175 protein-coding genes and 7 pseudogenes are annotated in these 221,711 nt (G+C 60.8%); 96 read left to right on the top strand and 86 right to left on the bottom strand.

The window, feature by feature from the left end; all coding sequences use genetic code 11:
• Positions 1–29 precede the first annotated feature (29 nt).
• The gene (locus tag ACS5PN_RS26470) at positions 30–3,140 is read left to right on the top strand and encodes a S8 family serine peptidase (protein ID WP_439467031.1); all 3,111 of its coding nucleotides are present in this window, start codon (positions 30–32) and stop codon (positions 3,138–3,140) included.
• 63 nt (positions 3,141–3,203) lie between these two features.
• On the opposite strand, the gene ACS5PN_RS26475 is transcribed toward ACS5PN_RS26470, so the two are convergent.
• Positions 3,204–4,232 (bottom strand): CaiB/BaiF CoA transferase family protein, encoded by a 1,029-nt coding sequence (locus ACS5PN_RS26475; RefSeq protein ID WP_439467032.1) that lies wholly within the window; start codon positions 4,230–4,232, stop codon positions 3,204–3,206.
• 14 nt (positions 4,233–4,246) lie between these two features.
• Here ACS5PN_RS26475 and greB point away from each other — a divergent pair, with 14 nt between their 5' ends.
• The gene (gene greB, locus ACS5PN_RS26480) at positions 4,247–4,816 is read left to right on the top strand and encodes a transcription elongation factor GreB (protein ID WP_439467033.1); all 570 of its coding nucleotides are present in this window, start codon (positions 4,247–4,249) and stop codon (positions 4,814–4,816) included.
• 141 nt (positions 4,817–4,957) lie between these two features.
• Here the strand turns inward: greB and ACS5PN_RS26485 are convergent, their stop codons facing one another.
• From ACS5PN_RS26485 to gmk, 3 genes are all read right to left on the bottom strand, one after another.
• On the bottom strand, positions 4,958–7,213 hold the full coding sequence (locus ACS5PN_RS26485) for a RelA/SpoT family protein (RefSeq protein WP_439467034.1): 2,256 nt from the start codon (positions 7,211–7,213) through the stop codon (positions 4,958–4,960).
• A 78-nt stretch (positions 7,214–7,291) separates the two neighbouring features.
• The gene (gene rpoZ / locus ACS5PN_RS26490) at positions 7,292–7,495 is read right to left on the bottom strand and encodes a DNA-directed RNA polymerase subunit omega (protein WP_025563690.1); all 204 of its coding nucleotides are present in this window, start codon (positions 7,493–7,495) and stop codon (positions 7,292–7,294) included.
• 23 nt (positions 7,496–7,518) lie between these two features.
• Complete coding sequence (gmk, locus tag ACS5PN_RS26495; protein WP_439467035.1) at positions 7,519–8,139, bottom strand: guanylate kinase; 621 nt, start codon at positions 8,137–8,139, stop codon at positions 7,519–7,521.
• A 269-nt stretch (positions 8,140–8,408) separates the two neighbouring features.
• On the opposite strand from gmk, the gene ACS5PN_RS26500 reads away from it, so the two are divergent.
• Positions 8,409–9,035, top strand: a complete 627-nt coding sequence (locus ACS5PN_RS26500; RefSeq protein ID WP_439467036.1) for a Sua5/YciO/YrdC/YwlC family protein — start codon at positions 8,409–8,411, stop codon at positions 9,033–9,035.
• A 240-nt stretch (positions 9,036–9,275) separates the two neighbouring features.
• Here ACS5PN_RS26500 and ACS5PN_RS26505 read toward each other — a convergent pair whose 3' ends face one another.
• Positions 9,276–12,029, bottom strand: coding sequence for a hypothetical protein (locus ACS5PN_RS26505; RefSeq protein WP_439467037.1), 2,754 nt, complete (start codon positions 12,027–12,029; stop codon positions 9,276–9,278).
• The gene (locus ACS5PN_RS26510) at positions 12,026–13,609 is read right to left on the bottom strand and encodes a hypothetical protein (RefSeq protein ID WP_439467038.1); all 1,584 of its coding nucleotides are present in this window, start codon (positions 13,607–13,609) and stop codon (positions 12,026–12,028) included. The genes ACS5PN_RS26505 and ACS5PN_RS26510 overlap by 4 nt, the downstream gene beginning before the upstream one ends.
• Before the next feature lie 456 nt (positions 13,610–14,065).
• Here ACS5PN_RS26510 and ACS5PN_RS26515 point away from each other — a divergent pair, with 456 nt between their 5' ends.
• Positions 14,066–14,662, top strand: a complete 597-nt coding sequence (locus ACS5PN_RS26515; RefSeq protein WP_439467039.1) for a hypothetical protein — start codon at positions 14,066–14,068, stop codon at positions 14,660–14,662.
• A gap of 184 nt (positions 14,663–14,846) precedes the next feature.
• Here ACS5PN_RS26515 and ACS5PN_RS26520 read toward each other — a convergent pair whose 3' ends face one another.
• The 3 genes from ACS5PN_RS26520 to ACS5PN_RS26530 form a co-directional block, all read right to left on the bottom strand.
• Positions 14,847–16,082: a type II toxin-antitoxin system HipA family toxin gene (locus tag ACS5PN_RS26520; protein ID WP_439467040.1), complete on the bottom strand. Its 1,236-nt coding sequence runs from the start codon at positions 16,080–16,082 to the stop codon at positions 14,847–14,849.
• Positions 16,082–16,354, bottom strand: coding sequence for a helix-turn-helix domain-containing protein (locus ACS5PN_RS26525; RefSeq protein ID WP_439467041.1), 273 nt, complete (start codon positions 16,352–16,354; stop codon positions 16,082–16,084). Before ACS5PN_RS26525 ends, ACS5PN_RS26520 begins: the two co-directional genes overlap by 1 nt.
• Positions 16,355–16,623: 269 nt before the next feature.
• On the bottom strand, positions 16,624–19,149 hold the full coding sequence (locus tag ACS5PN_RS26530; RefSeq protein ID WP_439467042.1) for a protein kinase domain-containing protein: 2,526 nt from the start codon (positions 19,147–19,149) through the stop codon (positions 16,624–16,626).
• A gap of 536 nt (positions 19,150–19,685) precedes the next feature.
• On the opposite strand from ACS5PN_RS26530, the gene ACS5PN_RS26535 reads away from it, so the two are divergent.
• Complete coding sequence (locus ACS5PN_RS26535; RefSeq protein WP_439467043.1) at positions 19,686–22,871, top strand: hypothetical protein; 3,186 nt, start codon at positions 19,686–19,688, stop codon at positions 22,869–22,871.
• 36 nt (positions 22,872–22,907) lie between these two features.
• On the opposite strand, the gene ACS5PN_RS26540 is transcribed toward ACS5PN_RS26535, so the two are convergent.
• From ACS5PN_RS26540 to ACS5PN_RS26550, 3 genes are all read right to left on the bottom strand, one after another.
• Complete coding sequence (locus ACS5PN_RS26540; protein ID WP_439467044.1) at positions 22,908–26,510, bottom strand: hypothetical protein; 3,603 nt, start codon at positions 26,508–26,510, stop codon at positions 22,908–22,910.
• Positions 26,511–27,038: 528 nt separating this feature from the next.
• Complete coding sequence (locus ACS5PN_RS26545; RefSeq protein WP_439467045.1) at positions 27,039–27,278, bottom strand: hypothetical protein; 240 nt, start codon at positions 27,276–27,278, stop codon at positions 27,039–27,041.
• Positions 27,279–27,307: 29 nt separating this feature from the next.
• On the bottom strand, positions 27,308–27,487 hold the full coding sequence (locus ACS5PN_RS26550) for a hypothetical protein (RefSeq protein WP_439467046.1): 180 nt from the start codon (positions 27,485–27,487) through the stop codon (positions 27,308–27,310).
• 227 nt (positions 27,488–27,714) lie between these two features.
• On the opposite strand from ACS5PN_RS26550, the gene ACS5PN_RS26555 reads away from it, so the two are divergent.
• The gene (locus tag ACS5PN_RS26555; protein WP_439467047.1) at positions 27,715–27,987 is read left to right on the top strand and encodes a hypothetical protein; all 273 of its coding nucleotides are present in this window, start codon (positions 27,715–27,717) and stop codon (positions 27,985–27,987) included.
• A 928-nt stretch (positions 27,988–28,915) separates the two neighbouring features.
• On the opposite strand, the gene ACS5PN_RS26560 is transcribed toward ACS5PN_RS26555, so the two are convergent.
• Positions 28,916–29,206: a hypothetical protein gene (locus ACS5PN_RS26560; RefSeq protein WP_439467048.1), complete on the bottom strand. Its 291-nt coding sequence runs from the start codon at positions 29,204–29,206 to the stop codon at positions 28,916–28,918.
• 626 nt (positions 29,207–29,832) lie between these two features.
• On the opposite strand from ACS5PN_RS26560, the gene ACS5PN_RS26565 reads away from it, so the two are divergent.
• Positions 29,833–30,243, top strand: a complete 411-nt coding sequence (locus tag ACS5PN_RS26565) for a helix-turn-helix domain-containing protein (RefSeq protein ID WP_439467049.1) — start codon at positions 29,833–29,835, stop codon at positions 30,241–30,243.
• Positions 30,244–30,395: 152 nt separating this feature from the next.
• Here ACS5PN_RS26565 and ACS5PN_RS26570 read toward each other — a convergent pair whose 3' ends face one another.
• Complete coding sequence (locus tag ACS5PN_RS26570; RefSeq protein WP_439467050.1) at positions 30,396–31,091, bottom strand: SapC family protein; 696 nt, start codon at positions 31,089–31,091, stop codon at positions 30,396–30,398.
• Positions 31,092–31,199: 108 nt separating this feature from the next.
• The gene (locus ACS5PN_RS26575) at positions 31,200–34,238 is read right to left on the bottom strand and encodes a TonB-dependent receptor (protein ID WP_439467051.1); all 3,039 of its coding nucleotides are present in this window, start codon (positions 34,236–34,238) and stop codon (positions 31,200–31,202) included.
• 275 nt (positions 34,239–34,513) lie between these two features.
• Here ACS5PN_RS26575 and ACS5PN_RS26580 point away from each other — a divergent pair, with 275 nt between their 5' ends.
• The 5 genes from ACS5PN_RS26580 (at position 34,514) to ACS5PN_RS26600 (ending at position 40,153) form a co-directional block, all read left to right on the top strand.
• Complete coding sequence (locus tag ACS5PN_RS26580) at positions 34,514–35,539, top strand: LacI family DNA-binding transcriptional regulator (RefSeq protein WP_439467052.1); 1,026 nt, start codon at positions 34,514–34,516, stop codon at positions 35,537–35,539.
• Positions 35,540–36,008: 469 nt separating this feature from the next.
• Complete coding sequence (locus tag ACS5PN_RS26585) at positions 36,009–36,350, top strand: helix-turn-helix domain-containing protein (protein ID WP_439467053.1); 342 nt, start codon at positions 36,009–36,011, stop codon at positions 36,348–36,350.
• A gap of 2 nt (positions 36,351–36,352) precedes the next feature.
• Entirely contained in the window at positions 36,353–37,693 is a 1,341-nt protein-coding gene (locus ACS5PN_RS26590; RefSeq protein WP_439467054.1) for a HipA domain-containing protein, read from the top strand.
• A gap of 399 nt (positions 37,694–38,092) precedes the next feature.
• Positions 38,093–39,004, top strand: coding sequence for a hypothetical protein (locus ACS5PN_RS26595; RefSeq protein WP_439467055.1), 912 nt, complete (start codon positions 38,093–38,095; stop codon positions 39,002–39,004).
• Positions 39,005–39,658: 654 nt separating this feature from the next.
• A complete protein-coding gene (locus tag ACS5PN_RS26600) occupies positions 39,659–40,153 on the top strand; it encodes a GNAT family N-acetyltransferase (protein WP_439467056.1) in 495 nt (164 codons plus the stop codon).
• 277 nt (positions 40,154–40,430) lie between these two features.
• Here ACS5PN_RS26600 and ACS5PN_RS26605 read toward each other — a convergent pair whose 3' ends face one another.
• Positions 40,431–41,888, bottom strand: coding sequence for a hypothetical protein (locus tag ACS5PN_RS26605; protein ID WP_439467057.1), 1,458 nt, complete (start codon positions 41,886–41,888; stop codon positions 40,431–40,433).
• A 952-nt stretch (positions 41,889–42,840) separates the two neighbouring features.
• Between ACS5PN_RS26605 and ACS5PN_RS26610 the strand changes: the two genes are divergently transcribed.
• From ACS5PN_RS26610 to ACS5PN_RS26625, 4 genes are all read left to right on the top strand, one after another.
• Positions 42,841–43,596, top strand: a complete 756-nt coding sequence (locus ACS5PN_RS26610) for a hydrolase (protein ID WP_439467058.1) — start codon at positions 42,841–42,843, stop codon at positions 43,594–43,596.
• Between the two features lie 170 nt (positions 43,597–43,766).
• Positions 43,767–44,459 carry a hypothetical protein gene (locus ACS5PN_RS26615; RefSeq protein WP_439467059.1) on the top strand — a complete coding sequence of 231 codons (693 nt, stop codon included), beginning with the start codon at positions 43,767–43,769 and terminating at the stop codon, positions 44,457–44,459.
• Between the two features lie 315 nt (positions 44,460–44,774).
• Positions 44,775–46,958, top strand: coding sequence for a type II secretion system secretin GspD (gene gspD / locus ACS5PN_RS26620; protein ID WP_439467060.1), 2,184 nt, complete (start codon positions 44,775–44,777; stop codon positions 46,956–46,958).
• A gap of 27 nt (positions 46,959–46,985) precedes the next feature.
• On the top strand, positions 46,986–47,945 hold the full coding sequence (locus ACS5PN_RS26625) for a quinone oxidoreductase family protein (RefSeq protein WP_439467061.1): 960 nt from the start codon (positions 46,986–46,988) through the stop codon (positions 47,943–47,945).
• A 57-nt stretch (positions 47,946–48,002) separates the two neighbouring features.
• On the opposite strand, the gene ACS5PN_RS26630 is transcribed toward ACS5PN_RS26625, so the two are convergent.
• Complete coding sequence (locus ACS5PN_RS26630; RefSeq protein WP_439467062.1) at positions 48,003–48,335, bottom strand: hypothetical protein; 333 nt, start codon at positions 48,333–48,335, stop codon at positions 48,003–48,005.
• Between the two features lie 276 nt (positions 48,336–48,611).
• On the opposite strand from ACS5PN_RS26630, the gene ACS5PN_RS26635 reads away from it, so the two are divergent.
• The 8 genes from ACS5PN_RS26635 to ACS5PN_RS26670 all read left to right on the top strand — a co-directional run bounded on the left by ACS5PN_RS26635 (position 48,612) and on the right by ACS5PN_RS26670 (position 54,221).
• Positions 48,612–49,007 (top strand): DUF2306 domain-containing protein, encoded by a 396-nt coding sequence (locus tag ACS5PN_RS26635; RefSeq protein ID WP_439467063.1) that lies wholly within the window; start codon positions 48,612–48,614, stop codon positions 49,005–49,007.
• Positions 49,008–49,041: 34 nt separating this feature from the next.
• Positions 49,042–49,443, top strand: a complete 402-nt coding sequence (locus ACS5PN_RS26640) for a VOC family protein (protein WP_439467064.1) — start codon at positions 49,042–49,044, stop codon at positions 49,441–49,443.
• 143 nt (positions 49,444–49,586) lie between these two features.
• Entirely contained in the window at positions 49,587–50,546 is a 960-nt protein-coding gene (locus tag ACS5PN_RS26645) for an NAD-dependent epimerase/dehydratase family protein (protein ID WP_439467065.1), read from the top strand.
• A gap of 44 nt (positions 50,547–50,590) precedes the next feature.
• The gene (locus ACS5PN_RS26650; RefSeq protein WP_439467203.1) at positions 50,591–51,163 is read left to right on the top strand and encodes a LysE family translocator; all 573 of its coding nucleotides are present in this window, start codon (positions 50,591–50,593) and stop codon (positions 51,161–51,163) included.
• Between the two features lie 79 nt (positions 51,164–51,242).
• Positions 51,243–52,259 (top strand): TolB family protein, encoded by a 1,017-nt coding sequence (locus ACS5PN_RS26655; RefSeq protein WP_439467066.1) that lies wholly within the window; start codon positions 51,243–51,245, stop codon positions 52,257–52,259.
• A 34-nt stretch (positions 52,260–52,293) separates the two neighbouring features.
• Complete coding sequence (locus tag ACS5PN_RS26660; protein WP_439467067.1) at positions 52,294–52,869, top strand: flavodoxin family protein; 576 nt, start codon at positions 52,294–52,296, stop codon at positions 52,867–52,869.
• A gap of 58 nt (positions 52,870–52,927) precedes the next feature.
• Positions 52,928–53,425 (top strand): GNAT family N-acetyltransferase, encoded by a 498-nt coding sequence (locus ACS5PN_RS26665; RefSeq protein ID WP_439467068.1) that lies wholly within the window; start codon positions 52,928–52,930, stop codon positions 53,423–53,425.
• Positions 53,426–53,516: 91 nt separating this feature from the next.
• Entirely contained in the window at positions 53,517–54,221 is a 705-nt protein-coding gene (locus ACS5PN_RS26670; protein WP_439467069.1) for a glutathione S-transferase family protein, read from the top strand.
• Positions 54,222–54,278: 57 nt separating this feature from the next.
• Here ACS5PN_RS26670 and ACS5PN_RS26675 read toward each other — a convergent pair whose 3' ends face one another.
• The gene (locus tag ACS5PN_RS26675) at positions 54,279–56,159 is read right to left on the bottom strand and encodes a diguanylate cyclase (RefSeq protein ID WP_439467070.1); all 1,881 of its coding nucleotides are present in this window, start codon (positions 56,157–56,159) and stop codon (positions 54,279–54,281) included.
• A gap of 181 nt (positions 56,160–56,340) precedes the next feature.
• On the opposite strand from ACS5PN_RS26675, the gene ACS5PN_RS26680 reads away from it, so the two are divergent.
• The 6 genes from ACS5PN_RS26680 (at position 56,341) to ACS5PN_RS26705 (ending at position 62,844) form a co-directional block, all read left to right on the top strand.
• On the top strand, positions 56,341–57,237 hold the full coding sequence (locus ACS5PN_RS26680; protein ID WP_439467071.1) for a helix-turn-helix transcriptional regulator: 897 nt from the start codon (positions 56,341–56,343) through the stop codon (positions 57,235–57,237).
• A 66-nt stretch (positions 57,238–57,303) separates the two neighbouring features.
• A complete protein-coding gene (locus ACS5PN_RS26685) occupies positions 57,304–58,041 on the top strand; it encodes a sigma-70 family RNA polymerase sigma factor (RefSeq protein ID WP_439467072.1) in 738 nt (245 codons plus the stop codon).
• On the top strand, positions 58,042–60,645 hold the full coding sequence (locus tag ACS5PN_RS26690; RefSeq protein WP_439467073.1) for a protein kinase domain-containing protein: 2,604 nt from the start codon (positions 58,042–58,044) through the stop codon (positions 60,643–60,645).
• A 61-nt stretch (positions 60,646–60,706) separates the two neighbouring features.
• Positions 60,707–61,651: a glutathione S-transferase family protein gene (locus tag ACS5PN_RS26695; protein WP_439467074.1), complete on the top strand. Its 945-nt coding sequence runs from the start codon at positions 60,707–60,709 to the stop codon at positions 61,649–61,651.
• Positions 61,652–61,774: 123 nt separating this feature from the next.
• A complete protein-coding gene (locus ACS5PN_RS26700; protein ID WP_439467075.1) occupies positions 61,775–62,221 on the top strand; it encodes a DUF2214 family protein in 447 nt (148 codons plus the stop codon).
• Positions 62,218–62,844, top strand: coding sequence for a DUF1989 domain-containing protein (locus tag ACS5PN_RS26705; RefSeq protein ID WP_439467076.1), 627 nt, complete (start codon positions 62,218–62,220; stop codon positions 62,842–62,844). The genes ACS5PN_RS26700 and ACS5PN_RS26705 overlap by 4 nt, the downstream gene beginning before the upstream one ends.
• A gap of 147 nt (positions 62,845–62,991) precedes the next feature.
• On the opposite strand, the gene ACS5PN_RS26710 is transcribed toward ACS5PN_RS26705, so the two are convergent.
• Positions 62,992–64,053, bottom strand: a complete 1,062-nt coding sequence (locus ACS5PN_RS26710; RefSeq protein ID WP_439467077.1) for a hypothetical protein — start codon at positions 64,051–64,053, stop codon at positions 62,992–62,994.
• Between the two features lie 86 nt (positions 64,054–64,139).
• Positions 64,140–65,033, bottom strand: coding sequence for an EamA family transporter RarD (gene rarD, locus ACS5PN_RS26715; RefSeq protein WP_439467078.1), 894 nt, complete (start codon positions 65,031–65,033; stop codon positions 64,140–64,142).
• 804 nt (positions 65,034–65,837) lie between these two features.
• Between rarD and ACS5PN_RS26720 the strand changes: the two genes are divergently transcribed.
• A complete protein-coding gene (locus ACS5PN_RS26720) occupies positions 65,838–68,435 on the top strand; it encodes a serine/threonine-protein kinase (protein ID WP_439467079.1) in 2,598 nt (865 codons plus the stop codon).
• A gap of 576 nt (positions 68,436–69,011) precedes the next feature.
• Here ACS5PN_RS26720 and ACS5PN_RS26725 read toward each other — a convergent pair.
• Positions 69,012–69,656, bottom strand: a pseudogene (locus tag ACS5PN_RS26725) (IS3 family transposase); the annotation flags it as partial.
• A gap of 1 nt (position 69,657) precedes the next feature.
• Between ACS5PN_RS26725 and ACS5PN_RS26730 the strand changes: the two are divergent.
• Together ACS5PN_RS26730 and ACS5PN_RS26735 are read left to right on the top strand one after the other, a co-directional pair.
• A pseudogene (locus ACS5PN_RS26730) lies at positions 69,658–69,777 on the top strand (IS66 family transposase); the annotation flags it as partial.
• 120 nt (positions 69,778–69,897) lie between these two features.
• On the top strand, positions 69,898–70,131 hold the full coding sequence (locus ACS5PN_RS26735) for a hypothetical protein (RefSeq protein WP_439467080.1): 234 nt from the start codon (positions 69,898–69,900) through the stop codon (positions 70,129–70,131).
• An 88-nt stretch (positions 70,132–70,219) separates the two neighbouring features.
• Here the strand turns inward: ACS5PN_RS26735 and ACS5PN_RS26740 are convergent, their stop codons facing one another.
• Positions 70,220–77,176 (bottom strand): hypothetical protein, encoded by a 6,957-nt coding sequence (locus ACS5PN_RS26740; protein WP_439467081.1) that lies wholly within the window; start codon positions 77,174–77,176, stop codon positions 70,220–70,222.
• Between the two features lie 348 nt (positions 77,177–77,524).
• Between ACS5PN_RS26740 and ACS5PN_RS26745 the strand changes: the two genes are divergently transcribed.
• The gene (locus ACS5PN_RS26745; RefSeq protein ID WP_439467082.1) at positions 77,525–77,746 is read left to right on the top strand and encodes a hypothetical protein; all 222 of its coding nucleotides are present in this window, start codon (positions 77,525–77,527) and stop codon (positions 77,744–77,746) included.
• A gap of 13 nt (positions 77,747–77,759) precedes the next feature.
• On the opposite strand, the gene sctR is transcribed toward ACS5PN_RS26745, so the two are convergent.
• Positions 77,760–78,419 (bottom strand): type III secretion system export apparatus subunit SctR, encoded by a 660-nt coding sequence (gene sctR, locus ACS5PN_RS26750; RefSeq protein WP_439467083.1) that lies wholly within the window; start codon positions 78,417–78,419, stop codon positions 77,760–77,762.
• Positions 78,420–78,446: 27 nt separating this feature from the next.
• Positions 78,447–79,523 carry a type III secretion system cytoplasmic ring protein SctQ gene (gene sctQ, locus ACS5PN_RS26755; protein ID WP_439467084.1) on the bottom strand — a complete coding sequence of 359 codons (1,077 nt, stop codon included), beginning with the start codon at positions 79,521–79,523 and terminating at the stop codon, positions 78,447–78,449.
• 239 nt (positions 79,524–79,762) lie between these two features.
• Between sctQ and sctV the strand changes: the two genes are divergently transcribed.
• The 15 genes from sctV (at position 79,763) to ACS5PN_RS26830 (ending at position 94,651) form a co-directional block, all read left to right on the top strand.
• Entirely contained in the window at positions 79,763–81,739 is a 1,977-nt protein-coding gene (gene sctV / locus ACS5PN_RS26760) for a type III secretion system export apparatus subunit SctV (RefSeq protein WP_439467085.1), read from the top strand.
• 62 nt (positions 81,740–81,801) lie between these two features.
• Positions 81,802–82,068, top strand: coding sequence for an EscS/YscS/HrcS family type III secretion system export apparatus protein (locus ACS5PN_RS26765; RefSeq protein WP_439467086.1), 267 nt, complete (start codon positions 81,802–81,804; stop codon positions 82,066–82,068).
• An 11-nt stretch (positions 82,069–82,079) separates the two neighbouring features.
• Complete coding sequence (gene sctC / locus ACS5PN_RS26770; RefSeq protein ID WP_439467087.1) at positions 82,080–83,858, top strand: type III secretion system outer membrane ring subunit SctC; 1,779 nt, start codon at positions 82,080–82,082, stop codon at positions 83,856–83,858.
• A 44-nt stretch (positions 83,859–83,902) separates the two neighbouring features.
• Positions 83,903–84,958 carry an FHA domain-containing protein gene (locus ACS5PN_RS26775; RefSeq protein WP_439467088.1) on the top strand — a complete coding sequence of 352 codons (1,056 nt, stop codon included), beginning with the start codon at positions 83,903–83,905 and terminating at the stop codon, positions 84,956–84,958.
• A gap of 126 nt (positions 84,959–85,084) precedes the next feature.
• Entirely contained in the window at positions 85,085–85,276 is a 192-nt protein-coding gene (locus tag ACS5PN_RS26780; RefSeq protein ID WP_439467089.1) for a hypothetical protein, read from the top strand.
• A gap of 99 nt (positions 85,277–85,375) precedes the next feature.
• Positions 85,376–85,771, top strand: coding sequence for a hypothetical protein (locus ACS5PN_RS26785; protein ID WP_439467090.1), 396 nt, complete (start codon positions 85,376–85,378; stop codon positions 85,769–85,771).
• Between the two features lie 4 nt (positions 85,772–85,775).
• Positions 85,776–86,555, top strand: a complete 780-nt coding sequence (gene sctJ / locus ACS5PN_RS26790; protein ID WP_439467091.1) for a type III secretion system inner membrane ring lipoprotein SctJ — start codon at positions 85,776–85,778, stop codon at positions 86,553–86,555.
• A 44-nt stretch (positions 86,556–86,599) separates the two neighbouring features.
• Positions 86,600–87,235 carry a SctK family type III secretion system sorting platform protein gene (locus tag ACS5PN_RS26795; protein WP_439467092.1) on the top strand — a complete coding sequence of 212 codons (636 nt, stop codon included), beginning with the start codon at positions 86,600–86,602 and terminating at the stop codon, positions 87,233–87,235.
• A complete protein-coding gene (gene sctL / locus ACS5PN_RS26800; protein WP_439467093.1) occupies positions 87,217–87,837 on the top strand; it encodes a type III secretion system stator protein SctL in 621 nt (206 codons plus the stop codon). The genes ACS5PN_RS26795 and sctL overlap by 19 nt, the downstream gene beginning before the upstream one ends.
• A gap of 5 nt (positions 87,838–87,842) precedes the next feature.
• The gene (locus ACS5PN_RS26805) at positions 87,843–89,195 is read left to right on the top strand and encodes a FliI/YscN family ATPase (protein ID WP_439467204.1); all 1,353 of its coding nucleotides are present in this window, start codon (positions 87,843–87,845) and stop codon (positions 89,193–89,195) included.
• Positions 89,188–89,676, top strand: coding sequence for a hypothetical protein (locus tag ACS5PN_RS26810; protein ID WP_439467094.1), 489 nt, complete (start codon positions 89,188–89,190; stop codon positions 89,674–89,676). Before ACS5PN_RS26805 ends, ACS5PN_RS26810 begins: the two co-directional genes overlap by 8 nt.
• Positions 89,669–90,448 (top strand): type III secretion system export apparatus subunit SctT, encoded by a 780-nt coding sequence (gene sctT / locus ACS5PN_RS26815; protein WP_439467095.1) that lies wholly within the window; start codon positions 89,669–89,671, stop codon positions 90,446–90,448. Before ACS5PN_RS26810 ends, sctT begins: the two co-directional genes overlap by 8 nt.
• Before the next feature lie 12 nt (positions 90,449–90,460).
• On the top strand, positions 90,461–91,489 hold the full coding sequence (locus ACS5PN_RS26820; protein WP_439467096.1) for an EscU/YscU/HrcU family type III secretion system export apparatus switch protein: 1,029 nt from the start codon (positions 90,461–90,463) through the stop codon (positions 91,487–91,489).
• A gap of 404 nt (positions 91,490–91,893) precedes the next feature.
• Entirely contained in the window at positions 91,894–93,123 is a 1,230-nt protein-coding gene (locus ACS5PN_RS26825; protein WP_439467097.1) for a diguanylate cyclase, read from the top strand.
• Between the two features lie 136 nt (positions 93,124–93,259).
• On the top strand, positions 93,260–94,651 hold the full coding sequence (locus tag ACS5PN_RS26830) for a hypothetical protein (RefSeq protein WP_439467098.1): 1,392 nt from the start codon (positions 93,260–93,262) through the stop codon (positions 94,649–94,651).
• A gap of 135 nt (positions 94,652–94,786) precedes the next feature.
• Here ACS5PN_RS26830 and ACS5PN_RS26835 read toward each other — a convergent pair whose 3' ends face one another.
• The gene (locus tag ACS5PN_RS26835) at positions 94,787–96,151 is read right to left on the bottom strand and encodes a HipA domain-containing protein (RefSeq protein ID WP_439467099.1); all 1,365 of its coding nucleotides are present in this window, start codon (positions 96,149–96,151) and stop codon (positions 94,787–94,789) included.
• Between the two features lie 519 nt (positions 96,152–96,670).
• Here ACS5PN_RS26835 and ACS5PN_RS26840 point away from each other — a divergent pair.
• Positions 96,671–100,966, top strand: a complete 4,296-nt coding sequence (locus ACS5PN_RS26840) for a LysM peptidoglycan-binding domain-containing protein (protein ID WP_439467100.1) — start codon at positions 96,671–96,673, stop codon at positions 100,964–100,966.
• 84 nt (positions 100,967–101,050) lie between these two features.
• On the opposite strand, the gene ACS5PN_RS26845 is transcribed toward ACS5PN_RS26840, so the two are convergent.
• The 4 genes from ACS5PN_RS26845 to ACS5PN_RS26860 form a co-directional block, all read right to left on the bottom strand.
• Positions 101,051–102,259 (bottom strand): erythromycin esterase family protein, encoded by a 1,209-nt coding sequence (locus ACS5PN_RS26845; protein WP_439467101.1) that lies wholly within the window; start codon positions 102,257–102,259, stop codon positions 101,051–101,053.
• A 105-nt stretch (positions 102,260–102,364) separates the two neighbouring features.
• Positions 102,365–102,757 (bottom strand): VOC family protein, encoded by a 393-nt coding sequence (locus ACS5PN_RS26850; protein ID WP_439467102.1) that lies wholly within the window; start codon positions 102,755–102,757, stop codon positions 102,365–102,367.
• Positions 102,758–102,858: 101 nt separating this feature from the next.
• On the bottom strand, positions 102,859–103,251 hold the full coding sequence (locus ACS5PN_RS26855) for a RidA family protein (protein WP_439467103.1): 393 nt from the start codon (positions 103,249–103,251) through the stop codon (positions 102,859–102,861).
• Positions 103,252–103,313: 62 nt separating this feature from the next.
• Positions 103,314–103,877, bottom strand: a complete 564-nt coding sequence (locus tag ACS5PN_RS26860) for a GNAT family N-acetyltransferase (protein ID WP_439467104.1) — start codon at positions 103,875–103,877, stop codon at positions 103,314–103,316.
• A gap of 415 nt (positions 103,878–104,292) precedes the next feature.
• On the opposite strand from ACS5PN_RS26860, the gene ACS5PN_RS26865 reads away from it, so the two are divergent.
• The 3 genes from ACS5PN_RS26865 to ACS5PN_RS26875 all read left to right on the top strand — a co-directional run bounded on the left by ACS5PN_RS26865 (position 104,293) and on the right by ACS5PN_RS26875 (position 107,683).
• A complete protein-coding gene (locus ACS5PN_RS26865) occupies positions 104,293–105,888 on the top strand; it encodes a right-handed parallel beta-helix repeat-containing protein (RefSeq protein WP_439467105.1) in 1,596 nt (531 codons plus the stop codon).
• 149 nt (positions 105,889–106,037) lie between these two features.
• Positions 106,038–106,682: a hypothetical protein gene (locus tag ACS5PN_RS26870; protein WP_439467106.1), complete on the top strand. Its 645-nt coding sequence runs from the start codon at positions 106,038–106,040 to the stop codon at positions 106,680–106,682.
• Entirely contained in the window at positions 106,679–107,683 is a 1,005-nt protein-coding gene (locus ACS5PN_RS26875; protein WP_439467107.1) for a hypothetical protein, read from the top strand. The genes ACS5PN_RS26870 and ACS5PN_RS26875 overlap by 4 nt, the downstream gene beginning before the upstream one ends.
• 102 nt (positions 107,684–107,785) lie before the next feature.
• Here the strand turns inward: ACS5PN_RS26875 and ACS5PN_RS26880 are convergent, their stop codons facing one another.
• Positions 107,786–108,304 (bottom strand): nuclear transport factor 2 family protein, encoded by a 519-nt coding sequence (locus tag ACS5PN_RS26880; protein ID WP_439467108.1) that lies wholly within the window; start codon positions 108,302–108,304, stop codon positions 107,786–107,788.
• A gap of 155 nt (positions 108,305–108,459) precedes the next feature.
• Here ACS5PN_RS26880 and ACS5PN_RS26885 point away from each other — a divergent pair, with 155 nt between their 5' ends.
• Positions 108,460–108,858 (top strand): winged helix-turn-helix transcriptional regulator, encoded by a 399-nt coding sequence (locus tag ACS5PN_RS26885; RefSeq protein WP_439467109.1) that lies wholly within the window; start codon positions 108,460–108,462, stop codon positions 108,856–108,858.
• A 40-nt stretch (positions 108,859–108,898) separates the two neighbouring features.
• Positions 108,899–109,597, top strand: a complete 699-nt coding sequence (locus ACS5PN_RS26890; RefSeq protein WP_439467110.1) for a class I SAM-dependent methyltransferase — start codon at positions 108,899–108,901, stop codon at positions 109,595–109,597.
• A gap of 132 nt (positions 109,598–109,729) precedes the next feature.
• On the opposite strand, the gene ACS5PN_RS26895 is transcribed toward ACS5PN_RS26890, so the two are convergent.
• The 3 genes from ACS5PN_RS26895 to ACS5PN_RS26905 all read right to left on the bottom strand — a co-directional run bounded on the left by ACS5PN_RS26895 (position 109,730) and on the right by ACS5PN_RS26905 (position 112,579).
• The gene (locus tag ACS5PN_RS26895; RefSeq protein WP_439467111.1) at positions 109,730–110,119 is read right to left on the bottom strand and encodes a hypothetical protein; all 390 of its coding nucleotides are present in this window, start codon (positions 110,117–110,119) and stop codon (positions 109,730–109,732) included.
• Between the two features lie 127 nt (positions 110,120–110,246).
• Positions 110,247–111,917 carry an ATP-binding protein gene (locus ACS5PN_RS26900; protein ID WP_439467112.1) on the bottom strand — a complete coding sequence of 557 codons (1,671 nt, stop codon included), beginning with the start codon at positions 111,915–111,917 and terminating at the stop codon, positions 110,247–110,249.
• A complete protein-coding gene (locus ACS5PN_RS26905; protein ID WP_439467113.1) occupies positions 111,914–112,579 on the bottom strand; it encodes a response regulator transcription factor in 666 nt (221 codons plus the stop codon). Before ACS5PN_RS26905 ends, ACS5PN_RS26900 begins: the two co-directional genes overlap by 4 nt.
• Positions 112,580–112,784: 205 nt before the next feature.
• Between ACS5PN_RS26905 and ACS5PN_RS26910 the strand changes: the two genes are divergently transcribed.
• The 5 genes from ACS5PN_RS26910 (at position 112,785) to ACS5PN_RS26930 (ending at position 121,991) form a co-directional block, all read left to right on the top strand.
• Positions 112,785–116,309: a S8 family serine peptidase gene (locus ACS5PN_RS26910; RefSeq protein ID WP_439467114.1), complete on the top strand. Its 3,525-nt coding sequence runs from the start codon at positions 112,785–112,787 to the stop codon at positions 116,307–116,309.
• 332 nt (positions 116,310–116,641) lie between these two features.
• Positions 116,642–118,489 carry a gamma-glutamyltransferase family protein gene (locus ACS5PN_RS26915; protein WP_439467115.1) on the top strand — a complete coding sequence of 616 codons (1,848 nt, stop codon included), beginning with the start codon at positions 116,642–116,644 and terminating at the stop codon, positions 118,487–118,489.
• Positions 118,490–118,850: 361 nt separating this feature from the next.
• On the top strand, positions 118,851–119,837 hold the full coding sequence (locus tag ACS5PN_RS26920; protein ID WP_439467116.1) for a DUF5694 domain-containing protein: 987 nt from the start codon (positions 118,851–118,853) through the stop codon (positions 119,835–119,837).
• Between the two features lie 293 nt (positions 119,838–120,130).
• Positions 120,131–121,663: a S8 family serine peptidase gene (locus ACS5PN_RS26925; RefSeq protein ID WP_439467117.1), complete on the top strand. Its 1,533-nt coding sequence runs from the start codon at positions 120,131–120,133 to the stop codon at positions 121,661–121,663.
• 34 nt (positions 121,664–121,697) lie between these two features.
• A complete protein-coding gene (locus ACS5PN_RS26930; protein WP_439467118.1) occupies positions 121,698–121,991 on the top strand; it encodes a hypothetical protein in 294 nt (97 codons plus the stop codon).
• A gap of 20 nt (positions 121,992–122,011) precedes the next feature.
• On the opposite strand, the gene ACS5PN_RS26935 is transcribed toward ACS5PN_RS26930, so the two are convergent.
• Positions 122,012–124,168, bottom strand: a complete 2,157-nt coding sequence (locus ACS5PN_RS26935) for a hypothetical protein (protein WP_439467119.1) — start codon at positions 124,166–124,168, stop codon at positions 122,012–122,014.
• Positions 124,169–124,849: 681 nt separating this feature from the next.
• Positions 124,850–125,020 carry a hypothetical protein gene (locus ACS5PN_RS26940; RefSeq protein WP_439467120.1) on the bottom strand — a complete coding sequence of 57 codons (171 nt, stop codon included), beginning with the start codon at positions 125,018–125,020 and terminating at the stop codon, positions 124,850–124,852.
• 149 nt (positions 125,021–125,169) lie between these two features.
• On the opposite strand from ACS5PN_RS26940, the gene ACS5PN_RS26945 reads away from it, so the two are divergent.
• The 3 genes from ACS5PN_RS26945 (at position 125,170) to ACS5PN_RS26955 (ending at position 128,349) form a co-directional block, all read left to right on the top strand.
• Positions 125,170–125,682: a hypothetical protein gene (locus ACS5PN_RS26945; protein WP_439467121.1), complete on the top strand. Its 513-nt coding sequence runs from the start codon at positions 125,170–125,172 to the stop codon at positions 125,680–125,682.
• 333 nt (positions 125,683–126,015) lie between these two features.
• Complete coding sequence (locus tag ACS5PN_RS26950; protein WP_439467122.1) at positions 126,016–126,654, top strand: hypothetical protein; 639 nt, start codon at positions 126,016–126,018, stop codon at positions 126,652–126,654.
• A gap of 888 nt (positions 126,655–127,542) precedes the next feature.
• Entirely contained in the window at positions 127,543–128,349 is an 807-nt protein-coding gene (locus ACS5PN_RS26955; protein ID WP_439467123.1) for a hypothetical protein, read from the top strand.
• Positions 128,350–128,530: 181 nt separating this feature from the next.
• Here ACS5PN_RS26955 and ACS5PN_RS26960 read toward each other — a convergent pair whose 3' ends face one another.
• The 4 genes and pseudogenes from ACS5PN_RS26960 to ACS5PN_RS26975 form a co-directional block, all read right to left on the bottom strand.
• Positions 128,531–129,475: a phospholipase D family protein gene (locus ACS5PN_RS26960; RefSeq protein WP_439467124.1), complete on the bottom strand. Its 945-nt coding sequence runs from the start codon at positions 129,473–129,475 to the stop codon at positions 128,531–128,533.
• A 152-nt stretch (positions 129,476–129,627) separates the two neighbouring features.
• Positions 129,628–130,110, bottom strand: a complete 483-nt coding sequence (locus ACS5PN_RS26965) for a GNAT family N-acetyltransferase (protein WP_439467125.1) — start codon at positions 130,108–130,110, stop codon at positions 129,628–129,630.
• 184 nt (positions 130,111–130,294) lie between these two features.
• Complete coding sequence (locus tag ACS5PN_RS26970; RefSeq protein WP_439467205.1) at positions 130,295–131,038, bottom strand: LysR family substrate-binding domain-containing protein; 744 nt, start codon at positions 131,036–131,038, stop codon at positions 130,295–130,297.
• Positions 131,027–131,212: pseudogene (locus ACS5PN_RS26975) on the bottom strand (LysR family transcriptional regulator); the annotation flags it as partial. The gene ACS5PN_RS26970 and the pseudogene ACS5PN_RS26975, both read right to left, overlap by 12 nt.
• 102 nt (positions 131,213–131,314) lie before the next feature.
• On the opposite strand from ACS5PN_RS26975, the gene ACS5PN_RS26980 reads away from it, so the two are divergent.
• The 3 genes from ACS5PN_RS26980 to ACS5PN_RS26990 all read left to right on the top strand — a co-directional run bounded on the left by ACS5PN_RS26980 (position 131,315) and on the right by ACS5PN_RS26990 (position 135,624).
• Positions 131,315–132,112: a carboxymuconolactone decarboxylase family protein gene (locus ACS5PN_RS26980; protein WP_439467126.1), complete on the top strand. Its 798-nt coding sequence runs from the start codon at positions 131,315–131,317 to the stop codon at positions 132,110–132,112.
• 494 nt (positions 132,113–132,606) lie between these two features.
• A complete protein-coding gene (locus tag ACS5PN_RS26985) occupies positions 132,607–134,046 on the top strand; it encodes a hypothetical protein (protein ID WP_439467127.1) in 1,440 nt (479 codons plus the stop codon).
• A 279-nt stretch (positions 134,047–134,325) separates the two neighbouring features.
• A complete protein-coding gene (locus ACS5PN_RS26990) occupies positions 134,326–135,624 on the top strand; it encodes an alpha/beta hydrolase family protein (RefSeq protein ID WP_439467128.1) in 1,299 nt (432 codons plus the stop codon).
• A gap of 692 nt (positions 135,625–136,316) precedes the next feature.
• Here the strand turns inward: ACS5PN_RS26990 and ACS5PN_RS26995 are convergent.
• The gene (locus ACS5PN_RS26995) at positions 136,317–137,465 is read right to left on the bottom strand and encodes a hypothetical protein (protein WP_439467129.1); all 1,149 of its coding nucleotides are present in this window, start codon (positions 137,463–137,465) and stop codon (positions 136,317–136,319) included.
• A 748-nt stretch (positions 137,466–138,213) separates the two neighbouring features.
• On the opposite strand from ACS5PN_RS26995, the gene ACS5PN_RS27000 reads away from it, so the two are divergent.
• Together ACS5PN_RS27000 and ACS5PN_RS27005 are read left to right on the top strand one after the other, a co-directional pair.
• Positions 138,214–138,363 (top strand): hypothetical protein, encoded by a 150-nt coding sequence (locus ACS5PN_RS27000; RefSeq protein ID WP_439467130.1) that lies wholly within the window; start codon positions 138,214–138,216, stop codon positions 138,361–138,363.
• A 316-nt stretch (positions 138,364–138,679) separates the two neighbouring features.
• Positions 138,680–139,468, top strand: a complete 789-nt coding sequence (locus tag ACS5PN_RS27005) for a DUF3108 domain-containing protein (RefSeq protein WP_439467131.1) — start codon at positions 138,680–138,682, stop codon at positions 139,466–139,468.
• Between the two features lie 814 nt (positions 139,469–140,282).
• Here ACS5PN_RS27005 and ACS5PN_RS27010 read toward each other — a convergent pair.
• Positions 140,283–141,920: a Fic family protein gene (locus ACS5PN_RS27010; protein WP_439467132.1), complete on the bottom strand. Its 1,638-nt coding sequence runs from the start codon at positions 141,918–141,920 to the stop codon at positions 140,283–140,285.
• A gap of 1,572 nt (positions 141,921–143,492) precedes the next feature.
• Here ACS5PN_RS27010 and ACS5PN_RS27015 point away from each other — a divergent pair.
• Complete coding sequence (locus ACS5PN_RS27015; protein ID WP_439467133.1) at positions 143,493–143,909, top strand: single-stranded DNA-binding protein; 417 nt, start codon at positions 143,493–143,495, stop codon at positions 143,907–143,909.
• Between the two features lie 239 nt (positions 143,910–144,148).
• On the opposite strand, the gene ACS5PN_RS27020 is transcribed toward ACS5PN_RS27015, so the two are convergent.
• The gene (locus ACS5PN_RS27020; RefSeq protein WP_439467134.1) at positions 144,149–144,538 is read right to left on the bottom strand and encodes a hypothetical protein; all 390 of its coding nucleotides are present in this window, start codon (positions 144,536–144,538) and stop codon (positions 144,149–144,151) included.
• 543 nt (positions 144,539–145,081) lie between these two features.
• Here ACS5PN_RS27020 and ACS5PN_RS27025 point away from each other — a divergent pair.
• Positions 145,082–145,855 (top strand): hypothetical protein, encoded by a 774-nt coding sequence (locus tag ACS5PN_RS27025; protein ID WP_439467135.1) that lies wholly within the window; start codon positions 145,082–145,084, stop codon positions 145,853–145,855.
• 233 nt (positions 145,856–146,088) lie between these two features.
• Here the strand turns inward: ACS5PN_RS27025 and ACS5PN_RS27030 are convergent, their stop codons facing one another.
• From ACS5PN_RS27030 to ACS5PN_RS27040, 3 genes are read right to left on the bottom strand one after another with little or no spacing between them, the layout of a single operon-like run.
• Positions 146,089–146,520 carry a hypothetical protein gene (locus ACS5PN_RS27030; protein WP_439467136.1) on the bottom strand — a complete coding sequence of 144 codons (432 nt, stop codon included), beginning with the start codon at positions 146,518–146,520 and terminating at the stop codon, positions 146,089–146,091.
• On the bottom strand, positions 146,513–147,262 hold the full coding sequence (stbB, locus tag ACS5PN_RS27035; protein WP_439467137.1) for a StbB family protein: 750 nt from the start codon (positions 147,260–147,262) through the stop codon (positions 146,513–146,515). The genes ACS5PN_RS27030 and stbB overlap by 8 nt, the downstream gene beginning before the upstream one ends.
• A 2-nt stretch (positions 147,263–147,264) precedes the next feature.
• Positions 147,265–147,627 (bottom strand): hypothetical protein, encoded by a 363-nt coding sequence (locus ACS5PN_RS27040; RefSeq protein ID WP_439467138.1) that lies wholly within the window; start codon positions 147,625–147,627, stop codon positions 147,265–147,267.
• A gap of 329 nt (positions 147,628–147,956) precedes the next feature.
• On the opposite strand from ACS5PN_RS27040, the gene ACS5PN_RS27045 reads away from it, so the two are divergent.
• Positions 147,957–148,559: a hypothetical protein gene (locus ACS5PN_RS27045; RefSeq protein WP_439467139.1), complete on the top strand. Its 603-nt coding sequence runs from the start codon at positions 147,957–147,959 to the stop codon at positions 148,557–148,559.
• Positions 148,544–149,506 (top strand): relaxase/mobilization nuclease domain-containing protein, encoded by a 963-nt coding sequence (locus tag ACS5PN_RS27050; RefSeq protein ID WP_439467140.1) that lies wholly within the window; start codon positions 148,544–148,546, stop codon positions 149,504–149,506. Before ACS5PN_RS27045 ends, ACS5PN_RS27050 begins: the two co-directional genes overlap by 16 nt.
• Positions 149,507–149,941: 435 nt before the next feature.
• Here the strand turns inward: ACS5PN_RS27050 and ACS5PN_RS27055 are convergent, their stop codons facing one another.
• Both ACS5PN_RS27055 and ACS5PN_RS27060 read right to left on the bottom strand, forming a co-directional pair.
• A complete protein-coding gene (locus ACS5PN_RS27055) occupies positions 149,942–150,967 on the bottom strand; it encodes a nucleotidyl transferase AbiEii/AbiGii toxin family protein (RefSeq protein WP_439467141.1) in 1,026 nt (341 codons plus the stop codon).
• Complete coding sequence (locus tag ACS5PN_RS27060) at positions 150,960–151,556, bottom strand: DUF6088 family protein (RefSeq protein ID WP_439467142.1); 597 nt, start codon at positions 151,554–151,556, stop codon at positions 150,960–150,962. Before ACS5PN_RS27060 ends, ACS5PN_RS27055 begins: the two co-directional genes overlap by 8 nt.
• Positions 151,557–151,692: 136 nt before the next feature.
• Between ACS5PN_RS27060 and ACS5PN_RS27065 the strand changes: the two genes are divergently transcribed.
• Positions 151,693–152,292 (top strand): hypothetical protein, encoded by a 600-nt coding sequence (locus ACS5PN_RS27065; RefSeq protein ID WP_439467143.1) that lies wholly within the window; start codon positions 151,693–151,695, stop codon positions 152,290–152,292.
• Positions 152,289–153,395: a helix-turn-helix domain-containing protein gene (locus ACS5PN_RS27070; protein ID WP_439467144.1), complete on the top strand. Its 1,107-nt coding sequence runs from the start codon at positions 152,289–152,291 to the stop codon at positions 153,393–153,395. Before ACS5PN_RS27065 ends, ACS5PN_RS27070 begins: the two co-directional genes overlap by 4 nt.
• 410 nt (positions 153,396–153,805) lie before the next feature.
• Here ACS5PN_RS27070 and ACS5PN_RS27075 read toward each other — a convergent pair.
• The 3 genes and pseudogenes from ACS5PN_RS27075 to ACS5PN_RS27085 form a co-directional block, all read right to left on the bottom strand.
• Positions 153,806–154,347 (bottom strand): annotated as a pseudogene (locus ACS5PN_RS27075) (histone).
• A 26-nt stretch (positions 154,348–154,373) separates the two neighbouring features.
• Positions 154,374–154,988 (bottom strand): hypothetical protein, encoded by a 615-nt coding sequence (locus ACS5PN_RS27080; protein ID WP_439467145.1) that lies wholly within the window; start codon positions 154,986–154,988, stop codon positions 154,374–154,376.
• Positions 154,989–155,470: 482 nt separating this feature from the next.
• On the bottom strand, positions 155,471–156,106 hold the full coding sequence (locus tag ACS5PN_RS27085; protein ID WP_439467146.1) for a hypothetical protein: 636 nt from the start codon (positions 156,104–156,106) through the stop codon (positions 155,471–155,473).
• Positions 156,107–156,831: 725 nt separating this feature from the next.
• Here ACS5PN_RS27085 and ACS5PN_RS27090 point away from each other — a divergent pair.
• Together ACS5PN_RS27090 and ACS5PN_RS27095 are read left to right on the top strand one after the other, a co-directional pair.
• Positions 156,832–157,446 carry a hypothetical protein gene (locus ACS5PN_RS27090; protein WP_439467147.1) on the top strand — a complete coding sequence of 205 codons (615 nt, stop codon included), beginning with the start codon at positions 156,832–156,834 and terminating at the stop codon, positions 157,444–157,446.
• 16 nt (positions 157,447–157,462) lie between these two features.
• The gene (locus ACS5PN_RS27095; RefSeq protein WP_439467148.1) at positions 157,463–158,398 is read left to right on the top strand and encodes a hypothetical protein; all 936 of its coding nucleotides are present in this window, start codon (positions 157,463–157,465) and stop codon (positions 158,396–158,398) included.
• Between the two features lie 108 nt (positions 158,399–158,506).
• On the opposite strand, the gene ACS5PN_RS27100 is transcribed toward ACS5PN_RS27095, so the two are convergent.
• Complete coding sequence (locus ACS5PN_RS27100) at positions 158,507–159,316, bottom strand: hypothetical protein (RefSeq protein ID WP_439467149.1); 810 nt, start codon at positions 159,314–159,316, stop codon at positions 158,507–158,509.
• Between the two features lie 145 nt (positions 159,317–159,461).
• Between ACS5PN_RS27100 and ACS5PN_RS27105 the strand changes: the two are divergent.
• Positions 159,462–159,683: pseudogene (locus ACS5PN_RS27105) on the top strand (phage tail protein); the annotation flags it as partial.
• A gap of 93 nt (positions 159,684–159,776) precedes the next feature.
• Here ACS5PN_RS27105 and ACS5PN_RS27110 read toward each other — a convergent pair.
• The 17 genes from ACS5PN_RS27110 to ACS5PN_RS27190 form a co-directional block, all read right to left on the bottom strand.
• Positions 159,777–160,937, bottom strand: a complete 1,161-nt coding sequence (locus tag ACS5PN_RS27110; protein ID WP_439467150.1) for a DUF1173 family protein — start codon at positions 160,935–160,937, stop codon at positions 159,777–159,779.
• A 3-nt stretch (positions 160,938–160,940) separates the two neighbouring features.
• Positions 160,941–162,077, bottom strand: coding sequence for an LPD7 domain-containing protein (locus ACS5PN_RS27115; RefSeq protein WP_439467151.1), 1,137 nt, complete (start codon positions 162,075–162,077; stop codon positions 160,941–160,943).
• Positions 162,078–162,096: 19 nt separating this feature from the next.
• A complete protein-coding gene (locus ACS5PN_RS27120) occupies positions 162,097–162,744 on the bottom strand; it encodes an OmpA family protein (RefSeq protein ID WP_439467152.1) in 648 nt (215 codons plus the stop codon).
• A gap of 12 nt (positions 162,745–162,756) precedes the next feature.
• Positions 162,757–164,775, bottom strand: a complete 2,019-nt coding sequence (locus ACS5PN_RS27125; protein WP_439467153.1) for a type IV secretory system conjugative DNA transfer family protein — start codon at positions 164,773–164,775, stop codon at positions 162,757–162,759.
• The gene (virB11, locus tag ACS5PN_RS27130) at positions 164,772–165,860 is read right to left on the bottom strand and encodes a P-type DNA transfer ATPase VirB11 (protein WP_439467154.1); all 1,089 of its coding nucleotides are present in this window, start codon (positions 165,858–165,860) and stop codon (positions 164,772–164,774) included. Before virB11 ends, ACS5PN_RS27125 begins: the two co-directional genes overlap by 4 nt.
• A 5-nt stretch (positions 165,861–165,865) precedes the next feature.
• Positions 165,866–167,275, bottom strand: a complete 1,410-nt coding sequence (gene virB10, locus ACS5PN_RS27135; RefSeq protein ID WP_439467155.1) for a type IV secretion system protein VirB10 — start codon at positions 167,273–167,275, stop codon at positions 165,866–165,868.
• Positions 167,268–168,167: a TrbG/VirB9 family P-type conjugative transfer protein gene (locus tag ACS5PN_RS27140; protein WP_439467156.1), complete on the bottom strand. Its 900-nt coding sequence runs from the start codon at positions 168,165–168,167 to the stop codon at positions 167,268–167,270. Before ACS5PN_RS27140 ends, virB10 begins: the two co-directional genes overlap by 8 nt.
• On the bottom strand, positions 168,164–168,937 hold the full coding sequence (locus ACS5PN_RS27145; protein WP_439467157.1) for a virB8 family protein: 774 nt from the start codon (positions 168,935–168,937) through the stop codon (positions 168,164–168,166). The genes ACS5PN_RS27140 and ACS5PN_RS27145 overlap by 4 nt, the downstream gene beginning before the upstream one ends.
• A 29-nt stretch (positions 168,938–168,966) precedes the next feature.
• The gene (locus ACS5PN_RS27150; protein WP_439467158.1) at positions 168,967–169,662 is read right to left on the bottom strand and encodes a type IV secretion system protein; all 696 of its coding nucleotides are present in this window, start codon (positions 169,660–169,662) and stop codon (positions 168,967–168,969) included.
• A gap of 18 nt (positions 169,663–169,680) precedes the next feature.
• A complete protein-coding gene (locus ACS5PN_RS27155; protein ID WP_439467159.1) occupies positions 169,681–170,781 on the bottom strand; it encodes a type IV secretion system protein in 1,101 nt (366 codons plus the stop codon).
• Positions 170,782–170,791: 10 nt separating this feature from the next.
• Entirely contained in the window at positions 170,792–171,220 is a 429-nt protein-coding gene (locus tag ACS5PN_RS27160; RefSeq protein WP_439467160.1) for a hypothetical protein, read from the bottom strand.
• Entirely contained in the window at positions 171,217–173,703 is a 2,487-nt protein-coding gene (locus ACS5PN_RS27165; RefSeq protein ID WP_439467161.1) for a VirB4 family type IV secretion/conjugal transfer ATPase, read from the bottom strand. The genes ACS5PN_RS27160 and ACS5PN_RS27165 overlap by 4 nt, the downstream gene beginning before the upstream one ends.
• The gene (locus ACS5PN_RS27170; protein WP_439467162.1) at positions 173,687–174,019 is read right to left on the bottom strand and encodes a VirB3 family type IV secretion system protein; all 333 of its coding nucleotides are present in this window, start codon (positions 174,017–174,019) and stop codon (positions 173,687–173,689) included. The genes ACS5PN_RS27165 and ACS5PN_RS27170 overlap by 17 nt, the downstream gene beginning before the upstream one ends.
• Before the next feature lie 16 nt (positions 174,020–174,035).
• On the bottom strand, positions 174,036–174,326 hold the full coding sequence (locus tag ACS5PN_RS27175; RefSeq protein ID WP_439467163.1) for a TrbC/VirB2 family protein: 291 nt from the start codon (positions 174,324–174,326) through the stop codon (positions 174,036–174,038).
• Positions 174,323–174,838 (bottom strand): lytic transglycosylase domain-containing protein, encoded by a 516-nt coding sequence (locus ACS5PN_RS27180; RefSeq protein WP_439467164.1) that lies wholly within the window; start codon positions 174,836–174,838, stop codon positions 174,323–174,325. Before ACS5PN_RS27180 ends, ACS5PN_RS27175 begins: the two co-directional genes overlap by 4 nt.
• A 9-nt stretch (positions 174,839–174,847) precedes the next feature.
• On the bottom strand, positions 174,848–175,153 hold the full coding sequence (locus tag ACS5PN_RS27185; RefSeq protein WP_439467165.1) for a hypothetical protein: 306 nt from the start codon (positions 175,151–175,153) through the stop codon (positions 174,848–174,850).
• A gap of 472 nt (positions 175,154–175,625) precedes the next feature.
• Positions 175,626–175,967 (bottom strand): helix-turn-helix domain-containing protein, encoded by a 342-nt coding sequence (locus tag ACS5PN_RS27190; protein ID WP_439467166.1) that lies wholly within the window; start codon positions 175,965–175,967, stop codon positions 175,626–175,628.
• Between the two features lie 133 nt (positions 175,968–176,100).
• Between ACS5PN_RS27190 and ACS5PN_RS27195 the strand changes: the two genes are divergently transcribed.
• Both ACS5PN_RS27195 and ACS5PN_RS27200 read left to right on the top strand, forming a co-directional pair.
• A complete protein-coding gene (locus tag ACS5PN_RS27195; RefSeq protein WP_439467167.1) occupies positions 176,101–176,658 on the top strand; it encodes a transposase in 558 nt (185 codons plus the stop codon).
• Between the two features lie 74 nt (positions 176,659–176,732).
• On the top strand, positions 176,733–177,212 hold the full coding sequence (locus ACS5PN_RS27200; protein ID WP_439467168.1) for an RNA polymerase sigma factor: 480 nt from the start codon (positions 176,733–176,735) through the stop codon (positions 177,210–177,212).
• A 66-nt stretch (positions 177,213–177,278) separates the two neighbouring features.
• On the opposite strand, the gene ACS5PN_RS27205 is transcribed toward ACS5PN_RS27200, so the two are convergent.
• Entirely contained in the window at positions 177,279–178,040 is a 762-nt protein-coding gene (locus ACS5PN_RS27205) for a type II restriction endonuclease (RefSeq protein ID WP_439467169.1), read from the bottom strand.
• The gene (locus ACS5PN_RS27210; RefSeq protein WP_439467170.1) at positions 178,037–178,348 is read right to left on the bottom strand and encodes a helix-turn-helix domain-containing protein; all 312 of its coding nucleotides are present in this window, start codon (positions 178,346–178,348) and stop codon (positions 178,037–178,039) included. Before ACS5PN_RS27210 ends, ACS5PN_RS27205 begins: the two co-directional genes overlap by 4 nt.
• Before the next feature lie 51 nt (positions 178,349–178,399).
• Here ACS5PN_RS27210 and ACS5PN_RS27215 point away from each other — a divergent pair, with 51 nt between their 5' ends.
• Both ACS5PN_RS27215 and ACS5PN_RS27220 read left to right on the top strand, forming a co-directional pair.
• Entirely contained in the window at positions 178,400–179,635 is a 1,236-nt protein-coding gene (locus ACS5PN_RS27215) for a DNA cytosine methyltransferase (protein ID WP_439467171.1), read from the top strand.
• Positions 179,636–179,699: 64 nt separating this feature from the next.
• The gene (locus ACS5PN_RS27220) at positions 179,700–180,485 is read left to right on the top strand and encodes a hypothetical protein (protein ID WP_439467172.1); all 786 of its coding nucleotides are present in this window, start codon (positions 179,700–179,702) and stop codon (positions 180,483–180,485) included.
• Between the two features lie 85 nt (positions 180,486–180,570).
• Here ACS5PN_RS27220 and ACS5PN_RS27225 read toward each other — a convergent pair whose 3' ends face one another.
• On the bottom strand, positions 180,571–180,840 hold the full coding sequence (locus ACS5PN_RS27225; RefSeq protein ID WP_439467173.1) for a hypothetical protein: 270 nt from the start codon (positions 180,838–180,840) through the stop codon (positions 180,571–180,573).
• Between the two features lie 167 nt (positions 180,841–181,007).
• The gene (locus ACS5PN_RS27230) at positions 181,008–181,619 is read right to left on the bottom strand and encodes a putative glycolipid-binding domain-containing protein (protein WP_439467174.1); all 612 of its coding nucleotides are present in this window, start codon (positions 181,617–181,619) and stop codon (positions 181,008–181,010) included.
• 454 nt (positions 181,620–182,073) lie between these two features.
• On the opposite strand from ACS5PN_RS27230, the gene ACS5PN_RS27235 reads away from it, so the two are divergent.
• A complete protein-coding gene (locus ACS5PN_RS27235) occupies positions 182,074–182,640 on the top strand; it encodes a putative glycolipid-binding domain-containing protein (protein WP_439467175.1) in 567 nt (188 codons plus the stop codon).
• A 31-nt stretch (positions 182,641–182,671) separates the two neighbouring features.
• Here ACS5PN_RS27235 and ACS5PN_RS27240 read toward each other — a convergent pair whose 3' ends face one another.
• The gene (locus tag ACS5PN_RS27240; RefSeq protein WP_439467176.1) at positions 182,672–183,316 is read right to left on the bottom strand and encodes a TetR family transcriptional regulator; all 645 of its coding nucleotides are present in this window, start codon (positions 183,314–183,316) and stop codon (positions 182,672–182,674) included.
• A 42-nt stretch (positions 183,317–183,358) separates the two neighbouring features.
• Here ACS5PN_RS27240 and ACS5PN_RS27245 point away from each other — a divergent pair, with 42 nt between their 5' ends.
• Positions 183,359–183,922, top strand: coding sequence for a hydrolase (locus ACS5PN_RS27245; RefSeq protein WP_439467177.1), 564 nt, complete (start codon positions 183,359–183,361; stop codon positions 183,920–183,922).
• 91 nt (positions 183,923–184,013) lie between these two features.
• A pseudogene (locus tag ACS5PN_RS27250) lies at positions 184,014–184,166 on the top strand (IS66 family transposase); the annotation flags it as partial.
• A 161-nt stretch (positions 184,167–184,327) separates the two neighbouring features.
• Here ACS5PN_RS27250 and ACS5PN_RS27255 read toward each other — a convergent pair.
• A pseudogene (locus ACS5PN_RS27255) lies at positions 184,328–184,522 on the bottom strand (transposase domain-containing protein); the annotation flags it as partial.
• A gap of 1,296 nt (positions 184,523–185,818) precedes the next feature.
• On the opposite strand from ACS5PN_RS27255, the gene ACS5PN_RS27260 reads away from it, so the two are divergent.
• The gene (locus ACS5PN_RS27260) at positions 185,819–187,198 is read left to right on the top strand and encodes an amidohydrolase family protein (protein WP_439467178.1); all 1,380 of its coding nucleotides are present in this window, start codon (positions 185,819–185,821) and stop codon (positions 187,196–187,198) included.
• A gap of 89 nt (positions 187,199–187,287) precedes the next feature.
• Here the strand turns inward: ACS5PN_RS27260 and ACS5PN_RS27265 are convergent, their stop codons facing one another.
• The 4 genes from ACS5PN_RS27265 to ACS5PN_RS27280 all read right to left on the bottom strand — a co-directional run bounded on the left by ACS5PN_RS27265 (position 187,288) and on the right by ACS5PN_RS27280 (position 192,529).
• The gene (locus ACS5PN_RS27265) at positions 187,288–187,677 is read right to left on the bottom strand and encodes a VOC family protein (RefSeq protein ID WP_439467179.1); all 390 of its coding nucleotides are present in this window, start codon (positions 187,675–187,677) and stop codon (positions 187,288–187,290) included.
• Positions 187,678–188,461: 784 nt separating this feature from the next.
• Positions 188,462–188,824 carry a zinc-binding dehydrogenase gene (locus ACS5PN_RS27270; RefSeq protein ID WP_439467180.1) on the bottom strand — a complete coding sequence of 121 codons (363 nt, stop codon included), beginning with the start codon at positions 188,822–188,824 and terminating at the stop codon, positions 188,462–188,464.
• A gap of 47 nt (positions 188,825–188,871) precedes the next feature.
• Entirely contained in the window at positions 188,872–191,010 is a 2,139-nt protein-coding gene (locus tag ACS5PN_RS27275; RefSeq protein ID WP_439467181.1) for a zinc dependent phospholipase C family protein, read from the bottom strand.
• Positions 191,011–191,236: 226 nt separating this feature from the next.
• A complete protein-coding gene (locus ACS5PN_RS27280; protein ID WP_439467182.1) occupies positions 191,237–192,529 on the bottom strand; it encodes a hypothetical protein in 1,293 nt (430 codons plus the stop codon).
• A gap of 126 nt (positions 192,530–192,655) precedes the next feature.
• On the opposite strand from ACS5PN_RS27280, the gene ACS5PN_RS27285 reads away from it, so the two are divergent.
• The 4 genes from ACS5PN_RS27285 to ACS5PN_RS27300 all read left to right on the top strand — a co-directional run bounded on the left by ACS5PN_RS27285 (position 192,656) and on the right by ACS5PN_RS27300 (position 196,668).
• Positions 192,656–193,420, top strand: coding sequence for a nuclear transport factor 2 family protein (locus tag ACS5PN_RS27285; RefSeq protein WP_439467183.1), 765 nt, complete (start codon positions 192,656–192,658; stop codon positions 193,418–193,420).
• A 54-nt stretch (positions 193,421–193,474) separates the two neighbouring features.
• Positions 193,475–194,458 (top strand): amidohydrolase family protein, encoded by a 984-nt coding sequence (locus ACS5PN_RS27290; RefSeq protein WP_439467184.1) that lies wholly within the window; start codon positions 193,475–193,477, stop codon positions 194,456–194,458.
• Between the two features lie 718 nt (positions 194,459–195,176).
• Positions 195,177–195,710 (top strand): GNAT family N-acetyltransferase, encoded by a 534-nt coding sequence (locus ACS5PN_RS27295; RefSeq protein ID WP_439467185.1) that lies wholly within the window; start codon positions 195,177–195,179, stop codon positions 195,708–195,710.
• Positions 195,711–195,894: 184 nt separating this feature from the next.
• The gene (locus ACS5PN_RS27300; RefSeq protein ID WP_439467186.1) at positions 195,895–196,668 is read left to right on the top strand and encodes an SDR family NAD(P)-dependent oxidoreductase; all 774 of its coding nucleotides are present in this window, start codon (positions 195,895–195,897) and stop codon (positions 196,666–196,668) included.
• Between the two features lie 8 nt (positions 196,669–196,676).
• On the opposite strand, the gene ACS5PN_RS27305 is transcribed toward ACS5PN_RS27300, so the two are convergent.
• Positions 196,677–197,657, bottom strand: a complete 981-nt coding sequence (locus ACS5PN_RS27305; RefSeq protein ID WP_439467187.1) for a helix-turn-helix domain-containing protein — start codon at positions 197,655–197,657, stop codon at positions 196,677–196,679.
• A gap of 738 nt (positions 197,658–198,395) precedes the next feature.
• Between ACS5PN_RS27305 and ACS5PN_RS27310 the strand changes: the two genes are divergently transcribed.
• A complete protein-coding gene (locus ACS5PN_RS27310) occupies positions 198,396–201,092 on the top strand; it encodes a TonB-dependent receptor (protein ID WP_439467188.1) in 2,697 nt (898 codons plus the stop codon).
• A gap of 679 nt (positions 201,093–201,771) precedes the next feature.
• Positions 201,772–202,302 carry a GNAT family N-acetyltransferase gene (locus ACS5PN_RS27315; protein ID WP_439467189.1) on the top strand — a complete coding sequence of 177 codons (531 nt, stop codon included), beginning with the start codon at positions 201,772–201,774 and terminating at the stop codon, positions 202,300–202,302.
• Between the two features lie 95 nt (positions 202,303–202,397).
• Here ACS5PN_RS27315 and ACS5PN_RS27320 read toward each other — a convergent pair whose 3' ends face one another.
• The gene (locus ACS5PN_RS27320) at positions 202,398–204,968 is read right to left on the bottom strand and encodes a protein kinase domain-containing protein (protein WP_439467190.1); all 2,571 of its coding nucleotides are present in this window, start codon (positions 204,966–204,968) and stop codon (positions 202,398–202,400) included.
• A 656-nt stretch (positions 204,969–205,624) separates the two neighbouring features.
• On the opposite strand from ACS5PN_RS27320, the gene ACS5PN_RS27325 reads away from it, so the two are divergent.
• Positions 205,625–206,395, top strand: coding sequence for a DsbC family protein (locus ACS5PN_RS27325; protein ID WP_439467191.1), 771 nt, complete (start codon positions 205,625–205,627; stop codon positions 206,393–206,395).
• Here ACS5PN_RS27325 and ACS5PN_RS27330 read toward each other — a convergent pair.
• From ACS5PN_RS27330 to ACS5PN_RS27350, 5 genes are all read right to left on the bottom strand, one after another.
• Positions 206,381–206,794 carry a response regulator transcription factor gene (locus tag ACS5PN_RS27330; RefSeq protein ID WP_439467192.1) on the bottom strand — a complete coding sequence of 138 codons (414 nt, stop codon included), beginning with the start codon at positions 206,792–206,794 and terminating at the stop codon, positions 206,381–206,383. The two genes, ACS5PN_RS27325 and ACS5PN_RS27330, sit on opposite strands and share 15 nt — an antisense overlap.
• Before the next feature lie 346 nt (positions 206,795–207,140).
• Positions 207,141–208,472, bottom strand: coding sequence for an aspartyl protease family protein (locus ACS5PN_RS27335; protein WP_439467193.1), 1,332 nt, complete (start codon positions 208,470–208,472; stop codon positions 207,141–207,143).
• A gap of 109 nt (positions 208,473–208,581) precedes the next feature.
• A complete protein-coding gene (locus ACS5PN_RS27340) occupies positions 208,582–211,164 on the bottom strand; it encodes a protein kinase domain-containing protein (protein WP_439467194.1) in 2,583 nt (860 codons plus the stop codon).
• A gap of 269 nt (positions 211,165–211,433) precedes the next feature.
• Positions 211,434–211,784: a cupin domain-containing protein gene (locus ACS5PN_RS27345; RefSeq protein WP_439467195.1), complete on the bottom strand. Its 351-nt coding sequence runs from the start codon at positions 211,782–211,784 to the stop codon at positions 211,434–211,436.
• 55 nt (positions 211,785–211,839) lie between these two features.
• Complete coding sequence (locus tag ACS5PN_RS27350) at positions 211,840–212,622, bottom strand: helix-turn-helix transcriptional regulator (protein ID WP_439467196.1); 783 nt, start codon at positions 212,620–212,622, stop codon at positions 211,840–211,842.
• A gap of 660 nt (positions 212,623–213,282) precedes the next feature.
• Here ACS5PN_RS27350 and ACS5PN_RS27355 point away from each other — a divergent pair.
• The 4 genes from ACS5PN_RS27355 to ACS5PN_RS27370 all read left to right on the top strand — a co-directional run bounded on the left by ACS5PN_RS27355 (position 213,283) and on the right by ACS5PN_RS27370 (position 220,428).
• A complete protein-coding gene (locus tag ACS5PN_RS27355; protein ID WP_439467197.1) occupies positions 213,283–213,762 on the top strand; it encodes an RNA polymerase sigma factor in 480 nt (159 codons plus the stop codon).
• A 2-nt stretch (positions 213,763–213,764) separates the two neighbouring features.
• On the top strand, positions 213,765–214,835 hold the full coding sequence (locus ACS5PN_RS27360) for a FecR family protein (RefSeq protein ID WP_439467198.1): 1,071 nt from the start codon (positions 213,765–213,767) through the stop codon (positions 214,833–214,835).
• Positions 214,836–214,915: 80 nt separating this feature from the next.
• The gene (locus tag ACS5PN_RS27365) at positions 214,916–217,936 is read left to right on the top strand and encodes a TonB-dependent receptor domain-containing protein (RefSeq protein WP_439467199.1); all 3,021 of its coding nucleotides are present in this window, start codon (positions 214,916–214,918) and stop codon (positions 217,934–217,936) included.
• Positions 217,937–218,037: 101 nt separating this feature from the next.
• Entirely contained in the window at positions 218,038–220,428 is a 2,391-nt protein-coding gene (locus ACS5PN_RS27370) for an alpha/beta hydrolase family protein (protein WP_439467200.1), read from the top strand.
• A 46-nt stretch (positions 220,429–220,474) separates the two neighbouring features.
• On the opposite strand, the gene ACS5PN_RS27375 is transcribed toward ACS5PN_RS27370, so the two are convergent.
• Positions 220,475–221,542: an ATP-binding cassette domain-containing protein gene (locus ACS5PN_RS27375; RefSeq protein ID WP_439467201.1), complete on the bottom strand. Its 1,068-nt coding sequence runs from the start codon at positions 221,540–221,542 to the stop codon at positions 220,475–220,477.
• Positions 221,543–221,711: the final 169 nt, after the last annotated feature.

A 221,711-nucleotide genomic window follows, 5' to 3' on the forward strand; every position in this document is an offset into this window, starting at 1 on the left:
GGGCATCCCACGGCCAACAGGAGCGAGAAATGTCTACTAGCGTTGTTCGCAAGTCGGCCATCAGCGCCGCCATCGCCATACTGGGTTCAACCATCGGCGCCTCGTCGATGGCCCAGGAAGCCTTTCAACCCGTCGGCAGCGATGCCGCCCTGGACCAGGGCTTCGTCCAGCGGGCCAATGAAACCCAGCTCACCACGGTGATGGTGATGCTGTCCGGCGACTCGGTCGTCAAGATGGAGCACCGGCTCGGCCGGCGCATGGAGCGCGGCGAGCGCGAAGCCGTTGCCAATGCCCGCAGGGCCGATCAGGACACCATGAGGCCGCACATCGAGCGTCTGGGCGGCAAGGTGCTGGCCCGCCTGCAGAACGCGCTCAACGGCATCAAGATCCAGGTGCCCAAGAACCGCATCGCGGCATTGCGCCGGCTGCCCGGCGTCGTCGACGTCAAGGCGGTCGGCACCTACAGCCGCTTGAACGCCAACGAAGTGCAGCTGGGCGGCGGACCGGCCGCCTGGCAGTCGACGCTGGGTGCCTTCCAGGGCCAAGGCGTCAAGATCGCCATCATCGATACCGGCATCGACTACACCCATGCCAACTTCGGTGGCCCGGGCACCGTGGCCGCCTACAACACGGCGCGGGCCAGCAGTGCGCTGGCCCCCGATCCCAGCCTCGTCGGCCCGGGTGCTCCCAAGGTCAAGGGCGGCATCGACCTGGTCGGTGACGCCTATACCGGCGGCAACACGCCGGTGCCCGATCCCAATCCGCTGGATTGCCGCTTCAACGAGGGCGACACCGTCGGCCACGGCAGCCATGTGGCCGGCACGGCGACCGGCCTGGGCGTGCTGACCAATGGGCAGACCTATACCGGCAGCTACAGCGCGTCGGCCTATGCGTCCAACAGCTTCCTCATCGGCCCGGGCATGGCACCCAAGGCTGACCTCTACTTCGCCCGCGTCTTCGGTTGCAACGGCAACACCAATGTCGTGGCCGAGGCCATCGACTGGGCAGTGGCCCAGGGTGTGGACGTCATCAGCATGTCGCTGGGGTCCAACTTCGGCAATGTCGGCAATACGGACGGCGGCAGCATGGCCGAGGCGCAGGCCGTTGCCGATGCGACGGCGGCTGGCATCATCGTCGTCGCGGCCTCCGGCAATGCCGGGCCGACGCCCTACATCACCAGCGCTCCGGGCGTCTTCGACGGTGCGATCTCGGTGGCAGCCACCGACGCGCTGGCCGGCATCCCGACCGCGAAGCTGGCGCTGGCCGGCGGCGCCAACATCACGGTGCAGAACTCCAATGGCGCATCCTTCACCAACGGCAGCAGCTATGCGATCCGCGTGCTGCGCAATCCCGACGGCACCGTTTCCCTGGGCTGCAATCCCAACGAATACGACCCGGCCGTGACCGGTGTCAGCCTGGCCGGCAAGATCGTCGTGACCGCGCGCGGCACTTGCGCCCGCACCTTCCGCGCCGGTGCAGCCCAGCACTTCGGCGCTGCCGCTGCGGCGCTGATCAACAACGCGGCCGGTTTCCCGGCCTATGAGGGACCCATCCCGGGCGGCGCGGCCGACCCGAACTCGGGCAACATCTACGAACCGGTGTCCATTCCGTTCTTCGGGGTGGCGCTGGCCGATGCGAACACCCTCGCCGGACCGACCGGTGGGCCGGCACCCGCCACCGCGGCGGCAACGAACACCGGCATCAATCCAAATGCGGGCTTCGAGAAGATCGCCAGCTTCTCGTCGGCCGGGCCGCGCATCGGCGACAGCTCGCTGCGCCCGGGCGTGACGGCGCCTGGCGTCGCCGTGGTGTCGGTGGCCTCGGGCACGGGCAACAGCTCGCAGGTGCTGTCCGGCACCTCGATGGCCACGCCACTGGTCGCCGGCGTCGCCGCGCTGGCCAAGCAGGCCCACCCAGGCTGGTCGCAGCCCGACCTGCGGGCCGCCATCGTGCAGACGGCGGCGCCCAACATGATGCTGGACATGCTGCAGCGCAATGAAGGCGGCGGCCTGGTCCAAGCCCAGCCGGCCACGGCCACGCAGGCCATCGTGCGCATGCCCAGCGAAAGCGTGGGTTTCGGCTTCGCCGACCTGCTGGCCGACTTCAGCATGACCAAGAACATGACGGTGCACAACGCCGCTACCAAGGCGGTGCAGTTCAACATCACCGCGGTGAAGAACTCCGGTCCGGCGGGCGCGGCCATTACCGTGCCGGCCTCGGTCATCGTCAACGCCAACAGCGACGCCATCGTCCCGGTGCGCCTGGATGTGCCGGCCGCCTCCATGGGCGGCGGCACGGGCTTCCAGGACGTCGGCGGCTATATCCAGCTGACGCCGGCCAACTCGCGCATGAACGCCAACGTCAAGCTGTCGGTGCCCTTCTACATGGTGGGCCACAGCCGCTCCAATGTGGACGTTGGCGTGACGGGCAACACGATGAACTTCACCAATGCGGGTGGTGTGATTTCCTCCACCCCGACCTTCTTCACGTGGGGCCTGTCGCAGCCAGCGCCGCAGGGCATCCAGCAGGTCGATGTGCGGGCCGTCGGTGCGCGGCTGTCGGGTACCAACGTCATCTTCGGCGTCAACACGCACAACCGTACGTCGACGACGCTGGCCTCGCAGGAGTTCGACATCTGCATCGACACCAGCGGCGGCCCCGGCTTCACGCCGAACAAGGTGTTGATCGGCATCAATGGCTCGCTGCTCAGCAGCAGCCTGGCGGTCTCGCAGTACGCGACGGCGATCTTCCCGACCGACGCCAACTGCAACATCAATGGCGGCGGGTCGTTGCTGTTCACGGTGACGCAGCCGACCGATAACTCGACCTTGCAGCTGCCGGTGCCGCGCGCCGGCGCTGCCGGCCTGGGTCTGACGGCCGCTCAGCCGCGCTTCAAGTACGTGGTACGCTACTTCGGCACCGATGGCATGGGTGCGCAGATGCCCGGCATCGGCAGCTTCAATGCCTTCTCGCCGGCCATCAGCTTCGGTGCTGCACCGACGGTGGCAGTCAATGGCACGGGCTCGGCGACCTTCACGGTCAACAGCGCCGAGCTGGCCAACACGCCGGCCCTGGGCGTCATGGTCACCATGCCCGACAACGTGTCCGGCGCTGCCCAGGCGAAGTTGTTGAACTTCTGAGCGAAGCGCCTCGCCATTTCATCCCAGTCGACGCCTCGGAGTTCGCTCCGGGGCGTTTTTCGTTCAGCGACTGAAGCGCGGCGCGGTGGCCGGCTGCCAATGGCCGTCCTCGGACTGCTGGAAGCTGGCCCGGGCTTGCGCGTGCGGGTGCAGCGGCGCCTCGGCCAAGCTCAGCACAGGGGCGAAGCAGACATTCGTGCCTTCCAGCAGGGCTGTCCACTCGTCTCGCGTCTTCTCGCGAAGGCGTGCAGCCACGCGTTCGCGCAGGGCCGGCCACTGGCGGCGGTCGTGCTGGGCTGAGGGAGGGACATCGTCAAAGCCCAATCGCTGCAGCAGCTCGGCGTAGAACTGCGGCTCCAGCGCGCCCAGGGACACGAAGCGGCCGTCGGCGCATTCGAAGCAGTCGTAGAAGGGCGAGCTGTGCAGGAAGAAGTTCTGTGCCGGCTCGTCGCTCCAGCGCCCGGCCGCGCGCAGCGAGTGCATCAGCGTGGACAGCAGGCCCACGCCGTCCACCATGGCCGCGTCGACGACCTGGCCCCGGCCGCTGCGCTGGGCTTCCCACAGCGCGGCCATCAATCCAAAAGCGAGGAACATCGCGCCGCCGCCCATGTCGCCGATCATCGTGACCGGGATGCTGGGGGCCACGCCGGCGCGCGTCGCGGCCGATAGCACGCCGGTCAGCGCGACATAGTTGATGTCATGCCCCGCCGCCTGGGCCAGCGGGCCGGTCTGGCCCCAGCCCGTCACGCGGCCGTACACGAGGCGGGGGTTGCCGGCCTTGAACACATCCGGCCCCAGGCCCAGGCGCTCCATGACGCCGGGCCGAAAGCCTTCGATCAGCGCGTCCGCGCCTTCGATGAGGCGCTTCGCCTCGGCCAGGCCCTCGGGCGTCTTCAGGTCCAGGTAGACGCGCCGTTTGCCGCGGTCCAGGGTCTTGCCCATGTCCAGCACCTGGCCACCCGGGCGTTCGATGACGAGCACATCGGCGCCATGGTCGGCCAGCAGCATGCCGGCCATCGGGCAGGGGCCGATGCCGGCCATTTCGATGACACGCAGGCCCGTCAGGGGGCCGGTGGAGGAGGGCGCTTGCATCGGACAATGCTCGCATGAACAAGGCCTTCACCAAGGAATCCGATTCGGCCGACGATGACGACGGCGACGGCCCTTCGCTGCCCGCTCTGCCGGCCGGTACGCGCAACTACATGACACCGGGCGGCTACGCGCGGCTGCGCGCCGAGTTCATGCAGCTCATCGATGTCGAGCGGCCCAAGATGGTCGAGACCGTGTCCTGGGCCGCCAAGAACGGCGACCGCTCGGAAAACGGCGACTACCTCTACGGCAAGAAGCGGCTGCGCGAGATCGACCGCCGCCTACGCTTCCTGACCAAGCGCCTGGACATCGCCGAGGTCGTCGACCCCAGTGCCCACCATGGCAGCGAGCAAATCTTTTTCGGCGCGACGGTGACCTATGCCACCGCGAAGGGCGACGAGAAGACCATCACCATCAAGGGCATCGACGAGTCCGACAGCCTGGCCGGCGAGGTCAGCTGGATTTCTCCTATCGCCCGCACCCTGCTGAAGGCGCGCGTCGGCGACGAACTCAACCTCGTCACGCCGGTGGGCGTCGAGAAGATCGAAGTCGTCGAGGTCAGCTACCCGGCACCGCTAGCGACCTGACCCTCTCGGGCCGAGCGACGGGCCGCCCCTAGCCGGCCCGGCTGGCGATGTTGCCCGGGTTCAACGCCCGGGCAATCGCCGTCCCCCAGGGGGACCGGCTGGGCTTGCGCGCGTCCAGCGCCGCAAGACCAGACGATGGGCTCAAGGCTTGACGCGCCAGACGCGCTGCACGGGCGCCGTGCGGCGCAGCACGCGCAGCACGTCGGCCAGATGCAGGCGGTCGCGCACGGCGATCAACAGCGTCATCTCGGCAGTCTCGCGCAACTGCGCCTCGTCGCTCATCGAGATGTGGGTGATGTCGGCCTCGGCCTGGGCGACGGCCTGCGCCACCTGGGCCAGCACGCCCTTGCCATTGATCATCAGCAGCGCGATGCCGGCCTCGAAGCTGCGCGTCAGCTCCTCGGCCCATTCGACCTGGATCCAGTGTTCGCTGTCGCGCTGGAACAGGCGCCGGCCGACGGCGCATTCGCAGGTGTGCACGACCAAGCCTTCGCCGCGGCCCAGATAGCCGCGCACCTCGTCGCCGGGGATGGGGCGGCAGCAGCTGGCGAGCTGCACCGAGGCGCCCTCGCTGCCGTCGATGGTCACGCTGCCCTGGCCCGAAGGTTGTTCGGTGAAGCGCCCCAGCGTCAACGCCAGCGCGTCGGGCTTCTGCCCTTGTTCGGCCATCAGCCGCGCCAGCTTCTTGGCGATGATGGTGGCGATCTTGCGACCCGCGCCGATGTCAACCAGCAACTGCTCGGTGCTGGCACTGCCGGCCCAGGTGGCCAGCTCATGCCAGATGGGCGCAGCCGGGTCGTCCACTTCCAGGCTGGGCAGGCCCAGGCCCTCGGTGCGCATGGCCTGGGCCAGCATCTTCTCGCCCAGCTCGCGCGACTCCTCCTGCTCCAGGTCCTTCAGGTAGTGGCGGATCTTGGAGCGGGCACGGCCGGTGCGCACCAAGCTCAGCCAGGCGGGGTTGGGGCTGGCGCCGGGGGCGGTGATGATCTCGACGATGTCGCCGCTGCGCAGTTCGGCCCGCAGCGGCACGGCCTCGCCATTGACCTGGGCAGCGACGCAGTGGTCGCCGACGTCGGAGTGGATGGCGTAGGCGAAGTCCACCGGCGTCGCACCCTTGGGCAGGGCCATGATCTTGGACTTGGGCGTGAAGACGTAGATCGCGTCGGGGAAGAGGTCGATCTTGACGTGCTCGAGGAACTCGTTGGCGTCGCGCGTCTCGTCCTGGATGTCGATCAGGCTCTGCAGCCAGCGCGCATTGGCCTGCTGGGCGATCAGGGCCGAGGCCTGCTTGCCGCGGCTCTTGTAGATCCAGTGCGCGGCCACGCCCTGTTCGGCGATCTGGTGCATGCCCTCGGTGCGCAGCTGGAACTCCAGCGGCGTGGCCAGCGGCCCCATCAGCGTCGTGTGCAGGGACTGGTAGCCGTTGTCCTTGGGTGTGGCGATGTAGTCCTTGAAGCGCCCGGCCTGGGGCTTGTAGAGCTGGTGCAGCACGCCCAGGGCCGTGTAGCACTGCAGCGGCTCCTCGGTCAGGATGCGAAAGCCGAAGATGTCGCTGACCTGGGCGAAGGACAGGCCACCCTTCTCGCGCATCTTCTTGTAGATGGAATAGACCGTCTTCTCGCGCCCCTGCACCTCGACGCGCAGACTGGCCTTGGCGAAGGCGGCGCGGATCTCGGCCTCGATGCGCGACACCAGGTCGCGCCGGTTGCCGCGCGCCTTGCCCACGGCCTTGCTGAGGGCCGCGTAGCGCCAGGGGTGGAAATACTGGAAGGAGAGGTCCTGCAGTTCGCGGAAGGTCTGGTTCAGGCCCAGGCGATGGGCGATGGGCGCGTAGATGTCGAAGGTCTCGCGCGCGATGCGGCGGGCCTTGTGCGGCGCCATGGCGCCCATGGTGCGCATGTTGTGCAGGCGATCGGCCAGCTTGATGAGGATGACGCGCAGGTCGCGCGCCATGGCCAGCAGCATCTTGCGGAAGGACTCGGCCTGCGACTCCTCCTTGGTGGAGAACTGCAGCTTGTCCAGCTTGGTCAGGCCGTCGACCAGATCGGCCGTCGTCGCGTCGAACTTCTCGATCAGCTCGGCCTTGGAGACGCCGCAGTCCTCGACGACGTCGTGCATCAGGGCCGCCATCAGGGCCTGGGCGTCCAGCCGCCATTCGGCGCAGATGCCGGCCACGGCGATGGGGTGGGTGATGTAGGGCTCGCCGGTAGCGCGCTTCTGGCCCAGGTGGGCCTCGTCGGCGAACTTGTAGGCCTCGCGCACCCGCTTGACCTCTGCCTTGCTCAGGTAGCCGAGCTTGGGGGCGAGCGCGTCAAAGGAAGCCGCTTCTGCCTGCGTCGGCGGAGCTTTCTCGCGCAGACCGGGCAGAAACCAGGCGGTAAGGGAACGTTGGGCCATATGGGCCCCGAATTTATACGAAGCCCAAATGACGACGGGCGTCCTGGGACGCCCGTTTCATGTTCAGCGGAGTCTGACTTAGACCGGAACCTTGCGCAGCATCTCGATACCGACTTCGCCGGCAGCGATTTCGCGCAGGGCGGTGACGCCGGGCTTGTTCTTGCTCTCGATGCGGGGGCTGTGGCCCTGGCTCAGCATGCGGGCGCGGTAGGTGGCGGCCAGCACGAGCTGGAAGCGGTTCGGGATCTTGGTCAGGCAGTCTTCGACGGTGATGCGGGCCATGGTGTTCCTTGTGATTTGCGCGATCAGGGCAGATCGAGCGCCTGAAAGACGGCCGAGCGGTTTCGGCGCTGAGCCGCGTATTTTAGCCGTTGTGCGTGGACGATGGTCTTGAGATCGAAAACAGCCGTGTCGAACACCGCGTTCACGACGACGAAATCGAAGTGCTGGGCCTGGGCAACCTCGATGCGCGCGTTGTTCATGCGCGTGGCGATGATCTCGGGCTGGGTGTCGCCACGGCGGTTCAGGCGCAGGCGCAGTTCGTCCCAGCTCGGCGGCAGGATGAAGATCAGCACCGCATACGGGAAGAGCTGCTTGATCTGCAGGGCGCCCTGGTAGTCGATCTCCAGCACGACGTCTTCGCCATGCTGCAGGCGCTGCTCGATGCCGGCGCGTGAGGTGCCGTAGAGGTTGCCGTGCACCTCCGCCCATTCGAAGAAGTCGCCGTGGTCGACCTTGGCGCGGAACTCTTCCGGTGTGATGAACCAGTATTCGCGGCCGTGCTGCTCCTGGCCGCGCGGCGCGCGCGAGGTGTGGGAGACGGAGACGGCCAGTCGGGAGTCCAGCTCCAGCAGGGCCTTCACGAGGCTGGATTTGCCGGCGCCGCTGGGGGCGGCGACGACGAAGAGATTGCCGGGGTATTCCATGGATTTTTGCGATGGGGGTGCGCTGTCGCTGCGGCTAAGTGCCTGTCAATCCAACAGTTTTTCTTGCCGCCCCGCGATTGATCAAGCACGAACTTTAGCTTGCGGCCACAGCCGGCCCCCCTGGTTCCGGTGGCGAGGTCCGGCATTTTTGGCATTCAGACGTGGAATTTGGCTCCCGATCCGGCAGTACCGTGGCGGCTTGTCCGACGTGCCCGGCGGCTGGTCATCCTTATCTTGAGCCCGTCGTTAAGGCATGACGAGGTCGCACGATGCCACGCTATCAGCGCTACGAGGTCCATCCCGACAACCCGCAGACCAGGCTGCTGCAGGCGGCTGACCAGCATTTGCGCTCAGGCGCGATCGTGGCGCTGCCGACGGCGGCCGGCTATCTGCTCGCCTGCCGACTGGATGACAAGGCTGCTGCGGCCCAGCTGATGCGCCGGGCGGACGAGGGCCAGCCCGCCATGCTGGCGTGTCGCGATCTGGCACAGGCCGCCGCCTATCTGCAGATCGACGACCAGGCCTACCGCGCCATCCGTGACGCCGAGCCTGGCACAACCGCCTTCCTGCTGCGTTGCAGCCATCGCGTGCCGCGCCGTCTCGCTTCGGCCGCCGGTGGTGCCGGCCTGCTGTACTTCAGCGCCCATCCGGTCTGCCGGGGTCTGCTTGACGTGCTGGATGAGCCCTTGCTGGTCCTGCCAGCAGCAGGGCAGGGCGTGGACGAGATCGACCTGCTGCCGCCGGACGCCGTGGCTTTGCTCGATGTCGCCCTCGACGCCGGGCCCGTCGTTGACCCGCAGCCCCTGGCCTACGTCGAGCTGTTCAAGCCTGCCCGGCTCCGCCTGGCCCGCTGGGTTCTTGGCGCTTCTCAGGCCGAAGCACAGCTGGCTGCCTGAGCGCAAAACCTATCCGATGCTCTGCACCTGATCGCCGATATGAACGCTAAGTGCCTGTCGGATATAAAGATTTTCTTCGACTTCGCCTGAAAACCCCACAAAAAACCCCACAAATACCGCGTGCAACGAGGCTGCATGCGGCTTGCAGGCGCAGTCGTGCAACTTTAGCGCTGCGAACTGGAGAGCGCGATTGCTCGTTGCTCGAGAGAGTGTGCAACGTAGCCGCGCTGCGCGCCTATCTCAGGTGATCTGAGACAACGCCGCCATGTATGCGTTCAGTGAAGCCGTCTCGTCGGGCATTAGTGGAGAACGGGTAATCAAACCAGCCACTGAGCGAGTCGATGTCTTGGTGAGCCTCAGAGGGCCAGTGGCCACCCAATGCACCAACACAACCTCCATGCCGGACGCGATTTCGGTGTTTGTCACGACGCCAAAGCGCAGGGCCATCTCGCCGTTCAGGCGCACACGTTGCAGCAGCAGGTCGCCGATCTGCGCATCGCCCTGTGATCCCTGGTCAACGATCTCGTTCTCCACAGCCCAGATCAGCGTATTTGCCACTGCCCCAAGAGCTGCCAGCCGCATCTCCATTGCATAGACGTCGGCCAACACCGTCTCCCGGGACATTCCCGGTGTCGCCACACCAAGAGCAAATCGACCCAGATCAAGGGCAACATCCTGGTTCGATCCACCCTGAAAGATCCAAGCATGCTGTGCGATGGCTTGAGCAGCCAGCAGCTCGAACATAGCCCCATCAAGAGTTGAGGTGCCCGACTGGACGGCGAAGCAGGCCCAGCCCAGCAGTGCCGCGCTCATGGTGGGGGACTGAAGCGACTGAACAAGGGCAGGATCGTCCAAACGATTGGCAAGCCAGCCTTTGGGGGCATCGGGCCCGCCATCCACAAAAATCGCCACCCAGGCCCTTTTGGATGCGTCCACGAGCCATTCGTCGCCGATGAAGCCGCGACAGCGCGCCGCAGTCAGCAGCATCGCCGCCAGCCGCAGATCGTCCGCAATCATGTCGGCGGGGCGTGACACGAACAACTTGGCGTTCGTCAGTGCATCGACAAGCGCAATAAGGGCGAGACGCTCCGTCTTCACCGAGGAAGGCGGCTCTGGGGAGGGTGGAGGGGAGGGCGAGGGTCCTGGCTTTACCCACCCAGGCTCTTGCGCGGGCGCCGGCGAGGTCGGGCGCCGCTTCCGAAATCGCGTCGGTGCGTCGACCCCTTCCTGTTCTTCACTCTCGCTAGTTTCCTGTTGAGGGTTGTTATCCGCGGCTGCCTCGTCCGAGATGTCGAACCAGCGTGCCACCAGGGTGGCGATGGACACAGGCTCTCCTTCCATGACCTGCAGCGAGCCTGAAGCTCGACCCTGGGCGGAGCGTGTGTCAAATGTCGTGCAAGTCCCTGGACCAACTTCAGGTAGCACCTCCTGTGCGGGGTACAGGGTTGAAGCGGCAGGACCTCGATCAGGGCGGCCAGCGCTTGGCCGAGAAAACGGGCGCTTTTGCGCCTGTGATGGCATCTTGTTCAATGACTGCGTCAGCAGCTTCACGCCCTCGATCCATGCATCCAGGCCCAGTTCGCCTTCCTTGACAGCGTCCGCGAGAAATTCCACTACCTTGTTCGAAGCAGGCACGGGTAAGAGTCGTGATTCGTCGTCCACCCAGCCGGGCGGAGAGTGCTCACCGTGGACATCAACCAGCACCACGTGTCGCGCACGACGGTCAGGCGCCGTCAAGCTGAGAATGCCCGGGCGCACGGTCACCGCTTGCACGGGCTCATCGTCAAGCAGGCAGGAGACCACTTGGGCAGTGGCCGGCGAAAACGCCACCCTAAGCTGATCATCGTCCGTCAAGCGCGCGGCCAGGATTCGCAGCGAGGCAATAGTGCGAGGTGGCGCCTGAGGTGGTGGAACAAATGCCGGCACAGGCGTTGCGCCTGCAACCGTCGTCAATTCCTGCAGCCATTGGGCCTGGAATTCGACCGTGGTCATTCGCCAAGCGGCCATCAGTTCCGCATTACCTAGATTGCCGTCCAGCGTCAGCGCGGCAACCGAGCAGTTCGCACTCCCGGCCAGCATCAACACCTCATCCCCGCGCTGCACGGCATAGAACTTCGCGTGCACGAAGACCTCCCGCAGCGTAGCCGCAGCATCTAGCTCGCTCTTGCTATTGCGCTTTCCCCGATGCGCCGTCACCTGCAGCAGCTCGGCGTGCGGGTTTGCCTCGTGGGCCGCCAGAGTCAGCGTTGAACCCTTGGGCTGGTACAGCAGCGTGGCACGAGCTGGCGCTATCTTCGCCAGCAGCGCTGCGAGCGCGACGCCCTGTTCGTCATAGTAGGGACAGCAGACGTACAAATGCTCTACAGGGCCATCAGCGCCAGCGGCATTCAGCCAGCCGAGCAGCTTATCCTGCAGCGTCGGCCCGCTGCCCGCGCGACCGATCAATATTGGCCCCTGCAGGTTTCCCAGCGCGTTATCGGCGCCGGCAGCCCAGGCATTGCGTGCCGGGTCGTAGATCTGCGTGAGCATCTCTTTTAGCCCGTCGTTGAGTGGCACGCGTGAGATCACGTCCAGGGCGAACGAGCGGAACTGCGCGAACGGCGCCAAGTCGTCCTTAGAGGCATCGCAGCGCACCCACACCTCGGCGTTCTCACGCCAGCCGGGGAGGCCGAGGTTGCCGCTGCCCACGAACAGCGTCGCATCGCTAGGGCCGGCCAGCAGCACAACCTTGGGGTGAAACCTAAAGCCTGGGGCCATCGCCACAGGAACCACCCGATATCGCAGCCCGAGTCCCGTCAAATGCTGGCGCTGTGAGGCGAAGCTCTCCTGAGCGCACTGGGCGTCGGCGAACACCGTGATGCGCGGCTGCGTGTGACGAGTCAGCGCGCGAAGCGCCAAAGTCTGCAAGAAGGTGAAGTCGACGTTGTGGGTCATGACGATCACATCCGTCACGTCCTGAACCTTGGCAAGGGCGTCGAGCAGGCTGGACCTCATGACGCGAAGTACTCGTCGATACGGAGCGCGATGGCACGGCCTTCTTCCGACAACTGCATGCCAGCACCGCCCGCAACCTGTAAGGCACCCAGGTCCGCCCAGACGGACAGCAGATTGCGCAGGCGATCCCCGCTGAACCCTGGGGAAGCCGCTGCCCCGGTCGGGATAAGCGTGCTGCCGTCTCGCATGAAGCGCAGCGAGTACCGGCCTTGAGGGCTCATCATCTTGCGCAGCGTGGTGTGGATGTGGCTCTCAACGACGATCTCGTCCAGCAGCTGCACCATCACATCCGCAGCCGCCGAGCCGCGGGCGGCAGCTAGGATCTGCATCGCGCGCCTGGCCTCTCGGCTGATGTCGTTCCAGGCACCATCGGCCCTCAAGGACTCGCTGTGAAGTGAATCGGAGAGCAGCATGGCGAGCGCATACAGCGCCTTCTCGCGCGCATCCAGGCCTGCCGCGCCCCTGACAGTCAGCCGCTGGGTCAAGAAGTCGCCGGGCAACTGCTGAGTGAGTTCTGTCATCGTGCATCTCAGCGGCCGCTCTGGCCATGGCAGCCGACAAAGCAGCTGACCCTCTTCGGCATCCCAGACCGCTACCGCCTGCTCGGCAGTTGCGGCTTTGTGCAGGGTTTCGTTGAGGGCGCAAAACAGCAGTTCCAGCGCATGGTGCGTGCGGCGCAGGAACTCATACCGGCCGATGGATAGCGCAGCCAGCGCAGGCGACGCGGCCGGATTGGAAAGTGAGGCGTGTGTTTGAGCCGACACATAGGCGCGTTGGATGAGCGCCGTCGCCGTGGCCGCGCTGCCATCCAAGCAAGAGAAGGCCCAACGCGTGGTTGCCAGGAAGTTCCGGTAGATCCCCTCGCCGCCGAGCGCCCCGTCTGTCGCTGTGGCGCTCGACAGCAGTGCCTGTGTCAGCAACTCACGGCGGCGACCTGGATTGGCCAGCGCATGCGCCGAGAAGTGAACACCGTGCGCGAGAAGGGCTTCGCGTGTCAGCTCTCCGCCGTCGAAGATCAGGCGCTCAAGCTCACTACCCTCCACCAATGCCTGCTGGGCGAGGTGAATCTCGCGGCCCCGCGCGGGCACGATAACCCGTTGCGCATCTTGGGTATGGTCCAGCAGACCAAAGCCGCGGCATGGCTGGAAATACACCCCGAGCATCGTTCCCTTGGATTCGGTCGGCAGTGCCACTCGTCCTTGGGTTTCGAGCGCATCGAGGTCGGTCCTGAACACGTCTGGACCGATGAGCCCGCTACCGAGCGGGGCGACTGGGGAAGGGGGCAGGCCTGGCCGCCCGATGCTGGCGGCGACGACGACGAATTCCAGCCGGTGCATGGCTGCGCTGAGATCTTCAGGGGCCGCCTCCACCAGCGCTGCGCCACCAGGGACCTGCCTGAGGTGTCTCAAGTAGTGCTCGGTAACCAGCCAGGGCAGCAGGCAGAAGTAGATAGCGCGAGGCGAGATGGTCGTGATGCTGCCCATCCATGCGCGTTCGACGCGCTGGTCGAAGTTGCGCACGCCCAGCGCATCCAGGCCCTTTATGGCATCGGTCTCGCCATCGTTCCAAAAGGCGTCCATCCGCCGGCCCTCCCAGTGCACGTCTTTACGCTGCGTCGGCGCAAAGGCCGCAAGGGTACAGCCGGCCGGGAGTTCTGCGCGCCGGTGAGAGCGCTTGTTCGGAACCAGCTTTGCTGCGACTGAATCGACGACAACGTCCAGTCTGGAGCTGGTGGGCGCTCAGGAGCGACGGCGGTCTTGCGAAGGGGCTTGTGCTTTCCTCCAACGACGTGAGCGACCATCCTGGATTAGCGAACTGCCCGCGCCACTCTCAAGCTGAAGCCGAAGCACAGCGCGAAAATCAGAAGGGCGAGCAATCAGGGCTGTTCGCCAGCCGCGCGTCGGTCGCTCAGCAGCGGAAACGGTCACTCGTTTGAAATTTCCCGCCAACGTCCTCGGATTTGAGGATGTCCGTCTGCTCGCTACGTGCCAACGTGCCGGAATTGACTCGTTTCAAGGGTCAAAGAGGAGATCGACGTGTCTCAGTTTCAAGAGTCGGAAGTTCGCATGCTGTTGATGACTTGTCCGGAAAAGAAGACTTCCGAACTGGCGAAAGACACGGCTTTGGTCAAGTCACTTACCAAGGTGTTTAACGCCACGCTGGAAATCGCAAAGGACCAGCCGACGAACGGATCCTCGCTCGCGATGGCCCTTTCAAAAAAGGGACTTGCGATCTCCGGAGTCGCCGCAACGGCGACGGGGTCAGAAGAGTTGAAGGCGGCCAACTTTGTGGCAACGCAGACGCTCAAGACTGTCGGGCTGATGAAACTTGCGAGCATGACGCCCACTAAGGCGTCGATTTACCTCACCATTGCCATGACAGAAAAGGTCGTGTCTGCCGCGGGACTTGCCAGCCTCGACAAATGCAAGATGGCCATTGCTTCGCTGTCTGCCACGACGGGAGCGGGAGCACTGACTTGTTTTGCATCCGGTGCTTTCACAATGGGAATTGGCTGCGTTGCAGGTGCCATCGCGGTCGCCGCTGATGCATTTGATGTCTATGGCCAGTGCTACGGCCAGGGAGATAAGCCTGACGTTGATTCGAGTCTTACTTCCGTGGGCCGGATGCCCTGAAAGTAGGGCGACCACTTTTTAAGGGTCGTGCCATCGTCTGCTCCCAGGCTGAGGCCGCTATCGCCGGCCGAGTGGCAACTCTGCTGCGGAAGCGACCATCGGCCCTTAGCCTGACACGCGGCGTCAGCCTTCAGGTGCAGGCGATCCTGGAGCCGGCGTAAGCGTGGAGTGGGGCGGCTAGGTTCTAGGCCGACGCGTACTGCATGCCGGTTTCCCAGACGGCGGTCATAGTCGTCAACAGGTCGGCTGGGATTCGCGAGTCGCCCTTGGCCACCTTGAGTGTCTGCTGCATCGCCTCCGCGATCCGCTCGATCACGGGTCGAGGCCTCACCATCCCGCAGACCTCGGTGCCGAAGCGCAACAGCTCGTCGGTAGTGGGGTAGGCCTTGGTCTGGTGCCTGCCCGCGAACAGCTTGAGAGCCATCGTGCGATCCGTTTGCTCGGCGTCGCCCACGTAGCGCGTGTACGAGTAGATCGCGGTTGTCACCACGTCGAACAGCGGAGACAGCCGCGGAGGGCCACCTTCGGGCACCAGCACGCCGAAGTTCTTCAGGTGAGCGTCGCCGTTGCGCACCATGACGCTCAAAGCAACTTGCTCGAAGAACCGATGCAGGTTTTCGGCGGGCAGTTGCAGGAACCGCAATAGCTCTGCGATGCGCTGGTAGCTGCTCGTGTATTTACGTTCCGACAGCGCATCGCGTACGCGCAAACCCATGAGCGAGGCGATGTCCTCGAAGCCCAGGCGTATGACGCTTGCGTCCGGACGTGGTTCCAGATCGAAGCGGTCAACCACCAGCATCTGGCCGTCGTGGGAAAGGTCGAAGCTCGGCGTCAGGATGTCCGCGCGTCGAGCGGCCGACAGGCAGAGAAACTCGTTCGCTGCTAAGCCCGCGTACGCCGTCGGTGCCACCTTCACGATGACGGAGGGGATCGGCACCGTTGCGCGGTCGGAAATCATGATTTTCGGCTGCACGCCGGCAATGCCTGCACCTGTACTCAGGTATGTGTTGACCAGCTCTTCAAACAGATCTTGAGAGAACGGCGTGGCCAGCAATGATGCTCGGTCTATGTGCGCTTGCGGCGCGGCCGGCTCCGCTCCTGGCAAGGTATACCCCAAGCGGCCAATCCCGTTTTGACCGATCATCGCCAACAGATGCATGGGCCTCAGCTGATGCTTGGGGAACATGAGAGTCAGCCGCAGGAACAGATCGCCCTCTGGCAGGTTTTGATCCATCACCGGGAAGAGGTCTCCGTCTTGCCAGGTAGGCCGGATCCTCGCGGGCATGAGCAGCGCAACGCTTGGTTGGCCGGGGTCGGTATTCGGGTAACGAAACTCGTAGGTGGAAGTCTTGAGCAATTGGCCGCCGTGCTGGCCGTCGATTGACACATCCAGCGTCGGGATCTTGTCTGGAAGCGCCATTACTCGTCCTCGTCGGCGTCAGGGCTGAAACGAGCCTGTACCTGCTCGAGCGTTGGCATGCCCGTGCTTTCCAATTTGATCTGCAAGTGCAGGACTGACAAGACAGCGAAGAGCGATGACAGGGACGTTTCCCCGCCTGCTTCCAAGCGGTAGATCACGTCGCGCACGCGTCCGGCCTGCTTCGCCAGGTCCGTGATGCTTAGCCCGGCTCTTTTACGTGCATCTTTGAGGGCTGCTCCAAGGTCTGCGGCGAGGCGAATGGTGTCTTTCATAGACGACATAATGGCGCGAAAATGCCAAATTTTCCCAAATTCGTCGTCTATGAGCGACATTTTTGGGCGCCGTGGGCAATCGCGCCAGTTGGAGACGGGGCAGGGGCGTCATGGTAGGTCGCTATGCCGGCCCCGGGCTGCCGAGTGGTCTAAATTGATGTCAGTGCCCTGTTCTTTCCAGTGAACCTGCCCCCTTAGATCTTTTCTTGGATGCCTGGCCTATCGCGCGTAGCGATTGGCAGCAACTCCGAGCAGTCTCACGCGGTTCGCTATCTACGAAGAAGTCCTCGCACATTGCTAAGCGCTTTCTCGACGTCCGACAATTGCAGGTCGTTGGTCTTGAACCCAACGGAAATCATCGCGGGCTCGCGATACACCGCTAGGCTCTCTGAAAGGATGTTTTCCGAACGCACCAAATCTGCGGTTCGCTCACGGCCAGACTCGTCTCTAGCGCGCAAGCCGTATGACAGTCCCAGGGCATGCAGGATCTTCAGATAACTCCAGCGGGTTCTTGCGCTGGCGTGTGCGGCGCCTGACAAGCCCTTGTACAACGCTCTTGCACGCTCTAGAGCTTTGATGGCTGGCTCGTGCTGTCCGCTCTCGCTCAACGCGGTGCCCAGCTCTTGGAGGATGTCCAGCAGCCCGACTGCGGAGCCTACGTCAGTGGAGTCGGTACTGACTCGAGCCTCCCAGTACACCAAAGCCTGATTCATCTTTTGAATGGCTTCGGCGGTGCGTCCCAATCTGTGAAGGGCGCTGGCCTCACCCGCCACCATGTTGTTTGCCAGCCTCGCAAGGTCGGAATTGAGCGGTGTCTCCGGCGTGCGGAGTCGCTCTGCGGTCGCACGACCCTCCCCATATCTCTCGAGAGCAGCCTTTGCATGCTCGGTGTCAGCAAAGTTCTCGAGATCAAACCACGCAGACGCGCCAATTGCCCAAAGTACGGCACAGCCGGCTTCGATACTGCTTGGTGAAGCCGCGAGTGCTTGACGCGCGAACCGTTCAGACTGAGACACGTCCGCGATAAAAGACTCCGCGCGATCAAGCGCAGATTGCACTCTCGCACGTGACGCGTATGCCTTGGCTTGCGGAAGGAGCGCTCGCGAAGGATCAGATGACTCGGCTTGCAGTACGGCCGCTTCGTTAATGGCCGTCGACGCAGATTCAAGCGCTTCTGGGTACTTGCCGAGCAGCATCAGCATCTCTGCTTTACGCCGATGCAGCTCTGCAAGCTCGTTCAGTGCGTCGACGCGCGTGAGTGTCGAGTCGAGCAAACTGTAGGCCAGAGATATGGCGTGCTCGTAGTGATGCAGGGCGTTGGCATATTCCCCGATGTTGGGCATGTTCGAACCACCCAAGATGTCACCCACCCGGCGGTAGCTGCGCGCGCTTTCCAGCCGCATGGTCGGATCTTCGTCAGCCTGTATGCGCAGCTTCTCGAGGTAGGTCAAAGCGTTCTGCACCATCAGACGACGAGCCTGCGTTGTCCCAGGTTCACGCGCCAAGGCGTCACTGACGTCAAACATCAGCGTGTTTGCCAAGCGACGGAGGTCGGCAGCATTCCTGGTTGCGCGGTCGCGTTGGTTGTGGGCTTCCGCGGTCTGCTGGGTCGTTATTACGATGCCAGCAAAAAGGATCAGGTTGACGATGGCAATCGTCGTGACGACTGAGCGATGGCGCAACACCCAGCGAGAGAACCTGTAGCTGATCGCGCCTCGCCGCGCGTGCACCGGAAAGCCCTCCAGGTGCCTAAACAAATCATCGGCGAGCGCGTCTGCGCTTGGGAAGCGGCGAGTTGGCTCTTTGCGCAGCGCCATCAGGACAATGGCATCCAGGTCGCCACGCAGTCGGTATTTGGTGTTGCCGTTGCCAGGCGTGAAGGGCACTGCGCTGGGCGGTCCCGGCTCGATCTCGCATATTGCCTTCGCCAGAGCAAAGCTGTCCGCAACTGCCGTGGCGTAGGGGCTCAAGCCTGTTAGGAGGCGGTAGAGGACGACGCCTAGGGCGTAGACGTCGCTCGCCGGCGTCAAGTCCTCTCCTCTGAGCTGCTCGGGACTGGCGTACTCAGGCGTCAGGATCCGGTGATCGACCACCGTTCTCACGTTGTCCTCACCCGGGATATGCAATCGCTTGGCGATGCCAAAGTCCACGAGCTTCACGACGCCCGTCGCCGTGACCAAAATGTTATGCGGCTTGATGTCGCGGTGGATTACGCCCTGACCGTGGGCGTAATGCACGACTTGGCATACGGAGCGCATCAGAGCAAGCCGCGCGGCCACGCCGAGCTTGTTGCTCTCGCAATAGAGGTCGATCGGAACGCCTTCGACAAATTCCATGACGAAGAACGGATCCCCCAACTCGGTGACGCCGGCGTCGATCAATCGAGTCAGGTTGGGATGCTCAAGCGTTGCGAGGATCCGCCGCTCACGGTCGAACCTATCGATCAATAGAGATCGGTTTGGGCCATCAAGCACCACTTTGATGGCGACCCGCTGCTCGTATTGACCATCGTCGCGAACGCCCTCGTAGACCCCGCCCATCCCGCCGTAGGCGATCAGCCGCGTGACGCGATAGGCTCCGAAACGCTGGCCGATCCGCTCCTCAGTTCGAACGGCGAGGGAGTTCAGAAAGTCATTGACGAGCTGAACGTCTTCAAAGCGCTCTTTGCTTTCGGCAATATCGAGTAGAGCCTTGAGCTCCTGGCGAAGCTCGGCATCTTCGAGCGAGTTCTGATTAACGAATGATTCGCGCTCTCCAAGAGGCAGTGCCATGCCATCGGCCAGCAGTGACTTCAAGCGCTGCCAACGCTTCACTGCGGTTTCCGACGAAGAGGCGAGGGGAGGCATGCGGTGCGAGTTGAATTGAATAGTCTATGACTTGGGCTGCGACCGTCTTACTCGCCGTTTGAAGGGGCAGGTTCCTGCGGTCTTGACGTCTGCCTCTTTTGACCTGCAGCAGGTCAGAGTCAGGTCACGAGCCGCTACTCGAACACGTCCAAGGCTGCGCGCACGTCGTCCTGATCCATTCTGGCGGCTGTCAACCGTGCTGATGGTTTGACGTCGCAAACGCTTGTCAGCGTTGTCTGCAAATCACGCTTTCGCATATCTAACCCCTGGGTTACTACCTAAGGTCGTGAGCAATTCACAAGGATTTACAGGCACTACTCAATGTCCCCATTTGTGAGCCTTCGCGCCCACAAAGCGAATGTCTGAGCGCCCCCTAGTTTGGTGGGCTCATCCGGTTGCCGACAAGGCAAATGGAGCACAAGTCGGCCCGTTTTCAGTAGCCCGAGCATCAAGGCTCGCGATTCTTTTAACTACTGGAGACATTCATGGACATCCGCAAACTTCAACAACGCTCGATTCAGCGCGCTGTGAGCACGCTGTCTGGCGAGCTGACGCTCAAGAACCTGATCATCTCCTTCACCGCTGCGGCCACGTTGCTGACTGGCTGCGGTGGCGGTGGCGGTGGCGGCGGCACCCCGGCGCCGGGCCCTACGACCCCTTCCGGCAATACCACGCCGGCGCCGCCGCCTGTTCCGGCGCCTTCGCCCGCTCCGGCTCCGGCTCCGGCCCCCGCTCCCACCCCCGCGCCGGGCCCCTCGGCCACGATCGACGATCTGAAGAATCAATTGGCTTGGGCAGGCCTCAGCAACACGGCGGAGGTGACCAACCGGGAACTCGGCGCTCAGCAAGCCTTCCTGAAAGAGGTGTTGGCGGCTGGCGTCAGCCTGGACGGCACCAAGGCGGTTGCCGCGTTCAACGCCGCAACTGCCAGCGCACGGGCAACGGCAGCCAAGACGACTGGCAACGTCATCATGTCCGACCTCATCTCACTCTCGGCGATCCGGGACAACGTGGTTCCGGTTCTGGGCAGCAAGATGGCGAACACGCTGGCGGGGCGCGCCCACATCGCCCTGTTCGGCACCACCGGTCCTGACGACAAGGCCGGCCTGCTGCGCGTGTCGGATGAGGCGGGGGGCTCCCGCAAGGTGGCCATCCGCCAAGACCTTGCTCAGCGCTGCAACCTGTCTACGACCAACGCTGCGCTGTGCGACACGGTCTTCAAGAGCCGCGTCGGCGCATCGGTGACGAATACGTTCGCCGTCGCCTGCGCAAATGCTACGGACTCGACCTGCAACATCCTGCGCCAAGCCCCGTCGAGCGACGCGGATCGCAAGACCGTCATGACGGCAGTGCTGCGCAAGGCCACGGATGCGACCAAGGCCTGCGCCGACGGCGACTCCTCGTGCAAGGCGGCGCCCACGAAAACGCAAGCGCAGCTCGACGCGGAAAAGCATGAGAAGGAGGGCGCCGCCCTGGAGAACGACGCGACCAACCTCGCGAAGTTCCTGCAAAAGACGACGGGCCTCAGCGATAGCGACGCTCAGTTCCTGATCGCCGTGGGCTCCGCCTCCCGCAAGATCTACACATCAGCCTATGCGATCGGTGCAGCGTACGACTCGCTCAAATCCGTGGACTGGAAAAGTGCCTTGACGTTCAACGCCATCCTCAACGGCGTGATCTTCGGGGATACGACCGGCAATACGAAGTGGGCTGCGGCGGGCGACGCCCTGACCGCAGTGTCGGGCACTATCACTGCGATTACCGGCATGTACGGTGCCGTGACCGCTGTGCTGAAGCTGGCCGGCATCGGCGGCAGCTCTTCCGCCAAGGCGCAGGCCGAGCAGACCCAGCAGCTGCTGCAGGCGATGGAAAACATGCGTCGCCAGCTCAGCAACCAGCTGGCGTCCATCGACACCAAGCTGGACAACCTGTGGGTGGTGTCGACCGACACACTCAATCTGGTCTACCTGACGTCGACTTCGCTGTCCCAGCAGCAGGCCGCCGCTCAGCAGGGCATCACGCAGATCAACAACGCGCTGGCGTCCTTCTCGTACGCCGCGCAGGGTTATGCGCAGGACAACGCCGCGAGCAGCCTGAACAGCGTCACCGGCGTGCGCCGCGTGCTGACGGACTCCAACACCTGGCTCGACCAGTTGGTGTACACGGGTGCATGGCTCACGGGCACGGCCACGGACTCCACCCACGCCGGTACGGTCGGTAAGGTCAACGACTACTTCGCGGCGTTCAGCAGCCCCGGTACGGCCTTCATCAACCCCCTGGTGTACTTCCCGACCACCCTGGGCCTCACCGCACTGCCCGTAGGCAAACTCGCTGCCCCCAGCGATAGCTCATCTGCCATCCTGGGCTACTTCGTGCCGATGCTGACGACGCCGGCCTATCAGACCTTCGTCTCGGGCCATGCGAACGAGGTGGCACCGACCATCCAGCGCGTCCTGGACGTCAACGTCAAGCCGCTGCAGGACCTTGTTCGCGCCATCCAGGCCGACCGGAACCTGCTGCCCGCCATCGGTCGCGCCTACAGCGCGGCGCTGACGGAGTTCCAGAACAGCCAGGATCTGGCCCTGACCCTGTGGCTCTCGACGGCGGGCGGCCCCAACAGCCGCGACCTGAGCAACGTGAACCCCTGGGGCGGTGCGACCCAGAGCCTCTCGAGCTATGTCCCTCGCAATTTCGCGGCCAACTCGATGCCCAACTGTGCAGGCCTCGCGGCAGGCCAGTCGCTGTCGCTGCCGAACTGGCGCGCTACGCTGGCCGGCGAGCCGGCGGCATTGGTGGCCGATGCGCTGGGCAATGGAACTCTCACGGCCTGCTATCAGCTCAAGGGCACCCTGGCCGGTTCGTGGTCGAACTACCAGTGGGAGAGAGTGAGCGACTCCGCGAAGAACGCGGAGGGTGCTATGGAGGTCGAGGTTGTCTTCAAGCTGGACGGCAAGCCTGTCGTCGCCAAAATGCTGCGCTCCCCGGCAAACGGCTATACGTGTTTTCTTCAGGTTGAAAAAAAGAACGTGGATAACGCCCCCAGCATGTACCCGGCCATCAATGTGCTGCAAGCTGCCTGGGAAGGCACTTTCACGGGGCCTGGCACCTGCTCCGTGGCTCCGCAGTACAAGCTCTCCAACCTGAAGGCTGCCTTCGACACGGACTCGAAGCAGACGGTCACTTGGTCCACGTCTGACGCCGCGGCACGCACGGCGGTCATCGCCGCCAACAACACGACGCTGGCCAAGTTGGCGGGCTCCGCCGAGACCTACCTCGCGCAGCAAGTCGGCGTGACGGGCACTCGCAGCGCAGATGCCGCCCGCAAGCTGTCCACGTTGAAGCTGGCGCTGCGCCTGTACCTCACCACGGGCTACCCAGCCCTGTCCCGCTCGAACGACGCCCTCCTGAGCGCCTTCGAGGGTGTCGGCCAGATCTACGACGGTGACCAGCTCGCCGCCGCCCTGGGCGCCTCCGCCACGAAGGCTCCGACCAGCGCAAGTCCGGTCCGCTTCGCGTACGCGACCGAGGCGGCACGCCGCATGGACGGCGCGGTGTCGATCATCGGCGCCTACCAGCAGCGTCTGTTGAACGGCGCGCTGGTCGATGAGGACGTCGAGCTGGCCGCAGCTCGCAGCCAGCTGGAAATGATCCTGGCCACGCTGACGCCCTGACGCTGGCACCTGTGGGGGCGCAGCCCCCGGGGGTCTTCAGCTCTGAGCCTCGGCCTGTTCAGCAGAGGGAGCTTCGGCTCCCTCTTTTTCTGGGTCCAGGAAGTAGGTCCAACGCTTGCGCTGGCGCTCGACCAATGGGCCCCAGAAGTAGTTGGAGGCCCCTTTGCTCAGCCGGGTCGCCGTCTCGAGATCGGCCTGAACGAGCTTGCTGTACGTCTCTCGCAACTCGGCATCAGGGGCCGCTTTGGCGAGACCCACCCACAGGCTCACACGCTCAAGCCAGTGCCTGCGCGCAAGGACCGTGGGGACCTCAAGCTCAAGCAGCAACTCCTCAGCTCCGTCGACGTAGTGCCGGGCATGGTCGAGCGCCGGCAGGCTCTCCAAGAGCAGCGGTTCGGGCGCATGACGTGCGACCAGCACCCAGGTCCGGACGATGGAAGACATGAGGAGCAGGGCCGATATGCGCTCCCGCTGAAAGGTGTGAAGGTGTCGCGTGTAGACATTTGCCCGGTGCGTTGCATGTTGAACGAAGCCAACCGCGCTGCGGTACAGGGCATCGGGCCGGTAGCCCTTACTCACATCGTCTTTCGGTTCGCCAGTCTTTGGCTTTTGCTCGACTAATAGCCTCGCAATCTTCAAGCAGCTGCGCACGTAGACGCGGTTGGGCTTGGCCGACAAGGCTCGCCAGTTCACGCCGTAACCGCTCTTCCCGGCTACTTCGCTACGCAGCCTATCGGCGAGGAAGAACCGGCAGAAGGTGCGCAAGAAGCCACGTAGCGCAAGCGCTTTCCCGCATTCACGGCTCTCTTCGTCGATCTTGGTCGCGGTGATGTCGGCGAGTCTGAAGAGTAGGTCCGATGCGGCCGTTTTGTTCAGCTCGCCGCGTCTGCTGTTCTTCAGCAGCTCGCGCAGAATGTTGCCAAGCGCGGCTTCCAACCTGGTGATCGAGAAGTCGCCATCGGCGCTTGTATCCATGAACTGCTGAACGGTCTGTTCCAGACTGGCCAGTACCTCGCCGCTGATCCCATAGAGCTTGAGCTGTTCTATGCAATGTGTTTCAGCGTCATCGACACGGCCCATCGAGTCCAGATAGTCGAACCTGAGCTTCGCCCAAACCAGTCCCATTCCGGCAGACCATGAGCTGATGACCTTTCGCTCGTCGACCGAGTCGCCGCTCCATGCTAGAGGGATCAATGCCGATTCGAGTTCAGCTTCGCCTTTGGCGATCTCGTTTATCGCCCATTCAGCAACTGGAAAATCAAAGGCATCCAGCGCGGCCGTGGCCAGAGCCACGAGGATGTCAGGCAGCAATTCGCGCCCTTCATCTTTACCCCTGTCCTTCCAGGCCTTGATGCCCTCCTCGAGCGCCTTCACGAAGTCGTCCGTTTGATCCTCGTGGGGCTGATGCCGCTCAAGCAAACGGACGTCCTTCACAAGGAACAGGGCAATCAGCTGCACCCGAAGATCGGGCCGAGCAAAGGCTCGCGAAAGCCGGTAGGTTCCACCGTCCAAAACCTGTCGCAGCAAAAATGCATAGCTGAAGCGAAGCCTCTTCGTTTTGGATCGTGGGATGCTCAAGTAGGAAACGTATTCCTCGCCATCGCTCGCGCCAATGATGTCAATGTCGCCGGCAGCACGCAGGTGGTAGATCAGCTGGCAGAGCCGCCGCGTTGCTGCCACTCGACCGACTTCGCGGCGCGGCGTGTGCCGCATCTGGCTGGTGGCTTGTCGCAAGGTCTCAATGGCGATCGACGCGTTGATCAAGCGCCAGAGCGCATTGCCCAAAGGGATATCAAACTGACCCAGTTTGATCCCGGCTGTTCTCCGCGACGAGTGTTCTGATCCGGGTACACCAGGGTCGGTCAAAACACAGCGAATGAACTCCTGCCTGTACGTCTCGTCCCTGAAATGGATCTTCACGTGTTCTTGCTTGTCAGGCACATCCAACATCGTGGGATCGGCCTGCCATTCGTAGCGCATTTCTAGTGGTGTCACCGAAGGCAGCGGTTCGTCCTTTGAGCGCGTGATCTCCATCGTGGCCTCGTTCAGCAGGTCATCACAGTGCTGGACGATCGTTCGTCGAGAAAGCTCGTCCGTGAGTTCGTCGCGAATGGTTGGACTGACGAGTGGACCGCCGACTCGTCCTAACAAGTCGATCAGATTACGGGCTGCACGGTGCAACGCGCCGTAGCTTGCGCCGTCAGGGCTGCACGCGACAAATGCGAGCAGAAGTAGCTGAAGCCTCTCCGCCCGCCGTGCCTTTGCTCGTTTTTTTGTCCCGCTGACCAGGTCAGCCCAAGACGGGGTGCCCAACACCTCAGACGTGAGGGGCAAATGGAAGCCATCCGGCCCATCAATGTCTTTTGCAGCGGCGTGGTCTACCCAGCCCTCCAATCGCCCCATCTTTTCATTTGAAAGGACGAGAACTCGAGCACCAATGGCGGTGGCAAGGCGGTTGGTGACAACCGTGTCGGCGTCGACCTGACAAAGTACACGAAGCAGGGAATCCCATCGCCTGCCCCGCATCAGACTGAGTAGGGGCGAGTGCCTGCCGTGGGCTTCGTCAACCCCATCCAAAAGGATGACGGTGCGAAAAATTGTGCAGCCGCGGCGGACTTGCTCCAACGTCTCGTTGAAGACGTGGTCGGTACTGCGCAGTTCGTCGATGTCTATGGGGATCTCAAATGCGCTAGCGATCGCAGCCAGCGCGTCTGCAGGCGTAAGCAGTGGCATATCCACGCCTGTGCTTCGGATCGGTATATGCAGGACTGCAGGTCTCGTACCCCGGTTGTCATCACCAACCTGCAAGATACCGCGACACACCTCGGCAATGAACGCGTCCTGACTTTGAGCCGAGGCTGTACATCGCACGTTTGTGATGGGTGCGGTTCCTACGTCATCGGTGACCAGCAAATGGATCACTTTTTCGACGCGCGGTGACCACTTCTTGTCTCTGTACAAACCCTGCTCATTCACCGCTACAGGCAACACCCGCTCGACCGGTGGGACCACGCCGTAAGTCAGCCACTTGATGAAGCGATCCAACGCGACAAGCGCCCCTGCAGACATGGGCGCGCGACGCTCCATCAGCATCGCAACGGTGAGCGGCTTCAGTCGCCTGCGCAAGGGGGTCTTGTTGAAAGCCCTAAGAATTGCTTTGAAGGGCGCGGCGTCGCCAGCAACGTACTCCCCCGGAGGCGTGACGCTACTGAACCAGAACAGGTCGCTGAGACCTCCCGGACGAAAAAGTTCATCCGGGTCCATGTGGTCCTTCAGCAGACTCATGACAGTGACTTCGTCAGGGCAAGCGCCTTCGCTCAAAGCTCTTCCTGGTGGGTCGACGATGAGGGAGAGGACTGCGAGCCACCGAACCCACGGCCCCACTCCTCGGTCACGGATGAGCCATCCGGGCAGTGCGTCTGATGGTGCACTGGCACGTGACGCGCGACGGCCGGCGTCTTCGGCGGCCTGGTCATATGTCGCTTCGATGCTGGCAATCGGATACCGGTTGTCGTTGGTATCCACCACGCCCTGCGGGATCAGTTCAAGCATCTTCCTCGCGGTAGTCAGCATGAGTCTGACCTTGCCCGCATTGAGGTGTGACTTGTAGTGCTTCGTCTCCTGCGGAAGATCTGCCATCGTCTTCTCCCTGCCTTTTGTTCGTTCCGCTGATTCTGGCGATTGCGGCAGCATCAGTAGATACGGGCTTTTCTGGGCTCGGGTCTACGCTAGGTAGGCTGGCGTGCCCCAGCGCGAAGAATCCCGCGCCATACCGAGCTATAGACCGTCCATCGTGCTTTTCTGCGTCGAGCACCTATCGCCGATAGATGCAATGCGACTTTCTTACGCACTCGGCTCAACGCCGAGCATCGGATCGATGCATTCATGCGTTGTTGCGCAACCGACTTTCATCCAAGCGCTGAGCTTGACTCGGACGCCTTCAATGAGCACCGAGCCAAGGCTACGACCGACGCTGTCTTCGCCACCAAAGGAGACGTGCACGGGGTCCGCCCTGAAGCTTTGCACAAGAGGCCAGGGATGACATGGCCGAATGAGCGCCGACCAAGCCGCGAGAGCGCACTGCTGCTCAGCACCGGACCCGGCGGTTTCCGCAGGCTTCGTGACCGAGACAGCTTTCAAGTCGCCGAGGCTAGAGCCTTTTCGCTTTCACCTTGACGCCTGTCCCGGAAGTTGAAACAAGGGGGAGCGTCCTGCCTCTTGCATCGCCTTCCTGTAGTCGGAAAACGCCTCTGCTAGGCGCTGACCGAATCCCGGTCCGGTGGCGATGGTCATGACAACCTTCCCGTCGACGTCACGCGCGCAGACCTGCCCAGGTGATCGCTCAAAGCAGAGCTGACCCACGCCAGCCACCGGGCCAAAACTTTGATTGAATTCAAACAAGGCCATAGTCTTCTCCTACGCTGCCCTCGGGGCGGTCAGATGAAGCGGACGTGGCGCTTCTCGAAACATTCGAAGATGTCGTGCCAAGCCTCGGCGTCAACTTCAGCGACTTCGACGGCGTGAAGGAACTGAACCTTTCGGAATTCATCGCGCATGGCCTCAGGCCACGGTTGGTTGTGTGTTCGGTCGGTGGCGCGGCGCTCGGCGAGGTGCATAGCGTTCTCCTGGGTGCTCTCTGGATTGGCTGGCGGCTGGTTCATGGCGGTGCCAGTGTCCGAGTCGCCGCCTGGCCTGGATATCGCTCTCAAGGGGGAGGGCGACTGGCCGCATCCCCCAAAAGAGGGAGAGTTCCTCTCTTGAATCCCCACTCAGGGCGATGGTCGACACCGTCTGCGGCCGAGACACTGGCTGCCATCGAAAGCAACACCTCCCTGGAGTAGCCATGCAAGTCGCCACCAATGCCGCCCGCCGCGCTATCCAGTTCCCTGGGCTGTTCGTTGGCTCCACGGATGCGATCTGGCCGATCCAGCGCAACGTGCAGCGCGCTTATGCCAACGAGGTCCGCGACGGCATCCTGCGTTGCACCTACCAGACGAGCGGCACGCAGGGCCACAACCGCCGGGTTCAATTCTTGGCCGGCGTCGAGGTGCGCGAGATCAGCATGGAGGACTGGATCAAGGCCAGCAACACGTTCAAGGCCGTGTGGCTCGGCTGAATCGGCCGAGGATCAATGGCGTGCTGTCTTTCAACGTCTCAGACGGCCGCAATTGGTCTCGTCCCTGTGCTGCCCTCATCCACCAGCCTTCCATTTAACGAAATTCTTAGATTCACCAGTTAGTGTGAGGGATATAGGTAGACGCTAATAAGAAATGGCCGAGCACCATCGAATAGGCGATATAACAGAACACTGATAAATAGATGGCGGAGAATAGGATGGCAATTCCCACGCACAATCGGCCGAAAGTCGTTGCTTTTGTCGACTGATCAAGAAGGGTGTTAATTGCCCGGGGCAAGATCAGCAATTCATAAGTCAGTGCAGCCACTGAAAACGAAAAGGTTATCGCTATATAAGTAATGCCGTTAATGTGTGGGTGCCATGGGCCGAATGGCAAGTACGCAAGAAGTGCGATGGATATCAATGGTGGGAGCACAAGTCTGAACGATTGGATCTTTCGTGGTCTTGTATTCATCATTGGCGTTAGTTAACTGCGGGCCTGCCACGTCATCAGCACCCTGGCGAAGCCTAAGAATGCTTGACGAGCTACTGTTTCACGGGTAAAGGGGGTTTCAACAGAATGCGAGATGCAATCTCAGATTTTTAACTGCGTGAAGCGATCGAACTACTACGGGATTCCGTAGAGGCGTGGCGATGGGTTGCAATGGCGGCTTGGTGATGGCGTCACCAACCTCCAATGCGTTTGCTGTGGAAGCGGTTGCGCCGGGCAGTCATCGACGTTGTTGATGCGCCTTAGCTAATAGATATCGATGTGCAGCATCTTGCAGGGGCTAGTCCCGCAAGCCTGTCTCGCGATACGCGCTAAGCGGCGAGCCTACTTCGTTCGACGCGTCGCTGTGCAGTGGCTGGTTGTATGGGTGCTTTTCAGACTGGCATGCCCGCTTGATAGAGCAAGCCATCTGACCACCTAGGTCAGGAAGCCGTAGGCGAGTAACGACGAGCAGAAAGCGGTAAACAGCGTGGCGATGCCGACGCATGCTCGGTCGAGAATTGTTGTTTTAGTCGATGAATAAAAAATGGTTCTTAGGGCACTGGGCAAGATCAGCGCTTCATAGATGAGCGCGGCAATTGTGGAAACAAAATACAAGAAGGCGATTGTGAGGTAATGAGTTCTCCACGGAACGACACCAAGCCATGCGCTGATTACAAGATATGCAAGGAAAGCAATCGGTACTAGAGGTGGCAGCAGGAGTCGCAAAGGCTGGATTTTGTGTGGTGTGGTATTCATTGACGAATAGCAGATGGTGAGGATGCGCCCGGATCTCATTGCAGCCGCCTGGTAATCTCTGGGAATTGGAGAGTTCTCTGACTCCAAGGCAGACAGCTTCGAGATACAGGCACAAGTCTGAACACTTTTCGTCGTGTGGAGCGTTCGGATTGCTACGTGATTTCGTAGCGGCACGGTCGATTAGGTGAAGTGGCTTAAAGATTAACGGTGTTGCCTACTATGCAGTCATCTGTTCTGTGGTGCTTTTGTCGTTAAATGCCCGTCAAAATATCTCGCTGGAGGGGATGGTGGTGACACTGAGCTTCGTTTTTGATAGCGCAGAGGCTGCTAGCTGGCGGGTAGTCCCAATGTCGACTGCCGCATGCCAGTTTCCCGGAAGAGCTCATCGCCGGTCAGCCGGGGTGCGTGCGCCGCTCGTCGCTCTCTGACAGGTTTTGGTCAGTCACAGAAGCGGATCGCTGACTTGCCGTCTATGGGTGACGTCTCGATGCAAGCGCCCCGATACTTCGGCAAGGAAGCGGGTCTAAACTGGTGGTCGTCGTGTGCCGTATTTCATACATAACTATTGTTATGTATTGGATTTAACACCTGTAGGCGTGAGCGATTTCGAATCTGCCGTCAAGGCGATATGTGCAAAGCTGAATGAGATGCGCGAAGTGCGTGGACTGCGTCAGGTAGACGTAGCGGAGCGCGCTGGCATCACGCGGCCGAGCTTGATTCGCGTCGAGGCTGGACGCTGCAGCGTTGCTGTGTCCGGCTTACGCGAAGGTGGCCGGCTTTGGGCGCTCAGTTCCATGTGCTGCCGGCTAAGCGGCCTACGTCGTAGGCCACAAGGGCTCGCTGGCCGCTTGAAGCGCGATGTTGACGATGTCTTCTCGTTCGATCCTGCGGCTTGCGACCAGACGGCTCCAGCCCGCCTGGTCGAGCTAGCTATCGTCGCCCTGCAGGCGCTTGATGATCTTGCACACCTTGTTGAGAGACTTCCCGGACTGGACGAGGTCATCTAACGCGAAGCCAGCCGGTACGTCGGCACTTTCTGTGGCTAAGCGACCACCGGTGTGGCGGCGGGAAAGGCTGGCTGGTTGCGCGTCAGCAGGGGTGGGTTGGCTGCAGCGCCTTGGCGGGAGTCGCCTCGGAAGTCAGGTTTTGCGCTCCAGCATCAGGCCTCTTGACTTAGGTGACGCTGGATAAGTTTGCTGAGGTTGGACATCGACGCGATTGCCATGTAGATGTAGTACAGAAAGTCGGCCTGATGCAGCAGGCCAACTGTCTGTGCATCAAGTGCGGCAAGCCGCTCCTCGTGGATCATTGAGAGGCCCGAAAGTTTGCCAAATGAGCCGTCGGGCCTCTCCACTTCCAGCGTGAAGGGCTCGAGCAGGCCATGGGTCGTCAAAGCCTGAACAAAGGAGGGCATGCGCTCCAAGCCTTCGTGAAGAGTGCATAAGACCGAGTTGGCATGCTCGACGAATTCCGTACTGCCGCCGTGTGGCATGAAGACAGCCACGCCGTCAGCCTCGCCACCGATACGGGGACTGGCCATGTCCACCATCATGCGCAGTTCGTCGCCGGCGATTCCGATGGAAAACGGCATGCGCTGCATGGAAAGCGGCAAATAGTCGGCAGTCCAACCATCCTCGGTCAGGAATAGGTTTTCGCCTTGTTTCAAGCCGAAGAGCACGATGGGCTGGAAGCTTCCGCATCCGTCAGGCTGGAACACGATGGGGTAGTGGGCCTGCAGCTTCCGAAACTCCTCCGGTATGACCGGAGCCGACATTACGTTGTCGCCCCAGCGCGCACCGCGCTCAGTAACGACACGCAGATCCTTGTGATCGATGTTGTTGAGTAGTTGCAGCATGGGAGTTGCGAGTGACCGGGGCGGCTCGCAAAGGCTGCGCACCCCATACGCTGTCACAGGAGACTTGCCGCCCCGGCGAAAGGGCGAGGGCGGCGAGGCCTTTTTGATTCAGAACCTGTATCGCGCTCCGATGAGATAGCGGCGACCGGTCTGAACAACGGAGATCACCTGTTCCTTCGCGCGACCGTGCTGACGGATGTAGCCGTCGTTGAGGTTGATCAAGTCGGCTTGCAGCGTCAGGCTCTTGCCGATCTTGTAGCCGACTGAAACATCGACCTGTCCGTAGGGCTCGGTGTAGACCGGATTGTTGCCAGCGCCGTCGACCTTGGCTGCCAGGAACTCACCGCGCCAGTTGTATGCCCCTCGAATCGACCAGCTGTCGTCTTCAAAGAAGCCAACGAGGTTGGCCGAGTTGCTCACCCCCACCAGCGCAGATTGCGTAGCCAGGCTGGTGTTGTCGTACTTCAGTCCCGTGCGGACCCAGGTGTAGTTGCCTGCTATGCCAAAGCCACTCTTGCCAAACAAGTGCTGGGCCGTGAACTCCAGCCCCTTGATGTTGTCGCCCTTCTCGTTGGAAGGTGTGGTGACCGCAAAGTTCAGCAACGGATCGCTCGGTAGACCGGTAATGGTCCCCAAGATCTCACCGGCGCCATTGACGCCCGTCACTGTCACACCCGGCTGGCCGTTGAAGTTCGTGAAGATGTAGTTGCGTAGGCACAGGGGCTGTGAGTTGGAGCCGCATACAGCTTGAGCAGCCCTGTAGTACGCCCCGCCGATAGGCGTCGTCACGCCTGGCAAGGTCATGTTGACGGTTGCCGTGCCAATGAAATTGCTGACCTTTTTGTAGAAGGCGTTAGCCGACAAGTAGCTCGACTTTGCGTAGTAGTACTCGGCTGAGAAGTCGAGGTTTTTTGACAGCAAAGGCTTGAGGTTCGGATTGCCCGTTGAGCCGGTGCCTCCCCCTGCTTTGGCATTACTTGAAACGTTCACGCCGCCGACCAGAGCGTCCCAGCCGGGTCGCCCGATGTTTTGACCATAGCTGGCGCGAAGCTTCAAGTTGTCGTTGATGTCGGCATCCCAATCGATGCTAGGCAACACGTACGAGTACTTCCCGCTAGCTTGACCAAAACTTGGACTTCCCGTGCCCAAGAGGATCTCGTTTTGGGTGCCCCAGGAGCTACCCGTTCGCGTGACCACCTGGGACGAGGAATCAATCTTGGTGCTTTCGTAGCGAACCCCAACGGACAAGTCCATGGGCACGCCCGCCTCAAACGACCGATCCCATTGAACGAAGGCGCTACTTGACTTTTCGGTGGTTCGCCAGTCGTTGCCGCGCGTGTAGTCAGGAGCTGCGGAGAGGTACGCTTCCGCTTCTGATTGGGTCATCGGGCTGGGGTGGCCAGGCGCCCCTTTGGCCATGATGACTTGGAGAGCTCGCGCGCGAAGGCTCTCGAAGTCTGGCACGTAGAACGTCTGCGTCAGGCGTGGATCGTCATGTCCAGGGATTCGATTGAAGAAGCGCGGCAGGCTTTCAGCGCTCACCTTCACGCCGGTGAAGTCGCCTGGCGCTCCGACGCCACCCCAATCGTTGTTGGAGTTGTTGTAGGCCGCGGATCGATTCTTGAGCCTGGTAAAGCCCAGCCCGGCAATCAACTTGCTGTCGGCGCTGAGCTTGTACGTTCCTTGAGTCTGGATCTGGTCGATCGTCTGATCGCTCAGATTGCTGTTGAATTGGCTCCCCGACAACTGCTGTTTGTTGGGGTCGTAGACCGTCGTAGGCAGGCTCAGTAGAGGCAGCTTCTGGTCGTAGTACGCGATCGCGGTTCCTTGCCCAAACATGGCGAAGTCCATGATCGAGTAAGTGCCGTATGGACTGTTCGGATTGGTCTTGGCAGTGGAATGATGGGCATCCGCTTCAATCCTGAGGGCGTCACTGATCTTCCACTCGGCGTTGAAGCCGGTAGAGCCGCTCTTGGACTTCTCGCCGTAGATGCCGCTGGAGAAAGCAAGGTCGTGATCATTGTTCGGAAAAAGTGCAGTCTCGATGATGGGCGTTGCCACCGGTCCGTCGGTAAACGTGGCAGGTCCATGCGAGAAATTGAACCAGCTGGAGTACTCGGCGTTCTTCTTGCCGATGGTGTTGCTGGCCAGCGTGTAGTCGAGTGTGAACTTAAGGTCCTTGCTCGGTGCGTACTGCAGCGTGACTTGGCCGTTCAAGCGTTCGCGCTGCAAGGCAGTCAGCGAGTAGCGCATGTCGACTGAGGTCGAGTACAGGCCAGTTGGGCGGTTCGTGATGGGATCCGGCCCTGTAGCCGGCTTCGGTGGAATGGATCCCCAGTCGTTGGAAGAAGCCGGAAAGGTGTACCAGCCGCTGAGGGTGTATGCCTTGTTGGAGCCCGAGTCGCGCTTGGAGTAGCTGCCGCTCACCGCGACGCCAATCTTGCCGTCGGCAAAAGTTTCGCTGTAGAGCCCCGATATTTCAGGAGTAACCTGATTGCCCTTGAAGCTGTTCGGCAGGCGAGCGTTCGAGGCGTCATAGCCCGCCTTCACACTGACGCTGGCGATTCGTTCCTTCAGGTCTAGGGGGCGAGCGGTCTTGACGTTGATCGTCGCGCCAATACCCCCCGTCGGTGAGCTTGCGCGTGAGGTTTTGAACACCTCCAGCGCTGAAATCGAGTCCGACGATAAGTTGGCGAAGTCAAAGGCGCGAGACCCACTCGCGCCACCGAGCTCGTTGTTGATCGTGGCCGTTGGCATCTGCCGGCCGTTCAGCAGCACCATGTTGAAGTCTGGCCCAACGCCACGGACCGTGACCTTGGATCCTTCGCCACTTGGTGCCCGATCAATCGATACGCCAGCGATGCGCTGCATTGATTCAGCGAGGTTGCTGTCGGGGAACTTGCCGATGTCCTCAGCAACGATCCCATCCACCAGGCCACGCCTTTCCCGCTTCAAGTCAACGGAGCTTTCTAGCGAGCGCCGAATGCCAGTGATCACGACGGTGTCGAGCTGATTTTTTTCTGCCTCCGCTTGGGCGTAGACATTGCCCATAGAAAGCATCAAGCCGGTGCAGGCAAGCGCCACTGGACGCAGCTGAAGGTGCCGGGTCATGAGGTGACGTGTACGGAAGTACGGTGCAGATTTCATGGGTCTCCTAGGTGGACTTCAAGCGGTGCGGTCGCGCGATAACAAAGCGCGCGATACGCCTCGGCGCATGGCCAGAGTCTCTAACCCGTTGCCAGTGGAAACGGTTCCGCTATTTTGAGAAGTCGATCTCTGAGAAGCCCTAGGGGTAGCTCTTAGGGCCGTCTACGAATGTGCGTAGTTGCGCAATGGAAGCGTATCCAGCCTGCCGTGCGCTAATTGCAGATCGATCCGTTGCAAGCGGCCAGCCCGCCTACTCCAGCTATGAATCTCGCAGCATGGCGACAATCAAAGACGTAGCGAGAAAGGCGGGCGTTGGATTGGCCACAGCCTCGCGCGTGCTCAGTGGCAAGGGTCCTGTGGCAGTGGCAACAGCAGCCCGAGTGCGACAGGCGGTTGCCGATCTCGACTTTCGGCCGTCGCACGCGGCCCGCTCGCTCGGTAACGGTACCTCCCAGCTCATTGGGGTCTACATCCCCATATTGCGAGGTGCCTATTACTCACCGATATTGAACACCATTGACGCCGTCGTGCGAGGCCAGGGGCTGCATCTTGTAGTGGCGTTTGGTCAGACGCAGGACACGCAGCGAGCTGAGGCTGTGGAGGCCATGAACTTCCTGTTAGATCGTGACTGCGACGGTCTGGTGGTGTTTGGCCATGCAGTTCAAGCTGAGGACATCGTGGCGCTCAAGCAGGCGCAAGATCGCGTGGTGGTTCTGAATCGTCAGCTGGAGGCGCTGCCAGAGCAGTGCTTTGGTCCAGATCACGTGCAGGGCGGCATCCTTGCTGCGCGCGCTTTGCTGGTTCATAGGCATCGCAATATCGCCGTGGTTTCTGGACCAGCGCATGCACTAGACAACGCGGCTCGCTTGTCTGGCTTTATGGGGGAGCTGGCGCGCCAAGGAAGGGACGTTAGCGACGTTCTCGTGCTTCCCGGAGACTTCTCTAACCTCGCGGGTTGGGAGGCCGGTGAGCGACTGTTGTCATCAGGTCGGCAGATTGACGCAGTCTTCTGCGCTAATGATGAAATGGCTATTGGCTTGCTTGCTTGCTTCCAAGAGCGTGGAATTTCGGTGCCCAGTGACATCTCGGTGCTCGGGTACGACGACTCGCCCAACGCTGAGTTCGCCGCACCGCGTCTGACGTCGGTCCATGTGCCGATGCACGATGTGACGTTGGCTGGCGTCAATTGGCTGCTCAATCGCTGCTACGGGCTGGATTTGCCAGTGCGCCGCGACTTCGAGGTTTCGCTGACTTGGCGTACGTCGGTCGCTGCTCCCCCGATTCGAGGAGGCCGACGCTAGGGTCTGCGACCGTTGGCCGCCGAGGCTACATGCGCCGTGGCGTACTGGCTCGTCTCTGAGCGAGGGGTAGCTAAACGACCGATCCCGTTCTGGCCAATTTCCGGCAGGCGCGTGGGCCTTGGTTGGTGCTTGGGGAACGCCAAGTGAGCCGCATCGATGGATCGCCCTTCGGTGGGCTCTCGGCCGTTGCTGGGACTAGTACACCGTCCTGCCGAGTGGGCTTCTGATAGCTGCGCCCAGGTCTTCGGCTGATGTAGTCGGTATACGGCTTCCCCGTTGTTGGCGGGAAAATATGCCTATTGGACTAGGCATTCATTGCTTGTCGCTATGTTTGGCTTCTTGAGTGTCCACTCTGGTAGGCATTTCCTGCCTTGTGCCAGGTTGGAGAGCAAAATTGCCTAGCATGCTAGGCATATGCATTGAAAAGAAGCCTATGATGCTTCACAATGCCTACTCCACTAGGCATATCATGAAGTACCACATTAACTCTGCCTCTGATCTTGGTCATGTACTCAAAGCAGTACGCAGGACAGCCAAGGTGCGCATCGACGACCTTTCGGAGACCGTAGGTGTTAGCAAGCAAACAACCACAAACGTCGAACAGGGCAAGGTGACCGTTCAGCTGGGCACGGTTTTGCGCCTGCTGTCCGAGATGGGTATCACTGTAAGCGTCGACTTTCCAGAAGCCGCGTTGCCTGCGTTGCTGAAGATTCAGCAGCGAGCACAAGGTGCCGCAGAGGCGGCCCGGAGCTCGATGCCCTCAAGGCAAGACACCTCCGGTATGCGGGAAACGGCGGAGGGTGACGGCTGACCATGCGCAGCTTGCAGGTTTACGTTGATCGGACGTGCATCGGAGCCCTCAGCGAAGCCAATGACTTGTGGGTCTTCGACTATGACAAGGCATGGGCTGAGATGGAACGCAGCTTCGATCTCTCGCCGGCGCTGCCTCGCGAGAAGTTGCGGCATGCGGATGGAGGCACCGAGAGACCGGTTCAGTGGTATTTCGACAATCTTTTGCCCGAGGAGCTGCTGCGGCAATCTATCGCAAAGGAAGCCGGCATCAAGGACCATGAGGACGCGTTTGCGCTCTTGGAGTACCTCGGAGCTGAGTCAGCAGGCTCGCTGACATTGCTGCCGCCAGGCGCACCGCTGCCAGATGAGTTCGCGCTGAAAGAACTTTCCGACGCAGAACTCAGCCGCCGAATCCAAGCTCTGCCAAAGCAGACTCTCTCGAAGGGAGCGCCCAAACGCATGTCTCTGGCGGGGGCCCAACACAAGCTGCTGGTCGTCGTGAAAGGCGATTCGCTCTATGAGCCTGTCGGAGCGACGCCATCGACTTATATCCTTAAGCCGGAGCATACGGAGTACGGGACGTACCCCGCCTCTGTGTTCAACGAGTTCCTCACGATGCGGTTGGCCGATGCGGCTCGGCTTGAGACACCCGCAGTGCTGATGAAGCACGTGCCAGAGCCCATATATCTCATCGAACGATTCGACCGGGAGGTGAAGAACGAAGGATCGGGTCGACGGCGTGGTGCCCCGTTGGAGGCGCCAGCTATCAACCGGCTGCACGTCATCGACGGGTGTCAGCTATTGAATAAGGCTCGGACCTTCAAACACTCGGGAGCCACGTTGACCTCCCTTGTGAAGATCATCGAACGAACTACCAACAAGATTCAGACCCGCACACGACTTTTTCGCTGGCTGGTTTTCAACGTGCTGGTGGCCAATGATGACTGCCACCTTAAGAACCTGTCCTTCCACGTAAATCATGAAGGCATCTGGCTCGCTCCGCACTACGACCTTTTGGCTACAGGCGTCTACTACACCAAAGCCTTTGCGGACGAGCACGCGACTTGGGATCGCGTTCGAATGGCGTTCGCACTGCCTGGAGCCAAAACTTTCGGCGAGGTGACTCTTAAGGCGGTCTTGGCAGCAGGGCAGTTCCTGGGACTGCCGGAGCGAGTCGCTCGACGACTTGTGAATGAAGTGACAGGCAATGTCGCGAAGGAGTTCGCTCAGATACTCGCTGAACATGAGCAACAGCAGCCCGTCGACGCAGAGCGTGCGGCCGGGTTTGCCCTTGAGGCTCGACTGCTGCGTGTCGTCGATCGCATCACGCTCCCCGAAATGCTCCAACGCCTAAGCGAGTAAGCGAGAGCGACGCTGACTCGATAAAGGTCGGCGATTTGGCCGGAGGTCCACCCTGAAGCCTTGGATGCCATCGAAGGAAGAGGTCAGGGCAAGGCTTGAGGCAAGAAAGGATGCGAAAGAGTAGCCCCTGGACTCCTTGAGGGGAGTGGGGGACGCACCTTTTGCAACAACTCCAACGAGCGCTCTGCAGATCGTTTCTATGGATGAGCTTCGCACCAAGTGTCGATCGGTTGTGTTGGCGCCAGTCCCGCGATACGGACTTTCGTAGCTCACGCTTCACACAATCGCGTTTAGCCTGCTGGATGCGAGGCATCTCCAAGTCGGTGCTCAGACATCACCGTTGAGTGTGCCTTCGATCTTGCAATTCTTAGACCACGGTAGTTTGCTCACATGATTCGATTGGCCCATCTGAAATCCACCGCGCCGCAGCTTTGTCTTTTGCTTCCTCTTGCCGCGGTGCTTTGCCTAGAGGGTTGCGGCGGTGGAGCAAAGGAGGACGCCGGCTCGGGCGAGAGTGTCGGAGCACTGAGCGAAAACAACTACGGAGACTTTGGAGTTTCTTTTGCGCGGGCTGTCTTGTCAGGGATGGCGTCGCCTGGCGTTGGGGCTCCCGTTGCCTCCCTCGCATCGGCTCTTGAAGCCGCCGGCGGTGAAACGCAGCCAGATGTGCGGATCGCGTCGACGCGAACCACTGTGACGTCCTGTACTTCCGGTGGTTCGGTCACTGTCGCCAACAACGACGCAGATGGCAATGGAACGCTGTCGGCCGGCGACGTCATCACCACGACGTTTGATCACTGCAAGTGGACCAGCGCCCAAGTTGCGATCAACGGTGCGCTCTCGCTGCAGTTCACGTCTGTCGGCAGCAATGGAGCCAGCACTGCTGAAGGAAATTTCACGTCGTTCAATGCGTCAGGTCGCATTCTGAATGGGCCGTTCACGATGACAAGCAGCCAGAGCGGCTCAACTGCGGTCACGATCGATCGATTCAAAGGCGTGACGGTTACCACTGGCAACGATGTGGTGACGATGAATACGACAACTCGGATTGAAACGACGGCCGGAAAAGCCGTTGTTTCTGTAGCCGGAGATCTTGTCATTCGAGGCACAACTTTCACGGTTACCCAGGCTACGCCGTTCACTGGCGGAAGCTCCGTCTCTCCGCCACAAGGCGGGAGCGCGAAGCTCACCGAATCGACCGGCAAGACGTTGGTAATGGAGGCACGAGTTGGATATGCGGCGTTCAGCTACACCCCCAAAGGCGCAACCACGCCGACTGCTTCAAGTAGCGTGCCCTGGTCTCAGATTTAGTGGTCTGTCCACCAGGTTGACGACCCATTAGGCATCTGCGCGTTTTCTTGTCGGCGATTCATGATCGGATGAAGGCTGACTGAGCTGCAATTGAAGTTCTTCTTCCGACCGAAGAAGTGCCGGTCCCACCGTGCACCGATTGGAGAGGGCCGTGCCGGATTCGCTTGAGCGCAAATTCAGCGCGTCAGGGACGGATCAAAAGTTGGCGCCGACGTGACCGTGATCAGGGTTGCGGCCAAGAAGTTCTATCTGTCGCCCGTCGTGGACCTGTTCAATGGCGAAATTGGGCCTACGCTACGTCGCAGAGCCTCTGGTTCAGCATGGCCAGTTCGATGCTGAATCGAGCCTTCACCGGGCTTTGCCCGAGCGACTACCTCGTCCTGCATTCCGACCAGGGCCGGCAACATCGGACGAATCAGTGCAGCCAGCATCTCAGCGTCCAAGCCGCAACTCAGAGAGTGTCGCGTAAGGAAACTGCCTTGGCTGCACCGCGGTTGAGAGCTTCTCTGCACGTTGAAATAAAAATGGGTCCACGTTCAGTAGCCTGGATGTGCTTGAGGCTGCTCTGCGGGGTGCTACAGCCGCGACCGAATACAGTGCGGCCTTGGTGGGATGATCCCCCGTCAGGTACCGAGACCGCCTTGCCGTACAACCATGCAGATTCGCCATGCCACTATTGAGGATTGCGATGTGCTACTCAAGCTCCGTAATCATTACGTCTCGTCCACCGTTGCCGTCTTTGACGAAGAACCATTGACCGAAGAGATGGTGGCTCGCTGGATCGCGTCATTTTCCTTGTCAGGCCCTCATCGCCTTCTTGTGGCAACTGGACAAGGCCGAATTTGCGGTTTCGCCAGTAGTCAGCGCTACCGAGATCATCCAGCATTTCGGCGAACCGTTGAGACCAGCATCTACACCGCGCCCGGAGAGGCAAGGAAGGGCGTTGGTTCCGCGCTGTACACGTCGCTTTTCTCGTCGCTCGCTACCGAAGACCTGCACCGTGCTGTCGTTGGTATTGCACTGCCCAACGAGGCGTCGGTGAATCTGCACAAAAAGTTCGGTTTCACCGAAGTGGGTGTCTTCAACGAGTACGCGTTGAAGCGTGGTCAATACATCAGTTCTGTTTGGCTTCAGCGCCAACTCAAGTAACGCGCGGCCTAGCGAGTCGTTCGCAAGCAGAGTTCCGGCTGCGAGGCCACGTACGAAAATCCTCGTTTTCAACGCGAACTTGAATGCCTGCCTGCGGCCAACAGCCGCCAACCTGCTGCCACCGCCTGAGCAATCGAAATCGCTGTTCTGCTCAATTGTCTAAGCAGGTTGCGCATCATCGCCAAGGCACGCGCACTGGCTGTCCGACTTCTGAAAGTCAAGTCATCTGCCCGGCTTTGGTGTTAACAGGTTTTAATGCAATCGGTATATACATGCACTAGTGAATAGCCAACGTTCCGGGAAACGCGCCAGCCACTGTGTGCATGTCGGTGAAGAAGATCTTGCAATTGAAGTAGCCGGTTTCCTTGCCTGACAAGATACCGAGCGCGACGGCTTTGTTGCCCGCGAGCGCAAACACCGGCGATCCAGAGTCGCCGGGCTTCGCGCAGGCATTGTTATCCAGGAACTTCCGGCCTTTCTGCGCGACCACCAAGTTTCGGTGCCACTTTTCACCTCGAGGTTTGTAGCTGATACCAATCGCTGTCACGTTGTAGCCGCACATCTCTCCACTTTGGGTGCCGCTGTAGCAAACGTTCTGGTCTCCTGGCTTCATTGGGCGATGCAGCATGCCTTGAACTTTGTGCATCGGTACGTTTCCGGGTCCCGCGCTGTGGACGCCATAGATGTAGGACGTTACGTCTTCGCCTCTAGGAGTCACCAAGATCAGTGCTACGTCACCTTGGTAAGTGCCACTGTTCGCCATCTTGACAGAGCCGACATCAGACCTGTATGTCGACCATCCTGGCAGGATCTTGCCCATGTACTGATTGCCAACCGCGGCATTGGAACCTGGAGTCAGGGTGGTTGAATTGGTCGACCAAAAGTAGGTGATTTCATTCGGGAGGGCGCAGTGCCCGGCTGTCAACATGCCCCCGCTCACATGAGTGCCATAGAGGGTGATGTTCACTTTCCATGGGAAGCCGGTTGTACAAAACCAATATGGTCTGTTGAAACCGTTGAGGGCGCGAACCTCAGCGCCGCCAGAGAAAGGCGAGAAGTCGTAGAAGCGTCCGGTCGTCTGTTCGATATCGGTTTCATCGACTTCAATCAAAAGAGAATCACCATCGAACTTCTCGGCCAAGCTCTTCAACAACCGATCGGAGGCGGACCGAACGGTGATAACGAGGCGGTTGCTGGCGGCGTCCTGTCTGATCATCTGAACTTGCTCGGCATCGTCCAGGCTGTCGGCTGCGATGATGCTGTCTTCAATTGCTTGCAGTGAAGCCAACGATCGTCGGGCCGGTGGGGCTTGCAACAGGCCCGGCGATGGCGATGAGGCCAGGCTCGCTGGACCACCCCCGTTGATCGGGCGATTGAGTTCTTTCATTGCTGCTTGAGCAAGTTTCATCCCACTGGAAGTGGCGCCAGAGACGACGACTCTGCCGTTCGGTAGATCAACCCATGGCGGCGCTAGGTCAGCCGGATGGGCGCGTGCAACTTCCTCGGCGGCTACCAGTGCTGCTTGAAGGGATTCCGGCACCGCGGGTGGGTCGGCATCTTGCGCACGAACAATTTCAAAGCCATATCGATACGTAGCTGAAGCAGTAGCAGTCGAGATCAGCACCTGGCCGAGTGCGAGGATCTGAGCGATTCTTAACGCGAGAGAGATGCAGGATCGACGCATGGCGTGGTTCTTGAAAGAGATGGAGAGGGCGTCGATGGAGTCGATCTTCAAGGGGCTGGTATTGCAAAGATCACCACGACAGTTTGGGCGCGAAGTTTTGACGCGCCTTGCGTTGGCCTTCGGTTCAACGTGCCGGCGAGCATGCGGAAATCTGCCCACGGCTCCGGACAGGTCCGATCGAAACGCCCTTGGCGCTTGACCGCCCCCAGTCGTGGCGACTCGCTAGCGACTATTTATGAAGGTGAGGTTAACGATCTGTGCGTCGCGTGGCGACTACGAAAGTCTGCGTTCCGATGGGCCGTCTGCCTATCGCTTCGTCCGACTGCGGGGCCGAATTTTGAGACGTCACCAAGCCATGCTCGCGAGCTGGCGGCCGCGCTGATCAGGGCTTGTCTACGGTAGGTTTTCGTGACCGGTGGCAGTTTGCTGAGCGGCTGAAAATCTTGCAGACCACGTCCAACGTGGTGGTCGACGTCGGTGCGAGCAATGTCGAGGAGCTGCTCGCACCGAAGCGCCCAGCCGCACGCCGATGCCGTCATAAACGAAGACCTTCATGCGGATGGCGCGGCGGTTGACGGGCAGGCAAGCCCATGTGTCTTGGACGCACCGAAGACGTTGACCACGCAGGATTGCGGCTTCGACGCCGGCTCTCATGTCCAGCGGACCGACTGCCAGCATCCTTGTCGTAGGCGACAACTCGTTCAAGACGGCTTTGCCGGACGCCTGCAGAGCTGTAGCGTCTAAATGGGAATAGGCATCGATTCGAGACGTCTGGCCCTGTCGGTCGAATCAGCCTTGCAAGCGCGGCAGGTCTACGAGCTGGCGGATTGCTCATTCATTTCTGACGCATGAATTTCGACTGAGTTCGAGGAATACAAGCCTGGACCCTCCTCAACGCCTCGAGCGATTGAAATGCTACGTGATGTCGTAGCGGCGTAGCACTAGATTTGACGCGATGCGGCTTAAAGAATGCTGGCGTCATCCATCACTTGGTACAGCATCAATGTCCGTTGCCATCAATCGATTTCTATCAGCCACTATCTGTGTGATCGCGGCGATTTCCAGCAGCGGCCAGTCTGTTGCCGCAGATGCCGCTTCAGCCCCACCTGCTGCTGTTCGACGGCAACCTCAGGCGCCGGTTCTGGACCAGTTGACGCCGGAGAACAGCGTCCTCCTGCTGATTGACTTTCAGCCGCAATACGCGTTCTCGACGCGGTCGATCGACATCGACTCCATGCTCAACGCGACGGCCGGGCTGGCCGAGGCGGCCCAGTTGTTCAAGATTCCCACAATCGTGACCACGATCACCGCAGATGCCTTTGCGGGGCCTCTTCTCGATGCGGTCAGAGAGACGACTCCAGGTATTGCGCCCATCGACCGAACGGTCATCAATGCTTGGAACGACCCGCGTGTGGCTAAAGCCGTCCGAGCGACTGGACGCAGCAAGATCGTCATGGCCGGCTTGTGGACAGACAACTGTGTGATGCTGCCCGCCCTGCGGGCACTCTCTGAGGGTTATGAGGTCTATGTCGTGACGGACGCGAGCGGTGACTACGATGCAGCGTCTCACGAGCGAGCTATCCAGCGCTTGGTGCAAGCTGGAGCGGTGCCCATCACGTGGCTTCCGGTTGCATTGGAATGGCAGGCTGACTGGGCGCGGAGTGAGACTGCAGCCGGTTTGAATGCCATCCTGCGCCGACATGCCGCCGCGTTGGCGGCGGGGGGGCAATATCGCCAATCACTCGTCAACCGTCGCTGATGGGCTGTAAACGGTAAAGCGTCCATCTAGGGCGGTAGGGCGTCACAGCCGGGGCACGGGTTGCAGTCCGGCGGCTATTCATTTGCATAGACATGCGTACGCGCGGCTTCGCTGTCAGTTGCGGGTGAATCTCAGGACGCACTGCAGTACCTCAATTCTCGTACCAAGCGATGCCAACGCTGCCGATGGATTCGTACCAAGCCTTCATCATCCAGCGCCGCTCTGATCTGAGGCGAATCGCTGGCCAGACGCGTGGAGAACACGCGCTGGAGGACGTAGAAACTGAAGCTTGGCTGGTCGCCGAGCGCATCGGGGCCAAGCGGGGCTTCGCGATCAACTTCAGCCATCGCGCCGATCAAGAGCAGGTGCTGGGGTGGTTGCACAACCGCTTGGTCAAGTATGCAGACAAGCAGCTGAGATACGCGGTGAAGCTCGACAGGGATTGGGACAAGGAGGATGCCGAGTCCGCGGTTCATTCAATGGCGCGATTGCTCGCCGCGCCTGAGACATTTGACCCCGTCGTACAACTGCTTAAGCTCGAGGAAGGGCCAGATCCTGTCCAGTTGACGCGGCACAGCTATTCGCAAGCGTCTGCCTACCTCATCTTGCTGTGCCGATTCGAATGGGATGCGGAGGAGCTGGCGGCTCATCTGTGCATCGTCGTGCAGACCTTGCTTGTGCGGCTTCGCTGGTTCGGCGCATGGACCCGATTGCAGGCCGGCCTTTTCGATGGCCTACAGGCCATCCCACTTGATTTCGAGCCTACGAAGCCCCGCACACGCGTTGCGCGAACACAAGAACTTTCCTGCGCGGAGTTCCAATATGCCTGGCCGTTCACGATGCAACCGAGTCTCGACCCCTGATTTTCCCAAGCCGCTCGCACTTGAAGAGGGGATTTCTCCACATTCGACCGGCCTACGGCGCCCAGGCTGAAGTGATGCATTCCAGGCGCGTCGATAAGCATCGGATGTCGTCTTCTCGTGGACTGTCAGGGTGCAATCTTTGCTGAGTTGAGTCGATGCCTACCGCAGAGCGGCTGGCTAAGGTGCGGGCACTTGGTCATACGACTCTTCGTAGTTACAACGCGCTCGCTCCTGCCCTATGGTGCCGTCGTTCAGTAGTCCTTCAGCGCATCCTGCGACCAACTTCGAGTGAGAAGCTTTCGACGACCGCGGGAGGTGTCTCGCCTCCAACATATCGGCATTGCGCTTTTATCAGTTCTGATAGCCACCAACAGCCAGTCTGCTCAGCTCAACGGCGGCGCCGCGCAGAACGTTCGCTCCACGAAACCCGCCGTGCGGCCTCGCTCACCGGTGACACTGAACTTCGTTTCCGCCGACGTCGAAGCCGTTACCCGGGCCATTGGCGTCATGATGGATCGGCAGATCATCATCGACCCGCGAGTGAAGGGAACGATCACGGTATACAGCGAGCAACCGGTATCAATCGCCGAGGGCTACCGGATATATCTCGCCGCAATGCGTGGGATCGGCTTCACGGTCGTGGAGTCGGGGGGCTTCCTGAAAGTGTTGCCCGAGCCGGAGGCCAAACTGCAAGCCGACAATGTAGCCATCGAGGGTAGTGGGATCCGCGGCGATCAGATCGTCACGCAAATATTCGTCTTGCAGCACGAGATCGCGAACAACTTGCTGGCGGTTTTGCGTCCGTTGATCACTCCGAATAACTCGATCAACGCCAATCCAGGGAACAACAGCCTGGTCGTCACTGACTACGCAGACAACCTACAACGCATCGCGAAGATCATCTCCGCGATGGACGTTCCAGGGGCTGCCGACATCGAGATCGTGCCCCTCAAGCACTCGGTAGCCGCAGATCTTGCCCCACTGGTGCAGCGACTCGCAGATGGCGGTGCGGCGGCTGGCGGAGGAGCTCCAGGACAAGCGAACAGTGCTGTCAACGTGCTGGTGGATGCGCGCTCCAACGGCCTCATCCTGCGCGCGAGCAACCCGACCCGTTTGGCCGCCGCGAGGGCCATAGTAGACCAGCTCGATCAGCCCACCAGCGGCAATGGGAATGAGGCTCACGTCGTCTTCCTGAAGAATGCTGACGCAGTAAAGCTCGCCGCTGTGTTGCGGGCGGCGTTTGGTGCGTCTTCGTCTGCCACTGGCGCCGGTAGCGCTATTGGTGGGGGGACACCAACCGGGCCGGGGAACAACTTCGGCATTGCCGGCTCGCCAGCGGGTAACGGCGCTGGCACGGGCGCCGGCGCCTCGGGCGTGGGTGCGTCGAGTGCATCAACGGCACCCCTGTCCGCCTCGGCTGGACCGTCCACGGGTGGGTTTGTTCAGGCTGACCCTTCGACGAACTCGTTGATCATCACCGCCGCCGAGCCTTTGTATCGCCAGGTGCGCGCCGCCATTGAGCAACTGGATGTCCGCCGAGCCCAGGTGTACGTTGAGTCGCTGGTCGTGAAGATCGACAACGCCAAGGCTGCCCGGTTCGGCGTGCAGTGGCAGAACCTTTTTGGCGACAAGGGGGACTCCCGAATCACGGGCGTCGGTACGAACTTTGGAACGAGCCTGGCAAACATCATCAATGGCACCGCCGCCGTGGCAGGCGGACGCAGTGGTGTCGCCGCCGCGTTGCAGAACAACCGATCGGCGCCCACGGGCTTGAATGTGGGTGTGCTCAAAAAGGTTGGCGACTTCTACACGCTAGGCGCGGTCGCGAACCTCTTCGAGGGCCAAGGTGGTGCCAATGTCATGTCCACGCCTAATCTTGTAGTGCTGGACAACGAGGAGGCGCGCATCGTTATCGGTCAAAACGTGCCGTTTGTGACGGGTTCCTATGCCGGCGCGGGTGCCAGCACAGGCGGCACGGTCAATCCGTTCCAGACAGTGGATCGCAAGGATGTCGGTTTGACCCTGAAGGTGAAGGTTCAGATCGGTGCGGGCAACACGGTCCGATTGCAGGTGTATCAGGAAAATTCGAATGTTGTGCCTGGCAGTAGTGGCACTGAAGGGCCGACACTGGACAAGAGTGCTATTGAAGCCTCTGTCGCCGTTGATGACGGCGACATCATCGTTCTCGGTGGCTTGCTGAAGGATGAGTACATCGATGGCGACGATGGCGTGCCCGGCCTGTCCAAGATTCCACTGATCGGCCGCTTGTTCTCCAGTGAGAACCGATCCCGAGTGAAGACCAACCTGATGGTCTTTCTGCGTCCGGTCGTGATGCGCACCGCCGATGACGGCAGACGGCTGAGCCTGGATCGGTACGAGTCCATTCGTGCATTGCAGCAGCAAAGCCAGCCGCGCAGCGATCTGTTGCTGCCCGATACGGGAGCGCCGATTGTTCCGGTACCGACTCAACCGGCCGCGAGTGGCGGCACGGCGCACTGAACCCTTTGCGAACGATGACGGAGATCTATGCGAGCGATCGTTGTTGAGCAATTTGGCGGGCCGCAAGTTCTCGCTCTCAAGGATGTGGTCGAGCCTCAGCCCATGGGAGGGGAGGTCGCCATCAAGGTCTCATATGCAGGCGTCGGCTTTGTGGATACCTTGGTGCGCGCGGGCCACTTTGCGTTCGTGAAGTTGCCGACCATTCCGGGCATCGAAGTCGCCGGACACATCCATGCTGTGGGTGAAGGCGTCAAAGGCCTGAGGGTCGGAGACCCAGTGGCTGCCTTGCTCAATGACTTCAGCCGCGGTGGCATGGGTGGGTATGCCGAGATTGCGATCGCCAAGGCCGCGTTGACCTGTCCGGTAACGCACGATGGTGATCTGCTTCGGGCGGCGGCTGTGCTGGTGAACGGTGCCACGGCCCTGATGGCACTGGAATCGCTGCGGCCAGGCGCCTCGGTGGCGGTAAGCGGGGCGACTGGAGGCTTGGGGCGCTGTCTTCTCACCGCGGCAAGATATCTAGGAGCCAAGCACGTGCTCGCCATATCTTCGAAGGAAGATCAGACTGAGCAGCTCCTGCAGGCTGGCGCTACCGAAGTCATTGCTCCGCGGGATCTGGGCGAACGTGCAGCAAACTTCGATGTCGCATGCGACACGGTCGGGGGGGCTACGCGCATCAAGCTTCTTGGCCTGCTGCAAACACAAGGGCAGCTCAAGATCTTGGGCAACGCCAGCGGTGATGATCCATCGCTTTCCGGTGATCGGATCTGGTTGCGAAACATCACCGTCACTGGGCTTTCTACAGGTGGGATATCCCATGTGTTCCCCGAGCGGCTCGCTGTCGCTGGGCGGTTGGCGCTTTCCGTCTTTGACCGTCCTCCTGTCCCACCAACGGTCCTTTCCATTGACCAAGCGGCTGACGCGCATCGTGAGTTAGAAAACGGTCGAGGAGGCAAGTTCGTGCTCTCGCTGCTCAGCCCCCAATGAGCCTAGCAGCTGAAGGCTCGCGAAGGGCTGCTTGAGTCAGCGTGCCGCGTCTTTCGTTTAGCTGTTGGCCAGCGCGGGCAGCAGTTGCCGGGACAGTTGATGCGCAATGTGAATCGCCGCTTTGGTTTGAGCATCTCCTCTCACTGCAGCCGCGTAGGCGTCAGCCGCATGCAGGGCTTTTGAGAGGCGATCGGACGCATCCTGGATCTCCTGCTTCTCCCGATCCATCGCGATCACCATTCTCAGGACTTGCATGTGGCGGTCTGCTTCCGACAGATGCAAGAGCAGCTGGCGTTGCCAGGGCTTGTTCGGCGGTATTGACTTCAGCACCGCCTGAACGAATGCGTCTATATCCAACACCATTTTGGCAATGGCCTCTGTTTGGGTCATGACACGGCGGCTGAAGAAATTCTCATAGCTCTATAGAGAGTCTCATTTTAGCTTTTGCGGACGGGTGGATCAAATGTTCGGTCCTTGCGAGGTCAGTATGGACTTCGCCGCCGAGCACTGCTCATGGATACGCTTGTCGACCTTGCATGGGCCATGCCATGCAGCCCGTGTGCCTTGGCAAGTTCAACGTGCTGATCCAAAAAAGCGTCGCGCTGCGCCTTACATCATGAAAAGCATTCGCAATGTCGCCATCGAGCGCGGCTGAAGGACGTTCCTATGGATTTGACGCCTCTTGTGGCTGTGCACATGAGTTCTGCACTGACCGCGACGCTGATTGGGCCCGTGGCAATCTGGGCGAGGCGGGCACGACAACAAAGACCGCGACTGCACCGCGCCTTCGGTTATGCATGGATTACTTTGATGCTGGTTGCAGCGGTCAGTGCGATCTTCATTCGAGACTATAGCTATCCCAATATTTATGGATTCAATCTCATCCATCTTTTGATACCGGTGACGCTGTTTGGTATCTATGGGGCGCTTTTCTATATTTATCGCGGAAATGTGCGAATGCACAGCCTGATCATGCAATGGCTTTATGCCGGCGCCTGTATCACTGCGGGGCTCTTCACGTTGCTGCCATCGCGCTACTTGGGCAAGCTTTTGTGGGGATGAATACGGCGAGAGAGTTTCGTCAAAGGAGAATCGGATGATGAAGATACTCGGGCTAGACCACCTTGTCTTGCGAGTGCAAGACATCGATGCAATGGTGGGTTTTTATGAGCGAGTTCTTGGCTGCTCAGTCGAGCGCCGAACGGAAGGTCTGGTTCAGTTACGGGCTGGGCGTTCGTTGATCGACCTGGTCCCACTGAAGAAGACGCTCGCCACGGTTGACGCTGGACAGCCTTCCGTTCATCGATCGGAGCTGGACCATTTTTGCGTTCGCGTGGAGCCTTTTGACGAGCGTTTGATCCGGCAGCATCTCGCCGCTTGTGGGGTGGAGGCGGGAGAAACCGTGAGTCGATATGGTGCGGAAGGTGAGGGGCCTTCGATCTATTTCGCTGACTGCGAAGGGAACTTCGTAGAGTTGAAAGGGCCGCCAGTTGAGTGAGCGCCCGTCACGTTAATGGATGATGAAGGCAAAGGGTCGACGCTACGATTTCTCGTAATGGGGGTGGTGCCGACACGCTCAATCTTTGGAGTACCGTTATGGTCGAAATAGATCTAAGTGAATTTCAGGTCCGGAGGGCGGCAATGAACCCACTTCGAATCCTCGTCATCGGCGGGACGCGTTTTTTTGGAATATTGCTGGTCGAGAAATTGGTGGCGGCCGGGCATTCGGTGACTATTGCGACCCGGGGGAATGCCGGCGATCCGTTCGGCGATTCGGTGCGACGACTCCGTGTTGACAGGCGCGATATTCATGCCATGAGGACGACGTTCCAGGTTGAACCCGACTTTGACGTCGTTTTTGACCAAATGTGCTATAGCCCGCTGGATGCCGCGATAGTGTGCGACGTTCTGGGTGGCCGCACCGGTCACTATGTGATGGCGTCAACAATTGAGGTTTACAGTCAGCTGCACGGCAAATTTCTCCGAGCTTTCAGGGAGGATGATATTGACCTTCCGGAGGAACGGGTTGATATCAAGTATCCATGGTATGAGCCAAACTACGCTGAGGTGGCCTACGGAAAAGGCAAAAGGCAGGCCGAAGCCTATTTGATGCAGGACGGGCGACTGCCGTTCTCGTCCGTGCGAATCGGCCATGTGCTGGCCGGCCCCCAAGACTTCACCGGTCGCTTGGAGCACTACGTGAGTCTGGCGAGGCAGCAAAAGACGTTTTGGTACGGCGAGCGACAAGGCGTCAGCTCATTCATCAGCGCTGATGAGATCAGTCGCTTCATGCTTTGGATGGCATCTAGGCCTGCCACGGGACCCGTCAATGCGGCCTCCTCAGGTCCGCTGTCGGCACTCGATATCTACTCGAAGGCTACAGAGGTGTTGAGCTTGCCTCAGAAGATGCGATCAGTGACTACTGAGGTATCGCCCTCGGAGATGAGTCCGTTCGACTACCCGAGCAACTACGCCATGGATACATGGAAGGCAACCGCGCAAGGCTTTAGCTTCACGAACACATCGGACTGGCTGGCTCAAATGATCATTGACCATGACGAGGCACTCAGTCTGGCCGCGGACGCCGCGCTTGCTCGATGATCAGTCTTGAGGTGCTAGGGCCTTTCGTGCTGGCGTCGAGCTTGGTGATCGTCGTGCCAGGTCCGGCGACGCTGCTCGTTGCAACGGAAGGCAGAAGCAGCGTCCCAGCGGCGCTGAAGTCGGTTCTCGGCATCGTCCTTGGAGATGTCGTCCTGATTACGTTGTCCGGTTTGGGCCTTGCCGGCTTGCTGCTCCAGTTTCCCGCCTTGCAGAACGCAATACGAGTGGTTGGAGGGCTCTACCTTGTGTGGCTGTCGGTTGGCTTGCTGCGACATGCGGGAGACCGTTCCGCGACTGCCGGGAAGCAGTCGACGAAAGGTCACATTGCGCGTGGTCTGTTGTTGACGGTGACGAATCCAAAGCCGGTCCTTTTTTTTGGCAGCTTTTTTCCTCTATTCCTGCCCAGGGGTGACGGCGCGATCCTCCTGGGATTTCTGCAGCTTGGCTTGGTGTTCGAGCTTTTGAACATCTGCTACTTCTCCGCTGTTGTCTTCGCGGTCAACAAGGTTGGGGCTGGACGCGAGGTCTCGGCAAATACCCGCCGATACATCAGCACGGCGAGTGGACTGGGCCTTCTGGTGTGTGGGGTCTACGTCTTGTTGACTGTCTGGTCGTAGGCGAATGCGCAAACGATGCATATCGACCCTAGCGCGCCGCGGGGCGCTGGCCTTTCATATTCACTGCATAGGGACGATCATGGGCATGTCCTGCTTTAGCCGCCGTTTCGGGAGGATGTTGGGCTTAGGCGTCGCACCTCTTGCGTTGTGTCTGCCCCTGGCGGCCTTCGGTGCCCCGGTTGACTTGCCATTGGTCGCGCATCTGTTTGCGCCGGGCGTCATTTCGGGGCCGGCCAGCGACGGAGCGCCAACGTTCAGTCCAGATGGCCCCTTGTTGATGTTCGAGCGATCAAACGGGCGTCAGGCGTTCTTGTTGATGGCAGAGCGCCGAGGTGATGGTTGGAGCGTGCCCGAGCTGGCACCGTTTGTTGAGCCCGGCTCGTCAAACATGCACCCCGTGTTCAGCGCTGAGGGGCGCGACCTCGTCTACGTGTCCAAAAGTCTGGCAGCAGAACGCGAACCCGCAGGCACACGCCATCCGGTCCGTCTCGTGCGCGTGACTCGCCAGGGGGCGACCTGGTCTGCACCTCAGGACCTGCCTCCCGAGATCAACATTTCGACGCCTGGCGTGTTTAAGCCCAGCCTCGCTGCCAATGGTGATCTGTACTTCATGTCCGACGGCGGTCCCGGCGCACCTGCTGCGCCTCAGTGGCGGCTGTTTCACGCACGGCGCGATGGTGGCGGCTGGGTGCGGGCAGTTCCTGTCGTGCTGCCCGGCGTCTCCCAGGACGACGTCGATCCTTGCATCGCCCCGGATCAGTCGTACCTCATCTTCAGCAGCAAGGGGCGCGCGCCCCGTGACGACGGGCACGAGTACCTGTTCATTTCCTGGCGGCAAGTACATCGCTGGGGTGAGCCTGTTGCGATTCGTTATGCCGGTGATGACTGGGGTGGTGACGACGGCGAAGCCAATCTTGGACCTGGTGGTCAACTTTTCTTTATGAGTGATCGGGTCGCGCCAGCGCTTCGAAGGGACGGCGACCGCTTGCCTACTGCTGCCTATGCCGATGTGCAGCAGTGGAATAACGGCAACGGCAACGTTTGGACATTGGATCTGGCCGAGGTGCTGCGTCGCACCCGCCCGTTTACCCAGTAGGCAACGTACTTCAACCCAACACACGGAGAGCGTCGTGGCGAAGATTGCTATTGTTTATTTCAGCGGGTACGGCCACACGGCCCATCAAGCAGAGGCTGTCAGGAGGGGCGTTGCAGCTGTTTCCAACGCCGAAGCGGTGATGCTGCGCATCGATCAGGACGGCAATCTGCCCGCCGATCTGGAAGTCCTGCCGGCGTACGACGCCATCATCTATGGCTCACCGACATACATGGGCGGCCCCGCGTGGCAGTTCAAAAAGTTTGCCGACACGTCGTCGGGGCTGTGGATGCGACAGGCGCTCAAGAACAAGGTGGCAGCAGGGTTTACGAATTCGGCGACCGTCAACGGAGACAAGTTCTCCACGATCCAGTACCTGTTCACTCTGTCCCAGCAACACGGTCAGATTTGGGTTGGGACGGGTCTCTTGCCTTCCAACAAGAAGGAGCATGGGCCGGACCATGTGAATTGGAGCGGCGGCTTCGCGGGTGCTCTGGCCATCTCACCGTCGGATGCCAGCGCCAACGAAGCGCCCCGCGCGGGAGATCTCGCAACGGCGGAACTCTTTGGTAGCCGGGTTGCAGGGTTCGCCGTTCAACTGGCCGCAGGGTGAGTCACGCGTCAGCGTCACAGCCCTAGCGTCATGGGAGAGAGAAATGGATTGCAGATTGATGGCCAAACACAAAGAAGGGCTGATTCGGGTTGCGAAACCTGCGGACAGAGGGCAGATCTGTCGTTTGATTCGCAGTTGCCAGCTTTCAACGAAGAACGTGCTTGCGCTTGGATCGATCTACTGGGTTCACGTGCTGGAGGACTCGCCTGAAGTCATCGTGGGCGTGTGCGGTGTCGAGTTCGGTCCGGGATGCGCGCTCTTGCGCAGTGTTGCGACTCTTCCCAATGCAAGGCGATCTGGCGTCGCGTCAGCCTTGGTCAGTCTGGCGTTCGAGTTCTGTCAGCATAACGGGATGCCTGATGTGTACGTCCTGAGCAAGGATACCGGCGCCTATTTTGAGAGTCTTGGCTGGAAACCTGTGCCCGTTCCGGAACTCGCGACGCGGTTGAGAGGCGCGCCGCAGGTGCGGGCTTATGAAGAGATTGGCTGGTACCCCGACGAGAAGGCATTCTTGCGCCGAGACGACGTGGAGAAACACATGCGATCGGCGGCATGATGCTTATCGGCCGCAATCCTGTGATCGTAGTTTCTAAAGAAATTTGTGTGTTTGAGCCGCGAATGCAGCACGGTTCAATGTGAGAGAAAACATGCTGATCTTGTATATCGCCAACAAGAACTACTCTTCATGGTCGCTACGGCCCTGGGTGCTCCTGAAGGAACTGGGCGTCGCCTTTGAAGAGAGGCTCGTTCGCTTTGGTACGAACAAGGGCGTTTTTCAGGAAGACTTCGAGCAGGCGTCGCCGACGGGGTGCGTCCCGTGTCTTGTGGACGGCGAACTCATGGTCTGGGACTCACTGGCCATCGTCGAATACGTCGCTGAGAAGCATCCTGGCGTCTGGCCGGCGGATGACGCCCGGCGTGCGTGGGCCCGCTCGGCATCGGCCGAGATGCATTCCGGGTTCAGGGCACTCAGGAACAAGATGACGATGAACTGCGGCTTGCGCATTCGCGTCGATGCGCCGGCTGCGGATCTGGCGCGCGATCTGAATCGGGTGGACGCGCTCTGGCAGGATGGTCTGGCGCGCTTCGGCGGACCTTTCCTTGCAGGGGACCGATTCACGGCAGTGGATGCGTTCTTTGCGCCGGTCGCGTTCCGGATCCAGACATATGAACCCCAGATGAGTTCCGCAGCGCTTGCGTATGCCCGCTTGCTGCTATCGCTACCTTCGATGCAAGCTTGGTACGAGGCCGGGCTCGCTGAGCGGTTCCGGGACGAGGAGCATGAGCAAGAGGCACGCGAGGCCGGACGCTGGTTGGAGGATTTGCGAGCCCCTGCCCAAGCCGAGGATTGATTGCAGGTTGCCGCTCAGACGGCGGTGGCTCAGACATTCCCCATCAATCCTGCGGCTTCATGCAGGGTCTTCCCAGACTTCCATGCGGTCTCGACCGTTTCGCTTGGCCCGATAGAGCGCTTCATCGGCTTCCTTGAGAAGGTCGTCGATGGACTGGCCCACATTCGCGAAGGCAATTCCCATACTGAACGTCACGGGGCGGTCGATACCCAGCTCCTGGGTATTGATGGCCTGGACTGCAGCCCGCAGGCGCATAAAGATCGTGCTCAGGTCCGTTCGGTGGCATTGAGGCAGAACCATCAAAAACTCCTCGCCTCCATACCGGCCCAGCGAGTCTGAGCTGCGAAGCGCCTTCGCTGCTGCTTCGGCGACTCTGCGAAGCACGGCATCACCGACGTCGTGGCCATAGGTGTCATTGATGCGCTTGAAATGATCGATATCAAGCAGCCCCAGCGTCATGGGTGCGGTGAGGTCGTTCTTGAGCGCATGAGCGCGGCGAGCGCGCTCGAGGATGCTGCGCCGATTGGGGAGACTGGTCAGCTCGTCTCGAAACGCCAGTCTTGAGAGATTGCGCTTTTGCTTGAGCTGCAGACGCACCACCAGCGCTAGCAGCAGGAGAAAAAGCACCGTGAACACCAGCCCACCGATCAGGAGAAGCTGTCTTGACTGTGCCGCGCGCGACTGCGCGCTCAGCAAGGCAAATTCTCGATCCTTCCGATCGGCGTCGAATCGTGCGCGGAGTTCGGCCTCCTGGGTTTCCTTGGCGGCAATGGCCACGTCACGCTCCGCATTGCGCAGCTTCTGCATTTCTTTGTAGGCCTGCGCAAACTCATTGGATTGCTCGAATATGGTGGCCGCGGCGGCATGGAATTCGACGTCCCGTTCACGGATCTTGATCTGGCTCCGGAGTTCGCGCGCCGCGTCGAGGGCTTGCTGCGCTTCGGCCACTTGGCCGAGCATGGACATAGCTTGCGCGCGAAGGACCAGGATGCGAAACCGCTTCTGTGGGCCCCCTTTTGAAGTGATGAAGGGTTCTGCCAGCTCAAGCTCCCGAAGAGAATCCTGGGGCGCCTTTTCGTCCAGCGAGAGCTGGGCGAGGTTGTAGCGGATAGCCGCTGCAGTCAACGGGTTGCCGATCTCGTTGGCAGTCACCAGAGCGCGGTTCAGTTCCTCTCGTGCAGCCTTGAGGTCTCCACTTCGAAGCAGCGCGGTGCCCAAGCGAAAATGCAGGGTGCAGGCATGGGATCGATAGACATGTTCGTCGATGGCAGCCAGCGCCTGACGGAACAGGCCGATCCCCCGAGCGCGTTCGTTGGGACTCGATTGGGGGCGAATGGCGATATTGGCCATGCCATTGAGCGCGTCAGACTTGGCCCAATGGTCCTCGAGTTGGTCGGCGGTCCGATATCCGTCCGAGAACTTGACGGTTGCCGCAGCGATGTTTCCCCGGGAAAACTCGGTCCAAGCTTCGGCCACCGCAACCCGGGAGGCCACCTGCGGGCAGCTCGTGAGGGCGAGCGCTGCCGCTTCGGCGTACAGCTTCCGGGCCTCGACGAAGCGCTGCAAGTCGCTTAGCGTGCCCGCCTTGACGAGGATCAGCTGACATTCATAGTCTGATTCCTTCAGGTCGCGGGACAGGCCGAGCGCCTGATCGATATCGCTGATGGACTGCTCAGACTCGTCGAACTCACTGCGCCCCACAACGATCTTCGTCAAAGAGATCAGCTGAGCTTTCAGCTCCTGCCTCTGCCGAGCGCGAGACAGCTCGATCTGCGCCTGCTCCACCACTGCGCGGGGGGCAAAGTTGGCCTGGCGCCAGAGCGCATCCAGCTCGCTTGCCAGCGCTTGCGCCTGGCCTGAGAAGGCCGCCATGAAGGCTGCGATCGCCGCGATGCGACGCAGGCGACCCTCTGGCGCGTGCGACTTGGGAGAGCACATACCTGACTGTCGCGCCTTTTTGCTAGACGCCAGTTCCGCGCGGCCGGCAATCAGCAGGATCTAAACCCTGGCGCCCATCGATAGAAAGTAACAATGCCATACATATTCCCTGCGATCAGTTGAGCTGTTCTGGGTGCTTGGGCCGCCTTCCTGGGTGAGACGGACTCCATTCGAGGCAGTTATGAGCTTTGGCGAGGTGCAGTACCTCCACACCCCCTTCGAGCGTCGCCGTTCGAGCAGGGCCGACCCGCCCAAGGTGCGCTACGACCCGCGGTTCGGCGATTCGTTGCTGTCTGCGTGCCAGCAGATCGAGTCGGAGCCCACGCGCAGCGGTCAGCTTCAGCTGCTCAAAACGCAGCTGCTCAAGATTGGGTTTGATTGGGCTGCACTGGGTCGTGTGGACGGAGCCTCCGGTCTTGCGCGCGCAAACCTCTTCAGCTTCGAGCTGGCCCATCAGCGCTGGACCTCCCGCTATTTCCGGCGCGGCTACGCGGCCTGTGATGCTCGGCTGATCGCCTTTGCCCACTCTAACCTTCCCTATGTGTGGAATCTCCGGCGCCTGCGGATGGATGGTGCAAAAGCTAACGTTTCTCCGCCGCTTCTGGACGAGTTCGTTTCTGGGCTGGAGGCAGATGGCCTGCGCTCGGGCGTGTTCTTTGGAATTCCTGATGTGGCGAGCAACCTGCGTTGCTTCGTGAGCTTTTCATCGAAGGAGGCGGATTGCGCGTGGATTGACGGGGCCTGCGTGGGGGCAGCATTGACGCTGGGCATGAGCCTGGGAAGCGTCCTGGGGCAGCGCGAGGGCATGGACGCCAGTGACGCGGACGCACCAAGTGGCGTGGACATGTCCGCAACCCAGCGCAACATCATTGGCTGCCTGGTCAATGGCATGTCAGACAAGCAGATTGCCTATACGTTGGGCCTATCGCGCCACAACGTGGACTATCACATGAGGCGGCTGCGCTCGAAATACGGTGCGCGCAACCGAGTCCAGCTGGCCCAGCAGATTGGCAAGGCGATCGCTACCAAGGTTGCGCTGCCAGATCTGCCAAAGATTTTGCCAATGTCCGGGTTCTGAAGGCCGAGGGGCCACTATGACTTTGTGAAGTTGGGCTGTTGTGCAGTAGTCTAGGAGCCACTGGCCGTGCTTTCGGCCTCTGCCGCTGGCGGCTTTTGGTGGCGACACGCATCCGTAGAGAAGCTGCGTCGATCTGCCGATGATGGCGGCGCAGACTGGGGCGTGCAAATGGACTGCGCAATGAATGACGTGGGTGACCCGAGCGTTACACAGCTGCTTCAACGCTGGTCTGAGGGTGACCTGGGCGCTTTTCATCGACTGTTGCCACAGGTCTATCAGGAGTTGCGAAGACTGGCGGGAAGCCATATGCGCAATGAGCGTCAGGACCATACGCTGCAGCGCACGGGACTGGTTCACGAGGTCTTCCTGCGATTGAACAAGGAGCGCGAAGTCACCTGGGAGTCGCGTGCTCAGTTCTTCAAGCTGGCTTCGACGCTGATGCGCAATGTTCTGGTGGATCATGCGCGTGCACGCCTGGCGGAGAAGCGCGGAGGCGGAGTGACCTTGGTACCGCTGGAGGAGGCTGCGGGCGTCAGTGACGACGCGCAGTCCTTGGATCTCTTGTCAGTGGACCAAGCGCTCAAGCGTCTGGCCTTGCTCGATGAGCGTCAGGCGCATGTCGTTGAACTCAGATTTTTCTGCGGCCTGGACATTGAAGAGACGGCGCGTGCGTTGGAGATCTCCTCGGCCACGGTGAAGCGCGAATGGATGACCGCGCGTGCATGGTTGATCCGCGAGGTAGGTGGCAAGTCGTCTGAGAAGTCCCTGGGTGAGAACGGAGCGATCACCAGCGAAGGATCTTGAGTGGATCCGACTCGCTGGCAATCCCTGAAGGCCTTGCTGGCCGAAGGGCTCAGTTTGAGCGAGGAGGCGCGAGAGGAATTCATCCAGCGCCGTTGCGCGCACGACGACGCCATGGCCGTCGAGTTGCGTGCTTTGTTCCGCGCGTCGGCGCAGACCCACAACCCACTGGCGACCGGGCCACCGAAGCGACTGCTGGAAGCTCTGGCGGGTTGGCGTGCTGAGGGTCGGGTAGGGCTGCTACTGGGGCCGTGGAAGCTGGTGCGTCGCCTGGCCACGGGCGGTATGGGCGAGGTGTATGAGGGAGAGCGGGCGGACGGCCGCTTCGAGCAACGCGTCGCCATCAAGCTCATGCTTCCAGGTCAGGAAAGGCCCGTGGAGCTTGAGCGCTTTTATGCAGAGCGCCGATTGCTCGCGACGCTCGACCATCCGAATCTGGCCAAGATCGTTGACGCTGGCCTCGATGTGCTCGGGCTGCCCTATTTCGTCATGGAGTTGGTCGATGGGCAGCCGATCGACGTGTACTGTGACAGCGCGTCACTTGGCTTCAACCAAAGACTGTCGCTGTTCCGTTCGGTCTGCCAGGTCGTGCACTACGTTCATGGACAAGGCATCGTCCATCGCGACTTGAAGCCGGCCAACATCCTCGTCACCAAGGCCGGGCAGGTGAAGCTGGTTGATTTCGGCATTGCCAAGCGCTTCGGAGATGCTGCCGCCGAGAATGCCGCGACCGTCGTGGGCCAAAGGGTCTTGACCGTTGATTACGCAAGTCCCGAGCAGCTGCGAGGGGATCCGGTGACGCCGGCAAGTGATGTCTACTCCCTGGGTGTCGTTCTGCACAGGCTTCTGACGGGAGCGAGTCCCTACGACGAAGCGCTCGCGCAAGGCTTTCATCTCTCCCATGCCATCGCCTGTGTCGAGCCGTCGCCCATCAGCAGTTTGGTACGACGTCGGATGAAGGTGGTGCGCCGGGTCCTTGGAGACTTGGATGCCGTGCTGTTGCTCGCGCTTAGAAAATCGGCTGCCCAGCGCTATGCCAGTGCACAAGCCTTTAGCGATGACTTGTTTCGGTTGCTTGAAGGGTTGCCCGTCCGTGCGCGCAATGGCGCTTTGACGCATCGGCTTTTTAGCTTCGTGGTCAGGCACAAGTTGTGGATCGCGGCGACTGCCGCGGCCAACCTGGCGCTGGCGGGCGGCATTGCGGTCGCTAGCTTTCAGGCAAGAGAGGCCAATCGTCAGCGCGTCCAAGCGGAACTCAACGCCCGAGACGTCCGTGCCTTGTCCAGCGTGTTGATGTTCGATTTGCATGACGCCCTGGTGGACGTGGCCGGAACGACTGAAGCGCGGCGGCTGGTCGTGGAGACGGCGCTGCGCTATCTGGACGTAGCGAGTGCAGCGCCCAATCCCTCAGCCATGGACCAGATTCAGGTCGCAATCGGCTATCGAAAGGTAGGCGATGCGCTTGGACAGGCGTATGCCCCCAATCTCGGCGATCCGGAAGGGGCGCTCAAGTACTACGACCGAGCGACGTCCCTGCTGGATGCGCTGCCCGCAGACCGGGACGGCTTGCGGGAGCGGGCGATGGTTCATCGGCGGCGTGCGGCTTTATTGACGTCTCGTTCGCGCGGCGCCGAAGCCCTGAAAGCTGTGAATCAATCGGTAGACGCTGCGGCGCGGTTGACGGATTTGGAACCAGCCAATGACGACAACGAAGTACGGCTGGGTCGGGCCTACTCTCTGAAAGCGCTGATTGAGGTCATGCTAGGCCACCTGGACGAGTTCGTTATTGATACTCAGAAGGCGAGGTCCTTGTATCAGCAGGTGTTGTCTCGAAATGGCGAGCACTACGACGCCATGACTCGTCTGGCGACCTTGGACTCCCAGGTTGGGGAGTATTTCCTGCTGGATCGAGCGACGCCGGCCGACGCGCAGCAGGCGCTGGCTCTTTATGCCAGGTCGCAGGCCATGCTAAGGCGTGCGGCTCAGCTCTCGAGCACCTCACGGGATATCGATGAACGCATCGCGTCCAACATCAACGATGAGGGGCGGGCCTTGCATCGCATGGGCCGTCACCGTGAGGCTGTCGCGAAACACCGTGAAGCGCTGATTGCTTGGCGGCAGCTCTCCGAACGAGAGGAGGCCAATGTCCGTTATCGCGTGGAGATCATGCATTGCCTGGATCCGCTCGGAGCGGCGCTTCTGGACTTGGGCGATGTGACGGAAGCGTTGCAGATCCTGGAGCAAAGCTCCAGCTTGCATGACAGCCTTCCTGCCGACGTGCGCAAGGATGTGGATGTCCAGAACACCTTTGCTTCGACGCTGTTCCACCTGGGTCAGGCGTATGAGAGCCGGGCCGCGATGGCACCTGCCGCTCAGCGGCAAGGAGACGCAAATCGGGCGGCGAGCCTTTACGAACAGGGTGAGCAGGTCTGGCTCGCGGCGAATGCGGGCGGCCCCTTCAAGGCGGGGCTTCTACAGCTGGCGGTCATTCGTGAAGCACGCCAACGACTTGCCGCCCGTCGGGCGCAGGCGTCGATTGATGTTCCTGCGCAGGTGGGAACTACGAAGATTCGTCGTATGTCTGACGGGGGGCGCTCGCTAGAGTGAGGCGAGGCACCGCTCCGGTCATTTCGGTGCGCTTATGCCGTCATCGCCTGAGGAGCCCCCGTTGCCAGACCTGATCCTTCATCACTACCTGACATCGCCTTTCTCTGAGAAGGTCAGGAGGATCCTGGCGTACAAGCGGCTGCCATACCGCTCCGTTTTCATACCCCCGATCGTCCCCAAGCGCGACTATGTGGCGCTGACTGGGGGCTACCGACGCACGCCTTCGCTGCAAATCGGTGCGGACATCTACTGCGACACCGCATTGATTTGCGATGTGCTCGAGGAACTCCATCCGATGCCTGCTCTGTTGCCTGCTGCGCAGGAGAGCCTGATTCGGACCATTGCGCAGTGGGCGGACAGCAGCCTGTTCTGGGCTTCGATGGCTTATGCTCGATCGCCAGAAGCCTTTGCCGAGATGTTTGATGGCGTGCCCGATTTCGTACGCTATGCGTTCATAGCGGATCGAAAGGCAATGTTCGTCAACATGCCCAAGATTGATGCTGCAGATGGTGAGGCGGCCTACAGCGTCTATCTGACGCGCCTCGCTCAGATGCTGGGCGATCAGGCATTTGTCTGCGGCAGCGAGCCGACCCTGGCGGATTTCGCCTGCTATCACCCGCTCTGGTATACACAGACAAGAACTCCGTCGCGTATCGCCATTTGGGCGGACAAGCCTGCCATCACCAGTTGGATGGCTCGAATGGCTGACTTGGGAAACGGCGATCCCCAGGCGATCACGGCAGATGAGGCCATCCAGATTGCGGCGAAGTCCGATCCGATCGAGGTCCATCCCGGCGATGCGCCGGGTTTAACGGCGCCCCGCTTGGGATCCACAGTGCGAGTAACGCCGGAGTCGTTCGGAACCGAACACTCGTCGGGAGAGCTGGTCGCGCTCCTGGCCAATCGGATCACATTGCGACGCACCGATGCCAGAGCAGGCATGGTTCAGGTGCATTTTCCGCGACTGGGGTATGTCCTTCAACAAGATGAAACGGCTGAGGCTTAACCGGTGCATGCTCTAAAAGGTGTTGTATTCGGGTGGTAGCACCCGAGGTGTGCTGTGCACGTGAGCCGAATCGCGGTCAACTTGCGCCTTCAGCTGAACATCAATCCCAAGTGAGGAGAGGCCATGGATTTCGTTTTGACGGCGGCGCACCACCTGCTCGTATTTTCTCTGGTCGCAATCGTTGTCGCTGAATACGCGCTGTGCAGCTACCCATTGCCACAGCAGCGTCTGCGAGCCGTTGCAGCGCTTGACGCCTTCTATGGCGCCGCTGCCGTGCTTATCGTGGTTGTGGGGGCATTGCGAGTGCTTCACGGCCCGAAGGGCTACCAGTTCTACGTGGCCAACCCCATGTTCTGGGCAAAGATGGGCTGCTTCGCGCTGATTGCCCTTCTGTCGATACTGCCAACCGTCAAATTCATTCGTTGGAAGCGGATGGCCAAAGCAGACAGCGCGTTCATTCCGCCCCGCGCCGAGCTGGAAAAGGTTCGGAAGATTCTGTGCATCGAACTGGTGCTGTTCGTTCCCCTGGTTTTGTTCGCGGCCGCGATGGCGCGCGGATACGGCTATTGATCCTGCAATTGCCGAAGGGAGGCTGTAGGTTGGACCTACGACAGACAGTCCCGGCTGCCGGCGCACTTGCGCTGAGGCTCAAGCATGGCGAGCGTTTGCGAATCATTGATGCGGAGGGCGGGCAGACCGGGGATCTGCTCGTTTATTCGGTCGACGGTGCCGAACGCCTCTCCAACGGCCGCACCTTCGACATTGGCGGCAACATCTTTCTGTCGACGGGAGACGTGCTTTGGTCAGATCGAAGCAATCCGATGTTGACCATCGTCTCCGACGAGGTTGGGCGACACGATTTTCTTTATGCGCCGTGCAGCCTTGAGATGTACCGCATGTCCAAAGGGGGGATGGACTACCACCCCAACTATCACGACAACTTGAGCAATGCGCTGCGCGAGCTGGGCATTGACCCACAGTTCCTCCCCACGGCGTTCAACGTCTTCATGAATGCAGAGGTGAACGAGGTCGGTCGCCTCAAGATCAGCCCATCGAAGTCCCGCGCCGGGGCTTCAATCGTCTTGCGTGCTGAGATGGACCTTGCCGTGGCGATATCGGCGTGTCCCGCAACCAGCTGCAACGGTGGTGGCCCGCCCCGAACGCTTGACGTCGAAGTCTTGAGTCCACTGTGAGCAGCTGCACGCGCGCTGCGTGGCGCGTGGGATGGGCCGCCACCCATTTTCTTCTGGACATGCGCGTCGCAATACCTGCCCACCGCAGTCCGTGCTCTGCCCAGACTTGTCCTGGTCAGAGCCTAGTGCTTGCGCCACGCAGCCGGGCTACTTGTCAGGAATCGCGGTCTTGACGCCTTTTCCTTGTCGCTTCAACGCCTCAGAGTGAACTCTGAGTTCTGCAGCCGCTGCGGCGCGAACCTTGTCAGGCGACCAGTCTTTCCAGTCCGCTGGTCCGAGCCGTTCAGACAGGCGAGTCACAAGCCACCACTGTGCAAAGGGATGAGGAAGGCTGCGGTCTGGGGTAGCCCCAGTGACGAAGTCCTCCAGCAGCTCGCGCTGAGTAGTTTTCGCGAGCGACAGTTCCACGAGCTTCGCGCGGTATTCGAGGTCTTCTGGCGCGAGGTCCGGGAAGTCGATGTAGTCCGCAAAGTGCTGCGCCTCGTGAGCTTGCAAGCTGATCGCGAAGCTTTCCTCTTTTGTGTTCCAACCGGCAGGGACCATGATTCCCTCCTTGGTCGCCCACCCACCGATGTGGGCCCTGTCACAGGTGGCCCATCCGACCCATCCGAAGCTGACAAAGTCTTCCAGCATCGAGATCTTGACGTCGATGCTGCGTTCCGGAAGCTGGACGGCCTCCATGCGCGTGGTCTCACTTTTCCAGAGCAGAAAATCGTGAAGTGGCGGCGTGAATCCACCCAGCACGTGCCACCCGCTGCGTTTGGCCAGATCCTTCGCCGATTCCGTGCGTGCCTCAAGATCTCCTTGGCTGTCCGGCATCAATGCGGCGAGCCTCCGGTCAAGACCGGCTTCGGCAACCGTTGCGGTCTCATGCTTCAGCAGTACCGAAGTCCAGTAGGTGCGGTAGGCCTGCAGCACGGCAGCCAAGGGTTGCGGGAGGGAAGGAATGGACGGGGTCGAGGAGAGCGCCGCTTTCGAGAAGCGATCCAGAACGCAGGACCGGAACTTGGCATCTTTGTCGGAGAGCCCCTCGGCCGGCAACGCCTGCAGCTGGAGCAACGCAGAAGGCAGGTCTGCCTGAGCGGCCGCCGAGATGATGGGCGTCATGGCATCGCCATGGGCCAGGCCAACCAAGGTGAACGTGAGAAAGCTCGCGCTGCACACCCGTCTGAAGAGCTTGCTCCGCTTGAGAGTGGTTTCATTGTTCATCTTGCTGGGGCCTGTAGGCATCATTGGGTCGCATTTGACTCTTCCCTCGGCGGGAAGGGAGGGTGAGCGGCCGATGGACTGAGTGATCATCGCTCCGGCGCGGGATCCATCTGAGGGCGCTGGATCTCACGGCGTGCCTCCCACAGGCCCTCCAAGCTATAGACGGCTAGCGCTCCCCAGATGAAGCAAAACGCCAAGAGGCGATTTGAGTCCATCGGCTCATGGAACACATAGATACCGAGCACGAACTGAATAGACGGGGACAGGTACTGAACGAAGCCCAGCGTAGTCAACGGGATTCGCCGAGCTGCTGCGGCAAAGAGAAGCAGGGTGCCTGCTGTGATCGGCCCTGTTCCTACAAGCCAGGACCAATCGACAATCGTTTGCCCCTTGAACTGACCCGTTGCCGCCCACCACGCCATGCCAGCAATGGCCAGCGGCGTCAGGATGATGGTCTCCAACGCGAGGCCTTCCAATGCGCCTAACGATGCGGTTTTGCGCATCAGGCCATAGAGTCCAAAACTGGTTGCCAGAACAAGGGCGACCCAAGGAGGGCGTCCCGCCGCCCAGGTCAGCCACAGCACACCGACGACAGCGAGCGACACCGCAAGCCATTGAAGGGGGCGAGGGCGCTCCTTCAAGAAGGCAAACCCCAGTGCAACGTTGACCAACGGGTTGATGAAATACCCAAGGCTTCCGTCAAGTACGTGCCCGTTGGCAACGGCCCAGACATAGGTAAGCCAGTTGGTTGCCACCAACAAGGCCGAGACTGCAAAGCGCCGCCAAGTGGCGGCATCAACGGCCGCCAGCCATCTCGTTTGGCCCGTGAGCGCCATCGCCACCGACACGAATATCAAGGACCATAGTGTGCGGTGGGCGATGACCTGCAGGGTCGGAATATCAGGGATTTGGTGAAAATAGAGCGGAAATAGGCCCCACGTCGCATAGGCCGCCACAGCGAAAACGATACCCTTGTTCAAGCTGACCTTTGTTAAATATGGCGGTGGCGACGGCAATAAGCGACGGTGGTTGGAGCGGTGCATTTCATGCGGTCAACTACAAGATCACTCCTCCCAGGAGTGAATATCTCTTATGACGTTTTGCAGCGGCTAACTCACCGTCAGTCCGGCTGCTAGCCAGTTGTACGGCAGTAAGGCAGTCGCGAAGGAGGCGGCGGATTTGCGATGTGAAAACTCAATTCACCACCACTGCGAGCACGCGCAAGCTCATCGACCACTGCGTCACGAGTGAGGGCCTTCTCTTGCAAGGCTGCGCTTGGCGGCATGCGGCAAGTGGCGCCAGCAACGGAATTTTTCGCACCTTCGCCGTATGTGCCATTCGACGATGAACCCTGCGTCGCGCATGCTGAGCAAATAATGCAGGCAAGAAGTGCTTCCAATGGGAATCGTGACATGACGGTACTCCTTGAGAATCCACAAAATATGGCTCAATGAGTCTAGATTGATCAGCAGAAATGACGCCCTACGACTACGCGTAGATTTTCCTATTAGCTGATGCGTTGCCGGCGCAAGGCTTCGTGGAGCTGAAGCGGTGGCAGTCGGGTGAATTGGCGGCTATCAGATTTGCAGTTTCTTGTCGGGATGACCCTTGAATAGCTTTCGCCGGACGCACAGCAAAATGAGCGCATTAGCGAAATGCGACTACGTGAAAACGTAGTTTTTGTGTAGGGGCTACGACTGAAGCACTAGCCAGAATCTGCTGCATCCGTGGCGCAGCCTTGAGGCAGGACGTATGACGCGTGGTTTCGACAGTCGGGCGGCGTTATGAATGACCGACGCGTCGAGCGGTCAGAGGCTGAGCGCTGGCAGCACCTGAAGGCGTTGTTGGAAGAAGGCCTCAGGTTGTCCAGCGCAGATCGAGTGGCCTTCGTGGCACAGGCGACAAAGGACGATGAAGCGCTTGGGCGTGAGCTTGCGTCTTTGCTTGATGCGGCAGCGCCAACCGCTGCCATTGGTGGCGCATCCCTGGTGCATGACTTCCTCGCTGACCTGGCTCAACGCGTGGAGCCCTGGATTGGCAGCCGGGTGGGCGCTTACCGCGTGACACGGCTCATTGCTCATGGCGGCATGGGCGAGGTCTATGAAGGGCATCGTGACGATGGGCAGTACGAGCAGCGTGTCGCGATCAAGGTGGTGCGCGAAGGTCCCGACCGCGCGTTCCTGCTCGAGAGGTTTGACAGCGAGCGACGCATCCTTGCGACGCTGGAGCACCCCAATCTTGCGCGGCTGATCGATGCCGGCGTGAGTGACTGGGGCGATCCCTTCTTCGTGATGGAACTCGTCATCGGTTGGCCGATTGACGTCTACTGCGCGCAAAACGCGGTGTCGATCAGGGAGCGCATCGTCCTGATGCGTGCTGTGTGCCAAGTGGTCCACTACGCCCACAATCAAGGCGTTATTCATCGGGACATCAAGCCGCAGAACATCCTGGTCACCGCGGCGGGAACGGTGAAGTTGGTCGACTTTGGCATTGCCAAACGATTCAGTTCCAACGGCGTGGATCCTCCCACCGTTGTGGAGCGAAGTGCATTAACGCCAGAGTACGCGAGCCCTGAGCAGCTTCACGGAGAGGTGCTCGGGCCCGCAAGCGATATCTATTCGCTGGGCGTCGTTCTGTACCGACTGCTCACCGGCACCAGTCCCTATGCGCCTGCGCTCGCGAACAAGCTCGCCCTCGCGCAAGCCATTTGCCAGGTCGAACCGACTCGCCCCAGTGCCGCGGCGCCTATTTCAGGCAATGGTGCCGGGAGGCGGAGTCTGCGGGGTGACCTGGACGCCGTCGTGATGATGGCGTTGAGGAAGGAGCCTTCGCTGCGATTCTCGACCGCCGAGGAAATGGCGGACGATCTGTTCCGTCACCTCGAAGGCCTGCCAGTTCGGGCCCGAAGGGGAGCCACGAGCTACAAGATTTCGAGATGGATCGTGAGGCATCGAACGGTCGTGCTCGCGATCGGGGTTGCCAACATTGCATTGGTCATTGGCGTGGCGCTGGCCAGCTGGCAGGCCATTGAAGCGAACAACCAACGCGGCCGGGCAGCGAGGAACGCGGCCGATCTGCGGGACCTGGCCAATGTGTTGATGTTCGACGTGCACGATCGGCTGGTCAACGTCGCGGGCACAACCGATGCGAGGAAGCTGATCGTGCAGAACGCTGTTGCCTACCTTGAAAAGGTCAGTGCACAGGCGCAGAGCAATCCACAGCTGCAACTGGACATTGCGGTCGGCTATCGGAAGGTTGGTGACGCTCTGGGACGCGCGTTCTTTCCCAACCTGGGAGACTCTGACGGTGCGCTGGCTCAGTACAAGAACGGGGTCAAGGCGGCCGAAGCCTTGCAGGCGGACCGCAATCTGGGCATCAAGGCGTCGCGCGAGTTGGCGCTGCTGTACGGGCGGATGGCGGGAGTGAAGTTCTCGCGCAGCGAGTTTGAACAGGCTCGAGCCTATTCGCTCAAGGCGATTGACGTCGCCAAGGCCGCAATGGGGGAGGATGCAGAAGGGAAAAAGCTGCTGGCTATCGCGTACGTCCAGTACGCCAAGTCCTTGACCTCGGACGCTGATCTTGCTCCCGTACTTGAGTTGACCAGCAAAGCGCTGGAGTTGTTCGCGGCAGCAGTTGGTGATAAGCCCGATACGGAGCTTGAACTGAGTGTGGCCGCCACGAAGTCTCTCAAGGCATGGGTCTATGAAAGGACAGGACAGCTCTCGGCAGCCCTAGAACTCAATGCTTCTTCCCGCGAGATCCCCGAGCGGGTGCTTTTGCGGGAGCCCGACAACCTGAGGGCCAGGTTGATGCGTGCCGTGGCTGCAAGAGACCAGGCAAGTGTGCTGCTCCGCCTGAAGCGCCCGAGTGAGGCTCTGCCGCTAGCCACACAGTCCGTCGAGACCTGGCGGGTCCAAATGAAGAAAGACACCAGGGATGTGGCCGCGCTTCATCACTTGATCAATGCAGTGTCGGTCCTTGGTGCTTCGCTGCGGCAGTCGGGGCTGCTCGGAGAGGCCATCTCTGCGATGCAGGAGGTGACATCCATATATGAGAGCTTGCCGAAGGATCAGCAGCAACGCCCCTTGCTCTCCGAAGACTACCAGGCGGTCCTGTATGCGCTGGCGGGCTGTTACGAGGAGCGTGGAGCCGAGCAACGTGGCCAGGCGGGCAGGGCTGATCTTTCCAAGGCTCTTGAACTCTTGGAGACGACTTCCCGTCTGCGAGCGAAGTCGGCGACTAAGTGGCAGGAGAAGGACGGCGATTTGGCGACGGAAGAGATCGACACCTCCTTGCAGAGAGTCAGTGCGCGCCTGAGAGGAATGGGCCAGAGTCGGCCTCCGTCGGCGGGGCGCAGCGGGCGTCCGCCCGCTAGCCTGTAAGGATTGCAGATCCTCGTCGCTGTTTCGTGAAGCCTCGTTCAACTTGGCCACATGGTCTTGGCCGTGTCGAACTCGAAGCTGAGGCCCCAGTCGCACGCGAGTTTGCATTCGCCAACGGGATGCTTGGAGAGTAAGCGTCCGGCCAACTCATCTTGAACGGTCCGTCGACGACGGCCAGGATGGTGTCCACCAAACCAGTGAACTGCCCCCCAGAAGTTGGACAGCAAGTGTGCGTGCCTAGTCGATGATGTGCAACCGGGCTTGAACAAAAGTTCGGGAGCGGGTTTGCAGCGGAAGCGGATGCCTATAACCTTTGTCTAATATGGTCGAGCAAGCCAAAGTCCGTCGCGCCCGGAACATGGCCCTAGTCCTAAGCTGGACCATCTTCTTGGCCACACTGTGCGTCGCCCTGTTTTCACGCGCATCGTCGCTTTGCGTCGCGGGGCGTTCCTATTTGGGTTTGTGCCTTACTTACTCAGCATCAACCTCATAGAGCCTTGGCTCGCCAAACAGGGCGATCGTTGAGGAGCAGCTAAGCGCTTGAGGCCGCCGGCCACTCCCGGACGTTGGCGCTGATCACGCGCTGGCAGCAAGCTCTCGGTACTCGACAGGGCTCAGTCCGCGAAGGCTGCACCGTATTCGCTCGTGGTTGTAGTACCGGATGTATCCCCGTAGTCCAGCCTCAAGCTCATCAAGGCTGCTGAACTTGTTGACGTGGAAGTATTCCGACTTCAGCGTCCCGAAGAAGCTCTCGACCACGGCATTGTCCAAGCAGTTCCCCTTGCGCGACATGCTCTGCGTAACGGCATTGGCGCTGAGACGCTGGCGGTACTGGTCCATCTGATACTGCCAGCCCTGATCGGAATGCAGGACCGGATGATCGCCTGGGCGGAGCTTCGCGAAAGCTCGATTCAGCATCGCGCCGACCATGGTGAACAAGGGGCTTCGCGAGGTAGCGTAGGCGACGATTTCGCCGTTGAACAGGTCCACGACGGGTGACAGATAGAGCTTCTTGCCATCGAGCTTGAACTCGGTCACATCGGTCGCCCACTTCTGGTTCGGCCCCGATGCGCTGAAGTTGCGCTCGAGCAGGTTCGGCGCAACCTTTCCCACCTGGCCACGGTATGACCGGTACTTCTTCGGTCGGACGATGGACTTCAGCTGCAGCTCGTCCATGAGCCTCTGCACCGTCTTGTGATTGATGACGGTGCCCAGCCGGCGTGACGACTTCACCGGCTACAAGGCTTACTTCGAGCTGGGCGTGACGGAGGTTGGCTGCATGGCGCACGCACGGCGCAAGTTCCACGAACTCTGGGCCAACCATGGCAGCCAGGTCGGCGAGTAGGCGCTGAAGTTCTTCGGTCAGCTCTACGAGGTGGAGCGCATAGAGCAACTTCTGCCCCACCAGTGGCAGACTTGTAGCTCGCGCCACCAACGCATAGGTACGTCTATATGGTCTTCCTTGCAATCACGCCCGCTGGCCTGGCTGATGTGCTTCGCAGCCAAGGCTGATGAAGCCATCTGGTGCGGCAGCTACGCGATTGCGGAGGCCGAATACGAGGCACTGGACCGCCCGAACGTCAGTCGGTTCATCTACGAGCTCGGAGACCGCGAACAGATTCCCGACGCTATTGGGACCATCGAAGAGCATCACCCCGGTCAAACCGTCTGGGTCGAAGCCGAATCGCAAAGCTAGGCAGAGGCGTTCCCCGGACGCTTACCTTGGAGAAGCTTGTTGGCAGCTGGATGGCCTTTCTGTGAAGAACGTATCGCCCAGTGTTGTCTCAGATTTCCTCCGTCATTCGACGCCCACCGATCTGAAACAACGATCCCAGCGCGGGACGGGACGAATTGTCAGCAGCAGGCAGTAGCTGTTGAGCCGGATTTGGGAGTAGCGGTGCGTCCGGCGTTGGCTCCGGCGAAGGATTCGCGGCGGAGTACAACTCGCTATATAGAGACGGGGCGAGACTCACCAGCAGACCTGTCATGGCCAAGCCCGAGTAAGGGATCTTTGGCTTCGGACTGTCCGGCTTGTTGCGTCCACTCTTCCATTCGCCGTAACCTGCGAGCAACGCTCCGCCGGTCTGGAGGGAGGCGACGATGCCGTCTCCGATGTGATTGCCAAACGCTCCCGTGTACGGAGAATGATCGGCAAAGAATGACCGATAGGTTTTGATGCCACTAACAATGGCCAGGGCTCCTGAACCGAATGCACTCAATAAGTCCTCCATGTCGGAAGTCTTTATGCGCGTGAGAGGTTGGGTGATGCGGTGTTTTTCTAACCGAGCAGCAATGCCAGCCGTAGTCTCCGGCCTCAAGCGCTTGACGAGACTGTTGCTCACCATGCCAAGGACCGTAGAGCTGGTGCTGAATAAGCTTGAGGCGTTGAACGACAGTTCGCGAAATGGCCCGGACCAACCTGATTCGCCAACCTTCGCCCATTGGCTGCTGATCTGCTGAAATCGGGCCGGGAGGCGGTCAATCGTGATGTACCAAGTCAATGCCTTGGTCTTTGCCATCATCTTGGCAGAAGTGCTGCTGGCGTGAAAAAGTCCGATGCCTTGGAGTGCTTCAAGCGCGTCTCTTTCGTCCTTGCCAAGTACACCTGACCTGTTGCGCAGCGTTTCGATGGCTTTGGTACCAGCTAGTTGGTCTATACGCGTCACGCCACGTATCGCTGCGCGCCGGCCCGTGATTCGCTGCTCGAGGACGTTTAGGGCCCGGTCTAGACGCTTGTCTTGCGCATGTACTTGTTTCGCGGTCGCGGTTGGATTCCCAGTCTGCTCGTTGAGCGCTACCCATTTTTCCACGGTGGCCACGCTTGCCTCTACACGGCGCTTGGCCACGTCTTTTCCAAGCCACATGCCCACCCGAAGTGGTACAGCGACAAACGTGGCAATTTCCTTACTGTTGTGTATCAGGGAGTTCAAGCCTCCATTCATATGCAGCAACGGGAGGGAAATGCCAAGTTTCCCGCCAAGCCAAGCGCCGCCCCAGACGAATGCTGTGGCAGCAGCAGTCTTGGCTGTGCCATGCAGAAGAGCGTTTGCAACTGTTAAGGTGGTTCTGCGACGATGCAACCATACTGGTGACTGAACGTTCGGCACGCTGAGGCGTGCACTTACACCGGAGGCCGTGACGTCGAAATAACTGCCCCCGACGATATCTTTTGCTTTTGCCTTGCCAGGCTGGAGGATTGAGCGAATTCGTCTATCACTGTTCCGCACTCGATAGACCCAAGCTCCGTCTAACGCAACCGCTGATTCGCGAGCTTCCTGGTAGGTTGCGAAGCTACGTTGTTTGCGCTCTCTCAGACCAGTTGGCTTCTCACCGTAGAGGACCGTGGCAGGGCCGACGCGACTAACAACAAAACGATCTTGAGATGCAGAAATGTTGTTCTCGAAGATGTCAGCGTGCAGTGCTTCGTCTCTTTTCTTGAGTCGATTTGAGGCCGCAGAGATGCGTACGGGAAGTTCTTCCACTGCACTGGCTACTGCCTCCCAGTTCGGAAGATCTGGACCTAGTGCACCCGAAAGCTTCGGCAAGCCCTTCGCATCGCGGTACTTGATTGATGGTCCTTGCGGCGAGGCACCCTTCTGCTTAACTGGCGAGCGTTTTGTCTGGGCGCCCTGCTTATTCTTCCCTTGCGCAGCGTTGCTCGACCGGCGAGCCGCAATTGTTTGCACTGTTGCGCCGTCGGTTGGATTCGTGTTTGGCTCGTCCAGCTCAAGCCGCGGCCTTTGCCCAAGGCCAACGCCTTCGACGTCAAAAACTATGTGACCTCTTTCACGAATCTGGACAATATCAATCCCGGGATAAAAGGTGCGCCAGTTGTCTACCGCTCCTGTGTCCGAGTTGTGTGATGTTAGATGTCCGAAGTATTCTAAGTCTTGACCGGAAGCTGACTCCTGAGGCGATGAAAGGTGATGCTTTTCAACTTTGCCGTCGGCTGCATAAACCTTCACGCGAAGCGTATTTGCAAGTTCCTGAGCAAACTGTACTCGGCCTGCTCCTGCGTAGCAGTTATAAAGCAGGATATCTTTGCCTCCCCACCCAGGGTCATTGATAATTTCGCGAGCGAATTCTCTCGCATTCACGACGTGACCGTCCTTCAGCATAGCCCAGCGCTCGCTGCCGTGCGCGGCGGCTGCATACACCCTTTCGGGTGCTGGAGCGATCAAGCTTTTGCCCAACATATTTAGATCTGCTGGCCTGCGTCGCATCGCATTCAGCTGCGCGAGATTGAAGCTGGCGTTTTCTGGTCGATACCCGGTCGGCCAAGAAATGCGCAGCGTTTGACTGCGTCGATGGAAAACTCTGAATGCCGCTTCAGCGGTTCCATCGGCAGCTGTTTTTAAGGTTGCCGTGGCCATATGGTATGTTTTGCTAGAATTTTCCTGAGCAACGGACCGAATTTTAATTTTGGTCGTGCTGGCCCTCTGTTTGCTATTGGATTGCTGAGGAGCGGCCTGTTGGAGGCTGTCTATCCAGCTGTCATGTGTGGATTTATGGCGAAAGAGAGTGCCCAGATATCTGGCTACCGAAGCGCGCGGCGATCTAACGGAGTAGGTCACATCGGTGAGTTCGCCGCCAGCCGCATAAACATGGTTGAGCACACCTTCAATTGCTTCTGCGGGAGCGCCCTTTGGCAAAGTCCAGCCCACAATGTCTACGCCCGCCGGCAAATCCAATTTGGACGCGGTGGAACTCAGTTTGCCTTCATCTTTACCATCGGGTTTCGATGCATAAGCGTTGTATCCAGCGCCTTGTGGCTTTGAACCCGGTGGAGAGGAAGACGAATGCGCCTGCTGTCGTTTTCCGGCGGCGCCGACGACGGCATCTCCGACCTCAAGGGCAATCTGCCCAATCTCAGACCAAACCTCGCCAGCCGTTAGCTCCGACCTGCGTCCGATGAGTTCAGCGGTACTGGTCGCCGACAAATAGGTGCCAACTGCAGAAACGGGCTTGCCGACGAGATTGGCGACCGTGCCATGGAAATTAGCTCGGGTTGTCAAGCGGCTTGCCAACAAGCCGTCGCCGCTTTTTGCGGCACGCGCTCCGGCTCGAGCAAACGACGAAGCAAGTTGACCTTCACCAACGACGACGGCGCCACCTACCGCAAGTCCAAGGTTGAGCGCGTCCATCGCGCCTTTTTCACGAAGTCTGCCGTGCTGCGCATCGTCATAGATCGCGGCACCAGCGGTGACGACCTGATGCACGCTCGTGGCCGCAAAAGTTGCCGTCGCGACGGTTGCCAGCACGAGTCCAGCACCTGGCACGAACGCCAGCGCTGCGCCGGCGGCAAGACCCGCCACGCCTTCTGCAAGATGCGCGGCCTGAGTCCAACCCGAAGGTCGGTGGAACTGGCTGATGCTGACCTGGGCACGCCCATCCGCGTTCAGAGTCAGGTGTCCATCCTTAGGCAGGATGACCACCGCTTCCTGATCCTTCACACCGCAATGCTCTGCGTAGTCTTGCGTGTCGGAGTAGTAGCCGTTTTCGTCGAAAAGGCGTTCCTTGCCATCAAGGCAACGAACTTGGAGCACCTGCCTGTAGATCGTGCCCGTCTTCTCAGTCGCAATGAGCACTGGCAAGACGGTGACTTCCGCTTTGTTGCCTGCCTTATCGATCACGCGTTGAACAGCATCATTGCGGAAGGACAGACTCGACCCGCTGGCGAACTTTGGATTCAGCCCCAGGATCTGATTGAACTGCGCTTCCAGGGCGCTGCGATCCATCAGTGTCGGCTGTCCTTGGGTCTTCAGGTATTCGTCGAGCATTGGCGTCTGCGCCATAGCGTCGCCGTGATCACGCACGAGAGCGTATAGAGCCGCGGGGTTGCTGGCCCCAGCCGGCAGATACTGGGCGGCGAGGCGGTCCTGCTCTTGCACGGCGCACTGTCGCCCTTGGCCAGCCAGCGCGCTCTTGAGTGCTCCGACACGATCCTGCGCTTTCAGCAGGGCTTTGCCGGGCTCGCTGTTGCTGGCGTCGCCAGCCGCCTCGGGATGCTGTTTTAGCCATTGCTGTGTCAAGCGGGACTCCCGGCCCACATCTGCCTCGGCCTTACGAAGCGCGCTGCCCACCGCTAGTGCTCGCCAGCGAGACCGCGCCGTCACCGCTGCACGTGCAGCGTCAAGCAGGGCTGTTAGCTGTTGCGATGTCAGGGTGCCAGACTTGCTTTGCGCTTGGACACTTGCGTCAAGTCGCTGCCAGGTTTGGATGGCGAGCAGGCAGCCCTTGTACGCTCCCTGAACTTCGGGGGGCTGTCCAGCGCAGGCGGTGGCCAAGCCGTTCAGTAAGGGAGTGACGTCGTTTGTCAGATTTAGGGGAGTTGTCAGTGGTCCCGTAAAGCCAAGGTCCTTTGGCAAGGCACCTTGGTCCGAACCGAGCAGACCCACGTATTCGCCCATATCGGAGGCAGCCTGGGCTTGTCCCCCTGGCGTGGCGCTGGTCTCCCAAACGAAGGCCGCCGAATCAGAGATTCGATAGGTCCCCGCGCGCATGATCACCGCCTCGTGCCCCGGTGTGTCATAGACGCCAAGCTGCTGCGAATCTTTGCTGAGCTTGACGTACCAAATTCCGTCTTGCTTGTAGACATCTGCTCCGGGCGGGACTTCTCCTGGAATGATGTCGGTGGTGAGGTCCGAGCCGGCGGAGTACAGCTTCGCGGAGATCTCGTGACCGAACTGGGTGTTCTCAATCTCTCGAGTCTTTTCTGGTGCCCCCTGCGTCAGCCTGTCGATCTCACTTTGCTTTTCGGGGGTAGCCAGAATTTGCGAGCGCTCATCATCGGTAAGGCCGATGTATGTCCCGAGCTTCGGTCCACTGGTGCTGTTTCGGTTGTGCAGAAATATCGCTGTCAGAGAGTCACGCTGAGTGCCCAGCGATTGCAGGGCGGCTTGCCCCGATTGCAACTGCATCCATGCAGTGTTTTGCTTTTTCGCCGCAGTGGCTAGGTCGGCTGCGCTGGCGCCATACTTTTTCAGCGCGTCATACTCATTCTTTGCCGCTATCCAGGTCAGCTTGAGCTTGCCCACCTGCTTGACTGTTGCGGCTTCCTGCTCAGGCGACAGGGTGGTCGCATGTAGGCTCTTCGTTGTCAGAGCTTGCCCCGCGTTTCTCTCCAATGCGGCTATATAGCTGTCTGAGGTCAGGGGGCTGACCACTCCGCTGGCGCGATCGATGCGCGCTTTGGACAAAAGTTGCATGGCCTGCAGCACGCCGAAATCGTCATCTGCCTGTTGCTTTTCGAGCAACGCCTTGCCGACTCCGCACTTGTCCGACAGCGCGCGTTGTTCTAACACGGTCGGCTCGCGTCCGTTGTGCTCAGCCTTGAAAATCGCGATAGCGCCATCCAGTCGACCGATTGCCAAAGTCAAGGCTTTGTCTGCGTTCTGACTTCGCGTCGTGATGGCACCAGCGTTGGCCAGCCAGCTACTGGGATCGAGCACGCCTTCGGTGAGCTTCTGGCCCCAACCCCCCGGGTCGGTCCAGGCGTGATCGGCTTGGTCGGCTCTCTCATGCGCAAACCACAAGCGGGCAGCGGGGGCGCTCAACTCTGCGCGCTTGTCACCGACGACGTAATACAGCCGTCCGTCAATCAGTTGAACTGCCTTTCGGGCCGCCGGATCGTTGTGGTCGGCGTAGTAGCCGACAGATTGAGACTGAGCGCCATACTTGTACTCGATGGAAACGGCCAGACAGGACTTGTCCTTTGCGGCGACGGTTGCAGAGCCAAGTTCGGCAGCCGAGCAAGTTTTGGTCGCCAATGCGTTGCTGGCCTGAGCAATCGTTTTGTAGGTCGACGCCTGGGTCAGCGCCGTGCTGAGCAACGGTTCGAGTGCCGCCTTCTCCTCGGGTGTCGCAGTCTTGATCTTGTCCACCAGCTGCTGGACGCCGGCATCGGCAATCTGGGCGTCGTAGCTTGCCTGGACCGTCCCAGGCAACGTAGAGTCCTTGGTTCCAGGGATCTTCTGCGGCGAATACTGGGTCTGCAGCTTTGTGAGCGCTAGCGTGTCCTCACCCAGCTTGCCGTTGACCTTGCTGAGCTGCTGTCGCAGTTGGGCAAGTTCTGCAACTTGGGCATCGCTGTGAGGTACGCCGATTGCGGCGATGCGTGCCTCCAGCGAGCCGATCTGCGTCTTTTCGTCGTCACAAGCCTGCTGACCGTCATTCAGTAGTTTCTTGCCTTCCGTGAGAGCATTGTCTCGATCATGAACAAGCTGTCGTTGGCGCGGGCTCAGGGCGCTGACAGCGGCAGCAGCTTCGTCGCCTCCGTTGTCTTTCAGCGCCTGCACCGAAAGACCTTGCTTGCTAGCGCTAGCTAACTGGCTTTGATATTCCCGGCCGATCGCTTGCTGGACATTCTCTCCGCGGGCTTGCGCTTGCACCGCAGCGTTGATCAGGTCCAGCTGAAGGGAATTGTTCCATCCCTGCAGTGCATTAGCGATGTCATTGGACTTTCCGCCTTGAACGGCCTTGACGAGGCCTCCAAGGGCTGTGCCGGTGGCGTCGCGGTACTGTGCAGTCTCTGCATCGGAGACCTGCCCCTGTCGCTTGTTCACTTCGCGCCGGGCGGCATCGATTGACTTTGTCGATCTGTGCTGAGAGAACGCGGTCTCCAATTGATCTTGCGCGTGTGAGCGGGAGGCCCTGGCTGCTTGAGCCGACTCCTGCAGGATCCTTGCGCGCTCCGCGGCAACTTGTGCCGATGCAGAGACGATTCCAGAAAGATTGCCCATTCGTTACTCCTGTCCGCTATTGCTTAGCTGCAAGACTCGCTGGTCTTGCAGCACTACCGCGTTTTCCAGAAATAAATCAGCTATGCCAACGCCCCTAGAAAACGCGTACGACTGTTAACTGATTAGAAGGCCGTACGCTAGAAGCAGCTCGTACGAGATATCGTGGTGTGGTTGAATCGAAGTCGCTTAGCTGCTCGGATCAGATGGCACTCAGGGGCCTGATCCTCGTGTCGGTTCATAGCGGCATCGAAACATCTTTGTGCAATGGTTGCCTACGAGACTTCGTACTTCTTCTTTGCACGCCCCGCGCCTAGTCTGGAAATTCACCATTTTTTCTGGAGAAGCGAGATGGACAGCAAAACAAGGTTTCTGACCACTGGTCGCATCGCGTCGACGCTAGTCGGCTGCGTCGTTTCCATGGGTTCGCTGATGGTGCAAGCCACGCCTGCGAATTCGTTGGCACAGGCAACGGAAAGTGCGCCGATAGCCACTACGCAAGGAGGTGAGGGCGGCCGCAAGGGGATGTCGGTGATCTGTCAGCTGTTCGGCATCTCATGCTCGAAGGAATAGCCGAGAACTCGAGTTATCGATAAGACAGCACCAGCCCGTGAACAAGTCTCGCCCAGCCATCCAGCATTACAAACAGAAGAAGTTTGAAAGGCAGGGAGATGGTTGTTGGCGAGATCATTGACATGCCCAGGGCCAAAAGCACGGTGGCCACGACCAGGTCGACGACAACGAAGACCATGTAGACCATGAAACCAATCTGGAACGCGCGGGTCAACTCGCTCAGGGTGAAGCTCGGCACTAGAACGATGAAGTCTTCTGACGATAGAGACTTCGCTCTGGCCTTGGGCCAAATGTTTGTGGCGGAAGCCATGAAGAACTGGCGTTCTCGCTCATTCGTGTGCTTGATCAGGAAGTCTTTGAGCGGCTTCTTGGCAGCGTCGGCGACGGCCACAATGTCAGACACGCTCTCGCCTTCCCGGCCGAAGTTATGGCTGCGCAGCGCATCTGCGATGTCCATGCCTGTCGGGGCCATGATGTAGATCGACAGGATGATCGCGATGCCGTTCAAGACGGTGTTGGGTGGTGTCTGTTGCAGGCCGAGCGCGGATCTCAACAGGCCGAAGACGATCACGAGCTTGGTGTAGCAAGTCATCATCAATGCCGCAAACGGCACGAGGCCGAATGCGAGGATTAGCGCGACCAGGGTAAGTGGGCTTGGAAGCGACGAAGTCACGAGTATGTCCCTTGCCGCGTCGAAGGCTTATCGGCCTTCGGTCGAAGCGAACTCGCCCACGCGCACGCCCAACTGATCTCCGACCGCCACCAACGTGCCTTTTCCCAGTAGGGTCCCATTGGCAGAGATGCGAACCGTTCCCTTGTTGATCGGATGGTTCAGTTCGAACACGTAACCGGGAAGGACGTTTCGAAGCTCGCCCACAGTGAACGGGATGCCGTCAAGCTCAAAGGTCAGTCTGACTTCCAGGTCCTCGAGGCGGTCCGAGGACGGCACGTCATCAGCGCTCTGAAAGGGGTCAGCATCCATCATCAGCTCCTCAATCTTTTCAACCTCGATGCGCTGACCTTCTGCCAGCGCAGTAAAACGGACACCTGCTTTCCCACCGAGATCCGCGGAAACCACGATTGCCGCCCCCTCTGATATCCAGTCTTCGATAGCCACGATGTCGCCCAAGGCAATGGACCGCATCTCCACCAGCTTCAAACTCGTCGATCCAACGCGGAATCGCAGGGGAAGCGCCACATGATCTATGGCGGAACTCATCGGCATAGTGGATCGGTCGGGAAGGGGTGCGAGCGCCGCCCATGCCGCCTGATCATCGAACTGGATTGTTCCGGTCCAGTTTGCGTTCTCTATCCGGAAGCTAACGACGTGGCCCGGCGCCTGGACATGTTCCAAAGGGGCGGCGAGAGTCCATTCGAACTGCAGGCCGGTGGTCCGCTCGAGGTCGTCCACGCAATCTGAAAGTGCGTTTGCAATGAGCACGCAGCGCAACTCCCTGGGGATCAGAGAGGGCGCCGGCTCTTCGACGAGCGCTGCCAAGCTGGGAAGGTCAATGCCGAGCCGCCCGGCATAAGGACCGATCTTGAACGCGTAGTGATCTAGGCCAGCGTGCGGAATGCCAACGTCAAGCCAACGAACGCTAAGCGATGCCTCGCGAGTCGCTACTGTCAGAGCCTGCGCGCAACGATGGTGAAGCCTATTGATTCCCAGTCTTGCATGCGGATCGATACGGAGCAGATTCGGCGCTGCGGAAAGCTCGGTGGCGGCAAAAGGGTGTGCGCCTGATGTGATGCGAAGGGGCGCTTCTTTTGTGGGCACGTTGGGGATCGATCGTCTTCATCCGGAATGTGGAGCAGCATAGTTACCGACCGACTTCGTGTATTTACGAAGAGTCGTAATGTGACAAACACCACGAACAGTCGTGGTTGTTGATTTGTCATTCGAGACCGTAGAGTGGCTCAGGAGCTTTCGCTCGCCCTGTGCCCTGTGCCAACTACATGAACACTCAAGGATCGTTGGGACTCACACGAACTCGAATCTGGAAGCTCGGGGCGTCGTTGAACAGCGACGTTGCATTGGCGGGGCTTCTCGTTGTCGTCGTGGCACTGTTCGTGATCCCCTTGCCGACGTCTGTTCTGGACGTGCTGATTGCGATCAACTTGGCGGCTAGCTTGGTTCTTTTGTTCGTTGCAATTTACGTTCCATCGGCAACTTCACTGTCTACATTTCCATCGCTGCTCCTTTTCACCACTCTCTTCAGACTGGCTCTCAACATCGCCTCGACGAAGCTCATCCTGCTGCAGGCGAAGGCGGGGCACATCATCGATACGTTCGGCAAACTCATCGTTGGGAACAATGTCGTGGTCGGCGGTGTTGTCTTTCTGATCATCGCAATCGTCCAGTTTGTCGTCATCGCCAAGGGCGCGGAGCGAGTGGCAGAGGTCGCGGCGCGATTTGCGCTTGACGCCATGCCCGGGAAGCAGATGAGCATCGATGCCGACGTTCGGGCCGGAAGCATGTCTGCTGCTGAGGCTCAGCAGCGTCGACAGGCCCTGGAGCAAGAGAGTTCATTGCACGGCGCAATGGACGGCGCGATGAAGTTCGTCAAGGGCGATGCCATTGCCAGCATCATTGTGGCGATCGTCAACATTGTTGCGGGTTTGACGATCGGCGTGCTCATGAAAGGCATGAATGCAGCAGATGCGTTGCACCGGTACGCGATCCTTACAGTGGGCGACGGCATGGTCTCTCAGATCCCATCGCTGCTCGTGTCAATCGCGGCTGGTCTGGTGATCACACGCGTGGGAGGCGCTTCCGGCGCACCGCTAGCGACGCAAATCGGCAGACAGTTGGCCGCGCACCCGCGCGCCCTTGTCATTGCCGGCATTGCTTTTAGTAGCTTCCTGCTGGTGCCTGGATTTCCGGTATGGGTCTTTGCTTTACTGTCACTGGGACTGATCGCCGTCGGTGTGTCGGCTCGGCGGGCGCATGAGTGGCGTCGGACCCCCTCATGGATCGCTCACGACGAAGGAGATCTGCCGCATGCGGTTGCGGCACCTTTGGTTGTGCGCATCGCAAGCGATCTTCATGCAGGGCTCGATCGGCACGAACTCGATCGGAGGCTGGCGGTGGGTAAGGGGCAGTTCGAGGGAGAACTGGGGCCCGTGTTCCCGCAGCTCCGCGTCGAGCGCGTGAGTGCGGTGTCGCGCTTCTCCTACGAGATCCTCGTCGAGGACGTCGTTGTGTCACATGGTGCACTTCGTCCAGGATGGACTTTGTTGGATCCCACCGCTGTGGTGGGAGTGCCTGCGGGTGCCGAGGTCGCAGAGCCGTTTGGTCCCTTCCCTCGAGCAGTGTGGATGCGTGGGAAGCACCTTGATGTCGCAGGTTGGTCCTGCGAGGAGGTTATTGCTCTTCATGTGGGTCATGTCGTGCGGAGCCATGTGCCACACCTGATTGGCCTGCAGGAGGTGCAAAGAATGCTGCGACTCCTTCAGGTCGACGCGCCCGAGGTGGCCACGGAGACGGTGCGCGCGGTCCCGACGCAGAGGATCGCCGAGGTTCTGAGGCGGCTGGTTCAGGAAGGCATTCCTGTGCGAAATGTGAGGGCGATCTTTGAGAGCCTCGTCATGCACTCGCCCCAAGAAGCTGACGTTATTGCGCTCACAGAGCGTGTCCGAGTCGATCTGGGCCGTTTCATCACAAGCAAGTACGCCCCGCATCGGCGTGTGGACGCCGTCCTTTTTGAGTCCGCTTTTCTGGATCGCGTGCTCTCTTCAATCGAACGGTCAGCCAGGGGAAATCTATTGCTGCTGGACCCCGTCGTCGCAAAGGATGCCCGCGAGCAGGTGAAGCGCCTTCTAGATGCTTCGCCATCGGGCACTGTTGTCGTCGCGTCTGTAGATACGCGGCGCTACATCAAGACGCTTTTGGAGCCCATTTCTCCAAGCCTGACTGTCCTGTCTTATCAAGAACTGGAGCCAGACGTGGCCATCAATCCAGTGGGATGGGTTGCAAACCCTCAGACCGTTTAGGCGCAAGTGATGCAAGACAGCTCGCTGTTCCATGGCCGTGTACTTGGCGATCCTTTGAATTCATGAACTCGCAAAGCATTCTAGATCTGACACGCGAAGGCCTGCAGTTGATCTTTTGGATCACTTTGCCCATCGTTTTGGTGGCGGCGGGATCGGCTCTTGTTGTCGCGATCATGCAGGCCGTTACGCAGATCCAGGACCAGAGCATTGGCCAATCTGCGCGCTTGATCGCGGTATTGATCACGATCGTGATCCTCGGCGCCTGGATGGGGCGTGAGCTACTCCTGTTCGGCGAGCGGGCTTTTGACGCCGTGGTCCGACTCGGATGATGGTGCCTCACATGTTCTTGCGCGCCATGGCGGCTCTGGTCCTCCTGCTGGCACACGTCCAGAACGTATGGTCGGCAGAGCTTGAGTGGACGGGGCGTCCGTTCCAAATTCTTGCGGATGAAAAGCCACTGGCCGATTTGCTCAAGGAACTTGCTGCGTCTCAAGGAACGACGGCAGTCGTTGATTCCAAAGTGACGGGAACCATCAGTGGCCGCTTCAACGGCGAGCCGATGAAGACGCTTGAAAGCCTGTGCTCGACCTACGGATTGAGCTGGTACTTCGATGGTGCCTTTCTGTACATCGATCCGTCGGCTGACGCCCGCAGCGAGGTGTTCTCGACAAACAATGCCGACGGGTTGATGCAGTCGTTGGCGCAGCTACGTATCCTTGACGCGAGATTCCCCATCTTGAGCGGCGGTCGCGACGGCAGTGTTCGAGTGACGGGCCCGAAGCGATACGTCGATATGGTGCGCCAGGTCGCTAAGCTCCTCGATGGTCGCAGTACTGTCAAGGATCCTTCTGAGGTCAGGCTGTTCCAGCTCAAGTACGCGTGGGCAGACGACTATCACGTCACCCGTTCGGGAAAGGACCTGGTCGTACCGGGTGTCGCGGGGACGTTGAAGCGGCTGTTCGCTCGATCGGCCCCCGCGGCATCGTCTTCGTCCTCCGCCAATCCGCGCCCGATGGCGGGTTTTCAGATCGGTGCTGACCGTCAGTTGAAGCTTTCGACTGGCGACGTCGTGAGCGCTCCGCGCATACATATGCCAGCGCTAGCACCCAGTTCGGAGCAGGACTCCCAAACACCACAGGTGGCGGTCAGCAGTGATGCTCCCGGGTACCCCCAGTTCGAGGCGGACGCCAGGCTCAATGCGGTGTTGGTTCGCGACGAGCCGGCACGCATGGCTCAGTATGAGCGTCTCATCGCATCGATGGACATCCGACCGCGACTCGTCGAGATCGAACTCACCATCATGGATGTCAGCAATGACACCCTTGAGAGCCTGGGTGTCGACTGGCGCGCACATACCGGTCATGGCGACTTCCAGCTCGGCAATGGAGGTAACTCTGCCCTGACGTTTGACTCTACATCCGAGGCCGGGCAGGTGGGTGGGGTGTGCTGCACGAACGGGCAGGGCGTGGCTGTTACGCCCGTGGGCGGTGTCTTCACGGCATCCATTGGCAACACGCTGCGTAACTATCTCTTGGCGCGAGTCAATGCACTGGCACAAAAGGGAGATGCTGATCTGATTGCGCGGCCGAAGGTGCTGACGCTCGACAACTTCCAAGCAAGTCTGGAGAACCTCAGTGACTTCTACGTCCGTGTCAGCGGTTATCAAGACGCCAGCTTGTTCAAAGTGACTACAGGGACTTCGGTCCGGGTTACGCCACTCATCGTTGACGAACAGTCGGGCCGAGGCGTCATGATGACTATCGATATCGAGGACGGAGGACTGGATGGTCAGAACGCCGTCGACCAGATCCCGGTTGTCTTGCGCAGGTCAGTCAACACTCAGGCGCTGATCGGCGAGGGCTCCAGCCTTCTGCTGGCTGGTTTCAGCTCGGAATCCAAGTCCAAGGCGACCACCGGTGTTCCGTTCTTGTCTGATGTGCCGGTGCTTGGCAGGCTCTTCAAGTACGAGCAGAAAAAGCTCACCAAACGCGAACGGCTGTATCTGCTCACGCCGAGGCTCGTCACCATCACCAACGTGGCTGGTGACCCTGGGCTTACGTCTCTGCCGACGCAGGAGGCCCCGAGGAGCCTGATACCGCCCGAGGGGAGGCGTCAATGAGAGCATCAAGTAACTTTCCTGCTTCGGTTTGGCGTCTGCGTTTCATGGACGGATCCATGAAGGGACGCACTCTTGAATTGCAGCCCGGTCCCAACGTGATCGGCTCGGCCGGCGACTGTGATGTCATGGTTCCGGGAGCAGAGGTGGCGTCGCACCATGTCTGCGTCCAGGTTGGGAACCTGGTGGTCTCTGTTCAAAGGATCGAGGGCGCAGCTGTCAGGCTGAATGGCGAGGAGATGGTTCAGACGCGACGCAGCCTTGTGGCTGGCGACGTCTTTGTTGTCGGCGCGGTCACGCTGCAATTGGAACGCGGTGAAGCGCTGACAGGTGAGATTGATCCGCTGTTTTCAGAAGCGGGCGTGGAGCCGTTGCACGCAGCACGTCGGGTGGACAAACCGCGGCGCTGGTCCTTTTGGTTGGGTTGCCTGCTGCTGGTGATCGCGTGCGCAGGGTTAGTTCTGGTCGCCATGTTCAGGCATGAACGCGAACCGGTGGTCGCTGGTATTGACCCCACGGAAGTGGCGCGTGCGCTGGTGGCCTTCGAAGAAGTCGAAGTTGTCACTGGACATGGTGGCCTTGTGCTTGTCAAAGGTTTTGTCGAATCTCAGGCGCGAAAGCGGCTTCTCGACCAGGCGATTTCTCCATTTGGCTCCAAGGTCAGATCCAGCGTGTACACGGTCGACGACTTGATTGAGCAAGCTCGTCGCTACTTGGGTAGTGCGGGCGTTGGAGTCGCCTATGCCGGGCACGGACGCCTCGAGGTGACCGGTGCGAGCGATGACGAATCACTTCGTCAACGAGTGAGGCGCCTTTCAGAGGATCTCTATCCAGCAGTTCGACTCTTCGACAAGGTGTCCTGGCGCAAGGCCGTTTCGGCAGCAAGCCCTGGGGACGTTCAGGCCCAAAGCGCCGCTTGGCAGAAGGCATTGCCCGGCGGTCTGGTCGGAATCATGGATAGCGAGAAAGGCCTTCGATCGATCCAACTTTCCAACGGATCTCGCTATTACGAAGGAGCACCTCTGAAGGCAGGAGGCGAATTGGTCCGCATCGAAGCCGACAAGATCATCGTCAACGGGATGAGTGATGAATCCCGTGAGTGAAAGTAACTGGGCAGGACGACCGTAGACGTCCTGATCAAGCAAGGAATTCCGGCATCGAGTTATGTGCCGTGAATGGCCAATGAACATGTCGTTCATTGGTGTCTTAGGCAATCATTGGAGTGTGAAATGGATACGATTCAAGAAATGCGAAATCTGCAGACTCAGTCGCAGGCGTTCTCTCTCGCCAGCACTCAGGTAACTGCTGGGATCACGAACTCGCAGACTCATGCGAACCTGGTGAATAAGAGCTACGAAACCGCTGGTGAAATTGCAAAGAACGTGGCGAACTCAATGAAGGACGTCGCGCGACAGGCTTAAGGAGTTTCAGGGCATCCAGGTTGCATCCCGGTTGCCGATCGCAGGCGGCAAGCTCACGCTTGCCGCCCCGAAGTGAAAATCTTTTGGAGTGGGCGTTAAATGATCAATGCAGCTACAGATACCGGCGTTGCTACTGCTGCAGGCCAGGCAGTCGCAACATCGTTGATTACCCCTGCGTCTGCGCAGCGCTTGCATGACACCCGCATGTTCTCTGCACTTGTGCATGGACCATCCTCCGTGAATCAGACGCAAGACTCGGGATTGAGGCATCTGGACAGATCTTTTTTCAAGCAGATCGCGGGTGAAGATTCCTTCGGCCAGATTCAGAGTCGAATGCTTCAGGCGTTCGATCCTTCCGATCCGATCAAGACCTCCTATGCCATGATGAGCAGCGGCATCGAGGCTCAGAGGTTTTTCACAACGCTGCATGTGTCAACGAGCCTTGCCAGCGCTGCGGTGAGCATGCTTGGTGGTCTGCTGAAGAACCAAGGCTAGTGGCATGACGTTTCATCGCTTGTCGGCCTGGCTAGCAGTTGCAGCGTCGGTGCTTGCACTTTCGGGTTGCAAGACGGAGCTATATAGCAGCCTGACCGAGAGTGAGGCGAACGAGGTCCTTGCAGCGCTGTCTGATGGCCACATCCGCGCGAGCAAGGAGAGGCTCGAGAACGGTGAATGGCAGATTCAGGTGGAAGAGCGAAGCGTTGCTTCAGCCGTTGATCTGCTGCGCAGCCAAGGCCTCCCAAGTCAGCGCTTTTCCAGCATGGGCGAAATGTTCCAAAAGCAGGGACTGGTTTCTACGCCTGCAGAGGAGCGCATGCGTTACATCTTCGCGGTGTCGCAGGAACTTTCGCAGACGCTGCGGTCTATCGATGGTGTCGTTCAGGCACGTGTGCATGTGGTGGTTCCGCAGAGCGACCCTTTGAGTGAGAAGGTCAGGCCTTCGTCTGCGGCGGTCTTCATCAAACACCGTCCCGATGTGGACTTGCGGCTTCTGACGCCGCTGGTCAAGGATCTGGTGGGCCATAGCATCGAAGGTATTTCACCGGACCAGGTGTCGCTGGCGCTTTTGGCTTCTTCGCCGAGGACCAACGGTGGTACGGACGCGGCTCCCAGCGAACCGCCCAGAGTCGAAGTGTTCGGGATGTCGCAGAGCGCGGTCCTTACTTTGCTTGTGGTCCTCATCGCAGGGGCCGTTTCTCTGATGGCCCTGCCGTTTCTCCTTGCGAAGCGTGGGATCGATTTGAAGACCTGGCTCGCTCGGGATGTGTTCCGTCGTTGAATTGAGTAGTCGTGGCGCAGGCTAGACCCCTCGACTTTGCGCGGTTGACGCTGCGGTACAACCTGCGCCCGGCATCGGGCCTGCATTTGAGCTGGATGCCAGTCGACTGGCCATTGGCTGCGAGCTCGAAGCTGCGATCCCTTTCCCCTCGATCGGAAGTCTTGCTGGGTGCCGCATTGGTGCAACGGCACGTGCTGCCAGACGCGAAGCGATGGGAATTTGAGTCGGGGCTGGCCAGGCTTTCCCTGATCGATGGCGCCAGTCTGAGAAGGTTGGCGTTCTATATGAGCTTGTGCGCGCATGCCTCCTTGATGCGTGCTCGCTGGAGTTCTGTGGGTTCGGCTTTGCGCCGGCAGGCGCGGCGCATCGACGCCGACGCGGTGGAGTTCGTTTTGGAGCGTACGCCGGAGCTTGTGAGCCTGCAGATGTCGGAAGAACAACTCAGATCGAATCCCCGAGGGATTGGTCGTCTGATGTTCGATCGAGGCTATCGCCTGCTGATAGGGCTGGCGACCGAGATCGATGAGGCGTGCGCTGAGCGAGTCGCGCTGAAGCTGCCGCGTCGCGCCGTCATGCTGGGCGCTGCGCGACTGACAGCTGTTCAAAGAGAAGATTTGGGCGAGCTTGTCATCGCCTGCCTTGTGCCGGAAAGGCTTGCGCAATGGGATTGGCTTTTCTAGTTTCTACGGAGAATCTGCAGCTGCTCAGTGAGCGCAAGGTTTTCAAGCAGGCGGAGTACGCGGTGCTTCTGGACGCTGCTGCGATGCTGGATGCGGTACGCGTTGAATGCGAGCGAATCAAGGCCAAAGCGTCGCGCGATGCCAGGCTGACGCTGGAAGAGGGACGTCTAGAAGGTGTGAGGCGTGCCCAAGCCGAATATGCTCAACGGCTTACGGTGGATGCACTCTCCATGCAACGGCAGTTGCATGCATTGCGTACAACGATGGCGGAGATCCTGGTGAAGGCTTTGGGCCAATTGCTGTCTGAAGCCGATCCAGCGCAGTTGCTCGCGTCGGCATTGCGTCGGGTCGATGGGCTTGTCCGCGCTGAGCCCTTCATCTCCGTGCGAGTTTCACCGGCGCAAGAGGCGGTGGCGCGTCAGGCTCTGGCGATCATGGGTGCAGAAGCGGCATGGCCTTTGGAGACGAGTCTGGCGGTGGACCCCGGCTTGCCCGCAGGCGCTTGTCTGGTGAAGACGGCCTCCGGGGTGCTCGAGGTGGGGCTGGACGCTCAGATTGAAGCCTTTCGCAAGGCTATCGAACTCTCGGGAGCCGGCTCATGAGCGAAATGACGGATCTGTCGCAGGCGTCCCGCGCCATTGCGGCCGATCTGGGACGTGTGTTTGATCGGGTGCACCCCGTAGGCATGCGAGGCCGGGTCAGCAAAGCCCTGGGCATGCTGATCGAAGCGACGGGTATTCAGGCTCAAGTCGGCGAGCTTTGCGAGCTGGTGACGCCTGGAGAGCCGCCGCTGCTGGCAGAGGTGGTCGGTTTTCATGGGAGCACGGTGATTCTGACGCCGTTGGGGGCGACGGCCGGGATTTCGACGCTTACCGAGGTGGTGCCAATGGGACGCGGACATGACTGTCCTGTCGGGCCCGCCTTGCTGGGTCGTGTCGTCGATGCGCTGGGACGCCCTATGGACGATCTTGGTCCTCTGGGGCTGCATGAGCGCGCGCCCGTTCAGCGCGATCCGGTGCGGCCTCTGGCCAGGCGTCCGATCGAGCATCCCTTGCCGACGGGAATCCGTGCGATTGACGGGCTGCTGACCCTGGGTACCGGCCAGCGCATGGGTGTGTTCGCGCCACCCGGGGTTGGCAAGAGCACGTTGCTGGGCATGCTGGCGCGCGGATCCACGGCGGACGTGAATGTGGTCGTCCTGGTGGGGGAGCGTGGTCGCGAAGTCCAGGAGTTCATCAGCGCCAATTTGGGAGAGTCGGGGATGCGCAAGACCGTGGTGGTGGTGTCCACGTCAGACCGACCGCCCATGGAGCGAATCAAGTCGGCTTACGTCGGGACGACGATCGCAGAGCATTTCCGCGATGAAGGCGCCAACGTACTTCTACTCGTCGATTCACTGACCCGATTTGCCCGCGCGCAGCGCGAGATCGGGTTGGCCAGCGGCGAGCCGCCGACTCGGCGCAGCTACCCGCCGTCCATCTTCTCCATGCTGCCGCGCCTGCTGGAGCGCGCTGGCCAGGGTGAGAAGGGATCGATGACCGCCATCTATGCGGTGTTGACGGAGGGGGAGGAAGACAACGACCCGATTGCCGAGGAAGTTCGCTCGATTCTGGACGGCCACCTGGTGCTTTCTCGAAAGCTCGCTGCCGCCGGGCACTATCCGGCGATTGATGTTCCAGCCAGCATCAGTCGCGTCATGACCCAGGTCGTGCCAGCAAATCACCAGGCTGCGGCCGCTCGTTGGCGAGCGCTCATGACCAGATATCAAGAGCTGGAGGTCTTGATCCAGTTGGGTGAATACCGCCAGGGAGGCGATGCGGTGGCGGATCAGGCGGTGCGGTTGCGCGAAGAGATGCAAAGCTTCCTTGCCCAGTCATCAAGCCAGTTGGTGCCGTTTGCAGGCGCAGTGGGTGATGTCGTTGGGTTGGCGAGGCGGTCAGAGGGAGCGTTGCATGATTGATTGGCGGCAGCTGCGCAAGCTGCGTGAGCACCGGCGAGACGCCGCCCTTCAGGTGGTGCGCACGGATCAGGAAGTGGTGGACGCCCGGGAAGCGGCCGTGCGGCGCGCGATGAAGCAGCTTGAGGATGCCGAATTCTCGAGGGAGAGCCACTGGCGAGCGGCTGCGGATCCGCAGGGACTCAGTGCCAGCTCGCTCGCCGGCGCCGCGCTTTGGAGCGGCGTGCTGGGCAAGCGCATTGACGGAGAGCGGCAAGCGGCAGCACAGGCACAGCAGGCGCATAGCCATAGCGTTGAAACGCTTGAGCGCAGCCGTGCGCTATTGCGCCAGGCCTCGGCTGCCGTGCAGAAGGCTGAAGAGGTGCTGCAGCGGGATCGCCGCCAGGCTTTGAGGCTTGAGGAGTCGCGGCTGGAGAGTGCCGGCGAAGATGCAGCGACGCTCTCGTGGTTGGCCCGCCGAAGTGGTCCCGGGCGTCGTGGATAGCCTCGAACTGACCACGATCGATGCCTGGATCGCGCCTTGCGCGTTGATGTTGCCACGTCTGTTCGGCGTCTTCGCTGTCGTTCCCTTCCTTGCAGGGGGAGCGATCAGCAACCCGATTCGCGGTGGGGTGATCTTTGTCCTGGCCATGTTTCTGTCGCCCTTGGCCGATGCGGTAAATCCTTCGGGTTTCGGAGGATGGATCTTGATCTCGAGCAAGGAAGCCTTCATCGGCGTGATGTTGGGCCTGGGCTTTGGCATGTTCATCTGGGCGCTGCAAAGCGTCGGCGACCTCATCGACTTCCAGACGGGTTCCGCCAATGCGACGTTCTTTGACCCCATTGGCGGCCATGAGGGCGGTCCGACGGGGCGCTTCCTGGGTTGGGTGGCGATCGCGACATTCATCTCCGTTGGTGGCTTGCTGGCCATGCTGCAGGTGATCATCGACTCATACCGCCTGTGGCCCGTAGGCTCCTTCTATCCCGATATGGGTAAGGTCCTGGAGCAATTCGCCATACGCCAGGGAGACACGTTGTTCGAGTGGATTGTGAAGTTGGGCGCTCCGGCGGTGGTCGCGCTCCTGCTTGTTGAGCTGGGCATCGGTCTGGTGGGCCGATTCGTGCCGCAGCTGAATGTGTTTGCGTTCTCACAGCCAGTCAAAGGCGTAGTGGCAACGCTGATGCTGCTGCTCTTCATGTATTCGTTGTACGACTGGGTGCTGGCGTTTCTCAGGCCGGAGAACGGTGCGCTTCGGTTCTTGAAGGACTCGCTGTAGGCCCGCTGCGGCATGAGCGCCAACAAAAGACACAAACCCACTCGACACCGGCTGCGCGAAGCGCGCCGAAAGGGTGACGTCGTTTTCAGCGCCGATGTGGCATCAACGGTGGTCTTTGTTGCGGCCATGCTGGCGGTGTTGCTGCTGAGCGCCACTGGGGTCTCGTTGCTGCGTGATTTGTGGGTGCATGCGACCCACGTGTCGCTCATGACGGCGTCTCGCGACCGACTGGGCGAGTTGCTCGACCATGCGCAAGCAGTCCTTCTCTGGATCGTGATTCCTTTGATAGGTGTCACGGTCTTGGCAGGGGTGCTGGGCTCGTTCCTTCAGGTGGGCGGCCTGTTTGCATGGGGGCGGCTGAAGCCGGACGTTACCCGGTTGTCGCCATCAAAGGGGTTGCAAAGGATCTTCTCGACGCGCAACGCCTTCAATCTTCTCAAGGTCATCCTGAAGGCAACGCTGGTGGGAGGATTGGTCATCCTGACCATCCGCGGTCGGCTGGACAGCGTGATCAACCTTGGATGGGTGCCTCCACAAGCCATCGGTCAAGTCGCCGCTCAAATCATCGCCACGCTGTTCGGAGTGGCTGCGGTGATCTATGCGGTGCTTGCCGGCTTGGACTACGCCCACCAGCGATACGAGCACGAGAAGAGCCTGCGCATGTCCATCGAGGAACTGCGTCGTGAATACAAGGACAACCAGGGCGATCCGGTCAACCGGGCGCGCCGGTTCGGTGCGCATTTCGAAGCCGTTTATGCGGGCCTCGCGGATCGCGTGGCAGTTTCATCGCTGGTCGTGCATTCGCTCGATTCGGCGGTTGCAATCCAGTATCTGGGAGACCGAGACCTGCCACGTGTTTTGGCGAAGGGCAGTGGAGAGGCTGCCCAGCGTCTTCGTGAGTTTGCCGTGGCGGCTCATGTGCCGGTGCGGCTCGACCCCGCTCTTGCAGAGCAGCTGTATGGCAGTGTCTCAGCAGATCAACCTATACCGCGCAAACTTTTCGCACCGGTTGCAGCTCTGCTTCGTGAGTTGCAGGGCTGAACCTTTTCGCGCTCGTTGCTGTGCGGCTGATTGGCACTGTTTCATCCATCGAACGCTAGGCGTGGGGGCCGGGCAGCCGTCTTCATGGTTGATTCCACTCACGGCTGAGACCTAGAGGCGACGCCTCATATGTCCAGCTTGCGCGATGTCGCGCTGGCGTCAGTCCCCCTTGATCGGGGGAGGGGGCGTGGCCCGCTGATCCGAATTCTCGGAGTGCCTCGCCATTGATGTGAGATCTGACGCTGTTTTGACTGTCGTGGTCATAGCTGGTCGGGTGGTCCTTTTGACGCCTGGAGTAGTAGCCGGTATGCGCATGGTTTTGATTTTCTTGGCATCGTGTGAGCGAAGACAGTTCCGCCGGGCTTGGTTCAGCGACCCGCTCGCTGCGTCCAGGTAGAAGTGCGATGGCTGAACCTTCTGACGGAGCAAAAGCGGGGGCTGTTCTCGCGAATCGAGCCTTTCGCTGGATGGCGGGTACTGGCAAGCGCGAAGTACCAGAAGTCTGGCGAGCCACGTTGCTGACGCTGCGTGAGCCCATTCGCTTGACGCTGCTGGCGCTCTTCTGGACTCAAGCCGTAGCGCTTCTCGTCTTTGGAATCAGCGGCGCGTGGTGGGCGGTCGCCTGGATGTTCACCGACTTTGTGCTGTTCGTTCTGCGAATCGTCCTCAATCGACGATTGGAGATGGCAGAGGCGTTGGCGCGCAGGCTCCCTGCGAGGCGAGTGTTTGCTTTGCATTCGATTTGGATCGCCTCCATCGCCATCGGTGCGGGAATGACGGTCTGTCAGCTGGATTTGCGGCTGACCGTGCTGGGTACGATTTTGCCGGTGGGCTTCTGTGGATACGTCGTTTCGCGATGGCAGGCGTTTCCCCGCTGCGCCATGATGTTTATTCACTTTCTGTGGATCGGGCTCTGTGTGGGCTTGTGGGCTTCGCCCCTACCTGAGGTTGGAATGGTTGCTTGGTTAATTCCTGCCGGCGGGGTCGCTTTTCACATGCTGCTGCAGGCAAATCACGAAATCCTGCTTGGGGCGCTGAGGGCGCAGCAGGAGAACCGTCGGCTGTCGATGCATGACCCGCTGACCGACCTTCCTAACCGATTGATGTTGCACGAGCGGCTCGCGACACTTTGCAGACGGCTGCAAGAGTCGCCTCTAACTGAGGCTCGCTTTGCGGTGCTGTGTCTGGACCTCGATGGCTTCAAAGCCATCAACGATCGCTACGGTCACATGGCTGGAGATTGGCTGCTCAGAAGCGTTGCGGACCGCCTTCGACAAGCGGTCAGGGGCAACGATTTGGTTTGCCGTGTGGGCGGCGATGAGTTTGTCGTCTTGCTTCCGGACGCTGACGAGACTGCGGCAATAGAGATCGCGCAAAGGTTGCTTGTGGCTGTGAAGCTTTCGCATGACCTCGGTGGGTTGGTGACGGTGCCGGGAGGGGCAAGTGTTGGCATCGCAATCGCGCCGAGGGATGGCATGGCTTCGGAGCAGCTTCTCGCCATTGCAGACGATGGTCTTTATGCAGCAAAACGTGCTGGTAAGGGGATCTGGCGTATGGGTGATCGATTTTGTGGAAATCCGACAAGTCTTGACGAAGAACTTGTCGCCTGCGCTTCCATCGAAGTAGGTAGGTAGGCCGGGCCAAGCTCATCCCGAGGCATAGACCGCCTAGACATGGTCCCTTTAGCGTAAATACAGCGTGTTCTCGTAGTTATGCGATACGCCGGGCGGTCTAAGCTTTGGTCGCCACTCTCACTGCTGAAACCGAACCATGCACAAGCGTGTCTTGATCGCAGCGATCTCTGCAGTCCTGTCCCCAGCCGTATTTGCGCAAGTGATTGTCGGCATCACGCCGCACGGATTTGCGTTGATCGATTCCCTAGACAGCGAGCAGTCGCCGGCGCCGGATGACGTGATGGTCGCGCTGTCGAAAGCGATTCAGCTTGCCCGATCCAACCCCGCCGACTTGGCACTTCCCTACTTAGACGAGGTCGGAAGCCGGGTCGTGTTCAACGCAACTTCCGCGCGAGGAATTGCACTCATCAAATCGAATTCGAGCCTCTTGCAGTCGCACAACGGAATCGCCTTGCCCCCTGGCTCTGTTGAGCCGCAGATGGCCAAAGTGTCCGTTGCAAGAATGCAAGCTATTCGCGACGCAATCGTGCAGTACGTGAGTGACATGAACGTCCCTCATGTGATCTCGTTGTCGGATAGCGCTGAAATGAACAAAGTCGTTGTCAGCGTGACTCAGATCGTTCCTGAGCTGGATCAGTTCCTTGCACAAAACTTCCCCACTGACGAGGTCGCGATGCTGATCTCGAACGCGGATGTCGGAACCGCGATAGGCAGGTTTCGCGACACGTCGCCCTTCTACGGCGGAGCGAGATTCGTTCGAGCGAACGGAGATCCTCCGGTCTTCGCCAACATGAGTTGCACGTCTGGTATCCCTTGGCGGGTCGAATCCGTGATTCACGGAACGCGCGTTCTTGGGGGGATGGTGACGGCGGGCCATTGCGTCCCGCGAACGTATCAATCGGACTACTGGACCTGGGGCGCCACCAGCTACTCCCCAATCACGACCATGGGAACCAGCTTCATCGGGTGGTCGAACTGGGGACCGGGCGGAACAGTCAAGCCATTTGGCGGATTCAATGAGAACCTAGGTGACGTCGCACTGATCCTGATGACGAAAGACGGGAAAGACGTCTCGAATTTCATCTATCGTGGACCCGGAATCAGCAGCCCTGGAGCCCCTGTTGACTACGTGTCAGTCAATGACGTGTTCTATCGACCGTTGGTCGCCGGGCGTAAGCCGGATCGGAGGATTTGTTTCAGCGGAGCCATCTCTGGTGAAAGCTGTAGATACGTGGTCCGTGCCGTTGGGGACTATCACTACGTCCGTGAAAACACGTGGGCTCGCGGTGTGGTCACTGTGACGCGGTCAGCGACGCAGGCAGCATCTTGTTTGCAACCTGGCGACTCAGGAGCGCCTGTCTATTCGTACCCTGGTGTCGAAGGCGACGAGGCGAGGTACCACACGGTGAAGGTTCACGGCGTACTCTCGGGCGCGGGGTTCGAGTCCAACACATTCAAGTGCATCGCGGTCTTGACCGACATTCACACCTTTGACAAAGCGCTGATAGGCGGTGCCGCAGTTCGATAGCTTTCGTGGCAAGTGAACTGCGCCACTGACGGGATCAGACCGGCGGCTTGGCGCAACTGGTCAGACTGCACGCCTGGGCGCCGCTAGGGGAGTCATGGTGCTGTCTGCAGCGCGCCTCGCGCCGCGGCACTGCCCTCAAGCGGCGGGAAGCAACGGTTCCACGAAGGTCATTGCTGCGGTCAAGTTCGCCGCGGCCAGTTCTCTCATTGCCGGCGAAAGCGGTGCTGCGAATTCCTCCACCTGTGCCGCGCTCCAGAAGCGCTGTGCCAACTTCGCGGCCAAGTCCCAGACATCAGGTTTGGCGCCGATCGTGCCGATCTTTGGCGTGACGGGAGTGAGATCGGGATCCACACCGCCACCGATGGGGGCGTAGCGCATGGGCAGGATGTCGTATGCCGGTGCGATTCCGAGGTACTCCCCGTCCTCGGCAATCAGAAGGGAGATGTTCTCGAAGTGGCGGTCCCCGTTGCCGATGAGTTCGCTGAAAGCCGCCATGGTGTCAACCCAGAAGGCGTCCTGCGTCGACAGGTAACGCGCCTGGACACAGCGTGCGGCGAATTCTGGCCACGAGCCCCGTTGACCGAAGAACTCATCGTCGACCGCGCCGGCTGACAGCATGCCGACTCGCCCGCTGGACCCCACGCGATCAAAGCGCTGGACTTCCAGAAAGACGTAGTCGCCGCCGGCCAGAAGTTGCGTTTGCGATGCCGGCACACCAAGCTCATTGAGTGTGCGCAGCGCCAGGTGCTCCAGCGGAAGCAGTTCTGCCATTCGAGTGCCGAGTTTGGCGAATTTCACGATGACGTGGCCAGTGTCCTCGGTGATCCCGAGGAACTTCGGTTGTTCGCCACCGGCGCTGGATCCATAGGCTGCACTCTTCAACGTGCTGGCGACGGCCAGATAGTGGTCGAGCTTTTCGGCCGCCGGCGTCGGAGCCGCAGCGCGGAATTCCATTTCGCATTGCAGCGACGTGTCGCCGAACACCAGATTTCCCGGCAGATTCAAGCCGCGCGTGAAGAGATAGGCAATCATGTGATCGTCACCCCAGTCCTTCAGGCTCTCCGGGAATTGCAGGCTGGGCGCGGCCTCGTGTGCGAGTTGGCGTCCCAGGAAGCCAGAAGGTGCCGCGAACGCCATGTACGGCGGTAGACCTTCGTAGACACGGGTTGTGCTCTTGGAGCCGCTGAGACGCTCCAGCGTGGCACCGCCGGCGAGGAACTCGACGTCTGCAAACGGCTCCACCTTACCGTTGCTCAGATAGCGGTAGACGCGCTGGCGTGCTTGAACGCCCAACGGGAGCTGGCGCAGCAGTGCGTACTGCGGTGTCCGCTCACCCGAAACACGGAACGATGTCACTCGTTGACCCAGTCCGTGAATAGCCCTGGAGAAGGTGGGCTGGCTGATGCCAAGCGCGGTCGTGACCTGGGCAGCAGACAGCTTTCCTGCTCTGAGCGCTCGCTCTATTTCATGGGAGACGTCGGCGGCAGGGCGCGTCGCCATTTTGGGCTCTTTGAATAAGTAATTGAATAGTTCGATGAATGATACGTCATGATTGAAATAAGTTCCATCGCACCTCGTCGCTGCCCCCTCGGGATATCAATGGTGAGCTGCGCCCGACGTTGCGGCGCCGATTCGCCCGTGCCCTTCCGTTGGTGGGCCACAGCAGATGCACCCGGCACACCCGTTTCAGCGGGTGGCCCGGTTCTTGACGCGCATCAACGGCTGATGCGTTGACTCGGGAACAAGGAGAACGAACTCTTACGACAAGTCCTACGCATAGTCGTAATCCTAAAATGACATCGATAACATAACGTTGCCTTTGGTGTGTGAACCGCTGGGATGTCTTCTGGGAAGAGGCCCTGGGGAAGTGTCGCAACGCGATTGCAGCGTGTGCAGTGATCGCGAAGTGACGCGTATCCCCGCTCGAGTTGGAACTCGGCGGTTGGTTCTCGCATGTCGTGGGTGAGTCGCCTGCGAAGAACGTCAATAGCGTCCCAGCGCACACAAGGAGACAAGGCAATGACAAGGCTTCATTTCGAGCCGTCCGTGGACGGCGTCAATCAGTCGCTTCAGGTTGTCCATCAACAGCACAGGCAAGCACAGGCCGCGCAGCAGGCACATACCTCACTGACCGTTTCAGCATCGGTTCACAACGTCAAGGATTGCCAGACGTTGCTCACCCGGATCTGTGTGCTCAAAGGGCCCGCGGAGGCATTGCGTGAGTTTCAGCGGATTGCTCAGATCGGCAACTTCTCGCAAGACGAACTGAATCTGCTTCGCCAGTGCACGACCGGGCAATACAAGGGCAGTCCGGCTGGGCCAGCGGTGCATTCTGGCGTCACGCCCCCCGGCTCCGACTCGCGGGTGACGACCGCAGCACCATCACCCTCCCGGGAAGCACCTTCGGATCCTTCGAAGACCAGCAACGCGGCCGACCGTTCGGTCGCTAGCGCTCAGGCTCCCTATCCTTCTTTGGTGTCCCTCCAACAACAGGTGAACGTGCTGGGCAAGCAATTGGCGGCCGTGAGCCCTGACAGCCCCGAGTATTCCGAGCTGAAGGCGAAGTATCAGGAGACGGCTGGCAAGCTGATTCGCGGGAGTGCCAAAGAGGACTTCTCTATCGAGTCCGTGTTGCGGACCGTCTATTCCGGCAATCCGGCCAACCATGACGCCACGGTCGACAAGGCGCATCAAATTGCGTTGACCTACAAGGGCTACCCAGCGGCGCAGGAAGCGATAACGACTGCCCTGAACCGTGTGCTCACGGAGTCGCCGGAACAGCGTGCTACTGGTGTCGCGCTCAATCGTTTCCATCAGGCCGGCACGAAGCTAGCGCAGCTCGTTGCGGAATACGCGACGACTGGCAAGGTTCCGCCTGGCTACAAGGCTGCCATCCAGGAGTACAACCAGAGCCGTAGCGGTGTCATGGGTTGCCTCTCCAAAGAGTTTGGCCATGCATTGAAAGGCCATCGCGAGATGGACTTCAGCAGCGTTACCAACGACTATGCCCAGAGCTTGATTGAGCGCTATGACGGCGACGATGGGTTTGGCCAGTTGGTAGTTTCTGCGCGTATTGTCCAGCTGGTCAAAAACACGCGGGGGCCGCGGCCTGACTTGACGGTCACGAGCAAGATGGGCGTGCTGGGTGAGAACCTGCCCGTGGGTACGAATGCCGTGATCAAGCAGACGGTGATGGACGATCCGTCCGTCAAGGCCTTGGTATCACAGTATGTGAACGACGCCGCCGGGCAGGTTCAGTCTGCTTACGACGGCGCCGTGGTGGCCTATCAGCCCGACAGTGACTCGTTTCGGCGGGATCTGTATGTGCCTCCTGCAACCGCCGCCGTTGACAAGCTGTGCGAGCTGACGGATCCGATCCTTCATCCGGAGATCAACGCCGACATCACGGCGCGGATCATCAATCGCCTGGTGAGCACATCGGGCGATGGTTCAGGGACCCTGGACCAGGTGATTGCCGACATCAGCTACCAGGGGAAGCACACCAGCGAGTTGTGCGTCGACGAAGTGGTGCCTGGCAGCGGCCTGGCCGCTGACTCGCGTGCCGAAATGCCGGATCGCCAGCACATCATCACGAGCTTGTCGCTGATGGCGGACCGGGCGGCTGCTGACTCGGTGCCCTCAGGTGATGACAGTCACAGCATGACCTGGTCGTCAAGCGATGCACGCACGGCGGTCTATGGACTGGGGCGCGACGTTGTCAAGAACATGATGGGGCCCCAGAACATCAGGCAGGACTTCAATCTCGGCTTGCGCAAGGCGGTAGCGGGCGAAGGAGGCGTCGAGAGGACCTACAAGGATGCGGCCACTGGCCAGTCGTACTCAATTACCTATGCGGGTGGAGCTACATTGGGATTGGAGGTGGCAAGGCAGGAAATCAGGCTCGACCAGAACCCCAATGCTCCGCTGAGTTCCTACGCCGAACCATCGCGTGGGCAGCTGTCGCAACAGACGCTGGAAGCGCTGCAGTTGGGTATCCAGGACTTCAAGAGTGCGTCTGAGACCCTGTTTCAGGACTCGCATCGGAAGATGGGGCCGCTTGAGCAGACGCAGTTGGGGCTCGGGCGGCTGATGCCTGAAGACCAGGCCACGTCCGGCCTGGTCTATGTGATAGAGCAGGCTCAAAAAGGCGATGTCAGAGGATATGCAAGTGCTCTGAGCGGATTTGTGTCCGGCAAGATGTCACTGGACCAGCGCGGCTATGAACTCAAGCGGATCGATGACGCAGTCGATCTGTATGGCACGCCGGCGACCACCTGGAATCCTCGCCTGACCTCTGACACCTCGGTGGATGCGAAATCTTCATTGAGTGGGCAGGCTGGGTACGTCGGGGTCCAAGGAGCGCGGGACTCCATGATGGGCGATGAGCCATTGCTGACGATGGTGGCGGGCAGCGACCGCACGAATGCCTCCGCAACTGAGAAAGCCACTTCGGCAATGCTCAATTGGCAGCAACGGATTGGCGTGATGCCGCCGGCCTACCTGGGCTCAATGCCTTTGCCGCCGGCCCTGCAGTGGGGCGGGGACGGTCTTGAACATTTCTATCAAGGCAAATTCCTGGACTACAAGTACGGCGAAGGCTTGGGACGACTCGGCCACCATCAGGCCGCGACTTACGTGAGCTTCGGTGGCGTGGGCGCCGCGCAGCTGTGGTTCACGGACTACCTGTATCACAACGCAAAGTTTCCGCCGGACCAGCAATGGCGCAAGGATGCGCTCCTCGTGGTGGTTGGAGGATTCGCCGGGATCAAGTCCTACCAGGCTGCTACTGTGGGAGCCTATGAAGGTAGCAAGGCGCTGGGCAAGCTCACTGCGCAGCTGCCGTCGTCGATTCGCGACCTGATCGATCGGGGCGGAAAGATTGGCAACGTTGAGGAGTTCTTTCGCAAGCACAGCGAGTTCGTCCGTACCGCGGGATGGAAGTCCGTGGGCGCCTTCGGACTGCTGCACGCGGACGCGTTTATCTGGGATGCGAGCCGTGTCTACTATTCCGTCAAGGACGTCACGGAGGGCAAGCCGCTGGATCAGCGGAACTTCTGGACGGCACTGGGGAACCTCAGCTGCGATTGGGCCACGTCTTATGGAGAGATCAAGGCGGCCTATGGACTTTTCAAGTACCCGAGTTCACAGATGGACGGCATCTGGAGAGAGGGCGTCGCCAAGGGGCTAAGGAAGATTCCGGCCGCGGAGGCCGAGAAAGCAGGCAAGTTGTTCACCGGGCGTGCGGCCAAGTATGGGCTTATCGTCGCCAAAGGACCTGGCTGGGTTTTTGACGGCGCACACGCTGTGACCAATAGCCTGCTGAAGTCTGGGCTGACCAAGCTCGGCGTGAAGGTTGGCGAGAAGGGCGTGCTCGCTGACCTACCGGGTCCTGGAACGCTCGCTGCCATCGTGTGGACCGGCGACGATTTGGTGAATTGGATCGGCAACGAGAAGGAAGCGCACAAGCTGGACGGTGCGATCAATCAGGACTTCCTGACAGGCTGCGGTATCAATGCGCCAGGCGCTGCCGTCCTTTCGGACAACGGGCTGTCTGCGGCAGGCTGGACAGATTGGCTCCAGATGAACTCGTTGACCGTAGGCTTTCGCAATGCGTTCTTGGCGCTCGGAGGCGATCCGACCGATTTTGTGGCCTATATGAATCGGCTGTCGCCGGACCAGATTGCATTGCTGCGGGACGGCCTAGAGAGCGCCAAGACGGTCGGCGACAAGCTTCCTCGTTCCGCGCAAGATGACTACTGGACCTTGCCTTGCAATCCTTTCGATCCGGCGCAGCGGAAATTCAATCCGAATCTCTCATACGACTTTGACAAGGGGCGCTGGGTCGACAAGCATCTGCAGATGTACTACGCGGGTGGTAGCGAAGGTGGAGGAAGCTGGGTGTCACAGACCACGGCTGGCAGCCAACTCTCGCTGAGCTACCAGCCGGCTTCTCATAAGCTCAGCTATCTCGAGCCCGGTGGCTACTTCGCGGATGGACCGATTACGGCGCCAAAGAGTGCCAGCGGTATCGCAACCTGGCTCATCGGTGTCGGGATCCCGTTGCCGAAACCGACGCCTGCCCCTGTGACGCCAAAGCCAACTGCGCCCGTCGGTCCCACCGGACCTCTGACCTATACCGTGAAGGCGGGTGACAGCCTATGGGGGCTCGCGAACAACGATCCTGGACTTGTTCGATGGCTGTATGACCACAACCTTTGGCTTAGCCCGGAGAGCCGTACTTCAGAGCAGGGCCCAAGTATCTTGAGCCCCGGCGACTTGCTGATCGTTCCGAAAGGATTTGGCGCCGCTGCATAGCTGCACGCGCGGATGTCTGCGAGGCTGGCGCCATTCAGGGGCACTGCCGATCCAAGCGGCGGTTGCCCCAGGTCGGGCTGGCCGCTAGCGCTGCATCTTCACCGGCGCCATGTCGCGAATGTAGAAGACCGCATCCCATTGACTTCCCAGTCCACCACCTGTGCCGGGGAGGCCGTCGTATTCAAATCCGGCGTTGCGTGCCCTCACGCCTGCGTTCCCTCGTCGCGCGGTGTTCAGAAAGGCGAAGTCCGCCTGTTGACTAGCCATCGCCGCTTCGAGACTGTGTGGCGCAGGCGGTGGCATCGTGTGGACCTCGCCGGTCATGAAGTCCATGAAGCTGCCCTGCAGAGCGGTGAGATTCACCACGTAATAGTCCGCGCCCAGCTTGTCGCTCAGGACGCTTCCGGCGAAGCGATGCTGATCGTCGTACTGGACGCCACGCGCGACGTGGCCGATGAAGGCCCAGATCACGGCCTTGCGACCCGGGTAGAGACTCGTCAGTTGCCACATGACGTTGTCCGCCATAGCGTGGTCGCGTTGGTAGTCGTTCTTCCACAGACTGGCCGCCTGCGCTTGCAGGCCGGCCAGGCTGCGGCACAGCAGCTGCTCGCCCGCTGGAATGCAGAGCCGGGTTCGGAGGTTGGCGGCGACCCGATCGAAGGTTTGCAGGTCGGCGCTTGCGGGCGGCGTGCGATCCATCTTCATGAGCCGATCCGCCAAGCTGGCGAAAACCGGCCAACCGGTGGTGTCGCCTCGAAGATGGGCGCCCAGACGCAGCAGCAGCTGCGCGCGGCTTAACGAGCCGCTGAGTTGGCTGTCGATACCCGAGAGGAGCAGCGGCCTCGGGCCGGACTGTTCGTCATCCACATAGCGCAGGAGTGCACGACCGGCATCGCTGTTCGCGTACATGAAAAACACGTGTCCCGGTGCCAACGTCTCGAGCTTCTGGCCTCGCTGCATGGCCTGTTGCAGCTGCGCGATATCGAACACGCCGCTCTCCAGCAGCAAGACATCAAAACCCTTGTGCTCGTGCAGATAGCGCAGCAGCCGGATCTTGAGTTCGAACTCTTGCCGCCCACCATGAGTCTGCTCACCAAGAGCGACGACCCGGGCGTCGGCGATCGCATCGCCAAGGGCCTGGAGCTGGGCGTCCGTGATCTCTTGTGCTGTCTTTGCGGTGATCGGGATGACCCGGGAAAGCAGCCCGTCGGGCTTTCCGTCTGAGGAGGCCTGGATAGTCGAGGCGGTCAGCACCAGCGCAAGAAGCAGTACACCTGCCCACAAAGCCTTCATTGCCACCTCCCGTCAGCGGCAGAGGTCGAAGTCAAGGGTGGTCTCACGAAGTTCATCGGTTGTCATTCGAGCTAAGTGTGTGATGAGTGAAAGGGCGCCGCCCTGTCAAAGACGGCTGGGGCATGCGATTTCAGCACTCGAGGGACGATGGCCAATCTCGATGAGAAGCCCGCCGGGCGCACGGCAGTAGAAAAGAAAGGTTCCTCGCATGACACGGGGCCGGTTGGAGGCCTGGTGTCCACCTCGTACCAGGCGCTCATAGGCGCAGGTGACCGCTTCCTGGGTTGGAAGCAGGAATCCAATGTGGAAGGTCTTGGGGTACTCAGACAAATCGTGATCAAAGCGGGTGAGGACGAGTTCGAAGCCATCGGAGCCGTGGAGGACCGCGAGCCCCGCGTTGCGCTTCATCTCGGTCTGGGTGAAGCCAAAGAATTTCTCGAAGAACGCGGCTGTCTCAGCGACGTCAGGAACGGGGAAGTCGACGTGGTTGAGTTTCATGCGACTGGCTGGCGGTGCCGTTCTGTTGGATTTGCTGAGCAACTGGAGCGAGAGGAATGGTGCTAGCAGGGATCAGGCGTAGACACGGGCACCACAACAATCTAGGCCGCGGCTATTGCCTCGATCTCCAGCAGCCACGACGCATCGAAGATCCCGGCGATGACGACGGTCAAAGCCGGGGCATGGTTTCCCAGGACCCGCCGGCGCACTTCTCCATTGATATCGCTGAAGTCGCGCGAAGACAGGAAGGTGGTGACCTTGACCAGATTTGCCACTGACATTCCTGCCGCCTCCAGCTGAGCAGTCAAGTTTGCCCAGACCAGCTCAGCCTGTTCCAGAAAGCCTTCTGGCACCGTGCCGTCTCTGGATGCGGGGATCTGGCCACTGACGAAAAGCAGGCGCGTTAAGCCCTGAACTTCAAGAGCCTGCGTGTACTGTCCGTCAGGGCGCGGCGCCATCGATGAATTGACGGCCAATGTTTTGATCGGCGACATCGATCCCTCGTCTGGTGGCATCTGCGGCTTGCTGTGCCTTCCTCATCCGGCTCAGGGCGCGCCTACCGCACGCCGCTCGCCAGCGACGCGCGTGCCCCATCGGACAGCCCTTTGATCAGGAACGTCTCTCTTTGGATGGCGTAGAGCAGGCTTGGGGCTTCACCGTCGACGTCAGAAATCGTGTCGATCACACCCATCTGCAAACGCTCCAGTGAGCGACGGGAGGGCTTGTTTGAAGGGCGGACTCGGGCAAAGACCCGATCAAATTCCCGCACCTCGAAGGCTGCATGAAATGCCGCGCGTCCAATGGCTGTAGACAGCCCATAACCCCAGGCGTCTGGCCGCAGCCGGAAATACAGATTGGTGCCGAAGTAGGGTCCGATCCGCAGCAGCATGATGCCGCCGAAGCCGATCACTGCACCGTCGTCACGTTCGACGGCCCAGTAGCCGAAGCCGTGCTTCTTCCAGTGATCACACCACGCTGGAAGGTAGGCGGCTACCTCTTCTGGACTTGGTGCACCTCCGGGCCGAAAGGCGTTGGTTCTCGGATCGCAGTGGATTTCAACGACCGCCGCTGCGTCGGTCGGGCGAACTTCTCGCAATTTGAACTTGAGAGTGTTTGACATGTCTTCTGCCCCGGGCTTGCGAGGAGATCGGCCCAGGCGAGGCATGAGCGCATGCAAGATTGATTTCAGTTTCTTAAGGCGAGAGAACCGAGAACTTCGGATCAGGCGCAAAAAAAGCCGTCTCATGGCAGCGACTGCGGATGGGTCGAGGCGAGCCGTCCATCCGCCACCTGGCGGCGTTGTGGCGAGGTCTGGAGTGGTTTTCACGATCGTCGTGGATCGTGCGCGAGTTTTTCAGGGGAGAGGTGCAAGAAGCTTCCCCCACGGTCGCGTTCGAACTTTCGTAGTCGGTGCGCTCGGCTCCCAACGCTACGCTGACTTGCTGCGATGCGCCGCTCACGATTTGGTTGGCGCTGCGCAGGTCTTCGGCCGCTGGTGATGTGGCCGGGCGTGTTTCACGTACCTGGTGTCAAGCATGAAAATATCTTTCCACGTGCCTCAATCTCTCGGCGTCCGCGTTGCTGCCGGTCTTGTGGTGCTGGGTGGACTCGGATGGGCGGCTGTCAGCCAAGCTGCTGGAGGCCCCATCTCGATCGGGCCTGGCGGCGCCATGATGGCGATTGATCCTACGGTGGTCAGCGCTCCGGAGTGGAGCTATGAGGTGGTGGGCTTGGCGTCCGCGACGTCTCAGGCCACGTCCCCGGCGAATTTGGCGGTGGTCATTTCATACAAGGACCCATACAACTACATCTATGCCGACTTCAGCGCGGCCGACGGTGCCGGCATGAGCGGCATGTATCGTGTGGTGAACGGCACTCGAACGCAGATGGCAAGCTACGGCGTTCACATCGGAGCCGACCAGACCTACAAGGTCGAGGTGCGCCGCAAGAGCGATACGCTGAAGCTGTACTTGAACAACAGCTTTCTGTTCAAGCTTTCCGGTGTTGGAGATGCAGATGGAAAGTTTGGGGTAGGGACCTTGCAAGGGGCGGCCAGCTTCTATTCGATGCGTCTGGCAGTTGGTGGTTCCAAGCTGTCCCTTAGCCCGGTACCCGTGGATGGATCGACTCCTGTTCCGCCGCCACCGCCGCCGGGCGGCGGGAACCCACCGCCCCCACCACCCCCGCCTCCCCCGCGTACGCCGGGCACGCGGGAGGTGGCTGTGGCAACGAGTCCAGAGTTGGCAGCTGCGATTCAAGGCGCGCAACCGGGTGACACCATCACCCTGGCGGACGGCGTCTACACGGGCAAGATGCTGGTCGGCAAGTACACCGGGTCGTTCTCCGCGACGCGGCCTGGCACCGCGGACTTTCCGATCACGCTGAAGGGCTCACGAAATGCCGTGATCGATGGCCATGGCGTGGGCGGGCACTATGGGCTTTACCTCGTCGGCGCCCACTATTGGCGCATTCAGGGGCTGGCCGTGGAGAGTGCTTCCAAAGGGATCGTGCTGGACGGCAGCAGCAACGTGGTGATCGATGGCGTGCGGGTTGCCAACATCGGGCAGGAGGCCGTCCATCTGCGCTCAAACTCGTCCGACAACGTCGTCATCAACTCGGAAATTGCGAGCACGGGCCGCACTTCTGCTCAATACGGTGAAGGTGTGTACATCGGGAGCGCCAACAGTCATTGGGCCGATTTCAGCGGCGGGCAGCCGGACCGGTCGGATCGAAACCAGGTCATCGGCAACCGCTTCACCGACTTCACGGCCGAGGCCATCGACATCAAGGAAGGCTCGAGCGACGGGTTGATCGTTGGCAACTACTTTGATGGCAGGTCCTTGGCCAACAAGAACAGCGCTGACTCGTGGATTGACGTTAAAGGCAATCGATACACATTGACGGGCAATCACGGCGTCAACACATACCTTGATGGCTATCAGGTGCACAACGTCTACCCGGGGTGGGGGCAGCAGAACGTCTTCAAGAGCAACACGGCTGAGGTCAATGCCGCCGGTTTTGGATTCAACGTGGTGTCCAGTGCCAGGACGCTCGGCAACTTGGTCTACTGCAGCAATACGGCCACCAACGCAGGCTCCGGCTTGGCCAACATCGCTTGCACGCCTGATTGACCCTCAGGGTGGGGGCGCAGCTGTGTGTCGCTGTCGCCTGGCGATGGATGCCTTGATCCAAAACATCCCACAGTTGCGCCTTTGCAGGTGTTCAAGGGGCGGATCGAGCGCAGAACGCTGCCTGTAGCTGGTGCGTTGGAGCCGCTTCGATGACACCGATTCGCGGGTCGTTTGAGGCTGGAAGGATTGCTGAAATGCTGGGAAGTGCACTTGTCGGACCCGGGGGAGCTGGGATCAGGCCGTCACGAATTCGGATCTGGGCGCAACGGCTCGCGGCTGCAGCATGGGCGCTCTGGATGGGTCACGCCGGTCTTGGTACAGCGGTGGCGGCCGAGAAAGCTGCCCTGACTGCCGACCAGGTCAAATTCTTCAGTGGCGTGTGGGACGGCGTCGGTCAGTTCGCTTCGGGGCGTCGCATAGAGGCAACTTTTCGGGCAGAGCCAGGGCCCAGGCCTGATAGCTTGCGCGTCACTCACGTGGACAAGCCCCCCCTCACGTTCAACTCGACGTCTATCTGGTCGAATCGGGAGGGGGAGTTGCTGGTCGCCATGAATGATTCGTCAGGTGGCTTCCGGCTCTTTACGGCGGAGGAATCTTCCGCGGATCGGTTGGTGCTCAGGTCGCAAGGGCAGCTTGATCACGTGCTGCGCTGCCGCGGTGCGCAGGATCAGGAGCGCTTCATCTTCGAGAGGGTAACGCCGGACGAATTCAAGATGACCTTCGAAAAGTCCACCGATGGACAGTCCTGGCGGTTGGTCGATTTCCTCAATTTCCGCCGCAAGGATCAGCTATGAGCGGCAAGTCGGCGATTCTCCAAGGCCCCATGTTCTTGCGCCTGTCCTTCATCGTCGGCGCGAGTGTCATCGCATTGACGCTGCGGGCGGAAGTGCCAGAGCCGGAAGTGTTCTCGCCGGGAGTCATCTCTGGGCCCGAGCATGAGGCCGCACCGGTCTTCAGTGCCGATGCCACCACGATGTGGTTCACCCGGGTGGAGAAGGACGTTCCCACCATCATGGAGTCGCGTCAGGGGTTTGTTGAGTGGAGCAAGCCCTTCGTGGCGTCGTTCTCAGGACGCTGGAAGGATCAGGAGCCGGCCTTGTCGCCAGACGGGCGCTACATGATCTTCGTCTCGAACCGTCCTGTGGAGGAGGGCGGCGCACCTTTGGATGGGTTGTTCATGGGGCGCAAATGGATCGGGGGCGGTGGCAATCTCTGGCGCATAGACAGGTCGTCGACCGGGTGGACCGAGCCACGCCGCCTGCCTGACGTCATCAATAGCGGCAGCTCGATCTTTGCACCGTCCGTTGCGGCAGACGGCACGCTGTATTTCATGAAGGCCACCGAGGACGGTAAGCACTTCCGGATCTATGCCAGCCAGCGAAACGCCGCTGGCGACTACGCAAGCCCTGAACTCCTGCCCTTCAGTGATGACCGGTACACCGACGTTGATCCGGTGGTCTCTGCGGATCAAAAGTTCATGGTCTTTGGTTCGAATCGCCCGCCCGCAGCGGGGATTGATCTGTTCATCGTCTTTCGTCAGGAGGGGCGGTGGGGTGTCCCACGACACCTGGGAACGGTGATCAACAGTCCAGGATCAGACGCCGAGCCACGGCTGTCTCCTGATGAGAAGACGCTTTACTTTTCCAGCGACCGCAGAAAACCCAAGCTCATCGCCGACTGGAACAACGGCAACTACAACATCTGGCGGGTGCCGATGGAGCCTCTTCTTCAGGCCTTTGCGCAGACACCTACTTCGGACAGCCAGTCCGGACGTGCGGCGTCGGCGCCTCGATGAGCCGGCTGGATGGGATGAATCTGCAACCGCCTGAAGGGATTGCTCGCTTGGGCATCTCAATCCGGGAACAGAACCTTGGGATCCCCTTGGAGCCATGCGTTTTCAATCCGCATCTTCTTGATCTTCCAGATGCCGTCTTCGCGCACCAGGTCGCCAGTAGAAATTCTTCAACATGAGGTTGCGAGAGTGATCGCCCTTTGGCAAATGCTGGGCCTCTACCAATGCAAAGAGCTTTGCGGTGTCCCCCTCGAGGGTCACGCGGGGATTCGTCACCGTGTGCGACGTCGTCAGGCCGCTGACCGCAGACATGATCGATTGCACGATGTTGGCGCGCCCCCGGAAAGGGGTCAACTTGACGCCCAGCCGGCTCGCCGGCTGTACGAAATCGAGTTCGGCTTGCGCAGCCCACGCCGATCTGAAAAGGTCGGCATCCCTCAGGTCTTGACCCGTACCGAAGCGGTAGAGCGCGTCGATGACGGCTCGCGTGTCTTCGATGGCTGCGATTCGCTGCGTCAACTGGGACGCTTGCGAAGCCGCAGTGGGACGGGAAGCAGGGGCGGCAATTGCGTTGGCGGTCATGGCAAAGAAGGTGATCGAAGCGATGGTGCGGAGAAGCGGCATGAAATGTGTCGGAGAACTGAGGAGGCGGCGTCATGATGCGGCGATGCAGGGGCGGTAACCAAATGGCAACCGACCAGCCCTCATCGGCACCTGTCCCGTCACGCCCGGCTGAGCTGGTCTGTGGTGGGGAGTCTTGTGCGGAGGACGTCAACTGGGTGTCGTCTGCGCTGACAGGGCGCTGGACTTTCCTGGTCCTCGAAACGCTCTATCTCGCGGGTGGTACGAGCCGCTTTCGTGAACTTCAGCGCAAGGTCGGTGGGATCTCGAATAGAGAGCTTGCACGCTGCCTGACCAATCTGATCCAGGCTTCTTTGATCAAGCGCGTGGCGGGTGCCCAGAGTGACGGACCCGTCGCCTATTTGATTGCGCCCGAGGTTGAGCAACTGCTGCAAAAGCTTGAGGAGGTGGCGCGCTGGAGCAAAAGCACGCGAAGTGCTTCCTTGGGATCCAAGACAGAAAAGTCAGCGAGCTGGCTGGACCCCATTTCTGCTCGCCAATGGAGCGAGTCAGCGCTTCCGCGAGCGGCGAATGTGGAACTCCCCAGTCCGTCGTAGTGCGCCGCGGTCCGCTCAAAGTAAGGCATCAGGAACAAGCATGAACAGTTCGTCTCGCCCGCATTCTTTTTACCGCGACCGGATGATGCGCCAGATCGCGACGTTCGAGCCTCGAACCATCCTCGAGGTGGGATGCGGCGGTGGGACCTTTCTTCAGCTCGCACTAGCTCAGGGGTACGCCGCAGAGGGCATTGATCCAGACCCTCAATCTATTGAACGGGCGGGGCAGCAGGGGTTGAAAGTTCGGTTGGGGTCGGCGGAAGTTCTGCCGTATGCCGATCAATCTTTCGACCTGGTGGTGTTCTCGTACACGGCGCATCACATCGCGAATTGGTCGATGGCTCTGCTGGAGGCGTTGCGTGCGGCGCGTCTTGGCGTGGTGATCCTGGATCCCTGGTATGACTGGAGCATTCCAAGTCAGGCCGTTGCTGACGATTTCGATCGCTGGTGCAAGGCCATTGACAGGACGACCGGCATGATCCATGACGACTGCATGAGCGCCATCCAGCTGCTTCGGCCATTGCAAGCTGACGGTCTTCATACGCGGCAGATTCATGTCGAACACCTGCTCCAGCTCCGCTATCCGGGCAAGGACTTCGTTCGTTCATTGGCTGACAAACAGCTGGCCTTGGTCGACGATGCGCGGCGTTGGCGAGTCGGGCTTGATGCAATCCTCATGCGAGTGGATGAGGACGGGTTTTCGGATGACGGCGCGATCTTGATATCGATAGCGAAGTAGCCTGGACTAGTGAGTCGGACGCAAGAAGATCGACGTCTAGGGTACTTAGGTCTGACTTGCCAATGACGATCGACGCTTCTTCTGGGGCGGGCTGGAGTCGCCACCCTCGCATCGAGGGTTCAGCAGCGAAATCTAGACGCTCGCCTGATCGCCAAGGCTGCGCTGCACCGCCGCCAGAGTGTCTTCCGGACCGGTGTTGAAGCTGATGCTGCTGGAGGACGCTTGCGTCCTCAAGATGTTCATCACCCGCTCGAAAAGGACGGTGTGAGCGGGAAGTGTGCGCAGTCCAGCCCCGACGACAATGCAGTCGTATGAGTGCTCGGCAAGCTTTTGCTTCAGCGCGAGGGCTTCTTTGTCTGCGAGGAAGAGGGCACAGGTGCTGACGTTGAAACCCGCCAACGCCAGCTCGCGGTCAGCTTCCTGGCCGCCCCGCCTGATGTCGTCTTCCGTTACTCCAGGCAGTGTGCGCAAGTCGATCTGGCTGGCATCGAGTCCAATCTTGAGTACGGTGGGCATTCGCATGTGGCTGTATTCGCGTGGGAGTCAGGCCGGCTCATCCGCTTGCAGGCTGAGCCCTGAGAGGATGGATGCCATCGGCGTGAAGGTCGCGAAATCTAGGCGGTGGATCGCTTGGCCACAAGCACGAGAGTTAGTAGGGTGACTGCGACGAGACCTGCACTCCGAAAGAAACCTGCTTCTTCGCCGCATGTGGCTCCTGCGGCCAGCGCAGGGCCACCTGCAATCCGCGACCATCGATGCCTGGCCCGAACGATACCGTCCCATCGTGGATCTTCACGACGCGAGCCACGATAGCCAACCCCAGTCCATTGCCGACGCCCTGTGTTCCCGGGACGCGAAAATGGCGATTCCCGATCAGATCCGCGTACTGTGGCGGAACGCCAAGCCCGTTGTCGAGGAAAGTCACCTCCATCCATTGCTGTTGCACGCCTGCTCTGACATGCAGTCGATCCCCTCCCGAATGACGAATGGCGTTGTCCAGAATGATCTCGAAAGCGGCCTGCAGGAGATCTTCATGAATGAGTCCGACCAGTGCCTTAGGGGCGTCGAGCTGAAGATCTATGCCGCTCTCAAACGCTCGTGGAGCAAAAGCCGCCAGTTGCGCCTGGATCAGGGGGACAAGGTCTTTTTCCACCGGCGAAAGCAGGTCTTCGCTGCCGCCGGCGCGCGCCAGCAGCAGTAGCTGGCGAACCAACGAGGACGCTCGCTGTATGCCCGCGGACAGCTCCCTGGAAGCTTCTGCCCGTCGCAAAGGCGTTGTGGCGTTTGCTAGCGCGAAGACCTGAGGCTCCAGCGCTGCCAGCGGCGTCAGCAGCTGGTGCGTTGCGTCTGCGAGCCTGTCGCGCTCGCCAGCGATGAGCTGGCGCATGCGCTGCATGAGGCGGTTCACTTCCTGAACCAGCGGTACTGTTTCGGCGTAGTTGCGTGGTGGTTGCAGCGGCTCCAGCTCATGCGAATGACGACGGGCAACCTCCGCGGCCAGGGCGCGCACCGGAGAAAATGCGATCCGTGCGGTGATCCAGCTCAGCAGCATGAAAACGGCGAGCATTGCTGCTGCCTGTGTCAGCGGCCGGTGAAGGCTCACCAGCATGGCTTGCCGTCTCCATGCGAGAGGCTCGGCAATCTGCGTCTCCCAGCCCAGACCCGATCGCTGTCGAAGCACGCGCCAGGCTTGGCCATTCTCAACAACGTCTCTGATCTCCAAGCTGTCTCCGCGTGAAGCCTTGGTCGCTTCGTTCATGGCGATCGGAACCTGGTGTGTCAGCGCTGGAGGGTCATTGGCCGGCTTGCCCCGGCTGTCCGGCGGCAAAGCGCGGGTTGTGGCGCTGCCGTTGCCGCGCCATTCCTGCCGGGCTGCCTCGGCAGCGACTTCAGCGTTAAGGCGGGGGGAGGGCGGAAATGTCTGATCGTGGGGGATCAAGGGCGCGCTGCCGTCTTCACCGCTGCTTGCGTACAAACGTCCCGCGGTGTCGATCACTTGCAAGAGGACTCTGGGCTGCTCTATGCCAAACTCCACGGCGCTGTCGACGGCGTGACGCAGGGCGGCCTCAGCAAGAACGCCTTTGGCGCGTTGAGCGATCAGCGGATCCTGCAGCATGGAGACCAGTGGGGCTGGCAGACCAGACACTTTGAGGTCCACGGGAACCGGAACGAGCAATGTCTTTGACAGGCCGATCAGACGGCCGTCAAGTCGTTCTTGTATTGATGCTGCGGTATGGATCAGTGCGGCGATGCCAAATGCCGTTGCCGTCGCGGCCTGAATGCATAGCAGCCGAAAGGCGATTGACGATGTCTTGTTCATGCATCGCTTTGCAGCATGTAGCCCACGCCGCGCACGGTGCGAATGAACGACTCGCCGATCTTCCTGCGCAGATTGAAGACATGAACGTCAAGAACGTTGCTGCCAATCCTCTCTGGATTGTGTGATACGGCAGCTTCAAGCTGAGGTCGAGACAGCACCCGACCTGCGTTGCGGGCGAGTGCATGAAGAAGTTGGAACTCCCTCGGTGATAGCTCCAACAGCCTGTCATTGAGTTTGGCCCACTGTTGCTGCGGATGAATGCTCAACGCGCCGATCGTCCAGACGGGAGCCGCTTGGCCAGCAGATCGTCTGATCAATGCGTGGATGCGGGAGATCAGCTCAGCGGTGGCGAAGGGCTTCAGGACATAGTCATCGGCACCTTCGTCCAGGGCTTGCACCCGATCTCCTACGGAATCTCGTATGGTCAACATCAGGACCGGCATGGCGTGTCCTTCGGCCCGCAGATTTCGAAGCACATCCAGTCCACTGCCGTCTGGCAACTGCAGATCAAGGATGACCAAAGTCGGGCTGCACTGCGCTACGGCCTGCGACACATCGCGCGCCAGGCGGCGCCAATGGACAAAGAAGCCCGACTGCGTCAGCACTCTCGTCAATGTCGCTCCGAGCTGGACATCGTCTTCAAGGAGCAGCAGGTTGGGCATGTTGCGTTCGACGAAGTGACGTAGAGATCGAGCATAGAGCGCTGCGAGCTTGTTGAGTACGGCGGTAGCGGCTCACCTTAATGCGTTTTTCATGCGCTCGCGAAATCCTCTGCATACATTGCCGCGCCATGCGGCAAGGAGCCGCGATCGTTGGTCGCTGCGGTGGTCCGCACGACTTCAATTCAGTCGACAGACAGGAGTCAACATGCGATATGTGATCAGTCCATCTTCGATCAATCTATGTCGCCGAAGAGTGATGATAGGCGCCGTATCTATCATGGCTGCTGTTGCGCTAAGTGCGACTGGACAGGCCAGCGCGCAGCTCATCAAAGCTGCCCGTTCGGTGACACTCATTACTGGCGATGTCATTGAGGTTGGCGCGGGAGCTGGGCAAAGTTTCAAGGTCAAGCCGGCGGTAGGCCGAGAGTCGATCAAGTTCATCTCGCTCCAGAAGTCCGTGCCTGGGCTTGCGACCGAGATCTATGTGATTCCGGAAGATGCTCAAGCGCTGATCGCATCGGGAAGGCTGGACCGGCAGCTGTTCAACTTGAGCGCTTTGTTGGAATACGGATATGACGACGCAAAGCGTAGCGATCTGCCATTGATCGTCACCGCTGCTAATGGCGCGTCTCTGTCATCTTTCTCCGGGTCGGCTTCTCAGACCGGTGCCGGGTCCGCGGTGATCGCGGCGAGTGTCTCGCGCCCACTGGCTAGTGTTGGAGGAAGTGCCGCTCGCGTACGAAAGTCCAACGCGGCTCAGGCTTGGAGGGAGTTGATTGCCAGTGCGAGCCAGCCAGGCTTGGGTGTCTCTTCCTCCCAGACCGCGCCGCAAAAAGTCTGGCTTGATCGCAAGCTCAAGCCGACACTCGACAGGAGTGCTGTCCAGATCGGCGCGACGACGGCGTGGACGCAAGGTCTGACTGGCCTCGGAGTTGTCGTCGCAGTGGTCGACACCGGGGTTGACAGCGCGCATCCCGATCTGGCCGGCAAGGTCATCGCCCAACAGAATTTCACTCAGGAGGCGGATGGCGACAAGGTGGGGCACGGGACTCACGTGGCGTCCACCATTGCAGGCACGGGAGCAGCGTCATCCGGACGCTACAAAGGCGTGGCGCCGAATGCGCAGCTGATCGCCGCTAAGGTCTGCGAGGTTTCCGGATGTCCAGAGTCCGCCATCCTCGCCGGCATGGAATGGGCGGTCGTTGACAGGGGGGCCAGGATCGTCAACATGAGCCTTGGTCATCAGGATGCGCCTGGTCCGGACCCCTTGAAGTTGGCCGTTTCTCGGCTCACCAACACTTATGGCGCACTGTTCGTCATCTCTGCAGGAAACTCCGGTCCCGGACCCTCGACGGTTAGCTCCCCTGCCAGCGCCGACGAGGCGCTGGCCGTAGGTGCCGTCGATCGATCCGATCAGATTGCTCCGTTCTCGAGTCGTGGGCCCCGCGTGGGCGACAAGGCTATCAAGCCTGAGATCACTGCTCCGGGCATGGGGATCGTCGCCGCACGGGCCGCTGGGACCGATATCGGAAATCCTGTCGGTGCTTCATACACGGCTTTAAGCGGAACTTCTATGGCGGCGCCCCATGTAGCGGGAACTGCAGCGCTCCTGCGTCAGCAGCATCCAGAGTGGGGCGTGATGCAACTCAAGTCAGCATTGATTGGCAGCGCTAGGCCCAATGCAGCGCTCACGCCGTTTGAGCAGGGGGCGGGTAGGGTAGACGCCGCCGCTGCAGTCGGTACCTTGCTCGTGGCGGAGCCTCAGGTTTTGAGCCTCGGAACGGCCACGTACCCGCATGGCGACAACGTTCCGATTCAGCGAACGGTGACTTATCGCAACACCGGCGGCTTCCCAATCACGGCTTCTATTGCTTTGTCGGTGCGTTCGGCCAACGGCGCGAGCGCACCGGCGGGCATGTTCAAGTTGGAACCCTCTGCGTTGTCCATCCCTGCTGGAGGAACAGCGAGCGTTCAAGTGACTGTTGACACCAGAGTGAACGCCGCCAACGGCGTTTGGGGCGGTGCGCTCGTAGCGACGCACGCCGGACACACCCACCTCACACCTATCGCAATTGAGCGTGAGTCTGAGGCCTACGACGTGACGCTTAAGCATACGAATGTGGACGGCTCTCGCGGTACCAGCTATCTCGCTATGGTGATTCGGCAAGATGCGCCGTCAACTGATCCGGTTCTACTGTTCATGGGTAGCGCAGAGGGCAGCGATAAGGCACGACTGCCGGCAGGCCAGTATTCTGTGATTTCAGAACTGATCCCGCCGGTGGTTGGCGGACCGAGGCTAACAAGCTCTGCTGGGTTGTCGAGCGGGCCAGATGCAGGTGTGCCGACGATGTTCTCGTACGCGAACTTGCAAATCACTGGACCCCTAACGATTGACTTTGATGCGCGCCTTGCAAGGCCTTTGAGCGCAACGCCACCATCATCTTCAGCGCGGGCGTTTGGGCGAAATCTTTCCTCCTTTGTCAGAACGCCGTGGAACTTCTCTACTTCGATGCATACATTTGATGACGTGAAGAAGCAAGCGTTTCAAAACGTCTATTCACTAGGGCAACCAGATCCGCGAAAGATCAAGGGCAACTTTGGAGTCAAGTGGATTGACGAAGGAGGTAAGGATGGCGTGAAACTCTACGCGTCGCTGTGGTCGATTCCTGGTCAACTTCCGACGGGTGATTTTGCGATGCCGCTGAACGCGAGCAGCGCCGTCGAAGTGGATTACGGTCCAGCGCTTTCGCCGTTGACGAAGATCGAGACCGATATCAATGGCGCGACGGGCCCCGACGAGTACTTCATGATGGAGGCATTTACTCCGACCTTGGCACTTTCCTCGCGGCGCATGGAGTACTACTACAGTAACGTTGCTGCGGTGACTTGGAACCGGTGGCTGAAGATGGACAACGTCCAAAAAGACTGGGGATATCGTACTTACTTGCATGGCCCTGTTAGAACCTATCAGCGAGGGAAGCGCTACGCCGAGCGAATCAACTTTCCCGTCTTCGAGCCTACCTTTCAGTCGATCCCGCTCAAGCTGACAACGTCGAGTGATATCGGTGGTGGCGCCTATAGAGCAGGAAATGTCATGACGTTCACCCCTGAGATGTTCGGCGACGGTGACGGGCGCAGCGGCTACTCTATTCGGGTGGGCCCGAATGGATTTGACCTCAATACACACGCTGTCTTCTATCGAGAGGGCGATCAGTCCAATGCGCTTCGCTTGGATTTTCCGAATAACGCCGGGTTCAGAGTGGCCGTGCCTCCCGAACTCGGAACCTATCACTTGGAAGTCTCCGCCACTCAAGAGATGTTCTCACTCTCGCCACAGGTCAAATCCTCCTGGACATTCAAGTCTGCAAAAGTGGAGAACCTTGATGGCGAACATCTACCTCTGCTGACCTTGTCGTTCAAGCCGCGGCCTGCTCTTCCTGGTTTTCAAGGCGTGTCTGCGGACAACAAGAAGTTGTTGTTGATCGACGTGAAGGGGGCGTTGGCAACCTCCCCTGAACCCCCGTACATCGGCAGCCTGATGATGGAAACATCGCTTGACGATGGAAGGACTTGGAAGCGCGTGCAGCTGAGCAACAGCAAGCAGCAGTGGGTTGCGATGCTCGAACCTCCGCCGCCGGGCTCTTACGTCTCGCTGCGAGCGCAAGCGCGTGATATCTCTGGCAACGCCGTTGAGCAGACGGTGATCCGTGCGTTCCGGTCGTCGAACTAGGGCAACCGACTCTGGACTCTGTGGCGGGCAGCTTTAAGTGGGTGCCAGCCATGCCTCGTGAGCATTGGCCGTCGCGTTCAGTCGCACAACCGGAGCGTCGGTGCCAGTTGCTTGAGCATGAAATCAGTGCGGTTTCGACGAGATCTCGTAGTTGGTCGATCAGGTTTGCCCAGATAGCCTTCCAGCTGGATCGACGTGGCCGTGCAGGTGCGTTGCGCTGCGGTTGTACCGGCCCGCGATGACGACGCTTGAAAAAGCGGGCCTGAGCACGGTACGTTGGGCGATCCGTTTTTGAGGTGGGAAATTCCCCCTCGGTTCGGAAGCCACTTAATTTGCTCCTGAAGACCGCGGTCACGCGGTGCTTGGAAAGACTTGGATTGCCGATGCAGAAGAAGCGCCGCCCGTGTGTCTTGATGGGGATGCTTTGCATCCTATACGGCTCGCTGATTGCGCAAGCGCAGCCACCGATTGAGGCGGTTCAGCAGCCAGAGGCGGCAACGACGCGGATCGCAAAGCAGGGTAGTTTGACGGCTCCTGCCAAGCGGTTCGTAGTGTCAGCGGCCAACCCGCTGGCTGTCGATGCTGGCGTTGAGATTTTGAGAGCGGGTGGCTCTGCGCTGGACGCTGCCGTGGCGGTGCAGGCCGTACTAGGCCTGGTGGAACCGCAATCCAGTGGGATTGCTGGCGGCGCCTTCCTGATGCATTGGAATGGCCGCCAGGTGCAGACGCTTGACGGCCGTGAATCGGCGCCGGCAGCGGCTACGCCGGAGCTTTTCCTCAAAGCTGATGGCAAGCCCCTGCCCATGCGTGAGGCGATCATGAGTGGTCTGTCCACCGGTGCCCCTGGGGTGCTGGCCATGTTGGCAGAAGGCCATCGCCAACACGGCAAGCTTGCCTGGTCCAGGCTTTTTGAGCCCGCCATTCGCCTGGCGGAACAGGGCTTCACGATCAGTCCGCGCCTTTTTGAACTGGCCTCTGCCGAAGCTGCGTTGCGCACAGACCCGCAAGCGGGTCCTTATTTGTTCGACGGCAATGGTGCGGCCAAGCCGGTAGGAACCGTCCTCAAGAACCCGGCCTATGCGGCCGTGTTGCGCGGCATTGCCAAGCAAGGTCCCAAGGCCTTCTATGAAGGTCCTGTGGCCGAAGACATCGTGCGGCGCGTGCAGGGGCATGGTCGCCCCGGGCTGCTGACCACGGCGGATCTGGCTGCGTACAAGGCGCTTGCTCGCCCTCCGCTGTGCAATGAATGGCGCAGCTATCGCATCTGCGGCTTTGGGCCGCCCACGTCTGGTCATCTGACGTTGATGCAAATTCTGGGCATTCTCGAGACCCAGCCAACGGCAGTCTCATCCAAGGGCATCACGGTGGACTGGATGCATGCCTATGCGGAATCCGCCAAGCTCGCCTTTGCGGACCGGGCACAGTTCATCGCGGATCCAGCCTTCGTGAGTGCGCCAGGCGGAGACTGGCTCAATCTGCTCGCGCCGGACTATCTGAAGCAGCGTGGGGCGCTGATCGGAGTGAAGGCGATGGGCGTGGCCAGCGCCGGACAGCCTGGGACGGTGAGGCAAGCTTTTGCGCCACAAGCCGCGCAACTTGAGGCGGGAACCAGCCAAATCAGCATCGTCGATGAGGAAGGTCACGCTGTGGCTATGACCACCAGCATCGAGTCGGTATTTGGTAGTCGCGTCATGAGCGACGGTGGTACCGGGTTGGCTGGAGGCTTCATGTTGAACAACACGCTGACTGACTTCTCTCTCAACCCAGTCGGCGCTTATGGCAAGCCCGTGGCGAATCGCGTTGAGGCCGGCAAGCGACCTCGCTCGAGTATGGCGCCGACACTGGTGTTCGACCGAAGCGGCAAGCTCATCATGGTGGCCGGATCACCGGGTGGCCCAGTCATCATCCACTACGTCGGCAAGGTGGTGACGGGTGCGCTGGCATGGGGGCTGCCGGTACAACAGGCGGTTGATCTGCCGAACTACGGCCACTTCAACTCAGGTGCATTGACGGTTGAAAGGGGTGCACTGTCGGCCGAGCAACTCTCCGATCTGCGCAGCCGCGGCCATCAAGTCAACGAGACCGACCTGACCAGTGGTCTTCAGGTGCTAATGCGTGTTCCGGGTGGCTGGCTCGGTGGCGCAGATCCGCGTCGCGAAGGCGTGGTGCGTGGCGAATGACGATAGATGGCGACGCGCCAGGCGCTTCGACACGCCCCGATTTACTCTAGGCATTGCACTCCTGCGACGATATACGAGTTGCGATTTTTTTGCCAACTCCCATCGGTCCTTCGAGTGTGCGTTCTGTCCGGGCCGTTCAGCGTTTCATCGCTGATCTCTTGGTCATTGAATCGTTCCCCGGAAAGATGACTTCTTCGTCTTCTTTTCTTCTTTTGCTATGCCTACTCTTAGTCATTTGACGGCGTTCTCGTCTCCTGCAGTTGATCCCGTCGTTCCGAAGTTCAAAGTGCAGAGTCACCGGATCAGATGGATTGCATCCGTGGTGGCATCTTTACCTTTGGTGGCTTGGGCCCAGGTTGACTTGACGAAGTTGGACAGCGACATGGTGGGGCGCAAGTCTCACGTCGCGGTTCTTGGGACCATTCATCTGGGTGAGACGCGAGAAGCCTTCAAGCCGCAGTCGCTGGACAACCTGCTCAACAAGCTGGCCGCGTACAAGCCGGACACCATCACGGTGGAGAAGATCTCGGGCGAAGAGTGTGACCTGATCGCTCGCTTCGCCGAGAAGTACAAGAACGTCTCGGACTTTTGCCCCAACCCTGCTGTGGCGAGGGCGGCGACTGGTTTGGATGCTCCTGCGGCATCAACGCAATTGAACAAGGCTTTGAAGGAGTTGCCGGCGCAGCCCTCAGCAGCACAGCGCAGGCGACTGGTCGCTCTGTTTCTTGCCGCGAATGAGAGTGCATCCGCCTATGCGCAATGGCTTCAGCTTCCTGAGATCGAGCGCCGCGAGGGGGACGGACTGGATGAGAGCTTGATCAAGTTGCTCGCATCGATCGCAAAAAGCAAAAGTGAGGTGTTCTTGATCGCGGCACCTTTGGCTGCGCGGCTGGGGCTGCAGCGCGTGTATCAGGTCGACAATCACACGGGTGACAATCCCGATGTGCAGGATGAAGAGACGTTCGGTAAGGAAATCTCGACAGCCTGGAAGGCGGGTCGCGCCGAGATGAAGGAGCTGGACGAGAAGAGAGAATCTTTGACGAACGCTGACGATCTGCTGCCGCTCTATCGACTCATCAACCTACCCAGCTATCAGCGTGCGAACGTGGATCTCAACGTTCGGTCTCAGCTGCGCGCCAAGTCGACCGTCGGCTATCCCCAGATGTGGGTAGCCGGATGGGAGATCCGGAACTTGAGAATGGTCGCAAATATTCGGGAATCCTTCCGCGAGCGGCCAGGCGCTCGCGTGCTGTCGATCGTCGGCGCCTCCCACAAGCCATGGTTCGACAGTTGGCTGGGTCAGTTTCAGGGTGTCGAGATCGTGGATATCGAGGAAGTCCTGAAGTAGATCTCTCTGCGTGGCCGCAAGCCTGTCTAGCGGTATCCCACGGCTTTCACTGCCAATGCTGAATGGCTGTCGCTGCCGCGAACTCCGCGGCGGCGCGCGTTGAGCGTGGCTCGCCGCTGAGGCTCCAATCGACCCTTGGATGGCCCCCCCTGCGTTTTGTCTCGTCGGATCACCGGGTCAGCCGCAATGCAAGTGATCCTTGCAGTGATCAACAATGGGCTACGCCGGGGTTTGTTGTTAGGGTCCGGTGCGAGCCATCGGCGGCCATTGCCGAGCATCAGCGGGGGATCGGAATGGAGTGGGAGCCGGAGCCAGAGACACGACGCGAGCAAGAAGCTGAGCTGACCCTGCTGCGGCGAGCCTTACCGGGGCTGCGGCAGGCGGTGCAGGCGGATCGAACGGCTTTTGAGACCGCGCAGGCGCTGCAAGCGCAGACGATGTTCACGGTCTGTCCGAGGACGGCTTCGGGCATTCCCATCAATGAGGCACATGCCACGGGCCGGCCTTTTGAGCTTCGTGATTTCCGGGTCGATCGCCGTTTGGCCGTGTCCTGCGCGGAGATGCTCAGCCAGCGCGGTTGCGAGGTTCTCGATGTGGGGGAGTTCTGCATCACCGCCTCAGCGCCGGTACGGGTGATCGATCGGTTGTTCGGTACCGAGCTTCGGTTGGATCACGCGACGTCTGAGGGTGCGCCGGCGAGCTTGGCCTCTGGCTTGTATGTGTCGGCGGGCCGAGACTTCGCCGTATCAGGAAAGAGCTTCGACTTTCGGATCGATCACGTCGTGTTCGCACCAGTGCCGGTGTACCTGCAGGCACTCCCCGCGCCTCACCCTCCAGCCGCGCCATTTCCGCATCTGACCCTGGCGGATGTCGCTGATCGACTGCACGTCCCTCAACAGGGCAGCGATGCGCAGTTCAAAGGGCAGGGGATCAGATTGGCAATCCTGGATTCAGGGTTCTTTGCCGGGCATCCCTTTTTTACCAACCGTCCGCACAAGCCCTATTCGCTCACGCTGCAGAGCTTTCCTGGGTCGCGGGATCCGCATGTCGATGTCAGTGGTCACGGAACGATGATGGCCAGCAACGCGTTTGCGGTTGCGCCGGCGTGCGATGTCATGGGCTACAAGCAGACGCTGGCGCCGCAGGCGGCTTGCAGGGCCGCCAGCTTGGCTGGAGTTGATGTGATCAGTATGGCCTGGGGTTACCACCTCAGCGATGCGGCGCAGTTGACCGTGGTGCAGGCCGAAATCGAAGCCGCGATGCGGCGCGGTGTCATCGTGGTGGCCGCGGTTGGCAACAAGGACCTCAGATGGCCTGCGGTCATGCCGGACGTCATTGCCGTTGGGGGCATGTATTCCGATCCGCGCAGCGGGCAGTTGTCGCCCAGCACCTTTACCAAGCGGGCTGTCCATAACGGTCGGAATCTGCCGGACGTGTGCGGGCTGTCAGGCAATGCGCCTGCGGGGGTCTATTTGCCACTGCCCTGTCCGCCGGGGTGCGACCATGATCAGATCTTGGGCTTACCGGCCCATCCGGATGGCGATGGCCTGGGAACGCATGATGGCTGGGTGTACGCGAGCGGCTCGAGCAGCGCTGCGACACAGGTGGCCGCCGTGGTCGCGCTCATCCTGCAAAAAGGCAACGCGCTCGGGGTCCGCCATAAATTAGACCAAAAAAAGGTAAGAGAGATACTTCAGCTCTCGGCGATTCCAACCTCGATTGGGGGTAAAAACCCAAGCCAGGCACCCGGTTTGCCGGGAAATACCGGATCTGTCGCCGGGCTTGTGAACGTGGCCAAGGCGCTGGCCCTCGTCAACAAGGTGTGACTACACTCCCGCCATAGACAGACCGTCTGCTGCAATGCCTGTCACCGCCACACTCCGAGTTGTTCCGCTGGGCAACGATGCACCTCCTCCGGAGGTCATTCGGGACGCGGTTGCGCGGCTCAGGGACCTGGGCATCCGGGTCATCGATGCCGGCATGTACAGTGTGATCGTGATGATCGATCCGGTCCGCTTTGAGCGGATTCTTGGTGTCAGGGCGCCTGGCGAGGGCGAACTCCTGGCCCAGGACATCACGCCGCGGGAGCGCTCGCTGCAGGGCGTTATCGACCGCGTAGAGATTGCGCCGCCCGTCACATACCTGGATATGTGAACCGTCGGGGCGCTGGCGGCTCAGCTGCCAGGCGTCTTTTTGAGCGCGGCCAGCACGCTGTCACTGCTCAGGTCCACGCCAAACGCCAGGACAAAGATCCACAGCATGTCCTTGCCGCTGCCCACCCAAGCGTCTCCGAAGGCTGTGTAGGCGCCCACGACAAACAAGGCACCGAAGCAAGCGCTTTGCAGCGCCGCGGTGGCGCGGCTCTGTGCAATGAACTGGCGTCTGTCGTTGCTCCGCTGTGCGATCTCTTTTGCCGGATCGATCGGCAGCGAAGAGCCCAGTGTCTTGGGGTCTTTCGATGAACCGGTGACAGACCCGACACCTGCGCCAGAAAGCTCCTCGGGTTGGATGTCGATGTTGGCGGCCATGAGTCTGAGGTGCTCGGTGTGTTCTGGATCCGTGCCAGGCTTGCCCGCCCGGGTAGCGATCGCAAGCCCCACTGCCTTGAGCCAGTTGCCGCTTTCGATGGCGGCTGAGAGTTCCGGCGCTGGCGTGTCAGGCTCGAAGCTCTCGAGCGTCTCACGCCAAGCACGCCTTAGCTGAATCACGTCCAGCTCATGGGCCGGGTTGCCGGGATCCTCGATGCCTTCGGCAAACCGTTTCGCCGCGGCAGCGGAGACATCCCGAATCTTTGAAAAGCGATCTTTGATGTCGCCAAAAGCTTCCTGAAGCGCATCCTCAGCGGTGTTGCAGACGTTGTTGCTCAGAATTTGGGCAGCACCTGCCAGGCGCTGGACCTGCTGATATAGCCGATCAAGCTTGTGCAGGCAGACGACCGTCGCCTCGGTGGATTCTGCCGGGGCTGTGCTTGCGATCTCGGCCGCTGTTGTCTGTGCAAATGTCGTCAGCTCCGTGAAGGCGGACTTGGCCGTCTCGTTCATCGGCAAAGGATCAGGCGTGGCTTTCAGGTACTTCGCGAGATCGCTGGTGAAGCGGTCAATGCTTCTGGCCAGCTCCGGGACCCACTGATTGCTCACATTGTCGATGCATCGCTCCGCCTCTGTGAGGTTGCGACGATTCAGTAGCTCAGTCGCTTCGTTGACCTTGGCTTTGATCGCTGCGATGCCTTCTGTCAGAAAAGGCGGCAGCGTCCAGCTGAGGTCCACCATCTTGTGGACGTTCTGAATCTTGCTTGCGATGCCGAGCACCCGGCCTTCCAGGGCGTCTCGAAGCTTCTTGACCTCGTCTTCGACGGCCTTTGCGGCGTCGTTGAGTTTCTTGGGGTCATCTGTCTCCTGCACATCGGCCAGCTGCTGGAGCAGGTCGGTCATCGCGTTGCGAAACGGCTGATCCTCGCAGGCCTGTTTGGCCCTCAACACCGTTCTGCTGGCCACCGCGATTGCACCCTTGGCATCAAGCAGGGTTTGGCGCTGCGTGAGGTGGGTGCGAACGAACCACCCCACCAAGGTACCCAGCGCCGCCAAGATCAGAATGAGAAACGGCGAGCGATGTGCGCGGACTTCGAAGGGAACCGTCAGCGGTGCGGCCAACCACGGTGAGGTGATGGTGATGCGGCCATTCGTGGTTCCCAGCGGAAACTCGGCGACTGGAGCGACTTTGAACTTGGCGGGCGCTGCCTGGGTGGCAGCGGCGCCACCGGAGCCTTCGGCATCGAACCTGAGTGCGCCTGACGCAGCGTCCCCCTGGGCGGGTGGGTCATGCTGCTCCGACAGGGCAAGCTCGTACGCACCGATCTTTCCCGACGTTTCACTGATTTCGAGTGTGCTGGCGTACGGCTCGTTGCCCCACGGGTAGATCAGCTGAGAAACCACGATTTTTGTGTTCGCGCTGACGGTGGGCGTCGGAACAATCAGGCTGAGCGTTACGGGCTGCTCTTCCTTGGGCTTGCCCGTCGGAGCAATGGCCAGAGAAATCACATAGGTGCCTGGCTGGAGATTGGCCTTGGCGGTGACCAGAAGCGCCGCCCCCTCCGTGGAGGTGGCAGGCTTCGGATCGATCGTGAAGATTTTGAAGAGTTCGTCTGAACGAGCCCCCTCCTTGAAGACCACATCAAGCTTTCTGACGTCGATGGCCTTGCCTTCAGCCACGTTGATTGGGATGCGAACGACAAACGTGGTCCGATCCTTGGGCAGCAGCGCTTGATTGGTCCCTGCGATAAGGGTGATCAGCGGCGGATTCGGGTCGGCATGCGCCGGCTTTGCGGCGGCCAACGCAAGCACCCCGAGCAAGAGAAGTCGACGCCATGATGACGCCCTTGCTTTTGGGAACGCACCGCTCGCTGAGTGCCCCAAGCGAAGCCTTGACTCGGCTACGCGCTCGCGAGATGTAGACGACATGGAACTCCCCTTTGCGTGCGCTATCTAGGCCATGTTCGCCTTGCGCACTGAGGATCACTTTGAGTGCCGAGCGTGGCGATGTCAATGCGCAGAACGCCGAACTGGGGACGACGCCAGCGGCCAACGCTTGCCCTGCCAGGTTCGCCAGGAGGACTGTGCAAATCCGGCCTAACGGCATGCAGCGGATGGCCTCAAGAACTACCTCTTCTTTGATGGGGCATCCGGATGAAGCGGCCGCCCCGGGGAGGGCGCGGGTACGCAACTGAGGCTGCCGAATCGGCACGCAACGGCGCTCATCGGTTGGGGGCCGCGTCCTCGCCAAGACGGGCGTCATGAAAAGATCTTTTACCAAGGCTCTACGCAAGCCCGTAGCGCAAGGAACGCCATCGATGACTTAACGTCGATGCTGCTTTTCCATCCAGTCTCTCGCTTTGTCGAATCAAGGTGCTTCTTGATATCGCCTGGCTGAGATGGTCCCTCCCGTCTAGGAATTCATCATGTCTATGCGTCGTGCATCGCGGCGTTATGCCGCGACGACTTTGTTGTCGTGCCTTGTTATGCCAACGCTGTTGACGGCTTGTGGCGGAGGTGGCGATGCTGGAAGTCCATCGCCATCGCCATCGCCATCGCCATCGCCATCGCCATCGCCGTCACCTGCACCTGCACCTGCACCTGCACCTGCACCTGCACCTGCACCTGCACCTGCACCTGCACCTGCACCTGCACCCGCTCCGTCTCCGGCTGGGTATCCGGTAGCCGCCGCGATGGCCGCTTTCATTGGGTCTGCGGCTACGTTGCAGGTCTCAGGAACATTGACCGGCGGCGGTTTTCCGTCGCGGACAGTTGAGGGAACGGTTCAGCGATCGCAACCGGTGATGGAGACCTTTGAAGGGTTTTCAGGTCAGAGCAACACCATCACTTTCGATCTGATATTCAAGGATGGGACCACCGTAGTTCTGACTTCGCACCACGTCAACAAGGCGTATTACGACAGTGCATTCAATCCTCGTGGAACCTACTTTGACGGCTCGACGGAGGAAAGTGCCGACTATGCCGTGGTGAGCGACTTCTCGCCGCTTCCGGCTTCAGCGACAACCGAGGTGTCAGGTCCGTGGTATGTGCTAAAGCACTACAAGAGCAGCGCCAAAGGAACCGTCACGGGGACGACAACAGTCACGTACGCTTTTTCAACCACCGACGCTGTGGAGTTCCCCCGGTTGACGACCACGACCATCGTGAAGGACGGCAACGGTGTGACCAAAGAATCAGTTGTCTCGGTGTATTCCATCAGCAAGGCCGCAAGCAACGGCTCGATTGCGCCAGCCAAGCTCTTGACGGAGACGACGACCGTGCCTAACGGTCAGGTCCTCTATTACTCCTACGCGTAAGCGTTCTGCGGCGCCCGCCAAGATCGCGAGGTGACTTTGGGGCAGTGATGACGAGCTATCCCAGGTGGGGAACGTTGATCTCCCGGGGCGTCGATTGGCTTGGTCGGGTTGCGTTTGGGAGCTGGGATCTGGCATGAGGCGTTCGGCCAATGTCACCGAACGCATCGCCCTTTCAATTGCACAGCACCCGCTTCTCGGGAAATCGGCGCATCGTGGATGCGGGCGCAAGCAGTAGAGCGCCGTACATCGACGAGATTGCGTAGATGGTGAGCTGATTGATCTGCTGTGCTCGCCTTAGGCGCTTGTGTAGTTAACTTTGATTCGATTCACTCAATGAAGCCCGCGCTGTCTCTTGCTTTCCTCTCCATTCTTTCTTTTCTCGCAGGCGCCGCTCATGCAAGCGAGGTCTATGCTGGCTACGGAACTTCTGGCCTCCAACTTGGTTTTGGAAAAGCCCTGACACCCAGCTTTGGCGTACGCGCTGAAGCAAATCTGCAGAGCCTCGGTCAGCATTGGTCGTCGGACGATACGAGATACCAAGTGCGACTCAAGCTGCAACGCGTAGCCTTGCTGGGTGATCTGAGGGCCGCAGGCAATTTTCGGTTGACAGCGGGTGTCTTCCTGGGGTCTTCCTCCGTGAATGGCGAAGCACAGACGCAAAGCGGCACCATCAAGATCAACGGCCATGACTATGCGGCCGCAGGGGAGAGCCTGACGCTGAAGGCGCGCTTCCCGCAAGCCAGCCCGTATCTCGGCATTGGCGGTGGTCACTTCGCGGAGCGTGGCATCTCATTTCATTACGACCTGGGTGCGGCCTTCGGCCGTCCTAAGGTGGCGCTGACCGCATCGCCGGGACTGCTTGCGGCCGCAGGTCAGGCCAATCTGGATGCGGAACAGAGTTCGGCTCAGCGCAGCGCAAATCACTGGAAGGCGTTCCCGGTGCTCCGAGGCGGGTTCAGTTACAGCTTTTGAGCCGTCTGAGCCGTGATGTAGCCAGCATTGAACTGCTTGTTGGCGAACCGCGCCCGCCGAACTGTTTTTCTCAAGCCTCTACGACGAAAGGATGGTGACATGAGATCGAGACACGCTCTGACGAGACTGGCGCTTTGCCTGCAGATTGCTCTATTGCTCCAGAGCTGCGGTGGCGGCGGTAATGACGGACCCCAGCCGTCGCTCGCGGGTGAATCGCAGCCAGCCGCGGATCCGGTGATTTCGGCCGGCTTCTTGGCGGCGTCATCAGGGGACGGCGCAGCGCAAGCCCACACTCAGTCCGCGCAGTTGCTGCTCGGTAGCGCAAGCGTCCAACCTTCGGCGGATTCCAATCCAGCCGGGTTGGCCGAGGCCTTCGTGTACGTGGCCCAGGCCAGTGGCACTGCGGACAGTGTTCAGATCTATGTCGACAGGACGAGCCGCTCGAGACGACTTGTCGCGGGCGTCTATTCCGATGCCAACGGGCGGCCTGGAGATCTCCTTGCGCGTGGGCAAATTGATCAGCCTGTCGCTGGAGCATGGAACACGGTACCGTTGGCAGCGGTTTCCGTGACGGCGGGCAGTCGGTACTGGATCGCGTTGCTCGGGCCCTCGGGCACGGGTGTGCTTGCCTTCCGCGACAAGGCGAACGGGAGCGGTGATACAGCCGTTGTCAGTCGCCAGACATCGTTGGCAAACCTCCCTGTTTCGTGGACTTCGGGAACGGCCTATACCAACTCCCCGGCTTCGGCCTATCTGTCGGGCTCGACCTCGACACCGCCACCACCTCCGCCCCCACCACCGCCGCCGCCGCCGCCGCCGCCGCCGCCGCCGCCTCCTCCTCCTCCTCCGCCCCCGCCAGATACCCGCTCCTGTCCGGCGTATCCGGCAATGCCTGACGCCAACTGTGTGGGCGTGCCGGCAGGCTACCCTTTGTCAGACGTCGCAGGCAGTTTTTCGACCACCGGAAATGGCCAGGTCATCGACGGTCGGCGTATTGCTGGTGACCTGAACATCCAGCATGACAACGTCACCGTGGTTCGATCGCGCATCAAGGGCTTGGTGCATCTGAACGGCCATACGGGGGTTGTTTTTCAGGATGTTGATCTTGGCAAGGATGCTTGCCCAAGTTCCAAGCAGAGCAACGGCTTGCGGCTGATCAACGGTGACAACGGCTACACACTGATTCGCAGCTATCTCCATCACCATGACGACGATGTCCTCATCGTGGGTGGTGGTGCGCCTGTGCTGATTCAGGACAGCATCATTGCCAACACCTGCTTCTTTGAAGGTGATCACCTGGATGCCATCCAGTTCTACGATCCACGCGGCGTCGGTCAGCTGACGATCCAGCACAGCAGGATTGATGTGCGTCCGGTGAACTCGTCGGACAAGGGCAATGCAGCCATCTTCTGGGCGGATAACCCTGGCGCGGGATCACGCCTCGCCATCGCTGACAGCGTGCTTGCTGGGGGGAACTTCACATTGGCTCCCTACAACGCTGGCACGGGATCAGGTGTCGTGGTTGAGGTTCGCCGCACGCGCTTCGTGCGAGGGTCCTATGCCTTTGCGGCTTGCTACCTGGGAGGCAATGATCCCCAGAACCATTCGCCGACGGTGCCTTTCAACGGCCAGGAGGGAATCAAGTGGACAGACAACTCGCTCGATGACGGGACCCCATTGCAGTCCTGCCAGTGAGTTTTTGATCGTGCCGACCTAGGGCCTATGGCGTTGGGTCGGCGTCGCACCCTTGATGCCGACGATGACGAAAAAGATGGCGAGCCGTCGTCGCTCAATGCTGCGAGGCCTGCTCGATGCCCTCTCTGGCGCTGCACTGCCGTTCAACGGAGGGCGCCGCTCATGCGTCGCCAGTGGGTGCTCATTCGATCTTGTAGTGCGCCTCGATCTTTTTCATGAATGAGTCAAGGACCTGGGCGCGCCCGTCGTAAATTTCTTCCCATTCGGTCTCCTCGAACGCGAGCCTGAAAGCCTTCCTGAAGTCCGAATCAATGATGAAAGGCGGCGGCGGTCCTTGGTCGAGACGTTTCAGCTGTATGGCGACCGTGGTGCGCCCAATCTTCCTTATGAGGTCGATGCGCATCCACTTGCAGCTTGCAGCCCGGAACGACTTTCCATCCGGAGTGAGGTGGATTTGGATGGCGAAGTCCCCCTCACGGTAGACGCCTGGGCCCACGTCGTTGCTGTTCGCCCATGTGACGAGACCGGTCTCCTTTTTGACGACGTCCCGAACCGCATCGCTGTTCTGGCGTGGTTCGTCCCATGTGATGAGCTTCCAGCGGCGCGGCATCGTGCTCGCTCGGAACGCGCTGAATGTGGGGCTGCTCCCTAGTTCTTGATCCAAGTCAAGGTCCTGGGTCCGCTCTCTGACGTGTTCGAGGTCCAGCTTTGCCAGCAGCTCTTCTGTCACGCGGGTGTAGGAGCGCCGCGACAGAACCTTCCGAGCGTCGAAGGCGGGATCGTCAAGGTAGACCCCGAATTCATGTTGCCCGGTACAGCCAAGCGCGTTTCGGGACAGATTTGCTGAGCCGACGATGTGCCCGCGCCCCTCCGCCCAGAAGATCTTGCTGTGCAGGCGGTCGCAAAAATAGACATCGACACCAGCGCCGATGAGGCGCCTGACGCCGTCGGGATGTGTTGCGCCAGCCTTCGGCCAGCAGATCACACGAAGATTCTTTGGTCGCGGTGGCAGTTGGTCCAGCGCGCCGTATCCGACGAACGCCACGATGGCCCATTGCTCTTCGTCGCCCGAGAAGAGCGCGTGCAAGCGCTTCTTGATGGCTGACGAGCCGTTCAGGTATTCCACGTTTCGCGTCTCCTGTTGAATGATCCCGTTGCGCGCGCCTTACGCTGTGGGCGCAGGGGCGCCGGCACGTCGATGGCAGTGACTGCTGTTGGTCGCGAATCGCGACCGTGAGAATTTGAGTCGCGGCCGCACGGCTCGTTCAGGCGCTTCGCCTAAGGGGCACGCTTGTAGAACTTGGAGTCGACCTTCATGACCGGGAATGATGAGGGGAGGGCAGAGCGCCCGATCTCCAAGAAGCCGTTCTTTTCATAGAAGCGGTGTGCGGCAAGAAACGCGGCGGTTGTACCCAGGTAAATCTCTTGCAAGTGGCGCTCCTTGCTCCAGGACAGCAACTGCTCCAGCAGTTTGTTTGCGATGCCGTGCGCTGAGCCTCTGTGGCTCGAAGCGACAAACATCTTGCGCAAGGCCGCTTGTCGGTTACCAATATCCAGCAGCGCTATGGTCCCGATGACCTGCGACCCCTGAGTAGCGATCCAGAAGTTACCGGCACCGCGTTGGTAGAAGGTCTCGATCTGGGCGAGGTCTGGCTGATCTTCCCGCGTGATGGCGATGCCGAACTCCTGCTGCTGAATGGGCAGGATGAGAGCGGCCACGGCGTCGGAGAAGTCGGGGGAGAAAGGTTTAATTTCTGTCATGCAAGATGCTTCGAGCTTCGATGGAGGACGGTGGATCTTGGGGGTACGCTGTGGTGGTACGGTTAGACCAGGCGCAATGATGCCGAGCTACAGGCGCGTGACTACAAGTGTCAGAAGCCATTTCTCCTGGCTGTGGACCGTGGGCGCAAGAGGCGAACGCTAGCTTTGCGGCGTGCTCCTCCTGTCAGTCTCGATCTGTCTTGAAATGTCGTCGGAGTTCGACCAGCAACGCGGGAATTGACGGATGCGTGTGTTGCGCTGGATAGGCCAACGCCAGCCCGATTTGGAAGGGCGCATCTTGACGCAGTGGGATGTACGTGACTCCTGCACGCCCGATTGCGGTCAGCGATCGCGGGACCAGCGCGACGCCCTGGTCGTCGGCGATCAAACCCAATAGCACATGATGGTCCTGCGGCTCCGGTAGGCGGTCCGGGGCAAAGTTTCGTGCCCTGAACACATGCTCGAAATGATCGAAATAGGCCGGGTTCAGTGAGCGCCTGAACCAGAAAAGCGGCCCTCTGCCCAGGTCCTTGAGGTCGATCGTCCTTCTTTTCGCCAGGCGATGGCGACTGGACATCGCCACCACCAGCGGATCGTGGGTCAGTCCCTGAACTACCAGATCAAAGGTCGCCGAGGGGAGTCCGATGACAGCCGCATCAAGGCGACCGCGCACGAGATCCTGTATCGATTTCTGGGAGATTTGGCGCCGCAGATCAATTCGAAGCCCGGGCAGGCGTTGCTCAAGTGCGGGCTGAATCCATGTGAAAAGCCCTGCATCGACGACCGTGGTCAGTCCAAGGCGAAGTGAGGTTGGCTTTGACGTGGGTCCTGCCTGCGAGCCTCGGAATCGTGCCGCGAGTGCGTCAGCCTCGGCGATAAGTCCCTGGGCGCGCACCAAGACTTCCCGGCCCTCGACGGTCAGCTCCACACCTTGCCGATCGCGGATCAGCAGCTGCACACCAAGCGTTTCCTCAAGAGCCTGAATCTGGCGCGTGAGAGGGGGCTACGTCAGAGCCAGCGCGTCGGCGGCCTTCCTGAAACTTAAACCTTGGGCTACCGCGACGAAATAGCGGAGCTGTCGGAATTCCAGATGCTGCGTCATGTGCCTGCACTTGCTGATACCGAATGAGTATCACTTCAAAAGCATTGGCCGAGTTCGGCGGTCCTGCCTATCGTGGACGCACCCCAACGAAAGGATCTCCCCATGGAACCCTCACGCAACGCCCTCGGTCTGGATTTTCTTGCTCGGGTTGAAGGCCATCGCCGGGCTGGCATCGTCACTGCGCTGTCGGGTGTGGCCCCCGACTTGGCCAGGCTGGCCATCGAGTTCGCGTATGGCGAACTCTATCCGCGGCCCCACCTCGACCTGTGTCAGCGTCAGTTGGTGACTGTGTCGGCGCTCAGTGCACTGGGCGGGTTGGAACCTCAGCTTCGGTTTCATGCTGCCGGCGCGTTGAATGTCGGCTGCACGCCGCGCCAGCTCGTCGAGTTGATGATCCATCTCGTGATCTACGCCGGATTCCCAGCGGCGCTCAACGGCACCGCGGTGCTCAGGCAGGTGTTCGAGGAGCGCGGTGTTCAGCCGGAGACCAGCGTCAGCTCACCGGCCGGTGGGTCTGGAAGCAGCTACGACGCAGGTTTGGACGCGCTGAAGTCCATCGATGGCGAAGTTGGCGAGCGGGTCATTGCGTCCCTTAAGGACATCGCTCCCGATCTCGGGCGTTTCATTGTGGATTTCGCCTTCGGCCAGATTTACACGCGCGCCGGGCTCGACCTGCAGCAACGAGAGCTGGTGACAGTGGCTGCTCTTGCGGCGATGGGAAGTGCCTCCCCCCAATTCAAGGTTCATGCGCAGGGTTTCCTGAACGTTGGTGGCACACAGGAGCAGCTGATTGAGGTCGCCATCCATCTCTGCGCCTATGCGGGCTTCCCGCGTGCAATCAACGCGGCGCTGGCAATTCAGGAGGTTCTGAGCGAGAGAGGTGATGACCCGGCGAGCTGACGGCAGCTCGGCAACTCACGTGACGGCATGCGCGGGTATCCAGGACGGGAACGGGCTGCGAATCCTGCGACGTTCCGACGCATTTTCGATCTGCTCTATCGGCCATTGATCCAAACCAAGGCGTGGATGCGCCGTAAGTGGACAGGCATTTCTAGCCGCGTCCCGCACGCACCCGTCGCGCCAGCCGTACATGCGTCTGCGTCAGGCGGTAAGACGTCGGTTGATGGCGCTGTTGCCGGAGAGGCCCTCCTGAAAAAAGCCGACGGTGCAGGGTTTAGGCCCGGCGGCTGCAGGTGGTACTCGGTTTTCCTCGGCGAAGCAGGGTGTCAGGACTTGACAGCACGAACACTCGTACTTGCGACGATCTTCTTGCGTTCTTAGATTGCGCGCGTCTCCATATGACTTACAAGTTAGCTTCAGTCCGGCAATAGATTGGCTGGATCGGCGTTGTATGGGAGACGTCTTGGTTTTGTCCAAACGAAAAAGGTTGATCAATGTCCCATGTGAAATTTCGAGCCTGGCAGGTCGCAGCCAGAGTTTGCGCGACAGCCTTGGTTTGCACTTCGTTGTCGGCCTTTGCCGACGATGAGGTGCTGTCCAAGCTGCGAGCCATTCCGCGGATGAAGAGCGTCTCAGAACTCCCGTCGGACCTGCAAGGCACGCGGCGATTCATGTTGAAATTCGAGCAGCCTGTTGACCACGCGCAACCGGGCGGTGCCAAGTTTGTGCAGCGCTTCATGTTTCGGCATCGATCAACGCAGAGTCCAACGGTGTTCTTTGCGAGTGGCTATGAGCTTTCGAGCAACATCTCGGAGATCACGCCCTACGTTGCAGGTAATCAGCTGACCGCTGAATACAGGTTCTTTGGATCGTCGGTTCCGGCAGCCACGCCGTGGGACAAGCTGACCATTCGTCAGGCTTCTGACGACTTCCATGACATCGCGCAGTCGCTGCAGTCGCTGTACACCAAGCCCTGGATCCGGACCGGGCGTAGCAAGGGTGGAGCGGCCATGGTCCACTACGAGCGCTACTACCCGGCGGATGCAGCCGGAACGGTGGCCTACGTTGCACCTGCGGCCATTGGGGCCCCGGATCGGAGTTACCTCACCTGGTACCCCACGCTAGGTCCGGCAGACTGTCATGCCAAGGTGAACGCATTTGCGCGGGAAGTCCTGATCCGCCGCCAGTCGATGGCTGAACGGTATTTGGCTCAAGTGAAGGACGCGGGTGAAACGCTGACCTGGCAGACGGCAGACTACGTCATCGAAGGTGGCACCCGAGATCTGGTGTTCGCTCAGTGGCAATACGGTGGCACCAGCACTTGCGCCGATGTCCCTGATGCATCGGCTTCCGACGAAGCGCTCTTCCAATACCTGAGCGACACCGCCTACCTGATCGCCTACGACGATCAGGGACTCGCCGGAGATACCTACCTTCCGTATTATTGCCAAGCGGCCACGGAGCTGGGCTTCCCCGCACCCTGGACAGAAGGGTTTGACGATCTGATTCGCTACCGTGATTACGGGACGGACGCTTTTGCGCCAGCAGCCTGCAAGAGTGCCGGCTATCGGCCCTGGTCCGTCAGGGATGTCACGACTTGGGTCGCTACTCAGGGCACCAGGCATCTGTTTGTCTATGGTGAGTGGGATCCCTGGTCGGGCCATGAGTTCTCTGCCGATCCTCGCAAGGACAACCTGAAGTTCACGGTCTCTCAGGGCAACCATAGCAGCAGCATCTCGAAGCTTGCAGTGTCCGAGCGGTCGGCAGCGATCTTTGCGCTGCGTCGCTGGACCGGCGCGAACACGAGCCAGCAGGACATTGACGCAGCCGTGCGCGAGTTGAGTAAGGTTCGAGCTGACCAGCTCGAGGAGAACGAGCAACCGCTCAAGCGATTCGGCCGAGGGGGAGCCGTTCGCTCCTCGTTGACCAAGTAAGGCATGCGCGACGTCGTCTCTTGAACGCCCATTGAGCGTCTAGAGCGTCGTCGCGCTCTCTCAGGTCGACCAGCCGCAGCGGAGGAGCGCTGAGGGCGTCGCGCTGTGGAAAAGATTCGGGAGCCTTGCTCCGCTCATGGAACAGCGTAATTAGCGCGCCGGACGCCTGTGCCAGCGCTATGGCGAGAACACAGATTGACGGCGGTGACTTGAAGCCTGTCGTCCGGATCCTGATCTAGCCGACGTCGGAGTAGCTGCAAAAGTCACATCTGGCGCCTCTTGATCCGCATTTCGTCGCGCGCCGTATGGGATCTCGGGACCTCTGCGTACGATGCGGACATCCAGTTTCGAAGTGGTGAGGGCGTAACAGCCCGCCTCGCAAGAATGATGTTCGTATCGAAAGTCTTCCCCCTGAAACATAGGCTGGCAATCGCGCCAGCAATCGCGTTGGCCTTGGTGATGGCTGGTGAGGTGCGCGCCAACGGCCCAGGTGGGGCGGCGCGCAGCACGTCATCCGTTGTCAGCGGTGCGGCCGTCGCTGGAACATATCCGGTTGGCGTGCAGTTCATTCACTATCGTGACCCACAGCGTCGGAGTTGGGACGATACGGCAGATCGCCCTCTGAACGGTGTGATCTGGTTTCCCGCCGTTGCGGGGGCGCGGGAAACGCCATGGGAGGTTGCGGACTTCCGTTTGGGGAGAGTTGCGCAAGGCGCTGCGCCCGCAACGCCGACGGACACCCCTCATATCGGAACCAAGCTGCCATTGATCGTCCTGTCTCACGGTACGGGAGGTATTGGTGCAGGACTGGGGTGGTTGGGTGAGGCTTTGGCAGCACATGGCTATGTGGTTGCCGCACTGAATCATCATGGCAGCACCGGCGCCGAAGAAAATCCTCCTTTGCAAGGAACGTTGGTGTGGTGGGACAGGCCCCAGGATCTGAAGGTGCTGATCGACCGACTTCTTGCAGATCCGACCTGGGGGCCGCGTATCGATCCAGAGCGAATCGGTGCGGCTGGATTCTCCATTGGCGGGTATACGACGCTAGCGGTTGTGGGAGCGCGATTAAGCGGCGCGCAGTGGAAGGACAAATGTGATGAGAGCCCCGAGGCTTGTCGGCTGCCGCCTGAAATCAGCTCGCGCTTCACGACGGACGACGTGTCTCGCCTAAAGCGTGAGGACGTTCGCTTGCGCAGCGCTCTCGCTCGCATGGATGACAGCTATGCTGATCCGCGGATCAAGGCCGCGTTTTCCATGGCGCCCGTTATGGGAGCGGCGATGACCAGAGAGAGTCTCCGCGCGATCCGAGTGCCGGTAGAAATCGTTGTGGGTGATCGTGACGATCAGGCAGACCCAGCGGCAAATGCGCGGCCTATGGCGAACGCCATTCTCGGCGCCAAGCTGGTGATCCTCCCGGGTGTCAGTCACTACACGTTCCTTCCTGTTTGCAATTCTCGGGGGCAGCGAGAGGTCAAACTTCTTTGTGCCGAACCCGAAGGCCTGGATAGGGCCAGCATTCACAGAGTGGTGAGCGACCGAGCGCTCGGCTTCTTTGACAAGCACCTGTCGGGCAAATAGACGGACGACTGATGAATCGCCATCAATAGAAGGGCGTGCATTGCGTCCACCTCTTGTGGTCGCTACTAGGTGCAAAACGAACCGGGTTGCTACAGGACGCATCCCGTCGATGGGAGCGAGAGAAATGAGCAGGTGCTGATAGGCAGCTGGCTCTCTAACCTAGCGTTCTCGGCTGACGGCTAGCCACGACGGGCTGACCACTTCAGAGGCTGGTTGATCAACCGTTGTCGCGCAGATTCCAGCGAATCCGCACTGTGTAGATCGCGCGTTTCCGTGACTCCGTACGATGTCTCGTACTTGTGAAAAGTGACCAAACTTATAGATTCACGCCGTCATTTCGACAACTTGGAGTTCAGATGAAGTTGGTTCGCAAAGCTACCCTGGCATGCACGATCGTCGTCATGTCTATCGCTCCCTCGTTTGCCTTTGCTAGCACGACGTGGGACAGCATTCCAATTCCGCCTCTGTGCAAGTTCATTGGCAACCCTTGTCCCGCTCCGCGTTGACATCAGGGATCTGCTTTTCGAGAAACGGACATCCCTTCGCTGAGGCTGTTGCCTCACGTTGACGGTGGATGCTCAAGGCGCCTTGTATGCGCTGCTGTACAGCAGCTCATTCAAGGCGCGTTTTTCGTAGCGATCAGCTCAACGTCACCGCATGACTTGCGCTGGGATGAACGACAACCTTGAACGTTATCTGCTCGAAACCCCGTACGCGGCGGGGGCGCCGCCTTCAAACACAAGTGGTGCGCCGTGGCGTACCAGCTTTGCGTTCTTGATCTTGAACAGGTGGAGGGCACTGTCGTTCATGCTCTCGGCAAACAGGGTGCGATTGTCTTCAAGGAAATCGACGCCTTGCGCCCACCCTCCTATGTCAACCTCGTCGAGCACACGCAACCGGCGACGTTCGATGGCAATCAGGACCGCCTTGCTGTGAGTTGAATACAAGGGATCGGCCCGCTGTGTGGTGCTCATGTTCTGGATCGCCGCTGCCGCATAGAGCCCGTCCTGGCTGCAAGCGATACCTTCGGGAGAAGAGCCCACCGACACGGTATCGACAACGCGCGCTGGCGTCGCCGTGTCGATCAGACTGATCGTGTCTCGATCGCCCCTGACCCTGCCGTAGTTGGCGACGACGACCAGGCCGGTGCGGCCGCAGAACGACAGGGAAGCAGGCCAGATGCCGGCCGTCATTTCGCGCTCTGCAGGCTGCTTCAACGTTTGACCATCCCTCTTGAACAAAACTACACGCCCAGCCTTGGCAAGCGTGACGAGCAGGCTGCCATCTACAGGGTTTAACGCAGCTCCCATCGGGCCCGATCCGGTCTCCAGGGAGATCACCTGGATCACTTCGACGCGATTGCCGTTGATGGCGACGAGGCTGAGCTTGTCTTCATTGACATGGGTCACCACGGCCAGCTTGCCATCGGGGCTGAGCGCAATGGACGTGGGCGTGGCGGACAACTCCAGGGTCTGGAGTACGCGGGGCGGTGACGCAGCCAGGTCGAAGACCGTCAGACGGTTGTCCGGCACCAGCTCCGAAGGTCGTTCCGGGTTGAGACGACGCGATGACACGCTGATGGCCATCTCAGCTTGTGTCGAGATCACGATGCTTCTGGGTGAGCCCTGAAAGCTGATGGGCGCCGGGACACGGCCGAGCAGCATGGGTTTGCCGTTTGAGAATCGATAGAAGGCGGTCGTGTCGACTGGTGGGTTGGGCACCATGACCAACTCTCCGTCTTCCAACCTGGCCTTGGCATCCAGCCCAATCGCGACTGTTTGCGCCACCGCTGTGCCGCAGACGAGGGCCGTGATCAGAACTGCATGGAGCGCATGGCGCATGGCCTCCTTCCCCAGGCTCGGGCTTTCGCATGAACGCTTTTGCCATGGCACGGGTCGATCTGTACTGAATCGGTCTCTCAGTGCTGAAGAATGGGCATGCGCGGCGTACCGCAGCCCTCGGCGGCGGAGATTGCGCAGTGAGATGAGAATTGAGGCTATAGGACGTTGATGCGAGTGGATCAGGCGTTTGATCATGTGTAGTGTTCGTGGCTAAGCTATCGATAGCTGCCTTCATGCGGAGATCGTGTGAACGAAGTGCATGACCGGAATGACGCCTTCGGCGAAGTGGGAACCTGACGGCGATCGTCGTGCATCGATCATGCCGGACCTATGCGCATGAGTGCGCACGATGTTGCCGTATCTTCTCGCCCTTCTCTGCATCGAGAGGCAGCGGCTGCATCAAGAGTACGAACCTTCGTCACTGAACGGACTACGGCTATTTGTAGTTTCGCCGCTTTTGCGGTACGGGATATGAGAGATGTGCGATGAGCGCTCTAATTGCAGTTTGGAGTTCAGTTGGATGATCGGCGTCGATTCGGCCGGAGAGAGCGCGTCAACGCAGGACGTGCTAAGGCATGTGCACAGTATTAGCTCCCGTTCACGAAAGCTTCTCCAGGCGGAGGGTGCTCGTTCTCGATCGCTTGTCGGCTAGTCACGCTAACTGATTCATCAGTACGAAAGTTCGTACTTGCCAGCGATTTAAGTTATCTCAAACTCCGGGTCGTCATTTCGACACTTGGAGTTCTACATGAAGTTCATTCGCAAAGCCGCCTTGACATGCACGATCGGGGCAATGTCAATTTCTCCGTCGTTCGCTTGGGCTTCGGTCGGCTGGGACAGCATCCCGATTCCTCCGCTGTGCAAGTTCATCGGCAATCCCTGCCCCACTCCCCGCTGAAGTCTCGATCCATCTCCAGCAAGTTGGCTCGGCTCGGGTTGATTTGCTGTTGACGACGAAGCGCATGGCGCCTCGGACGGGCTGCTGATCAGCAGTGCGTCTTCGAGGCGCCTTTTATTTGCTCGGGATCCATCTGCCGAATCCAGGATCTGCCGCTAGAGCGCTGCATTGCGGAACCGGTTGCTCGGGAGTTCTCGCGAGACTTTCTGAAGTCCATACGAGAGTTCGTAGGTTTTGCCGCGCGTAGACGAATGGCACCCCCATCGTCGGTCCTGAAAGCGATAGCGTCACGCGTCTACTTACATTGGAGATCGAAATGGGTTCATGGGCGAAGGCGCGGGCATGGTCTCGGGTGGTTGCTGTCGTGATGTCGGTCGTGTGGGCCACACCGGGCTTTGCGCAGTCCGCGCCGCAGGCCATTACTGTGGGCACTGAATTGCCCCGCATGGCACAAATGAAAGAAGGTCCGCGCGTTTACGTCCGCTTCCGTGAGTTAAAGGGTGTGACGCGACCTCTGGACATCTGGCGGCGTGAGGTGAAGTTCGAGACGGTGGGAGGCGAGAGGCGGCTGCACATATCGCAGTCGTGGACTGGCCCTGTCGCGGCGCCAACCGAGCTGCGGTTAGATTCCTGGTTTGGCGCTACTGACTTCAAGCCGCTGACGCATGAGCGGTTTCTCACTCGTGCCGAGGAGAAGCGCAACGAGGGCTTCCAGTTTTCACCGTCAGGGGTGACGGGGCTGTCCACGACGCCAGAGAACACTCGCGCCGGCTTCACTGAGATGTTCAGCGAGCCTGCATTCAACTTTGAAACTGACATGGAGTTGCTCGAGGCGTTGCCGCTGGCAGACGGCTGGCGAGGGCGTGTGATGTTCTACCACCCGGGTGGTGGTCCGGCGGCGCCCTACGTGTTTACTGTGGAAGGCTCACGCCCGCTCCCGGGCGTCGCCGGCACGGTGGATTGCTGGCTGGTAACCCTGGCCGCTGAGAAGGCCGATGGTGGCCGAGCGTCGCGCTTTTACGTCGATAAGCGGAGCCAACAAGTACTCCGTGTGGAGCAACCCTGGACGGAGGGGAGCGTCACGGTGAAGGTAAGGCTGTACTGATTGAGTAGGTGTGGTGATACCGCAGAGGCGAGGGTGTTTTGCGCAGCGCGCGCGATGACGGCGAACCTTGGATGCGCGGACTCTTAGTTCGCCGTAGGAACCCATAGAGTTGTCCGATACGAGCTTTCGTACTTGTCGCGATTCGCCGTCGCTCTAAATTAATGCTGTCGCCTTTGACACTCAATGGGGAAGTTATGAATTTTCTTCGCAAAACAGCGCTAGTTACTACAGTTGCAGCGATGGCTGTGGCGCCTTCTTTCGCCTGGGCAGGAACAATGTGGGACAGCATCCCCATTCCACCTCTGTGCAAGTACATCGGCAATCCCTGTCCTCCTCCGCGCTGACGAACTCGACCTAACCTCGGCGGATGATTTGCTGTTTCGAATCACGCGCTGAAGGCAAGACTGAAGGCCCGCGTCGCCCTGCCATTGCCGCTGACAAGCGGCTGGTGGCGGGGCGTATTTTTTTGATGAAGCAGAGGCGATATCTGCTCTTATGTGAGGGCGGGGCAACGTCCCCGCAGTTGATGGCGACTATTTGCTTAGCGCCGGCCGCGCGGGCCTGATCGTCGGCGGCAAGTGGTGAGCATGGCCCTTCCCGTTTCTGGAGATCGCAGCCTGGTTCCAGTGAGGAGGCGATGTCCTTATGACCTAGAGGCTCAATCAGGATCGCTCGTTCGGCGGTAGACCTGCGTATCGCCAACTTCCCATGAAATCCCACGATCCCGACTCATCTCGTAGATGACCTTCAGGGTGTCGGCGGCTTGGTGACCTTTGGTGGGAAGTCGTCTCGCTTCGGTTTCATGGAATTCCGGTCAACCGCGGACCGCGGGACGATTTCTACCTTCACCTTCTTCGACGATCTCAACGGGATCACGATCCTCAAAGGCAGACTGCACAGCTTCGACGACTCGCAACTGCATCGCGGCGTCCTGCAAGAATTCGTACTCGCCCATCAACTTGTTCGACACCTGCCAGCGGTTGTCCTTGACCGCTCTGATGATCCGTGTGGCGTCCTGGTTTGGCATTTCCACCAGGTTCTTCAGTCGATCCGTGGCATGGTCAAAACGGACGAGGATTCGCGCCTCGTTGGCCATCTCGTGTGAGATCGTTTTTTCGACAAGCGCTGCCGTGTAGATGGCGTGCTGTGTCAGATCAGGGAAGCGCCACGCGTGCGACGCATCGTCATAGGCGTCGAAGTGGAAATTGGTCGGTGTACCGTCTTCTGCCACGTATTCGTTCCCAAACCTGTACGCATCGGCGTATCGATCCATGAGTGGCTTGGAGAACGTCTCAAGGACCTGGTCGTAAGCTGTACGTTCGCGCGTCGAGTTGGTGATGGTGGTAGAGACCGGCAGGATGACGCCGACGGGTATCGCACCATCCCGCTGCAGTGTGTCGTTGATCAGGAATCGGTGAATGCGGCCGTTGCCGTCCCGCATCGGATGGACATAGACGAACCCGAAGGAGATCACGGCAGCCCGGACAAGCGGTGACGCTCCCCTCGTGGCTTTCTCAAATACCTGCAAGCCGCGCAGCATGCCCGGCGTGTCCTGATACCGCGGCCCAACGTAGTGAACGATGTTTTGGTACATCCCCGCTTGGCCAACGAAGATGGGCGAGCTTCTTAAGCCCATGCGCAAGGCGTCCTCACCCAAAATGCCCTTTTGGAGTGTTTCGAGCGAGGCTTGGTCCAGCGGGTTGGTGATGCGACCGGAGTGCTCGGCGATCACATGGGCGAAGCGCCTGATGCGATTGGCTTTGTCGGCTTCTCGCTCGATTTGGAAGCTCGCCTGCGACTCCTTGAGCGTAAGCCAACCAGCACTGCGCATCAGCACATCCGTGCCGAACTCGACGTCCAGCTTATCCAGCTCGCTCGTGGTGTCGAAAGCTATAGCTGCTTCGAGTTCTGGAGAGCGTCTCACAAGCGGGCAGAACGCCGGCGTCCCAGGCAGGTTGTCTTGAACACGCCATCGACGGTTGCGTTGGATGTCCGTGCGGGTGAAGTACTGCTCTGAGGGCACTGCAGGCACATAGTTGCCTGCCGGGCGGTCAGGCGCATCCAGCACTTGGCCAGTAAGCCACTCGTAGAGGAAGCAGGCCCTGCGGGCGTACTGTCCCAGCGGTTCCTTGGCGATCCAGGCTTCAAGCTCTGCGGGGCCGGCCTTTGAGAACAGGCGTGAGAGGAACTCAAGGTGGACCTCCTCGTACTTCAGGCCGAATTCAAAGTGACCCTGGAAGCTGTCCTCTGGCGCATACGAGGCTGGAAAGATCCTGAGGACCTGCTCTGGTGACTGGTTTTCGCTCCGCGTCTTGCCAATGAAGGAGGCGACGCGCAGCCGCTGCGCTGGGCGGACTTCAAAGTCCTGGGCCAGCTTGCCAAAGCCAATAGGGTTACCAAATTCGGTCACCGAATCCTCTAAAACGCTTACGAACCGCATATTTTTGATCAATATGCTTTTTTCGGCAAGACGTTAGATGCCTGTACCTCGATCAAATCGCTTCAGGGATGCGAAATCCCCATACGAATGCATCGCCGGCGTCAAAACTGCTTATGCGGCCAGGCGGGTGTACGGGAGAAGCTGCCCGTGGCGAAATGCATAAAGGCTCTTCTAACGAGCCGCCGAGGAGGTTTTGTTACAATTGCATACGTCCGCGGCCAACGCAGGCCAGACGGCTATGACGTGCCCATCACACCATCTGGCGCCGGAGTCTGCTCGCCGGAGCCGGACACGGCAGGCGGACCTCACACTGGTGACCGACTACATCAGGTGACGAGGGGAACCGTGCAATGGCCGATGCAGTCGGTCTTGAAGCACTGCCGCCGGGACTGCGCGCGGCGTCAAGGTCGGCACATCCAAGACCTTACGGGAGCATTGAGACGTGCCGTCCGCCCGACAGGCCCGTTGGGCCGCTCGTCTCATCGCACTGAATGTTGTTCGGAGATCGAGGCGCGACGCTGAAAGGCTGCTTTCGCGGATTGGCAAACGGTTGAATTGCAGGACCTACTTCGGCCAAAACTGAATGCCAATGCAGTCCTTGCGTTTGGCGTCGGACTGAGCATCGTGTCTGCTGTCGACCTGGGGGCATGTGCCTGTGTGGTGGTGGTCGAGTCGGCGCGGTTCGCGGAAACTCACGCCCACATGAAGCAAGCGCTAGGCGCGGAAGCGCCTGCACAAGAACCAGGATTTGCCAGCGTTGGGCATCGAAAGCTGCTTTTGCCAAAGCCTCGGAGATGGCCACCGCGGTCAGGGCCAGAGTCTTCGCCGCGTCTTATCTTGAGCGCTATCTGCAGTCAGCGTGAACAGACAGCAGTCCATGTTCGCGCCGATAGGAACTGGCAGAGATGCCGATGAGAGGGACCGCCGGTGCATGCGGACAAACCGCAACTCGCGGGGCATGCTGAAAGTCAGAAGCTGCTGGGGCGCGGCCCTTCCCGTTGCCGTGGATCGCGGGCTATTTCCTTCACGCCATGCGTGAAAGGCCCGCTTGGCGAACAGGCCGGTCCTGATCGACTGCGCTTCGCGCTGCTGCGGCCAGATCGCCACCCCGCAAACCCGCCAGACCCGAAGCCGGGCCGCTTTGAAGTGATCGCCGCGGCTCGATCGTCGCGCCAGTCGCTGCGCTTCGTGTCACGCCGCCCGCGGGGCCGCCACGGCTCATGGGTGTAGCGTGCGCCTGCGCGGCACGCGCTGCGCCAGGCGAGCTGGCACATCCCCTGCGGCGCTGCGTCGCCCGAGGGTGAGGCAGCGTTTGCGTCGGTCGTCCCACCGCGCTCCCCCCACCAAGCCCCCGTGCAGGGGCGAGGGGACTTGTGGGGGGATCTTCTAGCGGTGGGCCGGGAAACCGGCGCACTGCTTCGGCTGCGAGGGGTAGAACATCCATCCCCCACCCCTTCCCGCCGGAAGGGGCCGTGCCCACCCCCCGCCCGCCCGTGGGCGGGTGCGAGGAGTCCGAGCGAGAGGATCAGTTGTCAGGGCATCCAAGACGGAGCCCGGCTGGTCTCTCACGCAAGGAGATTGGCCATGGCCAACGTTCAAGTCATTCAACGCAATGCTCACTTGGCGGGCAATGTCAAAGTCGAGTTCATCGAAGGTCGCGAAGGCCGCCTCACGAAGGCCACCTTGATCGCGATCAGCAACACGGTGCGTGGGTCCGGAGATGCACGAGAGCAGCAAGCGACCGCCATCCAGTGGACGTTGTGGGGCGCTCAGGCCGAGAACGCCACCGCATACCTAGGAAAAGGTGCGCACGTGAACATTGTGGGCCGCTTGAAGAACAACAACTACGGGAAAGACGGGGAAACCGTCTATGGCTGGGATTTCACGGTTGAGGAGATTGACTACCTCGACAGCCGCGCAGACGCCCAGGCGCGTCGTGCCGCCCAGGACGCCAGCACCCCAGCGGCGCAAGGCCAAAGAACCAAGCGGTCCGGCGCCTGACGCCAGTCGGGCGGGCGTAGCTGAACACTGTTGCACCCGCCTTCGGGCAGGAATCAACGATCGAAGAGGTCCGCGATGGACCTGAACCACTCCGCGCGCTGAAGAGGGAACTTTCTACCTGCGCTTACCGCGGGATAAACGCTGAAGCGATGGCTCGTTGGCATCGCGACGGGGTGGCGGATCGCAGGGCGCCCTTTTTTCAGGGGCGCTAGGTGAATTCGCGCGCCGGCACAGTCTCATCACGGCGTGGCCAATGCATAGCGCCATGCCGATGAAGACTGGAGCGCGTCTTTCAGCGACACCATGTCTGCGGGAAAGGCGCGATTCAGTTCGGGCGCGTACTGGGAGCAGTTCAGCTCCATCATCAGGATCAGCCAGCGGGTGAGGAAGGAGTCCGCGTCAGATCGGGCATCAATCCGCGCTGAGAGTTCACCTGTCCCGTCCTCATCGATGATCAGGTCGATACGGTTGCCGTTCTTCGAACCGTAGACCGACCAGCCCTTCAGCATCTGCCAGGGCGGTTCGAAGCTTTCAGCAAGGACCGTCTGAGCCCGGCGGCATACCGGCGGTGGCAAAGCCTGTCCGCCGTGCCCGAAGACAGCTGTCACCTCGAATTGCCACGCTGCCATCGATTTCCAAGCGAGGCCGTCGCCGTGAGTTGGTGAGTCACAAAATCTAGTCGAAGACTCGGCTGCTGCCAATGTGAGCATGATCCATGCCGATAGGGGGCTGTGCGTCCGGCGTGACTGCAACGATCGCGTTGGAACGCAAGGCGTAGATCGCTGGGACTCAAGTCGCGCTTGCAGTTGCGATCGCCCTTAGACCCTCTGCGCGCCCAGCCGTGGTTCGTGAGGGGCCGGTGCGTGTCGGGCCGGTGAGCTTTCGGAGCCCTTCGTTCGGCAGTTCGAAGGTCCGCTTCGACCGCTGAAGCGGTTGGCGCACTGCGACCGGCAAAGCAGATGCCGCGAGGGTTCATCAACGCGTACGGCGTGTTGCGGCCGTCGATCTATGCCTTCGACCGGGCGCCTCGCCTGCCCATACGAGATCTCGTAGGCCGACGCCACGCAGCACGAAGTTAGGGTTCGCAGCCTGTTTTCACTGGCAAATCGAATCCGGCTTGTGGGATCTCCAGCCATCCTCGTTTCGCCATATTTATTCACCAAGGTTTTCTCATGCTCCTGTCCCGCCATTCGCGTCGCCTCGTCATCGTGTCCCTGATTTCCAGCGCCTTCAGCTTGGCGTCCTTGACGGGCTGTGGTGGGTCTATCTCTTCGGCCGATGATGACGATGATGCGCCTCAGGACGGGTATCTCGTCGCTGGGGCCATGGCGGCCTGGCTCGGATCGGCGAGTTCGTCGAATGTCAATGGAACCGTCAGCGGTGCGGGTACGCCACAGACCGTGGCTGGAACGATGGCGCGATCGCAGCCAGTGACTGAGGTCTTCGAGGGCCTATCCGGCAAGCGCACCCTCACCAACATCGATCTCTCCTACGTGAGCGCCGGAAAGATCGATGTCGTTCATCGGTCGATCAAGACCTTCTTGGATGAATCATTCAGTCCTCGCGGCACCTACGATGACGGGTCGGGCGGCTCTGCCACGGACTATGCCGTTGTTGCCAATCTCACGCAGTTGCCAACGGCTCTGCATGCAAATGGATCCGGGTCTTGGTTCGTATTGAAACATTACAAATCCAGCGCCAAGGTAGCCGTCGTCGGGGTCAGTACCGTTGACTATGCTTTTGCCATAGTGGATCTTGTCGCTGGCGGAAGGCTGACCGTCACGATGAAGAACGTCGACGGCAACGGTGCACCGGTTTCGACGATCACTTCAACCTACAAGATTGATCTGACCACCGCGAGCGCCACAGTGATTGCACCGGCGAAGCTCCTGCAGGAGGTCACTGTTCTTCCAAACGGTGTACGCACCGAACTCAACTACTCGTGACTCCGCCTCTGTTGTCGAGAGCTTCGCGATCTAGCGTGTCGGCCGGGACAGGTGATGTTCCGATGCGTTGCGCCTATGCATGTCCCGTCTAAGGGTCGAGCAGCGGTGGGCTAAAGGTCTGGTGTGGGTGCGGGCACGATGCTCCGAGTTCCGAGTTCCGAGTTCGGCGGGCGACGCGTTTTCTGGAAGCTGATCCGACTTGGTAGTTCATCGCCGAACCCAGCTCCGACCTCTTAGCGCAAGAACACGTAGATGGCCACGGCCCAGGCCAACGATCCAACGACGACCGCTGTCGCTACGTGCGTCCACCAGACGAAAGAGCGCCGCTTCGTCGATGCAAGCGAGCGCTGCAGTGCCTGGCCAAGTTCCCGTTTGAAGATTTCGCGTGCGGCTGCCTGCATGGCACGCGTCTCGTCCTCACTTGCGCGCTTGATCAGCTCGTCAGCGCGGCGGGCGACGTGCTTGACGGCTCTGACGGCGGCTCCGTCCGCGACAGCGGCAACACGCTCCTCTGCCCTCGCTGCCCTGTCACCAAGCGTCTCTGCGGCCATGGTGAGGTCATGGCAGGCCGCTTCAACAATGGGTTTGACGGTCTCAAGGCGGCTCAGTAGCGCCGCCATATCGCCGAGTGCTTCGGCAATAAGAGCTTCGCGCATGTCAGTCACGGCCAAGCCCCTTCAATCGGCCCGAACCGGCGGGGGCCACGGGATTTCCAAGTCGGAGAGCGGAAAAGCAGGCGTCGAGTTCAGGCGCGACGCCCATCGCCAGTCGACGGGTGGCCAGCCTTCGGGCAAGGGCGACCTTGTCCTTCGAATCTGGTGCTTTGGCGATCAGCGCCTTGTAGTCGGTGTCATCGCGCAGCAGGCTTGCCACGTCAACTCCGGCCAGCTTCAGGCGCTCGTAGACCTCGTTCGAACCCAGGCGGCAGTCTGTGTTCGCAATGGCGATCGGCTGCTCGGCCAGGAAGGTCAGAAGTGGATTGAAGGCGTCTGACACTTTCACGCCGTCCTCGACCATGTTGAAGACCACGCCTATCTTCTGCGCGGGCACTCCCATGCGAGAAAGCTCCACCAGCGTCGCGATGGTGTCCTTTTGCTGCTTGAGAGCGGAAACCGTGGGCACGATGTAGTGATCCAGATCTTCATGGCTGCCGCGGTATCGGCCCATCAAACCCAGCAGCTCCTCCACGTTGCTCGCTCCTACATCGACCACCGCGCTGTCAATGGCTTGAAGGTATTCCTGCAGTGCGCCGAACTGGCGTCCGCGCAGCGACTGGGCGCTGGCCTCGCCTTCGTTGATGCTCTCGATCGATATGAGACCGGCTCCCGGAATGCGTGGAAGGAGCAGATGGCGAGCCACCGTGGTCTTGCCGACGTTGCCAGAGAAGTTGATGACAGCAACCTTCATGATCAGTCCTTTGGTAGCAGGGGGTTGAAATGGTTTCGTTCGAAGAACGCATCCGCGACATCCTTGCCACTCGCTCCTGCCGGTACACCGGTGTCACGTGGCCGTTCTTCAGGCTTGCAAGATGGTTCAGCCGTTGAGAGCGAGTGCGCCGCCGAAAGCAATGTCGGGACCGTGACGGGCGCGCAATTGATGCGCGCAGCTTCTCGCTGGACGGTGCTCTTGCTGACGCTGATTCCAACGTCAGCCAGTGCGGCGCGGATCGCCTCGAACGTGCAGCCCTGGGAACGGAGGAGGCGAATTTCGCCGCCGTACTCGCGCGCCTTGCGCGTAGCGCGTCCTGACGTTGCGAAAAGCATGGGTTTCATTGCGACCATTCGCCGTGCTCAAGGCCATCGCCGGCCCACTGTTGATCCATTTCTTGCCCGCTCTCGGCCCGGTCCTGATCCACTCTTGGTTCACTTTGGCCCGCTTACGGCCCAGTCCTGATCCACTCCTGGTTCACCTTGGCCCGCTTACGGCCCACTTGCAGCCATGTTGGACTAGGGGAGGGGGCTACAAGGCGCTGGATTCGCGGCCGAATTCAGCGGCTCTAGATGCCTGTTCAGAACCAATACTTGGTTCATTGGTGAGTGCAGAGATAGGCGGTCTGCCGCCGATTTCACAAGCGCTCCGCGCACCTCCTTGCAGTCGGATCATGGGCACCTCTCCGCATGACTTCGTCACCGTCGATATGCGCGGCCTCAAGGCCTCGCTGATCGCCTGCGCAGCGCAGCGGCGGGTCAGCGTGTCGGTCGTTGTGCGTGCGGCCGTCCTGCATGAACTTGGTAAGCACGAGGCGAGCGACGGCGCGTCGGCGATTGCGACGACCAGCGCTGCTAATGACGATGGCTGGACCAAGCTTTCCATCCGCATGCGGCGCAGCGAGGCCACGCGCCTCGAAGCCGGTGCCCGCGCGGCCAAGCTGTCGCGAGGTGCCTACGTGGCGGGCTTGGTTGAAGGCGTCCCGGTGCTGTTGGCCGGCGGCGGCCGGCCGGAGCACATCGCCGCGCTCACCGCGTCATGTGCAGAGCTGTCAACGCTCAGCCGCAACGTGCACCAGCTCACGGCGCTCCTGCGAGCCGGTGACGTCCTGCAGGCCTTGCTGTACCGCGACCTGCTCGACACCCTGGCGGACGACGTCCGAAAACATCTGCGCCTGGCTGCTCTGACGCTGGCAGATCTGCGGCCAGGGCGTGGACCTGATACGACTGAACGAACGGCGCAACCTCATGGAAGCAGGCCATGGCAAAAGGCGTGAACATCGACGGGGTGTTGGTCACGTGGGGCGACCGACTCTTCTACCCGGGCAATCGCATGGTCAAGGGAGCCCCGCCACCGAAGCTGACCGGCGACGCGCTCCGACGGCATGCGGCCGTCATCCGCAGCCGGATTGAAGCCACGGTGATTCGTCGCGCGCCACAGGCGATGGTGAAGGTCACTGGGGGAGGGCGGGGCATGCGGGCCGTCGCTGCGCACTTCCGCTACATCAGCAAGAACGGCCGCCTCGGCATCGAAGACGACCGCGGCGAGACGATCAAGGGCGCCCATGCTGTACGCGACTTGACGGACGACTGGCGGTACAGCGGCGGCCTCATCCCAGAGGAGGCCGCAGATGGTGGACGGCGCGAGGCGTTCAACGTCATGTTGTCGATGCCCCGTGGAACGGACCCGTTGGCTGTTGAGCGGGCAGCGCGAGAGTTTGCTCGCATCGAGCTGACTGGCCACAAGTACGTGATGGTGCTGCACGACCATCAGGCCAACCCGCATGTCCACATCAGTGTTCGAGCCGAAGGTCGTGATGGTCGGCGCCTGAACCCGAGGAAGGCCGACCTTCATCGTTGGCGCGAGACCTTCGCTGAACAACTGCGCGAACTCGGTATCGATGCCGAAGCGTCCCGGCAAACCGTCCGCGGGATCAACCGACGACCTCAGGCGCTTTGGCGCGTAAAGGCACTTGAGGAAGGGCGGCTGGTGAGCAAGCGCGTGGACACCGGTTCGCGTGGTGAGCCACTGGATGAACAGTCCGAGGCGTGGAGGACTTGGCGAAATTTGGGGCTGGCGCTCGCGAGATCCAGCGACCCGTCCGATCTGCGTCTGGCTGGAGCCATCGAGCGTTTCGTACGTTCGCGCGGGCAGGCCGCGTCTCGCACACAAGTAAACGTTGAGCCGACTCGCCACAGATCGTTTGAGTCACCGCGCCGATAGTAGATCTGCTCGGCGAAGGCTTGCGGACGCGGGTTCGATCCCCGCCGCCTCCACCTATCTTCAGCTTGCTGCAGCCGGCCGCAAGCTGAAGATAGACCGATTACTTATTCGCCGGCCTGCGGTTAGCTCGCCGACAGCGTCAGCTAGTCTCCTAACGACCTCAGCCATGGCTCGGTTGGGCGCTGCTGTTGTCACGTCCTTGCCAGCGAATTCGGCGGCGGTGAATTGAGCCTTGCTTCTGAACGGCGCGATCGGTACTTCAGCGCCTTTTGACGCACAAGAACCTCTCCTGGTGTCGCACGCATCTGCACAGCGGTCTGAACTTGTCCGGCGGCCTTTGCAACGATGTAACGTCGTCTACAGAAGGAAGCCTGAAGGTATGCGGTTCATGCACCAAGCGCCGGCGCGTCCGGTGGCCTGGTACATGCCGGCCGCTCAAGGCTTCGCAGCACTGTTGGCGCTGGCTGCAACTTTCTCGCAGGCCAGCATGAGGTCTTCGAAGGGCAGGGCGTCGCCCACCATAACTTGATCTTCGAGCATGCTGGCGTAGTCGGCGGCGAGGGCTGCGCGCGCGGCTCCTTCGGGTACCACGCGCAGGGCGCCTGAGATGGCGGCAAAGTAGTCGACAGTCTTGCCTGCAGCATCTTTCTCGAGAAAGAAATACGATTTGTGCTCAGCGACCGCGTGCGCGACCTCTCGATCCTTGACGACGGCATCGAAGTGTGTGCTCCGCATAATGGCAGCCAGGTCGTGCCAGTGCCGCGCATAGCGCTCGCTTCGGATCCGGCCCTGAGCGCAATAGACGTGCGTGGCGGTTGCCTTCTCCCAGAAGGTCCGGGCGACGCTCATTACCACAGGGGATGCAGTCGGAAACGCCACGCCGTCGACGTAGCCGTCGATGTCACACGTGACCGGCATGGCTGCGTGCGGTTCACCCGTCGCCCGGCCGCCGAACTCCAATGTGACGACCGGAGCGACATACCCGGTCCCTTGCTTGACCGCTGGGTAGTGAAGGAGCAACTGGTCCTTGTCGTCACCTGCGACTTCCAGCCTCGCACCAAGCTGCGCCTGGTCGAGTGCATCCTGAATCACGGGCTGCACCGTGCCAGCGATCCACTCAGGTAGCCGGTCGCGCACGGCTTTCGTCCACTTGCTGGCCTGGCTGCGGCTGGCTGGCAAGAACTCCTCACCTCCCGTCAGGTCGGCGATCAGCTTGCGGATGTCGTACGTCAGGTCGAGGTCTTCCGAGAACCTGTCGATGATCCGGTAGGCCTTGGAGAGCGACGTGCCGCCCTTGAACGTCAGGTCCATGCCGACCGGCGACCCGAACAGCGTCCCGAGCGTCCAGACGACCCAGACGTCCTTCTCCAGCAAATGGGCCGGACGGCCGCTCCGCTCCCGGCCCACTTCGAGGACTTCGGCTCGGTCCGCGTCGTTGAGGGAGAAGTAGGACTCAGCCACGGACCGCTTCTTCGCCGATTGCCCTGGCCATCCATGAGGGTAGGCCGGCACGTCCCGACGTCAGCGTCTGCCATTCCGTGGACGGAAGCGTTCGCCGCAAGGCGGCCAGCGACTCGCGCACATGCGACGGACCCATCCAGGCCAGCGCCCGCACGGCCGCGCCGGCCTGACCGGACCCCAACGCCAGCATCCAGCGCGGGGCATGTTTGACCATCACCTCGTAGCGACCGAGCTTCAGCTTGCGGCTGCGCCCCGAAGTGAGATAGACCTCGCGAATCGGCACCTGCTGGGTCAGGCCCAGCGCGTTCGCCGCGTTGGCGCCGTGCGGCGTGACCACCTCACCACTTTGCGCGGCCAGGGACTGCACGACCTTCTCGGGAGCCGGCGCGCGCGTTCCGAACCGGCTGGAAACCGGCGTGACGTAGGTGCCGCGTGCCACTCGAAGCAACTTTCCTTCCTTGGTGAGCCGCGACAAGGCCTGATCAACGGCTGCTCGGCTCCCAAGGTGCAGGAACTCTTTGGGCGACATCAGCCCGCCCTCGGGTAGGGATTCGGCGTGCGACAGGATGGAGCGGGGGAGCGTGCTCATGGCGGGACCTCTTGGTCAGAATTTTATCGTTGTTTCTGACATTTTGCTTTGGTGCCAAGTCGGCCGGGGCAGGAGAGGTTGACGAACGAGGAGAATCGCACCAAACTGCCGTTGACGATTCTTTGGATTTGCACAAATGACTCTGCCGCTGCCTGCCGTCTTCAATCCCGCCCTTTCCTCGGATCGCCTCCAGGAGGTGGCGTTGTGGTTGCTGGATGAGCTCTACGCGACCGAGGACGACCTGTCGCGCTCGACCGACAACGGCTACACGCGAGGCTGCACCACGTTTGGCCGGCAGCGCAGCCGCATCGTGGCCGAAGCTGCGTCCGGCAAGCATGCCTGGCTTGGCCTGCCCAACGGCAACAACGACGTCGTCCTCTCGATCGGTGGCGTGCCGTGCCGCTTCAGCAATGACGATCCTTCCAACCCGTCCAAGGATGCGGTGCTGACGGCGAATCGCTACCAGGCGGATTTCCTCGAGTTCGTCAGCCCGGGCGAGCCCGGCCGGTTCTGCTTCATCATCGATCGCGGCCACGACGGCGCCGCTGAGCCGCGCGTCGAGTTCCTGGGATTCACGCCCACGGGCGAGGTCGCGTGCCGCTGGGTCTCCGATGCCGTGCGTGTTCTGCGAGTGGAAGGCGAGCAGCCCCTGGCGCCGATGGTGCCCGTCGGCAAGCCGCAGATCGCGCCCAAGCGCCGCGGCGAAGGCGATGCGGCCGCAGAAGCCGTTCGATGAGCACCGGGTTCATTGGGAGCAATCTGCGACTGGCCCGTTTGTTCCACGACCTGTCGCTCACGGACCTGGGCGACAAGGTCGGCGTCTCCAAGCAGTTTCTGAGCCGCATCGAAACCGGGGCGGAAGCCGCCTCGGCCCAACTCCAGGCCAACCTAGCTCAGGAGCTGCAGGTGCTGCCCGACTTCTTCCATTGCATCGACACCCACCCCATCGCCGACGAGCAATGTCATTTCCGACGGCAGCTCACGACCAAGGTCGCGTTGCGCCAGGTTGCGCGCGCCCGGGGGGAGATGCTCAAGCGCTTGATCGGCGTGCTCGATGAGCACGTCGAGCTGCCGTCGTACCAGGTGAAGGAGGCGGAAGCGGAGACGACCGAGGCCATCGAGCGTGCTACAGAGATATTCCGGTCACTGTTCGGCCTTGGCATGGGGCCGCTGAGCAGCGTGACGCGGATCGCCGAGAACGCAGGCGCTGTCGTGATGCGTGTGCGCGGGCTGGCCCCCGAGATCGATGCGATCTCGTTCGCCACCAAGCGACCTCTGATCGCCTTGAATGGCGACGGCCGCTCGGCCTGCCGTGAGCGCTTTGGCATCGCTCACGAGCTGGGTCATTTTTCGCTGCACATCGGTGTCCTGACGGGCGATCGACTCACCGAGGCGCAGGCCAACCGTTTCGCAAGTGCGCTGCTGCTGCCGCGCAGCACGTTCGCCACCGAGTGCCGTCTTGCCCTTCGAGGCTCGCGCCTGAACTGGGCCGGCCTGTCGGAGTTGAAGCTTCGCTGGGGTGTCTCCAAGGCCGCGATCATCTTCCGGGCGCGTCAGCTTGGGCTGTTCACTGAGGATCAGGCCCGGGCAGGGTACGTCGGACTGAACCGACACGGCGAAGCCTTGCGCGAGACGGAAGATCACCTGATACGCAATGAGGAGCCAGAGGTGGTTGTGGAAAGCCTGAAGGTCATGAGGGAGCACTTCGGCGTGCCTGAGGCTGCGGTCGCTCGCGAGATGCGGATACAGCCCCAGTTGCTAGAGGCCCTACTGGACACCGCCGCTGCTGAGCCATCGGCCAATGTGGTGCGGCTCGCACAGCCGAAGGTGGCCACATAGCACTGGAATGCGGCGACCTTTCCATTGCTTATGCTTCTTAACCCAAAGAGAAGGACTGACAAAGCGGGCAACAGCAGCCAGTCACTGCTTGCCGAGTGGTTGTATGACCTTGCCCTCTCATCGGATGAGCGCGAGCGACGACGACGCTGACCAGCTGTGCCTGCCGTGATCGGCTGGCCAATGGCGCTCTGGCTGAGTTCGACGGCCGGATAAGGCTGATCAGAGTCATTCGCGTTCCATCGTCTGAACGACAGCACCTACGAACAACGGTCATTGCAGGGAGCTGGCGGTAACCGGCGCCGGCATCAGCAGGTAACGCGAACAGAGCCATAGAAAACCCGGCGTCGCAGAGCGGGCCGGGTTTTGCGAGTGAGGGAACAGGCGGCTAAACCGCCCGCTCAAAAAAACGCTTAGGGCTTATTGCCGGTGGGGAAGGGCCAGGTGGCTTGCGGGCTCAGTGCGGTCTTGGCAACGGGGCAGCAGCAGCGGGCTTGGCCGCAGCGGCAGGCTTGGCAGCAGCCTTCTTCGGAGCAGCGGCCTTCTTGGCGGCAGGCTTAGCGGCGGGCTTAGCGGCGGGCTTGGCAGCAGTGGCCTTTTTGGGAGCGGCAGCCTTCTTCGAAGCAGGCTTGGCAGCAGCCTTCTTGGGAGCGGCAGCCTTCTTCGCAGCAGGCTTGGCAGCAGCCTTCCTGGGAGCGGCAGCCTTCTTCGCAGCAGGCTTGGCAACAGCCTTCCTGAGAGCGGCGGCCTTCTTCGCAGCAGGCTTGGCAGCAGCCTTCTTGGGCGCGGCAGCCTTCTTGGCGGCAGCGGCCTTCTTCGGTGCAGCAGCCTTCTTGGCCGGAGCAGCCTTCTTGGCCGGAGCGGCCTTCTTTGCGGGTGCAGCCTTCTTTGCAGGAGTCGCCTTCTTCGCCGGGGCGGCAGCCCTTCTTCTTCCGTCGCCAGTACCAGTAACCATCTCTTCTCTCCTAGTTTTATGTTTGATCAGCAACCGACGGCGGCTGCACCAATGAGAACGACCAGCAAACCAACGGAGGCGATTGCACCAATCTGCGCACGAAAAACCGAACTGGCCTTGTCCTCGGATGCCCGTTTGAAGCCCCGGTAGATGACCCAACGCTGCATGGCAAGCTCTCGGTAGTACGACTTCGTCTTATCCAAATCGGTGTATTTGGGGACGATGTTCTTGGTGTCGTTGATCGCCAGCGCGGCGAAAACGTCGGCATCAAGAAATCCGGGGTACTTCGCAATTCTCAGCGCCATGACAGCCATCACGGCGGTGACGAGGAAGGCAAAAACGGCAAACACTCGAAGCCACGTGATGCAGGGTGTCGCTCCAATTGCGGGGCCCGTTGCCGCGACCACGGCGCTGGCAATGCTGGCGAGGCCGACCAAGTTCTGTGCCTTTCCGTCCAGCACGTCTGCGCGCTGCTTCTCCCATTGACAGAGGTTCCACCAGACGTCGGCAAAGTTCTTCAGGACGTCCGAATCGGTCGTGCCGTCCAGGCGGGGGTACGCGACCTCTCTTAAGAACTTCTCGTCCTCCGCCGGGATCGTGCCTTCGGACGCCTCGCCGGACTTGCCTTTGAAAATACTCATCGCAACTCTCAAGCCTCACTGAGATAGACAGGTGACCGGTGTGACGGTGGCATAGGATAGGTCGCTTGGTCAGTCGAACCCAAATGGGCGATCAGTAGTGGCGCGGTAGAGCATGGTGGCGTGCTCTCGCACCCACAGTCAATTGTGGCCACACCGCATCGGCCCCAAGGCCGGGCTGTCATTCGGGTCAGCCTCGGCAGATTGATCCAACGTCGGCTTGGTGCCAGGCAGCGCGTATACATCCGTATCCGGCCGCCGGCGGTAGTCGCTGCAGAGCCGCCGTCCGCAAGAGCTCAACACCAGCGCCGCGGTCAATGACAGCCGTCCTGGGCGGTCAGCTCAAGCCGGCGCTCGCAGGACAGCGACCGGCTGACTGTCAGTTGGGCACCCCCTTCGGGCCGCGCTCGCGTGCTCCGCATCGAGCCTCGGCTTGGCCGGGTCTCGCCCCAAGCGGGCTTTGATCGCTGGCGCGAATGCAGCGCTCACGCATCGCTGACGCTGTGCGCTAAAGCTGTCCAGCCCACCACGGGCGCGTAGCCTGCATGCTTACGCACAGCACCCATGAGTACGTCGCCCACATCCGCATATCGATCTTCAAGCGCCTGCAATACGGCGGGATTTTGATGCACCGCCCACGCAGCCGGCGGCCAGACAAAGTCTGCCTGAACTACTCCAAGCACGAAGTCATGCAGGAAAAATGGCAGCGCTGGCGTGTGGCGCAACAACTCAGCAATGAGGGCGTCGATCTGCTCAAGATGCTCACTTGAGCGATCTTGGGTCGGTCGATTCTTTGCGTCTGCATACTTGCCGTCGAAAGCCTGGGTCAGCAAACGTAGCAGCGCGGTGTGCGCCTGAATCGTGCGGAGCTTCGGCTCGACCTGCACGGCTTCGTTGGCCCAAGCCTCCAGATCGTGTGCAGTACCTGCGCCGAGCTTACGCGTCTCTCCAGACCGTTCGTAAACGATGGCCTTCAACAGCTTTTCAGTCGCCTGCTGCGCCAGGACAAAGCCGGGAATGACGCACGAATTTCGGAAGCAGCATCGGGCTCCTGCGTAGTCGTGGTGTGCCAAGCGCACGGTGTCGGAAATCAATGTTGCCAGGTCGATCGGGGCGTTCAAGGTGTTGTCCTAAATGACTTGAGCTTGCCGACTCTACGAGACACATAGGTCGGGCAAAGCTTGATCCGATGATGACTCGACCGACCAGGCGCGCAGGGCGCGCAACGAAGGCGAAGCCGCCCCCGTCGAGACTGGGGTTGTTGGGCGCCCGCAGGTGTGGGCGCTGAGGAGTTCGGCGGGACTCGCCCGTCGCGCCAGTCGCTGCGCTTGGTGGCAAGCCGGCCGCTGCGGCCCGCCTCAAGGGGTGTCCGATGCTGCGCCTGCAGCTGCGCAACGGGCTGGGGCTCCTGTGCGCCAGGCGGCCTACCGCGCTCCCCCCTAAACAAGTCCCCCAGCTGGGGCGAGGGGACTTGTGGGGGGATCTCAATACGGTAGGCCAGCTATCGCAGCGGTGCCGCCCGTGAGCGTCGATCTCGACCTGCCGCTATGGGGACGGTAGCGATCATTTGACGTCGCCTGCAAGAATTTGGAAGCTCTGCAGGTGGATGGCGTCCAGGCCGCTGCAGCCTGCAGAACACCCCCGATGCGCCGCCTCTCACTCGACAGGTTTGTGAAAGGTTTTCACACTTGAAGGCCGTGGGGCATGCCCATATTTCGGGCAGGAACGCCGTTTGCCCCAAATTCCGTTCGACGCTACATTTAGCGCCGTGACGGGTAGAAATGCAGTCATGGCCACTAAATCTAGTGATCCGCCCGAGGGCCAGTCAACACGACCTCCTCGCGCCTTGAAAGCGAGGAACGGCCCGCTTTTGGTCGGCGCACTGCTCGCGGACCTCGTGGTCTTCGTCCTGATCTCCAGCGGCGACAAGCTGGCGACGGGCTGGCAGGAATTGCTGGCAGTCCGTCTTCTGGCGGCTTGCGTTGCCCCCGTGGTGGTGATGCTCGGGGTCTCCCTCCTACCGGCCTCCTGGAAGGCACGGCTGGTGTTCTGGCGATGGAAGCACGCGCTGCCCGGACACAGAGCCTTCAGCGACCGGATGCTCGGCGACCCGCGCATTGACCGGGACCGACTGCTCCGCCACGTTGGGCTGTTTCCTGAAGAGCCCGGCGAGCAGAACCGCTTCTGGTATCGCCTTTTCAAGAAGGTCGAGAAAGAGCCTTCGATTGAGCACGTCAACCAGCATTTCCTCCTGCTGCGGGATCTGGCCGTGCTTTCGCTACTGTTGATTGGCGTCGTGCTTGCGGCGCTCTTCCTGAAGTTCTGCACGCCGGCCCAAGCCGGCATCGCTGTCGCGATCTTCTCCGTGCAGTACCTACTCGCCGCGATCAGCGCCAGCCGCGCTGGGCATGGCCTGGTTTCGTCAGTCCTGGCATTGCATGGAGTAAAGCGCCGTGTCTAGTTCTATCAAACCTGTCGTGACGCGATTCCGCGCCTACAAACTGGGCTCCGCGGGGTCTTCGTTCTCGTACTTCGCGGACGGCACATTCACGCTGATTGAAGGTCGCGTGACGGCCAGGAGCTTGCCGAATTTGAAAGAGGAACTGGCAATCTGCGGCAAGAGGGCACCTGACACGCTGCACATCACCAGTTGGGACAACGACCATTGCAGCGCTGCTGAGCTGGAATTTCTGCTCGAACACTACCCGCCGGTTCGGATCGAATACCCGGGCTATCGGCCGGAAAGTGACTGCGGCAAAGAGTGCCTGGCGATGATCCTGGCGTACGAGCGCAAATGGACGTTCAAGGGGCATAGCGTAAAGGCTCAACGGATCGATCCGGCCTATATCTCTTCGCTGGCACCTGCGCTGGGATACCAGCACATCTTCTACCACCCTAGGCAAGTCTTCCAGGCGTCCAACGACAACTCGACGGTCAAGTTCTTCCGGACCGGCTGCTTCAACGTCTTGAGCCTGGGCGACGTCACCGACCCCTCAATCGCCACGCTGCTCCAGCGGTGCCGCACGCTGCGCCGCGAGGTGGACGTGATGATCCTGGCCCACCACGGCGCCGACAACGGCTTCACCACGCGCAAGCTGCTGGAAGAGCTGGCCCCGACCCTCGCGATCTGCACCAGCAATTGGGGCAATCAGCACGACCACCCAAGGCCGTACATCCGTTCACTGCTCTGGGAGCAAGACATTCCCCTCTACACCACCAAGTGCGGGGACGTGCTCATCACTTCGATCGGCGGCCACACGATGGACTACACGGTCTTGGACTTCAAAGAGGACGGCCAGTCGGTGCGCGACATCGACACCTACAGGTCGCGCAAATCGGACATGCTGAGGATGAATCCCGACTCGCTGCGCAACTTTCTGCGGCGCGCCAACAAAGGCCCCCGCCGTCGGTAGCGCGGGCATCGCGACGACGCGAGCAACGTTGCCCGAAGAGCGCCCCTCGGAGCGCTCTTTCTCTTTGGTCGATCAGGCGCCGGCAAACCCGGACAGAACCTGGCGCCGCTACTTGGACGGCGCGCTGGCCGCGCTCTGCGCGTCCGGCGCCTTTGAACTTGATGGCTGCGTCAGGATGGCGGTAGCGAAGCCGACGATCGCGGCAAACGCTGCCGCGACTATCGCCTTGCCCCATTCATTCGAGAGCGTCGCCAAGGAACGATAGAAGGCGTGTCTTTTACGGATGTCGCCGAAGACGATCCACCAGAACCTGCACCTCTCCAAGCAAGTCAGCGAGGCGGGGCCTCCGAACATTGAACTCATTCGCAGGACGATCAAATGCCTAGCGATCATCTTGCCGATCAGCTGCGGCGTAACTGCGGTGGGATCGAGGGGACCGCTTAGGAAGTACTCGGAGTCCGACGGCTTCATCCAATCGGAGCTTCTAGGGTTCGATATGAAGAACACGTGGCCGTCAGAAGACTGGCTGGCGGCGAGCTGCCCGCCTTCTTCTAGTACCTGTTGGTCCACATAGCCTGGCCCTTCAAACAATGCTAGATGCTTCCTGCGAAGCGCATTTGTCGGCAGGGAGCCAAACGAAAGCGTCACGAGCCCGCAGTTCGGAACGTCGTGCACACCGACGGACGAGTGCATCGGGAAACCGGCAATCCTTGCCGCCTGGATGAACTCCGTAAACCCATGGGATAGCCGCCCCATCGTCTCCGCACGCCAGTTGAGACGCCGATATTCGAGCAGCGTCATGGACCGCCGCAGCTTCTTCGTGACCGAGTCGACCTTCCCTTGCATGGCTTCGACCATCGTTGTGGTTTGCCATGAATCTACCCAGTCCCCGTCAGCAGGGTGGCTAACCAGGGTCATGGCCGCTGCGAATCGGTCTACCGGCTGCACACAACCCCGACATGACATCGCGCGAGCTCTGCTGAAGACTCGCTGCTCCCCCGCGGAGCGGCGCACGTCAGGGCTTTTGTCCCGGTGCGGGCTCCCCCTTCTACCGAGAAGCCCCATGTCTCTCGCCTCGTATCACCATGGCGTGCGCGTCGCTGAGATCAGCGAGGGCGTGCGCACCATCCGCACGATCTCCACCGCGATCATCGGCCTCGCCGCCACCGGCCTGGACGCCGACGCCGCGACCTTCCCCCCCATCAAGCCCGTGCTGGTGACGAACGTGATGTCGGCCATCGGCAAGGCCGGCACCAAGGGCACGCTGGCGCGCACGCTGACGGCTACCCAACGACTGCACAGCGACGCTCAGCGGAAGCTCATTCAGTCTTCGTCAAAGGCGGCGACCGCTGCTGTGCAGTCTTTCAGTACAGGGTTGTCACTGAGCTCGCAAGTCACCCACCTCAGTCAAGGCGACGACATCGTCGGCGAACAGAATTGGTGCGGGATCACCCTGGTCAGTCAGCGCGACGCTAGCTAGTCGCTCAGATCGGGTCAGGTCATATCGTAGGAAGCGGCGAAATCTGCGATGCCCTTTAACTAGCCGGTCGACAAGCTGCTGTTCAGCCGTCGTCTCGACCGGCAGCCATTGCTCAGTGACCGGCATAAGACACAAGCGTCCAATGCGGGGAACTCCTGTGGACGTCAAGCAGAAGGTGGCTGCAATCACCATGCGGATGTGATCAGAAGCAGCCCACATTCCCAGCTCCTTTCCAAACGACCGGCCGACAGCGTGATATAGAGAGTCGTCGATCAGGAAGCCGATGTCAGGCACATGCTTGAGCACAGCCCGGTAACTTTGGCCGGCGGGCTGAATTGCCTTCAATTCAGCGATGACCAGCAGCATTGGCTGCGAACGGCCAACATGCGAGGATGCCGCGGCCCACTTTTGCTGCCGACGGGCGTTTATCTGTTGGAGCTGATCGACGGAGAACACCTCAGGAACGTACATCCTGGCCGGGAGAGAACAGCCTCCTGCCGTCTTTTGTTCCGCAGCGCGGAGAAGGCATCGCCGTACCGCTCCCCATGTCCGCTTTCCTTCGAAGGATGGGCGCCAGTGCGTCAATTCGGCCTGGTCCCATAAGTAGTGAAGCAGGCCTCTAAGTGAAAGACGTGCGGCGCGGGCTGAAGTGATTTTCGCCACAGATCCACTACGCGGGAAGTGCTCTTGTCCCGGCCTTCTAGACAGCGGGAAGTCCACGCGCAGCGATGTCTCACCGCTGACTGGGTTTTCGACGATGGCGCTACCCAGCACTCGGGACAGGCCCGAAAGTTCTGCGGGTAGCTCGTACGACGCGCAGTCCGGTGTGTGCTGGCTGCTGGTGTCCGGCATGCGCTTGACGACGTAGCCTTGGCTAAGCCGAGCGATGTACATCTCAATGCCGCCAGGTCGGCAAAGACATCGCGGACGACGGCGTTCCGCGTAGGCTTGGGCGATGCCTTCCGCGAATTCGGGTTCTGCTGCATCCAGCACGCGCCCTGAGACCCTGAATGTCTGACCTGGCGGGATCGGCGAAGGTGGCGGATCTGAGGCCATCATGGTCTACCTGGCGTGCGCAGGCGCGCCTCGATCGCGCGACCGAGTGACCTCGGCCGTGGGCGGGGCGACGGAACGCTGCGGCGCGGCCGTCCTGTTGTAGACCTTCACCTTGGGTGCCTGACCGCGGCTCGCGCGCTCGGCGAGCTTCTCAGTGGCAGCGGTCAGCACGGCACCACGCTTGGCCTCTGGCACACCCTTGGAAATCAGTACCGCCTCAATGGCCGCGACAACGGCTTTCCGCCCGCCACCCCGGGCCGACGACTTCTCGGCCGGCGCGGACGCGGTCGAACTGGAAGTGTCGCGCGTCGGCTCTATGCGATTGGTCATCCGGGCCTGCTGCTCGCGCCTCAGGACATCCAGATCGCCGACGTCAGGCTCGTAGCCTACGGCCTTGACGCCGCGGACCGTTGCCTCAAGCCAGACCAAGCGACGGAAGTCCTCGCTTCCCGAAACGCGCAGCCCCTTCCAGTTGCGACTCTGCGCGACGTCGACCATGGACCGAGCTACGGAAGGGCTGTTGGTGTCGGTGGCGAGCTTGAACGTCGATTCGGTGAACGCGACGCGGGAGGTGTCGCCCCGGAAGCGGTACTCGGTGTGTCCAATGCTGACGGCCCCGAGCGTGACCGGCGCTCGCTTGATGACGTAGCGATCCTTCAGCGCCTCTTCAAGGCGGGCCACGAGCGCTGTCCGGTCGGCTTGAGCGTCGATTTTGGCGATTGCCTTGGCGTCGACCTGGTCCAGCCTGGTGGTTTGCTTCGCAGAATTGTCCGGCGCTTCTGCGGCCTGCGCCGACACATCGTCTTTCGCCGGGCCGGGATCCAGCGGCCTTTCGGGCCGCGGCCCGAGCTGGGCGCCGCGCTGCCACTCGTTGCCGTTCTTCAGGACCGGTGTGCGCGTGCCATTGGCCGCGATGGCGGTGAAGCGCGTGCTGCCTAGTTGCTCGGCTTTCGCCACCATGTCGGTGAGTGACTTGGCGTGATAGGTGACCTCGGCGAATGGATCCCTCAGCTCAAAGCGTTCCTCGGGCGATTCAGGCGGCGTCTGGAACCTGGCAATTGCTACGGCAGCCCGACTCGCGGGTTCAACGGTGCGGCCTTGTGGAGTACTGGCAGGGGCGGCTGGAGAAGTTGCTGCATCCATGGTGGCTCCTTGAACGATGTCAGCGCTGCGCAGTGCTGGACAGGGCGACCGGCATAGCGCGGTAGATCTCAATCTCGACGCGGCGGTTGAGGGCACGACCTGATGCACCGTTGTTGTCGACCACGTGATCGCCAGCAGGTTGATAGGTGGCCCGGATGTGGGCAGGTTCCACGCCGGCTGCAACCAGGTAGTCCCGGACCGCAGTGGCGCGGTCGCGAGCGATTCGTCCCTCTGCTTCGGTGTCTGTCGTGCCATCCGTGCGGCCGCGGAGCATCACGAGTGGTGCGGCCTTTGCCTCGTCGACCAACGTTCCCGCCACGTCCGCAGGGATGTCCACCCGGATGCTGCCGTACTCGAAGCGGACGCTGTAGATGCTATTGCTCTGGGCCTGCGGTCGATCGGCTGCGCGCATGTTGACGAGTGCCTGCTGCCTCGCCGAAAGGTTGGCCAGCGTTGCGGCGGATGTCTCTGCCAGCCGGCCGGCCTCGGTGGCCAGCAAACGGGTGTTCTGCAGGTCGTTCTTGCAGACCTGCAGTTCCACGGCCACGGCGGTGTTGACGGGACGCTTGCGAGACTCGTCGACGGACGGTGGCTTGGGCGGCGAGCTGCAGGACGCCAGCAGGGTCAGCGTCAGCATGACGGGCGTCAGGAGGATGGTCACACGCATGGCGGCGCTCCTTCAGGGATGGATGGCTTCGGGGGCGCGGTGGCTGTCGGCGCGATGCAGCTCGTGCTCTGCGATCAGCACACCGTCGTCGTCAGGGATGGCCTCGATGGCGCCGCCGATCGCAGACGGTGAAGCGCCGTCGGCGCCAAAGAAATCAAGCAGGATCTCAGCCATGCGGTCGGGATTTCCGTCGAGCCGGTCCGGTAGCTGCCCGAGGTCATGGGCAAGTGCATTGATGTCGATGCCTTCGCCTGGCGCGAGTTCGTCGTCGGCAAAGCGCCAGCGTTGCTGGACGCGGGCGAGGTGCAGCTCGACATCCATGGCCGGGACGATGGGAGCCGGCAGCAGCCGGTCCCGGAACGCCTTGTCGTGGTAGTAGCGGATCTTCTCGCCCAGGATGGGCTTGCAGTTTTCGAGGATGACCACCAGTCGCTCACTGCCGATCTCCTTGAATTCCTGGGGTAGCAGCAGCGCTCGACGCTGGTCACTCTCGTTGCGACTGACCGTCGTCTGGCTGTGACCACTGAAGGAGCGGCTACGTCCGCGCGAGGTGGCGCGCTCAGTGAAATTGCCGAGCATGGCGCTGTATTCGTCGGCGTCGCGCTGCTCGCGCGGCGCGTAGAGGATCTGCAGGCCGTGGTTGGTCGCGAAGGTCCGGGCTTCCTTGTCGCCGTAGACCGCGTCCAGCTGTGACATCGCCTGGACTACCGTCAGAAGGCGCAGGTTGTAGCCGGCCATGAAAGCAGCGGCGTTCGTGATGACGCTGGCGCGGCCCATGGCCGTGAACTCATCATTGACCAGCAGGCATTGATATCGAAGCGTCGGATCTTGTTCGGGGAGGTGCTGGATGTTTAGGCTGACCAGCTGGGAGAAGAAGAGGTTCAGCAGGGGCCTTGCATTTGCCAGGCGGTTGGGCGGGATGCGGACGTAGATCGACATGCGACGGCGCCTCACGTCCTCGAGGTGGAAGTCGTCGGCGCTTGTCGCCGCGTCAACGATCGCGTCCGCAAAGATGGTCAGCGGCGCGACGAAGGTGGCCACGATGCTGGACAGGGTGTTGTCCGAGTTGGACAGCAGGCGCTGCAGCGAGTCGGCACATTCATCGGTCAGCGGACGGTCTTCTTCGGCGCGCGTCGCGATGAGGCCGGTCAGATGCTCGCGCAGCGAGCGCCCCTTGCCGGACGACTGCCGCAGCATTTCACCGATGGTGCGGGGCAGCTCGGGAGTCTCCAGCAGCAGCAGACCCAGGCCGAGGAAGAGGTTGCGGGCCTGGTCGTTGAAGAAGGCCTCGGACGATGTGCCGCTGCCGTCGTTCGGGAAGAACACCTGGCCGATGTTGAGCAGGTCGCCGACGCGATGCAGCAGGCTAGCGCGCACGGCAGTCAGCGGGTTCCAGCGATGGCTGCGCCCGTCGTCATCGAAGGGCGAAAACGCGTAGACCGTTTGGCCGTGGGCCGCACGGTAGCCCGCCGTGATGTCGTAGTTCTCGCCCTTGATGTCCAGGACGACCACGGAATCCGGCCAGTTCAGCAGATTCGGTATCACCACGCCGACGCCCTTGCCACTGCGGGTCGGCGCCGAGAGCATCACCGACAGTTGCCCGGCCAATGACAAGTAGCGCCCGCCATGGCGCCCCACCAGGATGCCGGGTTGGCCGCCCGGTGTCAGGCCTGCGCGGGTGACCTCTGCGGCGGTGGCAAAGCGGGCATCCCCATGCAGCGGACGCCGCTGCCGCGCTGCCGCGACCAGGCCTGCTGGGAGCAGAACCAAGAGGCAGGCTCCAGAAGTCCCAATGGCGACCAGCAGCTTCCTGCGCAGCGGCGGGTCACCGGAATAGAGCTGCCAGTAGCTGGTGATGCTCGCGAAATAGGCCTGACTAGGGTTTGCCTTGTTCAGCAGCAGGAACAAGACCCCGGACATGTAGATCGCGGCGCAGGCCAGTGACGCATAGGCCACAACGCCGAAGCCGGCCGCAACGACTTTGCGTCCCGTCGACCAGGCTGAGAAGGGCAGGGCGGCGCCGGTGCTCATGACACCACCGCCGATTGATGCATTTCACGGCCCAGGCGCAGGCCGCGTGGCGTGTAGTGGATCTCGGAGATGAAACGCCCGCGCTCGTCGCGGTCGAACTGGACGACGACGTCGACCACGAGATGCAGTAGGCGCTTGATTTCGTCCATGCTCAGGCCGCCGCCTGCGCCGGTCTCCCGAATCATCAGCGCCATTTGTTCGAAGGCCAGCGCGCAGCTGCCGGAGTGGACGCTGGTGATGCTTCCCGGATGACCGGACGCGGCAAGCCGGACGAAATGGAAGCATTCGTCGCCTCGGACTTCGGCAAGGAAAATGCGGTCCGGCTTCATGCGAAGGCACGCCTCGAGCAGCGATTTGGCAGTCACCCGCGCGGTGCCCTGGCCGTCCTTGCTGTAGAACAGGTGGACGACATTGGGGTGGTGAGGCAGCGTCAGCTCTGCCGTGTCCTGAATAGTGATCAGGCGCTCGTGCCGCGGAACTTCTTCGATCAGGCCCTTCATGAAGGTGGTCTTGCCCGAGCCGGTGCGCCCGCTGACGACGATGGTCTGGTGCCGTAGGACGGCCAGGCGCAGAAAGTCGGCGTAGCGGCGCTTCTCCTTGAGTTCCAGCAACTCGAGCTCGAAGTCTTGAGTGCCTCCCCCAGTTGCACCCGTCGCCGAGGCGGTGCGTTCGAACAAGCCTTCGCCTTCGAACTCTGTGAGGCTCTTGACCAAGACTGGTGGCTTTCTGACGGTGATGGACACCGTCCCGCGCGCCACGGCCGGGGGAATGGCGAATTGCACACGCTCGCCGCTGGGTAGGGTGGCCGACAGCAACGGCCGCTCCTGGTTGACCTGCTGGTCGCAATAGGTCGCGACGGCGGTCGCCAAGGACGTGCAGCGCTCCTGAGTCATCTCCGGCGCGTCCACTTTCTGCCAGCCTCGATCGGTCTCGATCAGCAACTCACCGGGACGGTTCAGGCAGACCTCCGTGACACCAGGAGCATCGAGCTGCTGCCGCAGCGGGCGCATGAACTCGACGACCGAGGTGGCGTCGCCGCACCAGGCCTGGTCGGCCGGCTTGTGTTCCTGCAGCGAGACGTCCATGGCGTTCAGGGCCGGTTGGTGCGGCTTACCGTTGGAATCAGCTCGTAGATCGACGAGAAGTCGACGTCCCGGGCAACGTAGATGCCGACGATGCCGCCCTGGTTCTGGTAGATCAGCGGTGGGATGTTGATCGTGCTGTCCAGCACCTTCTCGGCAAGCTTGCTGGTGTTCGCCGTCGTGCTCGGCAGCACGATGGTGTCGCCGCCGCGGTCGCTCGACTGGTTCTGGATGGCCAGCTTCACCGAGTCGTCGATCAGCGACAGCAGCATCGCCGCGCCGATACGCTCCCACCAGCGGTTGTCGACATGGCCATCGATGCCGGACTCGCCCAGCTTGCCGGTGGCGGGGGAGTCGATGTCCACGGTGACGCCGTGTGGCGTGCGGATCCGAGTCCACAACACAGGAATGCGCACCATGCCAGGTCGCACGGAGGTCAGGCGGTATTCGCCGTCCATGTGGGAGCCGCGCTCGATCAACAGGACGCGCCCGTCGTCGCTGTAGACGTTTCGCTGGACCTGGCACCCCACCAGGCCTGAAGTCGCGCTGATGACGCGAGTCTTCAAAGCACAGGTGAAGGCTGTGCCCTTGGGCAACGTCAGGCTGCGGTCGCCAAGCGTCGATGCAGCCACTTTGGGCGTGGCCGAGCCCTGCAGCTGGCCGCCAAACAGGGCCGACGCAGCCGGAAGCGCGCCTTGCGTACCTACTGCTGGCCAACTTCCTGGGGCATTCGATTGCGTTGAAGCGCCGGGGGCGTCCCCGGCCAGCCCCGCAGTCTTCGTGAGGTTGTCGAGCATGCCCTGCAGTTGCCGCTGATAGCCCTGAAGATTGCGCGACGTCGCGGCTATCGGGTCGTCAGGTTCTGCCGCCTGGGTTGGAACTGCGGTCGGCTCGCCAGCGCCGGTTGGGCGATGCATGGCCGGCAACCCGTTCGTTGCGTGAGAGCTGACCAGCAGGACGGGTGCGTCCTCCGGGGCGACGGCATTTGGGTTCTTCGAGCCGGGAGTGGCCGCGCCGGTTCGACGCACGCCGATGGGCTCAGCTGACTCCTCGCCAATCGCCTCCAGTGCTGGCACGCGAGGTGAGGCTGTCCGCGCTGCGTCGGTGGTGGGGCCGGCTGGCATGTCCAGCCTCCGTGTATCCGCCGCGGCCGCCATGGGCTTGTCTGCGAGCTTGGTCTCCGCATCGCCCTTCTTTCCCGAGGCGGCGAAGCGCTGAATACCGAATGCAGACAGCCCGATCAGGCACCCGCCCAGGAGTCCAACGGCCAGTAGACCCTTGCGAGAGAAGGATATGCCCCTGGGTGCTGCGACATCGGGAATCCCGGGCTCGCCTGGAAGTGCGGCGAATGTGTGGCCGTCGAGGTCAAGGCCGGCGTCGACGTCCGCTTCATCTGAGGGGGTATGCGCGCTAGTCATGGCGTTGCTCCACGGCCACCGGCGGACTGACCTGGGCGGCTTTAAGTACTCGCTGAATGCCCGGCACTGCGGTGCCGTCGATAGGCGGTGCGCCGTCCAGGTCAAAGGCTTCGTTCCACAGCCCCACGACGGCCGAGCCGGCGCGAAGCATCAGGCGGCGGCTGACCCTGTCGACCACGAGCAAGTCGTCCTCCATGCGGCTGTTGACTAGCGTCTCGCTGCCATCGCCGAGGACGTGGAACACGGCCGGCACTTCACGATTGCCGGGAAAGCGCATGTAGGTGAAGCGACCGTCGTCGAAGACGAGGGTGGGCACGATGTCCTCGGACGCCCGGCCTTCAGCGATGGCGTACTGGGTGTTGACCACCTGAGGCTTGGCCTGCATCCGCTCTGCCACGATTTGCTCGGCGCTGGGCGCGGGCGGGATGGGCGTCAGAGGAATGAGTTGCGTCAGATCCTTAGGTGGCTGTCGAGGCGCTGGTGCGGCTGGTGCCTTCACCGCCAGCCTGTAGATTGGCGCCGCCGGGGCGCCGTCAGCGAGCACGACAAATCGAAAGTTGTGGATGCGCCTGTCAGTCACGACGGCCAGTGTGTTGGCGGCGTGTGCAGCGCTCTTCGGTTTGACAAAGACGGTTCGGCCCCCGGCCTGGGCGGCAATGCACCAGGCGGCGTCGGCGCTCGCGCAGTCCCCACCAAGGCCGGCCGCAACCTCGGCGATGCCTTCGTCGGCACCCAGCAGGACGAGGGTGACCACGCCTCGCTTGACGGGCACGGTGATAACGGCGTCCGGGTCGTACGTCACTTCCCGCAGGCGTGGATCCGTCGCTGCGGCTGCCGGGAGAATCGATAGGAGGAGAGCGGAGACGAGACTGACGACTGTCGCGCGTGTCATGGCTTGGCCTCCTGCACAGCCGTATTGATCTCCGGATCAGACCGATAGGCCGTGACAACAAAGCCGAAGGGGTTCTCGTTGCGGTCCTGCTCCTTCGCGAGAACCCTGGGCTGGTACTGGAAGACGACGCTGGCGACGTGGCGGGTTTTGACTTCGGGGAGGTTGCGATCCACGAGGCGCACGACCTTCTCGTAGGTAACCGTGGCCTCGCCTCGGTTGCCGTCGCGACCCGAGGCAGCCAGGCGCACGCCAATGACGTTGATGCGCCATTCCTCGCTGCCGGCGATCTTCTTCTGAAGAGCACCATCACCTTCGAACTGACGGTTGTAGGCGGCGAACACGCCTGGCACGGCCATGCGTGCCACTTGATCGAAGTCCCGTTGAAGGAACATCCAGCTGTAGCCTTCGCGGGCGCGGACGAAGTTGGCCAGGTTGTGCTTATCGAGCGCCTCCATCGGCGGGATGGTCTCAACGCTGAGCCGTTGTTGCACCGTCGCTTCGCCGGTGACTCGGTCGACGACGATCGGAATCTCGACGACGCGGCGCAGCGGGCCCTGCGCGAAGGCGGCCGCGATGCCGATCAGCCCGATCGCCATGCCCGCGAACGCTACCCGCCAGGCACGCCGCTCTGACCGCTCGAACATCTCGACGCGGTCGATTTCCCAGCTTCTGTTCGCGTCGAGGGGAGGGGAGTCTTTGGCTTTGGCACGCTGGTCGAATGAGCGATCAGGCAATGCAGCGGCTGATCCTGGCATCAGGATTGCGTTCATGAGGGTCTCCGATGTTGCGAGGGGGCGCGCTAGGGCAGGTAGTTCGAGATCTTGTCCGTGCGCTTCAGCGCCTCGTACTGACGCTCGCGCTCGCGGGAGCGCGCGATACGCTCTTCACTTTCAGCCATGCCCTGCACCATTTGCAACTGGGACATTTCGTGGGCCAGCAGGGCGTTCTCGGCGCCGATGCGGGCCTGAATCTCCTGCACGGCCTTCTGATCCTGCGTGGCGTTGATCTGGCTCATCAGGGCCTGGATCTGGGACAGCCTGCCGGCGGCGGCGGACATCGCGTCCTGAAGCAGGCCCTTGTGCTGATAGGGCTGGGCCAACGTAGCCTGGCAGTTGATACGCGCCGCGCCCTGCAGGTCAAGGCAGTTGTAGACCATGCCAGAGTCGCGCAGCGCCTTTGCAGTGCTGGTCAGGCCGGCATAGCCGGACGCACTGATGGCATTGAATTTCTGGAAGCTCTTGGCCGGCACGTAGTTCATCAGCATCGGGCTGTTGAAGACGTTGCCGAGGTTGCGGGCGCCGTTGATGCTGTTCAGCTGCGCCTGCATCTGAGAGATTTGTTGCACCTGGTTGTTGATCTGGGTGATGTCGTCCATCACCTGCTGGATCGTCTGGATGAGGTTGGCAACGTCGATCACAGGGATGCCGGTCGCGTTGACGCCCGTGGCGCTTGTGACGATGAGGACGGCGGCAGCGAGCTTGAGTCGAATTTGCATGGCGGTGCTCCTTGAAGACTACCGGTTGGACGATCGGCCGTGCATGGCGGCGCGTTTGTAGGCAGGCATTTGCGAACCATTAGGGCCTTGGCCGGGTCGCCCGCCCGTCGGCCCGGAAGCCAGGTTCCTCGCCGCTGATGCGACTGCGCGAGTGGCACGCCCAGCGGCGTAGGCCATACCGTTGCCGGCTCTGACCGTGCCTCCAGCAGTTTCGGCAGTACCAGCCAGTCCGGTGCGAGACGGCGAACGCAGACCAGAAACCATCAGGGCGTTCTGGATCATCTGGATGCCCTGCTGAACTGCCGCGCCTCCAGTGAGGGCTGACGCCAGGCTTGGGGCCTGGAAGCAGATGATCGCCATCAGGATCATGAGAATGCAGTACCGCGTCGCCTCACCTAAGACATTGAAGTTCACTCCCAAGAAGCCGCCACCGGCTTTGATCGCAAGGAAGATCTGTTGACCGAGGAAAGTGCTCAGGCCAAGGGCAAAGAAGGCGAACCATGTCAGCACGACAACGTTGAGCACCATCGACAGCCAGCTGTCGAAGAAGCGCGCGGTAGGGCGCCAAGCGAGGAACAGGACGAATAGGGGGCCGACCGCCACTACAAAAGTTAGGAACACCTTGGACAGCGTCACGACAAACAGCGCGATGCACAAGAAGACGACCGATCCGATGGAGAAGATGACTGCCGCCAGGACCAGATCGAGGCGAAGCATGCTCGCGTTCTTCATGATGTCTGCTACTTGCGCGCTGGCTTCGTCATTGAAGTTGTCGAGCAGCATGTAGGGTGTCGTAACTGTTGTCGGACTTACGCCTGAAGGGAGGAAGGTAGTTGCCACACCCATGGCGAGATCGTTCGCGGTGTCTGCGACTGTGCCGATATAGAAGCTGCCTTGAAGTGCGACGGCCAGCACCAGTCCGATCTTGAAAACCTTCCAGACGAACGCGGGCAGTGGGTCGGAGACTTCATTGCGAAGAACAGCCCATCCGTACATCAGCACCCAGATGGTCATCACGCTCAGCGCGATCGGCGTGATGGCCGCAATGAGGGCCGTCACGACGTTCAGCACATACGCGTTAAGTACTGAGGTCAGCTGATTCCCGACCCAATTGAACATGGTGGGTCTCCTATTGAACTGCTGACGTCGGCAGGTTGAGCGGCGGGCGTGCGTTCATATCCACACACACGCTGGATAGGTCAGGAAATTGACACCACATCCATGTCGATCCCCTTTTGGCGATCCAAAGGCGCGAAACCTTCTCCGAGCCATAGGTTGAATCGCGGCATGTCCCCTCGCGGGCAAATGGCTCGGTGCATTCCTTGAGGCCTGACTGCGTTTCGACCATGTGCAGCGGTCCCGCCTGGCAACCTGCGCTGATGACGCATGGCTTGACCTTCGCGACTTGCCCCGTCGCTGGTAGCCGTGGAGTCTCCACCCTCTTCCTCCCGTTCGGCATCACCTTGACAGCTTCGTTGCCCTTGACGAACTGGGCTTGAGCAGTGGCTGAAGCGAGGGCCGGGACTGCGGCCAAGGCGAGGATTAGGACGAATTTCATGCAGCTCTCCTAGCGGTACGAAGCCTGCGATCCTGTACTTCGCGGAGGAGAACGGGAAGCCACTGATACGGGTCGTTTCCATGCTGTGCGCGGATGGCGTCCAGCAGGGCCACGTTGTCCGTGGTGGCGGAGAGCACAGTGATGAAGTCGTCAAGGCCGGCGAGGTCGAGTTCGCAGATAGCGCTGGCCTGGCCCTGCTTGACCAGGAAACGGCGGCCGCCTTGGGCGCTGAGGCTGCGGACGATCTCGAACTCGGCCTCGCTGAGGCCGAAGCCGTCGACATATTCTTCCCTGACCGCCTCGGGGTTGGCCAAGAAGATCTTGGTGACACTCTGCTCGACCATGGTTCGGCCGATAGGGTGGCGCAGCACGTCAGAAGGACTCTGGGTGTCGAAGATGCCCAGGCCGTTCTGCTTGCGGATGGTCTTCTGCTTTTGCTTCGCGAAGTTGCTGAAGACCTCGTGATCCAGGGCCTTCCAGAACTCGGAGATGACGTAGATCAGCCGTTCGCCGTTGACCAGCTCTTCCATGACCTGCAGCAGGTACATCATGACCGGCGTGCGGACTTCGGGAAGGTCCAGGAATTCCGAGGTGTCGAAGCCGATGACGGTGGCCTGGTGGAGATCCAGTAGGCGGTCGTTGGCCTGATCGAAGACCCATCCAAGTGCGCCACCTTCGCACCAGCGTCCCAGACGCGCGTAGAGGCTGTTCTCGCCAGACTTGGGCAGGTTTTGTCGGATGGTCGAGAGGCGACGAAGGGACGTGGGCATCAGGGCCACCGACTTCACCGCATGAGCGATAGCGGCTTCGTCGCTCGGCATCAACGGCATAGCAGGTGATGCGACGCAAGTCCTGATGAGCTGTTCCCAGAACTGGATGCGAGCCGGGGTCGGTTCCCATTGCAGCGGATTGAAGCCGGTGGGCCTGCCATCTTCCAGGGTGAAGTAGCGGCCACCCAGTGCCCGGATGGCGATCTCACAACCGCGGTCGAGGTCAAAGAGGACAAGGCGCGGTGCTGGGGCCCACTTGCGCGTCAGCGTCAGCAGGAACATTTCCAGCGTCGTCTTACCAACGCCCGTCGATCCGATCAGCAAGGTGTTGCCAGGGAGCTTCTTGTCCTCGGAGTCTTCGTCCTCGGGACTGCTGTGCAGGTTCAGGTAGAACGGCTGGCCGGAGGGCGTGCGCAGCAGGGCGAGGGCTTCACCCCACGGATTCCCATCGCGCTTGCCGCAGGCGAAGTTGTGCGCGCTGGACAGGGCTGCAAACGCTCGGGATGACAACTTGGCCTCCCGGGGGCGCCAACGCCAGTTCCCGGGCATCTGGGCGAACCATGCCGCGTCAGCGACCAGGTCCACGGGCGCCAGCTGAAGGCTGGAGGATTCGCCGACGGCACCTATCGCTTTGCCGGCTCTGCGGCCGGCGTCGGAGACGGTGTCGCCGAACACGACCAGGGAATAGTGGTACTCACCCATGCAGAACTGACCGTCGCCAAGTTCATTCAACGCCACATCCATCTCGGCGATCTGGCTTGCCACGACGTCGTCGCTGGCGATCAGCTGGTCCCGCTGCAGCTCGAGGGCGCGCATGGCCTCGCGCCTTGGAAGGATGGAGAAGCTTTGTGTCTCGATGAATTCGCTGCCTTCGTAGAGGAGGGCATCGAGGACGCCAGGTTCCACCGCGTCGGCGTATTCCTTGATGTCGACCAAGGCGGCGTAGCGTCGCTCGTCGCCATGGCGCAGCTCCAGTTTGTCGCCTCCGAAGCTGAGGCGCGTTGTGGGCAGGGCCCGGTACAGCGGGCCGGACGCCAGGGGAACGGGACGCCAGCGACCATTGACCAGGTAGCCAAGGAACTCGGCCACCTCGGAGAATTCACGATCGTTCTGGCGGCGCGGGCCCAGCAGTCGCGGGCCGAATCCCCGCAGCACGCGGTTGACGAGGGCCGACCGCTCCTCCATGGCGCGCAGGGCATCAACCTGAGCTTCCGCGATGGCTGCGCGTGAGCGTAGTCGCGGCTGTAGGGCCCGGGTGATCTTGGAGATGTTGGGGCGGTAGATCAGCGTCAGATAGAGTTCGTTGCTCATCATGGGACGCTTGTTCAGTGTCGCCTGATAGGCCTGCGACAGGTCCTGAGCAAAGCCTAGCTCTTGCGGGTCCTGTAGGGCATCGGTGACGAAGCGATGCAACCGGTGAGTCCAGATGGCCCATTGGCCCCCTGAGAGGTTTCGTAGCAGGCTGCACAGCGCTTCATGCCGGTCGATCAGCTGTTGCTGGTCGCTGCATTCGAAGTTCACGCCATCGAGGCGCCAGACCCGCAGATAGTCACCGCCTCGGGTGATGACGTCGTGGGGCGTAACCATCGACGAGAAGGGGACGAAGGCCGCGAGGGAGTTCTCATTCCGCGCCTGAGCCCACAGTCGCGGACGAGCAGCACGGCTGCTAGTGATTCGGGCCGCCTTGGGCGAGCCTTCAAAGATGCCGAGCATTGCGGGCTCCCCTGTAGAGGTTGGGCGCGTAGCTGCGCGCCTGCCAAAGGCGACGATTGCGGTCGCGCTGGCGCAGCCGCAAGGCGATGAACATCTGGTGGAAGCGCTGGTCATCCTTGTTGGTGACGATGCGCATCCACAGCAGCGTCGGCAGGATGGAGAGCACGACGGCAAGGGAGATCCACCAGCTGAGAAGGGCGCCGCCCCACATGATCAGCAGCATGCCGGTGCCGAACAGCACCACCAGCGGAACCAAAGGTATGCCCAGCTTCATAGCCGGGCGGGTGGCGCCTTTGTAGATCGCTTCGCCTTGCACGGTGGACTCGCCGAAGTCAGTTGACGATGAAGGCGGCGAAGGCGGACGCGCCGCCAATCAGGGTGCCGCCCATCAGCACGTTGGCGACTTCAGACAGGCGGGCGCCTTGGAAGATCATCTTGAAGCCGGCCCACATGATCGCGATCGTCACAACGGCGACGGCGATCGTCACCAGGATGGTGCTGACGTTGGTGACCGTGGTGTTGATCTTCTGGAAGCCCTGGGCCATTGCAGCCCTCTGAGAGATGGCCAGCGCCAGCACGGGGAGCGCAGATGCTGCGCAACGAAATTGGTTGAAGCGTTTCATGTCTTCTCCTTGAATGGCGTAGTGGTTGAGGTGGGGGTGGGGAAAAAGGTGGAAGCGGAACGGGACGCCGCGATGACTCGGTGCACGTAGCCGTGCTGGAACCCGGTGGTGAAGTTGCCGCTGTAGTAGCAGGAGAGGGCGCGCCGCAAGGTCGCCTGCTGGCCCTGCGCGCCGACCGCCGCCCGGTCGAAGCAGTCGCCGAGGACTGCCTGCATCGCAGCAAGGTTTGCGCATGGTTCAAAGGCCGATTCGAGGGACAGGCCTAGGCGGCCGAAGTTGCGGACGTTGATCTGCCCCAAGCCGACGCTGAAGTCCCAGCCTGCCTTTTGGAGTGCCCGGGCCGTGGCAATGGCCTCAGCGTGATGGCGCGGCTGGCGGTCCAGCTGGCCACCGACGACGCCGATAGCCCAGGGATTGAATGCACTCTCGACGCGGACCAGGGCTTGAGCGGTGCCGGCGTGGATGCCCGGCGCGCAGGTCATGGCAAGGGCGAGGAAGGCGGACGCGTCCATGGGCGCGCCTCAGGGCGAGGGGACCGGCGGCACCGGGTTCGCGGCGAGCCAGGCGGCATAGTCGTCGTCGAAGCGGCTGTCCCAGCTGCCGAGCTGGTTCTTCGCGGCCGGGCTGTATTCGGTGACTGAGTCGCCAACCGGGCTCCACCAGGTTCTCGTGAAGGGGACGCCCTGGATCGATACCGTGATCGCGCCGCTGAAGTCGCAGTTGTAGATGGGGCCGTTGGGGCCTTGAAAGGTGCGGATGTATTGCGGCGGGCAGTTGCCAGGGGCACTGGCCCAGGTGTGACTGGAGGTATTGCCGGCTCCGCCCATAGAGCATCTTGGGAAAGGTCTGCCTCTGGATAAGTCGTGAAGGAGCTGTCGCACGGTAGGTACGCACTCCGGGATGGAGCGCCAACTCGGGGCCGCAAGGCAAAGAAGTACCTCACAACCATCGACAGCGTGGGCCGTCGCGCACGCTGAGAAGAGCGCTATCAGGGCAACGAGCTTTGCTGCCGCAGAGCGAGGCAGATCAAGCGCTGACGCGAGGCGCAGTCCACCTAGGGCAGTGAGTGGTTTCATCGCGGGTCTCCAGGTAGAGGGAACCGGTTCGTCTTCGTCGAAGCAACGCCTTTCTTCGAGAAGAAATTTAGGTTCCGTACCCGCCAGCGCTCGCGATGGATTGCGGGAAAGATTCAGCGAGGTTGTAGAAATCACTCGCCGTAGATCAGCTGACCAAGCCAAATCGCCTGCGACATCTCGCTACCGGCGCGTTGTCCGGCTCGAGGAGAGCTAGAGGACGCTCTTAACCTTCAAGGCAAGCGATGGCACGTTGCTTAGCCGCTGCCGGTGCCGCTTTCCAGACAAGGAGTAGCTCTGCCGTCGCATTGTCATCGGCATAGAAGAAGGCCACCGATACAGAAAGCACCTCCGCCAGCTTGCACGCAATTTCGTACCTAGGTGCGTGCTTGCCGGTTTCGTATTGGCTGATGCGCGCACTGGCGGAGAACTCATCAATGCCGGCGCTCGTAGCCAATGCCTCTTGGCTGATGCCCATCCGCTCCCTTGCTTGACGCAGTCGCACGCCGAATACCGACGCGGGCGGTAAAACGGCTTTAGGAGCTGAGCTGGGGGTGGGACGAGGCACCCTAAGAGCTTCTTAGAATTTTGCTTGCACTTCTCTAAGACTTCCTTAGACTTTGGAGATCGGCGCGGCTTAGCGCGGTGGTCTTGTCGAGCTGGACTCGTGAAGCTCGAACTCTCGTGGGATGCGTAGCGAAATGAAGAACAGAAATTCCTCTGTCGCCGAGTTGGGCTGGCTGGATCACCCGTTGTGCACCAAATATCCAGTTGCCCACTTTCGTTCATGCGCCATAGATGTCCTGCAAGCCGGAAAGCCGCAGTCTCTAGGCATGCATTGGGCGGTCGGTGTGTTGCTCGATGGCCAGCTAGACCCACTTGGCGTATGGATCGAGGCTTCCGATCAAGAGCTTTGGCCTCGGGTATTCCGAGAGTTAAACCGTCGTGGTGTCAAAGACCTTCGATTCGTTTTCAGCAAACACTCTCAGCTCTTCTCTGACGATCTGCGACAAGTTTTCCCCAAAGCGCTTGCGCTCCCGACAACCACCTCTGAGGGGCCTCCTGCGGCACCGTGTCATTCGATTTCCGATAGCGTTCTTCGTAGGGCTTTTACAGACTGCAGTGCCGCCGAGCGGCTGCACGAAGGCATGGACTGTCTTGTCAAGCGGCACAAATGTTTTTCAGACGAGAGCGCAGCTGCGACTGCGTTCGCCAATGCGCTGATTCGCTATGACCGCGAAATCTGTAGTGCAGCGTGAATGACCGCAAATGTTCAGTGCGCGCTGTCGCGTCAATAGACAACACCTCGCGCCCTTTTCGAACTGACGCTTCTATGACTACCAACTGGCGGGCCGCTTTTTCGCGGATAAGAGCTGCCCTGGTGAGGCGTGGGCGATCCGAACAGGATGCCGACGACTTCGTGCAAGAGGCCTGGGTGCGTTTGGCTTGCTACGAGCAGGATCGAACGGTCCAGAAGCCCGAAGCTTTCCTGATGCGGGCTGCGCTCAATCTCTCGATCGATGCCCACCGATCCAGGTCCACCCGTGGGGAAGAACTCGTGCTGGACGAGGTTGTCATCATTGACGCGGCACCCGGGGCGGAGGATGTGCTGCTTGCCCGCGAACGGATGGCTCGGCTCGGTGTCTGCCTTGGGCGCCTCAGCGAAAAGACGCGGGAGATCTTCCTGGCTCATCGGGTGGACGGCGCGACCTATCAGCAGATTGCAAGGTCTCGTGGCATCAGCATCAGCACTGTGGAGAAGCACGTCGCCAAGGCCATGCTGCAACTTTCCACTTGGATGGAGGGCTGGTAGCGGGCGTTCTTTCGCGGGAGGAGCCAGGCAAGCGCGAGTTGTTGGGCCTGCTCGCGGGTGATCGCTCTAGGCGGCTTGCTCTGCCGTCAGCTTGGCCAACTGGTTGGCTACGGCGCGCCCCACTTTGAATCCGTAGGCCCGCCAGTACTTGTAGAACTCGTCGCGGGTGCTGAACTCGCCACGGCCTTCTCGCAGCGCCTTCAGGTCCAGCACGGCCCCCAGGTACTCACGTGTTGTCGAAGAGCGCTGCTTTGATGCGACCTTCCAGGATTCCTGGACGATGACCTCCAGATCCGTGACGCGCGACAGGGAGTTTGTATCCAGCGTGTAGATGACCAGCAGCGAGATGTGGGCCGTGTAGTCGCCGAAGGGGCGGAACGTGCCCGGCCACTTCATTTTTGGGTATTTGAAGAAGGTGTTGCCGGTGTAGAGCGAAATGCGGCTGTGCGTCTGTTTGCCGTTGGTTGCCCTGCGGGCAACCTTAACGTCGACAGCGAAGATTCCTCCACCGAAGGCGTCGCCTGAGACCTCCAGGTCGGGATATGCACGTTCGCCGCCACGGGTGCCAACGGCGCCGGGCAGATCCTTCAGCTTGTCGAGCAGATAGCCGACGATCGAAACTTCCAGCACGTTCGCCAGCGCTGCGGATTCCTTCGGCAACGCCGAAAAATGTCCACGCTTTTGCAGCAATGCAGCCAGCTCGTCGGCGTCGTTGGCAACGAGGGGCCAGGAGGCACCCTCGTGCGGCACCTTGTGGTAGATCGCATAGGGCTTGACCTCGTAGCCCTTGCAGGCGTCACGCAGCCACTCAACAAATTTCTCGGTCACGAGGCTTCCTCTCCCTCTTGTTCGTTGCGCGCCGGCTCCAGCCGATCCAGTTCAAGCAACTCACCGGGCGAACAGTTCAATGCAACGCAGATGCGTGCGAGCGTCCTCAGCGTAGGGTTGTAGTCCCGGCGAGAGGCGAGCGACTCGATCGTCGACAGTGCGATTCCTGTCATTGCCGCGAGTCGGGCGTAGGTGACCCGTTCGCCTGTCAGCGTCGCGTGACGTTCGACAACCTCCTTCAGCTTGACTCGAAGGATGGCATCTTCTTGTATTGACAATACAACCTCTTGCGGGTACTCTTCCTGCATTATGGTCGGGCGCTTCGTGTGCGCAGGCCAGTTGAATACGGGGCAAGAAGTTTGAAAGCGATCAGTCTTTTCACCGGCGTCGGGGGGCTCGATTTCGGGTTCGAGGCCGCAGGTTTCGAGACGTCTGTGGCCGGTGACTTTGATCGCGTCGCTTGCGACACCGTCAGCATCAATCGGCCGTGGCCTCTCCTGCGAGGTCCGATTGACGACTTCAGCTCGAACACCATCCTCAAGACAGCCAGGCTCTCCCAAGGGGAGGCAGACGTTCTCATCGGTGGGCCGCCGTGCCAGCCGTTCTCAAAGTCGTCGTATTGGGTGAGCGGGGACTCGAAGCGCCTGGACGATCCACGCGCCGACACGCTGGCGTCCTACCTGCGTGTTCTCGGTGACGCGCTGCCAAGAACGTTCTTGCTTGAGAACGTTGCCGGCCTTGCCTTCAAGGGCAAGGACGAGGGGCTGCAGCACCTCCTGAACGGAATCAAGAAGATCAACCGCAAGCATGGGGTCAAGTACAACGTGTCCATTGCGAAGTTGAACGCTGCAGACTTCGGCGTACCGCAACGCCGCGAGCGGGTCTTCCTGGTGGGACACCGAGAGGGCAGGGCCTTTTCGTTTCCTGACCCGACCCATTGCGAACCGTCGCTTGCAGGGGAGTCGGGACTCGAGCCGTATCGGACGGCTTGGGACTCCATCGCCGATCTGGTGGATGCACCGCTCGAAGAGGGGCTGGCGATGACCGGCAAATGGGCCGACTTGCTGCCCTCGATTCCGGAGGGCGAGAACTATCTCTGGCACACACCCCGTAGCGGTGGACTTCCTTTGTTCGGATGGCGCACGCGGTACTGGAGCTTCTTGCTCAAGCTGGCGAAGAATCAGCCGTCATGGACCATTCAAGCGCAGCCAGGCTCTGCTATTGGACCGTTCCACTGGGCCAATCGGCGCCTCAGTGAAGCTGAACTGTGCCGCTTGCAGACGTTCCCGGACGGGTTGCGTTTCGACTGTGGCCGGACGGATGTCCAGAAGCTGGTCGGCAACGCCGTGCCGTCATTGCTCGCTGAAGTCCTCGCGCGATCGATCCGATCACAGCTGCTGGATTCGCCGCTGGCCGAGCCTTTGCGTCTCATCCCGCCCAGCCGGGGGGCGCCGCCCCCACCGGAAAAGGTCAAGTCGGTGCCGAAGAAGTTTCGCGAGCTGATCGGTGACCACGCCGACCACCCCGGCACAGGCCTCGGTCAAGGGGCCAAGCGACTCGCCGCAGGCGAGCTTGTATTGGGCACCGAGGCCTGACGCGTTGTTTGTTCCATCCTTGAGAAGTTGGCTCCAGTCTGCGCCTCCGTCACGACGGACGCGGTTGTCAGCTGATTTCTGGTCAGCGTCTGCGCTGCTGGGTGCAGCCCGTGTTGTCTCCAATCGCGATCGAGAGGCCAAACGGGACAGAGGTGAGGAAGGCAATCCGCGAGCCGACCTTTTCGGGGCGGCTTCAGAGTTGCTGCACTACCGAATGATCAGTGCTTTTGGCAGTTGTCAGACGCCAGAATCGTCGGCCGTTCGTCAAGCTGCGACAGACGGGTTGGCCTACATGCGAGACCACTTGTTCGTTCGAGGTGGCGGGGCAGGTGCTGGTTCAGACGCGCCTGATTTCTTCACGCTTGACGGGGGCGCCGATGGCTCCATCGATGCGAAGTCGTTCGACTTCATGGAGAAAAAGGCGTTCTTTGCCATCAATGAAAGCAAGCACAACGGCCTTGGGCGGCATCGCTCGCAGTATTTTTGCATGCTGTGTCCCCCGTTCGCCTCCGAGGCCGTTGTCGCGCTGGTCCCGTATGACGAAGTTGATGGGTGGGAAACGAATGCGCTGGGTGGCGACGATCCTGCCAAGGTGTTGAAGATTGGTTCCTTCGTCCGGCAGTTCATTGCTGCCGATATTCGGATGACATCTCTGGCATCGCCAACGCCGCCGCACCCGCGCGAAGCTGTCCTGGCCTCGATGAGCCACGCTGGACTGGGTCGGAAGATGATTGGCAAGGTTGCTGGAGAGGCGCTCTCCTATCTTCAGGAAAACGGCGAGACCGGCGATCAAGCGCTCAACGATGTGCTGTCAGTAGCGAACAGCGACACGCTCGGTCGCATGGCGTGATCGCAGCACAGGCGGAGCCTGTCTCGGAAATCCGTTTCACCGCCAGCGGGACAGCCTTCTTTCCGGGCGCTGTCATACTGTCAATTCAATCGTCGATGCGTCTGTGGCCGCCCGTCGTGCCATGACTGGTCCCGGTGAGGCCGTCTGCTGCGCTTGCTGCGATGACTTTGGTGGTAATCGCAGAGGCGTCCATCAGTGTGGGAAGCACCTTGGACAGCACCCAACCATGACTGCGTAGATAAGACTTGCCATTCGCAGCCATGCGCCACGGCAGCGTGGGATCGCCTGACGGCGTGAAGGTACGGACGAGCTTGCCGCCCCGATATTGTTCTATGACGAAGTCGGCGTTCTTCACGAAGTTGAGAATGGATTCGGTTCGAGCCAGCCCATATCGCCAGCATCAACGAGACAAGCAGAACATTTGATGCTCGGTCTTGGGCGTTTTCGCAGACGTGGAACGGCAACGCGACCCAGCGCCTTCCCGTGAAGCGACAGCGAAATGTGCTCGGCGTCCCGGGTTGGTCAGACTCGCTGGAAATGACCGGGAAAGTCGATGACGACATCCTCATCATCAACGAAAAAGTCTCCTGATGGCGCCGGGGCGCCTACGGACTCCACGCGGTAGTGCCTCTCGTCCAGTCTCGTGTAGACCTGCGCCAGCGAGCGCGCCGTCAGGGATGTGCCGTCGATCCAGACCACACGAACCTCGCGGCGCTCACCGATGGCCAACCGATCCCGTCGAATTGGGAACGTCTTCGTGAATGGTGTCGGCCATATGTCGATGCCCGTGCACCCGTCCAACCCTTCGATCGGATTGCCGCAGCGGTCCTTCCACGTTCCGGTGCGGTCCGCTCTGAGGTGCAGCGATCGCCCTGTTTGTGAATCTTCGCGATGCAGCTCGAATGTGGCATCGTGAAGGCGCCATCGCGAGTTCCAACGCAATCGATAGTTCAGCCGAACGAAACCCGAGGCCTCATCCGGTGCGATGACCAAGCCATCGGCCTGTCCGTCCGAGACCAGAAGATGTTCGACACCCACGCCGGGACGCGCATCACTCCACCGCGGAATCCATCCAAACGCACGACTGGCTTGTGACAACGGCTGCTCCCTCGAATCGACCACTTTGGTGGGCATCGCTTCACGGATGCGAAACGACCGCGAAACGTTGCATTGGACGGCAGCAGCCGGGCGCATGGGCCTGACGCGGCCGCCGAGATCTCGTAGTCGATCTTCGAGCGGGGCGGGAAACACGGACGTGTTGACTGACACCCTCGCGCGTCTTTTTCGTCGTGCCGGTTGCTCACGCCACAGCTATCAAGTCGGGACGCAGTTCGCGGATCAGGAGCGGCACGAGACGCGCCCTCCCGGAGAGGCTGGCCTGCCGGTGAACGCTCGTCTGGCGCGGTGAACGCTCCTTGCGGGTAGTGCTGCTTTCCTCAAAGAGAAGGCCGATCTACGGATTCTCGGCAGCCAGTGAGGAGGTGCAATTGCGGTCCCTGTACTCAAATCCCTTACGAATCAAAAGGCCGACGCGCAGGACTTGGTGACGGCAACGATCTTCCCCTCATCAAAGTCGCTGCTCCCGTCTATGGCCCGTACCGTCTGCTGGACTCATTGTTGGAATCTCGACCAACCGGGCGTCGGAAGCGAGCATCTGGTGATCTCCGATGGACACGCGGACGGCGCGTTGGTGGCGCCGGGCAGGGTTCAGTCACTGTTCAGGCTCGGCTACCGCCTGAGGTGGGACGAGAGTTGGCGCTTGTATAGCGTCGCGCTTTCGCTCGTTGAGCGGAGCCTCGATCCACCGAGATACCTGCACTTGCGAGCCGATGGCTGGGGGCGATGGAAAGACGACTGCGGCAACGAGCTGGGCATGCTGAGCGGCTGCCTGGACGTCGATATTTGGCCCACGCCCTTCACGCACAGCCTGCCGATCCGCCGCAGGCGACTGGATATCGGTAAGCGCTTCGAGACACGTGTCGCCTTGATTGACGGCGCGACCTTGAGCGTGCAATCGGTCCGGCGAGCCTATACGCGGCTCGACGCCAACCGTTACCGCATCCAGTCGCTAAGCGGGCCGATTTTCGATACGACCATCACAGTGGATGAAGACAGCATCGTCATCGATCAACCGGGCTGGTTCCGGCGGATCTGATACCCGAGCATCGCCGTGGTGGGCGAGGTTGTCAGCTCTGACGCTGCGACAAGGTGGCCAGCAAGTAGAGCCGTAGCATTTCCCGCAGTTCGGCCTGAGCGGCGCGAGCTGCGGTGGCCGATTCCGCCGCTGGGTCGTCGCTGAGCGCTACTGCGCTCTTCATCACTTGTTGAACGACGGTCGCGATGGCTGTCAGCCTCGCCTTGCCGAGCCGTGGGGCGTGCGGTGCAAGGATGGCAGCGAGCTGGACGCGCATGCTCTTGCGAACGTCAAGGACGACACCCTCCGGTACGCCAGGCGTGTCTATCAGGCGGGCGAAGGACGGATGGTTCGCGCGAAAGTCGATCAAGGCGCCGGCGAGTCGAGTGGCGAGTTCTTCCACGCTCCAATCGGGGCTGGCCTCAGCCATGTTCGCGAGTCTCAAGCTCAGGTCAGCGGACTGCTGCGCGACGACTGCCTGGGCGACGGCCTCCTTCGTAGGGAAGAACTGGTAAAGCGAGCCGATGGAGGACTCGGCGGCGGCCGCGATCTGCGTGGTGGTTGCCGCGTCATAGCCCTTGTCCGCGAAAACGCGAGCGGCCGCGCTTAGCAGCACTTCGACGCGAGCGTGGCCGCGCTGCCGCCGGGGCGTTCGCGCCTTTTCCACCTCGCTTGACTTATGTGAGGATTCATTCATAAACTTTGATTCATGAGAGTTTCCTCATGAATTGGATCTCCAATGCTAAATCCCTCTCAAACCGCACTGGTTCTCGTTGACCTGCAGCAGGGCATTCTCGGCTTCGGTCAGGCACCGCACGCGGCTGCGGACGTCGTCCGTCGGGCTGCCGTCATGGCAGATCGATTTCGCGGGCAAGGTGCGTTGGTGGTTCGGATTAAGGTGGGTTGGTCCAACGACTTCGCCGACTTGCTGAAGCAAACCACCGATCAGGCGGCGCCCTTGCCGGTCGGAGGTTTGCCTGCGCATTGGTGGGACGATCCCGCCGAGCTGCCGACGCTGCCCAGCGACGTTGTCATCGTCAAGCGCCAGTGGAATGCGTTTCATGGCACAGAGCTGGACCTGCAGTTGCGCCGCCGTGGCATCTCGACGCTGGTCCTGGGCGGCATCGTCACGCACATTGGTGTGGAGGGGACCGCGCGCGCGGGTTGGGAGCAGGGCTATCAGCTCTACATTGCAGAGGATCTGTGCAGCGCGCCGGTTGTCGGTCCGCATCTCGCGTCCTTTCAGTACGTGATGCCACGTCTGGGGCATGTTCGACCATCGTCCGAGATCGAACTCGGTTAGCGGCCGTGGGCAAGAGGGATGTAGTTGGCGGCGCTGAAGTCGCCGCCGAAATCGGAAGCTGCAGCGTCTAGATCTGGTTTCAAGCTACGACCCCCGTGGTGGCCAGAACGCTCGGGACTTCCTGCAGCTTGGCACTGACGCCGGCTGGAATGGCAGCTTGGTCGTTGACGACTTCAATGGGTACAAGCAGTGCTTCGACGCGGGCGTGACCGAGGTCGGTTGCATGGCCCGCGCCCGACGTCGTACTTGCCCGGTCATGGTGGGCGTTTGGGAATCAAATCCTGTCCGCCCACTGTAGGCGCCCGCCAAACACACCTTGACGGTGTTCTCAGCCCCTCCTCGGTTTTTCCCATCCCCTTTTATAAAAGAGGATGTGAAATGGCTTCTCCAGAGTGCGGCGCGATCTCAGTTTGGCGGGGACCAGCGATGCGGCAGGAGTTCGCTGATCCTGCGCGCCGTCTGCAGCGGTAGGCGCTCCAGTACATCACGGCGATAGGCGCAGAGATCGTGCCGGTTGATGGGAGCCGAGTGCTGCACGCGCATGACGGCCGCAGCCGGCTTGCCCGCGCGCAGACTGCCGGCGAACAGCCAATTCGACCTCCGATCAGCCGTGCGAAGGACGGATGGGCGAACTCCTATCAATAGTGGGGCTTCAATACCGAGAAATTCGTGACAGGGTCGCGATCGACGAAGCTCGGCGAGTCATCTATCGATGTGTTCAGGGGGGCCAGGATTGCGCTAAAAGCTCGTGTTGTACAGCCAATCCACGTAGTGAACATCCGATGCGGTGGAGCACCTGGCAGACACATTCACATCTCCCCAAGTGCTGTAGTCGAAATATTGTGTTCTTGTTGCTCGAGGTGGGATGTCTAGGACCAAACGCCCCCGCGCCAGATGGTCGTTCATGTACTGCTCAAAAAAAACTCGGTACTGTCTGGTGCTTGACGAATTCCGAATGGACACCCTCACTCTCCAGCCTGATGGGGACTGTGAAACAGTCAGCCCGCTTGGCATGCATGCCCATCCTCCGGCGTTGGTAGTGCTGGAGTCTGTCTCTTCAGATGGCACCTTCAATGGCTGTGCTGCGCTTCCGTCGGCAAAGACTCGGTAGCTTTGATCTTTCACGTCTACGACACCAGACGCGTCCCTTGAGACGCTGGTCAGGGTGAGAACGGCCTGCCCAGGCTGCTCAGCTTCCAGACGATACGTTGTGGTGGCCTGCAATTCACTGCTTGCCGAACTTGGGCTGGGTGCCAATTCCCCGCTGGAACCTGCTTGTGCAGTTGCCGGAAGTTCAAGCTGAGAGGCGCTTGCTGTCGTTCCGGATTGCGCGCCCAACGGATGCACCGTGGCGCCTGTGCCGAGCAGCGGCGACATTGATTGCGCCAATGGAAATGCTGTGTCGTCTTGCTTCGGGTCTGAGCTGCCGCCCCCGCCGCAGCCAGCAACCGCAAGCGCGAAAGTGAGAGCCGCGATGCGGGAGGGTTGATGAGCGTACTTCATGGAAATTAACTGAGACTTAAAACGCCTAATCTAAGTCGCGTTGAATCCAATGCACAGTACGAATGTCAGTAGAAACCCCTGAAGGATCTGCGCGGCGCCCAGGTTGTCGGTCCGCATCGCGCGTCGTTCCAGTACGTGATGCCGCGCCTAGGGCATGTTCGGCCATAGTCCTAGATCGAACTCGGTTAGCAGCCGTCGGCAAGAGGATGTAGTTTGGGGGGATTGACGTCGCTGGCGGCGCCGAAAGGTGCAGTCTCTCGACATGGTTCGAGGCTAAGGATCCTCGTAGTTGATGGCGTGCCGATGCGCAACGCTGCATACGTGGACGTCCCTTTGGCATCTCGGGTATCGTGCGGCGGACCTGGTCGTCGCGAGCCCTCATTGCGAGCTGCTATGTATCGTTCGTCCTCCTTTTGCGGAAGCTGGATCTGCACCGCCTTTCTTGCAGCCATCTCGTGCTGTGCTCAAGCGAGCGGCAGCGCCACCGAATTCTTGGCGTTTGTGCACGTCAACGTGGTGAGTCTGGCGAAGGACGGCGTGCAGCCCGATCAGACGGTTCTCGTCCAGAAAGATCGGATCGTTGCGGTCGGGCCGGCGGTTGTCGTTCCGAAAGATGCTCGCGTCATTGACGGGAGGGGACGCGCTTATTTGTCGCCCGGGCTGGCGGACATGCACGTTCATTCCGACACGCGTGCGGACATGGCGGTCTATCTGGCCAACGGCGTGACTTCCGTTCTGAACATGGGCGAGGCGGCGAACGGTTTTGTTGGCCGTACCAAGCCAGCCGCGAATCGGGGCGAGACTCCTTCTCCGCATATATACACCGCGTTTCGCGTGGACGGATCTCCTCGCTATGGCAGCTTCGTCGTCAAGACGCCGGAAGAGGCGCGCTGGGCCATGCGGCTCACGAAGGCCAACGGACATGATTTCATCAAGGTCTACAACGATTTGTCGGCTCCATGCTTCGAAGCTCTGATTGAAGAGTCTAAGAAGCCTGAGGGTCTGCCCGTCATCGGGCACGGCGTCGAACAGATTGGCCTGACTCGCCAGCTCGCGTTGGGCCAATTGATGGTGGCGCACGCCGAAGAGTTTTTCTACACGGTGTTCACGCTTGAGAGCGGGCTCCCACCGACCTGTGCGCCGAATAGCGGTCAAATCAGCCGCGTGGTGCAGATGGTTGCGCAGAGCGGAGCCTTCGTGACGGCGGATCTGCAGACCTACGCGTCGATTGCCGCTCAATGGGGAAAGCGCGGGAGTGTTGAAGCCTTGCTTCGCGCTCCGGAGTCCCGCTACCTGTCACCCCAAGATCGCCTGTCTTGGCTGCGCGAAGACTATGGGGACAAGCAGGGCAGCTTGGCAGACAGGTCGGCTTTCTTGGCGAAGTTCGTCAAGGCGATGAGTGATGGGGGCGTGCCTTTGATCACGGGCACGGACGCGCCGGCCATTCCCGGACTCGTTCCAGGCTTTTCCCTTCACGACAACCTCGCTCGACTCGTGGAAGCCGGCCTCTCGCCTCAACAGGCCATGATTGCGGCGTCGCGCACGCCGGGCGAATTCATCCGGAATGCTCAACCCGCAACCGTGCCCTTCGGTGTGATCGTCGAAGGTGCTCGGGCGGATCTGCTTCTTACAGCAGCAAATCCGCTTGAATCTATCGGCACTTTGAAGGCGCCAGAGGCAGTGGTGGCTGCCGGACGCTACTACGCTCGCGCCGAGCTGGATGCAATGTTGAAAAAGGTCGCTAGCAGCTATCAAGCAGCTGCCGCGAACTGACCAAGGCCCGCGGGCGAGCTCACACACTCGTAGCGCTGCCGGCACCGTGTTCGACCTAGCTCCGTGGCTGCATCGTCTACAACGATCCCTCAAAAGGGAAAGTTGATTTCGACGCCGTTGCCGGCCGGGTCTTGGAAGAAGAACTGATGCTGAAGCGCGCGAGCAGAATGGACCTCGGTGAATTTGACACCGTGTGCTCGCAGCTTGGAGGCCGTGCCCTCAGCATCTGTACCGGAGAAGGCGGTGTGGTCAAAGGTCGTAGGCGCAGCTGGATTCACATGTGTCCGTTGCGGTTCGTTCGGCAACTGCTCTGATAGATGCAGCACTGGCTGATCACCCGCGTAAAGCCAATACCCTGAAGTGCCGAAGTTGGGGCGGAAGCCTTGCTCCAAGCCCAGCACGTCACGGTAGAAGTCGCGCAGCATGATGAGCATGTCTGTAGGCGCTCGAAGGTTGATGTGGTTCAGGCCGGAAATCATGTTTTTTCTGGAGTGCAAGGTTGTGCGCCGGAAGCCATCCGGCCTTGATGAATCGGATGCGCATCGACACTTGGCGACCGCATTGATTGCAGCGAAGACTCGTCAGTGACGAGTCGGATCGGAAGACGCCCTTGCTCGAGGCCTCGCTAGCTTCTACGAGGTTACGCTTGCAGCCTTTGAAAGCCTTCTACGATTCGCCGTAATCGCGCCATGCGAACGGTGGGCGCGTTGGTGAAGCAACTTGCCTGCGCGACACGACTTGAGATGCCTTTTCTAGAGCCATCTCGCTTTGATCTAGCCTTCTGAAAGCGATCTACGTCGACCCGTAGTTGCGGTCTTGCGGCGGACCGACACCATCACGCAACAGCAATGAGTACCGCGTTGCGGTGAACGCTTTCAGGATTCGGAACCGCATGAGCTGCTGCTGATTTTTTATTGTCACTTTGAACGCCGATGAAACGATCAAGCCGTCGGTGGGCGGCTGACGCTCATCGCATGCAGAAAACAGCAGCCTTCGGTGGGAGCGCTATTTCTCCGGCATTGCCGGTGAGGTTTTACCGATTCAATACTGAGAAGCGCCCATGCAAATTCATCCGCTGTCATCAGCAGACTTTGAACGCGTAGCACCTGTTGTTGACGAGTGGTGGGGTGGCCGTCCCGTGCGCCATCTCGTGCATCGATTGTTCTTTGAGCACTTTTCGTCCACCAGCTTCGCGCTGATTGATGCGGGTGAACTCATCGCCTTTCTCATCGGCTTTCGATCCAAGTCTCAACCTCACGTGGCTTACATCCATTTTGTCGGAGTGGCCCCTTCCGCCGCCACCGGCCTGAGGTTCGCGCCGGATGCGAATGCCTGCGCGACATCGACCGGCTTTGGCGCACCCCTGGTGCCGACGAGTGCGATCGAGCCCCCCATCGCCACGGCGGAGTAAGAGCCGGCCAGTCCGGCGCCGATCTCGATGACGTGCTGGGCGCCGACTCCGTCTGTCGCCCGTCGGACCGCGACAGGCCAATCCGGATGCTCGTTGTAGTCGATCACTTCGTCGGCACCGAGTGCACGCAACCGTTTCGCTTTCGCGGCCGAAGAGGTGGTCGCGATGACCTTCGCGCCAAATGCCTTGGCGAATTGGAGGGCGAACAAAGACACGCCTCTCGCCTAGGCATGCATCGGACCCCTGGGGCAGGCGGTGCGAGCTATTTCACCGAGGTGGAACACGCGCCCTGGTTCATCGCTTCAGTCCACTCGGGAAAAGGTTCTGTCGCGGTGACGACGTAGCGATAGCTTTGGGGAAGTACGGGCTGTAGGCCCACCGCGGTGGGAGTCTCCAAACCGGGGGCGAGCGGACCCGTGAAGAGGGCGGCGAAAAGCCGGGCTCCACCCTCGCGCGGCGTCCACAGCGGTGAGGCACCGTAACCGTACGAGGCTGCGCATTTGTGATCGCCTTCCCTGCGGACGTAGGGTGGCGAGAAAGGCAGCCACTGGTGATCGCCGTCGATCGAATGCGCGAACGTGAAGAGGACGTTCCGTCGTCTGGCGTCGGAAGCATCGAGCAACGGCGCGTCCACCAATCGATTCACCTGGTCTGGAGGCAACAGGGCTAGGCGCGACAGGACCAGGGCGTTGCGCATCGGCGCGAATTTCTCGGGGTCCAGCATGCCATTGGCATCCAGGTGCATGTCGGCATCCAGGCGTTTTGACGCCGAGTCGATCACCAGCAGGGCCTTGCGTTGCGTGACCCTCGCGAACTCCTGATCGATGTCCGCCGGCGTGGGTTTCTGGGTGATCAAGGTGACGAGATCGTTCACGTACCTCGCGGCGCCACTCCGATCCAGGAGTTCCTTTTTCGCGGCGTCCGCCATGACTCGCTCGATCTCGCTCTTGAACTTCAGGAAGTGTCGATAGAGAGGCACGTCGTCAGCGATCGCCTCTTCAAGGCGTTCGAGGTCCGCCCTCAGGCTCGCGACGACATCCTTGACCGCGCAAGAGGAGTCGGCGATCGCCGGCGGCACGCCGAGGATCTTCCCGGAATCGCAGGAGGCCCAATGCTGGAGCGGTGGCAATGGGTCCTTGTGGTCCATCGCGTTCCTGATGGCCAGGCCGTTTGCGACGTAGTAGGCGTCCATCGCACTGTCCAGGCCGACCAACCAGTCTTTCAGGAGCGCTTCGGCGCCGTCTTCTCTCGTGAACTCGCCGAGTGTCTTGACGACGGACTTGAGCTGCGCGATCTGCTTGCGCAGATAGTCCCTGAGGTTTGCCAATACGTTAGCAGCCGCGTCAACTGTTTCGGACTTGACGCTGGCCAGGTCGTCGATATCTCGGCGCAACACGTTCGCTTCGTCGAGAAGGTCAGACTTGGATCCGCCTCGGATGGGTGCGTCCAGGATGATCGAAGAGGCGTCAACCTTGGACTCTGTCGCGAGTTCCAGCACGCGGCTCTTGAACGCCCGTACGTCCTCTCGACTTCCTCGCGCCGCTCGGCCTTGTTCTGCCGCGAGCACGTCAGCCGCCTTGAGGTTCCACTCTTTGTCGTTCAGCTCATCTTTGTAGCGGACCAGAGCATCCCTTGATGCTTGACGGAACGATGCAGTTGCTCCTCCGGTGCCGGCGCTCGTTGCGAGCTGCTCGCGAAGGGCGTAGATGGCGCGAAAGTGGGGGGCGCCGTTGGCAGCCCATTGCTTGGAGGCATCAGGGTCTTCGAGCCAGGCGCGGCGAAGCAGCGCGCCGGGAGGCCGCAGGACACCGTCGACGGTGATTTGCGCCGAAGCCCCCGGCATGGGTTGGCCATTCGGCTTGGTCAGCGGGGGCAGCTTGGTGCTGATGTAGCTCTCGATCAGGAAGTGCCGGCGTTCGACGTCGATCTCGTCTGTCAGCAGGTAGACGTCCCCCGAATACTTGTTGACGTAGGTGTGCGCGAAGATGTCGCTCGCCGCATGGACCAGCATCCCGAACGCGAAGGCTCGCTCGGCATCAGTCGATGCGTGTTTGACCAGTTGCATCAGCCATTCGCCGGTGCCCCATCCTCCGTTCTTGCCGCCGGGATGGATGGTCATCTGACCTTCGTAGATACCGGGGAAGGCATCGGGGCCGATGGCTCCGAGGGCGAAGGCCTCCCGGTTCTCCAGGATGGCCTTGCGCAGGCCCGGATCGACGGTCGCCGTCTTGGCGATGCCGCCAATCGAGAAAACGAGCTTGTCGGAGACTTCCAGCTCGTTGATCAACTTCTGCGCGATGAAGACATGGGTGTCGACCTTGAACGCAAGCGCCGAGGTCGAGGCGCACAGGCCCAGGAAAATGGAAGCAGCGAGCCGTCGGACTCGTGGAAGCTTGGACATCGGGACTCCCTGTCGGTTCGTTCTTGCCGACGGTCTCGTCGTGGCGACCGTTCGGTGCTCGACCGGAGCCGACCCGCGGCGGCCGTTCGAGCCTGCACAGGCTACCGACATCCGGCCGCGATGCGACTAGGAGTAAACCTGTGTCGAGCGCGGTACTGGGCGCTTTGCGACCGGTGCGGCCGATCTGCGCGAGCGGGGCCTTCGACGCGGAGCGATGTGGCAGGGGTCAGCGCTGCACTGGCGATGCGATTTTGTCCAGGATCATGTCGCCTGGTCGTTCGCCGGGACGAATTTGCCAGCCCGGCTTCAGATGCAGTGTCCAGGTCGGCGTTGTCGTGATCTCCGGCGCGGACGGTGCCGACACCTGGACGCTGGACCAGCCGTCCCCGATCAGAGCACCACCCCCGACTTCGAGGACACCCCAGTCGTCGCTGATCCGCAGCGTCCCATACACCGTGCCTCGATCCTTCAATGCGAACAGGTCGTTGGGATTGAACTGGATGCTCATGTGAGCGAAGGCTATGCGTAGCACGGGGCCGTCGACGAGCAGCTTTGTCCATCTCTCAGTCGTTGCCGCCCGCTTGTGGGCGGCCTCGGCTTCCTGGCTGCGGATGGCCTTGCCGCCATAGCGGGACTCGACGGCGGTGGTGGACACCTCAAGGCGCGTCGACAGGCTTTCTTTCAAGAGGTTTCCGAGGTCACTGTCGTCAGACAGCCGGCGCCGCCAGTTCGGGGCGAACCGGTCGAGGAGCAGCCCGTAGGCGGGCCCGGAGGCATAGGCGAAGTTGCGCACGTAGGAGTCGCTGGCCTCCGCCTTGGCGAGGGCCGCCGCGGCTAAGCGGGGGGCTGCGGACTTGGCTGCGAGGACGACGCCGGTGTACTGCGCCAGGCCTTCGTTCATCTCCAACTCGTTCTCCTGCTTGGCGGCCTCGGGAGAAAGGGCGCGGCGCGCTTGGCGAAAGCGCAGGGCGTCGATCGCCGCGGCCCGGCTGGCCTCGCGATCTTTGGCAGAGAGGGCAGCACTCAGGGCGCGCCATTCGAGGCGCATGTAGCCCCTGGCTTCTTCGGTTGCCAAGGACGCCACGATGGGCGAGCGCTTTGGTAGGCCGATTTCTTCCTGAATGCGGTGAAACGACTCATGGGTGAGAAGCGCTCGGCGTTCCACGGCGTCTTCCGGCAGCGGCCACATGACCATCGTCCAGTGAACACCGTCCCAGTCGGTCGCGGTGTTGGCGATCGTTTGGGAGTCGGGGATCTGGCCTTCATAGAGGTCGCCCTGTCGGGTCAACGCCCCGGAGGTGGTGTTGCGATCGGCCACCACTCTGCGGGTTTTGGGGTCGACGAAGAGGATGGGACCGCACAAATCGTGCTTCCAGAGTCGCCCGGCGTCCGTGTCGCAGATGGATTGGCGTTCGGCGATCGCCCGTGCGGCATCGGCCACGGTCAGTGGTGCAGCTTGCGTCTCGAACAAGAGGAACGCGGCGAGCGAGGCGATGAATCGTGCAAGGCTTCGGGACATGAGAGGGCTTTGAGTCGACGGCCGCATTCTGTTTCTCGCCGCCGGTGCAATGGCTACGAGCATTCGTAGTTGGAGCGGCGCCGCCGATCGCCATCATGCCTAGACTCGATTCACGATCGGAAAATCATGGGCACAGACGTCCGCTCCAGTAAAGGCTTCGGCGGTTTGGGTATCGACCTTGTGCGCGGCGGGGCGGCTGCGCTGGCGATGAGCTTGACAGTATTTGCCGTGCCAAAGGCGCCCGACGCGTCCGAAGAGTTGGTCGCGCGATCTCAGGCCTTGTTGGATGCGGTAGGAAAAGGAGACAAGCAGACCTGGGACCGCATCCTGGCCGATGACGGTCTGTTCTGCGACGAAGACGGCGTGGTTCGCGGGAAGGCGGAGATGCTCGCGCAGATTCAGCCGCTGCCGGCCAACATGAGTGGCAGCCTCCGCATCGCCAACCCCAAAGTGTCCAGAATGGGCGAAGTTGCGGTGTTGAGCTATGACGCCATGGAGCGGCAGCGGGTATTCGAGCAGCAGATCGAGAGCCGCTATCACACCACCGATACCTATCGCCAGATCTCGGGGCAATGGCGCTTGGTCGCGTCGCACACTTCCGTGCTGCCTGCCGAACCCAAGCCGACCGGCGTTCCGTCGCCGCTGACCGACTTCGTCGGAACCTATCGGCTCGGAGGCGATTCGTCCGTCTCGATCGGTGTTTCTGACCATGCGCTGGTGTCAACGCGAGGTGAACGCAAGGAAGTGCTGGTCTCCCTCGGCGGGGACCATTTCGGGCGGCCCGGGCGCCCGCGGGCCGAGCGGATCTTCATCCGCGACGGCAGCGGCAAGGTGACGTCTTTCGCCGATCGTCGAGACAACGTCGACCTCATCTGGACGAAGTCCAGCTGATCGCCTGCCACGGTGCGTGACGCAGGCCCCGCCCCTGATTTCGGAGATACGGAGATGACCTCTGTCGGTCTGACATCGAGTCGCCGCTTGATACTCGGCGCGCTCGGTGCACCAGCGCTGGGTCTGGTCGGCGCCCCTGCGCTTTCGGCGACCAAGGTCCTGGATGCACATGTGCATCTCTATGACCCCGCATCGCTTTCGCATCCGTGGCTCAGAGATGTCGGGCCTATCAATCACAAGATCGGCGTTGTGGATCACGCCGTCTCGGCACAAGGCGTCGTCGACGGCATCGTGTGTATCGAGGCGGCTCCGGTCATCGAGCGCTCCCTGGCCGAAGTGCGCTGGCTCAGGGAACAGGCGGCCGCTTCGCCGGCCATCCGTGCGATCGTCGCGCAGGCTCGCGTCGAAAGCGGCGCGAGCGTCGAAGCGGAGCTGGAGGCGATGGCTCCCTTCGGTTTGGTCAAGGGAATTCGCCGCATCGTCGGTGCCCCATTCCAGAAGGATCCGTTGTTCGCGAGCCGTCCGGGTTTGATTGAAGGCCTGCGGAGACTCGGCAAGTACGGGTTGTCCTTCGACTTAGCCGGAGTTGGGCCCGAAAACCTGGACCTCGTCATTCGGACGGTTCGCAAGTGTCCCCGAACCCTTTTCGTCCTGGATCATTCGGGGAGGCCTCTGATCGCCAAGGGGCAGCTGGAGCCGTGGCGGCGGCAGATCCGTGAGCTGGCGGCGATGCCAAACGTCTACTGCAAGCTTTCAAACCTCGCGCGCGACGCGGCGACGCCTAATGGCCGTCCTCAGGCGCTCTGGCAGAAATCGAAAGTCGAAGCGATTCAACCGTTCTTCGATGTCGCGGTCGATGCCTTCGGGATCGAGCGACTCATGTTCGGCTCCGACTTTCCCGTCGTCACGCTGAATCCTGGCGAGACGGTCAAATCCTCGGTGGACCTCTGCCGCGCGCTGCTCGCCGGAGCAAGTGATATCCAGAAGGAACGCTTCTTCTCCGGCACGGCCAGAGAGTTCTATCGCATCACGGCGTGAGCGATTGTTGGGGTGACAACCGGCGGGGGGGCTGCTCACCGCTCGCCGGAGCACCGGCTCAATCGCTGGCCGGTCAGCGTGGGCTTCGCGGCCCAGAATGCTCCTTGCTATGCGCGCTCTCAAGACGGTGATAGAGCGTATGGCGGGCGGAATGCTCCACGTCAACCAGAACGTGACGACTATCAAAGCCGCAAGCGATTCCCCAACTACGTGGAGTCGGCGTTGGCAGGAATTGCCAGAGCGCTTAATCTGACGCCATTGTCGATTGTGTCAACGGAGATGAATAAATCGATGCTCAAGCATGTATTGACCGTGGCGATTGTGCTGACATGCTCCTCTGAGGTTTTCGCGTCGCAACGAGAAACGGGATTACGTTTCGGGCTCAGGCCTGCCTCCCAGGGCGCGTCCGTAAATCAAGTGGTTCAGAAGCCGATGCTTGGCAGGAGCACGGGTCTCATACCCTGGTTCTTTCACCCAACTGCTAGTTGAGTCCCGAGCGCTGGTAAACGGTCGCCTCATGGGATTTCGCCCCGGTGGGCGAGCGCGTTGTCGGGCCGTGCGTCACAGACCGGTGTCGACTGACCTGGTCGCGCCGTCCGTTGCGACTGGGCCAACGTGGGTAACCATGCCATATCGGGCTACGTCGCTTGGTAGGGTGGCCAGCCCGTATATGCCTCTATCGTGGGCGCCTGAAATCGGCAAAGGGCGTCCTTAAGGCATGCAGCCCAGTTTCGAGACTGCACGACTTCGTCTGGATCCGAGAACGTTGCAGGACACGGCGTCATGCATGGAGATGGATCGCGACCCGGAGGTGACGCGACACGTCGCCGGCCCATGGTCAAGCCCTTCGGCGCATCGCGCATTGATCGAGAGCAGGACATCGGCGCGATACCCCGTCGGGATGGGCTACTGGACGATCCGCTGGCGCAGCGGTGCTGCTGCGGAATTCCTAGGATGGGTGTTTTTGGTCCCGAGGCCGGCCTTTGGGGACGAGGCTGAGATCGGCTGGCGCCTGGTTCGAAGCGTATGGGGCGCGGGCATCGCCACGGAAGCCGGTAGGCAGGTACTCGATCATGCGACGAGCACCCTACGTTTGCGCGGCGTTGTCGCGGACATAGAGGCTGCGAACAGCAGGTCGATCCGCGTCGCCGAGAAGCTGGGGTTGGCGCGCGGACGCTTGATCGAGGAAGTTGGTCGTTCAAGCTTCGAATATCGGCTCCGCCTTCCGTCCCTAGGCGTCAGGCAGGTTTGACTGCGCCAGCGTACTTCCGATCGCCTGGCGCGCTGACCGCTGTGCAGGCTGTCCTAGGGGACACACCTTAGGCGACTTTTGAGGGAGGCTAAGTTCAGCCTTGCTACGAGGTCTCGTATCCAGCGCGCTCTGCTGACCCTCATACGCTGCCGACCGTGTCAGGACCGCGGAGAAAAGTAGGGCGATGGAATCGGATTTGCAGGTGCGGGCGTTGATGGGTCGGACTGCGCTGATCACAGGCGCCGGGTCCGGAATCGGGCGTCACTTGGCGATTGCTCTTGCGGCGAAGGGAGCTATCGTCACTGTGGCGGGACGGCGACTTGCTGAACTCAAGGAGACAGCGGTCGAAATCGAGCGTTCCGGGGGTGACTGTCATGTGGTGCAAGGCGACGTCACGGATGAAGACAGCGTGCGATCTCTGGTGGCCAAGGCGCAAGGCCCAAGTGGCCGCCTGGATATTGCTATCAACTGCGCTGGGACGGCGCGCCGCGGCAATGTGGATGAGTTCGATCTCCGTTCATTCAAAGAGATCTTCGATACCAATACCTTGGGCGCGTGGCTTTGCATGAAGCACGAGATCCTTGCGATGAAGCCGAGCGGACAAGGAGCCATCATCAACATCGCCTCCAACGTCGGAATTCCACGCGTTCGGCCGGGCACGGGTGCCTACGCTGCTTCGAAGGCTGCGCTGGTGGTGCTGACACGAACAGCGGCATTGGAATCCATAGAGCATGGCATCCGCATCAACAGCATCAGTCCAGGGCCGGTCGACACGGAAATGTCGTTCCGTCCAGGTGAAGACCGTGCAACAAGGGATGCACGAATTGCGAGCATCAATCCATCGGGCCGAGTTGCCAGCCTCGACGAGATTTCGTCTGCGGTCTTGTGGCTTTGCTCCGACAGCGCGGGATATGTAGTGGGACATGATTTGGTCGTGGATGGAGGTGCGTCGCTCTAAGCCAAGGCTTAGATCGCTCTCGCACTGCCTAAGGGCTTGTTGAACCGCGTGTGTCTTGATCCTCGGCTGATCAAGCGATGCCTTACGCCGCTAGTTTCCGCAGTTGTCGCTTCGATAGATGCCTGGCCAGCACCCAACCTGGGTGACACATTGGTCACGCGCCCCAGTCGTTGCCAGATGCTCATCAATGGACCAAATCCTCGGCGCTGGTGACCAGCCCGGTCGAGCGCTACCTGTGCTGATCCTGAAGTGATACCGGGTCTGATCCGAAAGTGAACCGACGAAGGTCCGTCGTGTTTGCAAGGATCCAACCCGTCGGCATCGCGTTCATCGCATGCCGTCCCGCCGCCCCGGTGAAGGGCGCGGCGGTCACCTATCGATCCAACCAACTTCAGCAGAGACACATGACCAACCCCAGTTCCGCCCCCCAAGCGATGCAGACCCTCACGGAGCAGTTCTACAACGCGCTCACCGCACAAATGCACCTCAGCCCGCAGCAGTTCCAGCTGGCGCAAGGCAACGTGGCGTTGAGCGACACGTCGACGGAACTCTGGTCGATGATGGATCTCGTCGGGCGTCAGGACCGCAGCGGGTGGCAATGCGAGGACCACCACGCTGCGCGACGTCGGTTCGTCGTCCGACATCGACACATCGACGACGGAGGATGTTCCCGCCAGACCGATGGTCAATCCACCCGCCATTTCCTCCGGCGAGCGCGGCAGGTTCGACACGAGTGACTCCAGCGGAATCTCGTAGGCCGTTGCCAGATGCCGTGCCGTTCGGTACAGGATCGACTTTCCGGACTCCGCCCGTTTGATGGATGCGATCGAGACACACAGGCGACGGTCGAAGCAGTACTCGGCCAGCGCTTCTTGGCTCAACCCGAGCCGCAATCGATGCGCCGTGAGTCGCTGTGGTGCGAGCGCTATGCGGCCGTCGGCCGGTATTCCTGGCGCCTGGCGCAGCAGCGACTCGTCGACGTGTTCCATCGTGTCCTCCCATGAGACGCCCCTTCATGAGCGTTCTGCATCGCGTAGTGGTGTTGCTGGCATAGGTCCCGACCGTCGCGAGCCCTTGCGTATGTCATGGACAGAATGAGTTGAAAAATCCCAGGCCAGCCTAGGCAATTACACATCAACTGAAGGATTAGCTATAAAGCGCCTTTTAGCTTCTGTCAGATGCTCAGTCCCAGTCCCAGTCCCAGTCCCAGTCCCAGTCCCAGTCCCAGTCCCAGTCCCAGTCCCGATCACCGCTCCGCTTGGCGGCTGCTTCGGGTCGATGACCGAGTCGGTGTGGACTCTTGGCAGCAGCGACGGGTCATTCCCTGGTTGTTCCTCTCGAAGCCTGTGGTGCGGGAGCGCTGGGCAGCGCCAACCAGGCCGGCGCGGCTAGCGGACGGAATCGCTTCTCTTGGGCGGGGCATCGCGATTGATTTCGCGCTGCGCGGATCAAATAGCAGCTGCCGTAATTGCCGCGACAACAGGTAGTCATCGAATCCTCGGAGGTCGTTGGCCGGCTCGCTGTCGACGAATCGCTTGATCGATTGATGTCCTAACCTTTATGTCGCGCAATGTCGCGTACGAGCAATCGTAGTTGTCCAGGCGCTTGGCGAGGGCACCATCTGCGCCTTCACGACGAAGGCCGTCTTCTTCCAGGAAGAGCCCTTCGTGTCGCACGCATTTGCCGTATTGCGTGGGGCTTATCTACATCCTTCTTTTGGATCAGCGATGCACAAACAAACCAAGATTGCCGTGGCCGCCCTGATGACTCTTGGCGGTATCGGCGCCTGGGCCCAACAGGCCGAGACGCAACAGATCGAGCGCGTGACCGTCACCGGTTCGGCGATCAAACGGATCGATGCAGAAACGGCAGTTCCGGTCACCGTCGTGAAGATGGCAGATCTGCGCAACGCAGGCGTAACGTCGGTCGAACAGATCATGGCCAATCTCACCGGCGTCCAGTCGACGGTCAATTCCACCCAGGCTGTGGGAGCTGGAACCGGAGGTGCATCGTTTGCGGACTTGCGTGGCATTGGCAAGGATAAAACGCTGGTGCTGCTCAACGGCGAGCGCATCGCCAACAACGCGGTCGATGGATCTGCGCCCGACCTCAACATGATTCCCTTTGCGGCCATCGACCGTATTGAGGTGCTGCGCGATGGAGCCTCAGCTCTGTACGGCACAGACGCCATCGGCGGTGTGATCAACTTCATCACGAAGAAAAGTTACAACGGTGGAACTCTCACGCTGGGGTATGACTCGCCCCAGCATGCCGGCGGCAAGGGCAAGAGTGGAAGCATCGGCCTGGGCTTCGGAGATCTTGCGAACCAGGGCTTCAATTTGCTCGGATTTCTCAGCGTCAAGAAAGAGGACGCGATCGCCGGCGATCAACGCGATTTCAACAAGCGTATCGTGGGTGGCACGTCCGTCAATACCGATCCTGCGAACTACAGTCAGGGTGGGCTGTTCTACAACCCTGCCGCTCCGGCCTGCGATGGAGTCGCGCTGATTCCAGTAGCGGGTGGCACGCAGTGCAAGATCGTCACACCGAACTTCGTCGACTTCGCGCCGAAGTCGGAGACTGCTTCCGGTTTGCTCAAGGGCACGCTCCGCGTCAACGATGCGCTGGAGCTGAGTGCTGAAGCATTCTTGAGCCGCAACCGCGTCTCGACTCACGTTGCACCCGTACCCTATGGCGGCTTTGTCATGAACCCGATCATGCCCAACGGCCAGCCCAATCCTTATTTCCCAACGGCTCACGTCGATCCGAACTTTGATGATGGCACTGCGGGGAATACAGCTTTCCAGCCGTCCGCCGCTTTTCCGAACCCGGTAAACGTGCAGCGCGGATTCGTCTCTCTCAACTGGCGCGACTTTGCTAGCGGATTGCGTGGCACACAGAACGAAAACAAGCAGAGTCGCATCGTTTTGTCGGCGGAAGGGAATGCGGCAAACTGGGACTATTCGTTCAAGGCCTCGTTCAACAAGAACACGGTGGACCAGAACCTGGTGAGCGGTTATGCCGACGGCGACATGATCGGCGAAGGACTGCTTGAAGGCGTCATCAACCCTTTTGGCGCACAGAGTGACGCAGGAAAGGCATTGATCGCGAAAGCGGCGCTCAAAGGTACGCTGATGTCATCCACTGGCAAGGTCGAGATCTACAAGGGCACGGCCAGTCGAGAAATCGGCGATTGGTTTGGCGTGGGTCGGCCCGCACAGGTGGCCGTCGGTGGTGAGTTCCGACGGGAGAATTACGACTCCCATCCCATCAAGGAGTTCGCCCAGCTGGTGACTTCGTCGACGGGGGTTGATCCCGACAGTACCGCCAAGGGCACGCGCAAGGTCGGCGCCCTGTACGCGGAAGTGAACGTGCCTGTTCACAAGACTCTGGACCTTACCGGATCGCTGCGGTACGACAAGTACAGCGACTTCGGTGACAGCACCAACCCCAAGCTGTCGTTCCGTTTCCAGCCGAGCAAGGCGATGCTGTTGCGTGGATCGGCGTCGACCGGCTTTCGCGCGCCGACCCTGTTCGAACTTTACAGTTCGACGTCGTTCACCAACACGGGCGGCAATTTCGACAATCCGATCAATTGTCCGAATGGCACGCCAATTCCTGGCGCCTCCGCGGCTAATTGCCAAAATCAATTTCAGGTTAAAAACGGCGGCAACGTCAACTTGAAGCCAGAGAAGGCCAAGAACTACACCCTCGGAGCGGTCTTCGAGCCCATGCCTGACACGAGCGTCGGCATCGACCTGTGGGCGATCAAGAACACCAACACGATCTCTGTGTTGCCGCAATCGACGATGTTCCAGAACTATCAGCAGTTCAAGCAGTACTTCTACTTTGCTCAGCCCGGAAACTTGCTGTCCATCAACAGCGATTGCCCAGGGCCGAAGTGTGGTTACGTGGAGCAGCTGAACCAGAACCTGGGCGGCACGAACACCAACGGCGTGGACCTGAGCGCGCAATATCGTGTGCGCTCGACGGTTGGCCAGTTCGACTTCTCTCTCAATACCACGTTCGTGAACAAATACGAGTACCAGGACTATTCGACAGGCCCCTGGAACCAGAGCGTGGGCCGCTATGTCGGCGTCGGTCCAATCTTCAAGTGGCAGCACAACCTGACAGCGAATTGGGCATATAGCAGCTTTGCTCTTGGCACAGCGGTGCATTACAAGTCGGGTTATGAGGACTTCAACCCGGCGACGAACCATGTATCGGCGTTTACGACGACTGACCTGTACGGCAGCTGGTCGCCAACCAAGGGCTCTTCCCTGGTTCTTGGAGTTCGCAATCTGTTCGACCGCGATCCCCCCTTCTCGAATCAAACCACGCAATTCCAAAGCGGTGGTTGGGATTCTCGATTCTTCAGCGCGACGGGACGCGTCTATTACGTTAGAGGGACTGCTTCTTTCTGAGGAAGTCATGTCGCACGGTCGGCCATTCGCGGCTCGGTCGCGCGTGCGCCGACACGTATTACCGGAGGCGGTTCCCGTTAATGCAAGTCTTGCAGGATAGGTAAAGTGGTTTTGGTTGGCGCTAGCGTTAGTCTTTCGGAAATTTTGTTGGAACCAGGGACGCAGGAGAAGCCGCGAGAAGGCATTCTTGATCACGGTTTTCAAAGAAGCAGTCATGGCCAACGGCTGGCGGCCAGGTTTACCGAGACGCGGGAAGAAGCACGTGTCATGGCAAGAGGGATCGCGTCGACGAGAGGTGTCAGCTGAACCCGCTTTGAACCTCTCTCCGCTTGTACGACCGGTTCCAGACCTCCCTGGTGTTCGGCGTTAGCGATCTGTTCGACCGCGATCCGCCGTCCAACAGCCAGACCGACCGACCTCTTCCAAGCCGATGGCTGGGATTCGCGCTTCGCCACCGAATCGGGCCGCATCTACTACGTTCGAGCAACGCCCTCCTTCTGAGACGGATATTTCAGGGCATCAGCTGGCCGCGCCTATGTCGACTCGCACGGCTCTAAGGTTCGCGAGAATTATTCGTACCTTGCGAACACGCCCAGACGCGTGTGCGCTCTGGCGAGTAGCGTGACTACCGCGGGTCTTCGACATACAAATCAAGTTTGACTGCTTCTGGATCTCTGGTATGACATCTTCGCCTTCGCTACGGCCTTATGTGGAGACGGATTGGGAAGACTTCCTCGCGTTGGATCTGGAGACCTCGCGCAACGCGCTGCGCGGCGCCTCCGAGGAGGTCCGGGATCGTTTCGTCGCACGTTGGCCAGAATTTCTTCGCTCCCGCTATGGCTGGACCGCCGCGGGGCCTTCCCTGCACGCGAGTCTTCTGCAGATCTGTGAGGTCGATGGTCGGTTCGCGGGACATCTCTGGCTGACCGAACAGACCGACTTCTTCACAGAGGAGCGGGAGCTTTTCATCACGGCAATCGCGGTCGTTCCCCAGTGTCGTGGCCGTGGTCTCGGCAGGTTCCTGATGGAGTCCGCGTTGGCTGAGGCGCGGCGACGCGGGCTCGCCCGTGTCGGGCTGGGCGTCGATGCGTCGAACGGCACTGCAATTGAACTTTATGAAAGCATGGGATTCACGATCAAGCGACTGTCGATGGAGGCTGTCACGACCGTGCATCCGCCAAGCGCGGGACTCACTACAGAAGACAGGTAGTGGCGCGGCAGGCTCGGCGGATCGGGCCGCCTGCGCCTTCACCCGCATATCGATGATCTAGGCGTTGCTAAGCCTTTCGGACTTTGGCGGGTTGCTTACCCCCGCAGCTGCTGGCGCACCTTGTCCAGATCGCGCTGTACCGCTGCGGTTGTCAACCCATCGGTTTGGAACCCCATCGTCGCGAGGGCTGGCTCGTTGAACACGCTGACGGCTTTGGTCAGCACTGCTTCAGCTTGCTCGAGGTCGGCGATGCGTGACCGCCCAGTCTTGAGCTGTGCCCTCTGGCTGTAGGCAAGCCCCAATGAATACAGTATCTGCGCGTAGCCCCACCGGGTGCCTGCACTGGTATGTGCAGTTTCAGGCAGCTCGAGGTAGATGCCTTGAGCGCGCTCCAAGGCATCGATGGCAGGACGCGCTTGATGGCTCTCTGTCAGTGCAGACCCCAGCTCCTGCAGGACGTCGAGAAGCCCAACCCGTGAGGCTACGTCCGTGGCGTCGCTGTTTGTTCGCGATTCCCAGTAAGCGATGGATCTCTGGAACTTTGCAACCGCCTCCGGTGTACGCCCCAACCTTTGGAGGGCTCGACCCTCGCCCACTGCCATGTTGGCGGCAAGCCTGGCCAGGTTGCAGGTGAGTGGGGCGTCTGGTGTCAGGAGGTTTTCGGCGATCGCGAGACCTTCGCCATATCGGGCCAATGATGACTCTGCGTGCTGTGCGTCGTTGAAGTTGATGAGGTCGAACCAACCGAGGGAGCCGATGGCCCAGACCAATGCACTGCCGGCAGCGAGGCTGCGCGGGGCGGCCGCGAGTGCTTGTCTTGCCAATCGCTCGGAATGCGTCAGATCTGCCAGAAATGGCTCACTGCGTGCAAGCGCCGATTGCACTCTCGCGCGCATGCCATAGGTGCGGGCGAGAAGGAGCAAGTTTTCAGCGCGATCCATCCCTTCGGCCTGAGCGACGACTGCCTCGTCAACTGCCGCTGAAGCGGCCGCCAACGCTTCGGAATACTGGCCCAGCAGCATGAGCATTTCTGCTTTGGATCTGTGCAGCTCAGCCAGTTCACTCAGCGCGCCCAGACGCGTCAAATCGTTTCCGAGCAGGTCGAACGCGATCGAGATGGCTTGCTCGTAGTGGCGCAAGGCGTTGGCGTGCTCGCCGATATTGGGCATGCTCGATCCGCCCAGAATGTCACCGACGCGCCGATAGCTGCGCACGCTGTCAAGTTGGGCGACGGGGTCGCTAATGGCTTGCTCTCGTACTTTCTCTAGGTAGGCGAGGGCGTTCTGCACGATGAGACGCCGCGCCTGTGTAGTGCCGGGCTCTCGCGCCAGCGCATCACTCACATCAAACATCAAAGTGCTGGCGAGCTTGCGCAGATCGGTCGCGTTCTGAGTCGCACGATCTCTCTGGTTGCGAATCTCAACATTTTGCCAACCAGCGATCAGGATGCCCGCGATCAGCAAGACGTTTACAGCACCGATGGCAATGACTGTTGTTCGATGGCGAAGCACCCAGCGAGAGAACTTGTAGCTGGCCGCACCGCGTCGGGCGAGGACCGGGAAGCCCTCGATATGGCGAAAAAGGTCGTCAGCTAGCGCGTCGGCACCCGTGAACCGCCGATTCGGCTCCTTGCGCAGAGCCATCAGAACAATCGCATCCATGTCACCACGGAGCCGTTGCCGTTTGGCGTAGCCGTCTGCGGTCGCGATTGCCGCGCTTGGCCGCGTGGGCTCGACTTCGCAGATGGCTTGTGTAAGCGCGAAGCTGCTGGCAAGCGCGGGAGCGTATGGGCTTACGCCCGTCAGGAGTCGGTACAGCACGACGCCCAGTGAATAAACATCGCTGGCTGGACCCAGCGGCTCGCCGCGCAGATGCTCAGGACTTGCGTACTCCGGTGTGAGCGCGCGCTGGTCGACTGCTGTGCCGGCCAGATCCTCGCTTGAATTTTCGAGTCGTTTGGCAATCCCGAAATCAACCAACTTCACCACGCCGCCCGAGGTGACGAGGATGTTTTGCGGCTTGATGTCGCGATGAATAACACCTTGGCTGTGGGCGTAGTGGACAACATGGCAGACCGTGCGCATCAGTGCCAGGCGCCCGCGCATCGATATCTTCTTCTGATCGCAGTAGATGTCGATCGGCAGTCCGTCGACCAGCTCCATGACAAAGTAGGGATCACCTGATGCGCTGAGACCTGCATCGATGAGCCGCGAAAGGTTGGGGTGCTCCAGCGTGGCGAGAATGCGCCGCTCTCGGTCGAATCGCTCGATCAGCAGTGCGCGGTTGGGTCCGTCCCGAACCACTTTGATGGCGACGCGTTGCTCGTACTGTCCGTCATCGCGCACACCCTCATAGACCTCGCCCATCCCGCCTCGCGCGATCAATCGCGTGACTCGGTACGCGCCCACGCGTTGGCCTATCCGCGAATCATCGCGCCTCTCCAGACCGTGCAGGAAGTTCGTGACCAGCGGAGACGCTTCGAAAGAAGCGGGCCGATCGGCGAGGTCGAGCAAGGTCTTCAGCTCTTGCTGCAGCTCCTTGTCGTCCTTGGTGCAGGAGTCGACAAAAGCCGCTCGATCAGCAGCTGAAAGCGCCATGCCGTCGGCGAGCAGTGACTTCAGCAACTGCCATCGGCGGACGTCTTCTCCTGGCGAGGCAATGGCCATAACGTGCAGGGCGAGTGATTGGCGGCGTATCCGTTCGCGGCCAGTTGCTCACTTCATCGGTCGCCCTTAAGGGCCGCGTCAATTGGCCGATGGCCGAGTCTTCCTGCATCCGTGCGATAGGCCATGATGTCCCTGCTGATATCTTATGAAGAGTGACTCGATTCTGTTTTGCCTTTGCTGATGGAGGCGATACGAAGGTTCGTAGTTGTGGTGCCGCTATGCCCCGCGCGAGCCAAGGTGCTCCGTGTGAGTGCGTTGCTGAGGTCGCAGGTCTTGCGATCCAGGATCTTCTTGTGGCCGTTGACTCCGACTCGCGCTACGTCGGATGGTTGACCCCCTCTACCTTCGTCGCTGGGGACGTTGCTGAATCACTTCAGAAGTCAACCGCACTGCGCGTTGTCGCACGTTGGTATCACGGCGTGTCGGTGGCCGCAGGGGCGGCTGGGGCAATTTCCATCGCCCCTTCCCAGGCGCGAGATCGGGTGTCCAACGTCGCTGGGGAACAGTCTCGCGGCGCGAACTGCGTTCGCGCATGACTAGGTTTGGCTACCTATGAACGGGGCGAATACGAGGACTCGTAGTTTGCGATTTGCCGACTCTGGCGACCATTCACGTGGTCTCCATTGAGCCATTAACCTTCAACCAGCCAATCTATCGTGCGAAATTTGGTTTCTCGAATCGCTTCAGCTGTCCTCGTCTGCAGCAGTCTGCCTGCTCTTGCCGACGAGGCGTCCATCCGAAAGTCCATTGCGGAGCGAATGCCGGATGCGCCGAAGATCGATGAAGTGCGCCCATCGCCCGTCCCAGGGATCTGGGAGATCCGCCTCGGCAACGAGATTCGCTATACGGATTCGACTGGAACCTTCCTGTTCGAGGGTGAGATCTTCGACCTGAAGGCAAGGAAGAACCTGACTGGAGACCGCATCGCGCAACTCAGCCGCATCGATTTTGCAAGTCTGCCGTTCAAGGATGCGGTCGTTTGGAAGAATGGCAATGGCAAGCGTCGCATCGCGGTGTTCGCTGATCCCAATTGTGGGTTTTGCAAGCTTTTTGAGAAGGGGCTGCAGGAGATCAACGACGTGACCGTATACACCTTCGTCATTCCCATCCTTGCTAATGACTCGCGAGAGAAGGCGCGTGCAATCTGGTGTGCAAAGGACAATGCCAACGCATGGAGAGGCTGGATGCTCAAGGGCGTGTTGCCGGTCACGCCGGCGGCGTCTTGCGATGCTGCGGCGATTGATAGGAATCTCGCGTTGTCCCGAAGCAGCCGCGTAAATGCCACGCCTGCGATTTTTCTAGAAGACGGCAGCCGTATTGCTGGCGCAGTCAGTCCAGCGGAATTGGAGAAGCGCTTGAAAGTTTTGGTGTCGAGTTCGTCGACTACACCGCCGACTCAGGACAGTCGCATGTTAAGCATCATGTAAATTGCCAAGGCACCACCTATTTGGTATTGAGCGCGACGATCGAGGGAGGGCCTGAGTCAAGTCGTCGAGCAGGGACTTCCAGCCCGAGACATCTGCGTGAATGGGCTTCGTGCCCGCATTTGAGCGTGCGTCGCGAAGTGCATCGACGGCGTGCGCCGCCAGGACGGCGATCCGGCCTGCATAGCCAACGGTGTGCAGCTCCGCGACTAGGCTCGGGCCCGACCCTTCGTCGGGCGCCAGGTCCGCCAGCGCGACGTCAGGGCGTGTCCATTTGATGAGCGTGAGGGCGCGACGCCGGTTGGCCGATTCGCCGACGATGCGAATACCGTCCATGGCCTCGAGACGGCGCACGAGCTGCCGGCGGAGAGCGGCCGAGCGCTCTACGACGAATATGTCCATGGGCTCCATGTTCCGTCGTATGGCGGCTCAGTGATGGCCGGAATCACGGCGGACGCTCCCGCGAAATCGACGCGATGGTCCGTCAATTGGTCCCCGATGCTGACCTCGTACGCGGCAGCAGCCCCGTCTCGCCGCGAGTCGGCAGCAAACCGTTGTACCGTTGCGTTAGACGGCCTACCGACTTTGCTCGAGGTTGGGAGTGCATCGGGTAATCGCCGCCTACTTGATCGTTGGACAGGTCCTCGTGAACGCAGTTGCGAAATTCGTCGCCGGTCACCGTGTCGCTCCAGCGTTCAGCGGGTTGACCGTTCGCTTACTTTCAAGCGCTTTGAAGTGGAGGATTTCTCTATCGACGGCCATGGGCCGTGAGCTTCATGGCGTTCAGGTCGATCGTGTAGCCACCGACTTTTGCCAGGACGTCCTGACCGATGGCTCCAAACGGTTTTTCGTCTGCGGGCTCGGATGGAGCTTCCACATCAATCGGTTTGAGCCGGATCGTCTTGCCTTCTAGAGTCACATTCGCTCGCTCGAGGATGAGTGACTTTTGTTCTTTTGCACCACCTGCGCCGGCAACATGGACGGTTTGAGATTTGAGCGACTTGACGGCCTCGGGATAGAGCTGGGCGAAGCGCGCTGTGAGGCTCGTTTGCGCAGCACCCGTGTCCAAGTGGAGCGCCAGTGGGATGCCGTTGATGCTGGTGGAGACGAAGAGATCATTGCCTCCGGCTACCAGATTGCTAGGCCCGGGCGGGCTGGCCCGCATTGGAGCTTCAACGGTGAAGCTGTCATCTGCACCGAAGGTGAAGCGCTTCAGCTCCATGAAGACAGGGAAGCCGATGATGGCCGCGAGTTGGTAGCCGCCATTGACCGGAAGTTTGAGCTGGTCGTCGTCCATCACCAGGAAGGCCACGTTCTGAAAGACAACGCCGCCGATTTCCAGGCGATCGGCGATGCCCAGCCGTACCTGGACTGCCTGCTGGCTGGCGCTGCCTACGCTGCCACTCGCATCCAACATGCGCAGGCCGATCCTGGTGGCTTGCAGCTGCGTGATCACCGACAGGTTGGCGCCAGTATCCAGAACCGCTTTGACAGGGATGGAATTGATGACGATGGGTGCTTGAGGCAGCCCCGCCACCTCCCGCGATGTCCAAACCTTCTTTGGATTTCGAGTGATGATGCTTTGACGGGGCACCATCTTCAGCGCGTTCGCGATGCTTGCGGTCTGGGCGACACCCGCTGCAGCGTGAATGCGATCCGTCCCCGTTGGAAGGGCAAGCCATTCGCCAGCGGCCTGGGCGGCTTGTGCATAGTCAGCGTGAGCAAAAGCCGAGTCCATTTCAACAACGAGCGCTTGCGCGCGGAGTGTCGGTGGGTTGTCCTGCGATTGCTGGAACGTGCTCAGCTCTTGAAGGACTGCAGCGTGGTCGAGGCGGCCCGCGGCCAGTCGCGCTTTCGCGAGCGCGGCCATGGCGGGGTCACTGCTTTCCTTGAGAGCGGCTTGCAATGGAGCGGTCTGGCCTTTTTCAGCAAGCGCCAATGCCTGCTCGAACGTCCAGAACTCCGCCTCCCGTAGCGGGGCGGCTTGAACGCTTGCGGCCCATGCCAGCAGAGCCGATGCGGTGCAGCGCGCGAGTCGAGACCACGTTGTCATGTACTTGGCAGAAGTTTCGGTATGCACGCTGGATTCCCTCAATTTTCCCGTTGATCGGGCAGTCTAGGAGGGGCTCAATGCGTCAAATCCTACGGGATGCCGTGGCGCGTGTGCCGCCCTGAGGCGCCGGACAGTTTCATGTCTGGAGTTGCCGTCGGGCTGCGTCGAGCGCGCCCTGAATGGCCGCAGGCTGCAAGATGCCAGGGTTTGAACCGATCGAAAGCAAGGCAGCTTCATTGCGAATTTTCAAACATTCGCCCAGCGTCTCTTCGGCCAATTTCAGCTCGGCGACGCGTTGCGCGCGATCACCGTGCTGAGATCGTTGTTCATGGGCTCGGCCGAGTTCATACAGCAGCCCCGCGTACTCCATACGATTCATCACACCTGCGCGAGCAACCTGAGGCAACCCCAGGTAGATGGACCGGGCGCGCTGAAGATGATCGACTGCCAGGTCCGTCTGATGGCTGTCCGTGAGCGCTGATCCGAGGTGGCTGAGTGCTGAAAACAGACCAATGCGTGAGTCGACGGATGTCGAATCTCTATACGTTCGTGTCTCCCAATAGAGCAACCCTTGCCGGTACTTCACGATCGCCTCTGGGGTACGCCCCAGGCGTTGCAAGGCCTGCCCCTCACCAACCGCCATGTTGTTGGCGAGCCTTAGCTTGATGAACCTTGACTGCGCCGGCTCAGCTGGCGCCATTCGTTCCGCGATCCCGCGAGCATCGCGGTAGTGAGCCAAGGCCAATTCGGCATGCTGTCTATCGTCAAATCCCGCCATGTAGAACCAGGCCCTCGACCCCAGGGTCCAGACCAACGCACTGTTGGCGCCGGTATCGTTTGGGGCAGCGGTCAGGGCCTGGCGAGCCAACGATTCAGCCAACTGGGATTCGCTCTGGAAAGAATCGTTCTTCGACGCGGCTGCCCATGCGTGCGCTTTAGCTGCATGGGCTTTGGCGAGGAGGATCAGCGTTTCTGTGCCGTCGGTGGATTCGCTTTGCAGCTTCACGGCGGCGTCGACAGAAGCTGCTGCAGCTGTCAGCGCCTCGGGAAACTTTCCCATGGAGATCAGGATCACTGCCTTGCGCTTGTGCAGCATCGCCAGTTCTTTCAACGCCTCCACCCGCGTGGACTTCAGGTCGACGAGTGGACTTGCCAGCTTGATGCCCTGCACGTATTCGCACAGAGCGGCGGATGGGTCTCCCGTGTTGGGCGTGTCAGGATTGCCGTCGCCACCTTGAATGTCGCCAACACGTCGGTAGGCACGGACGATATCTAGCAGCATGGCAGGATCGTCCTGTGCCTGCTTGCGCAATTTTTCAAGGTAGGCGAGTGCGTGTTGAACGATGACGCGACGTGCCTGTGTCGTGCCGGGTTCGCTAGCGAGGCCTTCGCTCACATCGAACATGAGGGTGTTGGCCAGTTTCCTCAAATCGGTCGCGTTCTGGGTAGCACGATCGCGCTGCTGCCCAGCCTCGATGGCCAGCCAGGTAGTCGCCAGGACGCCTGCGAAGAGCAGGACATTGGCCACGCCAATGGCGGCAACGACGCCGCGATGGCGCAGTACCCAGCGAGAGATCTTGTAGCCGACCGCGCCGCCACGGGCGATGACGGGGACGCCACCCATGTGTCGGAACAGGTCGTCTGCCAACGCCTCGGCGCTTTCGTAGCGTCGATCAGGAGCCTTTCGCAGTGCCATCAGCACGATGGCGTCCAGGTCGCCACGCAGGTCTTTGGACGAACCGGGGTGATCTGGGGCTCGCATAGCCGCGCTAGGGCGGGGTGGCTCAACCTCGCCAATCGCTTGGGTGAGAGAAAAGTTGCTCTCCAGTGCCCGTGCGTATGGGCTCACGCCTGTCAATAGCCGGTAGAGCACCACACCCAGCGAGTAGATGTCACTCGTCGGGCCAATGGGCTCGCCGCGAAGTTGTTCAGGACTGGCGTATTCAGGGGTCAAGGCCCGCCGGTCGACAGTTGCTGGCTCTTCGTTGCCGTGCCCGTGCAGCCTCTGGGCAATGCCGAAATCAACCAGCTTCACGACGCCAGCTGGTGTGACCAGAATGTTCTGGGGTTTGATGTCACTGTGAATCACGCCTTGGCTATGGGCGTAATGGACAACCTGGCAGACCGTGCGTATCAATGCGAGGCGACCATGCAGAGAAATCTTGTTGCTGTTGCAATGCAAGTCGATCGGTACCCCTTCGACCAGTTCCATAACAAAGAACGGGTCGCCTCCATCACTAACGCCTGCATCGATCAAGCGGGCAAGGTTCACGTGATCCAGGGTGGCGAGGATGCGTCGCTCACTGTCAAATCGGTCGATCAGGGCCTGCCGGTTCGGACCCTCGCGGACCACCTTGATGGCCACTCGCTGCTCGTATTGACCATCGTCTCGGACGCCTTCATAGACTTCTCCCATCCCTCCATGGGCGATGAGTCGTGTCACGCGATAGGCGCCTGCGCGTCGACCGATCCATGCCTCGACACGGTTCGCGAGACCGTTGAGGAAATCTTTGACGAGCGCGGAGCTTCCAAACGCTGTCGTGCGTGCGGCGGAATCAAGCAGGGCCCTGAGTTCAAGCTGCATCGTCGGATCGCCGCCGAGGCAATGGTCAACATAGGCCGTTCGTTCTTTGGGTGGAACGGTCATGACCTCGGCGAGCAGGGACTTCAGGGTCTGCCAGCGGCGGAGATCTTCTTCTGGTGCTGCAAGGAATGTCATTCGGCGCTGGAGCGAGGCGGGCGATCGACGGGGAGTGACGGACCGAGCTGTTTTTCGGTCCTGACTTACGATTTCTCGGAGTGGGCGTGCCGATTGGACTCAAGAAGTCCTGGCTTTGGTGGCTTCAGCGCTTGAAACTACGAACACTCGTAGGATTTGGCTTCAGATTGGGGGGCGACGGGCTTCGAATGGGGCCCCGCGGCCGCGCAAGCCGTTAGCAAACGGCGCGCGGGGCATGTGCCAACGCGACGAGCGCTGGCAGCTTTTGGCTAGCGCTGCTCGCGTGGCGCCTCGGCTCGAGAACTGATGACCAGGGCCTGCGCTTTGCGTCCTGCTTGCCTCGGCATTCGCTCGCAGAAGCGAGGGACCCGCACTTCAGATGGCCCAGGGCGGCAAAAATGGGGCTGGCCAGGGATCACGGCCTGTCCACCCACCGGCAGCACAACAACCATGCGAAACGGTTCAGCCCACGAGTTCCAGATGGAGAGCGGCATGCCCGGCGGCACCACCATCGCGCCGCCCACGGCGAGTTCGTGCTCTTCATCGCCAACTTGCGCGATCGCCCGGCCGGTGATGAGCACCAAAACCTCCTCGCGGGTCAGATGGTTCTTGAGTGGCACGCGATGGTGGGACGACCGCAGTTGGACCACTTCAATGGCGGACCTGGGTGGCAAGCTACTCCAGAACGCCATATGCCGCGGCGCGCTTGGCGGCGGTGCTCCGGCTCGGGCAATTGAGCCGAATGTTGATGCGCTGGAATCGTGAATCGACGGATGCTGGTGTCATCCCTGTGCGCAACGAGATCTCCTTGGTTCCTAACCCCTGCCATTCCATCTTCAGGAGGTCCACGTCTGTCGGCTGCAGTCGTGCTGCTTCACGCAGCTGGTGTGCAAGATGCCGAATCAGCCAGTCATGCAATTCCGCGGCCAAGGCTCGTGCCAGGCATCGGATGAACTGGGCTTGCTCTCCTGCGAAAGCGTCGTCTCGGTAGCTGCCCAGGCAAAGCATTTCGATCCTGTCGACCTTTGCGCCCGCAGCGGTAGGGATGATCAGCGTAGATCTAAATCCGTGCTGTCTTGCGAGCTGGATCGCCTCGATGTCCGCTGGATCGCGGAGCAGCACATCTTTGTCTGTGCCGGGTATCGAATGCGCTTTGGCGAACCTGAACCAGGGATGACTCAATGGGGAATCCCTGACGCTCTGCTGCTGCGCAAAGCGTGGATCGCAGGCGAAAAGGCAGAAACAGGACGGTTCAATGCCGTCTTCCGGGATCTCGGCGGTGTAAACGCTGGCGCTCGCACCGATGGCAGAGGTGGCGGCGACAAGGCGATGCAGTAGGTCAGGTGGATTTGCCGCCAAAGACAGGCCTACGATTGTCCGTAGTGCTTGGGCTGCGTAGTCGATCGCCAGGGATCGCTCCTGATTGGGCGTGATGCGCGTCGGGTCTGTCGTAGGCAAGATCGAACTCCCTGTTCATCTGAGCGAAGAGAAGAGGATCAGAGAACCGAAGCGGGTCCGTCGCCGCGAAGGCCTGGAACTGCTCCGGTGTAGCGAACAGCGTCCAACAATCCATGCGTGCGTTGCCTTGGATTTTTCGTGTTCGTTCAGCGACCACGCCCGAGGGAACCCTGGTCAGTCGCATGCGTCCAGATTCACGCGTTGAGCCCGTCGATGGAGGCGCTGCTTCAGCGGTGGACTTTGTCATGAGCATTCGACACGGCCTGCGGGACTTGGTGGCATGGTGCCGCTGCGCATCGACCCTTTCATGGAGGAAATCGTCGTCAGACCTCTGCTTCGTATCAATGAGAGCGGCTCGATGAGGAAGGTGTCGTTCGGTCAAGTCGGCACTCGTTCTCATCTCCACTTGGCGGAGCAGTTTGACCCGCTTGGATCGGTTTCCTTGGGTATTTGCTTAGCGGTGAGACGTGCCATCGAGCATCGGTTCGTTGGGCGGCGCAATCCCTTGTGAGCAGCTTCGAAGCGTGGGGATCCGGTTGATAGCGGCGTTATCGTTCGGCGATTAGCTGATTTCCGCAGCAGGTTGCGTCGGCACTCGCCAGGCAGAGTCGACCTGCCTAACATGGCAGCCGTTTAATCGACTTTGATCCCATCGATGCAATGGTGAAAGACTGGCAGATCGTGATGTCCCGCGTCAGAAGCGCTTTGATGCGTCGAGGGCGTAGTCGCCATGACGCCGATGATCTGGTGCAGGAGGCGTGGGTCAAGTTGGCCTGTTATGAACGTCGTCAGACGGTGAACCAGCCCGAAGCCTTCCTTATGCGCGCCGCTCTCAACCTCTCAATCGATGCATATCGCACCACCAAGAGCCACGGGGAGCAGGTGCTGCTGGAGGATGCGATCAGCGTTGACTCTGCGCCGTCGATCGAAGCGACCTTGCTGGCGCGAGAGAGACTTGAGCGCCTGAGTGAGAGCTTGGCTGATCTTGGTCCGAAAACGCGCAGGATCTTCCTTGCACATCGCGTGGACGGCCTCAGTTACGTCGAGATTGCGCGGGAGAACCGATTGAGCGTGAGTGCTGTAGAAAAGCACATTGCCAAGGCGATCTTGGTGCTGACTCGCTCAATGAAGGGGTGGTAGCGATGAACAGAACGGGCAACGATGGGACAGGTGGCGAGGAGCATTCAGATCTGACCCCTGAGATCGCGGCCGAGGCGGCGGTCTGGATCGCCCGCTTGCACGGACCGGATCGCAGCACTCAGATGGAGCGGGAGTGTCTGGATTGGCAGGCGAGATCCGCAGCGCATCGGCTGGCATTTGAGAAATGCACGGAGGTCTGGGAGGCGGTGCCCGGCGTCACGCTGGCAGACGCCTTTGCGAGCGCTTCACGCAGGGGCGATACGTCGATTGAGGGTCTTGGCTTAACGAGCCGGTTTGGACTGCATCGGCGAGCTGTCGTGTCGCTTTGTGCCGCATTGGTCGCGGCTGTCGGTTTGGGAATCTACCTTTGGCCGGAAGAGGACACCTATGCAACCAAGGTGGGCGAGCAACAGCTGGTTGTGCTCGACGATGGAACACGGATGTCATTGAACACCGACACCAGAGTTCACACGGAAATGACAAAGAAGGTGCGGTCTGTGGTCGTGGAGACGGGAGAGGCGCTTTTCGAGGTGGCCAAAGATCCACAGCGTCCCTTCGTCGTCCATGCGGCCGGCAGCGACGTCGTTGCGCTCGGCACCGTTTTCTCCGTTCGCGTTCCAGGAGCGGCCGACGCGGGTGGAGAGGCCCTGGCAGTCACATTGATCGAGGGGCGAGTCTCGGTGCGGTCGTCGTCAGAATCCTCTGGCGTTGACGGCGGCGCAACAGCCGCTCAGCCGGTGCTGATGCAGGCGGGCGAGCGGGTGCGAATGGCAAGAGCCAAGGCCGGATCCTCAGCGCCGTCGCTACAGGTCGACAGGCCGCGCATCGAGCAGATGTTGGCCTGGAAGCGCAACGAGGCTCTCTTTGACGATGTCTCACTCACCGATGCAGTGGCGGAAATGAACCGGTACAGCCGAACGCCCATCGTGTTGCTAGGGAATTTGTCAGGCCCTCGCGTCAGTGGGCTGTATCGAGTCGGTGACAGCCTTGGGTTCGCTCGTGCGGTGGCCGCATTGCACGGTTTGACGCTCAAGGAGTCAGCGGGACGGCTGGAGTTGGCGGCCCCACAGTAGGAAAACCCCTGGCTGAAATTGAGTGAAAGGCCTCGTCATCTCTGCATCACCAACTGGGTAGTGCGAGAGAGAGGCAGTAGATGCTGTGGAAAGTCTTGGGTAAAAGAAGTTGGACTGCGGGTGCGATCCGCGGCGGCGCATGTGTCGCGCTGGCATTCAGCGTTGGGGCAGCAAATGCCGCAGAGCGCTCGAGTGATGCTCGATACCGGATTGAACAGCCTGCGCGTTCATTGGCGGAATCGCTGCGAGCCATTGCAGGGCAAACGGGCACATCCGTTTTGTTTGATCCCGTGGCGGTGAACGGGCGCGTCTCGAGAGCGGTGTCGGGCCAGTTGACTGCAGCCGAGGCAATCGCGCAGGCGCTTGAGGGCTCTGGGCTTGTGCCGATCATCATGCCCGACGGATCGATTGTTGTTCGGCCAGGGGCCGCTCCAGTGCCGTCAACCGCTCCGGCAAGTGCGCCCAAGGCAGCCGCATCTCCAAAGAACGCTGCGGGTACAGCCGAGCCTTCGCGAGTTCCAGCCGCGGCGGTGGTGGCTTCTGGCGATGCCAGTTGGAGTATTCCCCGTGCGGACGGCGCTACATCAGCGCTGACCCGCGTGGAAATCACGGGCTCCCGGCTTAAGCGCATCGACGCAGATGGCCCTGCGCCGGTGAACACCTACACACGCGCGGACATCGATCGCAGCGGGCAGCCCACGCTCGAACGGTTCATCAGCAGCCTCAACGAAGCTTCGATCGGCGTGGGCGAAGGTGCGCAAGGGACAACGACAGGTCAGGGCGCGGTCCAGCTGCGGGGGCTGCCGCTCGGATCAACACTCGTTCTCATCAACGGACGGCGGGTCCAGGCAGTCGGGTCGTCCTCCGGCAACTTCTTCAACCTGAACCTCATCCCGCTTGCCGCGGTCGAGCGCGTCGAAATTGTTCCCGTCGGATCGTCGGCGGTGTACGGCGGCGATGCTCTGGCCGGCGTGGTCAACATCATCCTCAAGAAGTCAATCGAGGGAGTCTCGGTGGATGTCCACGCCGCCGAAGGTAGAGGCACCGGGGATCGCAGCGTTTCGCTGGCGACTGGTGAGCGAAGCATCGACGGCTCGTTCTTGCTTCTTGGGTCATACAGCAAAACCACCCCGCTTGGCATGGCCGAACGGAGCTTCTTTCGGGATGCGGACTACCGGCGTTTGGGTGGCGTGGACGCGCGCACCCGGGGCTGTACACCGGGCACGGTGAGCAGCACCACCACCGCCAATCTTCCAGGCTTGAGTTCGACTTTCGCGGCCATCCCGATGCAGGACCCCGGGCAGCCTCTGACGATCGCGAGCTTCTCCTCCACAGCCGGACAGGCCAACCTTTGCAATTCGATGGCCAACGGGAATGGCGCTGCGTTGATCTACGGCGCCGAGACCTTGGCGGTCCATGCGGCAGGCGAAACGCGGCTTGCGGCTGACTGGTCTGTGTTTGGTGAGGTCACATTCGCCCGTGACCGACTTCGCTCTGAGCAAGGTGGCCTGCTGCTGAACAACGTTCTCGTCCCTGCGTCCAATCCCTACAACCCATTCGGTGTGCCGGTACGCGTGACAACCCGGCTTGGCGAGATCAACGGCCTTGAAACCTTTGCACGAAGCACGGATTTCACCCGAACCCTGCTCGGCCTTCGGGGCGCGCTGCCCGCCGGCTGGGATATCGAGGCCTCAATTTCGACAACGCGGGATGACGGAGATCGACGCATTGGGAACACGACGGCCAATACGTCAGCACGGACTGCTGCTCTGGCTGCTACGGCAACATCGAGCGCATTGAACCCGTTCACGACGGGCGTCGCTGCCAGTGAGGAGGTGCTGAGAAAGATCTGGCCGGATTCCGCACGAGACAACCATGGTCGCAAGGATCAGGTCGGTGCGTTCGTTCGCGGTGCGCTGGTGGACCTGCCAGCCGGCAGTGTTGATCTGATTGCTGGCGCGGAATGGGCTCGTGATCGATACAAGACAGTGACACCCGGCAGCTTCGACATTGCTTCGCAGCGCTCCAATCACGCGATCTACAGTGAAGTCCGGGCACCTCTGTGGCGCAGCGGTACTGAGGGAGCGTCCTGGGAACTCGCTACGCTGACCCTTGCGGGGCGACGCGACAGCTACAGCGACTTCGGCAGTGCGAACACCTACCAGCTCGGGGCAGAGTTCCGGCCCGCAAGGACCGTCTTGCTGCGCGCGTCTCTGGCAACGTCGTTCAAGCCGCCGACATTGCTCCAAACAAGGATTGATGAGACGCGACTCACGACGGACGCTTACGGACTGGTCGATCCCGCGCATTCCAATGCGCCGATTGTGGGGGGCGAGGTCTTGCGTGTGGCAAACCCAGACCTGAACCCAGAGAAGGGAAGGGCGGTGTCCTTCGGCGGTGCGTGGGAACCGCAAGGGCTTGCTGGGACACGGTTCGGTGCTACCGCGTGGCGAGTGAAGATCGACGGATTGATCGCACTGCTCTGGCCACAGGTGACGTTGGATAACGAAGCACTGTTCCCCGGATTTGTGACAAGATCGCCCGGCCCGGGCGGAACGCTGGGTCAGGTCACGAGGGTTCTCTACTCAGAGGTGAACTACGGCGGAATCAATACCGCTGGCATTGACGTGGAGGCGTCGCATTCGTGGAAGGCTGCCGGCCTGAAGTGGACGATGACGGCTAACGCCACGCGTACTTCCCAGTACGACGTCGTGCTCGCGCCCGGTGCAGCGGCTGAGAACCGGTTGGGGCGGCGGGCAGTCGACTTCTGGTCGCCAAGATGGAAGGGGCGTGTCTTCGCGGGCCTTGATCAGAGCAACTGGAGTCTTGGGCTCACGGGTCGCTACCTCGGCGGCTACAACGACAGCACGCCAGGCGGCCGCTCGCTGGGACGGTTCTGGATCTACGACTTGGCGGGAACGGTGGCGCTGGATCGGTTGGGACTGCGGCTCCCGTCGGTCAAGGATGCCAGCCTGTCCCTGGCAGTCGCGAATGTCGGAGATCGCCTGCCAGAGTACGTGGGCGCCTCACCCTATTACGACGTCACGCAGGCGGATTGGCGGGGACGCTACGCAAGCGTGCGCCTGTCGATGCACTGGTAGGCGCCAGTCGCCCAGCTGTAGATGCCGCTGACCTGCGCCGCACCGGCGCGGGTTCCCTGGCCTTCTTCTTTCCCCGGTGCTCAAGGCTCCGGGATAGCTCCATGCTGTCAAAAATCTACCTTTTTCTATGGGCGGTCGTCCGCCTGAACTATCGAAAGCTCGGCGCAATATGGGTCGCCGGCCTAGCGTCTATTGCCGCGTCAGCTGCCGCTGGCGTCGGTCCGACAGTCCGGGAGGTCATCGAGTTCCAGCGAATCATCCAGCCCATCCGCCACGACGATGACTCGCTGCAGCATCAGGTTTCTCCAAATGGTGAGCGGGCCTTTGTCGTCACCCGCAAACCCGACGTGGGGATGGACACCAATCGATTCGAGATCCTGCTGCTCGATGTTCAGGCTCAGCGCCTGAGCACGTCGACACCGGCGCCGCCCGAGTCCGTTTTGACCGTGGAGGCGCGGCGTGACGAGGATGACCACAACCCGCCCTTGCGTGACGTGGCCTGGGTCGGTAACCGTACGCTCGTATTTCGCGCAAGGATGAACGACGAACCGTTTCAGGTCTACCAACTCGATGTTCCGACCAGAAGGTTGTCGCAAATGACCTTCACGGCGTACGGAGTCGCCGCCTTTGATGTGTCGAGCGACCTTCGCTGGGTAGTCGTGGTTTCGCCTGTGCCCAACCCGGCGAAGCCTCCTGGGGCCCGCAGCGTGGTCGTTGGCACCAACTCGTTCTGGAGCGTTCACCATGGGCAGAACAGCTTTCGAACGCAGCAAAGGCGCTACCAGTATCTTGTTGCAGAAGCGGGCTCACGCACCCCACCTCGCCCATTGGGCGAGTCTTTTGCGGAGAGCAGTGGCGGTTTCCCAAGCGCCAGCATCTCTCCGGATGGACGCTGGGTCGTGCTGCCTCGATACGAGTCAGGTCGACAGCTGGCGTGGGCGCAGCAGTACCCGCTGATCGCTGAGGCCACCGCGAAGTACGGGCCTTCACTCACGCAAGATCCGCTGGGCTACTTTTCACGCCCGATGAGTTATGTGACGCGGCGCTTCATCGCGTTTCGGCTCGTGGATGGGCAGGAGCAGGTCGTCCTGGATGCGCCTGACGATTCGCTTCAGACGAACCAACTGCGCACGGATCGCCTTTGGCTTGATGGCGGCCGGTCCGTCATCATTGCCGGTACGCATATTCCTCTAAGGGAAGGTGACAAGGAAGCTGCGGTGGCGTCCTATGTCGTCGAGTACTGGCCTGACTCTGGTCGGTGGCAGCCGGTTGCGAAGCTGAACCAGCGATTGAAGGCAATGATCCCGAGTGAGGATCAAGGCGCCGGGTTTGTCGCCATTGATGGCGAACAGCGAAGACGGTTCAGGCGGGGCGCGGACGGTGCCTGGCATGAGCTGACAGGGCCTCAGCCTGAGGGCGATTCAAGCAGCAAGGTTAATGCCGACTGGCGGATCCGTATCAGGCAGGCGCTGAACCAGCCGCCCGATGTCGTTGCGGACGGGCCAGGCGGTGCTACGGTGCGATTGACCGAACTGAACCCGCAATTCTTGGAATCGCGATGGGGAACGATGCGCGAGTACAGCTGGAAGGACGCAAGGGGCAGGCCCTGGAATGGCGGTCTGATGGTGCCGGCAGACTTCAACGCCAAAGTCAAACACGCCTTGGTCATTCAGCCTTATGGCTTCTCGCCGACGCGCTTCTATCGTGATGGCTCGAACGTCTATGACGGTTTCACGAGCGGTTTCGCGGGGCGGGCGTTCCTGCGAGAGAACATCTTGGTCCTGGCGCTTCCCTGGGGCGCAGCTAGTAATGGCCCTAATGACGAGCGCGGGCAGATCGTCGCCTTCACAGAAGGGGTCAAGGGTGCCATTGACGCACTTGTCGCGGAAGGGTGGGTGGATCGCCAGAAGATTGGCATCATGGGCTGGAGCAGTACCGGCGAGCGCGTTCTAAACCTCGTAACCTTCACGGACGCGCCGATTCGAGCCGCTTCGTTGCTCGATGGTGACGCCAATACGCTGTTCTCGTTGACGGTCACCTATGCGGTCATGGATGGCATCCAGGCGCGTAAGGAGCGTGCCAATGAAGGGGGGCCGTTCGGCGAGTCGCGGGAGCGTTGGATCCGAAATGATCCGTCATTGCATACCGACTGCATTCGAGCGGCCTTGCGCATGGAAGCCTATGGACCAGAAGTGCACAACAATTGGGACTTGTATGCCCTTCTGCGGCGTCAATACCGGCCGGTCGAAATGGTTGTGATTCCCGAAGGGGCTCACGGGTTATCGCGGCCGAGCGAGCGGATGATCTCCCTCCAAGGGAACGTGGATTGGTATCGGTTCTGGTTGAACGGAGAAAGGCGGTCCGAACTCATCATTCCGACCGAGACAACGGACAGCCTGCGCCAGCAATACGAGCGCTGGGATCAGATGGTCAAGCTGAAAGTTGAAGCCGATGCGAAGCCGCGGTGCCAAGATACGGAATGGACGCGGTAAGCGACACGGGCCGGGCTCCGACGGGGTGACGGGTGCTTGTGGTTGATCAGCCTGGCGTTGATTGCTGCAGTTGCCACATCTCTGCATAAAGGCCACCCTGCGCTATCAGGGAGGCATGGTTTCCGCGCTCGCTGACCTTCCCGCCCTCAAGCACCACGATTTCGTCGGCGTCTTGGACGGCAGAGAGCCGGTGGGCGATCGTGATGGTTGTTCGACCGCCTGCAACGGCCTTCAATCGGCGCAAGAGGAGGTTTTCTGTAGTGCCATCCAGCATGGATGTTGCCTCGTCAAAAACGAAGACGAGGGGATCCTTCAGGATGGCTCTTGCGATGGCGATGCGCTGGCGCTCGCCACCGGAAAGCCTCAAACCGCGCTCTCCGATCACGGTGTCGTAGCCCTCAGGCAAGGTTGAGATGAGGCCGTCTAGGCCGGCAAGCTCGGCGGCAGTAGCGATTTCGGCTGAACTTGCGCCATGTTTGCCCATCCCGATATTTGCGGCCAATGTTGCGTTCAGCACCATCACGTCCTGGGGGACCACAGCGATCATTGAACGAACTTCGGATACAGGCATATCGTTGACCGTCTGGCCATCTATCAGGATGGTGCCGGCGTCCGGTTCGTGGAGCCGCATCAGAAGGCGCACCAGGGAAGTTTTTCCGCACCCGCTGGCCCCGACGATGCCAACGGAGCGGCCCGGCGGTATCACAAGATGGAAATCCTCCAGCACCGGCGCAGCTGAATCAAAGCTTAGAGTGACGCCGCGAAATGCAATGTGTGGCACGGGCTTGTCATGACGGCTCGGTGGGGCTGTTTTCGAGTCGAACGATGCGTCCTGCGTCCGTTTTGATGTAGTTTTGAAGACGTCGAGTATCGGACCGACGAATGCCAGGCTCTGGGAGACATCACGCGTCGCCGCGCCGAGCAGTTCGAGCGGACGAAAGAGCTGAACCGAGTAGACGCTGGCCAGTACAAAGCCGCCTACGGTCATCGTGCCGTGCACGACCGCGTACGTGGCGATCAGCAGAGAAGCGGTCATTGACAGCAGGAAAATTGCCGCTGCTACAACGCCCATCGACAAGCGATGCCGATGAAGCAGACTCCAGGACAGTTCCAATGTCTTTGTGGATCGTCGGAAGTCGGCGAGAGCTTCCGGTTGGGTTGGCGGATTCAACCGGTCATCGCAACACATTCGCTGAATCGCTCAGCGGGCGTCTGGAAGCCGAGCGTCTTGCGCGGCCTCTCGTTCAATTGTCTGGCGATCGAGTTGAGCTGCAGCTGTGAGT

Source organism: Roseateles sp. NT4, assembly GCF_051857475.1.
Taxonomy (GTDB): Bacteria; Pseudomonadota; Gammaproteobacteria; order Burkholderiales; family Burkholderiaceae_C; genus Pelomonas.

Bases quoted from the DNA above. Each gene is read 5' to 3' on its own strand.
- ACS5PN_RS27100 (WP_439467149.1), bottom strand. From the start codon at position 159,316: ATGACCCTGGTTAGCCACCCTGCTGACGGGGACTGGGTAGATTCATGG.
- ACS5PN_RS27070 (WP_439467144.1), top strand. From the start codon at position 152,289: ATGAGCACCGGGTTCATTGGGAGCAATCTGCGACTGGCCCGTTTGTTC.
- ACS5PN_RS27285 (WP_439467183.1), top strand. From the start codon at position 192,656: ATGGGCACAGACGTCCGCTCCAGTAAAGGCTTCGGCGGTTTGGGTATC.
- ACS5PN_RS27145 (WP_439467157.1), bottom strand. From the start codon at position 168,937: ATGAACGCAATCCTGATGCCAGGATCAGCCGCTGCATTGCCTGATCGC.
- ACS5PN_RS26880 (WP_439467108.1), bottom strand. From the start codon at position 108,304: ATGCCGCTTCTCCGCACCATCGCTTCGATCACCTTCTTTGCCATGACC.
- ACS5PN_RS27005 (WP_439467131.1), top strand. From the start codon at position 138,680: ATGGGTTCATGGGCGAAGGCGCGGGCATGGTCTCGGGTGGTTGCTGTC.
- ACS5PN_RS26635 (WP_439467063.1), top strand. From the start codon at position 48,612: ATGGATTTGACGCCTCTTGTGGCTGTGCACATGAGTTCTGCACTGACC.
- ACS5PN_RS26785 (WP_439467090.1), top strand. From the start codon at position 85,376: ATGATCAATGCAGCTACAGATACCGGCGTTGCTACTGCTGCAGGCCAG.
- ACS5PN_RS26575 (WP_439467051.1), bottom strand. From the start codon at position 34,238: ATGAAATCTGCACCGTACTTCCGTACACGTCACCTCATGACCCGGCAC.
- ACS5PN_RS26925 (WP_439467117.1), top strand. From the start codon at position 120,131: ATGGAGTGGGAGCCGGAGCCAGAGACACGACGCGAGCAAGAAGCTGAG.
- ACS5PN_RS26630 (WP_439467062.1), bottom strand. From the start codon at position 48,335: ATGACCCAAACAGAGGCCATTGCCAAAATGGTGTTGGATATAGACGCA.
- ACS5PN_RS27060 (WP_439467142.1), bottom strand. From the start codon at position 151,556: ATGAGCACGCTCCCCCGCTCCATCCTGTCGCACGCCGAATCCCTACCC.
- ACS5PN_RS26675 (WP_439467070.1), bottom strand. From the start codon at position 56,159: ATGTGCTCTCCCAAGTCGCACGCGCCAGAGGGTCGCCTGCGTCGCATC.
- ACS5PN_RS27120 (WP_439467152.1), bottom strand. From the start codon at position 162,744: ATGCGTGTGACCATCCTCCTGACGCCCGTCATGCTGACGCTGACCCTG.
- ACS5PN_RS27355 (WP_439467197.1), top strand. From the start codon at position 213,283: ATGGTGAAAGACTGGCAGATCGTGATGTCCCGCGTCAGAAGCGCTTTG.
- ACS5PN_RS27210 (WP_439467170.1), bottom strand. From the start codon at position 178,348: ATGCAGGAAGAGTACCCGCAAGAGGTTGTATTGTCAATACAAGAAGAT.
- ACS5PN_RS27000 (WP_439467130.1), top strand. From the start codon at position 138,214: ATGAAGTTCATTCGCAAAGCCGCCTTGACATGCACGATCGGGGCAATG.
- ACS5PN_RS27280 (WP_439467182.1), bottom strand. From the start codon at position 192,529: ATGTCCCGAAGCCTTGCACGATTCATCGCCTCGCTCGCCGCGTTCCTC.
- ACS5PN_RS26505 (WP_439467037.1), bottom strand. From the start codon at position 12,029: ATGAGGTCCAGCCTGCTCGACGCCCTTGCCAAGGTTCAGGACGTGACG.
- ACS5PN_RS26625 (WP_439467061.1), top strand. From the start codon at position 46,986: ATGCGAGCGATCGTTGTTGAGCAATTTGGCGGGCCGCAAGTTCTCGCT.
- ACS5PN_RS26890 (WP_439467110.1), top strand. From the start codon at position 108,899: ATGAACAGTTCGTCTCGCCCGCATTCTTTTTACCGCGACCGGATGATG.
- ACS5PN_RS26510 (WP_439467038.1), bottom strand. From the start codon at position 13,609: ATGGACGCCTTTTGGAACGATGGCGAGACCGATGCCATAAAGGGCCTG.
- ACS5PN_RS26680 (WP_439467071.1), top strand. From the start codon at position 56,341: ATGAGCTTTGGCGAGGTGCAGTACCTCCACACCCCCTTCGAGCGTCGC.
- greB (WP_439467033.1), top strand. From the start codon at position 4,247: ATGAACAAGGCCTTCACCAAGGAATCCGATTCGGCCGACGATGACGAC.
- ACS5PN_RS26830 (WP_439467098.1), top strand. From the start codon at position 93,260: ATGCACAAGCGTGTCTTGATCGCAGCGATCTCTGCAGTCCTGTCCCCA.
- ACS5PN_RS26710 (WP_439467077.1), bottom strand. From the start codon at position 64,053: ATGAACAATGAAACCACTCTCAAGCGGAGCAAGCTCTTCAGACGGGTG.
- ACS5PN_RS27180 (WP_439467164.1), bottom strand. From the start codon at position 174,838: ATGGACGCGTCCGCCTTCCTCGCCCTTGCCATGACCTGCGCGCCGGGC.
- ACS5PN_RS26995 (WP_439467129.1), bottom strand. From the start codon at position 137,465: ATGCGCCATGCGCTCCATGCAGTTCTGATCACGGCCCTCGTCTGCGGC.
- ACS5PN_RS26520 (WP_439467040.1), bottom strand. From the start codon at position 16,082: ATGGCGCTTCCAGACAAGATCCCGACGCTGGATGTGTCAATCGACGGC.
- ACS5PN_RS27310 (WP_439467188.1), top strand. From the start codon at position 198,396: ATGCACAAACAAACCAAGATTGCCGTGGCCGCCCTGATGACTCTTGGC.
- ACS5PN_RS27185 (WP_439467165.1), bottom strand. From the start codon at position 175,153: ATGGGCGGAGCCGGCAATACCTCCAGTCACACCTGGGCCAGTGCCCCT.
- ACS5PN_RS26535 (WP_439467043.1), top strand. From the start codon at position 19,686: ATGGACATCCGCAAACTTCAACAACGCTCGATTCAGCGCGCTGTGAGC.
- ACS5PN_RS26720 (WP_439467079.1), top strand. From the start codon at position 65,838: ATGAATGACCGACGCGTCGAGCGGTCAGAGGCTGAGCGCTGGCAGCAC.
- ACS5PN_RS26950 (WP_439467122.1), top strand. From the start codon at position 126,016: ATGAAGCCCGCGCTGTCTCTTGCTTTCCTCTCCATTCTTTCTTTTCTC.
- ACS5PN_RS26670 (WP_439467069.1), top strand. From the start codon at position 53,517: ATGCTGATCTTGTATATCGCCAACAAGAACTACTCTTCATGGTCGCTA.
- ACS5PN_RS27320 (WP_439467190.1), bottom strand. From the start codon at position 204,968: ATGGCCATTGCCTCGCCAGGAGAAGACGTCCGCCGATGGCAGTTGCTG.
- ACS5PN_RS27165 (WP_439467161.1), bottom strand. From the start codon at position 173,703: ATGCTCGGCATCTTTGAAGGCTCGCCCAAGGCGGCCCGAATCACTAGC.
- ACS5PN_RS26895 (WP_439467111.1), bottom strand. From the start codon at position 110,119: ATGCGAATGCCCACCGTACTCAAGATTGGACTCGATGCCAGCCAGATC.
- ACS5PN_RS26805 (WP_439467204.1), top strand. From the start codon at position 87,843: ATGACGGATCTGTCGCAGGCGTCCCGCGCCATTGCGGCCGATCTGGGA.
- ACS5PN_RS26555 (WP_439467047.1), top strand. From the start codon at position 27,715: ATGCAAGTCGCCACCAATGCCGCCCGCCGCGCTATCCAGTTCCCTGGG.
- sctC (WP_439467087.1), top strand. From the start codon at position 82,080: ATGTTCTTGCGCGCCATGGCGGCTCTGGTCCTCCTGCTGGCACACGTC.
- ACS5PN_RS27020 (WP_439467134.1), bottom strand. From the start codon at position 144,538: ATGGCAGCGTGGCAATTCGAGGTGACAGCTGTCTTCGGGCACGGCGGA.
- ACS5PN_RS27040 (WP_439467138.1), bottom strand. From the start codon at position 147,627: ATGAAACCCATGCTTTTCGCAACGTCAGGACGCGCTACGCGCAAGGCG.
- ACS5PN_RS26930 (WP_439467118.1), top strand. From the start codon at position 121,698: ATGCCTGTCACCGCCACACTCCGAGTTGTTCCGCTGGGCAACGATGCA.
- ACS5PN_RS26910 (WP_439467114.1), top strand. From the start codon at position 112,785: ATGCGATATGTGATCAGTCCATCTTCGATCAATCTATGTCGCCGAAGA.
- virB11 (WP_439467154.1), bottom strand. From the start codon at position 165,860: ATGGACGTCTCGCTGCAGGAACACAAGCCGGCCGACCAGGCCTGGTGC.
- ACS5PN_RS27315 (WP_439467189.1), top strand. From the start codon at position 201,772: ATGACATCTTCGCCTTCGCTACGGCCTTATGTGGAGACGGATTGGGAA.
- sctL (WP_439467093.1), top strand. From the start codon at position 87,217: ATGGGATTGGCTTTTCTAGTTTCTACGGAGAATCTGCAGCTGCTCAGT.
- ACS5PN_RS26775 (WP_439467088.1), top strand. From the start codon at position 83,903: ATGGACGGATCCATGAAGGGACGCACTCTTGAATTGCAGCCCGGTCCC.
- ACS5PN_RS27230 (WP_439467174.1), bottom strand. From the start codon at position 181,619: ATGCCCACCAAAGTGGTCGATTCGAGGGAGCAGCCGTTGTCACAAGCC.
- ACS5PN_RS26665 (WP_439467068.1), top strand. From the start codon at position 52,928: ATGGCCAAACACAAAGAAGGGCTGATTCGGGTTGCGAAACCTGCGGAC.
- ACS5PN_RS26965 (WP_439467125.1), bottom strand. From the start codon at position 130,110: ATGACAGAAATTAAACCTTTCTCCCCCGACTTCTCCGACGCCGTGGCC.
- ACS5PN_RS26470 (WP_439467031.1), top strand. From the start codon at position 30: ATGTCTACTAGCGTTGTTCGCAAGTCGGCCATCAGCGCCGCCATCGCC.
- sctJ (WP_439467091.1), top strand. From the start codon at position 85,776: ATGACGTTTCATCGCTTGTCGGCCTGGCTAGCAGTTGCAGCGTCGGTG.
- ACS5PN_RS27305 (WP_439467187.1), bottom strand. From the start codon at position 197,657: ATGGAACACGTCGACGAGTCGCTGCTGCGCCAGGCGCCAGGAATACCG.
- ACS5PN_RS26875 (WP_439467107.1), top strand. From the start codon at position 106,679: ATGAGCGGCAAGTCGGCGATTCTCCAAGGCCCCATGTTCTTGCGCCTG.
- ACS5PN_RS27015 (WP_439467133.1), top strand. From the start codon at position 143,493: ATGGCCAACGTTCAAGTCATTCAACGCAATGCTCACTTGGCGGGCAAT.
- ACS5PN_RS27265 (WP_439467179.1), bottom strand. From the start codon at position 187,677: ATGATTTCCGGCCTGAACCACATCAACCTTCGAGCGCCTACAGACATG.
- ACS5PN_RS26780 (WP_439467089.1), top strand. From the start codon at position 85,085: ATGGATACGATTCAAGAAATGCGAAATCTGCAGACTCAGTCGCAGGCG.
- ACS5PN_RS27330 (WP_439467192.1), bottom strand. From the start codon at position 206,794: ATGGACATATTCGTCGTAGAGCGCTCGGCCGCTCTCCGCCGGCAGCTC.
- ACS5PN_RS27080 (WP_439467145.1), bottom strand. From the start codon at position 154,988: ATGAGTATTTTCAAAGGCAAGTCCGGCGAGGCGTCCGAAGGCACGATC.
- ACS5PN_RS26545 (WP_439467045.1), bottom strand. From the start codon at position 27,278: ATGGCCTTGTTTGAATTCAATCAAAGTTTTGGCCCGGTGGCTGGCGTG.
- ACS5PN_RS26640 (WP_439467064.1), top strand. From the start codon at position 49,042: ATGATGAAGATACTCGGGCTAGACCACCTTGTCTTGCGAGTGCAAGAC.
- ACS5PN_RS26810 (WP_439467094.1), top strand. From the start codon at position 89,188: ATGATTGATTGGCGGCAGCTGCGCAAGCTGCGTGAGCACCGGCGAGAC.
- ACS5PN_RS26945 (WP_439467121.1), top strand. From the start codon at position 125,170: ATGGAGACCTTTGAAGGGTTTTCAGGTCAGAGCAACACCATCACTTTC.
- ACS5PN_RS27370 (WP_439467200.1), top strand. From the start codon at position 218,038: ATGCTGTCAAAAATCTACCTTTTTCTATGGGCGGTCGTCCGCCTGAAC.
- ACS5PN_RS26740 (WP_439467081.1), bottom strand. From the start codon at position 77,176: ATGGGCAATCTTTCTGGAATCGTCTCTGCATCGGCACAAGTTGCCGCG.
- ACS5PN_RS27065 (WP_439467143.1), top strand. From the start codon at position 151,693: ATGACTCTGCCGCTGCCTGCCGTCTTCAATCCCGCCCTTTCCTCGGAT.
- ACS5PN_RS26980 (WP_439467126.1), top strand. From the start codon at position 131,315: ATGGAACCCTCACGCAACGCCCTCGGTCTGGATTTTCTTGCTCGGGTT.
- ACS5PN_RS27235 (WP_439467175.1), top strand. From the start codon at position 182,074: ATGGCCCGTACCGTCTGCTGGACTCATTGTTGGAATCTCGACCAACCG.
- ACS5PN_RS27245 (WP_439467177.1), top strand. From the start codon at position 183,359: ATGCTAAATCCCTCTCAAACCGCACTGGTTCTCGTTGACCTGCAGCAG.
- ACS5PN_RS27260 (WP_439467178.1), top strand. From the start codon at position 185,819: ATGTATCGTTCGTCCTCCTTTTGCGGAAGCTGGATCTGCACCGCCTTT.
- ACS5PN_RS27110 (WP_439467150.1), bottom strand. From the start codon at position 160,937: ATGATGGCCTCAGATCCGCCACCTTCGCCGATCCCGCCAGGTCAGACA.
- ACS5PN_RS27150 (WP_439467158.1), bottom strand. From the start codon at position 169,662: ATGCAAATTCGACTCAAGCTCGCTGCCGCCGTCCTCATCGTCACAAGC.
- ACS5PN_RS26500 (WP_439467036.1), top strand. From the start codon at position 8,409: ATGCCACGCTATCAGCGCTACGAGGTCCATCCCGACAACCCGCAGACC.
- ACS5PN_RS27295 (WP_439467185.1), top strand. From the start codon at position 195,177: ATGCAGCCCAGTTTCGAGACTGCACGACTTCGTCTGGATCCGAGAACG.
- ACS5PN_RS26645 (WP_439467065.1), top strand. From the start codon at position 49,587: ATGAACCCACTTCGAATCCTCGTCATCGGCGGGACGCGTTTTTTTGGA.
- ACS5PN_RS26700 (WP_439467075.1), top strand. From the start codon at position 61,775: ATGGATTTCGTTTTGACGGCGGCGCACCACCTGCTCGTATTTTCTCTG.
- ACS5PN_RS26585 (WP_439467053.1), top strand. From the start codon at position 36,009: ATGAAGTACCACATTAACTCTGCCTCTGATCTTGGTCATGTACTCAAA.
- ACS5PN_RS27115 (WP_439467151.1), bottom strand. From the start codon at position 162,077: ATGGATGCAGCAACTTCTCCAGCCGCCCCTGCCAGTACTCCACAAGGC.
- ACS5PN_RS26865 (WP_439467105.1), top strand. From the start codon at position 104,293: ATGAAAATATCTTTCCACGTGCCTCAATCTCTCGGCGTCCGCGTTGCT.
- ACS5PN_RS26550 (WP_439467046.1), bottom strand. From the start codon at position 27,487: ATGCACCTCGCCGAGCGCCGCGCCACCGACCGAACACACAACCAACCG.
- ACS5PN_RS27140 (WP_439467156.1), bottom strand. From the start codon at position 168,167: ATGACACGCGCGACAGTCGTCAGTCTCGTCTCCGCTCTCCTCCTATCG.
- ACS5PN_RS26590 (WP_439467054.1), top strand. From the start codon at position 36,353: ATGCGCAGCTTGCAGGTTTACGTTGATCGGACGTGCATCGGAGCCCTC.
- ACS5PN_RS27175 (WP_439467163.1), bottom strand. From the start codon at position 174,326: ATGAAACGCTTCAACCAATTTCGTTGCGCAGCATCTGCGCTCCCCGTG.
- ACS5PN_RS26870 (WP_439467106.1), top strand. From the start codon at position 106,038: ATGACACCGATTCGCGGGTCGTTTGAGGCTGGAAGGATTGCTGAAATG.
- ACS5PN_RS26485 (WP_439467034.1), bottom strand. From the start codon at position 7,213: ATGGCCCAACGTTCCCTTACCGCCTGGTTTCTGCCCGGTCTGCGCGAG.
- rpoZ (WP_025563690.1), bottom strand. From the start codon at position 7,495: ATGGCCCGCATCACCGTCGAAGACTGCCTGACCAAGATCCCGAACCGC.
- ACS5PN_RS27050 (WP_439467140.1), top strand. From the start codon at position 148,544: ATGGCAAAAGGCGTGAACATCGACGGGGTGTTGGTCACGTGGGGCGAC.
- ACS5PN_RS26900 (WP_439467112.1), bottom strand. From the start codon at position 111,917: ATGAACAAGACATCGTCAATCGCCTTTCGGCTGCTATGCATTCAGGCC.
- ACS5PN_RS26655 (WP_439467066.1), top strand. From the start codon at position 51,243: ATGGGCATGTCCTGCTTTAGCCGCCGTTTCGGGAGGATGTTGGGCTTA.
- ACS5PN_RS26840 (WP_439467100.1), top strand. From the start codon at position 96,671: ATGACAAGGCTTCATTTCGAGCCGTCCGTGGACGGCGTCAATCAGTCG.
- ACS5PN_RS26580 (WP_439467052.1), top strand. From the start codon at position 34,514: ATGGCGACAATCAAAGACGTAGCGAGAAAGGCGGGCGTTGGATTGGCC.
- ACS5PN_RS26835 (WP_439467099.1), bottom strand. From the start codon at position 96,151: ATGGCGACGCGCCCTGCCGCCGACGTCTCCCATGAAATAGAGCGAGCG.
- ACS5PN_RS26600 (WP_439467056.1), top strand. From the start codon at position 39,659: ATGCAGATTCGCCATGCCACTATTGAGGATTGCGATGTGCTACTCAAG.
- stbB (WP_439467137.1), bottom strand. From the start codon at position 147,262: ATGAAGGTTGCTGTCATCAACTTCTCTGGCAACGTCGGCAAGACCACG.
- ACS5PN_RS27155 (WP_439467159.1), bottom strand. From the start codon at position 170,781: ATGTTCAATTGGGTCGGGAATCAGCTGACCTCAGTACTTAACGCGTAT.
- ACS5PN_RS26850 (WP_439467102.1), bottom strand. From the start codon at position 102,757: ATGAAACTCAACCACGTCGACTTCCCCGTTCCTGACGTCGCTGAGACA.
- ACS5PN_RS26745 (WP_439467082.1), top strand. From the start codon at position 77,525: ATGGACAGCAAAACAAGGTTTCTGACCACTGGTCGCATCGCGTCGACG.
- ACS5PN_RS26540 (WP_439467044.1), bottom strand. From the start codon at position 26,510: ATGGCAGATCTTCCGCAGGAGACGAAGCACTACAAGTCACACCTCAAT.
- ACS5PN_RS26475 (WP_439467032.1), bottom strand. From the start codon at position 4,232: ATGCAAGCGCCCTCCTCCACCGGCCCCCTGACGGGCCTGCGTGTCATC.
- ACS5PN_RS26985 (WP_439467127.1), top strand. From the start codon at position 132,607: ATGTCCCATGTGAAATTTCGAGCCTGGCAGGTCGCAGCCAGAGTTTGC.
- virB10 (WP_439467155.1), bottom strand. From the start codon at position 167,275: ATGACTAGCGCGCATACCCCCTCAGATGAAGCGGACGTCGACGCCGGC.
- ACS5PN_RS27290 (WP_439467184.1), top strand. From the start codon at position 193,475: ATGACCTCTGTCGGTCTGACATCGAGTCGCCGCTTGATACTCGGCGCG.
- ACS5PN_RS27340 (WP_439467194.1), bottom strand. From the start codon at position 211,164: ATGACATTCCTTGCAGCACCAGAAGAAGATCTCCGCCGCTGGCAGACC.
- ACS5PN_RS26765 (WP_439467086.1), top strand. From the start codon at position 81,802: ATGAACTCGCAAAGCATTCTAGATCTGACACGCGAAGGCCTGCAGTTG.
- ACS5PN_RS27045 (WP_439467139.1), top strand. From the start codon at position 147,957: ATGGGCACCTCTCCGCATGACTTCGTCACCGTCGATATGCGCGGCCTC.
- ACS5PN_RS26860 (WP_439467104.1), bottom strand. From the start codon at position 103,877: ATGTCAAACACTCTCAAGTTCAAATTGCGAGAAGTTCGCCCGACCGAC.
- ACS5PN_RS27365 (WP_439467199.1), top strand. From the start codon at position 214,916: ATGCTGTGGAAAGTCTTGGGTAAAAGAAGTTGGACTGCGGGTGCGATC.
- ACS5PN_RS26955 (WP_439467123.1), top strand. From the start codon at position 127,543: ATGCCTGACGCCAACTGTGTGGGCGTGCCGGCAGGCTACCCTTTGTCA.
- ACS5PN_RS26905 (WP_439467113.1), bottom strand. From the start codon at position 112,579: ATGCCCAACCTGCTGCTCCTTGAAGACGATGTCCAGCTCGGAGCGACA.
- ACS5PN_RS27240 (WP_439467176.1), bottom strand. From the start codon at position 183,316: ATGAATGAATCCTCACATAAGTCAAGCGAGGTGGAAAAGGCGCGAACG.
- ACS5PN_RS26610 (WP_439467058.1), top strand. From the start codon at position 42,841: ATGTCCGTTGCCATCAATCGATTTCTATCAGCCACTATCTGTGTGATC.
- ACS5PN_RS27025 (WP_439467135.1), top strand. From the start codon at position 145,082: ATGCTCCTGTCCCGCCATTCGCGTCGCCTCGTCATCGTGTCCCTGATT.
- ACS5PN_RS26845 (WP_439467101.1), bottom strand. From the start codon at position 102,259: ATGAAGGCTTTGTGGGCAGGTGTACTGCTTCTTGCGCTGGTGCTGACC.
- ACS5PN_RS27125 (WP_439467153.1), bottom strand. From the start codon at position 164,775: ATGAGCACCGGCGCCGCCCTGCCCTTCTCAGCCTGGTCGACGGGACGC.
- ACS5PN_RS26525 (WP_439467041.1), bottom strand. From the start codon at position 16,354: ATGAAAGACACCATTCGCCTCGCCGCAGACCTTGGAGCAGCCCTCAAA.
- ACS5PN_RS26855 (WP_439467103.1), bottom strand. From the start codon at position 103,251: ATGTCGCCGATCAAAACATTGGCCGTCAATTCATCGATGGCGCCGCGC.
- ACS5PN_RS27275 (WP_439467181.1), bottom strand. From the start codon at position 191,010: ATGTCCAAGCTTCCACGAGTCCGACGGCTCGCTGCTTCCATTTTCCTG.
- ACS5PN_RS26615 (WP_439467059.1), top strand. From the start codon at position 43,767: ATGCCAACGCTGCCGATGGATTCGTACCAAGCCTTCATCATCCAGCGC.
- ACS5PN_RS27360 (WP_439467198.1), top strand. From the start codon at position 213,765: ATGAACAGAACGGGCAACGATGGGACAGGTGGCGAGGAGCATTCAGAT.
- ACS5PN_RS27300 (WP_439467186.1), top strand. From the start codon at position 195,895: ATGGAATCGGATTTGCAGGTGCGGGCGTTGATGGGTCGGACTGCGCTG.
- ACS5PN_RS26570 (WP_439467050.1), bottom strand. From the start codon at position 31,091: ATGCTGCAACTACTCAACAACATCGATCACAAGGATCTGCGTGTCGTT.
- ACS5PN_RS26820 (WP_439467096.1), top strand. From the start codon at position 90,461: ATGAGCGCCAACAAAAGACACAAACCCACTCGACACCGGCTGCGCGAA.
- ACS5PN_RS26825 (WP_439467097.1), top strand. From the start codon at position 91,894: ATGGCTGAACCTTCTGACGGAGCAAAAGCGGGGGCTGTTCTCGCGAAT.
- ACS5PN_RS27195 (WP_439467167.1), top strand. From the start codon at position 176,101: ATGAAGAACAGAAATTCCTCTGTCGCCGAGTTGGGCTGGCTGGATCAC.
- gmk (WP_439467035.1), bottom strand. From the start codon at position 8,139: ATGGAATACCCCGGCAATCTCTTCGTCGTCGCCGCCCCCAGCGGCGCC.
- ACS5PN_RS27200 (WP_439467168.1), top strand. From the start codon at position 176,733: ATGACTACCAACTGGCGGGCCGCTTTTTCGCGGATAAGAGCTGCCCTG.
- ACS5PN_RS27160 (WP_439467160.1), bottom strand. From the start codon at position 171,220: ATGAAATTCGTCCTAATCCTCGCCTTGGCCGCAGTCCCGGCCCTCGCT.